This is a genomic window from Neobacillus rhizophilus, assembly GCF_018343535.1.
In the GTDB taxonomy this organism is placed as follows: Bacteria; Bacillota; Bacilli; order Bacillales; family Cytobacillaceae; genus Neobacillus; species Neobacillus rhizophilus.
Map to the genome: position 1 here is coordinate 670,580 of NZ_JAGYPF010000003.1, position 230,686 is coordinate 901,265.

The following is a 230,686-nucleotide window of genomic DNA, read 5'->3' on the forward strand; positions in this document are numbered from 1 at the left end:
CAGTTCGAGAATTTGCCTCCAGCTTCCTTCAGATTCCACCTCACGGTGGACACCCTTGCTATTGGCTAACAGTTCCTACTGCCAAGCCTGTAGTGGACTTTCACCACCAAGTTATCGCCCATGCCGGGCGCACATAAGAAAAAACGCTGCCGAAACAACGTTTTGTTTAACTCTTGCAACCCTATAGTTTAAGTCATTAATCTTTTCTGCATCACATCTTATTGCATACAATTTATGAACAAGTATATGTTCGGTTTAAGTGAAAATCTTTGTAGCTTTATAATAAAGTTTGAGCAAAAACGTTCGACAAACCCATATTTTACTACAAAAGAAAAGAAATCCATTTTGAAAAAAGATTGATCAAAATTGATTCATTCTTGTGAATTAGTGTACAAATTTTTATAAAAAAGTTTAATAGAAAGTTTCCATAAAACTTGATACAACAATGTTTCCTTTAAAATCACCCTTCTTTAACGGTTAAACTTTTTTCAAAACATCGCGACTTTATTTCAAACATACATTCTTCACAATTTACATTTTTCATCACACTCTTTATGCAACAATCTGGCTCAATTGTTGAATAAGAGATGCAGTCGTTTTTCCTCCACTAAACCGACTGTTGTTCAGGAATTTCTGCAAAAATAAGTGTTAATTCTTAAAATGAGCGTTAATCCTTCTTGGATCAATGTCCCCGTTAGTACAAGAAAAAAGGAATCGCCGTAGCCATCCCAATCTTTAACTCTTGCACCCGTTACTTTAAGTATATTTCTTCACAAACTTTTTATAAAAGAGATTAAAAAATTTATATGCAATATATATATTTCATAATGCAATATATATATTGAATTTCGCAATATATATGTTACAATAAAAATAAGGAGGGATATACATAAAGTGAAAAATAATGTGAAAATGGCTCGTATACAAATGAACTTGACACAACAGCAATTAGCTGAAAAAACAGGTGTTACTCGGCAGACTGTTAGTTTAATTGAAAAGGGAAAGTATAATCCTTCATTAAAATTATGTTTGGATATATGTTATGCCGTTAATAAATCGTTAAACGAACTATTTTGGATTGATAAGGAGGATTTACAGTGAAAATAATTAAAGATGAACGTTTAATCATTCAAAATTTGAGAAATATCCGTATCGCCTTTCTTTTCCAAACAATATGCATCCTAGGAATTTTAATTTACGATGGAATAAGTAAAGGAATTACACACGTTACAGATAATCCGTTATGGTTAGTTTTTATGGGAACTTCAGTTATACTGGGATATTTGAATTTAAGAATATCAGTTGATGAATATGAAACTCATAATAAGAAAAAGCAAGGACCTTATTATAAAAATGTATTTATCTCACTTGTTGTAGGAGTTATTTTTAGTGTTATTACGATTCTTACTCCTGAAGGAACTGTTCGTGATGCCGTTATAATAGGGGGAGTAATGTTTGGATGCTTCTTATTTTCGTTTACAGTGGTCTACTATCTAAGAAAAAAACGTTATGATGAATTTGATGATGAAGAGTAATAAGTTTTGTTCAATCTTATTTTATTTACGGGTGCTTTAGTTCAATGGATAAATAAATAAATAAATAAATATGGGAATAGCTTAGTCATATGGGACTAGGCTATTTTTTATAAACAAAAATCACCGCAAAAAGCGGTGCAAATTAATATACATGTTACTATACATTTTTAGTTGTAAATTCACATTTTGCGATAGGAAACGGAACCCGTTAACCATCCTATCTTCTTTTTTCATTAACCTGCCCCGTTAGTTCAACAAGACAAAGAAAAAGAAAAAGAAAAAATTAAAACCTTTTATCCTTTTGAAAAAAGCGTAAGTCCTTGTGCATTGTGCTGCCATAAAATTTCCTTTGCCTTTTCCACTTTGGTTTTATCTTTTATGTAAACCATTAAAAAAACCTCTGTTTTACTAGTATTAAATTTTCTTTTATATTTTGCCTTAATGTAAAACCATTTAATAAGAAAACCAGAAACAAGCCCAAACACAAGCCCAATAAGGGCCCAAAAGATGGGACCCCATTCTAGTATAAAGCCGTAAATGGAACCGAGAAGCATAAAAATGCACCCTAATATCCCAGCTATATCACAAGACTTGTTCCATCTGCATAATGCATACTATCAAATAATCGCGGAGCTTCAGTTCTCTTATCCAGAGGGAGAGCAAGAATGTCACTTTGGGAAATATCGTTCTCCATTAATTCAGTAAGGGCGACTTCCAATGAGGAAGAATAGTCAAAACTTGCTATGATATACAATTTTATTCCTCCTTTAACGGCAAAGGAAATTTGATTTGTTGAAAATCCCTTTTGAGAAATCTGGATAGCGTAATATCGAATATCTTGTTGCTGGATACATTCATTAAATAAGTGTGGTATAAAAAAAATACATAAACAGATGGAACAAACAGCAGCCATTGGGGATTTAATACAGTCTTAGCCATATTAAAATCCAAGATAAATGAATACAAAACAGATTCAAGCAACCTGGACTTCCAGGACAATACACCAATCCAAAAAAGAGCGAATATCAAATTTGGAATGTTCTTAAAATACAGTGAGGATATTCCTGACGAAAGGAATGCCCAAATAACGGAGTTAGCAGGGGATGATTTGCCTAATAGACTAACACCAATTGGGGAAAGATGCTGAAAATACAAGTCTTGTTTCTTTTCTCGGTAGGCAAGAATATAGGCTTTATTGACTTCAACTGCCCGTCGATAGCTGTCAAAAATGCTGAAAATGTAAATGGGCATATAAACTAAAAACCACTTCTTATCCAAGACTTCCTTTGCTTGGTCAAAATCCCCGAGCATAGAATAATAAATACTGCTGTTGAGATGGGAAAAGTTATTCACGGCAAGTTCGAAAAGCACCAGAATTGACCCAAGAGTGAAATCACCTAATAATAAGTGTCCAAAACCAGGAAAAGTAGCAGACCACCATCCAACAATCCAAGGATTTGTTAACTTGAGCACATTGGAGCCCCAAGATCTTACAATATATAGCTTTCTTCTATTTTGGTTCCCCAAGCAAATCACCCTTAGCTATTAAATAAAGTTCTGTCATATATTAAAATGTATTTTAATAAGGGATTCTATTCTTTTTCTTTACATAAAAACTAACCTGCCACGTTAGCACAATAAGAAAATGAGTTGCGGCGGCAACTCATTTTGATCTTGAACTCTTGCACCCGATAGTTTAAGTGAAAATCTTCACAAAGTTGAAGAGACCAGTTCATTTCCACTTTATCCTTACAACATTTATTACCTTTAACATGGACAAGAGTATTGTCCACATAATATTTTATTGAGTAAATTATAAAAACCAATTTAAAATATTTAAGGAGTGAATTTTATTGTCTAACCCAAAAAAAAGCAGCCTTCCTTATTTTACTTCGTTCTTCAAATAGAATTTTCAAACCATCTTTAACTTCATAAAAACTAAGTGAACTAAAACCAAATCCAATAATAATACAACTAATTCCTACATATAAAAGTGTCATATCTTATTTTCTCCATATATTATTAAAGGTTTGTAGGAAGAATAAACTGCGGAAGCAGAACCGTTCTAAACTCTTGCCCCTGTTAGATCAAGGACTTTATTTAACTGGTAAAGGTTTATCAGGTCGATTAGGACAATAATGACAGTTAGGGTCACTGCATTGAGATTCAGTCCAGTTGTTACAATACGGACAAAGATAAGCATCAAAATCTTCATAGTAAACCAAGTTGAAATTACAAATAGAACAACGTTGTGATTTATCAATAAAACCTTCTATTTCAAATCCATCTATAATAACTAGGTCGTCTTTTTCTCCTATTTTCATAAGTCCTCCATTGTTTTTTACAATTGCACTCGTTAGCTGAAGAATACACCGTTGAATTACTGTTTTTTCTATTATCAAATGGAATTTCGATAAAGAATAATAATAAAGCGGCGACAAATTCTGTTTTCAATGGTATTGTAATGCTATTCATATATTCATCTACTGTATGTAAAGCTAACCACGTCAAAGTGCAGTCGTTCTTGTAGAGACGTGCACTTTATTTGGAGTGACGGGCATGATAGCCTGTTTTGGCTGAGCCAGAATCCTTGATACACCTGGCTTCATGGCTTATAATCATGCCCGCAGAGGCTCCAAGTAAAGTGACAAATTGCCTGTACTTACTTCCAGTAGAGGGTTCGACAATATTTAAAAATAACTTCAAAATGACGTATTCACTTAATGAAGCACTACACTACATTTAAGTACATTGTTTCACAATGTTTTAATTAAAATCCTCCAGAGTTAAATCTGTATTCACTCCAATTGCGGCTCTACTTCCTTGAGCCGCCGCAATAATCACTTGTGAAGGAGCGATAACGGATGTGTCACCTGCCGCATAAACACCTTCAATATTTGTCCTGCCTAACTCATCTGTAATGATTCCACCAAGCTGGTTTATTTCGCAACCTAAAGATTTTCCAAAAGGTGAAGCCTGAATCCATTCGGGAGTCACAAATCCACCATCCCTCTTTTCTTTTTCATCATCCTCAAAAATTACAGCTTCTAAAAACCCATTTTCACCAACAAGAGTTTTAATTTTTTGTTCAAATACCTTTATTTCTTTTCTTTGAAGCACGTCTTTTTGCTCCGTAGTTAAAACCTTGTGTCCATTAGTACAAACGATTAAGTTTTTGCTCCAATTATAAACAGTTTTTACCATATGAAACACAGATGGGAGTTCAGATAACACTATTAGCGGACGGTCTTTCAACTCCCAGCCATCACAATAAGGGCAACTAAAAAGACTTTTCCCGTAATAATCCATAAGGTTTTCCACGGACGGATGGATTTCCTTTAGACCAGTTGCTAAAATAACTTTCTTTGTTTGAATACATTCCCCTTCTTCTGTTACGAGTTCAAATATTATTCCCTTTTTTTTAATGTCAGTAATTTTTTCATTTCTAATCATTACAGAAGGATATTTGGCTATGTCCTGATGAGCAATTTCTCTAAATTCTCTTGGTTTAATTCCGTCTCTTGTAATAAATCCATGCGACTCTTGGGTAACTGCGTTTCTTGGAGAGCTATTGTCGAATAAAATCACATTTCTTCTTGCCCTGCCTAATACAAGTGCAGCATTTAAACCTGCTGGACCTCCACCTACAATTACACAATCTAACATAATAATATACACTCCTTTTAATTAAATACATTAAAGACCTTTATTATCTATAATAGGAGGATAAAAAAAGACATCAATTAAATTATTCAGATGTCTTAGCTAAATCAGCCAGGGTTTGCCTCCTTAATTCTTCTTCCATTTTTTTTTCGGACTTCAACATTACTTTTTGGATCTGACATTGAGGTCCATGGTCTAATCCGCACTCAAACAATGATGACTTTCCCTCAATCGCAAAAATAATATCAAGAAAAGAAATGGATTCCCAGCCTCTTGTCAATGAATATCCACCATTTGCTCCTGACACAGAAGATACCATTCCTTCTTTTACAAGCTTGGTTAGGATTTTAGATAAGTAAGTTGGTGAAACATTCAGCTTTTCTGCTAGTGTCTGTACCCCTATTGGTTTGCTTGATTTTGACAAGGCTAAATTTAACATTGTATGAAGAGCATAATTAGTTGCTTTTGAGTACTTCAATGTATTAATCCCTTCCTATCTATTAAAGACTATAAGACTCTCTAATATCCATTATAATTGTGTAAAAACGATTGTCAAGATACATGCTTTATTCAACTCCATGTTAGTAAAAAAACGTCACCACCTATTGTTGAAATGCACCCGTTAAGCTGAATAAGGATGAGATGTAACTAAATTATCCTGAGTATTTATTGGGTGTAATTGAATAATGATATATCTCTATATCCTTCTCAATAATTCCCTTCTTTGGGCGGCTTTTAGCGTCTGATACATATTTTCTCTTCCTACAACATTATCTGTATGAAGGTAGATTTTATCTGCACGTAACCCCTTTTCACAGATATACTTGACCAAATCATATCCTGTTGGAAGTAAGTTTCCATCAATATCTTCACCTAAATCGTGGTCTAAAGAGAGAATATGAACCTTAAATTTTTTTATGTAACGTATTGCTTCTTTAATGTTTATATATCCGTCAGGGCAATCCCTTAAATCATCCACATATAGATTTATGATTTCAATAGCCATTCGAGCAACCCCCCAAGCATCTTCCAACTTTTTATTATACCATTTCTTTTTTACTAGTCGAGTAGAAGGGGGCCTCATGTGCCTCTGCAACGTGAGGAGATGCTTGTTGTCCATTCTTAAATTAACATCATTTTTAATGGTATTTAATCTAGTACATTTTGCTTAATAATTTTTAGCCTCTACTAACACTATTTATATGACGATGCTCTGAAATTATTTCCAAAAAACTTTGCATTGAATTTGTCATGTATACATCTTTCCGACGTATAAAGATGGTCGAAAAATTACCGTACTCACTTGGAATCGGATGACAATGAACTTTGCCTGTCGTAGAAAGATGTTCAACCGCAGATTGTGGAACAAGTGTAACCCCAAGGCCAATTGAAACACTGTTTAAAATTGTTTCTAATATGTTAAATTCCATAATTCTCTTTGGCATTAGGCCTTCGTCTTTTAACCATTGTTCTAGCTTAGAACGATATCCACATCCTTTATTAAAAACAAGAAGTGGTGTTGTGATAATATCCTCTAAATGAAAAGTTTGATTTTGTGTAACAAGAACAAGCTTTTCAGTACTTACATCATATTGTTCTAAAAGTGGATGTTTAATAGGTCCAGTTATAAAAGCACCATCTAACTGGTAATCTGCTACTTTTTGAATAAGCTCCTCAGTTAAACCTGCTTGTAGGGATAAATCCACATTGGGGTATTCCTTATAGTAAGAAGCAAGAATCGTATGTAATTCACTTACTGTTTCAACTGTGCCTACTTTTAACATTCCTGCTGGTGAATCACTATCTAAAAATACTTGCTCCAGTTCTTCGACGTCCTGCAAAATTTTATTAACGTATTCAAGCATTTTCCGGCCTTCCGCATTCAAAGTCATTCCTCTTTTATGGCGATAAAAAAAGGGCGTTTTAAGTTCTTTTTCTAATTGCTTGATACGTGCTGTTACATTGGATTGGACATAATTTAATTCCTTTGCTGCTTGGCTGACGCTTCCTTGACTTGCGACGCTTTGGAAAATTTGTAAGTCTCTTAGTTCCAAAAAGCCCTCCCCCTTTCTGAAATATCATTATAAGTGATGGATTACATCACTTTCAATCATTTTACATAAACATCCTTCTTTCTTATAATTTCAAAGTGTTAAATATATCTCTATATAGAAACGGGGAATTTTTTATGAAAAAAGGGCAAATGATTGTGGGAGTAATCTCATGTTTAATTGCAAGTATGTCATGGGGAGCAATGTTTCCTGTTGCCGATCATGCTCTAGAATATATAAATCCATTCTATTTTTCAATTATTCGATATGGAGCAGTATCCATAGTATTAATTGTTCTTTTATGGATGAAAGAAGGTAAGGAAGCATTTCATTTAGAAGGAAAAGGAAGGTTACTCGTCTTCTTCGGAAGCATGGCTTTTACTGTTTACAACGTACTTGTTTTTTTAGGCCAAATGTTATTAGGAAAAGCTGGTGTAATGGTAGCGTCAATTATGGAGGCACTTATGCCAATAATTTCAATTGCCATTCTATGGGGTTATAAACATGTGAAACCACGAAAGTATATGATTATTAGTATGATCATTGCATTTGTTGGAACTCTTTTTGTTATTACAAAAGGGGATATGACTTTCTTTCTTACTTTGAAAAATAGTATTTTTCCTATTGCATTTATTTTCCTTGGTGTTGTAGGGTGGGTAATTTATACGATGGGCGGACAATCTTTTCCTAATTGGTCTACGCTCCGCTATTCTACATTAACTTGTGTATTCGGAACATTTGTCACAGGTATCATTACGATAATCCTTACAATGCTAGGGCTTGTGTCAGCTCCAAGTGTGGGGACGATTTCTTATATTAAATATGATCTAGTATTTATGGCAGTACTACCAGGAATTGTGGCATTACTTAGTTGGAACTATGGTGTGAAAATTTTATCATCTATTAATGGAATTCTATTTATTAACTTTGTTCCAATTACTACATTGATCATTATGATGATACAAGGATATAAAATAACCATTTTTGATATAGTAGGAACCCTACTAGTCATTGCAGCTCTCATTCAAAATAATCTATGTCAGCGTAAAGAAGAAAACCAAAAAAGCCAGATGCTACAAGATGAACAGATGCAAAAAGTTGTCTAAATCACTATTCGGGAGATTTTTCATGGTCGAAAGTTTATTGTTTTTATTAGCCACTGGGATAGTCTGTGAGCTTGCGGCAATAAATCGAAATGCTCGTAAGAAGTCTAATAGCAAGATGAAATGATAAATCTTTTTAGGTGAGTAATAGGAATATATTGAGAGGTTGATATTAATTGTTAGTACTATCTACACCAAAGAGACGGCGTAAATTAAATCATTTGGGGAAATTAATGGTTGGAACTCTGATTCTACTCTTCGTGCTATTATTCTATTTAATTATTGGTAGCATAGATGAAAAGGAGGCAAAAGTTAAAAAAAGCAATTCACAATCTATTACTACTGGAGAGCACGAAGTATCGAATCATAAGAATTTCAAGGAAATTCATTCAAAAAGTGTGTTGAATGAAAAAGTGCCATTGAAAACTGGAAAAGTCGTTTATTTAACTTTTGATGATGGTCCGCGTCCATTTTCATATGACATTTTAAATCTATTAAAAAAGTATAATGCAAAGGCCACGTTTTTTATGATGGAACCAAATATGAGAACGTACTCAGAAGTTGTTAAGCAAATGGTTCGTGATGGACATGCTGTTGGGGTTCATGGAGTTACACATGAGGTATCTAAAGTTTATCATTCACCAGAAAGCTTTGTTTCGGAGATGAATCAGGGAATTAAATGTGTGCTGGAATTGACTGGTGAAGAAACTAGACTAATTCGGCCCCCATATGGTTCAGTTCCATATATTACACCTTCATTTAAAGAAGCAGTGGACAATGAGAATTTGTTACTTTGGGATTGGACCATCGACTCTTTGGATTGGAAATTAAGAAATGGGGAATATTTGCAAAATGTGGAACTGCAAACGGAGAAGCTGGCAGGCAAATCCCCACTAATTGTACTATTGCATGAGAAATTGTCAACTTTTGAACATTTAGAGCCATTGTTGAAGTATTATCATGATAATGGATATGACATGCAACCCCTGAATCATTCGATGAGTCCGTTTCAGTTTAAATCATTTTAAGCCTTTTATCAAAGGGCTTTTCTGCACTTTTTGGAATAAGCCACATCCGACTAAACTTTGTAATACCCGGTATCCGTTATTCTTCACAAAGTTTCTGTACCTTCTTTCAGAAATGACCCATTTTTTTGCCGCTTCCAGGGCACATATATTCTGTCATGTGTGCGCACCCTTCCAAAACTTATGAAATAATTATATACGGCTATCCGAACAAAACAAAGGTGCTATTTGTAAATAATCAACCTGCAAGAGAGTCGATTGGCGCTTCAAGTTAACTTGCAAGCAATGCAAGCTTGTACAGTTTGTTTGTTTTTCGGATTTTCCCTACAGGGAAAACCCGAAAAATTAAGTTCTATCTATATTTTAAAAGAGTATCAGGGACAAGGGATAAAAAAATTACTCGTTGAATTAGTAATCAGAAAACTTGAAGCTATGGGTATTAACACAATGCTCTTTTTTGTATTAGAAGATAACCAGTAGAAGAATCAACTTTTGAAAAAGTGCAATGTCTATCGTTTTATTATAAAAATCTTTAAGTTTCAAACTATTTGAGGGAATGATTTCATAATGAATTCATTCTCCTTTTTCATCTGGTGGGAGTCATTTTGTGTGGAAGAAAAGGACATTTAATAATACAGATTGTGAATAATTACGCTTTAATTAAACTGCTCCGTTACAAAAACAAAAGTGTCACCACAGATTGGTAACACTTTTGTTTTTTGAAGCCTAAGTTTTCAAGATATTCTTTTTTTAATTGGTACAAATAAATCAACTTTATTTCCCTTCTGGATCTTCGGGCTCTTTAATTTTGTTCCTTATTGTATTAATGCCCCCTTTAGGTTATGTGAAAATCTTAACAATCTAATTGATGATTCTTTAATATTAATACAGACTAAATATTAAAATATTTGAAGCTTGCACAAAAATCAATAAGGCAAACCCCAATTGGATACTTGCCCATATTTATTAAATAAACCCTATTGATAGCAACGTAATAATAAGCACTTCGTAAAGAACAAGTGTCATTATTAAAGGAGTCTAGGGTCCATAGCCACGATGTGGTTGTTGACTGATTTTTGATAATGACACGGTAACGGGTTCACAAAATAGTATGCCTAAGAGCAAGTCTGCATGGGCTTTTCTAAAAAAAGAAATCATTAACTACCGTGTCACATTTATCATAAAATCCCATAATGATTCTACTGTAAAACAACAAAGGTCCCTGGAAAGGACCTTTTAAACATATTAATAGTAGCAAGCACATCCAACAATAATTAACAGGATAAATAATACTACAATTAAAACAAATGTGTTCCCGTAACCACAACCTCCATAGCCACCATAACCGCAGCCGCCCCATCCGTAACCGTACCCAAACATAAGTTTTTCCCCTTTCTTAATGAATAATTATTTCATTTATTTAATACCAACCACCACAAAAAGAAGCACCAATAATGATGAGTAAAATAAATAACACAACGATTAAGGCAAATCCTCCACCATATGCACCATCTGACATAAATATACCTCCTCTCGGATTGTTATTATAAGCTATTCAAATTGAGAATAATTGTATGGGCAATTATTAAAAACTCCTGGAATTTTATCCAGGAGTTCCATAGAACCGTTCTTCTTCAGGAGGTAAATGCTTTGTATTACGGTAAACGGTAAATATGACTGATGGCTGATGGCATACATTAGAGTATGAATAAAAGCTTATGCTGTTTCGACTTTTTATAAAAAATATAAAAAATAAATCCTAAAGATTTCCGTCACAATTAAGAGGGAGAACTTTACTAACGTTAGAAAAAAGGAAGAGCCCTTTTTTCCAAATTTCACAACTATTGAACACCTTGTCCAATCACTTCTATTGTAAGAACATACTATATTAATACCAACTGTACAATCCGCCAAGCGCGGTATTTTACCTCCAAACGCCTGCATATTTTGCAGGCTTTTTTGTGTGATTTCAGGATGAACGTCGAATTTATTCTTGTTAAGATGTTTGTCCAAACCAATCTTGTCAAAATCACTATAATTATATTGTAAGTACTTTAGCAACTTGGAACGGGAGGTGATGGATTATGTCTGATCATCATCATCATCGTTTTGCTTTAATTGTTGTATTGTTTATCCTGTTAATTATTGTTGGTGCAGCTTTTGTTGGCGGCTACTACTATTAATTCTCACCACCTTTTGTTTGTTCACTCTATGTATATTTTGTAAAACAAGCTTGGCTTGGACAAATCAACCATTAAAAAAATCAAAAATAATTTATTCCTCAATGTCTGAAAGGATATTATTGAAACTCCTAAAAAAATGTACGAAGAAGTCAGTATTGGATACCGGCTTCTTCGTGAGGTAATGCTAATGTATCTTGGTTGGATGGCTTACAATAGATTACGCCTAAAAGTATATTATGTGTGGGCGATTTATAAAAAATAAAAATGATATCAAACAAAATAATTTTGTTGTACCTTTAGCAGAACACCACATTAATAATTTTCCAAAAGACTTAAAGGGGTCCTTTTAAAGGACCCCTTTAAGTCTTTTAATAGTAGCAAGCACATCCAACAATAATTAACAGGATAAATAATACTACAATTAAAACGAACGTATTTCCGTAACCGCCGTAGCCATAACCACAGCCGCACCCTCCATAGCCAAATCCGCCGTAGCCAAACATATAATTCACCCTTTTTTTATTTTTTATTTACCAACAATAGGCGGCACCTATAATAATTAACAGGATAAACAAAACAACGATTAATGCAAATCCCTTGCCGTAACCTACACCATCAGACATAATTTTTATCTCCTTTCGAACGGTTATTATAAGCTATGCAGATTGAGTAAAAATGTATGGGCGGCGGTAAATAATTACCCGAAGATCTTGTTGTATCTATTTTTTCACAAAGTGAAATAAACTGTATTCCACGCGATTCGAACTCATCAACTCGCTCCTCCAAGTGCTTTAAGCTTCTGCTTATTCTGTCGAGCTTAAAAACAACAATTTCATCGCCCTCGCGGGCATAATCAAGCATGCGCTGTAATTCCGGTCTATCGTTTTTCATTCTGGATACATGTTCTTTCGCCAGCATATTTAAGTGCTTCTATTTGCATTAACATATCCTGATTATCGGTTGAAACACGTGCGTACCCAAGCTTCATGGATTTCCACCTATTTTTAGTCCGAAAAAAGGTCTGTTAAATCTTTTTCGCACATTTGGGTTTTCATACCAATTTCAAGCAGTATTTCATTAAATTTTAGTAAAAAAATAAACCATTTTGGATTTCTGAAAATTTATCCATAAACGGTCGTTTTTTGAATACACTTAAAATATTTAATTTTTATTTCAGAATTCCTATTGGATGTTATTAGCAACATCGAATATGAGGGGTAATATTGTTTTTCTTTCGCTTGAAGTCGATTATTAAAGCAAATCCCAAAATGCCGAGAATAAAAATAATAAAAGACCAAATTGCATTCAAATAAAAACACCCCTCTCCCTTACATTATATTCCACAAAGTAATTTACAGCCGTTTAAATTTAACCCTTATTAAAGTATCCTGTCACGTTAGCACAGTAAGCATCGCTTCACAAATATGAACTAGTGAATATACAGGTTTACCCCTTAGTTATGATTCAGAAAGATATTATAAACATACTGCCAAAACATACATCAGTTAATTGCCAGTAACAATCGTATAGACAATTTATTACGATTCAGGGGATATTTCTTTTACTTGTCTATTTTATTTACTGTGACCTCATTAAATGACCCGTTTGTTGAATAAGCACAACTTCAAAATTTCGTATAAATATTAGTGTTTAAAAGCCTGATTTTTAGAAAGTAATTTGAAGATATTCTCTAATTCCACGATAACAGTAAAAGACATATCTTCCTTCTTCGTCACTTTGTTCTTCTGCTAAAGCACCCTATAGCATTCCTGTAGATCGTTATTTTTCGACTTTGAAAAAAATAGGGCTCCCCAGTAAGATATGAGTATAGACACCACTCTAACTCACAACTTTAGGAGGAACCCTACTATGAAGTTTAAAATGCAAAACAAACAAAATCAACTAATAGAAAGAATTTACGTTAAACATCTCGTTGTCAGTGTGGACATCGCTCAACAATTTCACGTGGCCAGAGCCGTAACCGTTGGCACTAGACAAGCACTTGATGCGTATAAATTTCACCAATCACTTTCAACTAATTTAGGAATCATCATCTGTTAGATGTTTTCTAAATTTACCAACCAGCGAATAAAGTACTGGTACAAAGATTAAGGTTAACAATGTTGAAGTGGTTAGACCACCAATAACGGTGACAGCTAACCCTTGTGAGATTAAACCAGATGATGAGGTCGACGTTGCCAATGGAATAAGGGCAAAGATTGTTGCAAATGCTGTCATTAAGATAGGCCGTAAACGTATCTTTGCAGCTTCTACAATCGCTTCATTCAGTACTAATCCACGTTTTCTATTTTTTTCCACACGATCAAGCAATACGATGGCATTCGAAACCACGACACCGATCAGCATTAACATCCCAATCATGGCACTCATCGAAATTGGCTGCCCACTTATTAGTAAACCGCCAAGTGCTCCAATTGGAACGAATAAAAGAGATGACAAGATAACAAGTGGTGTCAAAAACCCTGAATAAGTTACAGTTAACACAAAGAATACAAGAACGATAGCGGCTCCCATGGCAAGGCCTAAACTTGATAAACCATCTGAGATCATTTTAATTCCCCCGCCATATGAAACGGTGATACCTTTTGGTAATGACAAGGAATTGATATCTTTTTTGACATCAGTTGATACTTTGGTAGTATTGTTTCCTTTGATAATTGCAGACACTTTGACAAGTTGATTGCCATCATCATGGTACAATGTAGTCGGAACATTTACATCTTGAATTGTCGCTACCTCACTTACTTTTTTCGTACCTTCTGAAGTTTTAATCTCAATATTTTCAAGATCTGTTTTAGAAGCAATTTTTTTATCATAACTTAAATCAACTTCTTGAATAGTTCCGTTTATGGTGTAGTTACCCACCATAACTGTTGACACATACTCGCGAATTGCTGACATCAACTGTAGGTACGTAACTCCCGCTTTGTCTCCATCTGAACTAATGGCAAACTTCCATTGTGTTTGCTCATCTCCTAAGTTACTCGTAACATTTTTCAATTGACTATTTTTCGACAATAAGTTAGTAACTTGATTGGATACTTCCGTTAGCTTCGTAAGATCAGAACCGTAAAGCTGAATATCAAGATTATTACCTGATGATATACCACCGCTTTGTGTCTGCTTAACAGTAACCGTCGAACCTTTATAGTCATTATGAGCAATTTTCTCAAAATCTTTTTGATACACACTTAAAAGCTCATCTATATTTTGCCCGTTTTTCAATTGGATGAAAAATTGAATGACATTATTGCTGCCGCCTTTCATCATGGCTGAATTGTCTGAGATTCCTATTGATAATTGACTATAGTCAATCCCTTTTTTATTTTTCAAATAGCTTTCCACATTTTTTGCCACCGAATCCATTTGATCAAGACTTAAAGAACTTGGAACCGTTATTTTTACTTGCATGGCTGGATTTGCATTACTTGATGGCAAGAACGTAACTCCTAATTTAGGAATAATCGCAAATGAACCGACTAAGAGAAGAAGTGATAATACAATAACGAGTGTTTTTTTGCGAAAAGCTCCTCTTAAAAACTTCTCGTAAAGACCTGCTAGCCTGCTTGGTTTTTCCACCTGTTTAATCTTTTTGAAAAATATGCTCCCTAATGCTGGGACCAAAATAATTGCCACAATCAATGAAGCCGAAATGGAGAACACGACGGCAAGCGCAAACGGCCGGAAGACTTCCCCAATGATTCCCGTTACAAAAGCGATTGGTGCAAATACAACCAATGTCGTTAAAGTGGAAGAGGTTACCGCTCCAAATACTTCTTTCGTCGCATGAAAAGCCACTTGTTTCATGCTGAGATCTTTGTTTTTTTGGCGCCAGCGGAAAATATTCTCGATCACAACAATACTGTCATCGATAATACGTCCGACGGCAACGGCCATTCCTCCAAGTGTCATAATATTCAAGGCATAATCAAATTGCTTTAATACTGCAATCGTTGACAAAATTGATATCGGCAGAGATACAATCGCAATTAAAGTTGCTCGAATATTACGTAAGAAGATCAAAATGACAAGAATGGAAAATAGTATGCCATAGCCACCTTCTTTAAGGAGTGAAGAAATAGAATTTTCCACATCTTTTCCTTGATCTGTCACTGTATAAATCGTGTAATGGTGATTTTTATTAAACGATGAGATTTTGTCTTTTACATTATTGACAACTTCCGCAGTATTTGCATTCTGTGTCTTGGTTATAGAAACTAAATAGCTGTCTTTTCCATTGAAACGCGTAATTACATCCTTGCTTGATGTCGTTGCAATAGTAGCAATATCTGACAGCTTTAATTTCACTTGTTTTGCAGAACTGTTTGTTTGTCCTTTTGTACCGCTTGTTAACCCTGCTGTAGATCCTATTGTTCCTGTAGTTGGTCTGGTTTGCTGACTTTGTCCCCCAACAGTAATTTCAATATTTTTTAAGTCATCAATGCTTGTACTATTCCCTTCCATAACAAGAGGTATATTGGTTCCTCCACTGTTCACTTGACCAAATGAAGCCTTATAATTTTTCAATTGAATAGCTTCTTTAATGTTTGCGAGTGTCAAGCCATATTGTTGTGCCATGTCTTGATTTAATTCCATTGAAACTTTTTGGGTTTTTGCGCCATCAAGCGTAACCGTACCAACACCACTTATCTTCTCAAGGGTTGGAACAAGGTCATTTTCAATGGATGATTGGATATCCTGATTGTCATTGCCAGCAAAAGCGACCTCATAAACCGCTTGTGCCCCCTTATCAATTTTAATGACTTCTACCTTTGCGCCATCAGGAAATGTTACCTTATTAATAGCTGCTTCCAGTGTAGATTTCTGCTTGTCAATATCTGTACCGAACGGATAAGAAACCGAAATGGTTGCCGCATTGTTTCTTGAAGTACTGGTTACAGTGTCATATCCTTTTTGCTGCTTAATACTATCTTCAATTGGAATGGTAAGTTGTTGTTCCAATTCCTGTGTCGAATGACCCGGATAGGTTGCTTGCACAAATAGAGCTGGAAACGTGACGTTTGGGAAAGTTTCTACTTTTATATTTTTAGTAGAATAAATTCCACCTCCAATTACAAGTACAGCAAGCAAAATGATTGCAACTGTATTTTTTAAGCTAAACTTCAATATTTTGTTCAAAAATAATCACCCTCTCTGATTCAAATTACACGAACTAGAATATAATAAGTTTGTGTCCTCTATGTGACCTTTTGATCGTGTTTAAAGAATTTTAATTTTTTACATAAAAAAACAGACCCAAAAGGGACTGCTTTCCGCAACTGTTTGCTCCTATTTTCCTAAAATAATCCTAAAAGTTGTTTCTTCACCCTCTATACTATTTACAAAGATTTTTCCATTGTGTAGATCGATAATCCGTTTGACTACTGCTAATCCAAGCCCGTAACTTTCGGTGGTTCTCGTATGAGCTTTTTCTACTCGATAAAAGCGTTCAAAAATATAGGGTATATCTTTTTGAGGTATACCATAACCTGTATTTCTAATGATGATTTCGACATGATGACCTTGTTCATGTCCTCGAATGGAAATTTTCCCATCTTCCCGATTATACTTAATGGCATTCGAATATAAATTGGTCCACACTTGATTCATTAATGATTCATCAGCATAAACCTCAAGCTTTGGAATGTCAAAATCAATGTCAAGGCGCTTTTCCATCCATAAAGATTGCATCGTAACAAGCTGATTTCGTAATTGTCGATCTAGGAGGTATAGCTTAGGATTGAACGGAGACTTGTTCGCTTCAAGGATTGACAAGTTCAACAATTGTTTGGTTAAACTTGAAAGACGTTCACTCTCTTGTTCAATAAGTTCAAAATAATGCTTTTCTTCAACTGTTTCCACAGCGCCATCTTTCAATGCGATTGCCATCCCCCTAATAGCTGTTAGCGGTGACTGAAGCTCATGGGACACGTTTGCAATGAAATCCTTACGCATTTGCTCCGTTTTATCTAATTCCTCTGCCATGAAATTAAAGCTTTGGGCTAACTGTCCTATTTCATCCTTATTTTTTACATTCAAACGGATTTGAAAATTTCCTCTTGCTAATTCTTTTGTTGCATGGGTGATTCTAACAAGAGGTTTGACTAAAAATCGGGTTGTGGTTAAAATCAGCGAGGTTCCGATAAACAAAACGATAAATAATGCAGTTAATAAAATATTTCGAATCTGACTAAATTGTTCTGTCAAATTAGGTTTAATAAATAACGCATATCTCCCGTTTTTAGTTTCAAATGGTAGTCCAATCAAAAGTGGTTCAACTTCTTTTCGATAGACATCACCGGCAATAACATCCCTAATCGTCTTTTTACTAAATTCTCTGGATTTTGGAACATTAGGTGTTTTGGATACCAAGCCATTTTGATCATAAAGATATACCTCATAAGGTAAGGAGGAAATGCTTTTTAAGTATTCATCAAAACCCTTATCACCTAAATTTTCGTATAAATTAATCATTCCTTTTCCTTGGTTAATGACCTCCGTTTCGCGAATTTTGATAATTTGATTTTGAAAAAAAAGAGACGTGATTAAAAAGGAAAGTATCAATGACACAATAATAACAATAAAATAATTTAAAATATTTTTGATATAAATAGATCGGATCATGATAAAACCTCTAATTTATAACCAAGTCCCCTTACAGTAGTAATTTGCAGAATGTCCTCATAATTTTTAAATTGCTTTCGGAGTTTTTTTATGTGAGTATCGACTGTTCTTTCATCTCCTTCATAATCAAGTCCCCAAATTCTCTCGATCAGCTGATCTCTTGTAAAAATTTTTCCAGTTTGACTTGCTAGCATATATAATAACTCAAACTGCTTAATTGGTAGCAAGAAATCCTCATCCTTGATTTGAACCTTATAGCTGCTACTATCAAGGGAAATATCATTAAAAGTTATTCTCCCGGCCGAAGCTACACCATATCTTTTTAAGAGGGATTTCACTCGCATAACAAGCTCAACTGGATGAAAAGGCTTTGTGACATAATCATCTGTGCCTAGTTTAAAACCTTTAATGGTATCATTTGTTTCAGCTCTAGCTGTTAACATCAAAACGGGAATCTCGAAATTAGATTTAATTTTTTCACAAAGCTCCCAACCATCTACATTTGGCATCATCAAATCAATAACCGCACAGTCTATTTTCTCTTGTTCTAATATGTCAAGTGCCTCTTTGCCATCACAGGCGATTTTTGTTTGAAACCCTTCTTTCTCTAAATAAAGCTGTGTCACCCTACGGATATTAACATCATCATCTGCAATTAATATTGTTGTCTTCATTATGTACGTATTCCTCCTATAGAGATAAGTCTATTTTAACTAATTATGATTGGGATTTTAATTATTTTTTAACTGATTCTGGGTAACTTAGAGTTGAATATTGGGGTTGTACGATTGAATTTAAAACTCGATAGGAAGGAATATTTTTGAAAATTTTACCTGAATATTGTTTTTTCATTTTAGTAACAAAAAAACAATTAAATTTTGCTCTCTTTAAAAATTGGTTAGGTTCATCCCAAACAGCAAAGAATCCCTTATAGTCATCATAAGATCCCATTAAAAGAACGCCGTTCCCACCAACAAAATTTGTTGGTGGGAACTCTATAAGTTATTCCATAATATGGCCCGTTTGTTGAATAAGCACACCTTCAAAATTTCGTATAAATATTAGTGTTTAAAAGCTTGATTTTAGAAAGTGATTTGAAGATATTATTAGGATTTTGATTCGAGTCAATTTTTCGAAAAAAAATAAACAAAAAATGACCATTGCAGCACCTATCCACCAAAAATGGTATCATAATGGCTAGTGAAATGTAGAGGAGGATTTCTCTTGAAAAAGCTTGTCAAAGTTGTTGCTGCCATTATCGAAAACGACCAACAAGACATTCTATGTGCTCTTAGTTCTCCACAAATGTCGATTCCAAATATGTGGGAGTTTCCTGGTGGAAAAGTGGAAGAGAAAGAGGACATTTATTCAGCCCTAAAAAGAGAAATTGATGAAGAGTTGGGCTGTAAGATTGAGACATTTAATGAAGTTTTGAATGACAACACTCATGAATACGACACATTTATCATAAATTTGATCTCAATTAAATGTAGAGTAGTTGAAGGAACACCAACGCCAAGTGAGCATTCAAAGTTAATCTGGTTAAAAAGACAAAACTTAGATTCGCTCAAGTGGGCTCCGGCGGATATTCCAGCAGTTGAGCAATTAATCCAAGAAAAATAGTCTTCACGAAATGAGAAGACTATACATTCTTTGTAAACTCAGTATATTAAGATGCAGGAGCTTCATTCTCTAATTCCACGATGACAGTAAAAGACTTATCTTCTTCTGTTTCTGGCATTTAAATAATGCATATTTTGGCAGTATGTTCATTAATCATTTTGAATCATTACTCAAGGTAGAATTGTATAGAGGGTTATATTTATACATAACAGCCTAACTATGCTTATTGTATTAACGAAGCAGATTAGTTCAACAAGAGATACCATAAAACCTCATTTTCTTATGCAGCTGCTAGGCTTCTTTATAAGCCGAAAACGTTGATTCATCAAGGATGTATAAAATCCTATATAAACGATAAAAATGGACGCTGTGAAACCCCTTGGAAGCCAAGGGGTTTTGTTGTGGTCAGGTTCTAATAGGAGTGATTATGTTAACTAAAATTGAATAACGTATAAAGCTTAAAAATAGAAAAAACTACTGCTCCAGTAATTTTTCTGTTACGTAACAAGACATTAGGGTTAGGCATTATACTTTACGTAACTTGAGTTAGGTTAAAGTAAATTAACATTTTGGAAACCCTTATAAATTAATATAAAGATTTTTTCTATCAATAAGATGTTTTGTTTTATATAAGTTACGTTCCTATATGAATAAAGGCAGCTTTCAATTTCTTGCTGAAAGCTGCCTAGTTAATTAGATTTTAATTGTATTTTACTATCTAGGGATATATCTACTTTAGTCTAACTATTATAGCCTATTTTGAAAATTTATTGTTGGTATGTTTCAATGGTTTCGACATCCAATTTCTTTTTCCAGTTGAAAGATGGTGAGCAGTTGTAAGCCAACATTTTACCAGGGAATTTAGCATGAATAGCATCGGCAAACTTTTGAGCTTCCTCTAAATTCGGCTCTGAAGGCTCGCACCAAATGAGATCCGCGTAAGGTGCATAGGCAAGTCCTCGAGCGATCGCTTGGTCGATTCCTGCACGCGTGCGGTAGAAACCTTCTGGTGTACGGTCACCTGTAATAAATTCACGATCTGCAGGATCAATGTCACTTGTAATGAGGTCCGCTGCATCTGCATCTGTACGTGCGATTAATACAGTAGGACGCCCATGACGTCTGCCGCAAGACGTGCTGAAATTAAGTTGCGTACCGCTGTTTGTGTTGGAAGCAATACTTTACCACCTAAGTGACCGCATTTTTTCTCTGAAGATAATTGATCTTCAAAGTGAACCCCGGCTGCACCTGACTCAATCATCTCTTTCATCAGCTCAAAAACGTTTAATTGACCGCCAAACCCTGCCTCAGCGTCTGCCACGATTGGTAAGAAGTAATCAATGTCTCCTTCTTCCTCCAGATGCTGAATTTGGTCTGCACGTTGAAGCGCCTGATTAATACGTTTTACAACGTGAGGTACGCTGTTTGCTGGATATAAACTTTGGTTCGGGTAAATATTACCTGAAAGGTTTGCATCTGCAGCTACTTGCCAACCACTTAAATAAATAGCTTTTAATCCAGCTTTTGCTTGGTGGACGGCTTGGTTCCCCGTCAATGCACCTAATGCGTTAATGTAATCTTCCTCATTCAAAAGTTCCAGAGACGTTCTGCCCCTCTTCTCGCAAGCGTATGCTCAATTTGAACGGATCCTCGGAGTTTGACAACTTCCTCTGCAGAATAATGACGTTCTATCCCTTCCCAACGAGCCTCCATTAACCATTGTTTTTCCAATGCTTTAATTTGTTCGTTTCTATTCATTACTCTCCACGCCTTAAATATTTATAATTTTCTGTATATCCTTTAGAATCATTGCCTGATATTGCAACACTAATGGATGTTTCTCATTTCTCATACAAAGATATGAATGAAAGCTAATAAGGTAAATCTTTTTTTAGATTTGTTGTTGTGCTAGAGAAATATTTTGAAGATGCTGATCAATGTTTTTAAACACATTATCAATTGGCTGATCACCATCAATAGTAAGTAAATATTGCTTATCTTTATAATAGTCAAGGAGCAGCCGTTGTTGTTTATTGTTAACCTCTAATCGATTTCTAACTTTTTTTTCGTTGTCATCTATTCGTTGAAAAAGCTCTCCACCGCATTTATCACAAACATCTTCTAACTCTGGTGCATTGAAGATAATATGATAATTAAAACCGCATTTACGACAAACTCGACGACCTGTTAACCGTTCGATTAATTCTCCTTGATCAGCGTCAATATTAATTACATAATCAATGGATTGATGCAAATCTGTTAAAATTTGCTCAAGAGCAACAGCTTGTGCTTTCGTCCGCGGAAAGCCGTCTAATAAAAACCCTTTCTTACAATCATCTTTGTTTAAACGTTCCCGAATAATACCTACAGTGACTTCATCAGGTACTAGATTTCCTTCGTCTATATACTCTTTTGCTTCTTTTCCAAGCGATGTTTGGTCTTTAATTGCTACACGAAACATATCTCCAGTTGAAATATGAGGGATGCTGTATTTTGCTACAATACGTTGAGCTTGGGTTCCTTTCCCCACCCCAGGCAATCCTGATAATACTAAATTCACCTTTAACCCTCCATTTATAGGGACAGTAATTGTAACCATTCCCTATTTATTTCCTTAATCCATTCCAAATGAGATGGTGGTTGCTGACTTCCTCTAAAAAAGTGAGAAATCTAGCCCAATTATCTTATTTTCTAGTCTTCCATTGTGGATAAATCACCTGTCGGTAAATCGAGCTCCCATGCTTTTAGGACACGTCTCATAATTTTTCCGCTTCTTGTTTTCGGGAGTGTCTCACGAAACTCAATTTCTCTTGGAGCAGCATGCGCAGCAAGTCCCTCTTTCACAAAAAGACGAATTTCTTCTTTCAATTCATCCGAAGCTTCATATCCTTCTCTTAAGGCAATAAATGCTTTAATAATTTCCCCCCGTACCGGATCAGGTTTTCCAATAACCCCCGCTTCAGCGACTGCCGGGAATTCAACTAATTTACTTTCCACTTCAAACGGTCCGACACGTTCCCCCGCGGTCATAATCACATCGTCGACACGTCCTTGAAACCAAAAGTAACCATCTTCGTCCTTGTAGGCAGAATCCCCGGATACATACCAGTCGTTTGGTAAGAAGTATGATTCATATTTTTCCTCGTTGTTCCAAATAGCTCTCATCATGGACGGCCAACCTTTTTTAATCGCTAAATTCCCCATGTGGTACGGCGGCAGTTCTTCTCCCTGGTCATCAACGATAGCTGCCTGAACACTCGGTATTGGTTTCCCCATCGATCCCGGCTTAATCTCCATTGACGGGTAATTGCAAATAACCTGTGCTCCTGTCTCTGTCATCCACCATGTATCATGAATGCGCAAGTCAAAGACTTTTTTCCCCCAACGAACGACTTCAGGATTTAGCGGTTCACCAACGCTTAAAATATGTTGTAGTGAACGTAAATCGAATTTTGTTACAAGTCCGTCCCCCGCTCCCATTAACATACGGAAAGCAGTTGGAGCACTATACCAGACGGTTACACCGTAATTCTCGATTGTTTGATACCAATCCTCCGGGCTAAAGCGGCTACCGCGGATGACATTTGTAGCACCGACTAGCCATGGGGCAAATGCACCATAGAAAGTACCTGTTACCCATCCCGGGTCCGCTGTGCACCAATATACATCATCATCTTTTAAATCCAATACCCACTTTGCGGTTTGATAATGCTGGACCATCGCATTATGAACATGGAATACCCCTTTTGGTTTTCCAGTCGAACCAGACGTATAGTGAAGAACAAGACCATCTTCTCGATCTACCCATTCGATTTCTAGATGTTCGCTTGCCGTTTCCATTCTCTTATAAAAATCAATATATAGTCCTTCTTCTTTCACACCACTTCCAACAATGACAACATGCTTTAAATGCGGCAATTCATTAACTGGAACACGTCCCAAAAGTTCAGATGTCGTAACGAGAACCTTCGCTTCACTATCTTCCAAACGATCACGAACAGCCGCTTCCATAAATGCTTCGAATAACGGACCAACAACGGCTCCTAATTTGATAGCGCCCAATAAGACGAAATAAAGTTCAGGCGATCGCGGCATAAAGATAAACACCCGGTCTCCTTTTTCCACACCAACTGCCTTTTTAAGAACATTCCCAGCCTTATTGGAATAATCTTTCATATCTTGAAATGTGTACTGTTCATTTCGGTCTTTATCAGAAAAATACAGGGCTACCTTATTCCTTTTGTCTGATTCTGCATGACGATCGATTGCTTCATAAGCCATGTTGACTAGTCCTGTTTCACTCCAGCTGAAACTTTTTTCCGCTTCCGACCAATTAAATGACTTGTATGTCGTATCATAATCTTCTAAGTTAAAACATCGTCCCTTAACAGAAGTCGCTTTCATTCCCATCTTTTATCTCTCCCTTTTCTTAATGCGCATTAGTAAAAAATCATGCCCCTCCATAGTCAATATCTAGTTTTCCAGCAAGCACCTTATTCTTTAACACTTTTGTGTATTCGTTCTAAAATGGCCAAGAGGTAAAATTGCTCATCCATACAAAGGGTTTATAATACCTACTTCTGATCCATACCATACAACAAAAGCCGGCCAATCAACACTCGTTAGTTCAAGTATTCACATAACCCGGAGGGTTGATTTTTAGGCGAACGTATGAATACTTAACGTTCCTCGATTGGGACATACGTTTGATGTTTCGGACCAGTTTAATCTGCACGACGGCGAATTATACTGTTCCGAAATGTGTGCAATGCTCATTTACTTCGCGACCTAAAAGCTGGTTATAAACGAACAGAACAAACGTGGAATCAGGATATGATCGCGTTTCTTCTTTTGGCGAAGCAACAGCGAGAGTGTCAAGACGATCCTTTGAATTCCATGGTAGTCACATGGATGGATGATACCCATCTAGCTATTTTGAAAAAAGGATATAAGCAAAATACGACTTTGGTCAACCATAATGCGGAAAAGTTATTGAATCGACTTTCCAAACACCAAGATTCTGTCTTACTATTTGTAGAAAACATGGATGTCCCCTTTGATAATAACTTGGCCAAACGAGATTTACGTATGGCCAAGGTGAAGCAAAAAGTCTCAGTTCATTCCGAAGTGAAGCAGATGCACAGAATTCCGCCATGGCATGAAGCTTTTTTAGTACACTGAAAAAAGCAAAAAAGGAATCTGTTTGAACCTATAAAACACGTATAAAAAATAAAGAAGAAATATTCGAAACCTAGTTTACGAGGTGATTTGTGATGAGTTACCTCTATTTGTGTTGATTTAACAGGGATCTGAGTAACAGAACCTAATGATAAAAAAAGGTAAGGAAATGGAACATGAGTAAAAAAACGTATTTACTGTAGACTCCTTCCTTTAGGATTAGTACCTTTCTCCCTTTGAGTTAATTCTATAAATACTGTACTTGTTCCCCAACTCTATCATCTAAGTATTTCTTACATTGGTATTATTCTAGGTTCCAAGCCTTATTAAGCTCTTAAAACCTGTTAAAGGTAGTAAATAAATCTGTAAAAGTGTACTTTTATGAACATTAGAATTTACAAAGAGTTGATTAGATTTCTTGCATCAAAACCAATACAAGTTAATTAGGTAACATAAAGTAGTAGTGCTGTCAGAACCACCATTCAGATATACATATTGCGAGTATTTATTTTAGTCGAAATTTCTATTTTTTCTCCCTATCTTGTTTTCTGTTCCATTAAAGATTTTTCTAATATTTTCTTTGTGCCGAAATATTAGAAATATGCTAATGAAAAAAGAGAAACCCATAATCAACTTATCTTCAAATAATAAACTATAAATAAAAACTGAAATTTGAGAAGGTAAAAGGACAAAATCCCTTGCGATGAAAGGGAGGGCTACATTGAACATGGTAGTATGTTTGTCAGTAGGACACTAAACTGCAAAGCTAGAAAAAAATATACTCATTCTTTATTTTCTGTTCATGGCTAACTGACATGTTTTTCACATCCGTTGTCAACAAATTTTTTGAGTAAATCCAATGTTCTTCAACCTGATGCAGCCCTCACTTGCTTTTTTTATTTAAAACAGTATAAAGCTTGATTCCAAAGTAACCTATTCCCTAAAATTGAATCGTCATATTGGCTGCTGTTTCACACGATCTTAAGCCAGATTTCCTCCATCAATGACATAATGGCTTCCTGTGATAAAAGAAGCATTATCTGAAGCTAAAAACAAAACAAGCTTTGCAATTTCTTCCGGGTGGGCATAGCGGTTCATTGGTACCTTCGCTAGTGCTCTTTCTCTCATCAGATTCACATGCTCTGGTCCTTTTCCCCCCTCGATGGCCTGCATCATTCGGGTGTCGACATATCCGGGGCAGATTGCGTTCACGCGAATCCCCATTTCTGCTGATTCTAAGGCCGCTGTTTTGGTCAATCCAAGCACTGCATGCTTAGAGGCAGCATAGGGAGCCAAACCGAAGGAGCCTCTTAGCCCTGTAATGGATGCCGAATTGATGATACTTCCTGATCTTTGCTCCATCATGATAGCCATCACATGCTTTAAACCAAAAAAGACACCCTTGATATTGACATTCAGCACCTTATCTAAATCCTCGGAAGATGTTTCTGTAATCGGAGCAACCTTTCCTTCTATTCCCGCATTATTGAAGAAAACATCAACTTTTCCGTACTTCTTCTTAGTTTGTTGAACAAAATTCTCTACTTGGTCTTCACTTGTCACATCAGCAGTTTGAAGTAAATAATCCTCTAATTCTAGTTCCTTAGCAAGTGACTCTAGTGCTTGGTCATCCAAATCGACTAACGCAAGTTTCGCTCCTTGCTTGGCAAATAAACGCGCCGTCTCCTTGCCAATTCCTCCCGTAGCCCCTGTGATTAATACGACTTTTCCTGTAAGAACCACCTTTCTTCCTCCTCTTCCAAAGTTGATTTCTATTACATATATCAAATCCATATTTTTAAGAACTGGATGGTACTTTGACCATATTAGGAATATTGGATTTTTCCTTCTTTCGATCTGGATTAACAAAGATCAAAAATAGCAACCCAACAGTCAGAATGATGCCTGAAATCATCAAAAATGAATAATTAAACCCTTGGACCACATTATCTTTCCCAGCATATTGAATAATAAATCCAGTCACAATCGGACTGATCATCGCTGCCACATTCTGAAAAGCAACGATTATCCCAGAGAGAGTGGACGTCCGTTCAGGTAGCTGATGGCTCATAATAATATGAGAGGTCGAAAGAATTAGGTACGAAAGTCCATATGCCATAGTAATTGCAATGATCGACCATACTTGTGAGTGAATGACAAAGAGAGAACCTAAAAACAACGAGCCAACTACCATTCCAATCCCTGTTAGGCTTACTCGTGCTATACGAAGATTCTGTGTTTTTTTAAATATACGGTCGGAAATAGTTGCCATGATAAAGGAGAGAACAACCGATGATCCCCCAATGATAAATATGGAATTCGCCATCTGCATTTCAGAAACTTTAACTACTTGTACGAAGTAAACAGGCATCCATATTTGCATCCAAGCAGATAGGAAAAAGAATCCGAATGAGGCGAATAAAGTAAATATGCAAGCTCGTGACAACAACACAGGATAGATTTCCGCCCAAGTAATTTTTGTTTTTGGCGTAGTGACGAGCTCTTGCTGCTTAATTTCTTGAAGCATTGGACTTTTCTTAGGAACGAATACTCCCCACAAAACTAACAAAAGCAAGCTGAATAATCCCATGATGGCAAATGAATGCCTCCAGCCAACCATTTGAGTTAGGAAGATAACTAAAGGAGCCACTGCATAAGCTCCAATTGTTGAACCAGCAGTGAAGATAGTTGTCACTCGTGCTCGCATATCGGTAGGGAAGTAAGAAAACAAAAGCCTTAGAGATGCTGGAGCGTACCCTCCTTCAGAAACGCCAAGAATCAAACGATACACTAAAATCGTAGAGAATCCGGAAATCACATAGCCTCCAACTAACTGAAGAATTGACCATGCCAAAAGCATATAACTGATCATCTTCTTGGAACTGAATTTATCCACAAGGATCCCTACAACGATTGCAGCTACTGGAAAAATCCAAAAAAAGCTACTCCCAATAATCCCCCATTGTGCATACGATAAACCCAATTCTTTCATTATTGGAGCAGCAGTAATCCCAACAAAACTCTTATCAGCAAAATTAATTAAGAATCCAAAAAATAGAATAATCAGCACAAACCAACGCATAAGCATTCTTCCCCCCCAATAATTGATATATACGGTTAAATTTATAATGATTTCCATATCACTAATGAGATGCAAATCAAGGGGATACTAACAACAAACAAGTAATAGCGCCTCATTCGGTCCTTCAAGAAAAAGGTGAAAGGAGGCATATGCGAAACCTCCTATTCTCATATGCCTTACTAGCAAATAAAAACCAATCATTCTAAAACTAAAAGCTAACTACTACAAAATATGAATTTTCACTTCTGATGAGACATCAAGGCTATATTTCATTTGAATCGGTAATCCATTAAATCTGTACGGAAATCATTTTTATATCTAAATAATCGTCCAAGCCATACTTTCCGCCTTCTCGTCCCATCCCGCTCTCTTTTACGCCGCCAAATGGAACTTGGACTGCAAAGGGAATAGCATCATTCACTCCAACCATACCGTAATCCAATTGTTCGGAAACACGGTACTTACGGGAAAGATCATTCGTAAAGAAATATGAGGCAAGTCCATATTCAATGTCATTCGCTCTTTTAATCACTTCTTCCTCGCTTTGGAACCTTAAAAGCGGAATGACAGGTCCAAACGTTTCTTCTCTGGTAATCAGCATATCATCCGTTACATCAGACAAAACTGTCGGGTCGTAAAAATATCCATTGGAGTAAGCTCCATCTGACAGCCTTTTCCCACCATTAAGGATACATGCCCCGAGGCGTACAGCATTATCCACCTGTTCTTGTATTTTTACGATAGCTGCTTCATTTGTCAGTGGTCCCATTTCATTTTGTTCATCTAAACCGTTACCTACTTTGATGTTTTGAACTTTTTCTTTCAACTTTTCAGCAAATTCCGAGTAAATACTTTCCTGGACATAAATGCGATTTGGACATATGCATTGTTGGCCATTGGAGCCAAATTTACTTCTTAACAAGCCATCAATAGCTAAGTCGATATCAGCATCTTCAAAAACAATAAAAGGAGCATGTCCTCCTAATTCCATCGAGACGCGTTTAACAGTATGTGCAGATTGAGCAATAAGAACTTTTCCAACTTCCGTAGAACCGGTAAAGGAAATTTTTCTTACGATTTTGCTGTTCATGAGTGCGTTGGCTATGGGACCTGAACTTCCGATGACGAGATTAGCCACTCCTTTTGGCAAACCTATTTCATCAAAAATTTGAAATAACGCAATCGAAGACAACGGGGCTTCTTTCGAAGGCTTCAGGATCACTGTACAACCGGTAGCCAAAGCTGGCCCCAACTTTCTAGCTGCCATGGATAACGGAAAATTCCAAGGCGTAATGGCTCCTACAACACCGATGGGCTGCCGAATCGCCTGGATACGTTTGTTAGCTATTGATGGAGGAATGATATCTCCGTAAATTCTGCGCGCCTCTTCGGCGTACCATTGAAAGAAGGCAATAGTCGACCCTACCTCTTGCCGGGCATGGTGAATTGTTTTTCCCATTTCTTTTGTAATGATTTGAGCCAATTCTTCCTTCTTTTCTTGTAGCTTCTCAACAATTCTCCATAAATAGGAACTGCGCTGTTCTGCTGTGAATGCAGCCCATTGAGGGAACGCCTTCTCTGCGGCTTCAATTGCTCGGTTTGTCTCTTCTTCGCCAACAAAATAAACAGTATCCACCTTTTCCCCTGTAGCTGGGTTATTCACTTCAAATACCTGATCTGTTTTCAACCATTCGCCATTGATATACATTCCACAACACATCCAATCTGTAAATATAACTATTAATGTATAATTTTTCATTAAAATGAAACTTACCTGAATGATACCATCAATTTTCCCTACGCATGCGCATTTTGGAAACGCATACAAATTCTTTTCAATAGAATAGTAGTGGGTATTCCGACTAACGAAAACACATTCATGTATAACCTAATACTGTTATTTAGGAACCGGCATTCTGTTGGATGCGTCTACTAAAGAAAAGCCCTCGTAACCTTTTGCCGCTACTTCGTCGCATATCTTACGGTATTCCCCAACACCTCCGACATAAATGAGGAATCCTCGCGGCTTATCTTTAATATTCGCGCCAGTGTACCAAGAGTCAACCTTAGTAAGAAGCGTGGATTCAGCCAACTCTCGGCAATGTTTACTCCAAGCCTCTTCCGCATCTGCATTTGCCTCGATCGTTTCAATATTATGCTCACGAAGATACTCGATACAATCACCAATCCATTCTACATGCTGTTCTATAGATACTGGTACATTGGACAGTACCGAAGGGCTTTCAGGACCAGTAATCATAAACATGTTAGGGAAACCGGCATTTGCAAGACCGAGGTATGTTCTAGTTTGTGTCCCGTTATCCCACTTCTCTTTTAGTGACACCCCATCTTTACCACGGATATCTATCTTAAACAACGGTCCAGTCATCGCATCATAGCCAGTAGCAAAAACAATGACATCGAGTTCATACTCCGCTTCTGCAGTTCTTATCCCCTTAGGCGTAATTTCCACAATTGGCGCAGCCTTCACATCAACCAAGGTAACATTATCACGATTAAATGTTTCATAATAATTAGTATCCAGGACCGGTCTTTTTGCAGAATAGTAGTAGCTTGGCTTTAACTTCTCGGCCACATTTGGGTCTTTTACAATTTCACCTATCTTAGAGCGGATAAATTCACTAGCAGTTTCATTGGATTCTCCGTTTTCCAACAGGTCATTGTATGTTTGGCTAAACCCTAGTCCCCCTCTTTCCCAGATCTTTTGGTATTCCTGCTGACGTTCTTCCGGTGTATCTTCCAGGGCTGATCGATTATTGACTACCGTATGAAGATAGCCCATTTTGGACCAACGTATTTGCTGCCTAATCTCTTCATAGTTTGCTTTAGTTTGACGTATAAACTCTGGGTCATACTGATAGTTTCTCGCTGGAGTACTGTACGCTGGAGTCCGCTGAAAGACAGTAAGATGACCCGCTTCTTGCGCAATAACTGGGATAGCCTGTATTCCGCTTGAACCCGTACCAATCAAACCGACCCGCTTCCCGCTTAAGTCTACCTTCTCATGTGGCCAGTGCCCAGTGTGGTATGCCTCACCCTCGAAACTATCTATGCCCTTAAAATTAGGTATATTGGAGGCAGATAGGCACCCTACTCCTGTAATGAAATACTTAGCAATCAAGGTAGTGCCATCTTCCGTTTGAATCTTCCAATTTTTATTTTCTTTATCGTAATGAGCAGACGTAATGCGTGTATTAAATTGAATATCACGGCGCAAATCAAGCCTATCTGCTACGAAATTAAGATATTTTAATATTTCCGCTTGTTCTGGAAATCTAGAAGTCCATGTCCATTCCTGAATCAGCTCATCAGAGAAAGTATAATTATAAATGATGCTTTCTGAGTCGCATTTTGCTCCAGGGTAACGATTCGCATACCATACACCCCCAACATCAGCTGCTGCCTCAAAAGTACGGGTAGAAAATCCCGCCTCCCGTAGGCGATATAGCATGTATAATCCCGAAAAACCTGCTCCGACAACGACTGCATCCAAATTTATGCATTGATTTGTGTTAGTCATACTTTATTCCTCCCCTTAATAAAAAATTAAGTTTTGCCCATGGAATGATCTATCTTTGAAAAAGACAATTAAATCCCTACTAACTGGTATTTGTTAATGAAAGGCTGTATGCAAGTAGCGGGCTACTTGTTCGATTGCCTGTTTGCCTTTATCCATAATTCCCGCCATCCAGAAAAATCCATGAATCATTCCTTCGTAACAAGTGGATTCTACTTGAACACCTGCTAGATGCAATCGTTTGGCATAGGCCATTCCTTCATCGCGTAGTGGATCATATTCCGCCGTAATTACTAACGCAGGAGGAAGCATACTTAGGTTTTCTGCAAGCAGCGGTGCTACGAAAACGTTTAGTTTGTCTTCTTCCTTTTGAAGATATTGCTGAGAAAACCACTCCATGTTCTCCTGTGTTAGGAAATAGCCTTCTCCACTCTCTTTATAGGATGGCGTATTAAAAGAAGCATCTGTTACTGGATATATCAAAACTTGGGATACAAAAGTTGGACCTCCCTGATCTCTTGCTTTTATCGCGACGGATGCAGCAAGATTTCCACCAGCACTGTCTCCACCGATCGCTATTCTCGTTGGATCTCCCTTCCATTCTTTAGCATAATTGGCTACCCACTTTGCTGCTTCGTAACAATCTTCTAAAGGAATAGGAAACTTATGTTCAGGAGCCAGACGATATTCAACTGACACCACAATGCACTCTGCCTGATTAGTAAGACTACGGCAAGGTGCATCTGCCGTATCAAGATCTCCTAACACCCATCCTCCTCCATGAAGATAGATAAAGATTGGAAAGGGTCCTTCTCCTTCTGGGGTATATATCCTCGCCTTGATTTCTCCATTTTCCACGGGAATCATGTATTCTTCTACTTTGGCTACTGACTCTGCTAGACCTGCCAGTTCACGGAGTGCCGCTGATTTGGCACGGTTTTCCTCCAGTGTCAGAGCAGAGTTTGGTTCTCTTTCTCCCAACATATGCAGAAAAGTTTTCGCTTGAGGATCTAACATGATTGGACTTCCCCTCCTTTGATTACGCTATTGGTTTACCTTGCTAGGAGTAAGTCCAGAAACTTCCTCTGTCACTTTGATAATGATATCCGCCGGGATAAGAAATTTTCCTGAGGCTGAATCACTTTGCACATCAGCAACAATAGAGTGAAGCGCATCGGCATCAAGGTTAAATTCAGCAAACGTATCCGGTAACTCAATTTGATGACGTAGATTGCGAATAAAGCTAATCACTTCCGTTAAACATTCCTCCGGATGAGAAGATGAATTTTCAATACCCAATGCTTTAGCAAATCGCTTAATTTTCGGTAAATAGAAGGAAGGAAGGGCAGCCATCACATTTGGCAGAAGCACCGAATTAGCCAAGCCGTGCGGAATTCTAAACTTGGCCCCAAATACATGCGCCATATTATGCACGGGCACTCCATTGTTGCCAAATCCGAAGGCTGTAATTGCCATCGCACTTGCCATCAACATATTGCCTCTAGCTTCCAGATTAGTTCCTTCCTTGACTGCGATAGGCAGATTCTCCGCAATCAATTGAGCGGCATACAGAGCATAGGAATCCGTAAACGGAGTAGCTGTTGTTGAAAAATAACCTTCCACCGCATGCGTCAGAGCATCCATTCCTGTAAAAGCCGTTATCCTTGGAGGCAATCCAACCGTTAACTCGGAATCTAAAATAGCTATGTCAGCACTGAGAAACGGAGTCCTGACTACAACTTTCAATCCCAACTTTTCATTAAAAATGACAGCCATTGGCGACACTTCTGCACCCGTTCCTGCTGTAGTAGGAATCGCCACATGCGGGATGCCTGTCGGCTGCGCTTCCGGTGGAAATTCTCTGATGCTGGTATGGAGTACTTCTTCCATATCGTTATACCCTTTATTTAGCATCCACTTGATGCCCTTTACAGCATCCAGAACACTGCCGCCACCAAGAGCAATCAAAGCGTCCGCCTGATGCTCTTTGAAAAACCGGACAGCCTTGGTGACATTTTCCGCTTTGGCATCCTGTTCAATCTCATCAAAGACACCAACAATCTCTACGTTCTCCTGTATGCTTTTAAACAGACTAATGATTTGAGCAGCAACGCCTGCCTGGATTAATCCCTTATCCGTAAACAGAATTGCCCGCTTTCCGCTTAACCCCTGAATCATTTGCGGAAGTATGCTTCTTGATCCCGCTCCGCTGAATATGGATGTTCTTAAATGAAATTCAGAAAAAGAATTATTCATTTCCACCACCTGCTTTCTGAAAATATGAATTCAATTTTGAAAATGACCTTTATCATTCCTAAACTTTCGTGGCTTTCACCATCGTAATCGCTTACACTGCTGATAATAAACTAATTTTTTCGAATGATATATCCCCTAAAAATAGGGGGTACTTCTCCATTAAGCTTCTCTTCCACTCATCGATTATTTTTAGATAATTCACCCTTTCCCTTATTGACATCAATAACATTGTACCAAAAGTGTAATATTACACTAAAATCAAATTATTTATAACATTGCTATAGGGTTTATAATTAAATGATTATTATGTATAATATGAATATTCAGATGGAAGAGAGGGGATCAATTCATGCTTAGTACAGACTTAAAAAATCAAATTAAATCCATTGAGTCAGCTCGTTCCCTTGATGAAAAGCAAATCCTTGCCGTTCGGGGATTTATGGATCTTTTCCAATTTTCTCGTGTGGGTCTCTATTTCTATTCGACTTTAAGCAAAATCGGTGAAGGCATATTGCGAATTGATAAACAAGGGATATCTTCCTTGCGGGAATGGAGAGAAGATGTTCGGAACATGCCACCTATCTATTCGGCCATTCAAGAGAGAAAGCCAAAACATATCGATTCTCAATTAATCCACCAAATGCCGATAAAGTACACCAATGGTATGACAACTGAATTGCTGGTAGTTCCCCTTAGCTATGCCTCACACGTTGTTGGCTATGCCTGCATGGGGAGTACAGATTCCTTTACCGTTAGAGATAGCCTTGTACACTCTCTAAGTGTATATGGGAAACATTTAGGGCAAATATTCGGAATAGATGACTACCCTAGCGACCCTAAAAGACTTTGCAAGCGGGAGATTGAAGTATTGCAGAAAATGTCTTGGGGTGAAAGCACGAAGGAAATGGCTGCATCTCTTAATATTAGCGAATTTACCGTCCAAGATTATGTCCGATCCGCCATTCGAAAACTCGAGGTGTTCAATCGTGTTCAAGGAGTGGCCGAAGCCTTGCGTAGAGGTATCATCCAATAAAAATGCCTCACGAAAAGCAAAACTCTCCTTCCGAAAGAGAGTTTTTTCACTTTACTTTTAGAGAATAGGTTCAAAAACGCTTCCTAATCAAATCTTTGAATGGTGGTTCCCCATAGTTTATCTATCAGGATGACTACCTTCAACTTACAATTAAGTTTATTCCCGACCTGTTGATTGTCCGACAAACTCTACATCATCCATTTTCCAGCCTTGCTCTTTTACATAGATTAAGGACGTTTTAACAATTACAGTTTCCGTGTTACTTACCCCATTAAACTCTGTACTGAGATTAAATTCATTAAAGAATTCAGCCTCTGTCTTTGAGGATTGATATTCCAAAGGCTTTAATCCTACCATTGAAGATTTCACCGATTGTTTTGAATGTGGAAGTTTCATTCCTGAGGGTGGGTTGCCTTATAAGGGGTAGTACAAGCCAAGATGTCACCACCCGAAATAAGAAGATATTCCCTACGATGTTCCTCTTTTCTTTTAAAGTCTTCATTGCCTCAACATCAAAGTGATAGGAAAAGGTTCCATAATCAGAGGACAATGGGGTTATTGAGGGGTATAGCATTAAAGTAAATCAAGCAAAATTAGGTGCTTTACGTATGCCTTTATCAATATTTATATAGATGGTACACACCATCAACCCTATCTCTCATTTATCCAAACAAAAGAGGGGTATGTCATCAATAATTATAAAATCAGTGGAGATAGCTGTTATCTTTTGGAGTGCAGGTTTCCAAATAATGAAGCGTTAAATCAATTTTTATTAGAGTTAAACAAGTATGCAAACTATAAATTATCCATCGTTATAAGTAAATAGGGCATGAATAAAAATGATATTTGTGAGGAAACGCATTTAAACTATAGGGGGCATGAATAGAACAACGAAGGTAGCAGCGGCACCTCTTTTTCTTATTCAAAAGTTAGTTTGTGAAGGACTGTACTTAAACGAACGGGTGCTTGAGTTCAACAAGGGGCTTCGGTGGCGGTTCTTTTTTTTGTTCCGCTAACGTGGCAGTTTTGAACAATCGTTATTAGCTTTATTCAACAATCGGGCCATATAGTGGAGTAATCTCAGTAGCTGGAAAATGTAATAGAATAGTTCTATACTGGAATTTTGATTTGGACTACGACCAAAGTCGTATAACGATTTAGTTCATAGCCTGATGTAATATTCTAACCAAAACTTTATAATGATTAATGAATAAAGGTTTGTTAAATATTACGATACAAAGAGGAGTAAATTTTAAATGGAAAATAAGGGATTCAAAATATTGATTCATGCTAGTACTTGGTTTGCACCTATACTAGTTCCCATTATCACATATTTTATTATTTCAGATCGAGAAATTAAAAGCTTATCCTTACAGGCCTTGGTATTTCATATTGTGATCGGTATTTTAATCTCAGTGTCTGCTTTTTTTTCTTGGATATTAATCGGGATTCCATTCCTCATTATTTTTGGACTCATTGCTATAATAGCTCCGATTGTTGGAATTGTTAAAGCATTTAATGAGCGTCCTTTTCGATATCCGATTATTGGATCATGGTTTTGATTAAATCTAAACGAATCTAATCGTTTTAATGATGATAAATAGTGGTATTTAAATCACTTAATCTTCATAAACACCATGCCACCGTAATTCATGCGAATGTTAGCTCTACAGGGATACTCGAAAAGAATAGATATGAGGGTGCATTGCTTCAATAACGATCTTCCATAAACGGGCGCTTTTCTTTAATAAAAAAGCGTCTTTTTGAATGTACTACACATTTAATTTATTGAGTTTAATGAGGTGTAAAAAAGATTGTGAAATATTGTACTTGAAGTAATTGGGTGCTTTCCTTAAAAATAACTGGCTGCCACAAATGGTAGCCTTTTGTTATTGAGCTAAAGATTCAGTTTAGTGAAAAAAAAAGGTTTGAAAATACAATCTTAAAAACACAATGTTTTCAAAGACAACCATTTAGATTAAAAGCCAACTGCCACGTAGGTAGTTGGCTTTAGTCATTCGGTGATTCCAAAAGGGCGGTATGACTTTCACCCCTTCATTCGCTCAGGAAGGCTCTGTATCGACTGGACGACTAAATCAAGCTTGGATTCTATTCGATATAGAAGATATAGGGTCACAACGATAGGGAAGCCGACCTCATTGATAAATGAGATGATTTGTTCCACGGCAAATTCTCTCCTTTCCGAATCAGATTTTAAAAGAGGACGGTTTCGTAAAAGAATCCGGCCTCTTCCTTAGAAAATATCGATTTGACCGAATTCACCTGCATAATCGATACCTACTAATCTATTAAACAATTTCATACTCAACTACGTTGCGGTCGATGACTCTTGCGCCTTTTGAAGCAACATATCTGCCGCTGGCCGATGTAAATACATCTGCAGCAATGATCTGTTCCATCGCTTGTTTGACAGTTGCCTCATCAACCGGTTCCTTCGGGTTGTCCACCGCTATACGGGCGGTCTTTCCAAACTCCGTACCAAACATTAATTCCAATGTTTTTGCCATTATATTCACCTCCCTTCTTTGAGAAATGGGGACGGTCCTTTTGCTTCAATTTATTCCAATCCTCCTGCTTGATAGGTTTGAAGCTTTGCAGATTCATAGCATGAATAGCTTTTTAGATTACCAGAACCATCCCCGTACACCATTTGAATCACGAGAATCACCCCTTAGTTTCCGTTACGCAGTAAGTTCAGTACTGTCGCTTCGTTCTACCTTGTTTAGCGAGTCATTGCATAAAGCAGAAATGGCTGTTGCAACTTGGAATAACTGGTTAACAGTTGATTCCTTTTTGATGTTGCTAAATGTTTTAGTTTTTAGAACAGGATTTCCCTTTTCGTCCAGATCCACCTGGAATGCCAGTCGAAGCTTTGAACCTTCTAATAATGCTTGTGCCATTGTCTCTCACCTCCTTTCACCCTTTATTTATGGTTTTTGGAGGGAAAAGGACAGGATGGGAAAAATTTTTTTGGAAGTCAGTAGGGAGGACCAACGAACAATCGGGAATTCAAGACGGATGATGAAAATTACCCAAGATTATGTTGGTTAACCAATCAAATACTGGTCTAGTACTATTCGGATACTTTTCCATAAATTGTTAAGGGAGATGGGTATAATGAAGGTAATGGGGAACCTTGGTATGCTGCCTGTTCCTGAAGTAGTCTTATCTGATAATAGATCTAAAGAGTTTTTATATCGGGAGTTTATCATAATATCAAAAGAAGTGAGCTTACCTTTATGTCTCCTGCTGATGAAGAACAGCTTAAGATGGTTCAAAAATGTTTTTGACAATTAAAGAATGCTGTTTATGGCAGTATGGTAAAAAAGCCTAAATTGAACAAGTTGTGTATATAAACTTGCATAATTTAGGCTTATTAATTTTATTTGTTATTGTGGTAAAGCTACCCTATAGTTGAAGAAGGACGATAACCAATTTAATGGCTATCGTCCTGTTTTACTTTCTACTTAACAGTATCATCTAATTACTGAGTATTTAAAGGCTTTCTAGAAATACTTTCACTACACGGGTCATTACCTTTAATAATCGTTCCAATAACAGTTTTAGCTTCAGGATACTTCACGTTACTACTTGAAAGTCCACTATATTTAATCACTTTCAGGTTATTACCAGCCATTTAAACATCCACTTTACTTCATAATTTTTATCTACTACCCATCTTCGACTTGCTTATTAAACATTACTGCCCTTTAGTACACAAAATCAAGTGATAATCCTTCTTTGACTATCGCATCCGTAAGTTCAATTAGAAATATTAAGATTTAGTCGTGTCCTTTAATTAAAATTTGCTTGTTAATATGATGTTCCATATGGGCAATGTAGTCCTGTATAAGCCACTGTAATGTTTGTTGGGTATTACCAGTATCACAAAGATAAGTTAATTTCTCGGCAGGAATATTCATAATGATATTTATCACTTGCTTATTTAGGTTTTGAAAAAGAGTCAGGATTTCACCAAGTGGTCTTCCTTGATAATTCTGAACTGCGACCCACTGTTCTTGATTATACGATTGGATGACATAAGGTTGTTCCGAATATTGAATTTTTACAAACCTCACAATATTATTTATTGCAGAGTCACAAAGATGCCCTAATATCTCTTTCTTAGACCACTTATTTGGTAATGGGCGATTTGATATTTCTGTTTCTGACATTGAGTTGTATTCCTTTGGTAATACTTGTATCCAGTGGTTTATTGCATTAATTATATCCTTCAGACTCCTACACCCCTTCAATATGTATCTAAAAAACAATATTCGTCTGAAGACAATAATATCACTTCTTAAACTAATTGTTTGCGATAGGAAACGGAACCCGTTATTTTTAGAGATGTTTGTTTTATTGTTTCATTTCATCTAACCTCATTTTTGCAGCGATTTCAGCATCTTTTTAGTGGGTCTGAACTTCCACAAGTTTCGGATTTAATTTACCCGTTTTCTTATTCTTATACAGCGGGGGTTGCTTCGGCAGCCTTACTCCACTATAGTGCCTCCTATAAAGAAACAGAAAATAGCAAATAAAAAAGAAGATGAACAATACATTTTGTAGAGATTCATCTTCTTTTTCGTTTGAAGGGGCGTTTGTCCTCAGCCCCTAAAACTTTTCATTTTTGTGTGTACCATCTTAAATCTTAATATCAATCTTTGCATTTTTCTTTAACTCTTCAACCTGCTTAGCGAGTGTTTCCTGCTGTTTTTGCTGTTGAAGAGATTGTTGAATTTGCTGTTTTACGTCTTCAAGCTTTGGAACTTCTTGTCCAGTACTCTTCCCTCGTTCCGCATATTGATCATATGTTTTTTGAATTTCTTCATCGGTTACTTTACCAGCCGGCACTTCTTTCTCAACATACTGATTTAGTTTAATTTCGTCACCTATTTGAGTTTTAAGTGTTTTCATATCCATGCCGGATTTTTGAAGAGCGGCTTCGAATTCTTTGTTTGTTTTAAACTGTTTTTTGACTTCGTCCAGCCGCTTATTAATAGCTGCCTCTGAGACTTTAAAGTTTTTTTTATCTGCCTCTTGAAGAAGAAGAGTTTGTCCGACTAGGCTGTCAATGGTTTGGTTTTTCACTTGCTTCGCAGCTTCTTTTGAAGTCGGATCTTGTCCCATTTGCTGCATTTGCCCTTGTATCGATGCTAAAGCGCTATTATAGTCGCTTCCTAAAATTTTTTCATTATTCACGAAGGCAACAGTCTTCTTTTCATCTATTTGCTGTGCTTTTAATTTCTTTTGCATTTCTTCCAGTTGTTTTTGCTGTTCCCTCTGCTGATCGGTTGCCGCTGTTTTGGCTTTATCAGCATTTTTAGCTTTACTTTCTTCATTTCCACCGCATGCTGCTAGAACAACAGCCATTAGAACAGTTATTACTGCAAACATCATTTTTTTCATAATCGATCTCCTTCCATAAGCTAGAAGTATAAATTCCCAAAAAAAAATCATCTTGTGCGCATTATAAAGTTAATCTTACGAAAAAGAAACCGTATCGCGCTTTTTTAATATTTATAACAGGATTGAAACATTTAATAATTTTATGGAATTAATAGTAAATGTAAAAAGTATTTGGCATTTTTGAGGCTAATGCTACAATAAAAAGTGTCAAATTCTTTTTAAATTTTTAATAAGGAGGGGACTTAAAAATGGATTGGGTTAAAATTGTGTATTCAGTCATATTGTTAGTTTGCGGGATCCTGATTTTCTTTGGGCCATTTTCTCAAAAGGGTGATGATAGAAGGAAGTTTATAAACGCGAAGGCTCAATCATATTCATTTATCGTCGTTATAGGCATGCTAATTTTAGAAGTGGCACAGTCAATTTATCTAGCTATTCAGGGGAATGCTTCTTATAATGGTAATGGGATTTCGCCGATCGTGTTTCTGTAGATGATTTCCATTATATATCTGGTAACATTACTAATTTACAGGAAGAAATATGGGGATTAAATGGAAAATCACATTAAGAAATTAAGAAAATCAGCTAAATTATCCCAGGAAGAACTGGCTAAACTCTGTAAGGTATCCAGACAAACAATAAATGCCATTGAGAATGATAAATACGACCCTACATTACAATTAGCGTTTGACATAGCCTCTGCATTGGATACCACAGTAGATCAGCTTTTCATCAGTGGTTCTATTAGAAAGTGATAAATTGACCTCCTTTTGAGGTCTTTTTTATGTACTTCTCAAGATTTGAACAGTCTTGTAATTTAATTTTTGACATACTGAAATAAGCATTTGTTCCACCTGTTTATCAAACGTATATCATGTACCTCATAGAGCCTTTTTAATTCTATAAGGCATGGGTATGAGGCATGGGGACGGTTCTTTTGCCTCACTTTTTAACTAATTACCTCCTTGTTAGATTGGAAGATTCGGTGATAAATAGCCTTAAAGCAGTTTTAGATCATGAGAACCGTTCCCGTGCATCACCTGTTCACCGCGATTACGCGGTTAGTTCAGTGCTGTCACTGCGCTCGGTTTTGTTTAGCGGGTAGATGCATAATCCCAGAAATGGCTTGTGCAACCTGGAATAACTGATCAGTAGTCGATTCCATTTTGATGTTGCTAAATGTTTTGGTTTTTAGAACAGGATTTACCTGTTCGTCCAGGTCCACCTGGAATGCCAGTCGAAGCTTTGAACCTTCTATAATGCTTGTGCCATTGTCTCTCACCTCCTTTCACCCTTTATTTATGGTTTTTGGAGGGAAAGGACAGGGTGGGAAATATTTTTTTGGAAGTCGGCAGGCAGGACCAATGAACAATCGGGAATTCAAGATGGATGATGAAAATTACCCAAGATAATGTTGGTTAACAACAAAAAAACACCCCATGCAGCGTCTAGCCCTCAAAAGTGGTATCATAATGGCTAGTGAAATGTAGAGGAGGGTTATCTTGAAAAAGCTTGTAAAAGTTGTTGCAGCCATTATTGAAAACGACCAACAAGAAATTCTATGTGCGCTTAGATCTCCAGAGATGTCGATTCCAAATATGTGGGAGTTTCCTGGTGGAAAAGTGGAAGCAAATGAGGACATTTATTCAGCCCTAAAAAGAGAAATTGATGAAGAGCTGGACTGTAAGATTGAGACATTTAATGAAGTTTTTAATGACAACACCCATGAATATGACACATTTATTATTAATTTGATTTCTATTAAATGTAGAGTAGTTGAGGGAACACCGACGCCAAGTGAGCATTCAAAGTTAATCTGGTTAAAACGAGAAAACTTAGATTCACTTAAGTGGGCACCTGCGGATATTCCAGCAGTGAAACAATTAAAGGCAGAAAAATGTGGTTGCCTTTTCATGTCTAAAAAGAATCTGGGGTAATGGGATGTCCTAATGGCATCGCGGGCTTAGGATTTGCAAAGATGTCAAAATTGTTAAAAAGAAGTAAAACCTCTTAATAGTCGAATAAAGTGTTGCCAGAATGAAAGCCTAATGTTTATAAAGAACAAAACATTTTTTAAATGTATATAAACCTTAACCTTAGTTCATTAGGGATAATCTATAGTATATTAAATCTTTAGTAGAGGTTTTAAAATGGCTGATAACTTAACAAAAGACCAAAGGTCAAAAAATATGAAAGCAATCAAATCAAAATCTGCTCTCGAAAATCGAGTTACTAAAGCACTATGGAAAATGGGTTTCCGCTTCCGTAAAAATGTTAATATTTTTGGAAAACCGGATATTGCTATAAAGAAATATAAAATTGTCATTTTTATTGACTCTTGTTTCTGGCATTGTTGCCCACTACACGGCAATATGCCAAAGTCTAACAAAGATTATTGGGAAAAGAAACTTGAAAGAAATAAAAAAAGGGATATAGAGGTGAATAAATATTATGAGGAAAAGGGGTGGTGCATCCTACGGGTTTGGGAACATGAATTCAAAAAAGATTTCGATACAACAGTAAAGAAAATAGCGGAATTCATTGATAGAAACAGCAGCAACTAACTTTTTTGAAAAAAATAGAGCCAAAATGATTTTGGCCCTTAATACTATTTTTTAACATCGAGTTATTGAAAAAATCCTATTTTAGGATCAATCAGTAATGTCCTATCTAAAAACAAATTCCCAATTTCACAAGATGTTTCAGGCAAGTAAGAACAGCTATGACAGGCAGCTCCATTCAAATTATTTACGCCCTGGCCATAGGATTTTCCAATTTCTGAGCAAACCGGATCCGAACTGCACCATCTTGCCTTATCGATTGCTTTTTCTACTACTGGAAAAAAGTTCTCTTTCTTACCCATTCGAACAAGGCCGCCAAATGTACCATCAACATCTCCAGAAGATGTATAAATTAATACACCACATTGTTCACCATGATAATAGAGCCGCTCACGAAGCGAAGCAGTATTATAACCACATGTTAAAGCTAGTTCATCTATAATAATATGTGCCAAGGTATGAAGCAGTACGTTTCTTGGTTTTATAAAGGATTCATCAACAGTTGTACCCCTTTTCTTCACACGAGACAACAATCTATTGAAATAATTCGAAACATCCTCTCGCTGTTCCCAAGACAATAAATTATCAAAGTTTAGAGTAAAGAATATTCCTTCACCATAAACCTTATAGGCCGGAAGCCAACTATTTTCAGGGAGATTTGGGTCTTTAAACAGAAGTTTCTTTCCCTTGATAATTTGATTCTGACTCTTTTCATCTTCATTCATGCTAAGGCGGCTAAAACCGGTCAAGGCTATCGTTTCCTTTAACTTCGTAACCCGATTAATAAGACTAAAATAGGTGGAGTAATCCTCAATAACAACCTGTTCGCAATTCCATTCTTTTTTTACCTTTAAGTTTTTAGATTCTATCTCTTTTATCAAAGTTTCGAATTCTTTTTTCCTTAGTTCAGTTTCAGCTCGTTTCGATTTAACTTGTTCAACTTCTGCTTCATCCTCTAATGCCCCTTCAATATAAAGAATTGCTAATTCTATATCCGATTGATTAAATTCTTTAAATTCAGGAGGACATAATCTTTTGGCAATCTTTATCTTATCTTCAATTTTGTCAAAGTCACTAAGCAAAGAAGAACTAATTCCATTTTTTTCAAACATATCTATAATATCTTCTACTTCTTTGTTTTCCCCAGGCAAGTGAATAGCACTTATAGTATTGGGATAATACACATTAATAGAGTTTTTTAATACTGCTACAGGAAAAGAAGTGCAGCCTTCTTGATCTTTTTCGGAGCCATACCATGGTGTATAACCCGGGCATTGATATAATTCATTTGTCTTTTCATTTAATCTCCTGCTAAGTTCACTGACTCTATCCTCTTCCATTTCAGAGTTTGATTTACGTGACATTATTCCTCTAAGAGACCTTTCTTTGTTACAGCTGCATTTAACCTTAAGGGAATCTAGAGTCGCTCCTCCAGTAGAAACCAACTTCATTAATCCATTACAGGTTGTATTTTCATCGCCATGCACCCATTCTCTCCAAGGGAAATCGGATATATGCCCTTGATTACAAACCATAACAAAGGGTACCTGTATCATCTTTCTTTGTTTTTTACACTCTTTGCAGTCCAGCCAGCTGGTCCTAGATGACATTGATGTTTGATGCAGAGTTTTACAAGAAGGGCAGTAATGCCAAGTAGGAAATCTTAACAAAGGTATATAGATATCAGTATTAGTTTGAGTTATTGCATTTCCTGCGCCTTTATATTTATAGCTTGGTCTAAAATCAGGCGGTAATAATAATTGCTTAACCTTCAATAATGATTTTAGCCTTGGTTCGTGAATATCAAATTCATCTAACGAATCAATACGGCGTTCATTCTTGTCGTAATACCATTTATCCAGGGCGCCTATCATGGCCGATTCCCCTTCTGGGCTAATAACTAAGGCCCCTGGTCCAAAGGTTGTAACTAACTGCCCTCTTCTTAAAGGTAAGTCTTTCATGAGAACAGAGCCTCCCAACTGCTTTCACTATCATCAGAATTCGACTCAGAAATATAAACAGAAGCAATTAAACCCCTGCATTCAGAATCCACATTTCTCATGGAATTAATCATAGATTCTGCTTGGTTTTTTAATAATTTGGGAACAACGGTTCCTGCTGGATACATATATCCTGTAACATTTGAATCAACCTTCCATGCAGTATATCCGCCTTTTTCCAGCCTTTTTAAGGCAGTTAAGAATCTCTTTTTCAGTTCATCCACTTGTTCGGAATCAACGAGCTTTGCTCTCTCTATTAACCGATTATAAAAAGGGAGAATCTTGTTCTTCATAAACTTTTCAATCTCTTTCCAGTCCGGTGTCCTAGCTATATCATCGTTTAGGGCCTGGCGTAAATATCCAACGATTACAGCATGAAGCCCCCTATCTAAACAGGAATCCGAAAAAGGGGTAACACTTGTCGGTTCTACCTGAGCATATAATTTCTGATGATACTCTCTAAAATGCTCAAAATGGGACTTATCCCTTGATTTTGTATTTGAGTATAATGTAAAAATGAGACCTGGTCTCTCCCACCATCGACGTCCTACTCGTCCGCTTACTTGAATATACTGGGCAGTCATTTTCGGCTGCCCAACAATTGCCATTACTGATAAACGGTCGATATCGACACCTACCTCAATAATGTTTGAAGCTAAACATAAATCAATTGTCGTATCTCTTTCTTTATTATTACCTGGAGTATACACAGTTTTTAAATCGTCAATAGTTTTAGAAATTTCATGGCTTTGCTTTCTTGATGTTAATTCCAAAACATTATTAATATATCGGTTCTCCTTAAGATTTCCTTTTCTCATTGACATCGACTTAGAATACTGAGGTATGTCTGTCTGTGTTAAGGTTAAGCCGCCCCCTAGTTCCCGCAAAGTATTATAGAAGGTAAGCAAAGTCCAATAGGGATCCCGTTCATCTTCTTTAATTTCAGAAGCCGACTGCAGAATCGACGAAAAGGTCATAACCTGAGACATCATTAATCGGACCGTTGTTGTATAAACCCCAACATATTTCCTGCCTGGCATAGGCCTCCCTGAATTCTTATCTATTGCAGGCGTGGCAAAAAAGGAATCTTCATTCTCTAATCCAGGGCTTGGGAATAACCGAGCATTTTTCCTTCCAAAAAGGGCAAGTGCCTGTTCTTCAAATTGTTTAATAGTAGCAGTTGCCGCAATAATTTTTGGTTTTATTACTTTTCCACCATTATTTTTTAAACATAGTTCCTCTATTAACACTTCAAAAAGACCCGTTAGTGTCCCTAAAGGTCCAGAAATTAAATGAAGCTCGTCCTGAATAATTAGAGACGGAGGGCTAACAAGGCGATTTCCATCCTTATCAATCCCAAAGAGCGACCTTGCCTTTGGCTGCCAGACTAACTGAACAAATTTATCAACAGTTCCAATCAAAAAGGTTGGCCGTTTTTCATAAATAGTTTCATCAACTATATGAATAGGTAATTCATCATGAAAACGGCAATTCTTATCAGGGCAATGAATAACCAACCTATCATTGTCGATCTTATATCCAAAGTAATACTTCTTTTTACTTCCCTTTTCTTCATAATGGCCTAATTCTGCCCCGCACCATGGACAATTATTAACAATGAAATGCTGAGCATTTCTTTCGTTTTTCTGTAATTTGAGTAAAGCAGTTTTTGCCGCTTTATTCGTATTTGGAGTTGTATTTGAACCCACCCAAATTCCAATGGAAAAAGGGGATATCCCTAGCTTTTCCTCGTGTTTTTCTCGTAAATATTCCAAGGCGCAAATCAGCCTAGAAGATCGCTGAAACTGGTCCGCCGTTAAAAGCCGCAGTGTGTATCTCATCATAACATCGACCCCAGAGTCCAAAGGATTCTTTAATCTTCTAAGAATCATTTGAAAAGCCGCCACTCCTAAATAGGCTTCTGTTTTACCGCCTCCAGTAGGAAACCAAATTAAATCGACGACTTCCCTTGAAAAACTGCTTTCATCCACTAACGACTCAACTGACATCAAGATAAAGGCAATCTGGAATGCCCTCCAGGTATTTTGGGCAGAACTAAGTTTTATTTCGTCGATTACACTTTCTTTGATGGGTGTTGTAAATAGTATTTTATTTCCTTCCACACGTCCCTGGCGTTTCGTTTTTCCATTCTCTTGCTGTAAAAGAATCGCCAAGTTTGCTAGACGAAATGCTTCTAGTATTTGATCATCCTTTAGCAGTTCAAGTCCCTTTTTCATTCTGGTCAAACTTTCCCTGCATAAATCCATGTGCCGATTTGCAGCAGGCTTTAGTAATACCGGAATAAGGTCGATTTCCTTTTGTTTCCTTTCAATCCATTCGCTATATCCTTCAATTAAGGGTTGAAGGATATTTTCTGGGTGACCATGTGAGGAAAGGCCAGCTAAATCACTCATTTTAATCTCTAGTTCAATTTTCTTATTACCCTCTTTTACAAAAACATTTGGTGTCATGCTGAGCGTTTCATATTCTGGCATAAATGTTGTAGATATCTTCTGTATGGTTTGACTGTTTTGTTCCCAATCTGCAGCACATCCATGACCAAAAGCATATACGCCTTCATTCCGATAAAGTAGTTCTGTCGATGCCTCTTCATCACTCAAATACTTTTTCATTTGATATTGTTTAGGATAAACAGAAAATGCGTGTTTTTCAGGAGTGATAATAGACATTTTCGCTTGAAATAAAATTAATTGCTGGCGGTCAAACTTTGCTGTTTCAGAGCGGTTGGTGACACTTATAGTAATGATATATTGGCCTTTGACCTCCCGAAGACGTGCCTGAAATTGAACTTGGAACTGGCTGAGTTTTTCCCCTTTTTTATTAGTTATATCCACAACCTTTTCAATTTGTTTCTGGGTAATAAGTTCAGTCAAAGGCAAATCCCATTTCCCTTCAACGGTTTCCCTTAGCCACCACTTAACAGTATTACTCTCTCCTTTAACTCTTACTGAATGCGGAGTGTAGCTTCCTCCCTCTATGATGACCTTTAATTGTGGAATATCCTTATTTACACAAAAGGTCAATCCCATTGTTGACGGCATAAAATCATTACGTTGAGGAAATAACTCTACTTCACCATCATCCTCAGTCGTTTCAACACCATCATTCTGTTGAAATAGATTATCGATTTTCCCTTCGTCATCCTGATTCTCATTGGAATCTTCATTTACAGGAGTTTCAAGGGTTAATTCATCATCCCTGCTAATACCTAATGGAAATAAATGCCCGCTCACATAACGTTCTGTTGGAGTTTCCCTTTGAAGAATCTCTTCTTTTACACCACCAATTTCCCAGTAGTAGGGCTTGTATAATTCTTCTCTTGACTCAAATATTGTTGTTCCAATAGGATTAAATTTTTGATAGTGACTTCTAATTTGTCCAGGACCTATAATTTCTTCCTTTACATTATTCAGTACCTTCTGCCGATTAATTAATGAATTTTCTAAAGAAATTCCCATATCTTGCAATTCCTTTCCATCCTTAATCTATATTAATTGGTTTCATTAGATTATAAGGAGCAATAAGATATCTAGAATGATCGATTGAAACAATTCTTTCAATATTAAATGAAGCTCCATTAAATTCTTTGGACTTGAAGGTATAGAGACCTTTTTCCTGTAATTCCCTCATTATGTCTTTAGAAATTTCATTCATTAGTTTTTCAGAAATAATTCTTCCTGCCTTACGGTGGGCTTGTTGAATTTTTTTCATTGTTTCATAAATCTCTTCGAGCCTATTCTTCTCATACTTAAGAGCCTTTAGAAGTTTGGGCAGCTCAGTTGGACAAATAGATTCTTCATTACACCAGGACCTCAAAGATTGTGATGATGCCGTATTAATTTGATACCTATTCGTCAAAATATCACTTACACGTTTAATACCTTTCTTTTTAACATTAAAACGCAGTTTATCCTTCCATTCGCTTTGTAGTGTTCGAAAATATTTCGCCCTTGATTTTAATACATCTTGGTCAGCTACTTCAGCAATAAGTTTTGTATCCCTATCATTCCGAATAACTATATAATCATCAACTTCGACATCTTTAAAATTAATTTGCTTAATAAAGTTTGTTTTTTCATCTGGATTAAAAACACGTATCTTTGAATCCCTTGGGGCAAATAAGAATCTTTCATTTTCTAAATAGACAATATTCGCTTCAACTAAATCAGAAGAGTTACTATCTTCATTTTGTTGTTCTTCGATAAATTTATTTACTGTTGCGTTAGTAGAGTCTGAACGTTCTAAATTGATATTACCTTTCTTAATTGAAGGTTCTCCAAACGTAATATTTTTAAAAATTGTACTATAGGCTCCATTTGGATTAATCTCATCAAAAACCTTATTTGGAGTCATTAAATTAGAAAAAATATCATAGGAAGTAAATGTTACCGTCTTGCCCTTAAAAGTGTTAGTAACGTATTCACCGAAGTATTTGGGATTACCAATATAGATAACATAATCAAATGTATCCAAACTTTTTCTAAAGCTATTTTCAGTAAAAAAGTAAGTCTTAATAGATGATTTTACTTCGGTATTGATTAACATTATCTCCTCACCGGAAAGTGACCTTTTAGTAACTAGCGCAACCCTCATTCCAACTTCTGCATTACTATTAATATAAACACTCAAATATTCATGTAAATAATTATTAGTTTCCTCTACTACTTTTCTATACGACTTTGCAATAGGAGTAATGATATGTTCAAATATTTCAGGATAACTGCGTTTTAGCTGAAAAAACTTTTTAAGCATTTCATTTTCCAAATCACGATCAATAACTTTATTAAAAGGGAGAAAACTACTTGTAAACTTGAAGAATACTTTTTTCAATACGCCAAGCACTTCAAGTAAATGTTCGTCGTTGTCATATTTAGTTTGAGTTTCAATCCTGAACCTCTCTATACCATTAGCAAGAACAAGTAATTCTTTGCTTTCTACGTGCTTAAATAAAACTGAGCATGCGTCTAAATCATATAAATCTAATATTTTGCTAAAATTCATAATCCATTACCTCCAAGCAAGAAACTCAACGCCATTAGGTATCGGTGCACTAATAGATTCGAAGAATCCCACAATTTCACTAGTAACTAGTTTATAATCACCCTGAAGCATCTCTCTTTTTATTTCTTCTTTTATTTCATGAAATCGAAAATCGTTTTCCGCCCTGCTTGATACAATAATTTTTGGATTACTTGAAAAGTATTTTACTTGCTTTAAATAGCTGATTACATTTGTAAAAATTGCTGGTGCTTCATTATTTATTTCTGCTTCGATTTTCTTTATTTGTGACGAGAAAAACTTTCCGTTGGTATAACTATTCCGGTTATCCACGTAAAGGAAATCGCTTACAGAACCAGTTATACCATTATAAGTAAAAATCTTTTCCTCTATTGACTCTTCGAATTGTGACACATTTCCTATTAGATAAAACTCATCCCCCGGATAAAATGCAGTAGTATTTAACTGGTTAGTGGTATAAAGCTTTTTAAGTAATGGGCTATCCAATCCTATTTTTTGATTTTTACTTACTTTTCTTGTTCGTTTAATCTCATCGAATTCTTCATCCAATAAGATAATCCTCTCCATCCATTGTTTTTCCGGAATACCTCTTTCAATCTTTCCATCCTTAATTTTAAGAATCATTTCATTTTCAAATACTGGACTTGGTTCTACACAGATTACAGACGCTTTCCTAGAAGACTGTTCATCCTGATAAATGATTCGGCTTCCTTGTCCTAAACTTAATATAGTTTTCCTAATCGACCTCATCTGTTTACGCATCGAAAAGGTTTTATCCGCAATTCCCATCGCTATAAATAACGAATAATATTGATCACTAGGAAGGGAAACAATAATATTTACAGGTTTTTTATACTTAATTCCATGTTCATAAAAATACGCTCCTAAATTAAAAGCAAAACGAATCCATTCAGGTAGTTTAATTACCCTTTTATTATGTAAAACTTTTAAATCTTCAAGAGACAAATTACCCACCTCTTTCAATTTTATACTAAAGTAATTTTATCACATTATTTGGCAAAAGGTTTTAGTTATCCCAGTAAACTTCCTGTTAAACGTGTTATTTTTTGGCATACTTATTTTTCTAAGTAAGAAGTAAGACTAAGAGGGTATTCTATCTTTGGTTTCAAATAAAAAAGAGCCAAAAAAAAATTTTTGGCTCTTTACAGACTCATTTTATTTAACTAACATTTTTTTCTTAGGATTGATAATGTCACTAATTTTTTCTTCAACTTCAATTCCGAGTGAATCTAATAAACTTTCACCCACAAACCTAGCCATTAACGGAGGTACTGCATTCCCAACTTGCTGATACTGAGAATCTTTTGATCCAAAAAATCTATAGGAATCCGGGAATGATTGTAATCTTGCTGCTTCTCTAATACTAATTGCTCTATTAATTTTAGGATGTATCCACATTGACTTCCTTACATTAACAACAGTATCGGAAGGTTGATTATAGTCGAGTCTCTTATATATCGTATTCTGCGTCCTACTATGATCGGTATAAGTCGACTTCAATGTATCATCTAAGTCATGGAAATTTTGACCTTCTTTTAATGATTCGAAACGTTTTAAAGCGACTTCCCTTGAGTCTGTTCTTACATGATTGTAAAGAGGTTTATTAGGTTGATTATTTAGATATTCATTTAGAGGATTTCCATTAATTACTCTCGCTTCTTCTCTATATATCTCGTCATCTTTAACATTTGTTTTAGGTGGTAAATTTTCAAGGTCATAGATGGCATCTTTTATTTTATAAAAGCTTTCCTTATCATGAAAAATAGGTTCTGGCAATTTAAGCGGCCTTCCGTTTAAAGCATCCTCTCTAACTCCAAATAAAATGAGTCTCTTCCTCTCCTGCGGAACACCAAATTGCGCTGCATTAAAGATATGATTACCGGCATTAAATACATAATTTAAAACCGAAAGCCTTGCCTTTATATACTCAAATACATTGTATGATTTAATATGAATTTCAGCGTTGTCACTGATAAGTTCATCTCCATAAAGTTTTATATTATGGTGAATGATTTCAGAAATTTTATTTATTAATCTTTGGGCTTCAATGATTTGTTCAAGTAAATTCGAAAATTCCATAATGGAAGAAGTGTCATTTTCTAGGATTCTATTAAAGTTATCCCCTAAATTATTCCAAGCTTCTCTATACTTAATATCCCAGTATTCTTCGTGAATTTCATTCCATTTATCTTTTACAACCCTTAAAAAATATTTGTGATTGTTTTCCTTATTAACAAACTCATTAAAGCTATTATCTGATTGTTTTTTTGCATGCCTTAACAATAAATTTAATTTTGAAAATAAATCTTTATTTATTTTATAAGGGGCTAATTCAATTTTATTTTTATAAGCATTAATTAAAAACGATTTTAGACTATCTGGATTTACTGTTAGTGTCCCTATTTTAAAATGCTCATCTTTTTCTTCTAGATTTAATCCTGCAATCTCAACTTCGTCATCTTTACGAATAAAAAATTTATGTTTCTCTGATTCCAGAGTCTTGACATTTTCCATGACAAAAGCTACCGGTTGAATCTCCTCAATAGCCTTTAAATACTCTTTCACGAGTTGATTATTTGAAGAAATAAGAGTATTCTTCTGTCTATTTGCATTTGAAAATCCCTGGCATGGCGGTCCGCCAATGATAACTTTTATATTTTGAAATTCTTCTTTTAAGTTACCATTTTCATCTTTATATCTTAATTTTGTGATGTCTTTATAGAAGAATTTTTTATTAAAATGAGGATGGTTTTCCAAATACGTTTTCCTAGCATTTTCATTAATTTCAACAGCAACTTTTACTTCAAATTTTCCTGTCTGCTCAAATCCATTGCTGAGACCACCGGCACCTGCAAAAAGATCCATTACTTGTAGTTTTTTATTTTCCATTTGCCTCACTCCTACAAGAAGAAGTCTTCTTGATATTTTTATAAATACCTTTCAGGAATCAGAAAGGATTCTTCAATTCACATTTTAATACAAACGTACGTTCTTATCAAATATTAAGCTATTAACTTATCAATTATATCATCAAAAATTAATAGAGGTAATATGAGATTTTTAACCAGAAATTGGTAACAACAATTGATTAATTATCCATCTGCAATCTTGATCTCCGAAGTTAATTAAAGGTAATTTGTGATAAGTAAAACACCCTTTGTCTCAAGGAATCAAGACCAAGGGTGTAAAGTTTTTATATGAGATTACTCAATTCCTTCGAACAGCCTTCCTTATACTGCACCCAACAAGCCTCTTGTTTTGCCCACTGAGTTACGTTGCGATCTCCGGCAGAATCTTTGAGGAAAGCTAGAGTCTTGTCAGCAATTATCCTGATTACATCATCCCATTTATCGGATAGAGACTGTGCATTCCAAACCTCTACCAGGTCTATTTTGTCACCGTATATATGATTAAGCATAGCGACAGTATAATAAATGACATTAGCCTTATATCCCCGCAGCTTCATCTCTTCGACGATTTCTTGAACACGTTTATTAATAATGGCTTTGCCGATTAACTTTTGGTAAACAGATAATGTCATTTTAGATTGAGAGTTTCCTTCTGTCTTCCAGAAACTCTTGTTTAAATCCATAAACTTATTGAATGCTTCTTCCCCGCCCTTACTTGAAGTATGAGGATAGCCTTCCCATGACATAAAGTACTTGGCTATATCTACCTTAGTCAGCACTTTATCTTTAGGATATTGCTTTTTAAATTCTGTTTGTTCTTTTCCACGTTTCCTGCGGTTAATATCCACCATATACTGGCCTCTTGCCCGCTCAAAATACCATTTGCTCTCAGGCTTACGTCCATCAAATACAGGAATCCAAATATTTCGGGAAAACTTCTCCAAGTCTGACATAAACCTTGTATTGGCAAGGAGGTCAGATTTGTTAATTTTATTTTGCGTATTGGCGTACTGGGAAATGCGCGAGACCATTTCATCTTCTAACAAATGCTGGTCCTGCGTAGTAAACTCATTAACCAACAGAATCGTTAGCTTTGCTTGTACAAAGACATCCTTCAGATTGATACCATCTTTGTATGCCTGATGAATCGAAGCCGTTGTTTGCCCACCATTTACAATCTGCCAGCCGCTTAGCCCCTTGATTTTATATAAATTTTCCGCCGTATCAATCTTCTCAATTTCCGCTGCACGAGCAACCGTAGAAATACCGTTATTATATGCAACGAACATTTTCCGCTGGAATGGATCCTTTAAAGTATCGCGTATTCCTTTATTTGTTCCACCCCTTGCTTGAAGGAAGGATCTTACATTTCGTTCCACCAGCTTTTGGCCCCACTCGTCGTAGGCTTTCGCTAAAAGCTCAGCGGAAATATAGCCAACATAACAATCAAAGTTTTTCACACCGCTGACTGGGTCTGGTACAAGCACCATTGTTAATGGTTCCCCATAATCCCGCTCAAAATCAATATAATCAGTTTCTATGCCCTGCTCAGCGGTTATCAGCTGCTGGACACGGTCAATATCCCAGACTTGGACATTTACAGTCTCAATCCCTGAAATGGAAATTTCAACAGGTTTATTTGAGGTATAGTATAAATTTGTGACCACAAAGATATTTATTTCATTAATAGATTCAATATGATCCGATATTAACTTAGCAAGATCATAAGACTGCAATGATTGATCAATGGTCTCCATCAGGGATTGCACATTTGTAATAAACCTTTTTGCCTTGTTCGCAATTTCCGATATTGCCGTCATGCTGATCGTGAGCAAATCATCCTCGTTTTGCTCAAAATTATAATCAACAACATATAAATCTAACGTATTGTTCTCCTCATCATATGCATAAGCATTAACGGCAATATTTTTCGATGTATCTAAATACGGAGGAAACAAAATTTCGGGCTCATCCGGGCGGTCCATAAAGGTCAGCATCTTATCAAGAAATGGAATTTGGTAACTCCCTGCCTTAATTGCCTTTTCTTCTAATTCCTCCATAAAGTCTATAAGAAATTCTTTTCGTTGTCTTAATTCAATCATTTTTCCCCATCCACTCTAAAGTATTGAAATATTGTCTCCTTATCCCTTTCAAATTCCGAACAATGAGTTAAGTCTATATTATATGTTACATGAGAGATTCCTCTTGGGAGATCCTTTTTAAGTAGCCTTGGAAACCCTGCCCCCGCCTCGTAAACCTCAATATTTTCTACAAAGTAAAGGGGTTCGGCATATTCCTCTTCCCTAAATCCCAGATCCATTAAGAAGTCGTTATAGATAAGGGCAATTCGTTCTGAACGCTTCGCAATTTTTTCTTTGACTTGGACTGCTAAATCCTGAAGAGACATTCCATGAGTCTTGCTTTGCTCTAAGAAACAAACATACAGATAGATTGTAGAAATAGCTTCACTTAGTTTTAATTGGTCCTCATTCGAGATTTTAATTGATTTAGATAGTTTCTCTGAAACAGTTTTTATTTCCAATCCGAATTTATTGCTTTTAAAATCAATTCTTCCTTTAGTCGGCCCATACCACTGCTCAATAATCAGAGGTGGCTGCCCGGGGAACTTATCCAGCCATTCATTAATAAACCATAGCTCCCCGAATAAGCCTCTTTGCTGCTCATCCGAAAGCTTTCTAAAGCCGCCTCTTTGAAAAAATGTTCTCCATCTATCCAAGACAGTAAATATATTGGAAAAAAGAGAATCCTCTTTATTGTTCATTAAATGATCCACTAAATTTTGAAGAACCGAATCAAAAATCTCAGTGTTTTGTTCATCTTCCTGCCGTATGATTAGTACATGCCGATTTTTCAAAGAAAAAATCTTCTCAAAATACTCCATTTTTATCGATAATCCTCGCCATTTTGGGAGGGCATTTAGCTGCTCATCCTCCCACGGGGATTGTCCTAAATCAATATACAGCATTCTGTTTAGATTGCCAGCATCAATCCCTGCAAAAATAATTGGAGCTTCATCGGTTAGTACATTCAATTTATAAAATTCATCATTTGATTGGTCTTTCAGTTCCCCAATCATCTGTTCAAATTCCGTTTTAACGTCTACCACAGCCATTCTCCTTTTAATAGTTATTGGACAGTCTTATTTACCTGGTAAACATCAGTTTCGTCTAATTCAGAATAAGGGAATGAAATGGCTATACCGATTGGGACAAGTTTTTCCGAAAATGGGACATCCAAGTTTTTAAAAACAGGGACATTTGGATTCAATGGATAAATTAACAGCATCCCATTTTCTCTTGGACGCAATTTACGTTTATCCTTCCTATCCTTTTTATCCTTAAGTTTTTCAGGGTCAATATCGATATATTCCTGGTTAGGAGCTACAATTGCCTTTATATCTACATCCTGTTCCTTGTTGCCTGACGGTTTCATGTCTGTTCCCCGTCCTACTGCCGAATCTAAAGTTAAGCCTCCTAAATTTACTGGGTATGGGCCAGCACCTGTCGGATCACCTTCAACAACAGCAACAGTCCAATTTGTTAATTCCCCTTTATCGTTGGCAAATTGAATATAATTCTTCATCAAACCGGAATCAGCCTTATTCCCTCTAGTCTCATAATCGCCCAGAAATTCTTTAACAATGTCAGCTTTTACATGAGATGCTACATAATAGCCGGTTTTTCCCCTGCCGATGTTGGTTTTTACAAAATCAAGATTGTTAACCAGCTTTTCTGCAGCCTCCATATTAGTTTTATAAAACTTCTCGCTGTGTCCGAATATCCTAGTCTGCTGCAAGGTGCCTTCATAGATAATTGTTGATGAAATAGCATTTTTCATTTTTAACGGGCTTGTTAAGGTCATTGTTGGATGGCTTAACATTTTCACCGCATATTCCATTGGAGTTTTTCCTATTTGTGCCAGCCGGTCGAATTCCTCTCTTAATTCGACCATAGCGATGGCCAAATGCTCAAAGTTCGAAGCTATTTCTTCAGAAGTGTAAATTCTGCATAGATCCATATAGCCTTTTCTATATCCGAACCAGCGTCCCATCTGCATAAGAGTGTCATACATGAGAGTGTTTCTGAAGTAATAGGTAATGCTCAACCCTTCCAGGGTCAGACCGCGGGATAATTTATCTCCCCCGACCGCAATGACATTCAGGCCATCCTCTTTATATTGATGGTAATCCAAGGCATCCTTGCTGTTTCCGTTAATTTCAAAAACCTGAATAATGCCAGCTGCTGCTTTAAGTTCCTCATAAACCTCTTCCCAGCTGTATATTTTAATATCTTCCGGCCACTTCTCCGTCGTAGGCATGAAATCTTGTTCGTAAAGAGCTTTTATTTCTTCAAGAACGTTACTTTTTGGATTATATTGAATCTGATGTGAGATCGCCTCAAAAGTCCTTGCCACTTCATCCTTTACATTGGACTGTACATCTTTGAATCGTGATGTGTGTATTAGCATAGAATTATGGGTTTTTCTCTGGCCCCTAAGATTCCTAATGGCTATGGTAAGCAAAAACGCCAATATGGCCTCACGCATTTGAGGAGGAACCTCTTCAAACTTATCCGCATCCGTTTTTTTCTTTATGGTAGTAAATATCTCAATATCTTCTTCTCTTAGATGCCGGATCAAACTAGGCCTCTTATATGACGGGTCTTCATAGACATTAAAAAACTCCTCCGGACCGCAATAATCCTTTGGTTTTGGGAGCCCCACCAAGAAGTCTTTTGGATAAAGGTCCAGTCCCTCTTCAGCTGTTCTTGCATCAGTATTTATAAGGAGATTGGCAAACGGTGTTGCCGTATAACCCGCGTAAGCTTTTCGTTTAAAAACCTCTAAAATTTGTCTTATCAGTCTGTTGATTGTTTTAGGATCCTCATTCTTGACTGGGTCGGATGTGTCAACTGAGGCTTGGTCTGCTTCATCATCCACGATTAAAACAGGGATATCCAAATTATATAAATCACGATGGTATATCAGCTGATCACGCAGAGATTCTAAAACTGTCTTATTTTTCTTTACCACCATTAAAGTAGGGGAATTTAAATTGCTGGTACCCCCATGCTGCGAACTAATATCATTTTCTACTGTAGTCCAAGAGGAAATAATATGCTCTGGAGTATTTGGATAAACACGGGCTACCCCTAGCGGCTTGCCTTCCTTATCCAGCATGCTGCCAATAACCTCTTGATTTAATCTGATCTGTGTCTGAGCCCTTAAGTCATTGTGAATGCCTGATAGTACAATCACTAATTTATATCCGACGTCGAATGCTTTATTAATTAATCCTGTAAAGTTGGCCGTTTTACCAGACTGAACAAAACCAAGGACTATACCGCGCTTGTCAAACGGCTCCATGGACTTAGGATTGCCAAGGGATTTCATGATTTCATTTGTCGTATAATCAATCGTTTCAACTGATTCCATTGGCCAGCCCTTTATTTGGGTTAAAAATTGGCGATACCTTGTCCAAAAAAAGCCGTTGGATATCATTTGCGGGGTAAACCAAGTTTTCCCTTTATTTTCTACCATAATAGGAGGTTTAGGAATATCCACACCTATTTTATACTTTTTGTACATTTGTAAAGACCACATTGCCAATGTTTCTTCATCGATGTCACTGACACTTTGAACTGTCATCTTTGCCATATTAAAAGCCTTTTCAGCTGCTTCTTGCGAGCTAAAAAATGATTTAAACGAGTAGTAATTAGTAGAAAATGTTTGCTCAAAAAGGACTTTCTTATCAAGTTCAATCAAGTAAACCGGCCTCCATTACAATCTTCTTAAGGGTTGCTCTATTAATGCCGTCAAATGCCGGCTGTGTAATCAACATATTCAGGAGCTGTTCTTCATCACCAGCAACATTTATTTTTAATAAAGTCGAGGCAAACTGGATGACAAGCTCTTTTTGAGCATCAGATACCTCTTGAATAATCTCTTCCGGTACTTTTGGTGAATCTATAATGTTGCTTGGCGAACCCAATTGGACAAACTTAAGATATAAATTAAGGAGCTTTGCCGTTTCATCATCTACTTTATTAAATAGCTCAGCTAAAATTGGATGATTTCGATTCAGGATAAATTGCGGTCCATCCTCTCTTCCGGACTGTTCCCACGTGTTCAAACTGCCTTTAAATGTTTGTCCTGTCTTTGTGCTTTGAGTTCGGAAATAGAATATTTCCTTTGATACCTTCCGAGCAATTGCTGAGATAGCCTCAAGTCGTCTTTTCGCTTCTTCAGGAAGATTGATTCCAGACTTTTTTATATCTACCTGCCAATCGGAATCAGCTGCATTCGGCAGATCAATGCGTACCCTTGCAAGCTGTGCAGAAGCATCCTTCGGGAACAATCCCATCCAATCACCATAATGCAACAGGCGGTTCTCCCGGTAGATGTAAAACCCTTGATGATCTCTCCAGCCCTTATAACCGCCTGCTTTTTTGTACTCAGGTTCAGTTAAATGGGAAGCATGGGGCAGAATAAAATATTGGACTTTAATTCTGTTTTCGTTAATTCTCAGAATCTGTATTTCGCCCTCAATTGTATGTTCATGGTATCTCATAAAGGGGTCCCATGGGATTATTTCTTTTCCGTTAATAAACATTTGGACATCGTTTTTTTCTAAAATGGAATGAAAAACAAATTCCAAATGCTTATTTATCCGTGAAACCTTATTAAAAAAGCTGGTTTCTTTTAATGTACGCCTTCCTCCGTATCCCATAAAACGATCCAATTTATCAATGCAGACAATCGTGCCGCTATTCTCCTCTATTGTTCCCATTTTCTCTTTAACTTCTTCAGGAATAGAAGTGAATAGCTGCCATTCGTTGCATTCCGAAACGTGGTCCAAATCCCAGCAGCGTTCATGGTAAACGCCTTCAAATTTCGTTAGAACACTTAAACGTTTACCAAGCGAGAAGGAAGCTGTTTTTAAACCCATTCCGAATCTTCCAAGCTCATTAGCACCCCTTTTTGCGCGGGGGTCTTTTGAGCCTATGTTCATGGCTGTTTGCAGCATCTCTTCATTCATGCCGGTTCCGTTGTCGGTTATGGTTATCATGCCGTCAGATTCGTTGTATTCAAAATTTATATTGATCACAGAAGCTTTAGCATCCAGGCTGTTATCAACTAAGTCAGCTACGGCAGTACTTGGATTGTAGCCTATGGATCTTAGGGCATGTATTACTGGTGCTGCTGATGGTTCTGTTTTAATTACATCCATTTTATTTAAAACTCCATTCCTTACGATAGTCCTATTGTCATTATAACAAATTACAATATTTGAAAAAGAATGGAGATGAATTTCCAACGTTAAATATCTGGATATTTATTGCTAAATATATTTTTCACTTTTATTTGTATCTAATGAAGACAATTGTAGACAATTATTGACAATCATTACACCCATTTCTGGTAAACTATTAGTATAAGTAAATATCTGGAGGTACTATGAATAGCGAAAGACTAGAAAATGCGTTTCGGTCATTTTGGGATGGCAATACACGGAGTAAATGATTACCGTTTCTTTTTTGGTTAGTTGGTTTAGAATAACTTAGAAAAACCAAAATTCACTGGCACCATGCCAGTAGAATAATCATCGTAAACAAAAAAACTCTAATAGTATTTAATACTGTTAGAGTTTTTTTCTAATCTTAAAATATGCTACAGATAAGAATCCGGTTTAATTTTTAGTGCGTATAAAAGATTATTAAGATTGAGTTTAAACGAACCATAGTCTATTTCTTCATTGTTTTTTGATTGACGCACAATGTTTTGGATCTTATCCCAATCTTGTCTTAATCCTCTAGGAATGTCATTTTCCTTTTCTCGGACTTTCTTTAAAGTATCTAAATGTCTATTCATAAGCTCCTCATACGTCATTCTAGGTACTATCGCAGCACCCCTATTACGTCCCATTGGCAGCACTAGCATTTTCTGCTATCTTTTCATCGCCTGGAACTCTGAAAGTTTCATAATGTGCTCATCAAGAAGTGGAAATCCCAGGTCCATAAAGACTTTAATCTCCTGATTATAGAAATCATCTGGTATATCTTCCTCTATGAGCTCTTCTTCCATCATTTTTTCTAGTAACTCTTCTCTTTTCCAGGGAGCCAAATGATCAAATACTTTTCTCTGAGATTCATTAAATCCGCTATATACCTTTTGGAACTGTACTTCTTTGTCATACTTAGTTTTAATTTGGTATACTGTTTGAATTTGACGGTCGATAAGGGGATGGCCCACCTCAACTTGCTTAATAATCTCCTCCGGCACCGTTTCAATATAACGAAATTTCTCTAATGAGAAAAATTGCTGATTCCGGTATTTCATAAGGATTTCATCTCTTTCTAAATCGATGGTATGGAACCCTTTTTTGATATCGCTTATGATTTCCGGAGATAAATTGGTGTAGTTTTCTAGGCAAATTTCTCCTAATTTATAGATTTTCTTTTCTTTCGTATGTAAAACGATATACTGATATCTTAATGGGGTGCCACATTCACAGCGGTATGGCTTATTCCCAAAACCACCGTCTAATACCTCTCTGAGTACCCAGGAATCCAGTTCTTCTTCTACCTCTTCTTCTGTCATTCCTTCGGATAAGGTAACACCTTTCTTTTGAGAAAGGATTTCTAACCATTTACTCTTTTTACTTCTTTTAAGATGTTCACTTAGGAATTCTTTCTGTTTAGCAGTTAATGTATTTTGAATTTCATTAACTTCTTTTTCTGTTAAAGATTCCATATGCTCAATTGGTCATCACCTGTATTATTGGAATATCCATTAATTTGAACAACTGTATCTGCTTTTAAAACAGTGCCTGTCACGCCCCAATCGTACTGAAGAATTCGAAAAAATGTGGGAGGTCACAGGCACTTTAACTAATCAGAACTTTCCTTTATCGTCTTTAAACCGCACCATTTATAACATTCCGCAGCCTTGGCTGATGAATTGCCTCAAAGTTCGGGACCATTTGCTGCATGTAGACAGCTGATAATTTTTCTTTCGCATCGACCATTAGCCATGTACCGGCCCTACCCATCCAGCCAAATTCGCCTAACGAGCTATTGCTGCCCCCGGCGGCTGGATTGATCATCGTGCGAACACCAAGGCCATATCCATAACCTTTTAAAGCATCCCAATTATAATACCTCAAAAGTTCTGGTGATAGATGGTTGGTAGTCATGAGCTCAATGGTTTTCCGCCCTAAAATGCGAACACCATCCATCTCTCCTCCATTCGCCAGCATATGTCCGAAGCGGCTATAGTCTTCTAGCGTAGACAGAAGTCCCCCGCCGCCGCTTTCAATAAGAGTACCCGGCTGGTAGCGTGCATCCATGCTGGTATTTTTTATTAACGGGCCTTCTTCGTTACGGTCATATAAGCTGCAAAGCCGGTGCTTCTTCTCTTCAGGAATCTTGAAAAATGTATCCTTCATTCCAAGCGGGTCAAAGATTTCCTCCTTTAAAAATTGCCCAAAGGTTTTCCCGGCCAACACCTCGATCAATGCACCTAGAATATCATGGCTAAATCCGTAATGCCAACGTGTCCCCGGTTCAAATGCTAGCGGAATGGAAGCAAGAGTTTTTGACAAGTTACGTACGTTCCATTCCTGGCTTTCAGCTTCTGTCTCTAACCTCTTGGCCACCTGGCGTTCCGTTTCAAAGAGGTTTCCTGCGTATGTCAGCCCGGATGTCATCATAAATAAGTCTTTAAGGGTAATAGACCTTGCTGCAGGCACTATTTCAATCTCATTATCTTTGCCAGTTTGATAGACTTGAGGATTTTTAAATTCTGGCAGATACTCTTCAAGCGGATCATTTAGCAAGAAGAGGCCGCGCTCATATAACATTAAAGCAGCCACGCAGGTAATCACTTTTGAGTTTGAATAGATTCGATAAATGGTATCGGGTGCAATAGGCTTTTTTGTTTCCAGGTCCGCATAGCCGACATAATCTTCAAAAACAACTTCCCCTTTATGCATGACCGATAAAGCACAGCCTGCAGGACCGTTTTCTACAAATCTCTTTAATAACGGGCTTAGTCTATGTAACGATTCCAACTGCTTCCTCTCCTTTTTGAAGCGTTTTCAATATTCATTATAGTATAATTTTGGTAAAATCATAATGATTAACATTTCTCAATTACTTGTTTCCTATTCTTCTATAAGTTTGTCTCTTCAAGAAAACCCTCTTTTTCAAGCATAAATAGAGTGCGTGTCACAGCCCGAAATATGCGGAAGAGCAAACAACCAATTGGTAGTAATTGGCACTCTCTTCACTTTCTAGAAGTAATACCTTACTACCTTATTAGATGTCTGTCCACCCTCTGAATCCCGAATAATCTCAAACCGGTATACACCCAATGATTCCATTGCTTTGCAGACTGTGGGCAAATACGGGTTCGGCCCAATAACGAATCGACCTTTTGCCGTTACTCAAAGACGCTTTTACTAGCAGAGGATACTGAATGTCGAAGGTCTGTTTCGAATATTCCTCTGTTTGCAATTTCTGCCTGAGCGATTAATTAATCCAGAGATGTCGTTCCCTTATAAAAATTTCCATGGTTGGCCATATTATGGTTTCTCATAAATAAAAAAGTGCCTGCCATCAACCGAATATAGTCTAGTAGTACCGACAAATTACAGGTAGTGACTGGCACCTATTTAGAAGTGATCCAAAAAGTCTCTAAATCACATGATTAAGATCCTCAGAAATTACTTGTTTATTATCCTTTAATTCTTGTAAATAAACAGGAATGTATGCGATAGCTCCTAGTAATCCCGTGCCAACAAGGAAGAGAAACCCGCTGGCAAAAGAACCTGTTGCATCTACTAAATAGCCGATAACTAACGGGACAATGGCAGCCCAAATATATCCCATCCCGTTAAATACCCCGCCAGCTGTAGCAATATTCCAACTATTCGCCACCCTCTGCAGTGCAGAATGCCCTACAAATGCACCAATGTACACAACTCCTGTTGCAAAAGAAAGTAGCGTAATAATGAGGGTGCTATTTTGAAATAATGTGACAACATACATCAAAGCAGAGGCAATGGTAAGAGCTGCAATTAATATCCAATTTCGATTTTTCAAACGGTCTGCCAGCGGACTTACCGTCAGCATAAGAATAACACTACATATCCATGGCAATGCCGACAAGAAGCTACTTTTGACAAAACTGATATGTAATTCTTTCGTTAGATAGGTTGGAAGCCAGGCAATGAGACCCCAGATAAACCCATTACCAAGACAGTTACCAGCCACTAAAAACCAGTAATCATGGCGCTTCCAAACAGAAGGTTTATTTTCAGCCTGGACATTGTTCTTTACCTCTAATCCTTCACCAATATGCTGTAATTCCCATTTGCTTATGGACGGATGATCAGAAGGCTTATCATACACATAGCGATAAATGAGGACAATCGGAATAATCAAGCCGATAATCCCAAAGACAAAGAAATTAGCCCGCCAGCCTAGAGAAGCTGTCATTTGTCCCAATAATGGAAGAGTAATGACAGGAGCTAACGTAAGCCCTACCAGCCAGATTGCATTAGCGAAGTTTCTTTCTGAAGACGGAAACCAGCGCATAATCAATCGGTCTGTCGTCGGAGTAAGCGGGGATTCAGCAAACCCTAAAATGGCTCGAAAAACAAGCATAAGGATAAACACAGAAGTAAATCCCATAAGAACCATAATTACAGCCCAGGAAATACAGCTAAAGATAAGGATAACCCGCGCACCTAGCTTATCTGAAATCGCTCCCGTAATAAAGTTAGCCAAACCATAAGGGAGTAGAAAAAACGTCATTAACAACCCTTGGGCGGCGAAATCACCCGTAATGCCCAAGGCATCGGTAAAAGGTTTATCCGCTAAAAGGATGGTAATATTGGATCTGTCGACATAGGCAACTAAATACAAAAAAAACAGAGAAAAAGCAATTCCGTATCTTTTTTTGGTTTTTGCAGCTTCCACAACTGAATTTGGCACTATTCTATTCATCCCTTTCAAAGATTGCTACTATTATTTAGCTATCTACTATTTAGTCAATAATTGTTTATATTACTAACAAATAAATCTTAATAATTTTGTATTCTCTAACTTCTCTTAACCAACTAAACTATAAATATTTCACATCCTTTGTAATCGCTTTATTAAACTTGTAATACAATCATACAAGATAGAAATGTTACTATCAATATATTTTTTAAAATTTTCTAAATCTTCTACTGTTTTCATTCTTTTTCAGTATGGCCTTCATTCCCACTGAAATGTGATAAAGTATGAATAAAATGCTTGTAAGCGTAAAATAATCCCCACCTGTTAATCAGATGGGGATTCGATTACTTTATAGATAACTTATTACTTATCGTTCGTTATTTTAACTTTTTTGAGCTCTTGGCTCATTATTTTCGGGTGCCAATTCAATGAGGACACCGTATGCATCCTTTGGATGGATAAATGAAAAATGCGTTCTGTCGAGTATGTTTAAATTCTCTTTCCTAAGTTTTGCGACAGCTTCTTTATAATCGGGATAACAGAAACAAACATGGTGAATGCCTTCTCCATGCTTCGCTATATATTTCGCAATCACACTTTCTTCAGATGTGGGCTCCATAAGATACAAATGAAAATCACCTATTTGAACCACAACGTCCCGATACGATTCGGACGGCGCACTACCGATTTCTGAAATGACACCGCCAAACTTTTCCCCGAAGAAACGTGATGCTTCTTCAAGATCTTTTACAGCAATCGCGAGATAAGGTACTTGCGTTACTTTGTTCACTCCATAATCCTCCTTAAAATTATAAATAGATTAATATTCATGGGAGCTTCTTTAAATGAACTCATTATTAGACTCCTTTCTTAAAGCGTATTGTTACCTCCCTATATATTTCGCTTCACGTTTCTCTTTAAATGCCGCGATGCCTTCCTTATAATCCTCTGTCTGCATCATAATCACTTGGGTTAACCGTTCCAATTCCAACATCTCATCTAAGTCGGAAACGAAGGACTGATTCACTAGCTTCTTCGTCATTTCGTAGGCTTTGCTAGGACCGTTTGCATATTTACTAACAAACTCCATCGCTTTTTCTTCAAATTCATCAGCTTGAATTACTCGATTTACAATCCCCCATTCGAACGCTTGCTTCGCATCGATTGGTTCTGCGCTGAAAAGCAGTTCCTTTGCCCGCTGCGCACCAACAATACGAGGTAGGAAGTATGATCCTCCTCCATCTGTTACAAGGCCAATTTTTGTAAAGCTCATAATAAATTTACTTCCTTCAGCTGCAATGATCATGTCACATGAGAGAGCGTAGTTAAAGGCAGCTCCAGCCGCATAGCCGTGGACAAGCGCAATAACAGGTTTCTCAAATGAACGAATTGCCATAACTAATTCGTTCGTATGCTCTAAAGCATCATAAACACTCGTTCCTCCAAGCTTATGAAAGCCTTTTACATCCCCACCTGCACTGAACGCACGCCCAGCGCCTTGAATCGTCACAACTCGGACATCGTCATTATTTCTTGCTTCTTTCAGTGCATCTATTATGCCTTGCTTCATTTCATAACTGAATGCATTCAAAGAATCGGGACGATTTAAAGTTAACTTCATGATGCCATTTTCAACTTTTACTAATAAATGTTCGTTTCCCATTAAAAAAACCACCTTAATATTTATTTTGAAAATTACAAATATTTACAATAGATCTACCCAAGCCATCAAGGTTTGTTAAAGTTTTACTTTTCTAACCAAATTGTCGAAAAAACTCCTTTGGCCATCATATTTTGCTCATAGCCTTTTAGTTTAGGGCTTGTAGCATCTATCGCCGAAGGAAATAAAAGAGGAATGACTCTCGCTTCTTCCAGAAGAGCTTGTCTCCCAATCTCATGGTATACCTTAGCTCGTTCCTTTAGATCATCGTTTAAAACAGCTTCCGAAAGAAGTGAATCGATTTCTTGAGAACCACCTCCAAGATTGTAATAACTATTTTTAGAATACTGAGAGTTGGTAAGCATTTGTGGGTCAGGTTTTCCAGTCGCAGATGCTAAAAATGCAGGTGTCCCCTTTTCAGCAAAAAAAGTAGAAACCGCTGCAGTTAATTCCATTGATTGGAGATTTACCTCAATACCTATTTCTTTTAATTGACCTTTAATTGCCTCCGCTAGTCTACTTTCATAAGCTGAAGAATAGTGAAGTAAAGTAAATGAGGGATTTTTAAGGCCCGATTCCTGCAATAGTTTCTTAGCTTTTTTTGGATTATATTCGATTTTAGCTTCATTATCATGTGCCCAGTGTCCACTTGGAAAATCACCATATGCAGGCTCGCCGTCACCAAAGTTAATGGATCTAACTAGCGCTTCACGGTTAATGCCATGTTGAACTGCTAATCTAAATGATTTGTTGTTAAATGGTTCTATGTTTCTATTAAGATATAGTTGTGGACGTTTCATTCCTAATATTTTTTTAACTACTATTTTGGGATCGTTTTCTAAATTTGATAGATTTGCTGCATTAATGTTAAAGGCTAAATCTATTTCTCCTGATTTTAAAGCATTAATTCTTGTATTTTCGTCGGCTATAATTTTGATGGTCATTTTATCCAGATAAGGTTTTCCTTCCTGCCAATAATCCTCAAATGCCGCCAAAACAATTTCTCCATTTGGAACCCGGCTTACAAACTTATAGGGGCCTGCACCTACTGGATGCTGGGAATAATTATCTCCATTTTCCTTTACGGCAGTCGGGGAAACCATCATTCCGGCATAATCTGATAATACTAATATAAGAGAGGTATCAGGTTGCATTAAGTGAAATTTCACTGTCAATGGATCGACTACTTCTACACTCTCTATATTTTTCAACTCCGAAACATTCGAATTATCAGAATTCACTCGCTCGATATTAAATTTAACCGCTTCTGCATCAAACGTCGTTCCATCGTGGAATTTAACATTTTCTTGTAAATGAAAAACGACCGTTTTTTCATCGGTAAATTCCCATGATTTCGCAAGTCCAGGTTGTGGTTCAAGTTTTTGATTAAAGGTGACTAGCGTGTCATATACTGGCCAAAGTAATGACTGATCTCCTCCTGAGCTTGACTTAATCGGATCGTAATTACTAATATCCGTGCTATATCCCAGTACAGCCTCTCCACCCTTTTGCGGTTTTTCTTCTTTTGCATTATCATTTGAAACATGTTTATTTTCCGAGCCTGACTTAGAAGAACACCCCACCACGGTCATCGTGAAAGCTAATAAAAGTAATAATCTAACAAAAAACAGAATCTGGAGTTTATACATGACATCATCTCCTTTGTAAAATTTCTATATAATTTTATCTTTGTTTCTGTTCTTGTACTTCTTGAAGCTTTCTCCAAAGAATCTTTCCACTTCCTGACGTCGGAAGCTTATCTAAAAATTGGACAACTCTTGGATATTTGTAAGCCGCCATTTGCTTTTTTGACCAGGTGATAATCTCTTCTTCTGTTGTATTCTCCTTACATTTCTCATTTAAAACAATGAAAGCCTTTACCGTCTCACCTCTTCTTGGATCAGGAACCCCAATTACGCAAGCGTGTTTAACAGCAGGGTGTTTATATAGAAGTGATTCAACCTCTGCAGGCCATACTTTAAATCCAGACGCATTAATCATCCGTTTTACACGGTCAACCATAAAGAAATATCCTTCTTCGTCATAAAAAGCAATGTCTCCTGTTCTAAAAAATGTCTTCCCATCTAACTGAATAAATGCGTTAGCTGTATCTTCAGACCTATTCCAGTAGCCTTTAAAAACTTGGGGTCCATTTAAAATTACTTCTCCTTCTTCATTTGGCCCCAATTCTATCATGGTGTTTGGATCAATAATCCTAGCGTCAACATCAAATTGCGGTACACCCATGCATTGTATTTTCGGTCGATCTCTTGGATTCATGTGTGTCTGTGCAATCGTTTCAGATAATCCATACCCTTCCCCATATTCAATACCAGTTAACTGATAAAGCTTTTCACCAACTGCCTTCGGTAATGCTGCGCCACCTCCACTAATGGATTTCAACGATTTCAGATTATAGTCTGATAAATTGGGATTTGCCAAGAAATCAACCAACATTGTCGCGATACATATCCAATGCGTACAACTATAACGCTCAATTAATTTCCCTGCCGTGTCCCGATCCCATCTAGTCATAACAATAATCGTTCCACCTGTATAAATCGGTGTATTCATAAGGTGTTGCAAGCCGGTTACATGGAAAAATGGAAGAATCGCTAAGCTTACCGCACTTGGCGAATGTTGCGACCATAAACTCGCACCAAAAATGTTGCTTTGCATTGTCTTATGGGTATGCATGCACCCTTTTGGCTTTCCTGTTGTCCCCGATGTATACGGCAAGCAGCATAAATCTTCTGATTTCGCCTCACTTGGATTCGGTATACTTCCAAGGGCCAATGCTTCTTCCCACTCGATCATATGAGGTGAATCAAACACAACCCTTTTTTTGACGACAACGTCTGGAATCGAATAGTCAAGTCCTTGCTGAGCATAATCCGCATACGTAGCAACGATGATTTGCTCTAACGGCGTTTTTCCAAGACTTGGATGGATATGTTCGATTAATTCTTGCCCAGCAATAGCGATCTTCGCTCCACAATCGGTTAAATAGAAGGCAACCTCATCTTTAACATTCATTGGATTAACCGGTACGACTACTGCATCAACTCGCAAGATGGCGTAAAAGGAAATAATATATTGCGGAGAATTTTGCATATAAAGAGCAACACGATCTCCTTTAGAAACCCCTAGGTTTTTTTGCAAAAAACCTGCTAGCCTATTTACTTCATTAGATAGCTGTTTGTAAGAAATTTCTGTTCCGTAATAAATAATCGCTGTTTTATCAGGGTAACGTGCAGTGGTTACCTCTAAATTGTGATGCACCGTTGATTTCGGAACTGGTAACGATGTTCCCAAACGTTTAGGCCAAAATTCATAATGTCTTGTCATCATAAAAAGCCACCGCCAATAATAGATTTTTTTACAAAAAACCAACTTTTCCCTTCTCGACAACAATCCTCAAAAGCTTCGAAAATGAGTTCGCCACTAAGTACACGCTTCACCATTTGATAGGGTCCAGCTGCAACAGGATTATGGATTATTCAGTAAAGAAATCGATGACTAATCTATGAAGTCTAATTTGACAGCGTTACATCCGCGTTGAGAAAATCTTAAGTTTCTTAAGGTTTAACTTTCCGAAATTTATCAAACAGAGCTTATACGCCGCCATTTTTTCTTTGGCACATGCTTTACTTAAAATATTGTGGTAGATATTTGGTGAGCTATATCTTTTAAAAGTCTTCCATACGAATGAAGTTCTTCATCGGATACTTGAGAATAAAAACAATGTGTTGATAAAACGTAGCGAATATCATTATTTCCATCAAATACTGGGGCAGCAACCCCACATACCCCTAAAAAAGTCTCCTGAGAAGCTATAGCATACCCGTTACTTCTAATAATACGTAACTGATTCTTTAATTCTGTAATTGTATCAACCGTATATTCCGTAACTTTCTTAAGACCTCCGGTGTAATCTATGATCGCATCTACTTCCTCCTCATTTAAAAAGGCTAAAAAGCATTTTCCGGTAGATGTCGTTGTCATTGGTCGAATTTGACCTAAATTTACATTAATTCGAAAGTCTTTTGTGCTTTCCTGTTTTGCTAAATAAATCACTTTATCATCGCCATATCTTTGTGAAAAAATACAGGTTTGATTGGTTAGTAGAGATGCCTTTTCAAGAAATACCTGCACTTTTTGTAAATCAATTAAATCTGAGGCCTTTTGACCCAATAGCGTTAGATAAAAACCTAATTTAAATGCTTTATCTTTTTCTGAGTAGGAAACCATATTGAATTTTAGGAGTGAATGTAAAATTCGAAAACTAGTGCTCGGATTTAAGGCAACAGCATTGGAAATTTCGGATACAGATTTACCTTTAGGACTTTCTTTCATTAAGTATTCAAGTATTTTTACTGCATTATCGATAGCTGGTACAACATACTTTTCATTTTTTATATTTTTCGTTTTCGATCCACTTAATTTCCCTTTCATGTTCGACCTCCGTTGTTTTTATTTACAATAACAACAATATTTCTATACATTACTTTCTTCAACGCAATTAGATGAGCGATCACCAGCACGTTCATTTAAAAACATAAGCAATTTTTATATGTAAAAAATAATATTTCATATACAAAATATATCATGTTCTTCGAATAATTGTAAATAATATTTTGAATTTTTAAAAATATATTTTAACTCTAGAAGGCCATACACTTTCGTTAAAAATAAAAAACCCACCTTTAAAACGAGGCGGGTCCATCCATCATAGTCAGCTTTATCCGGACTCTTTAATCCCCTGAACAGCAACAGCAGTTGGTTCAATTAGGGCTGCATGTTCCAATATCTAGTAATCAGGTGAATGTAAAAGTAGCGTGGACGGGCATTTGCGGCAGTGATTTGCATAAACAATCCTTCTGGAAGTTTAATAACATTTTTTGCGTCGACGACCACAAAATCTGCGAAACCGCTATAGGCATTTAAACCTACAAAAGCAAAACCTTTATACATATCTACCAACGGCTCTTTATGTTTACCGCCGGTAATTAGAGGATTGATGACAACTCTATCACAGCTTGTAAACTGCTGACATCAGAACCTGTTTCTACTACAACACCGGATTTTTGAATTTAATACAAATGAAATGATCTTCTTTTCCATTACAAAAAGCCAGCAATTTTGCTAGCTTTATTAGGTAGGTATGATAAAGAAAACCTGGGGGCTTTGCCTTCTTTCCTTACTCCATGAAATAACTATATATAATTTTATAGATTTTTGTTTTACAATCCAATTCAGGTTTGTTTAGAACTTTTTCCTGATCTTTAATCGGACCAATTAATAAGTGGTAAAAATATAAATTTTAATTTGCCCCAATAATGGAAAGGTAATGACAATGGGCATCGCAACGGCAGATTCAGACAATGCCAATGTGTCTGCCAAACCGATTGCCAAGGTTTTAGAATGCCTAAAGGTTTCTGGTTGAAAATTTTGTCGAATTTCACACAACAAGTATGCCTTTTTGGGGGTCAAACCAAAAATATGCAAGATTCAACTCATAAACTTATATAAGTCCCTTTTCTTCTACCTTTTCTAATTTGCTACTCTATCCTCGAATAATAAACACGCTGTTAGGCTTTGTTCAGAAGTAGATAGTAGATTCGGATCGATACTCCTACATTGTTCCATCGCGACTGGACAGCGTGTATGGAAGCTGCAGCCTGCTGGAGGATTTGCAGGGCTTGGCAGGTCACCTTGTAAAATAATTCTTTCGCGGTCCCGCATTTTCGGATTTGGAAGAGGCACGGCCGACAACAATGCTTTTGTATATGGATGCCGCGGATTAGCAAACAATTCCTCTTTATCCGCAAATTCTATAATTTTCCCAAGATACATGACCGCAATTTTGTCGCTAATATGTTTAACGGCTTGAATGCCATGTGCAATAAAGAGATAGGATAAGCCCATATCTTTTTGAATTTCTTTTAATAGATTTAAGATTTGTGCTTGAATGGATACGTCAAGGGCTGAGACTGGTTCATCACACACAATGAGCTTAGGCTGTAAAGCTAGTGCTCTTGCGATGCCTATCCTTTGTCTTTGTCCTCCGGAGAATTCAATTGGATAACGGCTGCCATGGTAGGAATCGAGCCCGACTCTCTCTAGTAGTTCGTCCACCCTTTTCCTTCGATCTTTTGCGTTACCGACTTTATGCAGGACTAAAGGTTCAGCAATAATATCTGCAACTGTCATTCTCGGATTGAGCGACGAATACGGATCCTGAAAGATCATCTGTAAGTTCTTTCCTAAGGATTTTTTAGCTCTGTACTCACTTAATTTTTTTCCCTCAAAATAGATTTCACCACCTGTCGGATCTGTCAGTCCGACGACCATTCTGCCTGTTGTCGATTTCCCGCATCCTGATTCACCAACCAAACCAACGGTTTCTCCAGGATAAATGTCTATGCTTACACCATCAACAGCTTTCACAAAATGATTCTTTTTCCCAAAAAGTCCGCTTCCAACAGGAAAGTACTTTTTAATGTCTATAATTGATACTAGTGGCTGCTGTTTCATAATGTGCACTGCCCCCTTCCTTTCCAAACGGATTCCAACAAGAAACCCGGTTCCCTGACGGATGTTGAAGCAATGTTGGTGCAGTTTGACTGCACTTTTTAGTAGCGTAGCTGCATCGTGTCACGAAATTGCAACCTGTTGGCAACTCAAGTGGGTTCGGCACAATTCCAGGGATGGTGTCTAATTTTTCTTTAGAAGGGCCGTATAACTCTGGTACGCTCGACATTAATCCTTTTGTATACGGGTGAAGAGGATTTTCAAAGATATCCGCTACCGTTCCTTCTTCGACAATCTTTCCGCAATACATAACTAAGACACGATCAGCCATTTCGGCTACAACACCGAGATCATGCGTTATTAGGAGAATGGAAATGCCGGTTTCCTTCTGTAACTTGCGCAATAGGTTTAGAATTTGCGCCTGAATCGTCACATCAAGTGCCGTTGTCGGTTCATCGGCAATAAGGAGCTGTGGATCACAAGCAAGTGCCATTGCAATCATTACTCTTTGCCTCATTCCACCGGACAATTGATGAGGATAGTCATTGAGGCGCCGCTTTGCATCGGGAATGCCGACTTTATTCAATAAATCGAGTGCTGTTTCTAGGGCTTCTTTATATTTCACTTTTTTATGCAAAACGATTGACTCGGCAATTTGTTTGCCAATGGTATGGACAGGATTAAGTGAAAACATCGGATCCTGGAAAATCATAGCTATTTCGTTGCCACGAATTTTCCTCATTTCCTTTTCTTCTAATCTCAATAAATCTTTATCTTTAAAGTAAATGCTGCTTTCTGGTTTATATTGAATCGCACTAGCGTTGAGTCCCATGATCGAGAGGGAGGAAACGCTTTTTCCGCTTCCCGACTCGCCTACTAATGCGACAATTTCCCCTTTATTGATAGAGAATGAAACATTGTTAACAGGTTTGATTTCGCCTTTCGGTGTTGAAATGAAGGTTTCCAGATTTTTCACCTCAAGTAATGGCGATTCTTTCGAACTCATGCTTCCGACCTCCTTTATTAAGCTTTTTTAAACTTTGGATCAAGCGCTGCACGAAGCCCATCTCCGAGGAAATTGCCAGCCATTACCGTCAGCATAATAGCTAGACCAGGGTAAATAATCATCCACGCATTCATGTTGATCATGCTGTAGGCTTGTTGAATCATATTTCCCCAACTAATCTGCGGAGACTTTGCACCCATTCCAAGAAAACTAAGCGAGGCTTCAACTAAAATCGCATAGCTTAAATTAAATGATGCTTGCACAACGATTGGAGGAGTGATGTTCGGGATAATATGTTTCAGCATGATCCAGCCTGCGCCAGCACCTGAGATTTTTGCTGCTTCCACATAAGGCTCTGAACGAATTTGCAATGTTTGTCCCCTTGCAAGCCTTGCGAATTGCGGTGTGAATACGATGCCGATGGCAATCATGGCGTTCCATAAACTAATACCCAGAGCACCTGTAATCCCAAGCGCCAGCAAAATGGCAGGAATGGCGATAATACCGTCAACAATCCGCATCAAAATATCATCAACGGCCCCGCCTAAATAGCCTGACAAAATTCCCATCGGAACACCGATACAGAGCGGAATTAATATCGCAACCACCCCTGCTTGGATGGCCGCCTTTGTTCCCATTAACAATCGGCTGAAAATATCACGGCCGAGTTCATCTGTACCTAACCAGTGTTGGGAACTTGGGCTAAGCATGACTTTCATCAAGTCCTGTTTTAACGGATCATGAGGCACGATGAACGGAGCAATCATGGAAATAATGACAAGAATCATTAAAAAAATGAAGCTGAAAAATGCTAGCCGTTCTGCCATTAAACGCTTGAAAACTGTTTTAAAACTCATTTCCCTGCTCCTTCCCTAATATTCAATCCGAGGATCTAAGATAGCGTACACAAGGTCAGTAATAAAATTGATAATAATAACCATGATAATCATGACGAGAACAACCCCCTGAAGCATTGTGAAGTCACGCTGCAATATGGAGTTGACTGCGAGCTGACCCATGCCGGGTATGGCAAATATCGTTTCAATCACAACGGTTGCACCTAATAAGTTTCCGAATAAAATACCAATTGTCGTCACAACTGGCAGCATGGCATTTTGCAGCCCGTGTTTGAAAATCGCTCTCCAGCGCTCAACACCCTTGGAGTATGCAGTCCGCAAATAATCCGCACTCATTACTTCCATTAAAGATGAGCGTAAGTGTCTTGTAATCTGTGCAGTTCCAACCGCCCCAAGTGAAAGAGCCGGCAACAAAATTCCTTTTATAAAGTTTACTGGGTTTTCATTAATACTCGTAAATCCAGTCGCCGGTACCCACTCAAGCTTCAAGCTAAAGAATAAAACGAGCAGCATCGCAAGCCAAAAGTTTGGCATCGACATGCCAATCGTTCCAAAAAAGCGCGATACATAGTCGATCCAGCTATTCGGATAATAGATAGACATAATCGCGAAAAACATGCCACCCAAAACGGAAATGATCATCGCAGTGACAACCAATTGAAATGTAACAGCGAAACGGCTGATCACCGCCTCATGAACGAATTGTCCCGTGAAAATGGAACGGCCCAAATCCCCTTGAAGGGCATTTTTCAACCATTCCAAATACTGCACAATAATCGGTTGATCAAGGCCCAACTGCTGCCGTAATTGTGCTATTTTTTCCGGAGTCGCATTTTCGCCTAGTAACGCCAAGACAGGGTCACCTGGGATAAGTAAAATAAAAGAAAACACGATGAGGGTTGTAATGAATAGCATTGGGATAATATACAATAAGCGACGTGCTAGAAATTTTAAAAACATTCTTACGCCCTCCTTCCGTTCAGTTTGAAAGCACCAGCAAACTTCATTGAAATAAGTGGAGCAGACATGGTGAGTTGCTGCTCCACTATTAAAATGTTGTTGAACATGTACTTTTATTATTTTTGTGATCGTTTTCTCAATCGACTCAATTAGATACTTTTCATTACTCCCCCATCCAGATCGTTGAGAAAACTGGTTTGCCCATCATATTTGGTTCAAATCCTTTTACCTTTTTATTCATAGCAGATGTCATCCGATCGTATACAATTGGGATTGCAATTGCTTCTTCCAAAAGTGCTTTTTTACTAATTTCTTTGTATAATTTAGCACGTTCCTTTTGATCATAACTTGAAGCTGCTTCTGAAATAAGTGACTCAATTTCCGGAGTAGAGTATTTACCAGGATTAAGATAGCTATTTGCTGAAAATATAAGTCGGGTCGTCATTTGCGGATCTGGACGCCCTGTCCAAGAGGTAAAAAATGCTGGTGCTGTCTTTTCGGCAAAATAACTTGTAGTCCCCTTTGTGACTTCCATTGGCTGAAGGTCCACATTAATTCCTATTTCTTTTAGCTGGCTCTTTACGGCTTCGGCACCCTTTGCATAATCCGCAATCGGAAAGTTAATCATTGTGAATGAGATATCCTTAAGCCCGGAGTCTTTTACTAATTGTTTTGCTTTTTCAGGGTTATATTCTATTTTCATTTCAGGATTACCCGCCCAATATTCCTTTGGAAAGATGTTATTAGCCGGTTCACCTTGTCCAAAATTAATCCCTTTATTAATCCCCTCACGGTTAATCCCATATTGGATTGCTAATCGTACATTTTTATTATCAAACGGCGGCATTGATTGATTTAAAAACATCATCTTAAATCGAAGTGGCAAAACATCTTTTAAGACAATATTGGAATCAGTTTTTAGATTTTGAACATTCCCAGGGGAAATATTGTCAGCATAATCTATTTCACCTGATTTAAGTGCATTAATTCTTGTATTTTCATCCGGCATGACTTTAATTGTCATTTTGTCAAGATAAGGCTTTCCCTCCTGCCAGTAATCTTCATAGGCTTCAAAAACAACCTCTCCATTAGGAATATGCTTTACTCGTTTAAAAGGTCCTGCCCCAGTCGGATGTAGAGGAAAGTCATCACCATATTCTTTAACAGCAGCAGGGGAGACCATCATCCCACCTCGGTCTGATAGCGCTAACAAAAGAGACGAATCTGGTTGTTTTAAATTGAGTTTAACAGTCTTATTATCAGTAACTTCTACACTATCAATATTTTTGAGATCGGATACCACTGACTTATCGGAGTTAACTCGTTCGATATTAAATTTCACCGCTTCCGCATCAAATGCGGTGCCGTCATGAAAAGTTACACCTTCCCTAAGATGAAGAATCAATGTCTTCTTATCGTCTGTAAATTCCCATGATTCAGCCAATCCGGGCTTTGGCTCAAGCTCTTTCGTAAATGAGATAAGTGTATCATAGATGGGCCATAGTAAAGGATGATCACTACCACTGCTTCCTAAAATTGGATCATAATTCGTGGAATCCGATTGATACGCTAATGTCACTTCCCCACCTTTTTTAGGTTTGCCTTCTTCAGACTTCGATGCTTGACCGGAATTTGTTGGATTCTTTCCTGAGCTCGTATCAGAAGAACAACCCACGATCATAACGGCAAGAATTAGCACTGGCACTAATTTGGCAATAAAAGTGAAATTCATTCTTTTCAATAAAATCATCTCCCGTCCCGTAAGAAAATTAATTGGTAAACCTTTTTTGTTCTTACCTGGATGTAATTTTTTTTAGTGAATTTTTCAAAATGTGCAAAATCTGCTGTATTGTTGAGTACTGTAAGATCAGCTACTAGTTCAATTTTGTTTAATTTTCATTGATACATATTTTTCAACTAAATATTCTTGTAAACCGTACTTTCCACCTTCGCGGCCAACACCACTTGCTTTTACCCCGCCGAAAGGAGCCTGTGCCGTTGTAGGCAATTCATCATTTATACCAACAATTCCATATTCAAGATTTTCCATCATTCGTATGGCACGACTAAAATCATTGGTATAACAATATGCTGCTAGACCATATTGAAAATGATTGGCTCTTTCAACTACTTCCTCTTCTGATTGAAATGTAAAGATCGGTGCAACTGGTCCAAACGTTTCCTCTTTTGAAATAATCATTTCATCCGTAGCATAATTGATCACTGTAGGTTCAAAAAAGCACCCATCCATTTGTTCAAATTTTGCTTCTTTTCCTCCGGCGATCACTTTGCCACCATGTTTTATTGCATCATCAATTTGTGATGTAACTTTAGATAAAGACTCGCGATTGATTAGTGGACCTATGTCTGTGTTGTCATTCAGCCCATTTCCTATGACCAGTTCACTTACTTTTTTCGCAAATAATGTGCCAAACTCATCTGCTATCGATTCCTGAACATAAATCCGATTTGTACAAACACAGGTTTGGCCTGCATTTCTAAATTTACTTGCGATTGCACCATCTACTGCAGTTTCTAGATCTGCATCTTCAAAAACGATATATGGTGCATGACCGCCTAGCTCCATCGATACTTTTTTTACTGTATCAGCTGCACCGCGCATCAATTCAATTCCTACTTCAGTTGACCCAGTAAAAGTTAATTTACGGACCGCAAAACTCCCATTAAAAGTAGAAGCTATCTCCTGAGATGGTCCTGTTACTAGATTCGCCACTCCTTTTGGCAGTCTTGCAGCATCCAGTGCCTCAAAAATTAATTTTGCTGTAAGAGGGGTTGCTGATGCTGGTTTAACGATCACAGTACAACCTGCCGCAAGTGCTGGAGCGATCTTTCTAGTAATCATTGCTGCTGGAAAATTCCAAGGTGTAATCGCCGCAGTAACCCCAACAGGCTCCTGTAAAACAAATATTCTTTTATCCATACTTGAAGCTGGAATCGTATCACCATAAATACGTTTTGCTTCCTCTGCATACCAGTCAACATAAGATATTGCTAGATTAACTTCTCCAATAGACTCTCGTAATGGTTTCCCCATTTCAAGAGTTATTGTTTTTGCAATATCCTCCGCTCTAATCCTTAATTGATCAGCAAAAGTTTTTAAAAACGAACTTCTTTCTCCAGCCGTTTTTCTTTTCCATATCTTAAAAGCCTGTTCAGCAGAAGAAATGGCCATTTCTGTATCTTCTTTGTTCCCATATGCCATCTCTCCAACCTTTTCTTTGGTTGCTGGATTATAAACAGTGAAATTTTTATTCGAAACAGATGGGGTCCATTCACCATTAATATAAAGCATCTAGATGCCTCCTCGTTTAATATGCTTAGGCGTTCATTTTCATCCTATTATTTTCTAACTAATTGCCTTGTGAAAATGTTGAATATGTTGGGAGTTTCGTGATGATTCAAGATAATAGTATTAGAATAATTGGGGAAAATTTTTACCTTGATTGCGGGTATATAGGTTCTTGGCATTTCCAAGATAGATGGGACAAGGGATTCCTCATCCCATCATGATTTAATTAAGACTCTATATTTAAAAACCCCTTGCGTGCGCTCCACCATCTATTAATATTGTTTCGCCTGTCACATAGGAAGAAGCATCAGAAGCTAAAAACATTACTCCTGCTGCAATTTCCTCAGGTTTTCCCATACGTTTCATTGGAGACTTACTTAAAACTTTTTCCATAAATTGTTTATCAGTTTCTTTTATAGAAGCTAGAATAGGAGTTTCTGTATAGTAAGGGGCGACACCATTTACCCTTACCCCTCTTTCGGCCCATTCAGAAGCAAATGCCTTCGTAACCATATTTACTCCACTTTTACTAACACTATAAGCAAGAGAACCAGTTACGGCTTGCTGGGATGCACCTGAAGAAATATTAATGATAGAACCGCTGCCCTGTTCTAGCATGACTTTGCCCACTTCCTGTGTAAACATGAAAACACCCGTTAAGTTTACATCGATAATCTTTTGCCAAACCTCTAATGGAAAGTCCTCTGCCGGTGTTCTTTTGGATGTTATTCCTGCGTTATTAACTAATATGTCAATAGTGGAAAACTTTTCAAGTGTTGTGTTTACTACATTTTTAATATCATTAGGGTTTGTAACATCACATTGAATGACTAATACTTTCGCTCCCTTCTCTCTAAGTTCTTCTGCAAACCCATCAATATCCGTTAATATGAGGTCACATAGAACGAGATTACATTCGTAATTCGCAAATCCCCTTGCAATGCTTTTTCCCATACCTCCATTAGCACCAGTTACAATAGCTGTTTTTCCGTCCAAAGTAAAAATATCCAAAATAGTTCCCTCCATGTTAATGTTATTTAAGATAAAAAACCTAAAATCGAATAGGTCACTAATAAAAAGCAGCTTGTTGGAATTCCATTATTTTAAATTTCTAGAATGCTCTACCCTATCTTGATTTTTTTCAAGAAGAAAACGAGCAATGTTAGAAATTGTATTTTTTATTTGTTCAGGGAAAATATCAATATACGTGAAATATCCATGAACCAAACCTTTTTTGCAAATAGATTCAACTTTTACATTCGCATCTTTTAAGCGTTTTGCGTAAGCTAATCCATCGTCGCGAAGTACATCATTTTCTGCGACAATCACAAGTGCTGGTGGCAAATGACTTAAATCTTCGGCCATTAATGGGGCCGCATATTTTTGAATTTTATCCTGATCATCTATAATGTAATGATTAGAAAACCAAATCGCTAGATCTTTAGTCAGACCGAATCCGTTTTCAAATTCTTTAAAAGACTTTGTGTTTACATTAAAACTAGTACTTGGATAAATGAGTACTTGTGCTGAAATATCAGGCCCCTTTTGATCCCGGGCCATCATAGAAACAACAGCAGCCATGTTTCCTCCAGCACTATCACCGGCAACTACAATAGTAGAAGCATCTCCATTGATTAACGCTGCATTTTCACTGACCCATTGTAGTGCTGCATAGCAGTCATTTACTGGAATAGGAAACTTATACTCCGGGGAGAGCCTATAGTCTACTGAAACCACAACACTTTCAGTTAGTTCGGCAATCAATCTGCAAGTTGCATCGCAAGTTTCAAGATCACCTAGAACCCACCCACCGCCGTGGTAATAAATAAAAATAGGAAAAGGGCCTTCTTCTTTGGGCGTATAAATTCTAATTTTCACATTTGCATCCTGATCGACAGGAATAAAACGGTCTTCGACTTTAGCAAGCCGTCCAAGTTCTGCTTTTACACCTGAAGGCTTCTTAAATAACTCTCTTACGGCTTGATGCCCTAACGATAGGTTTTCCAATACTTGGTCAAAACCTTTAATATATACTTTTGATTCTGGGGATAGTTCAGCCAAATCTATTTCTCCCTTTCTAAAAACTAATTTAATGAATTTACTTCTTCTTTTTTATTTACAGATAAGGAAAAGCCCGCATACCCCTTATCTGCAACCTCTTTGCAAATCTGATTGTATTTATCAAACCCTCCTAAATAAATAGGAAATCCTCTTGGTTTATCTGGAATATTCGCACCTGTCCACCATGACTCTGTTTTAACAAAAAGTGTAGCATTAGCCGCCTCCGCAACTGATTTACTCCAATCAGCGGCTGCTTCCGGTCTTGCCTCGATAGTATTTATACCCTGCTCACGGAGATGATTGAGACAGTCAATAATCCACTCAACGTTTGACTCAATCACTACGAGATTGTTGACCACCGCGCCTGGACCCTCGGCTCCTGCAACCATGAATAAATTTGGGAAGCCATCTATTGCAAGTCCAAGATACGTACTTATCTCACCCCCATGATTCCATTTTTCCTTTAATGCAACTCCATTTCTTCCCCTAATATCTATTTTAAACAGAGGACCGGTAATAGCGTCGTAACCTGTAGCAAATACAAGAGCATCCAACTTATATTCCTTTTCTGTTGTGCGTACACCCATAGGAGTGATCTCCTCAATAGGCGCCTTTTTAATATCGATCAAGGTGACATTATCACGATTATATGTTTCGTAATAATTGGTACTTAAAGCTATGCGTTTTGTTCCAAAATGATAATTTGGCATTAATTTTTGGGCAACCTCAGGATCACGTACAATTTCAGAGATCTTGGAACGGACAAAATCACCATATGTTTGATTAGCTTCTTCGTTGGTAAACAGATCATTATATCTTGGCAGACCTCCGCCTTTTTCCCAAGCGCTTTCAAATTCTTGCAACCGTTCTTCTTCTGTTACAGCTAAAGCTGATTTATCAATGAGTCTCTTAAAATCACCAGTACGGCTATTTCGAATCTGTTGCTTTAATTCTTTAAAATTTGCTTTTCTTTGTCGTACATATTCAGGATCAAGCTCATGATTCCCCGCCGGAATGGAATATTGAGGCGTCCGTTGGAAAACAGTTAAATGATCAGCTTCTTTTGCAATTTCCGGTATTACCTGCATACCACTTGACCCAGTGCCGATGACACCAACACGTTTACCTTTGAAATTAACCTTTTCTTTTGGCCAATTTCCGGTATGATACCATTCCCCTTCGAAGCTATGTAAACCTTTAAAATTGGGAACGTTGGGTGCAGAGGTGAGCCCGCCTACCGTAGGGATGAAAAACTTAGCCGTTACACTAGTACCGTCATTTAAGTAAATCTGCCAACGTTCGTTTACCTCGTCATAATGAGCAGCATTAATGCGCGTGTTGAATTGAATATCTCTACGTAAATCAAATTTATCTGCTACGAAATTGATATAACGGAGAATCTCCGGCTGACTAGGATACCTACTAGTCCATGTCCATTCGTTATATAGCTCTTCAGAGAAATAATAGCAATAAGCAAAACTCTCCACATCGCAACGTAATCCAGGATAGCGATGCCAATACCATACTCCGCCGACATCCCCGCCTGCCTCATATACTCTGACAGAGTAACCAGCCTCTCGTAAACTATGAATCATGTACAGTCCCGAAAAACCCCCACCAATAGCAACCACATCGAAATCGGCGGCTTGACTCGTTTTAGATCCTTGTTGAGCAAAATTCATATTATTTTCTTCCTTCCTAAAAATATTTTTTGAAACCCCTAGCACTGATTTTACGGATTGATCCGTACTAAAGCAGTGATAGTTCCCATAATTTCCATTAAGTCTTCCTGAAAATTCAGTTAATAAAATTTATAGTACTAACAAAAAAATTTAATAATTCTGTATTTTCTAATTATTCTTTCCCGATAAAACTATAATTATTTCACATCCTTTGTAATCGCTTTATTAAACTTGTAATACAATCATACAAGATAGGATTTCCAATTTCAATATACATTTTAAAATTTTCCAAATTTTCTACCTTCTACCCTTTGCACTTCATTCCCGTAGAAGGTTTAAATGTTTGGATATAAATAAATCCCCACCTGTCAATCAGATGGGAATTCGATTGTTAATAGGCAATATTTAAAATGCGAACAAAAAACTGGTAAGGTTGTTGACTACTTCTTCACCCGAGGGTCCCCGAGTTTCAATCGTGCATTTGTTAAATGTTCTTTCATATAAAATGCTGCAGCTTCTTTATTTCTTCTTTTAATTGCTTCATAAATATTTTGGTGTTCTTGGTGTACTTGTTCACGCTTCTCTCTTCTTCCTACGTTTTTCTTTAACGAATAGGTAAGGGCTTTTCGATAAAGTTCTCTTACATTTTCAACCGCTTGTGTGAGAAAAGAGTTTTTTGCAGCTTTTACGATGGACATGTGGAAATCATAATCTGCTTGATCTCCAACAACGGAATCATCATTAATCGTATCTGATACTTGCTGAAAGGCTTCATATATCTTCTTAAGATCTTCCTCGGTATGCCGTTCTGCTGCAAATGCTGCTGCCTCTGTCTCAATTACTGTTCGCAATTCAAGCAAGTTATAAATTTCTTCTTCTGTTATCATTTCAAATGCAACCGTATCTAGTAGATCCTCTGTGGGGATTTTTTTTACAAAGTTTCCACCACCTTGAATCGATTCTACAAGTCCACTCGCAACGAGCACACTAATTGTTTCACGAATAGGTTGCCTACTAACACCAAACATTTCAGCAAGCTTATTTTCAGATGGGAGTTTTGAACCTTCTGGAAAATCCCCATCTCGTATTTTCTGTTTTAATTGTTCAAGTACTTGGTCAACTATTTTCATTCGCTTTACTGTATGAACCATAAAATCCTCCTTAAAAAGATATTTTTTTACAGGAAAAACCTTACCACTATTTCATTTTTAATAGAAATCTATTCTTTTTCACTTAATTATGTTAATTTGATAGTTGTATTACAAGCTTACAATCATCATTTCTCTTAGTCAATACAATTTTTGTAAATGGAATGGAAAGAGATCTCGCACAAACTATGCTCCGTTATCGTGGTCTTAGAGACCGAAATTTATTTATTTATTTATTTCTCAGCTGGAAATTCTAGAGTTTGAGAGATATGGGGATACTAATGGAGGATCAATTCCTTTGCCTGTTGTCCTATGTTGCTGACCAGGAGAGGAAGAAAATTGATAGGTTCTGCAGGGATCGAGACGGCTAAGGTAAAAGGAAAGCACTTGGGAAAGCCAATAATAGAATTAAAGTAAACGTAAAATAATCCCCAACTGGTCAAACAGATGGAGATTATTTTATGCTTTCACTAAACAGAATTAGACAAAAGGGCTGGGAAGTAAAGAGTAGATTTTGCTGGTATTTCTTATATTACCTTTATGATTTACAAAATCCCGGTCGCTTCTGCCAAGAATTCTACTAAATGAACAGCGCGCATGCTTCCATTTAAATTTTCACGTTCAATTCCCAGCTTCATTTGAATCAGGCATCCAGGATTGGTCGTAATGATGGTCGTTGCATTTGAATGTTTTACATTCTCCATTTTTTGATCCAAGATCTCCATTGACGCATCATAATTCACAATGTTATAAATCCCTGCCGAGCCGCAGCACATATTCGCATCGTTCATTTCTATGAATTCTACATTTGGTACGCTTTTGATTAATTGAAGCGGCTCTTTTGTTACTTTTAGAACATTCGTCATATGACAAGATCTCTGATACGTTACCCTTTGAGGTAAGCAGTCTTTCGATTTAATGCCTCCGCATAAAACAAGGATTTGGGAGATATCTTTCGTTTTTTCCGAAAAACGTTTCGCGCGTTCGACCCATAGTGGTTCATCCGCTAATAGGTGATCATATTCGATAAGCATTGCCCCGCAACCGCCGGCATTATTGACAATAAAATCTACTTCTTCCTTCTCGAAAGCCGCAATATTCCTTTTTGCTAAACCTTTACTTTCTTCTAACTCTCCGGTGTGAGCGTGTAGAGCTCCACAGCAAGTCTGATTCTCTATGACAATCACGTCACAACCTGCCTCGGAAAGCAGCTTGACGGAAAGGTGGTTGATCTTTCTGAACATTGCATCCATCACACAACCCACAAAGAATGCGACCGTATACTTTTTGTCCCCTTTAGCTGGAGTAACACGGAGGAGACTTGAACGTTCCCATGGGGATACCGCAGGCGGGGTGATCGCTTCGAATTCACCTAAATGAGAAGGTAATTTTTTCACCAGCCCGCTTTTTCTCGCCAGTTTTTGAATACCGCTTTTTTCATATAACCACATGGAATTCCCGATGAAATTCATTGCTTTACGGCTAGGGAAGACCTCTTTGAATAAGGTGTTACGCAAAGTTTGAACCGGAACCGAAAACTTTTTACGTCGTGTGATTGCCGCTCTGGCTGCTTCCAGAATGCCACCGTATTCAACCCCGGTAGGACAAGCCGTCTCACACGCGCGGCAGCCAAGGCACAAATCCATCGGTTCCTCCAGAACGGATAAATCTGTAATCTTTCCTTCCCCTACCATCTTGACCAAATTAATTCTCCCTCTCGGGGAGTGAGTTTCCTTACCCATCGTGGCGTAGGTAGGACATACTGGCAAACAGTAGCCGCATTGAACACAGCTATTGGTTTTTTCATATTTAATTTCTTCTTTCAATTGTTCTAGGTCATGGTTCATTCGCTTAACACCAACTTTTGCCCCGGCTCAGGGAAAATCTTTCCAGGATTCATAATATTATTCGGATCCCAAGCCTGCTTAATTTTCTTCATCATATCTAATCCTTCGGCCCCCAATTCCATTTCCATAAATGGAGCTTTCATGGTTCCTATGCCATGTTCCCCAGACAAAGTTCCACCCAATTGTACAGCGGCTTCAAAAATCTCCGTAACTGCCAGCTCGACCCGCCGCATTTCTTCCTTATCCGATTTGTCGGCAATAATATTCGGATGAAGGTTGCCATCCCCGGCATGACCAAAAACCACAAGGTGCACATTATACTTTTTCTTGATTTCTTGAAGACGACGACACATTTCTGGTATTTTACTCCGGGGAACGGTTGCATCTTCCGAAATTTTGGTCGGCTTAATCCTGACAATGGCGGGAGAAACTAGCTTTCTCGCCTTCCATACCTCTTCTGTTTCAGCCTTAGTTTTGGGAATCGTTACTTTTCTTGCTCCCACTTCTTTACAAACCTTCGAGACCTGTTCGGCTTCATCTATGACCGCAGAGGGGTGCCCATCAAGCTCGATGAGAATCAGCGCTTCGGCGTCCCTGGGAAGCCCAGAAGGCTGATAATTTTCTACAGCTATAATCGAGGCTTGATCCATCAATTCCATTTTCGACGGCAGAATTCCAGAGGAAAGAATTTTCGATATGGCTCTTCCTGCATCCACGAGGCTATTAAAAATTGCCATCACCGTTTCTGAAGCTGGCGGCTTGGGAATCAAGCGCAAGATGGCTTTTGTTATTATTCCTAGAGTACCTTCGGAGCCTACAATGAGTTTGGTCAAATCGTAGCCGGTTACGTTTTTCACTGTCCGGCCACCTGTCCGGATAATTTCCCCTTGCGGCGTGATCATTTCCAACCCAATGACATAATCCTTCGTTACCCCATATTTCAATCCTCGCGGGCCGCCCGAATTCTCCGCCAAATTTCCACCAATAGTGGATACATGAGAACTGCTGGGATCAGGAGGGTACATCAAACCTTTCCGTTCGGCTGCATGATGAATATTAGATGTTAATACACCAGGAGACACAATGGCAACCAAGTCTTCTTCATGAATTTCAAGTAAGTCATCCATAACGGACAGATCGAAAACCATTCCACCTTTAACGGGAAGCGGACCTCCACTTAAACTGGTCGCTTGGCCGCGTGGATAGACCGGAATCTTTTCTCGGTTGGCCAATTTCACAAGTGCGGCCAATTCCTCTACACTTTTTGTCTGAATGACCACATCGGGCAGATAGGTACCAAACGAACCATCAAAGGAATAACTATAGCGATCGGATTCATTTGTCAATACTCTCCCTGTTTTTACGATGGATATAATTTCTTTAACATGTGCTGATGTTATCGCTTTCAATGGAGTTTTTCCCTTCCTTTTTTTCTAAGTAATAATAAGCTTAAAAAAGTAAACTTAGTTTTTTCTCTGCATTTTTCAAATGAATAACAGACTGGATTTTTGCCAGCTCAGGTTCTTCCATTTTAATGGCTAATAGAATATCCTGGTGTTCTTTAAGAGCCGCTTTTCGTCTTTGTTTTAACACCAAATTAGGCTCGAGTGTAATCTTTAATGCTCTCTCATAAAGGGCAGATAAACTTTCGATCATATGAATCATGATCGGATTCTGCGTTGCTAAAATAATGGATCGATGGAATTCGATGTCAGCCTCTGTGCCCATTTTCTCCTCATCAGTAAATTCTCTCTCCAGCCATTTCAAAGCCTGTTCCATTTGTTCCAATTGTTCTGGAGTACGCCTAAGTGCAGCTAAATAGGCCGCCTCAGGCTCTAGAATTTTTCTCATCTCAAATAGATGTTTGATGACTTCTTTATCATCATTTTCAATACGAATTTGATGCAGCAGAAAAGTCGCAGCTCTTTCTTCAACGTAACTGCCTCCACCTTGACGCGAGCTAATCACACCCGCAGCCCTTAAGACACTGAGTGCCTCTCGAATCGGGATTCTACTTACGCCAAAGTGTGCAGCTAGTTCCATTTCTGTTGGCAATTTTGAACCTGGAGGAAACTTTCCAACTTCAATCATATTTAACAATTCACGAGAAATCGTTTGCGATATTTTTTCTTTTTCAGCCACAAATGTTCCCCCTATTCAGAATTTTCTAATCTGTAATACAAATTTTACGAAGAGGAATGCTGTAAGTCAATGGTTTTTATTAAAAAAACCGAAATCTACGGTAAATTAACTAAATTTCACAAGCTTGAGAACGAGAAACAATATATATAATTTTATTTGTAATACAAAATTAATTTTAGCTATTGAATATTCGATATCTTTTTTTATTTTTGAAAACATGTTAGAGCTCATAATAGAAAAGCAGAGACTGGAAAAAATAAAGCCATTCCTCCAACAAATAAGATTTGATCCCCTTTTTTGTAAATTTATCCATTAAAAGTAGCACATGGATAATTCCCGTCCTTAAAACAAAAGTTGTTAAGTAATATTCATTTTATGAAAACCATCCTATCCGTCTTCCTCATAAAAAAGAGTGACTGGCACCACCCGAATCTTGTCGAGGAGAATTCGACAAATTGCGGGTAGTGACAGTCATTTGCCTTTTTCATCGCTTTTATAGCTGGAAAACTCTCAAAATCCTTCCTCATTCCCGAAACCTTCCACGACTTAAGTATGAGCTTTTCCGTTCCATCAAATTTCTCGATGTCTGCATAGGACAACAGCTCAGAAAGATAGGACATTCCCCCTACTGATTCGAGATCGGACAGGGTTGAAAAAGTAATCAAATCAATATTCTTACCGGCACGTTTGAATTCCACCATTTTTCGCATGATTTCTTTATGCCGTGCACTTTCTAGCTGTTCAGGCTGAATCACGGTATCCGTTAGTAAGTACTCCGCCTTCATCAAACTGCCCAAGAACGCTTTTTCAGCCATACTCATTCCTCTTCACCTGCCGTTAGATCAAGTTGGAATCCACGTGGAATATCTCTTCCGTTACGAAAGTTTTCAGTTGATTGCTTGGATATTGGTACTGCCTGTTGGGGTGCCTGATGGGCATCAACATCTGCTGCGGTCAGTAACGATTCATTTTCCCAGTTTCTAAGAATCGCAACAATATAGTTGAGCCTTCGCTTGTTATTCGCACAGGCAATCTCCATGGCTTTTAGGATCATCTCTTTCGGCTGTAAAAAGCTAGAATCCTCTAACCATGCTAACAGCTGCTGCTTCGCCATCACGTTTGTAAAACCAAAACCATTCGCGTCCCAAAACTCGATAATTTCATTCACATCTTCTGGTTTTGTAAGATTCTTTAAATCTGGAGCGTCCTCAACATCTGGACGAGAAGCTATTTTTTGTTTTTGTTTTTCTTTTTTATTTTCTTTTTCTTTTTCTTTTTCTTTTTGCCCACGTATCGTCTCACGGTTCGTTGACGTATCGTACAACTCTTCTGCTTCACTATCGGTATATGTAGTCTGTTCCTCTCGTTCACTGCCCTCGTTGCTAAAAAGCATTTCTTCTTGTCTACTAAAAGATTCGTAAAGGCTGCTAATCCCGGGATTGCTAATGCCTTCCGAAACATACGAAATAAGCGAGCGATCCTTGACCTCTTTTAGCTCGGCGGTTATACAGTCCATAATCGGTTTCCCGCCTTTATGCAGGTTATATTCCCCCCAGTATTTAATCGCCAGTTCTCTTGTTTCCGGATTATAGCGAATCAACTGATGATGCTCGGCAAATCGTTCCATTAACGAATGAACGGTCTCCATAGAATAGCCCAAATGAAAAGCCATTTGCTTCTTCGTTATTCGATAGATGCCAATTTGAGTTGTTTTCGAATTTGTCAGCAGATAGAGGTAAAAATACTTCTCCTCCGGGGTCATCTCTTCCACAATGGGATTGTCCCAAAATTCAGTTCGCACCATTCGATACTTTGCCATTCTCAACCACCATCCTTGTTTATTGAAAAACTCTTTCCATTCTTTATTTATGGTTTTGTGAAGAAAACGGATTTGGTGGTTTTTATATAAAAGTGAATATTTTATGGCAATAGTTTTCTTTATGGAGCACACAAAAAAAGCACCTGTCACCACTCGAGTAATGTCGATCAAATATCAACCATTACGGATAGTGACTGGCACTTTTTATAATTCCTTTATATTTTCCGAATACCTCAGTATAGACATTTTTGTGAATTTTCCAGTAAAAAAACTGAAAAAAACAATGGAATCCTGTCTAGCGATGGTTTTTATCTCACTACCTTTTCAATAAGAATTCTTGTCCTTAAGTAAGGTACCAGCGAAAGGAAAATAAGCGGAAATTTTTCGGTTAGATGCAGAATGGAGCTACTTTCGGGGTAAATAAGGGAAGGTTTTCCGGTTATGCAAGGCAAAATCCCTCATTTTCATGCTTTTCGAGTCAATAGGCGGAATATCTTCGTCTATTTAAGCTTTTTTACATGCTAATTGCTAATTAAGCGAATTTTTTCCGTCTATTTATGTGTCACCGACAGCCCAAAAAACTTTGTAGCCCGCTTCTATTGCACCAAACAAAAATACTCCCTCCAAATTTGTTTTGGCCAGTAAAATTCATGTATAACCTAAAATAAAACAAAAGGGAATAAATAATAGAAGAAACTCGTGACCCCCAATACCTTTGTAGTCTGTATCAGTGATTAGGTAATCATCCACCTATATATGACATTTCAATCTTTTTCCTGGCTATTCTCGTTTCCTCGGTGCGTTCATCAGAATAACGGTCGGAACGATGATTCCAAATGCCTTTAATTCTTTCTTCTACATCTTGATCGGTAGCTCCACTTCTAATAAAGTCCCTAATATTATGGCCGTTTCCATTAAATAAACAGGTGAAAATTTGCCCATTTGCTGACAATCTTGCACGGGTACAGGTTGAACAAAACGACTCAGATACTGAGGTAATAAAGCCGAAATTAATATCCGTCCCTTTATAACGGTAACGCTTGGCCACCTCTCCGTAATAAGCAGCCTCCACCGGTTCAAATTCAAAGTGTTCTTTTAATATTTCATATATTTGTTGCTTTGTAACAACGTCTTCCATCATCCAACCATTTGTACTGCCGACATCCATATATTCAATGAACCGTAGTTCTAGGTTCTGTTCTTTACAGTAGGTTGCCATCTGAATAATTTCAGAGTCGTTAAGTCCCTTTTTTACAACCATATTGATTTTTATGCGAAGGCCTGCGCCTTTTGCGGCCTCAATTCCTTGGAGTACCGGGCCAACTCCCACATTCCTGCCATTTATTTCACCAAAAAGTTCATCATTTAAACTATCTAAACTTATATTTATCCTTTCAAGGCCAGCTTCCTTCAACTGTGAAGCATATTTCGGGAGCAATACGCCATTGGTCGTTAAAGCAATGTCCTTTAGACCATTAATTTTTGAAAGCATTTCAACAAGAATTGGTAAATCTTTTCGAAGAAGAGGTTCACCTCCAGTTAATCTAATCTTCTCAACACCTAATTTAATAAAAATGCTGGCAAGACGTGTAATTTCTTCATACGTTAGTAATTCTGATTTAGGTAAAAATGCATAATCAGGACCGAACAGTTCCGCAGGCATACAGTATTGGCAGCGGAAATTACATCGGTCAATCACAGAAATTCGAATATCACGAAGCGGCCTGCCTAATTGATCTTTAACTTGTTGTTTGGTCACATTTTTCAACTCCAAGTGGGTAATAGCGCAGCGTTCCAAAAAGACTACAGGGGCGGTAAAGTGGCCTTTTTGACCAGCCAGAACCGTCCCCCGGGATCTATTCTATTTATCTATTTAATTGTTTCACCTTTATTGGGCTTGTTTCTTTGCTTAATTTGATGATTTCGCCGATAATACTGATGGCAATTTCTTGTGTTGTTTCTGAGTTAATATCCACCCCGATGGGAGACGAAACGCGCTCCAGCAGTTCTTCTGAGAATCCTTCATCTTTTAATTTTTGTAATATTTGAATTGCCTTGCGCTTGCTGGCAAGCATGCCAATATAGGAACAAGGAAATTGCAGAGCTGTTTTTAATACGATTTCATCTTGATCTTTTGTCACAATCACTAAGTAAGACTTTTCATTTAGGTTGGCCGCAAGCGTTGCCTTCCCAATATCCTCATCCACAATAAGCCTGGTCGCATTTGGAAAGCGTTCCTTCGTACAATAACCCTCCCGGTCATCCACAACGCGATAGGGAATTTCAAGAAAATCGGCGAGTTTTGAAAGCGCAATGGCGACATGACCTGCACCAGCCAGAACGAGTTCAGGCCTGCTTTTATAAACTTCAATAAACACCCGCACTGTTCCTCCACAATTCATTTGAATTCCGTCTTTAGCATGTTTATTTAATTTATATTCAACGATTTTCGATTTACCCTTTTGAATTGCCTGCACACACTCATCAATGACAAAATATTCAACTAATCCCCCTCCGACAGTCCCTTCAATCGTGCCATCAGGGTGTACAATCATTTTTCCCACATGGCTGGGAGTCGAGCCTCTTGATTCAATGATCATGGCTAGAGCAAAAGTTTCATTTTGACGAGTCAGCATGGCCACTTTTTCCATCAGCAGCATGTATGGCTCAGCCCCTTATTTAAACATTAATTCGGTTGATATTGCGACGTGTTAAGAAAATAACGCAAAAGATTTAAGGCGACCGTTTTCCTGTAAACAGCTGTGGAGCGCTGGTCGTCGATTGGCCGAATGATTTGATCAAAGTCTGCCACAATCGAATCGATGTCCGTTTCCGATAATGGGAATGGTTTTCCAAGTAGCTTCTTCTCAATATCAATCGAACGAACCATCGTCGGTCCGACCGCTCCAAAGGCAAAGCGAATGTCATCGATTCGTTCATTGCTGATCCGGATGTAACCTGCAAACGATACTTTGGCAATGGCATCTGCATTTCGGTTACCGATTTTTTCAAAAACGACATGGGATCCTTCTTCTAAAACTGACGGCAGTATGATTTCAGCCAAAATTTCATTGTGATTTCGCCCAATTCTTCGCGGTGCTTGAATAAAATCACTAATTGCTACCACACGATCCCCATTAACGGAGCGCAGCAAAAGTTTTGCGTTGTAAACATATAATAATGGCAGTGTGTCACCCGCCGGAGATGCATTGCAAATATTTCCTCCCAATGTCCCTCTGTTTCGAATGGCCGGTGCTGCAATCGTTTTGATTGCATTTTTTAAGGCAATGGGAATTAACGGGTTTTCCAGTAATTCACCATAGGTACTGCAGCTTCCGATATGGAGATCCTTATCTTTTTGATACACCCGCTTGAGCTCGGAAAGATGATCAATAAAAACAACTGGTTTAGGAATTTTAGGAGGCACTCCCCTTCCACTTTTGTGAAGGACCATTACATCGGTGCCGCCGGCTACGATGGCACAGTCTTCTTTATTCAATTGGCTCAAGGTTTCGTCTAAATAGTCAAAACGATACGCGGTTATTTTTTCTGGCATACGACTTCACCTTTTTTCGCTGCCAATTCAACTGCATCCACAATCATATTGTAGCCAGTGCATCGGCATAGATTTCCAGAAATGCCTTCACGAATTTCCGCGTCTGTTGGATTGGGATTTTCAGATAACAAAGCGGCACTTGCCATGACCATCCCCGGGATACAATAGCCGCACTGCACCCCTCCGCACTCGGAATAGCTCTCATCTAAAATCTTAAATTGTTCTGTTTCCATTAATCCTTCGATCGTTTGAATTTCGGCACCCGCAATCGCGCCAATAGGAATAAGGCAGCTGTTTTGCAAGGAATTATTTACGAAAATACTGCAGGCTCCGCATTCCCCTTCACCACAGCCTTCTTTTGTTCCAATTAATCCAAACTCTTCCCTTATTAAATCTAGTAATCTTGCAGTGGGCGGAGCATCCGTTTCCACCGTTTTTCCATTAAGGGTAAATTTAATCAACCCTATTCACCAACTTTCGTTCAAGACTTTCCATAATGACTTCCGCTGTAACCGGAATTTGCTGAAAAGAAGTCTGCAGTGCATCTTCAATCGCCGACTGGACTGCCGGGGCTCCGCCGATTAATGTCAATTCACCTGCGCCCTTCGCCCCGGACGGGCCATCCGCATATGGGTTATCAAATAACTTGCTTTCGATTGGAACAACGTCCAATGAAGTCGGAGGTCCATAATCCGATATGCTTTTTTGTTGGATTTTACCTTGCTTTGTCGTCATCTTTTCCAGATACCCGTATGCTAACCCTTGTGCAAGACCACCATCAATTTGGCCTTTCATAATCCGATCATCGATGGCCTTCCCCACTTCGTAATTTCCGTATACTTTTTCTAACTTTACAATTCCTGTTAACGTATCTACTTCTACTTCCACGAAATTAACGCCCCATGAATAAGCAGGGTAGGCATCTCCAGTGAAGGTTTTTTCGTCCCAAGGAATCATTTCACGGTGAACATAATGCTCAAATACTTCTTGTTCCTCCCCTGACTTCCACTCGGCCTTTAGTTTTTTTGCGGCCCGTTCAAGTAATTTTCCAACAATCATCGTCGTTCTGGAGGCTACGGTTGGACCGGAGTCGGGAACCTCTTTTGTATCGGGATCAGGGTAGGAGACTTGTTCTAACGGGAGGTCGAGTTCTTTGGCGACAATTTTACTCAATGTCGTATAAATTCCCTGTCCCATATCAGAATTTGAGATTTTTAAAAGAACCTTGCCGTCCTTTGATTTAACTAGTTTCACCGTTGCTTTAATATGATCTCTTTCGCCGCTGCCTGTAAATCCACAGCCGTGGAGGAATACTGAAGTCCCAATGCCTTTCTTATAGCGTAGGTTTTGTTGATTGAATCGCTGGAACTCCTCTTTTTTCTTGTTGTAATCTGAGGCATCCAACAGGTCCTCAATCATTTCTTCCATTAAGATTGGGTCGCGGAAATTTCCTTTTGTGATGGTAGGGTCTCCTTGTTTGACGAGGTATTTTCGCTTATATTCAAGAGGGTCTAGTTGAGCGTATTTACTAAGATGGCCCATATGACTTTCGATTCCGGCAAAGCTTTGCGGGGCACCAAAGCCTCTGAAGGCACCGTTCGGAACTGTATTGGTTTTTAACACATGGCCCTTGGCATGGAAATGAGGAATGTTATAAACACCGGCACTATTTAATAATGACCTCTGCAGCACAACAGAACTCAATCCTTCATTCGCCCCGCCATCAAGAAAGACGTCAACACACATGCTCAGAATATTTCCTTCCTTATCAAGGGCAGTACGATATTTGAATTTGGCCGGATGCCTTTTTGTCGTCACCACCATATCCTCATGGCGGTCGAACACGAGCATGACTGATTTTTTAACAGCATTTGCGGCAATGGCTACGTGACAGGCCATCATCGAAGGAAATTCTTCTTTTCCGCCAAAACCGCCGCCTGTAGGGCTTTGCACCACTCTGACCTCATCGTCGCCACAGGCTAAAGCGCTTAGCAATGCATTTTTTATATAATAAAGAGCTTGCATCGATCCGTGGACGACAATTTCATCATCCTTATAAACGGCAAGCATTCCTTGTGGCTCAAGGTAGACATGCTCCTGATAACCCGTCGTATATTCTTCTTCAACAATTTGATGGGCATCTTGCTCGATAGCTGAAATGATATCTAAGCCTTTCCCAAATTCATAGCTAACGAAACTTGCAGAAGATATCTGATCGATTGCTTCATCCAATGTATAGATAGGCTGATGTTCTTCAAATTCAACCTTCACTTTATCTCTCAGCCCGTAGAGGGTGTTCAAATCTTTGCCAACGAGCATGAGAATCGGCTCCCCAATATAGTTGACCCACTCATTGGCGAAAATAGGCTGGTCCTGTTTAATAATTTTCACGTAATTCGGACCCGGGATATCCTCTGCCCCAACTACATCATATCCTTCAGGAAGAGTTGGCACGTAAATGGATTTGATTTTTCCATATGCAATCGGCGACCGATACAAAACACCATAAACCATATTGTCCACTTTCACGTCACTAATATAAGGCAGCTGGCCTGATACTTTATCTTTATGGTCCTTTTTGGGCACTGGAGTGCTTATATCCTTTAGTCTCATTGCAGCCACTCCCTTCGATTAAATTTTTTCACCTGAAACATAGATTAGTAGAAACCCCTTTCAAAAATTTATATATAAAAATGAATTTTATAATTCATTTTTATCCCCATAAAGGTAAATGAGACATTTTCGTTTTATAATAATCCATGGCTTTTTGGTAATCGTCCGGTGTATCTACATCCATGATTACTCCAGGATCATCTGTATTCACATAATTCCTTTCGTAACTGGCGAGGACCGTACGCAAAATTCCTTTAGAATCGGTATCTAGAATTCTCTGTTTCACTTCACTTGATAATTTGATCGGGTGACCGCCTTTATAGTTAAAGCTGGGAATCACAACGTCCCCTCTTTGCATGGCAATTAGCTGGATAGTCTCTTTCTTAACAAGTGGACAATCCCCCGGTGTTAGAAAGAAGGCTTGGTCACTTACTTCACGACAGCCCTTTTGTATAGAACTGAACATTCCTTGGTCAAAGTTTTCATTATAAACAAACTTCATCTGGAATGAATAGGCATTTTTATTGCTGATTTCTGCTATTTCCTCTTCGATGATTTCCGCTTGAAACCCAGCTACGATAATAGCCCTGCTGATTAACCCTTCAAATTTAGAAATGGTTTGCTCCAATATCGTCATATGCTCCAGCGGCAAAGTCATTTTATAGGTATTCGCCCGGCTGGAATATCCAGCAGCCAAGATGATTGCTTCTATTTTTGGTCACCTCCGTGATAAATACAAACTAAGATGCTGGCGTAAAATAACTTTTTGAATTTTCATATTATTATGATATCATAGACGTATACTATACGAAAAATATATAATTTATATAGAAATCATATATTATTTAAATAGATGGAGAAATGAATGGATATCAAACAATTACGGTATTTTATAGCGATAGCTGAGGAAAAGAATATAACTGCTGCCGCTGCTCGGCTACATATGTCTCAACCGCCTCTTAGTATGCAGCTGAAACAATTAGAAGAAGAGCTTGGTGTTAAATTAATTGAGCGAAATGGCAAGGGTATGGAGTTAACTGATAAAGGAAACGTGCTCTATAAACATGCTTTGCTTCTAGTGAACAGTATCCAAGAAATAAAAAATGAATTACAGGAAACAGAAGATGGGAAAAGGGGCGTACTATCTGTAGGTATCAATACCCTATCGGTTACAGGATTTTCAGAAATGTTGCAATCCTTCCACAAAAAATATCCGCTTGTTCCATTAAAAATTGTTCAAAATGATTCCCCTCGTTTGGCGGGAATGGTAAAATCGAGAGCCATTGAGATCGCATTTGTACGTCTTGCCATTGACCATCGCGGCTTGACTTATCATCATCTTATTAATGAGAACTTTGTTTTCGTAAGCAGTAAGAAGATACAGGCAAACATGATCTCTTTGAAAGAGATTTCCCATATGCCCCTTATTATTCCGAGTTCTGAGGGTCTAGGCATCTATAATACCATTTTTGAAGCCTTTTCTAGACAGAAGCTGCAACCAATAATTATTGGTGAATGCTCTGATATGCATGTATTAATGGAGATGGTTAAGGGGGGAATGGGGGTAACCATCGTGCCAAAATCTGTATTAGAGGTCTATGGGAACAGCGGTCTCTACTCTACACCAATTAGGGATGCCAATTTAATCTCTTCTTTAGGTGTCATTTGGCTTGAAAATCATTTTGTCTCCGCCTCTGCTAAAAATTTTATAAAGTTAGTAAATGAATACCTATAGACATCAAAAAAAGGAACTTATGGCCGCCTCCATAATCATATTCTTACTAAAAAAAACAGGATCACTAAAATAATCAGTGATCCTTCGAATTGATCTATTATCAAATACTTGCTTCTGCCGAATGATCCGACTTGAGCTATTTTAATAGGATTATAGCTTAATAAACTTTGGGCTCTGATATTTTTTTACCTGAAACATATCTTTCTTTAATATTTCTATCATCACCAGTATAGATAAATTTTTGTAATCTTTCTTCTACCGTAAACGTTCTAAAAGCAGGGATATTACGATCGTCAATGACAAGAGCGTCAAACTCATAATCTTCTTCAAAACTTCCTACTTTTCCAAAGAATTTACCCCCGCCTTTTGTTGCCAGATAAAATAAATCCGCAGTGCTTAAAGGCTGATCAACTCTATTGCTTTCAATCCATTTGATATTTGCAGCCTGTGCACTACTGGTAATGACGTTCATCATTGATAAACTGTGCCCACCTGATATATCACTTGCAAGTCCCACAGACACTCCTCTTGAAACCAGTCTTCTTATTGGTGCAATACCGCTTGATAAATTAAAGTTTGAATTAGGACTGTGTGCAACATATAAATCTTTTTTTACCATAAGTTCAATTTCATCCTCATCAACTAAAATGCAGTGTGCCATTATAGTAGGTACATCTCCGAATAAACCAGCGCCATTATATATTTCAGCGTAATTTTTATACTCAGGATGTAATGATTTTACAAAACTAATTTCTCCATAATTCTCACATAAATGAGACTGTACAGGAACATTATATTTTTCAGCTAACTCTCCAAGTCCTTTCAGAAGTTCAAAGCTACAGCTAGGAACAAATCTAGGTGTAACAATTGGCTTTACCAATTCATATTTGCCGCAATATTCTTCTAAAATTTCTTCAGTGTCATTAAGCGAAGCTTCTGTCGTTTCCGTCAAATAATCAGGTGAATTTCTGTTCATATTCACCTTTCCAACATAGGCTCCAAGACCTGAATCTGCGAATAGATCCATCAATAATTTTGTTGTATTTTTATGAATTGTTGCGAAAACACAGGACCTGGTAGTACCGAACCTCCACAGTTCCCTTATTAAGGAAAAATATACCTTTCTAGCATAATGAACATCTGAATATTTCGATTCCTCCGGGAATGTATAGGCTTCAAGCCAAGGCATTAATTCTTTATCAAGACCTAATCCTAGGTTAGCAAACTGTGGTGCATGTAAATGAAGATCAACAAAACCAGGTATGATTAAAGAATCACCATAGTCTTCTACCCTTATATTCCTATATTCTTCTGTAAGTTCTTTATAAACACCTTTAATACTTTTTCCATGAACCACAATATATCCATCTTCCATTATTTCGTATTTGCCGAATTCCTTCGTAAAAATAATATTGCCTTTAACGGCAAAAATTTCTTCCATTAAAAATTCCCCTTTCTAAATTCCCCATTTAAACTTAAAAACGAGTGGCGTAACATAAAAAGACTACAAGAATAAACTAAAGCTAATACAACATAGCTTCAGATTATTCTTGTAGTCAGGTAGTTTACGGCAACCCGGTAGAGACAATTAGACCAAATTTCTAATTGTATACAAGAAAATAGATTTCTTCATTTCGAGAATCTGAGCTGTCTGGATAAATCAGGCGGCTTTTATTCCATTTATTTGAACATAAAATAAATAAGGAAGATCGCAAAGAATAGGTACATGATTGGATTAATTTCCTTGGCTCTTCCCTTCACAATCATTGTGATCGGGTAGAAAATAAAGCCAACGGCAATACCAGTTGCAATGCTGTAAGTAAGAGGCATGGTAATCATGGTTAAGAATGCAGGAACAGCAATTTCAAACCTTTTCCAGTCTATTTCTCCAAGCGAGGATGCCATTAATATTCCGACGATAATCAATGCCGGTGCCGTTACAGGTGTAGTAATAACGGATAAAAGCGGGAAGAAAAAGAGTGAAAGAATAAAGCATCCAGCTGTGACCAATGAAGCAAATCCTGTCTTCGCTCCCGATGCTACCCCTGCAGATGATTCAATATAAGAAGTAGTTGTTGAAGTACCGAGCACCGAACCTGCCATTGTAGCAATGGAGTCTGCCAACAACGCTCTTCCAGCATTAGGAAGTTTGTTATCCTTCATTAAGCCCGCTTGGTTGGCAACTGCGACAAGGGTTCCTGCATTATCAAAGAAGTCAACGAATAAGAAAGTAAGAACAATCCCCAGCATGGCGGTTGACCAGAATGAAGGGTCGCCAAAGGCCGAAAATACGGCGCCAAAGGTTGGTTTAATATCTGGCACACCGCCAACCACTTGATGCGGAAGGGAAATTTGCCCGAAAATCATTCCAACGGCAGCTGTAATCATCATTCCGAAAAATACTGCTGCTTTAACTCCTCTAGTCATCATAATAACCGTAATGAGAATTCCAAAAATCGTTAAAAGTGCAGTCGGGCTAGTTATCTTCCCTAAACCGACCAGCGTAGCGTCATTTTTAACAATAATGCCCGATCCCTGCAAGCCGATAAAGGTAATAAATAAACCAATCCCCGCTCCAACAGCATGCTTTAATTCAACCGGAATCGCGTTGATGATTTTTTCACGAATGCCGGTAAGTGTTAAGAGAAAGAAGAACACACCGGAAATCAATACCGCACCAAGGGCGTGCTGCCAGGGAATACCGCTTCCCAAAACAACGGTATAGGCAAAGAAAGCATTTAACCCCATCCCCGGTGCCAGCGCTAATGGATACTTACCGAGCAGCCCCATCACAATCGAGCCAACAGCAGATGCAATTGCCGTAGCCACGAAGACAGCACCATAATCCATTCTTAACGCATCTGGAAAATCCTTAATACTTGCTAAGGAAAGTGTCAGCGGATTGACTACTAAAATGTACGCCATCGCTAGAAAAGTGGTTAAGCCGCCAATGAATTCTTGACGATAACTAGTCCCCAATTTTTCAAACTCATAATAATTCTTCATCCTATTTCCCCCTGAAAATTTTTTTCTACTAAAAAAACTCCCCGGCAGCTACCAGTGCGTTTGACTATGGTTCTGTAAATATAATGGAGTGAGTCCCTTCCCATTTAACACTTTGCTCGTAGTCAAGCCCTTTAAGGCGGCTTGGTAGAAACTTTTGGGCCATATCCCCAATATTATACGTTTGATATCTTATCAATGAATTATGTCAGCATCAGGAAAAAGGACGAATATTTTTTGAATTATTTCGGGAAATGTTCTTATTTGCTCCCACTCAATTTTTTCCAGCAGCATGCTCGTATGGTCATACACGATCCGCTAGACTTGAAGGACTTCGTTTACCATACGAGTTGAAATTGTTTCAAGCACTTCCCAAGATAACACTTCGAATGGATATTTTATCAAATACTTGCTTCTGCCGAATGATCCGACTTGAGATCTTCTAATATATCAATACTCTTTTGTTCTTCCCTTTTGTTTAAAAATAGATTGAGCCCAATAGCGGTAAAACTACCTATTACGATTCCGTTTTGGAAAATTAAACGCAATCCCTCTGGTAATTTAGCAAATGCGTCAGGAACAACTGAGGCCCCCAGACCAATTCCTACCGAAACCGCTATAATCAGTAGATTTTCATTTTTATGAAAATCGACCCGGGAAAGCATTTTGACCCCAGAAGAAATAACCATACCAAACATCGCAATCATTGCTCCACCAAGAACAGGATTTGGAATGATGGTTGTAAGCGCTGCCACTTTTGGCACCAATCCTAATATCATCAGGATCACACCAGCGGCAATGACTACATTGAGTGTTTTAATTCTCGTAAGGGCAACCAATCCAACATTTTGGGAAAATGAGGTGTATGGAAAGGAGTTAAAGATTCCTCCAAGAACACCAGCCAAACCTTCCGCCCTCAATCCTTTTTTGATGTCTTCCGATTCCAGTTTCCGATCACAGACTTCCCCCAATGCCAGGAATACACCTGTGGATTCGATCATGCTTACAATGGCGACAAGAGTCATTGAAAGAATCGCGGTTACATGGAAAGTGGGAATCCCGAAGTAAAAGGGCTGCACCATGTGAAACCAGGAAGCCTCTCCAACTGGTGACAAATTCACCATTCCCATACCAGCAGCTGCCAGAGTACCTATAATCATGGATAGCAGAACAGAAACAGCCTTTATGTAGCCTGAACTGTATCGGTTAATTACTATAATCAGGACTAGTGTCAATGCTGCCAGTAATAAATTTCGCGGATTCCCAAAATCAGGTGCCCCTGCTCCACCTGCAACGTTGTTCATCGCCACAGGAATAAGTGATATCCCAATGATCGTTACAACAGCTCCTGTTACGACAGGCGGAAAAAACCTCATTACTTTACTCATAAATTGAGCAAGTATCATAACTATGATCCCGGAGACGATGATGGCACCATAAATGGCGGTAATGCCTTGAAGTTTTCCAATGGCAATCATTGGCCCGACGGCAGTAAAAGTACACCCCAATATAACTGGAAGCTTGATTCCAAATTTCCTTCCTCCAACCACTTGAAGCAATGATGCAATTCCGCAGGTGAACAAGTCGATGGAAATAAGGTAAGCCAATTGCTCCGCGGTCATGCCTACCGCAGGTCCTACAATAAGGGGAACGATCACGGCCCCAGCATACATGGCCAATACATGCTGAAGACCTAAAGTTCCTAGTTTCCATGGCGTTAACTTTTCCACTAATTCTCCTCCCTTAGTAAAAAAATTCTTTGATCATTGTAACCATTTCCATATCATGGGTTTTTACTCTTAAAATTTTTTCTATTTGCGGCATCCCCCCCTTTCAAAAAATTAAGTTCCGTTTTTACAAGTGCAAAAGATGCCGTCTAAAATAGCCCCCTCTTAAATGGACGAGGCAACAAACAAGCTAACGATAAAGTTTGCGAAAAGCATTGTAGTAGTTATTGAGAAGGTATTTCTGAAATAGCTTTAGAAGGATTCATAGAAGCAAACAATAATTTTAAACGTAGTCATCTAATGAAATTTTCCTTTATTTCAGTAAATGGTAGATGCAATGGGCCGGTGAGGATTCTTCATAAAGGATATCATTCTGGTAAATATATTTTACAAGTTAAAGATAGTGGAAATATATTTATTTGAATATTAGCAATTTTTGTACATTCTTACCAATATTTAATTTGTATGCTTACTATATGACTAACCTAATAATTATTCTTTATTTGTTGTTTTTTAAAAAATCAGATAATTATTTTTATCACTTTTTATATTTGTTATAATCAAATTATTCTAATTATAATATCAGGGCATTTACTGATTAAGCAAAGGTCAATGTGAGAGGAATAAAGTTAAATGGCGACCTGCACAAAGATTTAATTAGGTGGAAATAATTAGGATCCCTTATTCATTAACTCTTTTTAGAAAAGGACGAATTGATTATGGTAGAAATAAGAACCCCGATTCAAATAGGAGAAGCAGTTGAAAAGGTTATGAAATTTGCCCGCTTTGGAGAAGTGGAGGAAATAAAGCTTGAACAAGCTTATGGAAGATATTTATGCGAGGATTTAATCGCAGACCATGATGTACCTCATTTTGATCGTTCTGGGTATGACGGTTTTGCGATTTGTTCAAAGGATTCACTAACAGCTAGCAGTCACGAACCTGTTGTTTTTGAAGTCATTGAAGAAATCGGTGCTGGTTATGTTGGAACAAAAGAAGTGAAACCATTTCAAGCAGTCCGTATTATGACAGGTGCACAAATGCCAGATCTTTGTGATACTGTTGTCTTACTTGAGTTAACAAGGGAATTTGAGCAAGACGGAAAAAAATACATGGCCATCGAACGTTCATATCAAGCGGGTGACAATGTAACTTTTAGAGGAGAAGATGTAAAAAAAGGAAATATACTAGTTCCTAACGGTACATATATTAATCCTGGTGTTCAAGCGTTACTGGCAACATTCGGCTATAACCAGGTCAAAGTTGTAAAAAAGCCTCTTATTGGCATTTATGCAACAGGAACTGAACTGTTAGATGTTCATGAGGAACTTGAACCCGGGAAGATTCGGAATAGTAATGCACCTATGTTGCATGCACAAATTGAACGAGTGGGTGCGATTCCTTATTATTTTGGCAAGTTAGCCGACAATTTTGAAGACTGTTATAAAGCAATTTCAAATGCAATAAACCAGGTAGACCTTTTGATTACAACCGGTGGTGTATCTGTTGGTGACTTCGATTATTTACCTGCCATTTATGAAAAGCTTGGTGCACGTGTATTATTTAACAAAATTGCTATGCGTCCAGGAAGCGTCACGACAGTTGCCGAATTAAACGGCAAATTATTATTTGGGATTTCAGGGAATCCTTCAGCTTGTTATGTTGGATTTGAACTTTTTGTAAGACCGATAGTTAAAACTTTCTTTGGTTCAAAAAAGCCTCATTTAAAAAAAGCAAGTGCCATCTTACAAGCAGATTTTCCAACTCCAATTTCATTTACTCGTTTAGTTAGAGGTTACATGTCTTTTACCGAAAATGGGTTAGAAGTTATACCAGTTGGATTTGATAAATCAAGTATGGTGTCAACACTTGCAACAGCAAATAGTTTAATAATATTGCCGGGTGGGCAGAGAGGTTTCAAGACAGGTTCCTCCGTCGATGTGTTGCTTCTCGATGATGCGGAAGGCAGCGAGTGGCCTTGGTAAGGAAATAACTAAAATGCAAACTGACTTTTGGTCACCAGTCGGACTATCCATTGAGGTCGCATCTGTATCAGGAATATGGGTATTAATTTTTGGAGTTTTTTTTGGAAAAGTAATGGCGAATAAGAAATTCAAAGGGAAAGTTCTTGTTGAAACGATTTTCCTTTTTCCGTTGGTTTTACCTCCTACTGTTATCGGTTTCTTGTTAATTATTATATTTGGAAAGAATAGTCCAGTAGGTCAATTGATTGAGTGGGTATTTAAACAGCCTGTTATTTTTACGTGGTGGGCGGCTGTTATTGCTTCCACAGTGGTAGCCTTTCCTCTAATGTATCAATCTTCAAAAACCGGATTCGAAGGAATTGATAAAGATATTGAGAATGCTGCACGTATAGACGGAGCAAATGAATTCAAATTATTCTTACTTGTTTCCTTTCCTCTTGCCCTTAAATCGATTATTTCGGGTGCAATCATGAGTTTTGCGAGAGCATTAGGTGAGTTCGGAGCCACATTTATGTTCGCAGGAAATGTCCCAGGGAAAACCCAAACAATTCCAACAGCCATTTATGTAGCAATTGATTCAGGTAATATGGAATTGGCGTGGCTATGGGTAACAAGTATGATTGCCATTTCATTTTTAATGTTAATGTGCTTACATTTTATTAAATCCTCATGAATTATGAAGCTTTTTCCAATCATTGAGACATTCCTTTAAATGGGGATGTCTTTATCTTTTTTCATTATCAATATTGTGAAATATTTTATTGATATGAACGAAACTGTCAATACTCTTCATTTCTTCCAACACAACCGCATTTTCCCAAAATTCAGTTCGCACCATTCGATACTTTGCCATCCTTAACCACCATCCTTGTTTATTGAAAAACTCTATCCATTCTCTATTTATGGTTTGATGAGGAAAACGGATAGGGTGGTTTTGATAAAAAAGTGAATATTTTATGATATTCCACTGTTATCGATATAAGGAAACAGTTTCCCTAAACAAAAAAAAAAACACTCATAAATGTTGATTTAACAACAACAGTGAGTGTTTTTTCGATTATATAACTGTTTTAATCTCCTTGGGGGACTATTTAGATCAGATGACGTCAAACCATAAGGGCTCATCGTCGTCAGGTTCTCCATTATAGTTGATTAGAATTTCCTCTCCAGCTTTTATATCGGTATGTGCATAAAAGTCAATGGTTCTATTAGCAAAATTGTGTTCATGCAAGGCATTGGGCGTATAGGAGTGGTTAAATAAAGAACCGTACCCTAACGCAAGTGCACACTCATCATTAGCTTGATCCCACCAGAACACGTATTCCATCATAATCGTCTTTTTCAAATATTTGTAATCCCTCTTCGGAGATACAATAACTGGAGCTTCATGTATCAGTTCACCACTCTGAATGTCGCGGGTTGCAAATACCCCTCTGCCATATTTTGATTTCTTTACTTCAATCATTTTCTCTCACCGCCATTTTTTAATAAATGAATATTATTTTATTAATTTATGCCACCACTTTCCTATGTGATAAATATTCCTTCTGGACAGTGCTGCCTAGAAACGATACGACTTCTTCCTTCTAGGTTACTTATAAACTGCTGAGCGAAATAAATCGACTGCATTGACACCCTGAAAATAAAAAAAAGCTGCCCATTTTGACAGCCTAGAAAAATTTCATTAAGGGTGAGGGGGAACACACTTCTTCTCCTCCAAAGAGCCGATAGGCGACACCAACTTAGTAAAAGGAAAATCAAAAAAGGGGACGCAGCTTGCGGCGATGCCAATGCCTAATGCCCCCAAATCCTCCGGTAGTGGGCCACTCAGAATTCCCCCTTTTTCCCCTGGCCGGCAGATCGAGTTGGAATCCATTTGGAATATCTCTTCCGGTACGAAAGATTTCGGTTGATTGCCTAGACATTGGTACTGCCTGTTGGGCATCAACATCTGCTACGGTCAGTAAAGATTCATTTTCCCAGTTTCTAAGAATCGTAAACAATAGGTAATGGAGTTAATACCAACTAAGTGGGGTAAGGGTCTATTTTATGCTGAGATCCTTCCAGATATTGTGACTGAGGTACACAATTTTCAGAAGGCAACGCCCATTTGGGTTAGTTGCCTTTCTTTAAATTTTGTTGGGAGATAAACTCCACATATGTCGGGTGTAACCGGTAACACTGGGGTCTTTGTGAGTAAATTAATTACATACCGCCTGTCCTGAATGTTTTCTAACTCCATCCTTTAACCATTTCGCTGTCAATGTTTCTGCATGTAACATCTCTTCCGGTGTGCCTTCGAATATAATTTGTCCGCCTTGTTTTCCTCCACCTGGACCCAATTCGATTACCCAGTCGCTCGCCGCTATAAAGTTTTGATTGTGTTCGATGATGATGACAGAATTTCCTCTGTTTACGAGTTTTTGAAATACGTCTAGGAGTTTTTCATTATCTTCAGTGTGTAGTCCTAAGGATGGCTCATCTAATAAGTAGATTTGTCCTTCTTTTTGCAAGTGGCTTGCGAGTTTTAGACGTTGGATTTCTCCTCCGCTTAGGGAACTTGTAGTCTGTCCTAAGGTCAGATAACCTAATCCTACGTCTTTTAGCGTTTGCACTCTTTTTATGATCTTTGGTATTTCAACATATTGAATAGCCTCGTCTATTGTTAAATCTAAAATCTCCACTATATTTTTATCTCGATATCGATATGACAATGCTTCGTCTGAATATCTCGTACCTCCACATGCTTCACAAGGAATTGTCACAGGGTCTGCAAATGCTACTTCTGGCGTTAGGACTCCTTTTCCTTTGCAAATCGGACATGCTCCTCGCGAGTTAAAGCTGAACAAACCTGCTGCTTGTCCAGTTTCTTTTGAAAATATGGTGCGAATATCGTCCATTATTCCCATATATGTAGCTAGGGTCGAACGGTTGGAGATTCCTATGCCGCCTTGTTCTACCATTATGGTCCCCGGATACTTTTGTGTGAAGGCTTCCAACATTAAAGAGCTTTTACCTGAACCAGATACACCACTTATACAGACTAAGACATTTTTAGGTATATCTACGCTTATATTTTTTAAGTTATTGTTACTTGCCCTTTTTATTGTAAAATAACTTTTTATATCCCTTGGATTTTTATTTATTTTTAGTTTGTGGTTTAGGGCTGTTGCGGTGGGAGAGTTTTTTAGCCCTTCTAATTTTCCTTGATAGACAACTTCCCCTCCATTTACACCTGCTCCCGGCCCCATCTCTATTATTTCATCAGCTACTTTTATGACTGATAGATTGTGTTCGATCACGATGACAGTATTATGTTGGTCTTTTAGCCTTTTTAGCATCATAATTAACATATCCACTTCTTCTGGATGGAGTCCTGCACTTGGTTCGTCGAAAATGTAGGTAATATTGTTGAGACTGCTCCCCAAATGACGGGCGATTTTTACCCTTTGAGCTTCGCCAGCGGACAGGGTGCCCATTTTTCTAGAAAGACTCAAATATCCTAGTCCCATGTCGACTAGTTGTTTTACATGCGGGATTGCTTGTCGGGCTATTGATTCTCCCATAGGATCTTTTATGTTCTTTAGTTCTTCCAGTATTTCCGGAAGCTCTAATTGATCGTATTCTGCGATATTTAAGCCATTTATTCTACACTCTAATACCTTTGGGTTTAAACCAGAACCTTGGCAGGTTGGGCATAATGAATGTGTTGATACGGCTAAAACATCATCTTGGGATACTTGTTTTAGTTTTGAGATGTCTCTATTGATATAGACCCGCGTAAATCTAGGCAATAACCCATCCCATTCTGCGTTATGAGGTCCATTTTTCGTATGAAACGGCGCATAGGCTCTTTCCCCTTCCCGGGGACCGTATAATAGCAGATGGAGATCTTCTTCTGAGTAGTCCTTTATGGGTTTATCTGGATCGAATAATCCGCAAGTCATCATCCAATGGCCTTGCCAACCTGAAGGCGATAATGGCTTAAATTTCACTGCATAATCTCGAAGTGACTTATCGAAATCAATCATCTTATTTAGGTCGGGTGCAATTACCTCCCCAAATCCACCGCATTCTGGACATCTGCCAAAGGAACTTTGGCTCGAGAAATCGCTGGCAGAACCTATTGGTGGATTTCCTATTCTCGAGAACAACAGTCTAATTAATGGATTTATATCCATATAGGTGCCTACTGTTGAGCGAGAATTGCCTCCTATTGGTCTTTGTTCTACTACGATAACCGGGCTTAAGTTTTGCATTAGATCAGCGTGGGGTCGCTCGTACCTTGGCATTTGATTTCTGACATAGAGAGGATAGTTCAAAGTCATTTGTCTTCTACTTTCTGTTGCTAATGTATCAAAGACGACTGAGCTCTTTCCTGAGCCTGAAAGACCAGTAAATACGATTATTTTTTCTTTTGGTATGTTTAAATCAACATTTTTTAAATTATGTTCTTTAAGCCCTCTTAAAATGATTTCATCTTTCATTTCCGACATTTTGTCATCCTTTCAGATTTTTCTACTTAGAAAGTTCCTGAGTCCCTTTACTATAATTATAATCAGATAGATAATTTAATAATCTTTTAATTCTCCAATTTTAAACCCTAGCTAAAAAATAAATCCTTCCCCTTAAGGCCGCAGCACTTTTTTATAAGCGTTTGTATACAGAAATTTTTAATAGTAAAATTCTTTATTTATTTTTATTTCTACGAAGGGGCGCTGCCAAACATAGGAATGACCGAACTTACCACTTGGCTTTTTCCTACATAAAAGTTTCTTTCGAGCTTTCTCCTCAAATTCTTGAACCTTTAAAACAATCCCTTCAGCATCTTGAATTAATTCTTTTCCATCAACCGTTGGTTCCACTCCTAATCGTGTCCGGTTAAAGAGATATATTCCAAGCTCATCTTCCAGCGAAGCAATGGCCCTGCTTATCCCTGATTGCGTAACATGCAGATTTTGCGGGGGCCTATTTTAAGATGGATAATGAAAATGGGCGAAAATCATTAGAACAAAATATCAACCTGCCTGATCGTTTGTTTTCGACATTTGTTGAGGAGGAGTATGGGGTCAATAAAGGTGTCTATAACACGATCGATTCGTGGTTTTACAAGAATGGGCTCCATAACTTATTGATCAGAAGAAAAACAATCATAAATTTTCTATGTAATCTACATGACAGTATGTATTCAGAAGGAAAAAAATTAAAATTTGGCAATGGCGGATTGTCAGTAAAATTAAAAGATTATTTGGAAAATGTTATTTAAATAATTTATCAATAATAGTCAGAAGATTAGTAGTTTCTGTATTAATTCCTTTACAGAGTACAAAGTGGGCTCCAAAAAAAGTGCCTGGCACCACCCGAATAATGCCGAAGAATTCACAAAATACGGGTGGTGATAGGCATTTATTTGACACCTATTGTTTCTGTTTTAATCTTTGTTTAAACAAGATCGTTCCCCCCATGAGCAGGAGAATGATTCCTGCAAACAGCCAGTTATACATGTTTGTTGCTGTTTCTGGCAGTTGCACTTCTGTTGATGGATGAACTTTTTTGTTTATTGCTGTGTTTGGCAGTTGTTTTTCTATTGATGAATTTTCTGTTTCTGTACCTTGTACTTGTCCATCTGTTGATGGATTTGCTTTTACCAGATCATTTGGACGGAAGACGCCATACGTACTTAAGTGCTTCGTCATGGCTTTAATTTGGCCATTTTCGAATGTGCCCCCAACTAATTCCCAGACTTTTTTATCTGGATTCCAATAAAATACCTTTAATTCTTCAGGATGGTCGACTCCACTTACAGGGAAAGCAAGCTGTATCTCATGGGCAAAATTACTGATAATTTTATCACCCTGTTTGATTGTGAAGTCATACACAGCCCCTGCTGCCAAATTGGATGAAGGAAGCTTTTCAGGGTTTTTGCCCACTCTTTCGATGCTAATCACAAGGTTTTCCCCTTTTGCGAAGTTTGCGGCATCTACTAGAAGCTCCACATCATCTTTAACTATTTTAATTTTCGCCTGGCGATTGATGAGCGTTTCCAGCTGGCCAGGTGTAAATTGAATCGTAGTGACTTCGTCCAGACTCTTTTTTAATTCAACCACAAGAGTTCCATCTTCAGCCAGTTGATTGATTTGGTCATCAGAAACGGTTGCTCTGTCTCCAGCCTTTACAGGAGTGACCAGTACTTCCTTTTGAAGATGAGGCACGTCACTAAAGAGAACATTTATGGTGATCGTGATCATTTTCTCATACTGTCCATCACTTACCAGAATGGAAAGTGTGTAAACCGCTATGGCTGCTGCATGTAACTTCGTTGCATCGGCAACTGTTATTTCTCCGGTCTTTTCATTAATGGCAAACGTTCCTTCATTGTTTCCGGAAGAGATTTTGTATGTCAATGCATCACCATCGGCATCACTTGCCTTAACAGCGCCGACTACTGTTCCATTTGCAGTCTTCTCATCAATGGTAAACGAAGCATCATCCGCAGTTGGTGCGTTATTGACTGGATTCTCTGCTGTTGCTTTTTTCTTTATCGTGTAAGTATCGTACAAGTATGGCAATTTTGTGATTTCATTTTTCGTTTGGTCATACTTAAACGCATACGTGTTAAAGGTTACAGAATCTTGTGCTACCGTTACTGTCACATAAGCCGTCTCTTTTTCGATATCACTCTGCGGCCCTTGAGGATTTAACGGATCGCCGACTGGTTTAGCAGAGTTTTTATCAAGGAATTGATAATTCGTTGCTAGCGGATCATTAGCCGTAACCGTATAATTCTTTTCACCATACCATTTCAACCCGCCCGCTGTAAGAGCCACCATATAGAATGGTACATTGTCTGGCTGTAGTGCCGTTGTTTCATCAAGCATTTCTGGTTTTGCATTGACACCCTGTTCGTTAATAAAACCTCTTGAAAACACATGATCATGCCCTTGCATGACTACATCAATATCCAATTCTGCAAATATTGGTGACCAATACTTTCTTAATTCGATAATATCGTTATCTGTTATGTGGCTGGCCCCGGTGTAGATAGCCTTGTGCATACCAACAAAAATCCACTGTCCATTTTCTTTTGCTTTCCCTGCCTCTGATCGCAATAAAACCTCTTGTGCTTCTAATTCTGGTTGTGTAGCATTTTGGGTGTTAAGCATTACGTATTTTACTGGACCGTAATCAAAGGCATAAGCACCGCCTGATTGATTTGGTACGTTAATATGACCGTTAAAGGTAGCATTGTCGTGGTTCCCTTGAACGACAGAAATGAGGTTGTTTTTCAAGAAATCTGCCCCTGCCATTGGATAGGCCCCGCCGTTATTAAAGAACAAGTTCCATTGTGTCTCACTGGATGCTGTATCCGTTAAGTCACCACCAATATAAGTAAAGGCTGAATCTGTTAACTTGCTCAATTCATTAAAAGTGGCTCCTACTGCTATTGCATTTACAGCGTTGCTGATTTGCGGGTCCACTATATAGTTGAAAGTAAAGCTATCTTTGTTCCCTGCTTCAGGTGCTGTTTTAAATGTTCCTGTGAGCGTGTTTGCGCCTGCTCCCGCTGTATATTCATACTCTGTACCAGGTGTTAATCCGGTTACCTCTACCTTGTGAAAATATCTGCCCCCAGCACCTTGCACATTGGTTCCACTCACTGTAGTTGGCTGACTTTCACCTTTTTTATTCACTTTCAATAACGTTTGAACTTTCTTATTGGTTGTCCAAGCGAAATTGACACTTGTTGATGCATCTGTCCCTATATGCATCGTCAGTTGTTGCGGCGCCTTATTAGGATCAACCTGAATAGGGTTGTCCGATAAAGGATACACTTGTGTGATAAGGGTTTTTCCATTTGCAGTAACTTCTGCAAACCAACCCGTATCGCTGCTTGCCAATGGCTCCCATACAGTAGCGGCTATATTTCCGCTTTCAACTGAAACTGTATTTCCGATTTTCACATCTTCTGTGACACCAGCAGTAAAGGAAGCGGTAGATATTGTTCTGTTTGGATTTTGTAATGGAAGATCGACTGTAAAGTCATCCGCTTCTGGCGAGAAAGCATTGTATTTATCCATTACAGGCGAATAAGTTTTATTAATCAACTTTCCGTCTTTCAATTGAAGTGTCCGAAGAAAACCATCTCCACCACGGTTATAATCCTGGTAATCACTCATAATTTCCTGTACGAAACGTGATGCGCCCGGGACTGTTCTTGTATTTCTGGACACCCCAGGATTATGTCCGCTTAATACTAGAGCTACATTATTATTTGGCACAATAATTTTTTCAAATATCTGCTGACCACGTTGAGCTTTGTCAAAGTCGCCATTTGTTGCAAGGTACTCGTGCACTAATAGAATCGCACTGCGATTGCTGTATTCTTTAAGAATTGAATTTGCCCATGTAACCGTATCAGGCGTTACCTCAACTCCCATCCCTAGGTAAAGCATGATTAAGTCTTTTCCTCCGATGGTAACGAGGTCATAATGATGGGTATTATTGTTGTAGCTTCCGCCATACCATGGTTGCCCTACATAGCGGCCCTCACCGAAATAGGAGAAATACCCGCTAGTTTCATATCTTAGATTTGTATAGTCCCCCACATCATGATTTCCAGTAACAACACCATTAGGAACTTTTGCATCATCTAATATTTTATGTGCAGCATCTGAAATCTTCCATTGTGCCATATTGCCAACGGATTGAATGAGATCACCAGTATGGGCTACATAACCGATATTATTTTGGTTATATTGGTCTGCTAACCATTGTGTCATTTTTTTGTACGTATCATCAGCAGCATAAAAATTTGTATCTGTATAATATTGTGTATCTGTGAACCATCCTATGGTGTCACTGCCATTCGATTCAAGATCAGGAACAATCATTGCCCGAAGCTTACCTTCCGATACAAATTCCGCAGTATCTACTTTTGCAGTCAATGTAAAATCAGAACCCTTCGAACCGTGTCCAGAAGTTACCTTTACCCATTTTTCAAATTTATGATTCCAAACTGCCAATGCTAACTTTTCACTGCCTTGCGTATGTCCTGTAAACGACAGAACAACTTTCCCAGCAGATTCCCCTACATTCACATCATAGGCCTGATATGGCATGCCTGATTCCGAAGTAGTCGTAACATAACCGCCAACTTTTTCTTCGAGAACAGTTTCCCCAGGATAGCTCTTATTTTGAAAATTTGTACTGTCCATCACATTGGAATAACCGTGGATGTCGCTAATATTTACAGCCTTATAAAAAGTTATATCCGCCTTTCCACCACCAGGTACATTAGGAGTAATCAATAGATCTGCATGATTTTCACCCCTTATAGTCTGGGGATTTGTCACACTTAATTCAGCACTGTCCACTTCAAAACTTACCGTTTTAGTTGTCGTATTGCCTGCCTTATCCGTAACTGTAATAAGGAGAGTGTGAGTGCCTGACGTTAAAACAGAGTCATATGGCAAAGAGATGGTTGTCCCATCCAGTTTAACTAGTGTAGATGCAATACCAGAGGTTGCATCTGTAATGGATGCTTTTAAACCATCTGTTGACCGGATCATGGCACCGTCCGTGACAGAAGGCTCGACCACCGGAGCTGTATTGTCCGTAGTAATGGTCGCTGTTTTGACTGGAGTACCGTTATCCAATAGCACAATGGTATGATTCCCATCCGCTAGCGACGTTGTATCCACTGAGAATAATTTTACCTTGTTATCCCATGCTGTCAGATCGAACAGAATATCAATCTTGTATGCAAGGGATAAATTACTGCCGCCGGGGAATCCGTCACCCATGCTATACCTTTTTGTGTCCAAATAAACTTCTTCCGTTATCTGATTACTTTGAGATGCAGGTATGGCAGGATCCACTGCATAATACAACTTTACACCTGTAGGTAGGATTTTACCGCCGTTTGGTAAAGAAATAGAAAAATCAAACACACTAAAGTCATCATAATTTGTCGTATTCGGTGCAGCATTAACATTATAGTCCCCAGCTGAATTCCCAATGACAATACTGATGCTATTAACCTGTCCTGGAGTCAGGAGGCTTTGGTTAAGCGGCAATCTTTGCTGCACATCATCCTTAGGAATATAAGCATTGAATTGATCGTTAATGTATGTTGAATTTTTAAATTTTTGACTTTCAGATTGTATTCCAGAGGAACGAAAATCTATGTAAGCATTGCCGTCTGTATTCATCCCGTCAATAGGATTTCCATCTACCGTTAAAGACAGGTTGTCGTTACCTTTTTTTGATGCTCCTGTTACATACAATTGGCCGTTAAATAGATCTCCATTGTTAATGTTCCATGAATAGCTACTGTCTTCCACTGGAGGGTTTTCATCCACTGGTGGAGTATCATCCACTGGTGGAGTATCATCCACCGGAGGAATATCACCCTCTGGAGAAATTTTAACACCTTGAATAACGATATCATTGATACGTGTATTACCTGCCATAGCAGTTGTACCATCATCGCCATTTACTTTATAGTTAGAAGTCATAATCCAGCGAAGGAATACTTTATCCTTATCTTGTATTTCTTCTGGTAAAGCTAATGTATTTAAAGGAGAATAACTTGTTGTTGTACTGTAACTGCTGTTCTCTATGTCTTTCCAGTTGTCTCCATCAGTGCTGTAAATGACCTTAAAATCTCTTGGCCCTTGTGGAGATGACGAAACCTTCCCCGTTACTGTCAATTGTTCGTAACCTTTGGTAGAAAGTTCAACTTGCCAATATTTACTATCCATACCCCCAGCCCACTTACCAAGGTATACAGAATCTGTATCAGCGTAGCTGCCAATGGTAGGAACGGCTCCCTGAGAGTTAGAAAATAGTGCGTTGTCTTTATTTTTACCGCTTGTCGCCGGAATGGATGCGGACATTTCTGTTGCAGTAGTCATATTCCATGCTGCAACAGTTTCTAGATTAGCTGAATTGTCTGCATATACAGAGCCCCCCCCACCCCAACTACTCATGATCACTACTATTACCAACAGGATGGATAATAGTCTTTTTCCTCTTGCTTTCATAAAAAAGTTTGCCCCTTCACATAGGTATTTTCTGTAGCAATAAATTGTTGAAATTGAATCGTTTTCGCATACCAAACATGATTTTATTCCTCTAAAAACCGGTTTCCCATCTCCTGAGTTGCTCTACCAAGAATGAATAAAGCAAGCAGATCGTTCATCTTTTTTCGACAAAAAAGGTAATCACCTCGCTAAACAAAATCTGAATATCCTATTAATCTTATAATATTAATGTAAAACGTTTATTTAAAAATTGTTAATATGCTGTAAATCTGGAATTTCTTTGACAAAAAATGAAAAATTACTCAATAAACCTTGGGAAAGACATCTCTAAGAATCTGCCAGAACCAAAGCGAGAACTACTATTAATTGTACCTGGGACGGTTATTGCTGGTTTTGATTTGAAAGGGATTACTTCTGAGGACATGGTTATTAATGAAGAAACAAAAGATATAGATATTACCCTTCCTCATGCAAAGCTCATTTAGGAACCATCATTACAGATGGATAAAATGCACACCTTTGAAAATGGTGGGCTTTTCCGTGCTGATATTAAAATGGATGAGGGGTTGAAGAATGCCTCTGAGGCAAAAGAGCAAATTCGTCAAGAAGCCATCTCTGCTGGTTTACTAGATACTGCAGAGAAAAATGCAGAAAAAGTGTTAAAGGAATTTATTAAGAATATTAGTTATAAGGTAAATGTCACGTTTAACTAATAGGACGGCCTGCCCATGCTACTTGGGACAGGCCTGTTCTGTAATTTACTGGGGGAACCATAGAGGTTTGTCGAATTCTACTTATTGTAGAAATCGACAATCATTAACCAAAATTGGATTATACCCACATGTAAACCATTAAAGCATTTGTATCGCAGCCACTCCTAAGTCGTGAGCATGGCTTTGTGCATGATCTACTATTTTAAAGACTAATATTTTTTCGTTTTGCAACAAAAAAAGCGGTCTCCTGCTGGGATAACCGCTTTATCTAACTTCGTTAGTTCGCACCATTCGATACTTTGCCATCCTTAACCACCATCCTTGTTTATTGGAAAACATTATTCAGACTCTATTATAATTCTTTGCATATCGTTCATAGCAAACATCCTTATATTTTTGCTATTTCAATCAGATCTGTCGGTTTTCAATACTTTTTGCCGGACATAATCAAGATGCAAAAACATTTGATGAAATGCCTCAAAGGGATCCCTTTTCGCCAAAGCATTGTAAATAGCAATATGGTGGTTAAGGGTTCGCTCTCGTTCACGGACTTTTACTATACTGTTTGTTTTGATTAAAGTGACAATTAAAGAATCAATCAATCCTTCCACCACTGGATTATTCGCACTTAACGCAATAATGCGGTGAAATTCAAGATCTGCTTCCCAGTAATTATTGTCCTTGCTGCTCTCAATGACATCGATGGTTTGTTTTAACCTCTCTAGGTCTTCATCACATATTTTTTCAGCAGCAATGGTAATTAACCCTAATTCTAAAGCCATCCGTGCTTCAATCATGGCTTGTAAGTTATCGGAAGCCAGTGCTAACATGACTGAAAAAGGATGACTGCTGACTTTATTGTTAAAAAAAGTTCCTTCACGGGTTTTCCGTGTAATAATGCCCAATGATTCAAGAGAGCTAAGTGCTTCACGTAAGACAGGACGGCTGACATTTAGTATTTCCATCAATTCCATTTCCGTAGGAAGCTTATCTCCCGGTTTCATTTGGCCGCTGATCAATAGTTGGGTAATATTTTCCTCTACCTGCTTGGACAATGTATTTCGAGTCACGGTCCCAAATGTAATTTTTTTAGGAGAATGATCCATTATTGACCTCCTTGGATTTAATTTGACAGCTTTATTATAATATATCCTGTGACTATTGTATCATTATAAAAAAAACGTTGCAGAGCGACTGCAACGTTTCGTTTCTATGCATTTTAAGTTAACGGCTAACCTCAGCATTCGCTAATTTTTCATAGTATTTTAAAAGACTGCTATGATCTTCAAACTCGTGGCCATCGGTTTTTAATGCATACATCATTTCAAGAACCGCCGCTGTTAATGGTGTTGGAGCCCCAACTTCATGGCTAGTCTCTAGTGCATTCGTTAAATCCTTCATGTGCAAATTTATACGGAAGCCCGGTTTAAAATTACGATCGAGCATCATCGGTGCTTTTGCGTCTAATACGGTGCTTCCTGCCAAACCGCCGCGGATTGCCTGGTAAACTGCTTCAGGGTTCACGCCCGCTTTTTGCGCTAACACAAATGCTTCAGAGACCGCTGCGATATTTAAGGCAACAATCACTTGATTGGCAAGCTTGGTAACGTTACCTGCGCCGATTTCCCCAACGTGGACAACCGATCCGGCCATAGCATCCAGTACATCTTTCACTTCGTCAAAAACTTCTTTCTTGCCGCCGACCATTACGGAGATGGTTCCATCAATGGCCTTAGGCTCCCCGCCGCTGACAGGAGCGTCAAGCATTTCGACTCCTTTTTCCACCAATGCCTTATACACTTCCTGAGAAGCACCTGGTGCAATCGAACTCATGTCCACATAAATTAATCCTTCATGTGCACCTTCAATCAGTCCATTTTCACCTAAAGCGACTTCCTTCACGTTCGGAGAATTAGGCAGCATCGTAATGACAATATCTGACTTTTCTGTAATGGCCTTAGGAGTATATTCTACTTCTGCACCCAATTCCCGAAGTTCGTTCGCTGCATCTTGATTAAAATCGCTGACAATCAGTTGATAGCCGGCTTTGATTAGGTTTTTGCTCATAGGCTTACCCATAATTCCAAGTCCGATAAATCCGATTTTCTTCATATTATTTCTACTCCTTTATATTTCTATTTTTCTAGTAATCCAGCTTCTGCCATTGAGCTTCTTAGTGTCTCTAATACTTCCCCTTTACTGCTCTGGACAGGTTTGACACAGTCGCCAACCTCTAATCCGAGTAAATTCGCCATATCCTTTGTGGCGACAGGGAAGGTCGCTTTATCCTGGGCAAGACGAACGGGATTTAACGCGAATTGTGCCTCTAATGCTCCCTTCAAATCGCCTTCCATATATTTGTTGTAAATCGACGTAACCAGCGGGCCAAACATATTGGCCGTTGAACAAACACTGCCGACTGTCCCAATGCACAATCCCGGAAAAACAAGGGTATCTTTACCGGCCATTACTTTAAAATTCAGATCCCTTGTGCAGCGGACCAATTCACTAAGCATCGTAAAATCTCCGCTGGAATCCTTGATACCCACAATATTGTCAACATCCCTGGCCAATTTCTCAGCCAAGTTCACAGAAATGTTGTAGCCAACCCGGCCTGGGTTATTGTAAAGCAATACTGCTGTGTTTGGAATGCTGTCTGCTACTGCCTTAAAATGATCATACAATTCATCAAAGGTCGGCTTCAAAAACATCGGCTGGAGAATCGAAATCCCATCTGCTCCCATCGCCTCCGCCTTTTTAGCCAAACGAACGGCCTGTTTTGTTCGAATCGCCCCAATCCCGAAATAAACGGGAACCCGGCCTTTTGCCTGGTCGATGATGGCTTCAAAAGCAGTAAGCATTTCTTGCTCATCAAACGCGTAAAATTCGCCGTTACTTCCGAAAGCTAAGATCCCGTGGACTCCATCTTCAATCACATGGTCCACCATAAAACGCAGCTTTGCTTCATCGATATTTTCATCTTTGTCGATTGGAGTGATGATGGGAACAATAATCCCTTTAATTAGGTCGATATTCATCATAATCGGATCTCTCCCATAAATTTTACTAGTAATCTATAATTTAATTGTATATTTGTCTTACAAATAATTCATTAGGCAAATTCACAATAAATCCTGTCATTTTTCACAAATCAAAGTCAGTTTTTGTACATATCAAACAAATTGCACTAACTTCGGGCACAAACCGCCGCTGGTTTAAGAGCAGCGAATGTGTTGCCTTTGTATCTTCAATACCCTGCAAATATTTTCTGACGCGAAAGCTAAATTATCATGACCGGATTCAAGAGCTTCCTCGAGTGAGGTAACCCCTTTTAAAATGCCAATAATTGCATTAAATCCATGATGATGTAAAACGTCAACACCCTTGCCAATTCTTCCGGCAAAAGCAATTACAGGGACCGAATGTTTCTTGGCAATCGCAGCCACTCCGTAGGGTGTTTTACCGAACAAGGTCTGACCATCAATGCTGCCTTCCCCTGTAAAACAAAAGTCCGCTCCGATGATTTTCTCCTCAAGTCCTGTATACTCGATGACAAGTTCAATTCCCTTTTTTAGCCGGGCATTTAAGAACGCCATTAATCCTGCACCGAGTCCGCCAGCCGCTCCTGAACCTTCAATTTGGGTAATATCTAGCTGCAGCTGCGTCTTAATCACTTCTCCAAAATGAGCTAAATTTTGGTCAAGGAGTTTCACCATTTCTGGGGTTGCCCCTTTTTGCGGGCCAAAAATGGCTGAGCACCCATTTTCACCAATTAAAGGATTGGTGACATCACACGCTACATCGATCTTTACCGTTTTAATCCGCTCATCTAATCCGCTTATGTCAATGGAATGCAATTGATCCAAGGCGCCGCCGCCAAATGGGAGTTCATCTCCATTTTGATTCTTAAATGAAACCCCAAGTGCCTGCATCATTCCCATCCCGCCATCATTGGTAGCACTTCCCCCAATACCAATTAAAAAACGACTCACACCCTTATCGAGGGCATGCTTAATTAATTGACCCGTTCCATAGGTGGTCGTTAGCAGTGGATTGCGATCTTCGAGTTTAATAAGACCTAACCCGCTTGCGCTTGCCATTTCAATCACAGCTGTTTTTCCTTCATCCAAAAGCCCGTATTCGGCTATGACTTCTTTTCCTAATGGTCCGATAACTTTTGTATTGATGATTTCCCCGTTTGAGAAACTCACGAGCGATTCAACCGTACCTTCCCCTCCATCTGCCATGGGAACAATCACGCATTCTGCATGGGGAAAAACCTTTTTGATACCTTTTTCCATTTCTAGGGCAGCATTCTTCGCCGTCATACTTTCTTTAAATGAATCTGGCGCTAGCACAAATTTCATCATAATCTGTCCTTTTCCTCGATTTCTTGATTAAACAAAGGAGGATGACGTTTTAGTCATCCCAATTTTTTTATCGAACAAGACATGGACGCTTGTTATCGAATTTCCAGCCTGGAATTAAGTATTGCATTCCGGCGGCATCATCACGGGAACCTAATCCCATGTTGTTATATCGCTCGTTCGCTATTAAAATTTGATCCATATCCACTTCAATCCCCAATCCTGGCTTATTAGGAATCGTGAGATAACCATCCACAATCTTATACGGGTCTTTGGTTAAATGCTCTATACCTTCCTGCCAAATCCAGTGTGTATCAATAGCAGTAATATTACCGGGAGCAGCCGCTGCTACATGTGTGAACATGGCAAGTGAAATATCAAAGTGGTTATTAGAGTGTGAACCCCACGTTAAACCAAATTCATTACACATTTGGGCTACTCGCACAGACCCCTGCATCGTCCAGAAATGCGGATCAGCAAGTGGGATGCTCACAGAATTTAGTGCGATGGCATGCGACATTTGTCTCCAGTCTGTTGCAATCATATTGGTTGCGGTCGGAAGCCCAGTTTGTTTTCTAAACTCCGCCATGATTTCACGGCCTGAATACCCGTTTTCTGCTCCGCATGGATCTTCTGCATAGGTCAAGATTCCATGCATTTCTTTACATAACTCCACCGCTTCATTTAATGACCAAGCTCCGTTTGGATCCAATGTGATTCTAGCATCCGGGAATCTTTCTTTAAGAGCCTTAATCGCTTTAATTTCTTCCTTGCCTTCTAAAACGCCGCCTTTTAATTTAAAGTCTGTAAATCCATAAAGCTTGTGAGATGCCTCGGCAAGCCTGACCACCGCTTCTGGTGTTAAAGCTTCTTCATGGCGGATCCGATACCATTCTTCTTCTGCATCCGGATTGCTGTAATACGGTATATCCGTCTTATTTCGATCTCCAATGTAGAACAAATAACCCAATGTCTTTACTTTTTCTCGCTGCTGCCCTTCCCCTAATAGCGCTGCAACCGGTACATTTAAATATTTTCCCAGCAAATCTAGTAATGCTGCTTCAATCGCCGTTACAGCATGGATGGTGATTCGGAGATCAAAGGTCTGCAGACCGCGTCCTGCTACATCACGAGAAGCAAATGTTTCTCGTACTTTATTCAAGATGTTATGATAATAGCCGATTGATGAACCAACTACCAATTCCTTTGCATCTTCAAGTGTTTTACGAATTCCCTCACCGCCGGGAACTTCCCCGACACCAATATTTCCGCTATCATCCTTAAGGACAACAATATTCCTTGTAAAATAAGCACCATGGGCACCACTTAGATTAAGAAGCATGCTGTCACGACCAGCGACAGGATAAACGTTCATTTCGGTTACGACGGGAGTGGTTTTTACTGTGTTTTGCACTGTTGACATGATATTATCTCCAATCTAAATCTTTTTTTACTTTCAAGTTTTCCTATTTATTTAAAGAGTAATTGAATCTCTTATATCCAAAATCTATCGGGCAGTAATCCTCTTATCCGTTACTGCCCGCTATAAACCTTTTTAGAAAAATAGATTTAGTATTAATACACCGGCTAAGCCTATCAAACCGAGAGCCGTGGTGTAAGTTGTTCTGATCTTTATAGCTTCGCCTACAGATAAATTTAAGTATTCTTTAAACATCCAGAATCCTGGATCTGTAACGTGTGAGAAAGAGATACTTCCGCAAGTGACGGCTAATGTCATCAATTCCATGCTGACACCAGATGCCTGAGCGATGGGCAGAACCACACCGGCAGCTGTCATAACAGCTACGGTTGCTGATCCAAGAGCAATACGTAAAAGAGCAGCGATTAACCATGCAAGGATAATCGGAGAAATATTCCAACCGCCTGTCAAATCTTTAATGTAGTCGGCAATACCTCCATCAACCAATACTTGTTTAAAGGCACCGCCCGCTCCAATAACCAAGATAATCATGGCCATTGGTTTAACTGCATTAGAACATGATTGCATCACATCTTTGAGAGGACGGCCCACTCTTGGTCCAAGAAGCCACATTGCTAGTATTAGGGCAATCAATAGGGCCATATTGGAAGATCCAATGAAGTCCATTATATGTCTGAAACTATTTTCCTTCGGCAAAAATAATGTACAAACTGCATCAATTGCCATTAATATGACTGGGACAAGTGCAACAAACATACTTACTCCAAAGCTTGGCATTTCGTCTTCTTTGAATGTTTTGTTTGTAACAATTCCTTCAGGTATTTCCGGACTAATTTTTTTGAAGAAAGGCACTCGAGTCCATGTTAATCCAATAAAAGCTGCAGCAGGTATGGCAATAATCAAACCGTAAAGAAGTGTTAATGACATGTTCGCGTGAAAAACTCCAGCAACTGCAGCCGGTCCCGGATGCGGCGGAAGGAAACTATGGGCAGTTGATAATGCGATTGACATCGGTAAAGCTACATAAAGTAGATTTAATTTTGTTTGGCGAACAATAACAAACACAAGTGGAATGATTAATACGAATGCTACTTCATAGAACATCGTAACGCCAAGGATTAAAGATGCGATTAAGATAGCAACTTGAACACGTTTTATTCCCATTTTTTCCATTAGTCTAGTAGCAATCCTCTGAGCGGCACCGGCATCTGCCATCAACGTGCCGATCATGGCTCCAAGTCCGACAATAATCGCCGTTCCTCCGAGCTGGCCTCCGAGACCACTAGAGATCGAACCCCAAATTTTATCGAGCGGCATGCCTACTAAAAAACCAACAAATAAAGAAGTCAATAACAAAGAGACAAATCCATTCATTTTTAAGGGAATCATCAAAATAAGCAAAAGGACAACTGCTAAAGCAACATACAATAAGGGCATGTATCTCTTCCTTCCCGTAAGAAATTAAACTGTTTGGCGCCTTTCGGGCATTTGAACAAAGCGTAAGTCTTCTTTTTTTTACAAAATAAATGGGCCAAGGGACTACTCTACAATCATCACAACCTATAAACCTTCTTAAAATTCCTCTAGTAAACGTTTACATTTCTATTGTATAATTGTCTTACAAATAAATCATTAGTCAAATGGATAAAAAATATATTTATTTTTTTGTGCAAATAAAGTGTAATACTTTCATTTTATCAGGGAGGACATATGAAAATAAATAAAGTTTTAGCCCAAGAGATTGCTGATAAGGTAATGAGCGTTATTCCCTATAAAGTAAATATCATGGATGAAAATGGATTAATTATTGGAAGCGGTGATAAAAAGCGGGTGGACACCATTCATGAAGGAGCCGTTTCTGCAATTGAACAAGGAACCATGGTAACCATCTATAAACCGGAAGGATCTTCAAAACCGGGCGTAAACATCCCCATCCATTTTCAAAATAAAACGATTGGGGTCATTGGCATAAGCGGTGATCCGCGGATTGTCGCACCTTTTGCAGAACTGGTCCGTGTAACAGCAGAGCTATTAATCGACCAGGAATTTTTATTCAAAGAAAAAAGAATAAAGGAACAAATGATGGAGGAATTTCTGTATCATTGGGTGTTTCGGAATAATGAGTATGATACAGCCTTTTTCAATAATGCAGAGGCGATTGGGGTTAACCTGAAATTGATTAGAAAAGCTGTCATCTTAAAAGGGAAATTACGTAAACAGCCATCTTTATTTGCTCAGGAATTTACTTTCAAACTTAATCAAGAAAGCCAACTATTTATCGTTCCAGATACCAGTGATATTGTCTATCGGTTAGAGCCCCTTATTTCCCAAGACTCAAAAGTAGGAATCGGGGATCGTCATGAAATTCTGGCGAAGTCCGTTCAGGAAGCCAAAAGAGCGATTGAAATATCCGAAAATTTGAAATTCGCACAGATTATTTGTGATTATCCACAATTAAAATTTATTGATTATTTAACAAATAAAAATGTAGCTTTTGATGAAATCATTCCTTTTTACGCGCAGCTGGACGAAAATCAAAAAGGACAGGAGTTATTAGAAACCCTTCTTTGCTTTATTGAAAACAGCGGCGATATGAATGCCATATCGTATAAGCTCCATATTCACCGGAACAGCTTAGCCTACCGGCTTCAAAGAATTGAAATCCTTACTAACAAAAACCCAAAAAAATTCATTGATTTATTTCAGCTCTTTACCGGATATGTGCTATATAAAATGAAGCATTCCTCATCATGATATACAGCCTTCACGTACGAACGTGAAGGCTGTATTTCTTTTCCTCCCCCGCCTTTATACTTGTTCTTTATTATAAAAAATCGCAATCTGAAAGCAGCAAAAAGTAAAAGTGATTTCTCTTAAAATAATTAAGAGTTAAGAGGAGCATTTTTAGACATGGACTTAAAACAAATAAAATATATCCTTAAAATTGCGGAAGAAAATAATATCACGAGGTCAGCAAAATTAGGATATATTCATTAATCCTAGTATTAATTGTTCTGTTTGAAACAGAATAACTAACAATTAATAGGAGGTGCTTTCTAATGAAACAGGATGAGAAAAGCTTTTCTTCGAAAACCCAAAATACAGTTTCAGTGAATGATCTTTATGAGGAAGCAAAAAGAAAAAACATTATGGATTGGGGAGAAATAGATACAGCAGAAAGCGTACTTAAAAAGAGCAATAAAAGCCCTGAATAAGGGCTTTTTCATATAGTTTGTTCAGTATTGTTATACGTGTACTTTAAAGGGGGGAATGGTAATGGAGATTATTAACAAGTGTGCCCTGTCCCCACCCGAATAGTTGAGAAATAATAAAAGCGCAAGAACCATCCCTCTGCTTTACTTAAATATCCTCTCGCTGATCATTTGGAGGAAGCTAGCCCACTTTTCCTGAAATTCGGGACTTTCTGGCGTCAGTCCGGTAATCATTTCCGTAACGTTACTGTAGAGAACAGGATAGATCGTTAGACTGGAAATCATCAAGGTGATGAAGGCGGGGTCCAACTCTTTCGGAACCAGCCCCATCTCTTGCTTCGCCCTCATATCCTCTACATATGACTGCAGAACTTTTCTTCTACTTTCCGTTCCGTTGCTGTTTTCCGGGATACTCTCAACTGCCTCCCAAGCTGTGAATTTCAGGAATTCCATTAAATGCTCGATGTTCACCTTGTATCGAAATTCTGCCACGTTCACTGGATTTGCGGGCAGGATAAGGTTGCCTGTTGGTACAGATGCTGCAAAGTCAGCGATTGTTTCGTTAATAAGCTCTTCTTTTCCTTTAAAATAATGATAAATTAATTGTTTATTTACCTTGGCACGCTTCGCTATTGACTCAATTCTCGCCCCGTTATAACCTTTTTCAAAAAATTCCTCTTTCGCAGCGTCGAGTATTTTTCTGCGTGTCCGTTCCGCATTCCGTATTTCTCCCACTGTTATCACCTTTCTGCCTATCTATTCGTTTTAATCGTATTCATTCGTTTACTGGAAGTCAAACTTAATTTACCTTATTTAAAGTTTAACTTGATAAATGTAAAATTATAATTTATTATAGGAATTGTAATGTTTTTGGGAAAATCAGGTAATGCTACAGGTGAGAATTTGTGAACACTAGACAACATCCATGGCAATTTACAACAAAAAGTAAAACCATTAAAAAAAAGGAAGGAAGTTGGATTGTATGGGAGTTCAAAACATTTTTGTGAATTTGCCAGTTAAAAACCTGGAAAAAACAATGGAGTTTTTTTCAAAGGTAGGTTTTGAGTTTAATCCCCAGTTCACCAATGAATCAGCTGCCTGTATGGTAATTAATCAAAATATATATGCCATGCTTTTAGTAGAGGAGTATTTTAAGTCTTTTACAAAAAAAGAAATTCCCAATACGGAAAAAAGCTCACAGGCTATTATCGCTTTGTCTGTTGAAAGCAGGCAGGAAGTTGATGAGTTAGCAGAAAAGGCATTGGCAGCCGGCGCAACGCCTACAAACGATCCGCAGGACCACGGCTTCATGTACTCACGAAGCTTCGCCGACCTTGATGGCCATCTATGGGAAGTATTTTTCATGGAGGCATCACATGTAGAAAATAGTTGATTTTCTGAATCAACCTCTCAAAAAATATCAATACTTATAAACCAAAAGGCACAATTCCGTAACAAGAATTGTGCTGTTTATTTATATATCTATTTTTATTTCGATAATCCTAAAATTAACTCTTTATAGATATCGAAGAATGCAAAGTAGTAATCCTTGTAGACATATTCATCTGTTTTGTGTGCCATTTTTGTTTCGCCTGGACCAAACATCATGAATGGGAAGTTGTCATCTTTACCTCGTAATAAGTTTGATGCATCCGTTACCCCTGGCGAACCTTTAACAGCAATTTCCAAATTTAAATGTTTTTTACCGAGTTCTTTAGCCAGGTCAACCATTTTAGACTGTCCTGAAGTGAAAACACTTGGTAATGACATTGTCACTTCAACATCAATATTAGAGCCTTCTTTATTGTAAATGCTCGCTGTTGTGTTGAATAAGTCAATCACTTCATCGTTATCAAATTCCGGAATCGTCCGCACGTTTATTTCAGCTACTGCTTTTTCTGGAACTGAGTTTACTTGGTTCCCTGCGTTAAAAATCGTTGTACTCATCACCAATTTATCCAGAACTTCATTTTTACGATCATCGCCATTCAATTTTTCGTCTAGTTCTAATAGATATTCCATCAATGGATTAATCGCGTTATAACCTTGGTCAGGCATAGAACTGTGTGCTGCTTCACCAATAGACGTTACACGCAAGTTAAGTGATCCTTTGTGAGAGTAAATAATTGTGTCATGAGAAGGTTCAGCTACCCATAGATAATCGACATCATCCATATACCCTTCTTCGTATAATTTTTTAGATCCTGCGCCGCCGACCTCTTCACCAGTCGTTGCCATAAAACGGACAGTACCATTTTTTAATTCATTATTTTCTTTGAGTTCAATCATCACTAAAGCAAGATTTACTAAACCTGCTTTCATGTCATTTGTTCCGCGTCCGTATAATTTTCCGTCCCTTTCTGTCAATGTGAACGGATCTGAAGTCCACTCGCTTTCATCACCAGGAGAAACGACATCCATATGACCAGAAACACCAATGACTGGACTCCCGCTTCCAATTTCAGCCACTAAGTTAACGCGAGTGTCAGTAACTGGAACAATTTTAGATTCAATACCATATTCAGCAAATAAATCTTTCAAGTAACTTGCCACTTGAATTTCGTTTTCATTAATAGATTTAATCGCTATAATGTCAGATAAAATCTTTATCTTTTCTTCTTCTGTAAAATGTTTCATACTAAATTCCTCCAAAATTTTATCCGTCTATCGTCAATAAGAATACAACTGTATTTTACCCAAAAGTCCATTATTCAGTTATCCTCTTAGGACTTTCTGGAACTACTGACACCCCAAGAATCTAAAAAAATACTGTAGATATTTTTTATCTACAGTTTCTGATTATTTATAAAGTTCGCTCACTCCACATGTCCAGTGTGTAGGTGACAACACATGGGGTGATTATGGGTTTTTGTAAAATTTTATTTACCCTACTTTAAAGTTTTTCTAATTTCTCTAAATCAATAAACAAAGTTTGAATACCATATTTTATAAGCTATCTTTCACCTATGATTCAGCGGTTATGAGTCTCTCATAATGTACGACTGCCACTGGTTAAGAAAAAAAGACAGTATGAAAAACAGCTAAGTTACCATTTTTTCATACTGTCTACTATTATAATCATATTACTCTTAAAGTTTAGTAAGGAGTTTTTGCACCGAGATATCTAGTCTTCCAATAGGTAGATGTCATATCTGAGATTGTTACACCTGTTGAGGCTGCGCTGATAAATTTGTTGTTTCCTAAATAGATGCCAACATGGGATGGTCCGAGTTTATAGGTTTGAAAGAAAACAAGATCTCCTACGCTTGGCGAAGCCACTGGTGTTGTTGCATCCCATTGGGTTGCAGCAGTCCGTGGTAAGGAGATGCCGACTTTATTAAACACATATACAGTAAAGCCACTGCAATCGAAACCTGCTGGAGTGTTTCCTCCCCATTTATACGGCGAACCAATATATTTCTTAGCCTCTTCGATCACTCCCTGAACGAGAGAAGCTGATGAAGTTGCAGGTTTTTGAGCTGCTTCAGTAGAAGGTGCTGGCTGTTGAACCGGTGCTGCTGGACTTGAATTCGTTGTTGAGTTTCCAGTTGTTGCTGTTGAACTAGATGTTACCGGTGCTTTTTCTGTTGTTACTGGTGCACTGGATGTTGCCGGTGCGCTTTCCTGCGCTGCTGGTGTACTGGATGTTACCGGTGCTTTTTCTGTCGTTGCTGGTGCACTTGGTGTTACCGGTGCTTTTTCTGTAGTTGCTGGTGCACTTGGTGTTACTGGTGCTTTTTCTGTCGTTGCCTGTGCACTGGATGCTGCCGGTGCTTGTCCGGTTGTTGCACCAGAAGTTACTGCAGAATTCTCTCCAGCTTTGGTATTAGAAGCTCCCTCTGTAGTACCAGTTGCCGGTACACTTGATGTTGTCTCGGTGCTTTGTGATGATCCTGCATTTGAAGTGGCTTGAGTGCTCGATGTTGATCCAGCACTTGAAGCTGCTGCTATATTTCCAGTTGTAACTGATTCTGATTTCGTCACAATGGCGGGATTTTCCACACTGCTAACCTTTAACGTCTGTCCAGCATAAATCGTGTCAGAGGATAACTGGTTTATTGCTTTAAGCTGGGACACCGATAGATTAAAACGGGCTCCGATGACTGAAAGAGAATCACCTTTTTGAACTTTATAAGAAGAATCATTTGAATTTGTTGCTACAATTTTTAATGACTGTCCAATTCGAATAAAACTTGATGTCATGCCATTCAACCGTTTTAGTTCATCTATGGTTGTACCATTGTCCTTAGCAATTTTCCAAAGACTATCTCCTCGTTTGACAGTGTATGTAAGTGATAGTTTCTGATTGACATAGATGGTATCACTTGAAAGAGAATTCCATTCTTTTAATTGGTTAATAGATACATGATTGGAATTGGCAATTTTCCAAAGGCTGTCACCAGGACGAACCGTATATGCGGGTTCTTGTGCACTTGCTGTGGCTCCAAAAGCAGTTAGAACGAGCCCAGCTGTTGCAGCTGCTGTTACTAGATTTTTCTTCACTGTTTTACTTCCTACCTTTCATTATTTTGCTCCAATAAGACATAATAATGAAATAACCAACAAAAAAACATCCACCAAAAGTGGTAGTCCGTTGTTAATCTACTAATATGAATACAGAATTGGTAGAATCTATACTTTTTATTACAAATAGTATATTAATAACTATGCAGGATGAATAATGAAATCGAGGAAATTCTATGTTCATACCCCGCTTTACGTAATATAATTGTAATCATTTTGTAATATTTAATTATATGACAAAGTGTGACAACAACCATTTTCATCAAAGTCAGCCAGTTCTTCCTAGGAAGGGATGACCGGTCTGGAATGCTCTGGTTTTTACCAAATTTAACCTTTCTACTCCTCTGATCAACATGACATCTTGAAACAATCATCGTTATTATATTTATGATTGGATGCCTAATGATCCTCCTTTGATTGGACGTATTCACTACCAAAAGGTACTACATCGTATCTTTTAGTCCAAGTTTCTGCTAGTTTTACACGGTAAATATTCACAAAAAGTGAGAGCCATTAAATGACTCTCACCAAAGGTTATTATTAATTTTGTATGCTCTCAATCCCAACCATCTTCTCCCGTATTTCTTGAGGAATGGGATGGGTCTTTAATTTCCCCTCAAAGGTTGCCCAAGCTCTAATTTCATAACCTTCCGCAACTATATGATCATTTTTATAAAAAAGGTGGCTAATTTTAAAGACTTTATTAAACAATTCTAGGACTGAACTAACGACCTCAACACAATCTTCAAAAAAGAGCGGAGAATGTATGTTACATTTCGATTCAAGCAATGGTACACCAATATTCTGTTGCGAAAAAAGCTTCGATGAAGGCACCCCGATGGCTCCTAAATATTCATGTGTTGCTTCATCCATCCATTTATGATAATTGGGATAATAAACAATTCCTCCCATATCGGTGTCACCCAGCCTTACCTTCAACTTATATCTTGATATCGTACCTTTACCTGCTGCATTCATAAAACTTAACTCCTACTTTCTACATCATCTTGGCTCACTTCTTTTTTACTCATTACCCTTTTATGGTTGATCTATTAGCCTGTGAGGTATTTTCTCCCCAATAAGTTAGAGCGATTTTATCTTCTAAAGTCCATTTAATTGGTTCCCAATCTGGCTCGAAAATCAAATAACCATTTGAAAATAACTCTATTCTTAATCCGCTTCCAGGATCAATGACATATAGGTAAATGGCTTGGGAAATTCCGTGTTTACCAGGACCAACAAATTCTACTTCATGCTCTGATAAAATATCTGCCGCTCGCAGCATATCTTGAGCATTATCTAACCAAAAGGCCAAATGATGCATCTGATGAGTAGTTGGTGCATTTGGATCCTTCATAACAGCAAGGTCATGGACTAAATTCGTCACACTCATCCAAGCCCCTAACTGCTTGTCATCTGAATCAACCAAATATTCCCGAAGTTTAAAACCTAGGGTATTAGTAATAAAATTTGATACCGGCTCCAACTCAGCATTGGTAGCAATATTGACATGGTCAATTCTTCGCGCTGATATCCCTTTTGCCCAAGCTTTATGACTCTGGTTTTTTAAGAGCGTTTTGTTTTTTCCTTCCCCTTTAGGTTTCTCCATATCATAATAGATTTCAAATTTATGGCCCGATGGCAACTGAAAACGAATCGCTCTGCCTTGCCCTTTTTCGACACCACTTTCAATCCAATCTACATTCGTCCCTTTTTCTTCTAAAAGTGATGCAAATTGTTCTAAATCATCTCTTCTTTTCGCTTTCCAACCGATATGATCGATATAAGAAGTATCACCCGAGCGAATGGATAAACTATGATGTTCGAAATCTCCCCAGCCTCGTAGATAATGGGTCCCATCCTCTACTGCAGTTTCTTCCAAACCAAGAATCTCTTTAAAAAACCACAATGATTTTTCTATATTCGCAGAAACTAATGCAACATGGCCCAGTTTTGCAATTTCTGGTGCATATATAAAGTTAGTCATCATACTTCTCCTCCCTTACCCTCGAACACCGCTATTGTATCCAAATAATTTTTTCCCTAAAGCATCCACCGCATCTTCATATAATGAAGTTACATGAGTACCAATGGCCAATAAGTCTCTAACAATCATTTCCAAAGGATGCCCTTTGATCAACGCACTAGCTCCAAGCGTTAATAACGCTTTTTGAGCGATATCGATACAAGATTGAATGATACTAGCTCGGATGGCTTTATACTCACTTGGGTCATATTTATAGCCGGTATCCTCTTCCAACATCTCTATATAGGTTCTCATTAACCCTTTGGCTGCTTGAAGTTTCATCATCATTTCCGCAATTACTCTTTGGCTTCTTGGAGATGCTTTTTCTGACTCCCCGGAGATTCGAACTCTTTTTTCCGTTCCTTTCTTAAATTCATCTATTGCTCTTTCGGCCCCACCTATCGCCATTGCTGGGAATCCAATATAAAAGGCAGGCAAAAAATGTACATTATAATATAAATAGTCGTTATCAAAAGGACCTTCTAATGGTTGGCTTTTCTTTTGTATATCTTGAATCTTGAATGTTAAATCCTCAGGTATAAATAAGTCCTCAATTACTAATGTATGGCTTCCAGACCCTCTTAACCCAAGGGATTCCCAATTTTCAACTATTTTTACGTCGGACGTATCAATCACTAAAACAATTTGTTCTGTCATTTCTTGGTCTTTCACCACTGCACCAACAGCACACCACTTACTATGTTTAATCCCACTGACATAATTGTAAGTTCCATTTAAGATAAATCCACCATCAACTCTTTTTGCCGATCCAATGGGAGCCAGAATATCGGCTAATAAACCACTATCCTGATAAATTTCATCCCTGCGGTGTTTCGGCAGATAGGCGACCCAGCAATTATGAAGCGAATAAAAATAGGTCAGCCATGCCGCTGACAGATTATAGAAACCAACCGTTTTTACCATATCGGTAAAGGTGGTAAAATCAATTTGTTCACCGCCATATTCCTTTGGAATAATTAATTTATTGATCCCTTCTTTTTTAATTAAACGAATAACATTTTCGGAAATGGAATTCTCTTTATCTGCTGTTATTTTTTCTAATTCTGCCAACATCCCAATTTTTTTCGCACTTTCCATTAAACTTTCATAAACGTAATTTTGTACTGATGAAACAGCCAATTCCTTCACTCCTTTTTGATAAAAACTTACAAACTATATTTTAGTTGGAACTCTTTCTAACCATAAAATAGTTAAAAGAAAGTACAACTTCACTCCTTTTTTTAGCAATATTTACGAAACGGTTTATAAGTTATTTACGTTGAAAACGCTTTAATCCTTATATATCCATTCAATCAAATGTTAAAGTGAAAAAAAATACTCTTTTTTACTGAAAAATCTGAATAAATTGACAAAATATATTGTTTTTTATATTGGAAAGTTCTATCATGATAGTAAATACTTACTACATTTTTTGGTTAAAGGAGAAAATCTATGTCCAATATCAGTAATATCGGTGAGCTAAAAATTAATAGTTTTGATATCTTATTCTCTAGTCAATCATTTGGAATACTACGAAAAGCATTATTTCATAATATAGGTTCCCATAAGACGAAAGGGTTTTTATTAAGATTAGGCAAGGAATTAGGCGCTCAAACGGCATCTGAATTATTAGAAACTCATTCTCCAGAATATGTAGTCAACCAAGCCATCATGATCCATAAAAAGATGGGCCATGTATCAGACGTAATTACAAAAAGAGACCAAAAATATGATAAGAATGGAAATTTACTTTATATAAACACGAAAGGAATCTGGTTTGATTCCTATGAAGCAATACTCCATTTGAAACATCATGAAGTTTCAACCGAATGCTCTTGTTATACGTTAAGTGGTTTTGCAACTGGATATCTTTCTAAAGCATTTAATGCAGCTGTTATGGTAAGAGAGACAAAATGCAAGGCAAGAGGAGATGAAAATTGTGAATTCGTCATAAAATTAGAAGAAGATTGGCAGGAAGAATACCCCGAAGAAATTTTGCTATATAATGAGCAAACCATTTATGATGAGTTAGAACTTACGTATGATAAACTTCTGAAACAAAAAAACCTTCTAGATAAAATATCTGTATTTCATAACCAGTTAACCGAAAGCGTTTCCAAAAATCAAAGCATTCCCATTGTAATTGAAACGGCCTACCACAATATAAAAATACCCATCTTAATCGAAGATCGACACGGAAACATGATTGTTCAGTATGGCTTAACGGAAGCCCAACTTAAGGAATTAAAATCAGTTAGAAAAGCAAAAATGTTTTATGTTGAATCGTATAATCAAACGCAGTATTTTGAATCAGAAAAATTTAATGAACTGAAAACTCCTATTTATTTGGAAAATAAAGTGTTTGCCTATTGTTCTTTTATATACTATGAACATATACGGAAAGAGCCTAATGACCATACTTTTCTAGAACGCATCTCTACCATCTCTACTTTATGCTTTATTAATGAGAAAATTCAGTTTGAGGCACAAGAAAGAATGAAGATTTCTGTGTTAGATGACCTCATTACAAAACAATATGACTCCATAGACGATATAAAGCAGAAATTCAAGTATCTGAAACAGCCGCTAGTAGGTCCATTCTATGTGGCTCTGGTGAATGTTAATCAGAAGGGATACAAGGAGAATACGACCGATTTATATCCTATTTGTCTTGAATTAGCTAAGCAGTGTGAAAGTGAGGACCTCATTGTCGTTGTATCCAGGTATAACGATCATTGTGTGATTTTAATCGGATCTCCAATTAAAACTTCTAATTTAAAACAAATCATGAAAAGAATGATCACAAAGGTGCAAAAGTCGTTTCCAGATTACACCTTTAAGATTGGTGTTAGCAATAAATTTGAAGATTTACTCGACATTGATACGTACTTGTTACAAGCTGCAAACTCTGTTCGTTCTCCATTTCATGAAAATATTATACTTCACGATGATTTAGGCTTTATTGGTTCCATCGTGAATACTTATAACTATGAACAGCTAATGGAATTAGCCAAAAAAGAACTAAAAATTCTTTATACCTCCAATGATGACAAAAATAAAGAATTATTAAATACGTTATATATCTATTTAAAAAACAATGGGAAATTAGAAAAGACCATGCATGATTTATCGTTATCAATTGGAGGGATTCAGTATCGGATCAGAAAAATTGAAGAAATAATAGGTAAAAGTTTAAAGGATTTCCGCAATTCTGCTTACTTACTATTATTAATTGAAAGTATGATACTTATTGATAAAATAAAAATAGAATCTTAAGTGAGAACCTTAGCAAACTAGTGCCAAAGGATTTCAATATTGAAAAAAGTGCTATCAAGACTGGATTCCATACCAAATCTCGATGGCACTTTTTTAGATTGACAAAGCTATTTCATCGCATGAGGAAGATAAGAAACAAATTGTGGCACAAGGGTAATGATGGCAATCAATAATATCATTAAACACAAATACGGAGCAGCTGCATAGGACATCTTTATAAGGTTCAAAGGAGTTCCTTGTTTCTCTGAAATTTGCATCATGACAAACAGGTTCAGCCCTATTGGCGGTGTTATGGCCGACATTTCTAAAGCGATAATCGTAAAAATACCGAACCATAGCAAATCAACGCCATAGCTGACTAAAATTGGATGTAGAATTGGAACCATGATTAATAGGATCGATATTACATCCATAAACATTCCTAAAATAACAAAGATAACAAAAATCAATAATAATAATGTCCACTTATTCATATTTAGTGACTCTAGCCCTAGCTGAATCGCTTGCGGTAATTCAATCGCCGTAATGGCAAATCCAAATAGTAAAGCTGCGGCTAATATAAACGCAATCATCCCGACATTGGAAGCTGTCTCTTTAAGAGATTCAAATAATCCTTTTAGATTTATTCCTTTGTAAACAAACAAGGCTAACAGCAATGAGACAATACAGGCAACTGCTGCCGATTCGGTAACTGTAAAGATCCCCGAATATATCCCCAAAATAATAATCACCGGTAATAGGAATAGCCAGCTGACTTCTTTTAAAGCTGCCATCCTTTCCTTTTTGCTCGCTTTTTCGCCTCTTTTCAGCTTTTTCCCATATACAACGATCACATATACGATAAAGATAATCACCAAGATGATACCTGGGATGATTCCAGCCATAAATAAATCTGTTATCGATACATTCGTCATTGCCCCATATAAAATCATCGGGCCGCTGGGAGGGATTAAAATCCCCAATGTACCAGCTGCGGCAATAATCCCGTATGCCAGTCTTTTAGGATACCCATTTTTTATCATTTCACTAGAGGCGATATATCCAATGGTCACTACCGTTGCAATACTGGACCCCGTTAATGAGGCAAAAAATGCACACGTCAATACACTTGCAATAGCCAAACCTCCTGGCAAATGTCCAAACCATTTATTTGCCGCATCAAAGGCCCTTGTTCCGATTCCACTTTTTAACAATATTTGTCCAGTTAGAACAAATAATGGAATTGCTATTAAAATACTATTATTAAGAGAATTAAAGAGTAGTTGTGGTACTTGTAAATTTGCTACAAGAGGGTCTAAGTAAACCATTAATACTCCAGCACTTACCATGATTAATGCGAATGCAACAGGCATTCCTAAAAGGATAATTATCATTAATATCCCTAAAATGATTACGTAATCCAAACACAACCCCCCTAACCCAGTACTTGAGTTTCATTTGCCGCCTCATGTTGGTCTTTAAGAAATAAAAGCAGCAAATGTCTAATAATAGCTAAACATAGAAGGACACTGCCTATTACTAAAGAACTCTGAGGGATCCAAATCGGAACTTGAATGATTGATAAGTCCTTTGCATGTTTCACATACGAACTATGCATCATGACCCAACTGTGCTTCGTTAAAAAAATAAAGAAAACTAATGAAACGATCATCATGAAAGTTTCTAATACCTTATTGGTTTTCCTAGAAAACCAATTTGTGAGAATATCGATTTTAATATGTTCTACATTATACATCGCGAAGGCAGCTGCCATGTAGGAAGCAGCAATAAAAAAGTATACAGAAATTGGTTCAACCCAATGAATGGGGATCATGATATTTCTACCTGCTACACTTATTAAAACCATAGCAGCGATTAAAAAAATAAGGAGGCCGGCAATAATACCGGCAACTTCCAATATTTTACCTATTATATAGGTAATCATTTTTACTATTTTCATATCATCACCCTTTTAATTTCTTGAAGAATTGATAATGTCCATTATTTTCTTTCCTACATCTCCCGTAGTTTGATAGAAATCTTCGAGAACCTTGTCCTCTACTGGTTTGAATGATTTCTTATCTACTTCTACAAACTTCATTCCTTTTTCACTTAGAGTCTTTGCATTTGCCTCCTGTTGTTTTTGGACTTCCTTGGACATCCATCCTTCTACCTCTTTAGAAGATTCTAATATGATGTTTCGTGTTTCTTCAGGAAGAGAATTCCACCAATCTAAATTCACTAGTGAAATGGAAATCCCGGCGTTTTGCGGTCCTGTATAATATTTAGTCACTTCATAATATTGTTGGGCAATGAAGGCAACTGGCGCTGACAAACCTGCATCAATCGTTCCTCTTTGTAATGCCTGAACGACCTCTGCCCCTGGCATCGTGATTGGGGTACCACCAGCTGCTTCTACAAATTTGGACATAAGCGGACTTGTTGTTCTCACCTTTTTACCCTTAAAATCATTAGGAGTTTTCAGTGGAGTATCTTTCGATGCATAATACGCCATTCCAAAGTCTCCCCAAATAATGGGGTAAAGGTTGGCTTTAGCAAATTCATCTTCAAAAATTTTACGTACACCGTTATCCAATGATCTGTGAAGGTGTTCGTAATCATCAAATACAGGCAATACAATAAGCTCGGCACTTGGAACTAAAGATGTTAACATTTCAAACGTTGTTGCGCCAGCTTCGATTTGTCCTGAAGAGATCGCATCTACTATCCCTATATCATTGTAAAGTTGTCCAGAGGGATAAATACTGATCTTAATTTTCCCACCGCTCTTTTTGCTCACTAATTCTTTTAATTTCTCAAAACCCTTATGGGTATGCTGTTCTACTGGATATCCATGGGCAAATTTAAAGGATACTTCTTCCACGTTACCTTTTGTGCTTTTGTTCGTTTCACTTTCTTTCTTCGTAGTGCCATTTGAAGAGGATGAACTACAACCAACCATCGTGACTAGTGCTAGCACAATCATGAATATCAACAATTTATTTTTCATTTAAACTCCACCCCTATTAAATTGTTTTATTAAAGTACTCCATCACAAGCTTATTAAATGTTTCTTTATGTTCCAACTGTGCCCAGTGACCGCATTGCCCTAAGACAAATAAATGAGCATTTGGTAAATGATCCAACAGATAGTAGCTAGAATCGATGGAACAAACATTGTCCTCTTTACCATGAATTAAGAGAATTTCATGTTTGATTCTTTTCAATGCTGTTGGTGGCACAGGTAATGGTGCTGTGCTAAAGAAGGCATTATTTGACTTTTTCACTTCCTCTTTTAAAGCGATTTCAAAACGCTCATCAATAAACGAATCAATAATTGGGGTCATTTTCTCTACATCATAGACAAACCATTCCATAATTTGTCTTAACTTTTTAGGAGTGGGAGCTTGATAGAAATTTCGTGCCCTTGCCAATTCAATGCTCATTTTTGTTACTGGAGTCCCACCGGGGCCCATCAAAATTACTCGATCAAATCGATAAGGATGCTCCATTAATAATTCCAATGCAATCGAACAACCTAAAGAATTTCCGACAATGTTTGCTTTTTCAATTTTCATTTCATCCATTAATTCAATTATTTGCTTCACCCATAAATCGAGCCATTCTTGCCTAGTCTTCGGAGGCTCAACCGGATGACTGCTGTTGGCAAAGCCAAATAGATCTGGAGCAATGCAATGGAACTGTTCTTGACAACTGTCTAAAACATAACTCCAATTCGCAAGAGCTGTGACTCCTGGACCAGAACCGTGAATAAAAATTACTTTATTCTTATTTTCAGCCCCTGATTCATTCACATAGGTTTTAAAATTTTCTGTATTAACATAGCGAGTTGAAATGGTTGAAGTGGTTGTACTCATATTCTTTCCTCCTCTTTCTTTATCATATTTTCAAAGATTTCTTCGTTGTGTTGCCCTAGGAATGGAGCTGGTTGATAGTTATCAACGATAGATCTTGAAAGTTTTATTGTTGAACCCGGAACTTTCACTTTACCTTTTGTAGGATGATTGATTTCTACAATCATGTTTCTCTCTATTAAGTGGCGATCATTTGCAACTTCTTTAATCGTCAGTACCGGTGCTGCCGGTACCCCTTTTTCAGTTAATATTTCAACAATTTCCCATTTATTGATATTCTTTGTCCATTCAGTGACAAATTGGTCAACCTCATCCATATGTGCTGCCCGGCTGATTGTATTTTTAAACTCTTCTTTTTCAAGTAGATGTTGTTGTTCTAATATGTCAACGAGTAACTGCCAATGTCGCTCGGTTGCACATATAATAGCAACAAATCCATCTTTGGAAGGATAGACATTGTATGGTGCTGACCTTAACCCACTATGCTTATTCCCTGTTCTTTCACAATAATTGTCAGGATCCCCATCATACAATGCAGCTAGAGGAGAAGCTAATGTCGGATAAAGAGCGTCATGCATTGATACTTCTACTTTTTGCCCTTCTCCAGTCCTTTCTCTTTGATAAAGAGCTAAACCAATGCCTGCTAATAAATGCGTTCCGCCTAACAAATCAGCAATAGCAGGTCCTGCTTTAACCGGAGGCATTTCCGGATAACCTGTAGAGCTCATCACTCCTCCAATGGCTTGCACCGTTAAATCCATTCCTGGGAAATTTTGATAAGGGCCTGTTAGGCCATAAGCCGTTGCTGTCGCATAGATGAGCCTTGGGTTCCTCTTTTTTAAGACTTCGTCATAATCCAACTCTAATCGCTTCATGACACCTGGGGTAAAGTTTTCTACTAAAATATCTGCTTGTTCCACTAGTTTCAAAAATGCTTTTTTTCCGTCTTTACTTTTCAAATCTAAGGTAACACCGTATTTATTTGTGTTGAACATTAAAAATTCATGGGGAACTTTGCTTTCATGTCTTTCTCGTAAAATATCTCCCTTTGGACTCTCAACTTTTATTACTTTCGCTCCGTGGTAAGCTAGTTGTAGTGTACAGTACGGTCCCTGATATACTTGGCTTAAGTCTAAGACAACCAGTCCTTCTAATGCCTTCTTCATGCTTTTACCACCTTTATTGAGTTATAATCTCCCATAAGCCTTTTTCTTCAGCTAAGACAAAACGACTGATTTCTTGCGACCAGTACGATTCAGATTGATATTCGTCTCTTAGGGACCATAATTTTCTTGTGTAGTAGTGGAGTATGTGTTCCTGTGTAAACCCCATAGCTGCATGAATCTGGTGGGCAATTGCTGTAGCTGTGCTTATTGCCTCGCAAACTTTTAATTTTGCAACCATCAACTCTAAATAATATTGTTGATCCATTTCATCCTTGAGAGATTCAATACAAGTACGTGTCATGATTTCTGCCTGTTTTACCGATTCTGCCATAATAGAAAGATTATTTTTATTCATTTGAAAGCTGCTAATCGGCTTTCCAAATTGAATTCTAGTATTTCCATGTTCAATTGTTAATTCAACTATTTTCTTTAATGCACCAGTAGCAACAGCTAAGTTAAGTAACAGTTGCAATGAAAAATAATAGTTAACCACTGATGGATTAATTAATTTAACTAGTTTGGGTGAATGATTGATTAGCTCAAACGAATAGACTGGTTCATTAGCTAAATTGTGTTTTATTTTAAAATCTAATTGACTAGCGTCCAGCAAAACTAAATTTTCTTCCCCGCGTTCATTGGTTCCTATTACTAAAACATCGTTCCCTTTTGTATATCCATATATATTTTCAATCTTACCGTTAGCCAAATACTCCTCTTCCGAGTTGATTTTTATTCTTTGGTCAAACGGTCCACAAGAAAGGTGGCTCTTTGAATCTAGTTTTTCCTGATAAGCTATCCAATTACGAAATAGTAAAGCGGTAAATGGGATGGGGAGAGCATAGTTACCAGCGATAATAGCTAATTCCAGCCCATGCTTTTTCTCAAATCCACTTCCCCCTTCAGCTTCATCTATTCCAATCAAATAAACTCCAAATTCCTCTAACGTCTCTAATAATTGAGTGGGGACTCCATTGCTTTCAGATTCCTTAAGTAAATCATTATCACAAAAGTCTTCAAGGATCTTTTCAAAAGATTCTTTCAATATTAATTCCATTTCATCCATTATTCATCACCCCTTTAGAAATAATCGTTCTTAAAATTTCTGTCGTTCCACCTCTTAGGGTAAATCCTGGAGAATGTAAAATAGATTGTGCAGCATAAACCTCGATTCTTTTATCTGAATCTAATGAAGGGTAGATGGATGCAGTATTTCTAGCTGTGTGAATAATTCGGTTTTCTAGCTGGGTTCCGAGATCTTTTACCATTGCGGCTTCTGTGTTTGGTGTCTTTTTTTGTTCCAATAAAGACGCGACCTCTAAGGACATTTTTCGCAAAGTTACTAAACTGGCAATACAAGAGCCTAAGTCTTGTAAATCAGACTGCACATTCCCTTCAGATTTTACGATCTCGATTAATTCTTCTAGTAATGGATACGTGCTAAGGAATCTCTCGGGACCACTTCTTTCAAATGCTAATTCTGTTAATCCTTGTTGCCAGCCATTTCCCGCAACCCCAACTAAATTCTCTTTTGGCACTTTTACATCTTCAAAAAATACTTCATTAAATTCATGCTCCCCCGTCATTAGATGGACAGGTCTGATGGTTACGCCTGGTGACTTCAAATCCACTATAATTTGACTCATACCTTCATATTTGTTCTTTTCATTCTTGGGGGAAGTCCTACATAGTACAAGAATAAAGTGTGCATGGTGTGCACCTGTTGTCCAAATCTTACTTCCATTTAAAAGCCAATAATCTCCTTTGTCTTCGGCTTTTGTGGATATTGATGCCAAATCACTTCCTGAGTTTGGTTCACTTAAACCGATAGCAAAATATAATTCTCCCTTGCAAATGGATGGTAAATATTTTATTTTTTGTTCTTCCGTTCCAAACTTTAGCAACAAGGGTGCTGTTTGTCTATCTGCTACCCAGTGGGCAGAAACCGGTGCACCTTTTGATAAAATTTCTTCTAAAACAACATATCTCTCTAAATTGCTTTTCTCCTGACCACCATATTTTTTGGGAATCGTCATCCCAATCCAACCTTTTTTAGCCAACTTTTTGCTAAACTCTGGTGAAAAACCAGAAATACTTGCATCACACCTAACAGTAAACGTTCCATTCAATTTTTCTTCTTTTATAAATTCTCTCACTGCTGATCTTAGTTCTCTAATGTCAGATTGGGTATTAAATTCAGCGATGCTTACCAAGTGAATCCTCCTTTATTTTCCGGTAAAAATAGGTTTTCTTTTTTGTAGAAATGCATTTACGGCTTCTTTGTGATCTTCCGAAGACTTAACAATAGCAAAATGGGAAGATACTAAATCTAGGGAACTGGATAAGTCTGATTTAATGGATTGCTTCACCGTTCTTTTTATCAGCCGCACAGCAATTTGAGGTTTAGCAGCTATTCTTTTAGCATATTCTAGTGATTTTTCGAAAAATGTTTCAGATGGATACACCATGTTCACTAATCCTATCTCTTTTGCTTCACTTGCAGAGATAAAATCACCTGACCATAAGAGTTCCAGGGCTTTGGAGTATCCTACAATTCTTGGCAAATAATAGGCTCCGCCATCTCCTGGTATTAAACCGACATTTATATACCCCTCAGATACTTTAGCCGTCTCCGCCATGATTCTTATATCTGCCATAAGGGCCATATCAAGCCCAGCACCAACAGCTATCCCATTAATGGCACAAATGATCGGCTTATCAATATCATGTATCGTTAGCGCCACTCGATGAACGTTTCGCCATAAATAGTCCTTCGTTTCCGCAGGCGATAAGTCGGCTTTCATGTCATTTAGGTCTCCGCCCGAACAGAAGGCGCTTTCATTTCCGGTAATTAAAATGACTTTAATGTCTTCATTCCTTTTAGCGTTCTCTAAGGCTTCAACCCATTGATCTATCATTAATTTATTAAATGCATTTTTTTGTTTGGGTCTATTCAGAATAATCACATATACTCCATCATGCATTTCCGTCAAAATCGGACTATTTTCCTCCATTGCTTTAATCCCTCACTTTGTTTTCACTATTTTCATATTTTTTATGATACTTTTAACATAAATTAGAATAAGAATTATTGTCAAACTATTATGAAAAGTTTTACCCTCACCAATTTAATGTGTTTTTTCCCATAATTAGAAGAAAATCCTCTTTATTTTCAGTTGTTATAAGCATTTTTTTTTAATCGGTAGAATTTTCGAAAAATATTTTTTTATAGTTCACGAGTAGTACTCAATAAAATTTATTGAAATATAGCAAAAACGTAATTTCTATAAAGACTTGATTGGAACAAAAAAAGGTCATTAAAAAAGTGCCTGGCACCACCCGAATAATGTCGACCAAAAGTCAACAAATTACGGGTAGTGACTGGCACTTTATATATTTTCTCATCCTAACATTTCAGATTTAGCTGACGGTAATCAACGGACAGTCAGGATTACTTGTCCACTCATTCATCGATCCGTCAATACGGCTACGTTTTTTTGACCAAGCATATTGAGAAAAAGCGCATTCCAGGTAAATTTGGATCTTCCAACCGCTCCGCTAACCATTCTGTATTCACGATCAATGGATGTTTACACATTTTTTCCCTCCGTTTTACCTAGTAACTATCGAAAGTAAAATAAGCGGAGATTTTTCCGTTAAATGCAGAATGGAGCTCTTTTCGGGGTAATTAAGGGAAGGTTTTCCGATTATTCAAAGCAAAATCCTCCATTTTCACGTTTTACGAGTCAATAGGCGGAATTTCTCCGTCTATTTAAGCTATTTTTGATTTTACTTACTAATTAAGCGGAATTTTTCCGTCTATTTATCTGATCGGGTGCTTAACATGATCCCCCAACCGATAAGTGCGGTGTATCGGGATGCAGCACGGGATTATGGGATTAACCGCCTTAATTGCGTCAGATTACGTGCGTTTCCTTAAACCAAGCTCCAATCCCTTTTTACGGTAGTTTCAGAATCCAGTAGAATACAAAAAGGCGCCTTCTTATTCAAGAAAAGCGCCCGATTATTGAAGAAACTTGGTCTCGTATGATTTACTCATTAGCCACACAACCATTGTAATTGCAACTGAGTAAGCCTCCTGTCCATTCGCGAACAGGAGGCTTTGTTTGTTGGTGAAACGGAAGTATGTTTGCTATTACTGCGGTTGCTCTCCTGGGACATTCACTTGGAAAGTAACGCCGAACTTGTCCTTTACTTGCCCGTACAAGGGGCTCCAATCCGTCTTCTGAAGAGGCATAATGACTTGTCCGCCGTCTTCCAAAGCGGCGAAGATTTCTCTAGCTCTAGCCTCTTCTTTGGGATGGATGGCAATCTGAATCGTATCGCCTGGCTGATAAGGCATGCCTGCGAACGTATCGGTGAACATGAGATCCGCGTCGCCGACTTTCAAGTGTGCATGCATAACGCGATCCTTCATGTCATCCGTCAACGGATGATTCGGGTCCGCCGGCATATCTCCGAACGTCATGATACCCATCACTTTCCCGCCAAGCGCTTTCTCGTAAAAATGGATCGCTTCTCTCGTGTTACCGTCAAAAATCAAATACGGGTTCAAACTAATTGACATCATTCAACAGCTCCTTTGGAAAAATTTGGACAACCTCTTATTCATGATACATCAAAATTGAGCTTGCGTAAACTGGACTAACCCACTTGATGGATAACGGTTCCAATTCTAAATAATCCTTATTCGATTAAATGGCCCGTTTGTTGAATAAGCACAATTTAAAATTTCGTATATATATTAGTATTTAAACAGCTTGTTTTTAAAAAGTGATTCGAAGATATTATTAGGATTTTGATTAAAGTCAATTTTTCGAAAAAAAATAAACAAAAAATGACCAATGCAGCATCTATCCACCAAAAGTGGAGCCATAATAGCTAGTGAAATGTATAGTATAGGAGGCTTATCTTGAAAAGGCTTGTAAAAGTGGTTGCGGCCATTATTGAAAACGACCAGCAAGAAATTCTATGTGCACTTAGATCTCCAGAAATGTCGCTTCCAAACATGTGGGAGTTTCCTGGTGGAAAAGTGGAAGCAAATGAGGACATTTATTCAGCACTAAAAAGGGAAATTGCTGAAGAGTTGGGCTGTAAAATTGAGACATTTAATGAAGTTTTTAATGACAACACCCATGAATACGACACATTTATTATTAAGTTTGATCTCAATTAAATGTAGAGTAGTTAAAGGAACACCAACGCCAAGTGAGCATTCAAAGTTGATCTGGTTAAAAAGACAAAACTTAGATTCGCTCAAGTGGGCACCGGCGGATGTTCCAGCAGTTGAGCAATTAATCCAAGAAAAATAGTCTTCTCGAAATGAGAAGACTATACTTTTTTGAGATATAATACCCGCTGCTTAATAAAGATAATTCTTACCTAGTCGGGCGTGACAGACATCATAAAGGAATCTCTTGGTTACGAAGTGTAACTTGTACCTCTTCCTCACAATATTGAATAAAGTTTACGATATTTCCAACAAGCTCATGGTGGTAGATTTCTCCGTTTTCTTTAGTAGAAACAGTAGGATCCCCAACTACACCTATATTCATGGAGCCTTCACGGTATGCTGCAACATCACTAGGAACAAAGACACGATCTCCTCCTGAATAAGGGTCATGCTGAAGGAACGGATGTTTCTGATGAACATTCTTTACTGCATTTTCCTCTTCACATAGTTCCGGGTGTATATAGTACATATGCGAAGTTTCCATTTCGGCAGCATGACCGATTCCACCTGCTTCGGACAGACGAATTCTTCTTCCCACCTGCTCGGCAATATAAAAAGGGTCGGCAATGGCAATAAAAGCACCAGTTCGATTTCTTAGTTTCGTAACGGCAATTTTGAGCGGCGGAAGGTTCGCTTCTCTGTGGCCATTTATCAAGATAATTTTTTCAAATCCGTGATAAACCAAGCTTTGAATAATATCCATCGCTACATTCGTAAGTGTTTCTGGACGAAGGGTAATCGTTCCCGGAAAGGCCATGTGGTGCGGTGCCCATCCTACCCAAGTAGGGGGAGCCACTAATGTTCCTGTTTGAGCAGCTGCATCTTCTGCTACCTTAATCGCCACTAAGGAATCGGTCCCCATAGGCAAATGCTTAGCATGCTGTTCTACACTACCGAAAGGAACAAGAATTGTCTTTTTATTTTCTAAATAATGTTCAACATCTTCCCATTTATTTTCCTGCAACCATACACTTTTCATTGATCATCCTCTTCTTTCCTTAGTTAGTCTATTAATTTAAGCTTCTTGGGCCTTTGCCTCATCTTCAGTCATTTCCTCTTTCTTTCCACGGAAAATGAAGTAAACTCCAACCCCGGTTAACAGCCAAATACTCCCCCAGAGAATCGCCTGTGGTTTGAGATAGTACATTTCAATCAAGGTTCCCACAATCCCTAGTACAGGGATAAGGATACCAAAGGGGACCTGGAAAGGCCGTTTCACATCTCTTCTTTTGAATCGAAGGATAATGACGGATACGTTGACTCCTATAAAGACAACCAATGCCGTAAAGACACCTGCTGAAGCAACCAGTCCTAAATTTCCGGTAAGCGTTAGCAATAGGGCAAAGATACCAGTTACGAGGGTGGCTGTACTTGGCGATTTAAACTTTGGATGTATTTTTCCAAAAAATGACCAAATTTGTCCCCGTCTTGCCATGGCCCATCCAACCCTTGGTCCACCGATCATACAGCCTAATCCAGATGTGATCGTAGCTGCCACCCCAGCTGCGGCAACAAAACTTGAAGCCCAGCCAGAGGTCACTACCTCTAAAGCAGAAGCCAATGGTGCCTTTAATGTTGGAAGAACATCTGTTGGGACAAGTGTAACGGATACCCAACCGACTAAAGCATAGAGGATTACCACAGTAAAAATGGCCCAAACTGTAGCACGCGGTACGTCGCGATATGGACTTTTTGCTTCTTCTGCAACGGTTGTGATGGCATCAATATGAATTTGTCCAAAGGCAATGATCGCAGCAGCTGCTATTAATCCAGCGATTCCATGCGGCAAAAATGGCTGTTGATGAATCGGTGCAGGCAGCTGAGGATGCATAAACCCAAGAACAATGAACAAAATCAGAGCAAACACCTTAAAAACAACAAGGAGATTGATAACCCCTTTGGAAATGGCAATTCCTCGATATAAAAGCGCAATCGTAAGAACTCCGAGAATACATGCCCATACGGTTACAGAAAGATTGGGGACAAAGAAACGAGCATACAACCCAAAACCAAGCCAAACGGCAGCCCCTACTGCAACATATTGAGTCAAAAGAGTCCAACCAATTACCGAACTTACAAGATCGCCTACTCCCTTACCTAATGTGGAGAAGGCCTGTCGGCAATACTCGTAGCTAGCTCCCGCACTCGGAAACATCGAGGACAGCTCAGCGTACGATAACGCCGTAAATGTAGCAATAGCACCCGCAATGATAAAACTAAGAAATAAACCCGGACCCGCTGGTTCTGCTGCGACTCCGGTCAAAACGAAAATCCCCGTTCCTATCAGAGCGGCAACACCTAAAGAATAGAGATCCCAAAAAGATAGCGTTCTGTTTAGCTTCTGTTTCTCCAAGCAAACTCCCCCTTTATAAAAATGTATTAAAAACCATCCATTTCATTAGTTGAAATGACTATTCCGAATATTAACATTATAGAACATTAGAAATATTATGTAAATTAAAATTCAAAATAAAAAGGATATCTGTTTTCCAATTCTTAAAGATTGGAAAACAGATATCCAATGGGTCTACATTCCCTTTAATTTAAACGAGATATTTGCCGAGCACCTATTTAATGCTTCAATAATCTGCTGTATACTTCCCTCGCTAAAGTCATTTTCCAAACCAATTACACTAAGAGATGCTACAGCAGAATAATAATGGTCGAAGACTGGCACTGCGATGGCTATAGTGCCTTCATGCAACTCGCCCTTGCTAATCTCATATCCCTTTTCTTTAATCGTTTGAAGTTGTTGTTGAATCTGTTCTATACTATTCATAGTTTTTTCGGTAATCGGCCGATAGGCAAATTTGCTTAGCAGTTTAGTTTGTTCATTTTCAGGGAGGAAGGCCAATAGCACTCTAGGACAAGCTGCCGCATACAAGGGAGCCCTTCTTCCAATCTCCGGGTAAACCCGAATCGGTTTCAATGACTCTATTTTATCTATATAGACTGCATCCAGACCATCTCTAATTGCAAGCTGAACGGAAAGCCCCGTCTCGTCACGAAGGTCCATCATGTGTTCGCGCGCTGCCTCACGAAGATCCATTTGTTCTACGACAAGATGGCCTTTTTCAATAAAGCCCCAACCAAGTGAAAATTGTACTTCACCGCTTGTTTGTTTTCTTTTGATATAGCCAAATTTCTCAAGCGAACAGATCATTCGAAATGCCGTAGAGCGAGAAAATCCCGTACGTTCCGAAATTGCGTCAAGAGTTAAAAATGGATTCTTTCGGTCAAAGCACTCTAATATTTCAAGAGCTTTCTCTACGCTGCCGCTTTTGCTTGACTTATCATTCATGAACTAATCCTCCCAATTGACTTCCTATCTACTTTAAAAGCCTACTAAAAATTCAATCTATTGTAAACTTTTATATGCGGTGTCCCCTGGTGAAATCACCAAAAATCGTGGTTATCTTATCTAAAGAAATGGAAGGTCCGGCCCAATGAAACCTGGCACTTCGAGGTGTGACAGCATCAAACGCAATGTTTCACTAATACGTCCCTATAAAATGCATTGGTATATTCCCCCGCATCAATCCCTTTATTTGGCAATTAAATAATGCTAAATACTGCAATATCTCTTATAAACGCAAAAAGAGCCAAAATGCGCAAGTAGTGCATAAAAACTTGCATATTTTTGGCTCTTTAATTTTTTTCTTTATTGTTTTAAATCACCCGTTAGTTTAATAAGAAAAGTGACACTTATTCCACAATCGCGCCCGATTGCTGAATATATAGGATATAATACGTTTCCGACCACCTATTGTATTGCTCTTGTAATTTACCTTTGTTTATTTACAGTTTCAACTCTTTGTGGTGCTTTAACATCTTCAGTATCCTTTTTGAATTTTTAAACTTGTTCAATGTAACTACTTCTTTTCACTTATTAACTTAACTATTTGATTATCAAGATAATCAATATTTATGTCGTAATTAGAGGTGTTCAGAGGGCTCAAGCTGAATAAAATTCAAATATTTCATTCGGTTTATAACAGATAATACTTCATTTATTCTAGGTAATTCAAGCCATCTTTCGAAGCCAGGGAAAAAGGACGAGAATACAATATCCACTCCTTCTCTCTCCATATCTTCGAGAGTTTTTTTAATCTTTTCATGAAGAAAAATGACACAATCCTGATTACTTATAGCTATTTTTCGAATTAAAAAGGCAATAGCTGCAAGTTGGGCGTTTGATGTGATATTGTAAAGCCCTCTTATATCAGCTTATTCCCCCGAAATAACCTTTATATTATAAATACTCATTACTCACCGTGCTCTGTAATAATTAGGTATCCTAATCATTTTATTCTTAAAATCAATCTTCGGAGGTAATTCAGATGAGGTTTTTTTTAGTTCGATTACCCCTACATCGGTAATGCTAAAACGAGCTATATATTCATCATTATTATTAATAATTACAAATTCATCATTGTTTTTAAATAAAGCAAAATTGAATTGCATTATGAGTTGCCAATTGTGAACTAAATTGTATTTTTCTAAAGGGATGATTTGTTCTTCCACAATTTTTTCTTCATTTGGCTTTTGTTTTTGTTTATTATCATTCCCCACCAATGAATTCTTCTCCTCTCTTTTCTACTCATTTAGATAAACTATGAATGGTTTTGTCTCCGAGTGTGGATGTTTGTCCCAAAAATAAAAAAAGAGTCTATAAATAGCCCTGAAAATGTGTACAAAAATTAACCGACCCAGAGTTAAAAAGGGAATTTCAACGGATTCAACAAGATCATAAGAATCATGCTCTAAAAGTCGCGGAAAGAGAGTCAGAAGTAAGAAGCAGTCGTCAACAAGTTAACATAAAATGCCAAAGGATGTAAACTTAGCGATTTACTTAGAATATGATATGTCTAAAACCGCCAGTATTGGCCCAGGGGAAATTCATTATCTATTAATGGAGGGACCATATGACTACCTTAATTATTTATGCCCACTCAAATAAGGATAGCCTTAATCATGCGATATTAGAGAACGTTATGAAAGGGTTAAAGGAAGCCAAACGGAAATTTGAATTAATTGATTTATACGCGGAGAAATTTGATCCTGTTTTAGTCATCGATAATCAGCATAAACCAAGGGATTTAATCCATGATCCATATACTGAAAAGTATCGAAAAAAAATTGAGCAGGCTGACCAGTTAATTTTCATTTACCCGATTTGGTGGTATGGTGTACCAGCCATTTTAAAAGGCTTTTTTGATCGCGTGTTTGTTTCCGGATTTGCGTATCAACACAAAGGAGCATTTCCGAAAGGGTTATTGAAGAATAAATCGGCATGGGTTATTTACACCATCGATGCTCCCTCTTTATTTATTCGATTGTTTAGAAAAAATGTCGAATGGATTGTTGTAAGAGATTACATTTTAAAGTTCTGCGGCATTAAAAATATCAAAAGAACTCGATTAACGTCTGTTAAACATTCTACCTATAAAACTCGGCAAAAATGGCTTCAAAAAATCTACCAGCACGCAAAAGTAATTTGAACATATGGGATTGCACGTCAAAAAAAAAGAAAGTTTAAAAGGAGCGCGAAATTTGTGCTCCTTTTCTTATTAAAATTGTGACTAATTGTTTTGATTTTTTTACTCATTAAATAAATGAATATTCATATTGCTAGATGAATATGAATACATAGTGAGTTTTTGAAAGTGGGTGGGTATCATGATGGATCGGGTAAATGCGGAAATCAACCGAATCACCGATCAGCTCATTAAGGACCAATCAGCTGACGGGTCCTGGCAATATCCCTTCGAGACCGGAATTGCAACAGACTGCAGTATGATTATCCTATTAAGGACATTGGAGATAGATGATGAGGAATTCATAAAAGAATTGGTGAAACGAATTGCAGGAAAACAGCAGGAAGATGGGTCATGGAAGCTGTTTCATGACGAAGAAAAAGGAAATCTGACAGCCACAGTGGAAGCTTATTATGCCCTTCTTTATTCTGGTTACCGCGATCGAAAAGACCAGGAAATCCAGGCAGCCAGACGGTTTATTATGGCCAATGGAGGGGCTACGGAAGTCCATATGTTTTTGAAAATCATGTTGGCCATAACAGGACAATGTGAGTGGCCGCACTTCCCTATTAATATTGAAGTGATGCTTTTACCAGACTCCTTTCCCATCAATCTTTTTGACCTCTCCGTGTACGGAAGAGCGAACATTATCCCTTTTTTGATTCTCGCCAATACGAATTTTCGTAAGAGAACGCCTCGATCGCCCAATCTCTCCGATTTATTTCAAAAAAAAAATATTCGTTTTTTTTCAGAGGATCAGGCAGAAGAGGCCCGCTCAGTGATCAATCTGATTAAACAAGGGATACAGAGTCTGAAATTCCATGGAAACCTTCGCGAATTGACATTATCTCGTGCAGAAAAATATATGCTAGACCGAATAGAACCGGACGGCACCTATTTAAATTATTTCAGCACGACTTCTCTCATGATTTATGCCTTACTGGCGAGGGGGTATCCAACTACACATCCGGTGATTACTCGTGCCGTGCAAGGATTAAAAGCGATGACCTGCCATATTGACGGAGAACTTCACTGCCAATATACGACGGCTACGGTATGGAACACGACGTTAATTAGTTATGCTCTGCAAGAATCCGGTGTCCTCTATTCAGCGGATACCGTCCAGAAGGCAAACCAATATATCCTCTCCCGTCAACATATCAAATACGGGGATTGGGTCATTCATGAACCGAACCTGTTGCCTGGAGGCTGGGGCTTTGCTGACATGAATACAATCCATCCTGATATTGACGACACAACGGCAGCACTAAGAGCGATTCGAACTTTGGCTATCGAACAGGCAGAGCGTCGGCAGGCTTGGGATCGGGGAATCAACTGGCTCATTTCCATACAAAACAATGACGGTGGCTGGGCAGCATTCGAAAAGAACGTGAACAAGAAAATATTAAACCTGTTACCGATTGAGGGCGGAAAAGATTTGTTGATTGATCCGTCAACGGTTGATTTAACAGGAAGGACATTAGAGTTTTTTGGGAACTATACCCATTTGGATTTTCACCATCCTAGGGTGAAACGTGGGATTCGTTGGCTGTTAAAGAATCAAAATTCGGATGGTTCTTGGGTGGGGCGCTGGGGCGTCTATATTTATGGCACATGGGCGGCTGTGACTGGATTGGTTGCGGTTGGGGTTTCCCCTAATCATCCATCCATTCAGAAGGCTGTAAACTGGTTAAAAGCCATTCAAAATCAAGACGGAGGTTGGGGAGAATCCTGTAAGAGTGATATCGATAATTGTTATGTGCCGCTCCGCGAAAGTACCCGTACTCATACCGCATGGGCCCTTGACACACTTATCTCGGCCGCGACTGATGTCACACCTGAAATTGAACACGGTGCAGCTTTTTTAGTGGACAGAAAAGAAAAAGATTGGACAAAGACCTATCCAAAAGGAAGGGGAATGGCGGGATCCTTTTATCTCAATTATCATTGTTATGAATACGTTTTTCCATTACTGGCCCTGGCGCATTATAAAACTTTAGCGGAAGGGAGTTAAAAACAGGGCGAGTTGGAAGCTAGGGATGCTAGATAGAGTAATAAAACATATAGGCTGGCATATTTTTACATCCTGTCCCATACACTGAACAAAACTACAACCATACAAAGTCTTGGTGAAATACAAATTCTTTCCAACAAGCAGGAGGTAAAAGATGCTTGAAACATTTCTCCAATTTTTCGACCTTCATACAGTCATTTGGTTGTTCCCTATCATCTTTATTTTCCATGACCTAGAAGAGATCATAGCCATTGAATCTTCCATGAGTAAATACAAATATAGTTCTCAAAAATCTCCCTTCATCGAACTAACATTAAAAATGAGGCGAAAATTAGGTTCGACCGCTGCCCAACTTTCTGTTTCGGCTACATGGATTTTGCTGATTATCTCATTCACCACATTGATGACTGCCCATTTCTCCTTGAACGGAGGGGGCTTTCTCTTATATACAGCAATTCTCAATTTGTTTATTCTGCAGGCGACCATGCATATTGTTCAGTCCATCTTTTTTAAAGGCTATACACCTGGTATCATAACGGCGCTGTTCCTCCTCATCCCTTACTGTCTTATTGCCTATTACAGTTTTTTCGAACGCGGCCTGATTGACGGGCATTTAATTTTCGCAAGTATTCCCGTCAGCCTATTAATGATCCCGATTTTTCTTGTTGGCAATCTCTTAGGCCGTTATTTTATTCACTAACTGGACCTCACTCTTTTATTTACTTGGTCAGCATTTCATTCTCGAATAACATGGCTGCTTTTCCTCATTTAACCGATAAGTTAATCCATCATAAAAAGATAGTTGCTGGAGGCGAGTAATTTGCATGTTGTCTTAACAGGAGGAACCGGGTTTCTGGGTCAAGCCTTAACACACCTGTTGACTCAAAAAGGCCATCGGGTAACCATATTAACACGACGTCGACGTCTTCCTGATACTAATAGAACAGATAAGTTCGTTCATTATGTTGAATGGCTTTCTGAAGATAATCAGCCTGAAAACGAACTTGAGGATGTGGATGCAATGGTCAATTTAGCCGGGGAATCAATCAATGGCGGGCGATGGACCAAAAGTAAAAAGGAGGCTATTTTGAATAGTCGTCTCACAGCCACAAAAGAGGTAATCCGAATTCTAGGACATCTTAATCCCAAGCCCAAAGTTCTTGTTAACGCCTCAGGTTTAAGTTACTACGGGATGTCAGACTTCAAGACGTTTAATGAGACTTCAAAAAGTGATGCAAATGATTTTTTAGCAAAAGTTGTAAGGCTTTGGGAGAATGAAGGGGCTGCGGCCAAAGAATTTGGCATTCGAACGGTCTTCGCACGCTTCGGTATAATTCTTGGTCAAAAGGGTGCCTTACCGCTAATGGTGCTGCCGTATAAATTTGGTATTGGGGGGACAATCGGCAATGGAATGCAATGGATTTCCTGGGTTCACATTCGAGATGCAGTTGAGATGCTTTACTTCGCCATAATTAAACCCGAAATAGATGGACCGTTGAATGTGACCTCTCCTAATCCAATTCGCATGTCATCATTCGGAAGGGCAATATCAGACGTCCTTCACCGCCCACATTGGCTCCGTGTGCCTGAGTTTTTATTAAAAGTGGCACTTGGTGAAATGAGTCAGGTTGTATTAAAAGGGCAGCGAGTACTTCCTCAAAAAGCACTTTACCACAATTACTCCTTTCATTTTACAGATGTAAAAAGTGCACTTTCTGATATTCTAGGTTAACGTTGCTTCTAACTTCCTCATCTTCAGGAGGATAAAAAACTTCATTCACTTTGTCTAAATTAAATGGATTATCCCTACCTTCATAGAACTCAAGAACCGATGGGTCTGAGAGCCATTTTGCTAACAGGACATTATCTTCTTCTAACATTCGAACTTTTAAATTCCCCATTATGATTATGAAACAACATAATAATTTCCCACTCTCAATTTAAAAAAACTGTTTAAAGAATCCGTTACTTTAAGAAAAAACCCTCTAATGATTTGTTAAACTAACCTCGTTCGTATTTTTCAGAAGGGAAAAAATTAAAATTTGGCAATGGCGGATTGTCAGTAAAATTAAAAGATTATTTGGAAAATGTTATTTAAATAATAGCTCAATAATAGTCATAAGATTAGTAGTTTCTGTATTAATTCCTTTACAGAGTACAAAGTGGGCTCCAAAAAAAGTGCCTAGCACCACCCGGATAATGTCGACATATATCAACAAATTATGGGTAGTGACAGGCACTTTCTTTAATTTTCATTTATCTTTATTTGCTGCTCTCTATAACGAAGTCGTCTGGATCTAATTCAGGTCCTAACTCATTTCTTAGATATTCTTCATACAATTTATGTAGATATTGTTCTTTACCTAGTTTTGATAATTCACTGTTAACCCAGTCCTTCAATTCCTTATTGCCTTCTTTCACTGCAGGTGCCCACGGAGTAGGTTCAATTTTTTCAGGAAGTACTTGGAACTCTGGATTTTGACGTGCCCAGTAGTAAAGCACCACGTTATCTTGCAAGTATGCGTCTGCACGCCCATCTTTTAACGCTTGAAGAGCCTCCGTGTTCATCTCAAATTTAGTTAACTGAGCGCTTGGGATGTTTTTTGTTAAATATAAATCCCCTAGTGATCCATTAACCACCACAACCTTCTTTCCAGCTAGGTCTTCGAATATGGTAGAAGTGATAATGGATAAAGGACCAATAAATGATTACAAGTAGACTTATATTGAAAAATAAAATAGCTAGACATATAGAGTATAATAGATCAGTTGATTTAACAGGAACTGCACTTTGTGTGAAATACGAATTACTACAAATGCAAAAACAACGACATGGTGGCTCTATTATTAACATTTCATCTGTTAGTGGATTCCGTCCACAGCCAAATAATATTGCCTATGTTGCAGCAAAACATGGTGTAGTTGGGATGACAAAAGTGGCAGCAATGGAAAATGGTCCACTTAACATTCGTGTTAACTCGGTGACCCCAGGTGCAATAGATACGCCAATGCTTCGTGGTGCATTAGAACAATTTGGTTTCACAGAAGAAGAATATGCCCCTCAAATAAGTTTACTCAATCGTTTTGGACAACCAAGAGAAATCGCCCAAGCCAGTCTTTGGTTAGCCTCTGATGCATCCTCTTATGTAACAGGCACTACAATATGTAGACGCAGGATATACTTCTCGCTAATAATCACAAAAAAAACGAATTGTTTTTCTTGATTATGAGCAGTATTAAAGGATCTTCGAGTAGAAGATCCTTTTTCCGTTTATTGCAAATTGTTTTGTTGCGATTTAGCTGTAGCTTGGGCTTGTTGGACTTCTTGTTGAGCTTGCTGGACTTGTTGTTGAGCTTGTTGAGCTTTTTGAGCTTGTTGAAGTTGTTGTGTGTTAGCACTTGCTTGAGCAGATTGAGCAGCTTGTTGTGCAGACTGAGCAGCTTGTTGCGCTTGTTGAGCAGATTGAACAGCTTGTTGCATTTGTTGTTGCTGTTGGTTTTGTTGCGTCATAAAAATACCTCCTAGGTGATGAAATTTGTTTGGAATTGAAATAAAACTTCAACAATAATTAAATTTTGCTAGTTTGAAAAATTTTATACAAAATTTTTTAGTATTCGAATTAATTTCATAAATCTGAGCCCTACAGGTTCAAGACTAAACTAAAGAAAGGAGTACCTCCCCAAAATATCGAAATGAGTAAGCGACCAAACCAACTCTTTAACTGGAGGAAGGCTCCCTCTACTCGATTCCAACTAACGGGCAGGATCGTTCAATAAAGGAATACTACTTTGTAATATAGAATTAATGATAAAAGAAGATTTAGGGGGATATTATGGATAATCAATTTAGAAAATTTCTTGACACTTTTTTAGATGCTTGGCGTTCTTGCTCATTAACAGAAATTAGTGATTTAATATCAAATAATTACAAGGGAAGAGAAATTACCGGAGGAGAGATTGTTGATTTTGAGTTTGATGAATCAATACTTGGTTGGGAACAAGGGTTTAAGTTTGTTAAAGAAAATAACGCCCAATGGGAATTGAATGAAATTTCTATTATTCCATTAAGAGCTGATGAGATGTTGGTTATAATATCTGCAACTATTCTCATGCAAGGTGAGGGTTTAAATACCGCAAATTTATTTTTCCAGACCTTTAAAAAAGATAGTTCTAAAGATTGGAAATTAATAAGAAGTTATATAGAAGCAGGAATTCCAATAGAGAATATAAAGAGAATGCAATTCAACTAACGAGTGCGATTGTTCAATAAGAGCAGTCGCTTTTCTTGTTCCGCTAACGTGGCAGTTTAGTTTAAGTATATTTCTTCACAAATTTAAATGAAAAAGCCGATTTTCCAACTACGGAACTCGGCGGGTTAAGAAGCCTTTCCACTTTCAAGAAAGGTGGGGTATACTAAACCTTGCTCTTAAAATAAGGTTATTTCTATCCACTTACATTATTGGATCTTGGATACGTTTATAAATTACATCAGGAACTTCTTGAAGTGAATCTACTGTTATAAAAAGACTGCTATGCTCAACGTTAACTTCAACCAGGTTATATTTCCATTCACTTTCTGCTGGAATGTATATTGCATGGATACCCGTTTCCAGAGCTGGGACAATATCCGTTCTTAATGAATTTCCAACCATCCATGTTACATAAGGGTCAGCCTTAATGGTTTTTAAAATATCGGATAGAGCTGTTGTATCCTTATGTTCCGAAATAAAAATGCGATGTTCAAAATATGTAGTCAATTCTAACTGGGTAATTTTTCTGTGTTGATTAGCCTCATCTCCTCCTGTATGCAAATATAATTCATGTCCCTCTTCTTTTAAACGTTGTAGAGTTTCATTCATATACGGAATAGGTTCAACAGGAATCTCGAATACCTTAAAACCCAACTCTCTTAAATATTGGATTTCATCTTTTTTCTTTTCCCTCCCAGTTAAGTCACAATAGTATTTATAAGTACCAACAAATGACTCAGGAAACCGATCTGACTTTAGTCCGTGCTCACTAATCGCTGCAACATCAAGTTGAAGCTGCTTCTGTTTTATATCTTCCTCGGTAATCGATTCAAACCACGCCATCATTTGGTCAGCGAACTCGTCTATTACTAGGTTAAAATATCTATTACAGTATGATAATGTATCATCAAGGTTAAATAAGATGTTTTGTTTTTGCATTTTTAACTCCTTTTCAAGTATATAGCTTTGACTATTGTTCCACTTTGACTAAGTTAATATTACTAAGATAAGTAAGCAGAATGTCAGAGTTATTCAACTAATGTGCAGGATAGTTTAATAATAAAATAACCCTTACATATTACGTAAGGGCAAAACAATTATAGAAGTAATTGATTAATCACACCTAAATGCTAAACAAGACGTTGCTGTAATTAAGGCTATTTTTTTAGAATTGTTACCTCTGGTAACGTAGTCTGCTAATATATACTTCAATGCTTTCATCGCATTGTACCTTATTAAAAAATAAATTAGGAAAAAATTAAAAGAAAGTGCATACCAAATAAAAATAGACGCGGAAGCGCGTAGATGAGAGGCGTGAGTCTGGACAAGCTGGCGAGAAGGTTTGCTCTTTAGTCTTCTTGACTGATTTGCTTATAACCGCGCCGGAGCCGGACATCTCATAAAATATAAAAAACAAGCACAGGGACAGCTCTACTTCTTCAAAGAGAAAAGAATCCTTCCCTGTGATTAAAAACTTATTTTCTTTTGAGAAGCCAGTCTTGAAAATCGGTGGCAACTATTCTTTCACCTGTGATTCCCTCTGCAGCAGCTGAGGCTAAAAAAACAATCGGTTCGGCCATAACCCGTGGATCTAATAGCTGGAATTTTGATTCAATCTCTTTTCGAACTTCGTCCGGAATCATCCCGGTAGTAGTCGCACCACCCGGTAAAAGCATATTCACCATAATTCCATATTCCTTTAAATCTTCTGCCATTATATATGAGAGTGATTCAGTGGCTGCCCTCGATGGCCCATAAGGTACAAAACCCTTTCTTTTCATAGTCTCATGATTCATAGAAATATTAATGATTCGCCCATGACCTTGTTCCATCATTAAAGGAGCAAACCCTCGAGCTACTAAAAAATATCCTGTGAGATTGGTATCAATTAAATCTCGAAAACCCTCTGGTGTTACTTTGAAAAATGGCTGAGGCTCGACTAAAAAACGCGGGTTTACTGTCCTCATCCCAATTCCCGCATTATTGACGAGAACATCCAGCTTCCCCCATTCTCTTTTCACCCATTCGACCGCCTGATTGACGGATTGTTCTGATCGAACATCCAAAGGAATTCCAACAGCAGGATAACCCTTGCGCTTTAACCTCTCTACTACTTGATCCAATTTAGTTCCAACTCTAGAAGCTAACGCCACCGTGGCTCCAGCGTGAAGCAAAGCCTCAGCCATGGAAAATCCTAGGCCGCTTGAAGCACCTGTTACGAGGGCATGGATATTTCTTAACTCTTTTGTATTCATTGGCATTTTTCCTCCGAAATGTTATTAGACCACTGACTAATACAGTATTCTATCTAATCATCACTTTTATACTTTGCCAAAAAAGTAAGCTAGAGGGTTTTCGGACGCAGTAAAAAAGGGGCAGAATAGGGAAAAATCCATTTTTAAGCGAGGAGGATCACGATTTTGAGCAACCACTGAACAATTAACTATCTGGTGGCGCCTAAAGGTCAGTTCAATAAAGAAAAAAGGTGTCTCTTTTGAGAGAAGAATACGCTTCTGTGTTGAAAGTAAACAACTTTTTTCACACTTTTTTTACTATATTTGTATTGAACAACATAAACATTCTATAGAAGAAAATTATTTCTATAGGAGGTATCCATGGATCAAAAGGATCAAAGTCGTCAATTAGAACAAATAAAGCAAATGCAACAAATGTTTAAAGCGAACATGAAAACTCAACCTTATCCCATGTACCCTAACTATGGGAAAATCACACGTTACGAAGAAATTCCGATAAGTTTACCTGAACAGCGCCAGCTGAGCCATCCCGGAGTGGAAAAATTTATGGTACCCCTTCCAATTATCGAAAACCCGAACTATAAAGGGAGTGGAAAGTTAACAGGAAAAGTAGCACTTATTACAGGGGGTGACAGTGGTATTGGTGCAGCAGTAGCAATTGCGTTTGCTAAAGAAGGCGCAGATGTTGCTATTTCATACTTAGATGAACATGAGGATGCAAATAGAACAAAAACGAGGATTGAACAACTCGGACAACGTTGTTTTCTAATGCCTGGTGACTTGCGGGACAAACAACACTGTATCTCCATTGTAGAACAAACAGTAAATACGTTTGGCCGTCTCGATATTCTTTGTAACCACGTTGGTATCCAATTCCAACAACTAAGTCTGCTTGACATTACAGATGAGCAATTCGATGACACCTTCAAAGTTAATATATACTCTCATTTTTACACAACAAGAGCTGCGCTTCCTCATTTAAAACCAGGCAGCTCAATCATTGGCACTTCTTCAGTGGTGACGTATGTAGGTGAGCAGCAAATGATTGATTATACGGCCACAAAAGGCGCAATAGTTGGCTGGACACGTGCCTTGGCTAAAAATGTCGTGAAACAAGGGATCCGAGTCAATGCCGTCGCCCCAGGCCGAATTTGGACCCCGCTTATTTCAGCAAGTTTCTCGTCAGACCAAGTCGCTGTATATGGAGCATTTAATCCAATGGAACGAGTTGCCCATCCGTTTGAACTCGCACCAACCTTTGTCTATCTTGCTTCTGATGATTCTCGTTTTGTTACTGGTCAAGTTCTTCATGTTGATGGGGGAGAATCCACACATTCCTAATGGAAGGGGGTTACCATTTTGAGATATGAATTTAATCCAGAAGTAAAGCTATTGCTAGTAAACCATTCAAATGAAAAAGTAAAGATGGTCTATATGGAGGATTCCTGGCCAATGTCTAAAATAGCACTTAGACCACCATACTATTGCTACCCAAGTTACGAGTTGAATTATCCAATAATCTAATAATAACAGACAGTGTGGAAGTCCATTCAACATTTCGCTTAGGGTTCGCAATTATACTAACTTTCAATTCATCAATTTTAACTAATAAGAAAATAGGCAGTCGTCCTCACGATTATTAAATTTCCCGATTAGTTTCTATCCCAGAAAATATTCCAATTATTATATGGGTATCAGAGAATGCGAATGAACAAACAGGGCTTCTCTTTACGATGTCCTTATTAAGGGAACGAAAAAATAACATCTTTTTCATAAATACCGGACAGTTGTATAAAGAAATATTTAAGTCAAAATCAATTTGGCGACAGGGAATTTGGGCTTAAAAGGCATATTGAATTTTTCTTATATAAAGAAAATTGATGATATTAAGCAGACTATCCCAATTGAGGATATTGTTATTACAGACAACATTGAAGCAATCCAAACAAAATTACTTAAAGGATATGCGATTCTGCAAATCAAGGAAAATTATAATAAGGTTGCATTAATTAATTTATCTAACGAAAAAGATAACATCTATTCAAAAATTGCATTCTATTTTCTTTATTGTTATATTCCGTTTTTGTTTGTGTTTATTTATATGAAGACAAAAGATAATGAAACTGCAAAACAATGTGGTTTCCCATAATTAGAAATGGATGTTTCTTCAATGTCTATGCTGATAAAATTATTCTGCAGGGAAACACTATAAACAAAGTAAACTTTTATCGGTTGGAGGCCGTTAGAATGAAGGTTTTATCAATGATTCAGCCTTGGGCAAGTCTTTTTGTCCTTCGTGAGGCCAAATATGAAACAAGGACATGGAGAACGAATTATCGAGGGCCATTGGCGATTCACACAAGTAAAAAAATAGATAAGGCTGTCTGCAACCATGTAGCAATCCAGGCGTTGCTTGGAAAGCATGGGTACACAAAAGAGAACCTTCCAACTGGCATGATCATTGCGGTATGCAGGCTGGAAAATTGTTTGATGGTGACTGAAAACAACCAGACGAGTGCAATCCTGGAGGATGGAAGAATTGTATCAGGTAATGACTATTTTTTAGGTGACTTTCAAGTGGGAGGTTTTGCTTGGGAAGTTCAGGACATGCAGTTACTGGATGAGTTTATTCCAGCTAAAGGAAAACTAGGACTATGGGAATATAATTTATAACAATTTTTAGATAAAACTTATCCGCAGAATCTATGACACCGACTTAATTGTTTGGGTGCCATTCAGTTTTTAGACCCTTTTTTCACCACAACACGTATAGAACGATTACATAAATTTCGTTAACATAAAAATACCATTTTTCCTGAATGAGAAAATGTATTTTCTTTATTAGGAGTGATTAATTATTTTTTTCAATCCAATTATTACACCCGGTATCACAAATAACATTGGTAGCCATACTGGACCCATAACTTTCCCAGAAATACAAAGTCAGGAGATAATATTAGCACCACCTTAACGAAAATCGCGGAGAAGACAAATGGAAGATATGCATAAGTAATACCATTCCTAACTGAATCATGACAGGCGTCCCACATAGTAAAGAAATAAAGACAAGCGAGCAAAGCCTGGTAACGCTATGCTCCATAGAATAGTTTCAATGACCTTCTCTTTATTCATAAGCTACACTTACTTTATATTTCTTAAACTTTCACGATCTTCAGCTAAAGGTGGTTGCTCCATCCAACCATATTTTATTAAAAGTTGAGCTCCGTTCTCCGCATACAGCCCTATCTCAGCCATGTAGTTAATTGAATATTAGTGAAGAAAAAAGTTTTTAGATATCTAAAAGACAATCCATAGCCACTTTTTCTAAATTTCTCTTCATTACTATTTCTCCTGAAAGAGTGTGCCTGTCACCACCCGAATCTTGTCGAGTAGAATTCGACAAATTATGGTGGTGACAGGCACTTATTAAAAAATTGTCATACAGTTTGTAATCCCAGTTTCTACTTCAAATCTTCTATCGAATTAATATCCATATACTTTGGTACAACCAGTCCATTCTTCGTGCCATGAAGGTTGCTTCCAAGGTCAATGAAGTCATTTTTATATTGCTTATAATATTCCGCGTGGGTGCTCGGCAGCCAGGCCGAAACCATACCGTCGGCGCTTTTGTTGGCCACACCAGCAAACATCGGGCCGACTTCCACTTGACTCAATTTCACATGGAATCCATTCTGCTCTAGCACCTTGGCGATGACATTGGTACTGGCAATTTCTGTATCCCAAGCCACATAGACAAGATTAATCGTCTCCCCATTACCTGCTTTGGCACCATTTGTCCATTGCCCCACTTTATCCTTGTTGGCATCCGTCCATTTTTTGGCTGCTTTCTCTGGATCCGTTCCGTCTTTAATATCCACCATCACTTTTTCTATATCTGCAGGCTCCCAGGAAAATTGATCAAGGATGGTATACGCGCCCGGCGCATCCTGTTCAAGGCCTTTTCTTACAATCGTATGAATATCCTCAACCGCACCAAAAGATTTCTTCGGATCCTCGAGAAATTTTAAGTCATAAGTGGAAAACATCCAATGCGGTGACCATCCGGTGACAATAATTGGTTTTTTCTGATTATAGGCCTTCTTTAATTCGGCAGCCATAGCAGCCGATGACCCTTCTTGCAGCTGCCATTGATCCAGCTGATAATCTTTGATCGCTTTATTCGATTGGGCCATAATTCCTGCACCAGGTTCAATCCCAATTATTTTATAATCAGTTTGGGTTCCAATACGATTCCCACCCTTTTTCACAGCTGTTTCTTTTGTGACTCCAGTCACGATCGCTGTCAGAATGACCAGTACAGCTAAAATGGAAAAGACGACTTTTTTCTTAATTACCTTTTCATAGGCCGGTTTCCGCAAGTTTTGGCTAATCCGGTCGAGTATAACGGCGATGAACACGATGGATAATCCTGCTTCAAAACCCTTTCCCACGTCAATTTGGCTAACAGCCCGGTAAACATCTGCGCCCAGCCCCGGCGCCCCTACAAGGGAAGCTGTCACAACCATTGATAAAGCTAGCATAATGCTTTGATTGACCCCGGCCATAATTGTTGGCGTAGCAATCGGTAATTGAACCTTGAATAATTTTTGGCTGCTACTGGAACCAAAGGCATCCGCTGCTTCAATTAAATCCTTTGGAACTTCCTTAATGCCCAGATTGGTCATTCGGATTGTTGGCGCAATGGCAAAAATAATCGAGGCAATAATTCCTGGCACCACTCCAATACCAAAAAACAATATCGAAGGAATTAAATAGACAAATGCCGGCATGGTTTGCATAAAATCTAAAGTCGGCGTTACAATTCGATGCACTGTTTTTCTTTGGGCACACCAGATTCCAACAGGGATCCCAATGATGATGGTAAATAATCCTGATAATAACACAATAGCTATGGTTTGAATGCTGGAATCCCAATAGCCGAGATTATCAATCAAGAGCAAGCTGACAAGCGCAAAAATTCCTAACGGCCATCTGCTTGTATAAATAACCAACAGAGTTAAGACGATGATTAAAACGATAGGCGGACCAGCACTTAATACATCCACTACGATATTTAGCAGGCCCTCGATGACGGTAGTTAAAAAGGTGAAAAATCCGGCAAATGCAACGGTGACCCACTTGACCAGAACGTCTACCCAATCTCCTAAAGGGATTTTTGGCACATTCATCTCATTCACTCTCCAAATCGTTCAAGGAATCTTTAATTCCTGCCAACGCACCGATGACGGCACCGCGAACGACCACACCTTTAAGTCGGTTCTCTTCATCGATAACAGAGATTGGCAGACTCGATGTCGCAATCACATCCATTAGTTCAGCGAGTATGGTATCTCCGGAAACGGTTGGAATATCCGTTGTCATAACATCTGCAATTGATTGATTCTGATCAATGGCCTGTCGTGCCTCTTCAGCGGTGATGGCACCCAATAATTTCCGATTGCGTCCAACAACAAATATACTGGAATATCCCTGCTTCCGCATGATTTCCAATGCCACCCGCGGCCCCCGGTCTATACCAATTCTTTCTGCTGGTTTCATTACATGGGATGCCGTTAATATTTTTGATAAATCTACATCTTCCACGAATTTCTCGACAAATTCATTCGCAGGATTCATTAAAATTTGCTCGGGTGTTCCCAGCTGAATGATACTGCCATCCTTCATCAACGCAATCCGATCACCGATTCGCAATGCTTCATCCAAATCATGGGTAATAAAGATGATCGTTTTCTTGTATTTCTCTTGGATCTCCAACAATTCATCCTGCATATCTTTCCGAATTAACGGGTCGAGCGCACTGAATGCCTCGTCCATCAAGATTACATCTGTGTCACTGGCAAGTGCCCTAGCTAGTCCCACCCGTTGTTGCATTCCCCCGCTTAATTGTTTTGGCAGCTGATTTTCGTAACCTTTTAACCCGACAATCTCCAATGCACTAAGTGCCCTTTTCCTTCGCTGTTCAGCGGGGACCTTCTGAATCTCCAGCCCATATTCCGTATTTTCCACTATCGTTTTATGAGGAAATAAGGCAAAATTCTGAAACACCATACTAATCTTTTTCTGCCTGACCTCCCTTAAGCGTGCATCACTCATCTTCACGATATCTTCATTTTCAATCAGGATTTCTCCGATTGTTGGCTTTATCAGGCGGTTAAACATACGGATTAACGTGGATTTTCCGCTTCCAGATAAACCCATAATGACAAAAATCTCACCAGGGTAAATTTCAAAGGAAACATTTTTTACCCCAAGGGTCTGTCCGGTGGCTTTCAAAATTTCCTTCTTGGTCTTTCCTTGTTTCAATAAGTCGATTGCAGCCTTTGGATTATTGCCAAAAATCTTAGAGACCCTTCTGACCTCGACGTAGGGATTCATGCAGTCACCTCATCTAATTAATTAACCGTATCATATACATTTTTGCCGAATATCCCCATTCTATGTTACTTCCGTCATAATTTTAGATTTAGCTAAAAAAGGTCCTATTCGAGTGACTACAAATCAACTTTTAAGGAAAGTTCCGATGGCGGTAAATAATTTCATCCTATAGTTCAGCTCAGAATTTACTTCCTGAAAAAAGAGCCTATGCAAGAATTAGTTATCTTGAATAGGCCCTTCTTTTTATCAGGTAATCTCATTTACTTATGATACGAGCGTGTTTATTCCTGAGAAACAATTCTTTTGTCAGGATGCGATTGTTATAGTAAATATAGAACAGGTCTGTTATACTAAGTATAGAACAAACAAGGATGGAGATGTTTGAATGGTGATCCTAGATCCCGAATCCAATATTCCGTTATATATGCAGCTTCGAACTCAAATAATTGAATCTATTGTACGTGGAAATTTATCGAAGGGTGATACATTACCTTCTGTTCGTGGGTTAGCTGGTGATTTAGGCATTAACATGCACACAGTCAATAAAAGCTATCACGAACTCGAGGCCAAGGGAATCATTGAAATCGTTCCAAAAAAAGGAGCGGTCATTATTGCAGATACAGAAAAAGGACCTTCAAAAAAACAGCGTGAGGACATTACTGAGGAGTTAAGACCCGCCGTAGCTGAAGCGCTCGTTCATGGCATGAAGGAAGAAGATCTCCATCAGTTAATTTCAGAGATTATTTTAATAGTGAAGGAGGTGTAATCAAATGGAATTTGCGATATTATTTATCACCATCATTTTCGTAAGTGTGTTTCAAATTTTTATTCCATTTTTCGCAAAACGGACAGTTGTTTTTGGGGTTTCAATCCCTAATGAGCAAATAAAGAATCCTAAAGTGATGAAGTACAAGAAGATCTATACCATTATTACTTCGATTATGGCACTCATTGTTTTGGGGGGATTTTTCTTTTGGAATCAGGGACAGAACGTGAATGAGACGCAGCTGGCTCTGGCAGGTATGATGATCCCATTTATTGTGCTGCTTGTTGGTTTAGCATTATATTTATATTTTCACTTTACATTATCAAAATTAAAAAAGTCCCAAAATTGGTACCGGGATGTGAAACAGGTTTATTATGCTGACCTGGCAACTCGTTCAAAGGATGAGATGCTGGCCCCCTTTGCTCATCTCATGCCCATCATCATTTCAGCTGGTTTGGTCATTTTAACCGTAAATGTATATGACCGTTTGCCTAGCCAAATTCCAACACATTGGGGACCTACTGGTCAAGCAGATGCGTTTAGTAATAAAAGCTGGATGACTGCGCTTGGCCTGCCCATCATTTTAATCATTATGCAACTTATGTTCTTTGCCATAAACCTTTTTACAAAGAAATCCGGCATTAAAATCAATCCCGGTAATGTTACGTCATCAAAATTACGTCAGCTTCGTCTTCGTAAATACACAAGCTGGTTCTTATTTGTTGTTAATATATTACTCTCTCTGCTATTTGCCATTTTACAGCTAAATCTTATCTATGAAAACGTAGTGAATGAAACCTTTATGATGATTTTACCTTTAGGTTTCATGGTCATCACCCTGGCAGGGACAATTTGGTTAGCAGTGAAAGTTGGCAGCGTGGACTCAGACTTTGAAGGAAAGCCAATAATGGAAAACACTAATAATGTTGAAGCGATGGATGAAGATAAATATTGGAAAGGCGGGTTATTCTATTATAACCGCAACGATCCTTCTGTATTTGTAGAGAAACGTTTTGGCATTGGCTATACATTAAATTTCGCTAATCCGATCGGATATTTAATTATCATTCTTCCAATTGTTTTGATTTGCATTCTTCCGTTCTTTTTCAATAAATGAAACTCTCACCCCTATTTTGTGGTGTAAAAAAGGAAGTTAGTAAGGAGGCAAAGAAAATGATCTCACAAATAAACTGGGCCTTGGTTGCTCCAATCATTGCCATTCAAGTGATCTTAATGATTATTGCGTTGGTCGATCTCTTTAAAACAGAGAAGACGAATGGACCAAAATGGATGTGGGTACTTATCATTCTTTTTATCAATATTCTTGGTCCCATTTTGTATTTTGTCATAGGAAAAAAGCACGCATAAACTATGCTCCTAAAAAGGTGTGAGAAAGATGAAGCTGATGGAAGTAAGTTCATTAACTAAGTCATTTGGAAAGCATGTGGCCGTTAACAACTTGTCTTTTTCAATTGAGGAAGGACACTGCGTGGCGCTGCTCGGCCCAAATGGCGCAGGAAAGACCACAACACTGGAAATGCTCGCAAGCCTGCAAAAACCAACAAACGGATCGGTCTCGTTTTTAGGTGTTGAAAAAGGGGATTATCGGGAATCTATCGGCTACCTGCCACAGCAGCCTGTTTTTTTCCCTTGGATGAATGCAATGGAGTACCTCGTGTTTATGGGTGAACTTTCCGGACTGTCTAAGGCCAAGGCCTCGATGCGTGCTGATGAGTTACTTGAACTATTAGGAATTGCCGATGCTAGAAAGCGCAAGATCGGGGGGTATTCAGGGGGGATGAAGCAGCGTCTTGGAATTGCACAGGCACTGATTCATGAGCCAAAATTGCTAATGCTGGATGAACCGGTTTCAGCACTTGACCCGGTCGGACGCAGGGAAATGCTTGAATTGATGAAAATGCTGAAAGAAACAACGACGATTCTGTTTTCGACACATATCCTTCATGATGCTGAGGAGGTTTGTGATGATGTCATTATGATTCATAAAGGTGAGCTAGCCATCACGGGTTCTCTTTCAGAACTGCGCCGAAGGCATCAGGAGGATGTCATTATCATTTCAGCGGATGGAAATCTGGATGAATGGGTCCGAAGCATCGAGAACTGGAATGTGGTCTCTAAAGTGATCGCAAATAATGATACTATTAAAATTTATGTTAAAAATGCCGAAGTGGCAAGAAACCAGCTATTAGTTGAAATAGCCGAAAGGCAGCTGCCAATCTCGAGATTCACAGTGGGGCAAACCAGCCTTGAGGATCTGTTCATGAAGGTGGTGGGAAAATGAAGAAGTGGTTCGTTCTTTTTCGAAAAGAATGGCTAGAGATGAGCCGCAATTATAAAGTGATCTGGATTCCACTCGTTTTTGTGTTGTTTGGACTCCTGCAGCCGGTAACAAGCTACTATATGCCGGAAATCTTGAAAAATGCAAGTAACCTGCCGAAAGGGGCCGTCATCAAAATTCCCATACCTTCTAGCGGAGAGGTCCTTGCACAAACTTTAGGGCAGTTTAACCAGATGGGGATTCTCGTTCTTGTTCTTGCTTTTATGGGCATTGTTTCCTCTGAACAGAGAAGCGGGATGATGAAAGCGATCCTGGTAAAACCTGTCGGCTATTCGTCTTATATCACCGCTAAATGGATGAGCGCGGTACTGCTTAGCGGCGGAGCCATCTTCCTTGGCATGCTAGCTTCATGGTATTATACAATACTATTAATTGGTGACTTCCCTTTTATGGATATCGTTAAGGGAATCAGTCTCTATTTCATATGGATCTTGTTTTTAATAACATTCACTGTTTTTCTTAGCAGCTTTTTGAAAAGCAGCGGGCTTGTAGCAGCATTTACACTGTTATTGAGTATTCTTTTAACACTTTTAACACCGCTTCTCAAGAAATGGATGGAATGGAGCCCAGCCCAGCTGACAAATGCCGCTGCTTCCCTATTTACAGCAGGGAAAATAGAGGGACCATTCTTAATCCCGCTTATTACGACCGTCATTCTTACGGCCCTTTTCCTATATCTTGCGGGCACCCGTAAATCAAGTCTATCACGGCTCGGATAACCTTTTTCAAAAAATAAACGGTTGCTCTAGGAAATGAAAGATAAAAAAATAGGTTGTCCTCACATGGGCAACCTTTCGCTTCTCATTTACTTTGATACGGTTCACCGTAACAAATATACCAGCGAAAACTTATCTTGCAGAAGGTCTCTTACCCTCTGAAATAAGATGATTGATTCTTTCAATTATTTGTGGCAGTTCACTCATCGTTTGAATCGTAAAATCTGCTCCATTTCGTAAAAAGGACTGTTCCGTTTTAGCAATGGCTTTCTCTTGATCCGCTTCAGAAAGGGCATTAAATTCTGCTAAGCTTAGTCCCATTTCCGAACTGCCAATGATGACACCTACTGACCAAACACCAGCATTAATCGCCTCTTTGATATCTGAGGTCGTATCACCTACTTTTACTACCTTCCATGAAGCTGATAATTTTAATACTTCCATGTTTCGATAAATCATATAAGGATACGGTCTTCCAAGCGAATTCGTTCCATCAGGCGTGATGTAAAAATCCGGACAATAGCCTTTTTTCATTGCATTAGGAACAACAACATCCATCATCGTTTGGGTATATCCTGTTGTCGAACCAATTTTCAACCCTTGGTTTCTTATTTCTTGGACAGTCTCAATCACCCCAGGAATTGGATCTGTATACTCTGATAATGAGACAAGCAGTGCAGGTTCAAATTCAGCATACAAGGTCTCGACATCTTGTTCATTAAAGACTCTTCCAAATTTTCCTTCCCATAATGCAGCTAGTCTAGGCATCGACAGCATCGCGCGAATATGGTCAATTTTCAACATCCCCATTGGCACTCGCGCTTCTTCCATCGTCACTTCAATGCCCGCATTTTTAAAAATATCAATAAATACATTTACTGGTGCAAAGCAGCCAAAATCAACTGCTGTCCCAGCCCAATCAAGAATAACTCCTTCTACTCTATTCATTTTGTCACCACCCCCATATATTCTTCAATAATTCCGCATAATTCTTCGATATCTTCTTGATAGATTTCACCAATGTTTCCAATTCGGAAAGTGTTCTCGTCTGTTAATTTACCAGGGTAGAGCACATACCCTCTTTCTTTCACAAATGAATAAAATTCGGCAAAGTTAAAGCGTTCATTTGGAAATAGAAAAGCTGTAATAATAGGAGATTGCTTTTCTTCCGAAAGATATGTCTTAAACCCCAATCGTTCCATTCTCTCTCTTAAAATCCTATTATTCTGCTGATATCGGGTAAATCTTGCGGGTACTCCTCCCTCTTCTTCGAGTTCATCAATCGCTCGGGCAAATGCAGCTACCACATGTGTCGGCGAGGTAAAACGCCATTTTCCATCCTTGTCCATTTCTTTCCATTGATCATACAAATCTAAAGATAAACTGCGTGAATTTCCTTTACAAGTTACTAGTTTCTCTTTTTTGGCAATGACAAACGCAAATCCAGGAACTCCTTGGATACATTTATTGGCGCTGCTGATTAAAAAATCAATGCCAAGTTCTGATATATTAATTTCCAATCCGCCAAAACTGCTCATCGCATCAACAATGAACGTTTTCCCAAATTCGCTCGAAAGTTTTGCCATCATTTCAATAGGATTTAAAATTCCTGTTGTTGTTTCACAATGAACCATCATGATATGGGTAATATCCTGATCTACCTTTAAAATTTCTGTGATTTCTTCCACTTTTGGCTGTTCGTTGTAAGCAACATCGTATACCCGATAGTTTAGCCCGATATATCGAGCCGTTTTAACCATTCTCTCCCCATATGCGCCGTTCGAAATAATGAGTAGCTTATCTTGATTGGAAATGGCAGACGTCATCACGGATTCAACCGCAAACGAGCCGCTTCCCTGCATCAGAACAGTTGTATAGTCATCTTTAGAGGTCTCAGCTAATTCAAGCAGCTTTGTTCTTATTTTTTGCGTAATCTCTTTATATTCATTGTCCCATGTACAGCGGTCAAAAAGCATCTCTTCTTTTACTGTGGCTGACGTCGTCAAAGGTCCGGGTGTTAACAATTTATAGTGAACCATGTTCACATGCCTCCTTAAGAACCATAATTTTTTAGAGGAAAAAATCTGAGAAATTCCTGCTAAACATAGAATCTCCTTTTCTATATTTAGTGAGGAACTATCCATCAATCCAGAGTTTCCTATGTTAATTAGAATTTGCAGGAAAATAACGCTTTTTCAAACGAGTTGAAATCACTTCTAATACAATAGCAATAATTAAAATTCCATAGGTAATAAATCCAACTTCCTTCAGATCGAAATAGAAACCGGAGGCCATAAAAAGTTCAAACCCGATACCACCTGCTCCTGCTGCAGCTCCCATTGCGACAGCAACGCCGAAGTTGATTTCAAATCGCAAGAAAACCCATGACAATAAGTAAGTAAAAGTCGACGGCATTACACCTCTTGTCACAATATGCCACCAATTAGCTCCTGTTGCTTGCAAGGCTTCAATGATTCCTTTATCAACTTCTTCAAATGCCTCAGAGAAGGCTTTGACTAAATAGGCAACGGAATGAAATAACATTCCCAAAATAGCTGCTTCGCTTCCTAATCCGGCTGCAATCGCAAAAATTAACACCCATAAGACCGTTGGAACAGCCCGGATAATGGCGACAAATACACGGACTATTCTTACTGTCCATTTATTTGATAAGTTTGCGGCCGCCATCAATGAGAGGAAGAAGGCAATGACAGCGCCAATCACTGTTGCAAGGAAGGCTAAACCAAGAGTTATAACCATTTGATAGATGGCTTCTTCCATACTGAAATGGCTGATTGCCGGCTGCAGAAACATCACTTTCAAGTTATAGGCTGTTTCCGTCATGGCTGATTTGATTTCGAGCCCTGCATAGTTAAAAAATGCAAAAGCAACGATGGTCAAAATACTCAGGATGATCAAAGTCCAGGTTACGACCTGATCGACTTTGTTCCCCACCTTAATATTAATTCTGCCGTCTTTTTTTCTCCTGATCTGCACCGCTTCCATTATAGAATCACCTTCCGAATATAATTTGAAATCAGGTCAACCAGAATAACGGCAATGACAATACATAAGGTAACGAGTCCGACAGCATTATAATTCAAGGTTTTGTAGTACATATCAAAGGTATAACCGATTCCTGTCCCCGTTAATATGCCAACCAAAGTAGCACTTCGAATATTCGTTTCGATCATAAACAAGATCCAGCTCAGCATCTGCGGCAGACATTGAGGAATAACGGCCTTGCTTACAATTTGGAAATAGGTCGCTCCTGTTGCCGTTAGTGCTTCAACAGAACTTTGGCCAACCTCATCCATGCTCTCCATGAATGCCCTCGTTAAAAATCCTACCGTCCCTACAAACAGCGCTAAAAAACCAGTTACTGAATTTTGTCCAAAAGATATGAGTAGGATCAATGACCAGGCAACCACGGGAATATTTCTTGAAACAGAAGCAACAAACCGGGCAAACACACTTAAAAAGCTGTTAACCTTAGTGGTATTAGATCCAAATAACCCTAAAAAGAGAGAAACAGCTGCTGCTAACGTTGTTGCAGCAATGGACATAAAAATCGTTTCTACCAATGTTTCCATAATCTTAGGCAATCTTTCCAATGAATCTTGAGTAATCGAAAGGTTTGATAACATCCAGCCTGTTGCTTCAGGAATGGTCACTAGTCCATCCCAAAAATTAAATTGTGTGATAAATGAGGACCAGTAGGTAAGAACGATGATGATGAGCAGAAAAATGACTGACTGCCATCTGTTTTTACGCATCGCTTTTTCGTTCACTGTCATTTCTCCTTAGGCTATAATTAGTTCCTTCGTTTTCGTCCCATAAATCTTGTGAATTTGTTCTTCGGAAAGCTGATGGCTTGCACCTTCAAAGACAATTTCGCCTTGATTCAGACCAATGATACGATCCGAATAATTTTGCGCCACATCAACTTGATGTAGATTAACTAAACAAGTGATTCCGAGCTCAGTTGTAATGGCTTTTAAATGATCCATAATAATCTTGGAGGAATTTGGATCAAGTGAAGCAATCGGCTCATCACAAAGAACTAATTTCGGTTCTTGAATAAGTGCTCGACAGATTCCGACACGCTGCTGTTGGCCGCCGCTTAACTGGTCACAGCGTTTATAGGCATGCTCTTGAATTCCCAATTTCTCAAGCAGTTCAAAGGCGCGTTCTTTTTCTTCCTCTGTATATCTGCCTAAAATCCCCTGCATCGTTGTTTTATAGCCAAACCTGCCATGCAGGACATTTTCTATCACTGTCAAACGGGGAACCAAATTATAATGTTGAAATACCATTCCAATGTTGGTTCGCATTCTACGCAGCTCTCTTTTATTTAAACTGCCAACATCTTGTTGATTAAACGTAATCTTGCCTTCATTAAATTCAACCATTCGATTGATACAGCGTAAAAAAGTTGATTTACCTGCCCCCGACGGACCAATAATGGATACAAATTCACCAGGATTTATTTCAAGATTGATATTCTTCAAAATTTTCTTGTCAGAGGTATATGATTTTCCAAGTCCTTCAACCTTTAATAATGCCATTTGAATTGACTCCTTTTTATAAGCTTCATTGTAAGAGAGTGCTGTTCAACACTCTCCTGCAGTTTACTTTCTTCTTTAAAAAAGAAAATTATTTTGAAAGTTCGCGGATGGGATCGTACCATTTGTCTTCAACAGCAACAAGTCTTTCCTTACCTTTTTTAGCGTAAAGAGCAGTCTTTCCTGAACCTTCAGGGGCAAAGATTTTTTCATTGTTTGCAAAATCATCAGAAGTGAAGAGAGCTTGGATTTTATCAAAGTCCTCCTGGCCAAGTGAATCCTTGTTCGCAACAAATGGTTCATTTAATACCGGTGTTACGCTCATCAAAGTAAATTCTTTGTCTACAACCGTGTTAAATGGTTCAGCCGCTCCATCTTTCACACGATAAACAGAACCTACTTTATTTGCCTCACCTTTTGAAACCTCTACATAATCTTTTACACATGTATCACAGAATGCTGCAACATCTGCCTTACCTGATAATAAATTAACGGCAGAACCTTGGTGAGAGTTTCCAAATAATACTTGTGAGAAAAGTGGACCGCCTTGCATTAAATCTTCTTGTGTTAAATTTGCATACTTTTGTTGTTTTGAAAAATGGGCAATAATATTTTGGGATGGTACTTTAAATCCAGAAGTTGAGCTGTTTGACACAAAAGAGAATTTTGTATTCGCTAATGTATCCAGTGAAAATTTTCCGTTCTCTTTAAACTTATCCTGCTTGTCTACATTAACAGCTAACCAGCTGTGATATTTAGCATCATCTAAAGTGCCTGATTCTCCTGTTTTTACCGCAATTGGTTGAACTGCTTTATTACGTTTATTCGCTTCCACATAACTTTGCGCACCCGTGAAGGCAAGATCAGCTTTATTATTTACCAAAGTTTCAATGGCAATTGCATAATCGGTTGTTAATTGATGCTCTACTTTTTTACCAGTTGCTTCTGAAATCAAGCGTCCAATTTCATCACGAGATGCTTTTAAATTTTCCCCGGATTCGTTCGGATACCAAACCATTTTAATCACATCGTCTGTTTTGGCCTTACTGCCATTATTACCGCTGGCATTATTGGTATTACCTCCGCTGCATGCCGTTAAGAAAATAGAAAATAGTAAAATTACAGGTAGCAATAATTTTGTTTTCATGTTCTTATCCCCTTATTAATAAATTGACATTAAAATTTGTTTGACATCATCTTTGGTCATTTCAACCGGGTTGTTGTCCATTCGTCCTTTAGTAAAAGCATTTCCTGCGATTTTCTCAATTATCTCTTCATTCGCATGATAATCTCTTAATCTGCTTGAAAAACCAGCTAATTTAAAGAAGTAATCGATTTGCTCTTGTATTTCCTGACAGCTTCTCGCTCCAAATGCTTTTAGTAATTTATCACTCTTCAAAATTGAAGCAAAATTTAATTCCATTACTTTAGCCAAAGTGATACTAGCTGCAATGCCGTGCACCATTCCAAGTTCCAACGTGAGAGGATATGAAATGGAATGACATGCGGTCGTTCTTGTATTGCTGAATGCCAATCCTGCATACAAGCTGCCCAAAGCCAATTCTTTTCTTAGTGACACTTCTTGTGGGTGTGTTAATACAGCTTCAAAGTTATGAACAATACGACTGATTGCTTCTAATGAATAAACCCTTGAAATTTCATTTGAGTTTTTTGACCAGTAAGCTTCCGTGGCATGACACAAGGCATCCAAAGCGGTTGAGGCGGTAAGACTCATTGGTAATGAAGCCGTTAGTGCCGGATCAATGATTGCTATATGGGAATATAAGTTTTCAGAGTCAATGGACAATTTTACTCCGTTCGCATTGTCCCAAATCGTTGCCCAACAAGTCACCTCAGAACCAGTTCCAGATGTAGTAGGTACGGCAACCCACGGAACTATGTTTGGATTTTCTGCATAAAGTTTTTCTTTAATCACAGTTCGTAAACTAGAAATAGAATCTACTTCCATCTTCTTTAAAGCAGCTAAGGATTTAGCAAGATCAAGAACGCTCCCCCCCCCAATGCCTACTATACATTCGTAATCAAACTCTTTAATCAGTTGTGTATATCGAAATAAGTCCTCGACATCAGGATTGGATATTTGTACATCAAGCTGTTTGAATTCATATCTTGCAAGATATTTTTCCAAGTTTTGTCCAGCTTGTGATTTTGAAAAATCACCTCCTCGAGTTAAAAGTAAAACCTTGTTTGGTTGAAAACCTAAATTATTCAATACATTCTCAATTACCTCTAGAGAATCTATTTTGATTTTTACCGGATTATAGTAACTACCCATTGTTCATGTCCTTTCTATCGAGCTCTTTTCTTCTGTAGTCAGATTGTTTCATGTACCTTACAATGCAAGATTAATCCGTTTTATGCCGTTTTACAATAGGTTTTACAGTTTCATTACACAATTTCAACATATTTTACGTGTTGTTCACATAATTTTATATGAATTAAGTCTATTTTTTGCGTAATATTGCCGCATTTTTCTTTATTTAAGGGTATAATCATTAGTATATTATTTACTTATAGACTTTTATCATGTGATTGGAGGGCGGTATTTTGTTACAAGAACAAAGACATCATGAAATTGAAACCTTCTTAAAGCGGCAAAAAGCTGTAAAGGCTGCAGAACTAGCTTCATTATTAGATGTCTCCATCGATACAATTAGAAGAGATTTAGAGGTCTTGGAGAAAAAGGGTATTGTAAAACGGGTTCACGGAGGAGCGATCTTAAAACAAAAAGAGGATACTGCACTTAATAAACTTTTTAACGAAAGAGAAGTTAAACATTTAGAGAAAAAAAAACAACTTGCCTTAGTAGCAGTTGAATTAATTGAAGAGGGGCAAGCTATCGCTTTAAACGGTGGTACCACTACCATTGAACTCGCAAAAGTCTTGGCAGACAAATTCGAAAGATTAACCATTATCACCAATGATTTGAGAATTGTAAGTATTCTTGGAAAGAATAAACATTTTAACATTATTCTATCAGGTGGTTTTTATAATCCAGAAGAATCCACGTTATATGGAAAACAGTGTGAGGATATTCTCTCTAATTTTAATATTGATATCGCCTTTATTACGGTTAATGCCTTATCATTTGAACATGGTTTAACAGATTTTAGAATCCATGAAGTTGGGGTGATTCAGTCCATTCTGTCACGTTCAAAATATAAAGTTGTCGTGGCTGATTCGTCAAAATTCGAAACTAATGCTTATATTAATATTTGTCCATTAGAAAATATTGATTTAATCGTAACAGACAGTGCCCTTCCTTCAATTATAGAAAAGGAATATAGTGAACATCATATTCAAATTCTTACACCTCACTCAGATTTATCTAATGAGTAATTTTCAACAGTGTCTGTCACTCCCCGCAAAGTTTTCGACAAATTGAGGGCGGTGACAGGCACTCATTTCATTTCTTATGGTAGGGTTCACCGTGATGTATCTAAATGGGGTTTTATTTTTTAAATTATTAAAGACTTATTTACAGACAATTACTTCACGAGTAAATGACCCTTTTTTAACTACAGCGCGGTCAATCATGTAAAATCCCGCATTTATGAGGATTTCATCGATTATTTCAACTGTAACTACTACGACTTTCTTAGCAATCCTGCGTGCACATTGGAGTATCTCGAGTTGCTCTTCAGGCGATATGACAGAACACAAATTGTAGGGTAAATCGATAATCGCTACATCATATTGATTTGTGATATTGCGGATATCTGCCAATTTCACTTCTCCAGAAAGCCCAAAATGTGCTATATTTTCTCTAGCGCCGCCAAGAATAAGAGGATTTCTATCGCTCCCAACTATATCAATCCCCATAGATAGGGCCTCTACCAGTACGGTCCCAATCCCACAGCAAGGGTCAATGGCCTTTATTCCACTTGGAACTGGAATGGCAATATTCACGATCGCTCTTGCCACTCGTGTGTTAAGCGCGGTGGAATAACTATGCGGTTTCTGTTGATGCCGAAACCATACAGACTCACTTTTCATATAATCACCGAATACCCATCTTCCGTTTATATTCATAACGCCAAATAATCTCTTCGGATGATGAATATCAGCCTCACCATTAATATGTAATCCGATTTCCTTCTCAATGGCCCGTCGGTATTCAATGCCCTTCTCTTCATTTTTTACATGTCCACCATTTTTTACATAATACACTTTAAACTTTTCCCCAGTTACTTGTAGGGCCGCTACTTGTTCGATGAGATTTTGAAGACTTTGCCCCTCATAAATGACAGCAAGTCTTTCCTTAATAAACGGACTCCGACTTGGGTCAATTTTCACGTGGCTTTCTAAGATGTTTGTTTGTGACTCCTTCCCAAATAATGAGCGCATTTCCAAAGCACACAATGAACGTTCATCCTCGTAACAGGCGTAAGTATATATATAGGTCGTTAGTTTTTCGTGTTTACAATCCAATAGTCCACATCCTTCTCTCTATAAATAATAAAAGGCAATAGGCATGCTCTTATTTAACCGCACCTATCGCCTCTCTTGATAAAGTTTTACCTAAAAAACACCTTGTCTATATTGTACTTCGACTTGAGTTCATTAGTAATATACGTTTCGTATATTTCTCTATGGACAGGGTCTTCAATCACACAAACTTCAATTTTAGTGACTTCATCTCTATGCATTTTGATTGGAGATACAGTATCCTCAAAATGCTTTTTAATTCTTGGTCTCAACTTCCTTGCTTTACCAACGAATAATAGTTCTTGTTTATTGTTATAGAACATAAAAATACCACCCTTATCTCTAGGGATAAGATGAAATTCTGTAAACCCATAAATATTACTTAACTCAGGATTATTCTGTTTGGTAATGGTAACACTTGGTTTTGGAATAGTTATGTTTATCACTAAGTTCACTTCCTCTTTTAATATCTCTTATGATGTTATCATGAGTATACCCATAATTAAAGTTAGGGGTTTCGAAAGAATAGGCTTTAAAAGCCCATTGTCTTTTCGTGGGCTACCACAAGTCCCGCTAATACATCAGGTCTAAGCCTTCAGCTTTGCATGTTTATTCTTCATTATGATGATTTTCTTTGGGGATTGAAGGAACTGCTTTCTTTCAAGTCCATCAAATGCATCCTTTACATGTTTGCGAACAATATTAAAGGCACCATTTACATCTGCATGAATGGAAATTTTCGATCCTTTTATCTTGTAGAAAGCCCTACTACACCGATACCCACTAAAAAGTGGATGGTTATCATCTCCGAAGGTTGGAATCGGATCATTGTCCAAAAAGCTAGACTTGCTGGTATAACTTTCTTCTCGTTCGATGACTTGAATTCCTTTCCGTTCAGCCTTGTATCGTATCATTTCAATGAACGTGGCATACGGAATTTGGATGAAGGTTTGCTTATCAGACTTTTTCAATGCGACCTCCGATTTCCAACCAACATTTCTTCCTATGATAATAGTATCAATCGTTCTTTCTGAAGCAATCTCCACTACTTTTGCACTGGCCTTGTGTAAAAAATCCATGGCCCGATTATTCCTTTTTCGATCCAATGAAATCAAGCGATTAGTGGTAAATATCCCTTCTTTTGGACCTTTTCCATTCCTTATAATACACATATAATTTGCCCTTAATTTGTTATAGTATTGATTGATCGATTTTAGCCATGTACCCTTGATAAGCAGAGGTTTAAGCCCCGTGTTATCGATAATAGTTGCCAGGTTATCCACGCCCAAATCAATACCCATTACCCGTCTTGGCGGAAATACAAATTCATTTTTTTGTTTATCCGTTCTCTTGATTTCCTTTTCTTCTTCTCCTTTAAAAACAATCTCTATTACATAGCGGCCATAGGACGGTACAATTCGAACCTGTTGAAATTCCCCTTCAGAATAAGCGATCTTTCCAAGGTTTAATGGAAGATGAGTTCCTGGTAATTTTAGTATACTCCCATCTTTTATTTCCGTAATTTGGTTGGTTAAATAACACGTTGTGCGACCATTCTTCAGTTTGTATCTTGGAATTTTTGGTTTACCAGAAAAGCTGGCAGGATTGAGTTTATATTTCTTAGAGGCTTCAAAAAAGCTTTTCCAATCATCATATACTTTCTTCATCGTTTGTTGATTGGACTGAGAGGGCATCGAGGTGTAATCAATCTGTTTCATAACCTTAAATAACGCTTCTAAAAAGGCATATCCAATGAATGATTTCTCTTGGGTTGGCATTTCGAAAAGTTTCAACTTTGGTTCTATTATTTTGCCTTTTTTGTCTACTTTCATAGGGGTGGCTTTTGCTTTTTCATAGCTTTTCAAGCGAATTACATTCATTTGAGGTAAATAGGTTTCAATATCCTGTAACACTTGAAGTTGATTTTCATTTCTAATTTCTTTTCTTATTGATGTGTAAACCTGACGAATATAATAATTGGTTATGTTGTACAAATTTTTCGCCTTAAAACATAGCGAATCACAGTATTCAAACAACTCATTTTCAGGATGAATTTGTATTTTATAGGACCTATACATCGTATACACCTCCTTCCGAACAGGAACAAATGTTCTATATATATATTTAAATAATATCACATTATACAAAAAAGTATAGTGAGTTCACTAGATTTAATTGATAAAAAAACAAAAAAAACAGCTTATATCCCCATATCTAAAGCTAGGGGTTTTACGCTGCTTATCGATAAAGTAAGCGGTTCCGTCTATTTATCAGATATATAGAAAATGGTAAAATAATTGCCTCCCTACTTGCTTCAAAAACAACATTTCAACCTGTTTGTCACCTTCTTATACGCAAATATTTTTTGCAGTTCTGCCCATATGTTGGATTCACCAAAAAAATCCCCCCAAACCTTTAGTTCGAGGGAATATCTTATGAACCGCTTATTAACACAGGTGCCGCTGCAACCGATTATTTGAAAGTAACAGTTACGGTATAATTTAGATTTTTAAAAAAATCTTGTAGGGCAAGGCGGGCATTATCTTCAGCAGTTTTTAAAAGACCAGACTGAATGGCTTCATCTTTTATCTTTTGTTTAGCACGATCTTCTAGTTGGAACCCTTCTTCCCTATTGACCTCACTACGAAATATGCCTTCACTTGAAAAGGTTTGAATGTTCTTTGAGTCGATAGATGGTGCTTGGACAATGGTGGCATGCGGCAAAGTGATATGAATCACCTTCTTGTCGGTATCCAAATTTATGTCCTTTTTAGTCAATTTTTTCAAGTCAACACCTGCAGTCACTTCTCCAGGAACGACCATAAATAACGTCCTTTTTGACCCAGGAATATCCCATGGGATGCTTTTGCCAAATAATTTATTATCTTCTTCAGATAAAATAGTTTTGGTATGTGCTTGTGCCGTTGCCAATGTAGCTAATTTTTGGATGCTCTCAATGACTGATGCACTTTTTAATGTTGCTTCTCCTTTTTGTAAATAAATATACCCTGCAAAAAAAATGACTAGACTAACGATAACCCCTATTCCAATTCCCCAAAACAAGGATTTAACCGATTGAAATTTTGGAAACAGATGAATAGGTCTAGCTGGCTTTACTGCTAAAGTGGCAGCTGTTTCGTTTTGAGTTTGTTTCAGCTGATTCATAATATAATCTAGATCACTTTTGGATATTTTGCTTTCTTCTCTCATACGTTTCTCCCCCATACAACCTTCATTTTAGTAAAATGAGGATTCTGTCCCCACACGAATAACGATTTTTTTATAAATCTATTATACTTTAATTCGACATTTTTCGTTGAGTCTATTTTAAATTTTGCCAATTATTCACAAGGTTTTCAAAAAAGTTCCATCCATAAACATAATTTAAGATGAAAATGATTTAGTAATTGCAATTGAGCCCCCCATGTAATTACAAATTAAAAACAAAACACCAGTCCTATTATGGATTGGTGTTGTTCTGTTTCCCTAAAAAAACCTCATTTACTTATGGCACGGTATTCCACTGGACTTAAGTCTTTTAATTTTGTCTTCATTCGTTTGTGATTGTAATAGTAAATATAGTCAGCTAATTCTTGTTCAAAATGCTCCATACTGTCAAATTCTTGTAGATAAAGGAGTTCAGACTTTAATAGGCCAAAGAAATTTTCCATGACTGCGTTATCCTGGCTGAAGTCGTTTTATCGCTTGGTCTAACATATCTCCCACTAATTTATAAACAGGACGGTTCATGACGGTATACGCAATGTTTTCGACATTACACAAATAAAATAGAACAAAGACATAGGGACGGTTCTCATGATTTACCCGTATTTAAAACTTTCTTTAGTTTCTTATTTAAATTTTTTGATTGTGTTATCGTAATGTATTCTTCATTTATATTAAAATATGTTTCTTCGTTCGTATCATAAATTTGTTCTGGTTCGCCGTTTTTGCGTATTGAATAAATGAATCTCCCGCCATTCTCTTCCATTTTTACAATGGTGTAGTCTTTGCCATTTTTATTACCAAGATGAATCAGTGTAAAATCCCCTGATTCACTCTTTATTAACATGGAGTAATTTAGTTTTGTTTGAAAAAGGGCCGAATGATTAGAACTTCTTATTTCTTTGATCTCAATTCCTTCTTTAGTCAGTGAATCAAGCATATCTTTAGCGTGGGTGTATTCGCTCGGAATGGCAAACGTTTGTGGCGGCTTTTGTAGATTTAGCTCCTTGGTTACAGGTGATTCCGTTTTTGAACATGCGGTGCTTAGAGGAACAATATATAACAAACAAAATATTAACCAAGTATTCCTTAACATACTATCCCTCCTTCAAGTTAGTGTATTAAATAATACGTTGATCTTACCTTGTATGTACCTACAAAATAGAACCTTGCACCCGTTTAAGTCTATTATAGCCGATGAATAAATAGATCGTGGTTTGCAGTGACGTGGATGCGATCCTCCCTTTTAGAAAAATTCCTTTTTTGCAACCTAATCTTATGGAGGAAAATATGGATGATGGAAAAGACGTTATTTTGTATGTTTCTTCTTTTCAGAACAAATAATAACTAGGGCTTTTAAAAATTATTACATAGGAGATGAAGGCAATGGACACAAAAGATAACTTCTTAGCGGGAGCAAAGGTGACCAGCGATAATCAAGTTTATGGCACGCCAAACAGCAAAAGCAAGAATGGCACTGGCGACTCCCCGAATGATAATGCTGGCAGCAGAAAACAAAATCGTAATCGTTAAACGGGCAGTAAGACACATAGGGACGGTTCTTATGCCTCATAACCACGAAAACCATCCCTATTTTTCACTTTATTGATAATTTTAATGTCTTTCGATTTTTTTCATAACGCCTATAAAGTCCAGCCCCTGTTTTTGTTCCTCTTTTGTTAGTCCTTCTAATGGATTTAAGACTGCTGTTTTAGACCTATTTCTTTGGCTAGGGTATCAGGTACGTTTGGTTAGCTCTTAAAAAGGCCCCCCAAGGAAAATATCGAAACAGAGCATTAGTGCCGTGAGGGACTCACCCTAAAATAAGGTGCCATATGAAATTTTTAATAAAAATAGATCATGTCAAGTGGGTGGCCATGTTATTTCGTTCTATATCTAATTGAGAGATAACAGAAAAAAAGGGGTCTCCATGTAACTAAAGAACCCTTACTTTTATTATGCTTGTTCTTTCACTAAATTTTTCTTTTCATAACTTTTCTTATTGTTTGTAATAAAGAAAGAAACGCTGCCCAATAAGATAAACGTAACGGCAGAAACAGTAAATACACTAGCTAAGCAAAGCCATTTCCCGAGGAGCGATCCTATTACTGGGGCAAGAAGACTTGAGGCACTTTGAATGGCTGTTGAAAAAGCACTAATTCTCCCTAGCATATTCGCTGGTGTTTCAGTCGTTAGGATAAAACCATAGGGAACAAATAGAGCCGTTCCAACACAGCCGATCATGGCAAAAACAATCATCCAAAATAGAAGGTTCCCATGAACAAAACCATAGCAGCCCAATCCAACTAAAAGCATGAATACTCCAGATATGATCCTGCCTATGGACATAAACCTCAGCGGATTTTTTCTCCAATTAGTATATGTGCCGCATAAGAAAGATCCCGTGACAGAACCCGCTCCAAGGGCACTGCTGATTAATCCATAACCTGTTTTATCTAGTCCCAAAGACAAGGATAACGGAGCAAAAAAACTATCATAAAGAAAGTTGATAAACATGGAAATGGATGTAATCGAAATAGCTGATAATAAAAGTCGGTTCGATCGAATAAGCGAAAAACCTTCTTTAAAATCCACCCAGTAGGAAGCTTTGGCAATACAATTTTCTTGTCCCCCCTTTTCAAAGGCTGGAAGTTTGAAAATCAACATCAGTGCCATACCATACATGATTCCTTCTATCAAAAATATCATTTGTGGTTTTGTCATAACCAGCAACACTCCACCCATTAAGGGGGCAACAATCTTGGTCACATTCAGCACAATCTGACTAAGGGACGAAGCTTCTGCCATGTACTCATTAGGAACTACTTTTCGATTAGAAGATTGTCGAGCTGGTTCAAAAACAGAAGCCAAAGATGATTTTAGGAAAATTAGGGCAAGTAGTACCCATATGTTAGGTGCAACAAAGAAACCAAAAATCACCATGACATGAAACAAAGTAGAAAACATCATGACCTTCTTTTGATCGTATCGGTCAATCCAAACTGACGACAATGGCCCAATGACAATATAAGGGAGAAACATGACGATAACTGATGCAGCGTTCGCCCGTAAGTCTAATCCCCACTGAAAGGATATGAGGGCATTAATCGCAAGTACATCAAGCCAATTTCCAAAACTTGAAAATACCTGAACATAAAACAACAATCGGAAATCTTTTCGTTTTAATAAGGAAAATGTTTGTGATTTTTTCAAAAAAAACATCCCTTTCTTACCTTGGATTTTTAGGTAAGAAAAGGATAGCAATGAAATGTCAGAGGAATATCAGAGGCATTTATTTAATAATTGTTCGATCTTTACTGTTAATCTTGGAAAATCATACTTTTCCGAGAAGCTTTCCCATTTATTTTTATAATCGTGTGGAAGATCGATGGCTAAATGATTGCTTAGTAGAATTATATCTCTTACTCCATTTATGATATGGGGCACAAACTTAGAAGACAATAAGATCATGAAACCTTCATCCATTTGTTGAAGGGCCTCTTTCTCATCTCCTTTCATCCATTTGATAAACCCCTTTAACATTAGATACCTCCCCTTTTCCCGCAAATAAGGATATTTTTCAAAGAGTTGATCACCTTCTGCCATATGGGTTTCAACGGAATGAAAGTTTCTTGTTAACAATTCATTTTTCATCTCTTGAATCTTTAGGTACGTTAATATACTTTCATGAACTGCACCCTGTTCAATTTGTGAACGCACTAAATTGATATTCTTTTTCGCATTTTCAAAATTTCCCTTATCGATGTTTATGCCGATCATGCCCAATTCTTCTAACTCCTGTTGTTGTTGGAATGGAATCACCTTTAATCGTAATGCCTTTTGAACATATGCATAAGTTTTATCAAAATTAAATTGGATCAGCCAATAAATATGCAGGAGATAGAACAGTTTTTGTGAAAGAGGAATATCTGAGCTTGTCACAAACCATTGAAAATCTCCCTGTACAAAATGAAGGTATATTTTCTTATGTACTTCAATGGGAATGTCTAATGCTTCATGTTGCATCACAATGGTTTTTAACCCGTTTGCTTGCCCGTAAAGAATGTATTTATTATATAAGACATCCATACTTTCTCTAAACTCTTTATCATGATAGAGGGGATTATCTTGATGATTTTGTTTCAATGTTAATCGATACCCGACACCTCGAACCGTTTCTATTAAAATATCATCTAAAAAAGATAACTTTTTTCGCAACCGGTACACATGATCGTCAATCGTACGGTCTGTAGGATCCTCCATTGCCCAAACCTTATCTAGTAAGCTTTGCCTTGATAGTGTTTGATTCATATTTTCATATAAACATTTAAGAAGGTGGTATTCTTTAGGTAATAATCGTATTTTCTCATTATTAAATAAAACGGAGTAATCGTTTATATCGAACTGAAGCTTTTTCATAACTTTCCTCTTAAATAAAATTTGGTAAATAGATAAATCATTACAAAGCGACCAATTATTCCAACTATCTTATTCTTATTTCTGCATTTGATCTTATTTCTCCTTTATTAACTGACCCTCTCTTTTGATGAAATTCCTTTCTCATCTTCTTTTTGTCGAGATGAAAAGTAAAAAAGAAAAGAAACTGCCTTTGCATCATCATCTGCATAAATCAAAATGAAAACAGGGGACGGTTCTCTGCTTCCGCGAGAACCGTCCCCTCTGTTTCCATGTCTAGAATTATTTTCTTCCCACTCGCTGAATCCGGAGCATAGATCCTCCAAGGATCAAAAGGAGCAGACCTGCAAGCAGCCAATTGTACATGTTGGTGGAGGTTGCTGGTAAATTCCCCTCAGTTGTTGGCTTTAAATCCGGTTTTTTCACTAGATCATTAGGCTGGAAGAGAGCAAAGGTGCTAAAATGGTTCGTCTTGGTCCTTACTTGATCGCCCTCAAACGTCCCACCGACTAATTCCCATGCATTCTTTTCTTCATTAAAGTAATGTACCTTTAATTGCTCCGGATTGGCATAGCCCTTGACAGAGAAACCAAGTTCAATATCATGATCAAACTGATGGATGATACGATCTCCCTGCTTAATCGTGAGCTCATAGATTTCCCCTACCGCCAATTTTGAAAAAGGAATGTTGACCTTATTTTTATCAACCTTTGCAATGCTGATGGTAATATCTTCCCCTTTAGCAAAGTTCACTGCTGGGATGAGCATTTGTACATCCTTGCCTAAAATCTGAATGCTGGCATGTCTCTTGATTAAAGTAGCAAGCTGCTCAGCCGTAAGTTTGACCACTTTATCCTGGGCCTGGGTCCCTTTCAGGTCGATCATAAGGGTCCCCTTATCATCCAACAGGTCCACTACCTCATCAGGAACCGTTACAATCTTGTCAGTAGTCTCAGGTGTGACCTTAATGACAGGTTTTAAGCGAATCACTGTAATAGTATAGGTTGTGGTTAGCCCATTTTCCGAAGTAACTTCAATGGTCTGAACGTTTCTTCCCTCTTTCAGTAAAACCCCTTCACTTTCATCGCCACTCGTGATCGGCTTCCCGTTCATTTCCAACGTAGCTTTTGAATGTGCCGCTGTTGGAGTGAAGGTTATTTTCTCCACATTGTTTGCAACATAAATCGTATACTGGGTGATTCCTGGTGTGAAAGCAGGAGTCAGGGCCCCGGAGCTGCTTGTTAAACCGCTAAGTGTGGCGTCACTTGAGAGAATATGGATGGTGATCGTGATCACCTCTGTATGCTTACCATCACTAACACCAATTGAAAGCACATGAAGTGCCTTCTCCTTTGCACTTAATCTTGAAGAATCAGCTACAGAAATTTCCCCCGTTGTTTCATTCACGGTGAAAATGCCATCATCATTCCCGGACTGAATGGTAAACGTAAGCCCATCTCCATCAGCATCACCAGCCTCAACCAGCCCCACTTTTGTGCCGTTTTTGGCTGTTTCCTCAATGGTAAAAATTGCGTCCTTGCCAACCGGCTGATTGTCATTCAGATTATTGACCCCAATCGTCACCGTCGTTGCTACCGTATGGTCGCCATCGCTTACCTCAACAGTTAAAATAAAGCTTTGAACTTTTTCATAGTCCAGTTTTGTAAAGTCCGCGACTGTCACTTTACCAGTACTTTTATCAATCGCAAACGCACCGGTTTCATTTCCAGCGGCGATTTTGTATTGCAAGGAATCACCGTCTGCATCTTGGCCCGTCACTGTTCCGACGACCGTTCCGTTTGCACTATTTTCATCAATGTTAAAAGCAGCATCCTCACTAACCGGTGCATTATCATTAACATTATTCAGATTGATCACCACCGAAGCTTTCGCTGTATGGAGACCGTCACTTACCTGAATAGTCAGTGTAAAACTTTGGACCTTTTCAAAATCTAATTTCCCCGCATTTGCGACACTAATCGTGCCGGTTTCACTATTCATGTTAAAGACACCGGACTCATTGCCGGCTGTAATCGCATAGTGAAGCACGTCTTTATCGGCATCACTGCCGGTTACAGTCCCGACCGCCGTTCCAGCTGTAGCATTTTCATCGATGGCAAATACCGCATCATCGACCACCGGTTGATTGTCATTCAAATTATTGATTCCAATCGTCACCGTCGTCGCTGCTGTATGGTCGCCGTCGCTCACCTCAACAGTTAAGGTAAAGCTCGAGACTTTCTCATAATCCAGTTTGCTGGAATCCGCAACCGTCACTTCACCAGTGTTTTCATCAATCGCAAACGCACCGACTTCATTGCCGGCTGTCAGCTTATAGGAAAAAACACTTCCCTCGTCTTCATCCGTTGCGGTAACAAACCCAACCGAAGTACCTGCTGCCGTGTTTTCATCTATATTTGTCATAAAGCCTTGCGGTACAGGCTGATGATCATTCACATTATTTACATTAATCGTGATCGTGGCGATGTCAGATTCCATACTACGGAGCAAGGCCTTATATAAATCGTAAGCCTGCGCATTCCCAGTATCCAGGGCTTGTACCCTTAATTGATAGATGGTTTTCTTTTCATAATCCAGTTGAAGGCTATCCGCTACCGTAATTTCGCCAGTTGCAGCATTGATGCTGAACGCACCATCCTCATTACCGGAAAGAATTTGGTATCGAAGGACATCCCCATCGGCATCAGTTGCGTTAACCTTTCCAACCACTGTCCAATTTGGTGCATTCTCATCGACGTTGAATACAGCGTCCTCGGCAATCGGCTTATTGTCATTTAAATTATTTAAATGAATCGTGGCAGTTGTTTCGACCGTATGGGCACCATCGCTTACTTGAATGGTTAAGACAAAGGTCTTGATAGTTTCATAATCAAGCTTAAGAGAATTGGCAACAGTCACTTCACCGCTGCTTTGATCAATAGCAAACGCCCCGTCCCCATTCCCTGTCGTAATCTTGTAGGTAAATCGGCTGTTGGCATCCGAGTCCGTTGCCGTTACTTGGCCGACAACCGTTCCATTTGCCAGATTTTCGTCAATATTTTTTGTAAATCCTTGGGCAACTGGCACGTTATCATTCAAGTCATTGATCTGGATGGTGACCGCCGCGGTTGCTTTATCAACGCCATCACTGACTTCAACATGTAAGGAATAGTTTTGTGACGTTTCAAAATCTAGTAAACTTCCATTTGCGACCGTGATTTCGCCATTGGCACCATTTATGTTAAAAATGTTTTCGTTATTTCCGGACAGAATACGATAGGTCAGTGCCTGTCCATCTTGATCACTGGCACCCACATTTCCTACAACTGTCCCATTAACGGCATTTTCATCGACTGAAAACTGACGATCCGCTGCCGCAGGAGGACGATTCCGATTGAGCTTCACGGTATACGTTACCGTGCTCCCGTCCTGAGCCGTCACAATAATCGGAATATTATTCTCGCCAGCGGCAAGATTGATTAGCGGCGATTCCTGTCCGCTTTTTACCAGATTCCCTCCAACCGTTACGGTGGCATTAGCATCGGCAGTCGTTGGTGTAAACTTAATTTGACTCGTGCTATTCGGCACAGTAATGGAATAGTCCTTAATCGATGCTGCAAAAATCGGATTCAAAGTCCCGGTGCTGGCCGTTAAATTTGCCAATAAAGCATTATTAGATGGAGTAGCTTTTTGGACCGTAATGGTATAGGTCTTTATGGTTCCATCCTGAGCTGTCACCCTAACCGGAATCAGATTAGGCCCTGTCTGTAAGGTAACATCGCGTCCTACTCCACTCGGCACGGATTGATTGTCTACCGTGATAGTAGCGGTCGAATCCGCAACCGTTGGGGTTACAGTGATGGATGGAACATTATAGCCTACAGATACAGAATAGTTCGTTGTTCCTGATGAAAATCCTGGCACCAATGCCCCGGTACTAACAGTCAAATTGCTTAAATCAGCATTATTGGAAAGAGGCGGTGCAAAGTTTAAGCCGAAATCGGCGCTTGTCCCATATAAATACTTCAAGTTCCTTAAGCCGGTTTCTTCCATTACAATCATGATATTTCCAGATGGATCCATTTCAGAGATTAGTTCCATCGGATAACCACTCATGGACTGGGAGGGAACTTCCTTGGTTCCTTTTTTCCACATTCCGGCATCTTTCACCATCGCAAAAAAAGTCGACGGGCCTCCTGTGTCTTTGTACATCATGACATAAGGTTTGTTATTGATGACACTAGCTTTGATTGGGTAACTAATCCCATCATTAGAAATGACTTCTTTTGTCCAAGTACCTGATTTGTTTGTAAGTAAATAAGATGTATACACATCGTCAGAATAGGAGATATATAGTTTTCCAGAGGAGTCGACAACAAATGGTGTGGGGTAATAGTATTTCTGGTCCGTTATTGAATCGATAATCTTCTCATGCACAGCTGGAAAGTCCGGATCACTCACTTTCTTGTGCGTATAATAGACATTTCCATAGTAATTATTTTGATTATCTTCTTTGACATAGGTGATGTGAATTGTGTTAGTCTGATCCACCTGTATTTGCGGTTCGTGCACTTCATCAATCGCACTTGCTCCACTGACAAGTGTCTTGATCACCCACGTTCCCGTTTGATTGGTCGCATAGCGAACCTCATACTTCCTTGGGTCATTGGCGTCATTGTACACATAAACGATATGAGCTTTTCCATTAGTATCAAAGGCAATCTTCGGATTATACATATTTTTCCACCCGTAAGGATCTTGAGCGCTCTCAACCTTCTCAAACGACCAGCTGCCATTTTTATAGATGCCATACTTTATGCCTCTATCACTGGTCGTACCTGAACCCTTGTAAAATAGAAAAGCCGCATAAATGGTATTGTTACCATCAATGGCAACATCCGAAACTCCCCCGTTAAATCCACTATCTCCTGTTGCAGTAGCGGTTATGGTGGTTAGTTCCTTCCATTGGTTATTCTCCCATTTCTTAATCGTGATCTCATCCATGCCTTTAACATGTGAAAGATAGAGATCCCCACTGGGACTAGTAAATAGATTGCTATTGGCCCAGGCATTGCTGGTATATTGGTGGACAAGTCCTTCTACCAAAGTACCGCTGGCCGCATAACTACGCTGGGTGGCACCAATCGGCCCCGCAATAACAAGCTGTAAAAAAAGGACAAATGCGACCAATCCTTTGAAACTCACACTCTTCAAAAACAAATTCCCCCTCAATTGAAAAATTAGTAGAAAAAAGCCCCTTCGCCAAACTAGTAAAAACATACCATGACAAAAATCACTCTTTTTCTACCTAATTATTTACTATGCTGGTATTTTTGACAAGTTTCTACACAACAAAAACCTCTCTGCTTTGATAGAACCGTCCCTTTCCTCACAACTTTCTCTTTTATTTGCGTACTTTCCTGATTTATTTGCGAAAACTGACACTTTTATTTGCGGTTTTTGCCAGTTTATTTGCGAATTCCCCCTTTTTATTTGCGAAGGCCTCCTTCTATGAAAAAAGGAGTTCAAAAATTGACCTACTAGGTAAAAATAATTCCGCTCCCATTTCCACCCAATTTTCCTGGTAGTCAGAACTCATATTTTTATACCACTAATTATATAGGACTAATAGCTTTTCCATTACTTTTTCGGGAGCTGGCTTACTTAACAAGAAACCTTGAACTTGATTGCATCCATACAGAGACAAGAAAGTGAGCTGTTCTTCTGATTCTACCCCCTCTGCAATCACATCCACGTTTAATTCGTGTGCTAAATTAATAATGTATCTTGCTATAGAACCGTGATTTTCCAATAATTTCTTCGTAAAACGCTGATCAATTTTAACCGTGTCGATTTGAAACTTTTGAAGGTATAGAAGAGAAGAATACCCCGTGCCAAAATCATCTAAAGAAACTTTTATCCCCTCTTTTTTCAATCTCAAGATACCAGAAATAAAATGTTCCTCATTTTGGATTAAGGAACTTTCCGTAATCTCTAACTCTAATAAATTGGGATTAACCTTTATTTCATTCATTATTTGATGAAGGGTGTCATCCCAGTGGTTTTTCAAAAAGAACTTAGGTGAGATATTGATGGATATGGGGACGAGTAATACATTATTTTTTTCCCATTGTTTTATCTGATTACAGACCGCTCGAAACGTCCATTCTGTAAGTTTAAAAATGAGATTACTTTCTTCTGCCACTGGAATAAATTCACCTGGCAATATCAACCCATGTTGGTAGTGGTTCCACCGAACAAGGGCTTCCAAACCTACTATTTTTTTGGATTGTGTGTTAAATTTCGGTTGGTAATACATAACAAGTTCATTTTTATGAAAAGCTTTTCTTAAGTCTTTTTCTAGGTTGTATTGTTTTAAGAATTTTCGATTCATCGTGGTAGAATAAATTTTATAATTATTTTTCCCCGTTGATTTCGCCCGATATAAAGCACTATCAGCCTTTCTTATAAGGTCGTGATATTCTTTTTCACCTTGGTAATAAGTAATGCCAATGCTGGTGCTAATGAATAGTTCATACTGATTAATATGCAAAGATTCTTCAAAGGAATGAATGATTCTATTTGCAAGAGAAATTACCTTTGTAGAATCATCTTTTGCATATTCAATCACAAGTAAGAATTCGTCTCCTCCCATTCTGGCAAGAATGTCGTTCTGGTCAATCATGCTTTTTATTCTATTAGATACTTCAATTAATAATTGGTCACCGATTAGATGTCCAAACGTATCATTAATCCGCTTAAATCCATCTAAATCTAGGCAAATCACCGCAAATGTACTATTATTGTGTGATTGAGAGGATTCATTTACAATATCCTTTAGTACCTTATCGATCATTCGCCTATTCGGGAGGTCTGTCAAATAATCATAAAATGCTAAATGATGCATCCTTTCCTCATAGTTTTTTTCCTCTGAAATATCTTTGATGATTCCGTTTAGACGAACTAGATTTCTGTTTGAATCCAGAACCGGAATAGTTTCATCTCGTACCCATCTTATTTCACCATTTTTATGTTTTATTCGGTAATCGGTCTTTATCTTATTACATTCCATTAAGTTTTTTTGTTTTCTTTCGTATATCTCTAGTTCTTCTTGGATGATTAAATCTTCCCACCTTATTTCTCTATTTTCAAATTGGTCCACACTGTAGCCACAAATGGATTCAATGCTTTTAGAGCAAATAATTTTATTATTTATTAGATTTTTAGACCAAATACTGACATTTAAAGAACTAGCATAATCAATAGCTTGTTGTAAAAATGGCTCCTGATAGGAACCATTTGCAACATAGCCAATTAAGCGAATGACCAGGCCATTCTCATCAAGGATGACATCGGCGTAAAGGTCTATAATCTGCTCTATATTGTTATTTTTAATAATTCTCCATTGGTCATGAAAGCCGCATTTATCTTCTATCGATTTATGCACTTGATGAATAAACCGAACACGATCATCGGGATGGATTAGGCCATATACCAATTCCAATGTAGGCACTTGATCACGATCTACCCCAAAGATTTCATAGGCTTTTTCGGACCAATACGCCTCATCCTCTATAACATCATAATCCCAAATACCAATATCGAAGATATTCATGTTATGGCTGCTATCTGTTTCGATTTGATTTAGTTCGAGCTTCTTAATACCCATTTTGAATCTCCTTTCCTTTTGTATTTTCTTTTATTCATTTCTCCTATTAAACGGAGGATTTTCTTTCGTGAAATAATAAGTCTTTGTAGAACAATTTTAATTTATTTCACTTGTCGAAAAATGTTGCAAACCGCAACATTTCGTAGAAATTTCTCTTATTTTCTACTAGGCGAGTAGTGTGAAAGTTGTTATTAATAGGTCGTTTTACCTATAATTTACAACGATAAAAATGTTTGATCTAAAAAACAAATGTGGCATTTAGCTACATTTGTTCAGGCGTAATGTTTGTTATACTAAAAAAACTGAAAATCCATTAGTATCCAAAAAAACCAAACATGTACCATAGTAAACGCTTACGAATTCTGCTTATATTAATGTATACATATTTTAATATTTTGATATATATAAATTACTAATCTAGTATCACAATACTAATGGGTGGGGGGAATCATGAAAAGAGAGTGGTTAATTAAACTTAGGAAATCAAAAAAAATGACACAAAAGCACATTTCCTCTGCTGCTTTTATAGACAGAGCCTACTATGCACAAATTGAAAGTGGAATACGCAACCCAAGTATTAATGTGGCAAAAAGTATTGCCCATGTATTGGGGTTTAATCCAATTAAATTCTTTCAAGAAGACTTGGATCCATCACTTAAAGATTATTATTCTCCTAAAGTAACCATTCTAGATCCAACTGCTACTGAAACTTTTAATAATAGAACAGGGCTTATCCTTTACCTTTTTAATAATTTGGATGTTTATTACCAACATGCAAATACATTTTTACTTTCAGGAGTTAAAAATTGCAGGCATTGTTTTCTTTTTGATCATAAAGAGAACTTGAGGATATATGAACAAAATTTCAATAAAATCCTTAATAAAAACAATGAAAAGTATGTAACATTTATTAGCCTGGAGGAATTTAGTGAAGAAGATATGATGAATAGACTAAATACTTTATTAACAGAGAATGACGAAATAAATGTATGGGTTAAAGGAAATCCAAATTATTATGGTTCCGTATTAAAAAACTATTTGACTAAACATTCTTTGTTTGTCGTCTCATATAATAGCACGATGCTCACAGCAAGCGCCCATATTGATCTGATGAGAAAATATCCGTATCTAATGCACGATAGGGAGATTTTTGATTCACGGCTATATAAAACAGCGACAATCTTACCTCCACTTTTCATTCAAGAGAACTTATAAGGAAATTTGCTAATGAAAGGAAGGATAAAACTTGAAGAGAATTCTTCCACTTACAAAATATATCAATGTCCCCGACACCGCGCATATATTATATCTATATAACCAAAAAGAGATCTATCTTAAAAACTTAATGGTATATAAAAGCAGGCATTTACCACAATCATCACATGATCTTAATTGAAAATGCTTCTGTATATTTGGAAGCAGAAAAATTGATTCACCAATTATTCTCAAAAGAAGAACAGAAACTAATATCATATATTGATAATGATACATTTTATAATCATCATGGTAATTTCATCTCTCATACTATAGTGGAACAATTTGGAATGATTTTTATCCCCTTTACGAAATAATGATATTTCGGTACGTACATGGGCCAATGTTCAATGGAGAAATCAAGAAAATATAGAAGCAGAATTAGCCGCACATGAAAAGCTGGCCGATTGCAACGTCAATGAAATGGGAATAATGTCCGTTTGTGCTTATTCATCTTCATCAATATCTGCCTCTCTTGAAACTAGAATGATGCAAAGTCATGAATTCCTTATGACGGATATAGAGCTTGTTCCGTCTCCACTATATAAATCTTTTGTAAAATAACAAGTTGAAAAAGCCTAGCCTACAGAAGTACTTCCCACTGGTTGATTCTTTTTTGAATAGGAACCTTTCGCTTCCACTGAATCCGAATAATTTCGAAGAATTCAACAACATGCGGGAGGTGACCGCAGGCACTTAAACAATTGGTTAGTTGGAGAAACATAGTTGTAAGTTTACTGCATTTTTATTGAGAAAAGCGTATAGCGCCATTGTGTTAATTTGAGGCAAAACCCTCTTTTTTAAAGGGCTTATTAAGTCCCTTTTCCCCCTTGACACTTGATTATGTAAACTGATTGTGTATATAATAATATAGTTGCAGACAAACGCAGTCTGCGAAATCGGATATATTTACTTTTTCTAAAATAATAATTTGCTCAAAAAAACACATTCTATTGCCCCCTGAAACAAGCATTCAATCTTGAAAGGGTGCTAGATTGAATGTGAAATTAAAATGCAAGAAGGAGGTAGGATGTTAGGAGCATCATGAAAGGATGATTACATGAGTGTAGATCAAACTAAAGGTCTCCAAGAAGAAGAAAAAGACGATTATACATTTGATAAGGTTCCGGTAGAAAAACGGAATATGGGTTGGTTTAGCGTAACCAACATAACGTTCGGTATTGCCACTGCGATCTTTTATTTTCAAACAGGCAGTGTTATGGCCCTTCAGTATGGTGCAATGAATGCTATTATTTCAGCTATTTATGCCATCGTGATTGCTGGAATCTTAGGTACAGTGATTGCCTATTTATCCGCGAAGTCAGGAATGAATGTAAACCTTATGTCTAGGCAAGGGTTTGGCTACATTGGTGCTTCGTTAACTTCATTAATATACGCATCGAATTTTATTATGTATTGCGCCTTTGAAGGTATGATTCTCGTTTCCGCAGTTCATGCATTTTTCCCCGCAATTCCACTCTGGCTTTTAATTATCGTTTTTGGGTCCATTGTCATCCCGCTAAATTGGTTTGGTATTAAACAATTAGATAAATTACAAAAATGGTCATTACCGATCTTTTTTATATTTTTAATTGCTATCATCATTGTCGCAGCCAATATACCGTCTCAATTTGATGGTCACTTTTGGACTTATATGCCAGAAGGTGTACAGATAGGTGGAACAGGTTTACTATTATGTATCGGAATGCAGCACGGGATTATGGGATTAACCGCCTTAATTGCGTCAGATTATGCGCGTTTCCTTAAACCAAAAGATATTAAACTTGGATCCATTATGATCGGATTTATTCCGCAAATTTTCTGTTTTGGTGTCATGGGCTTACTTGGAATATGGTTTGGTGTCCGGTTAGCTGAATCGAATCCGGGGGTTTATATTGTCACCATTCTTGGACTAGGTGGAGTCGCTTTTACGTTGTTAACACAATTACGTATTAACGTTACAAATATTTATAGTGCTTCCCTGTCATTGTCCAATTTTTTCGAGAATGTATTCCATTTCAAACCTGATCGTCACTTTTGGGTTGTTGTCTCAGCAGTCGTATCAATTGCGCTCATGCTTGGCGGTATATTAGATTATTTAGGTAGTGCAATGACATTCCAAGGGGTTCTCTTAATGGCATGGGCTGCTATTTTAGTTACAGATGCATTAGTCGTGAAGAAGTTGTTGAAAATTGGACCGAAAGAATATGAAGCGAGACAGGAAAAATTATATAAATGGAATCCAGTTGGGGTTGCACCATTAATTATCTCAAGTGTTCTTGGAACGATTGCTGGATTAGGGTACATGGGAACGTTCCTGCAAAATACAGCAACTTTCTTTGCAGCCATACTAGCCTCATTCCTCACTGTTGCAATAGCTGTCTATACGAAGGGGAGATACTACAGTAAAGCGCCTGAGGAAATAAAGGTAAAACGTAAAAAAGAAAAAGAGAGAAAAAGTCCAACATTCACAAAGGAAATACCAGTTGAATAATGCAAAAAAAGTAATTGATACAGGTTTGATCAAAGTTCCTGCATTGATACTTAGGACCTTTTCTTGTGCGATGACCATCTCTTAAATGGAGAGTTTTGGTATATAAGTCCTAATACTAGTTGAATAGGCTATCAAAAGAGACTGACCCAAAAGGTCGATGAATACGACTCTTTTGGGTCAGCCTCTATTTTTTGTTAATCTAGATATTTATTTAATCTAAAAACTAAGGTCTTCGCCGTTAGTTGCAATCACTTTCTTGTACCAATCAAATGATTTTTTCTTTGTTCTTTTTAATGTTCCATTTCCTTCGTCGTCCATATCTACATAAATAAAACCATATCGTTTTTTCATTTCTCCTGTCCCTGCTGAGACTAAATCAATACAACCCCATGGTGTATAGCCCATCAAGTCAACACCGTCTAAAGTAACCGCCTTTTTCATTTCTACAATATGATCTCGGAAATATTGAATCCGATAATCATCCTCCACATATCCATTTTCATCCGGTTTATCAATGGTTCCCATTCCGTTTTCAACAATAAAGAGAGGTTTTTGATACCGGTCATAAAGTTCAGATAGGGTGTATCTTAGCCCAACTGGGTCAATCGCCCAACCCCACTCCGTTTTTTCTACGAATGGATTTACATCCCCCATTTGTCCGCCGGTATCGGTATTCTGAACGATTTCAGTATGGTATACACTACTGCGGTAATAACTAAACGCTAAAAAATCCGAAGGATACGCCTTGATTATTTCGTCGTCCCCTGGTTCTTTTTTTATGGTTACCCCCATCTCTTCAAAGAAGTGGCCTGAGTAAGATGGATAATATCCCCTCATCATAATATCTGAATATATCAAAGCTCCTCTTCGATAATCCAAAGCTCCAAATGCATTTTCCGGCTTACAATCTTTCGGGTAAATGCAGCTTAAGGCAACCATACAGCCAATCTTTGCATCTGGAATGATCTCGTGACAAAGCTTATTGGCAAGGGCACTCGCAACAAACATATGATGCTTTGCCTGATAACGTACCTGCGCGGTAGCCTCCCTGGTTCCCATAAAGGCGTAACCATTTAATACATTAATTTCATTAATGGTGATCCAATACTTAACTAAATCTTTATATCTAGTAAAGACTTCTTTGCACATTCTTAAGAAACAATCAATCGTCTCACGACCGCCCCACCCATTAAAATGTTCCGCCAAATAAGCAGGGGTTTCAAAATGATAAAGAGTGACTAATGGTTCGATATTATATTTTTTGCACTCTTTAAAAACATCTTCATAAAATTTTAACCCTTCCTCATTTGGTTGTTCCCCTTCAATTCCACCCTTTGGGAAAATACGGGACCAACTAAGAGATAGCCGGAAACACTTAAAACCCATTTCTCCAAAAAGGGCAATATCTTCTTTGTAATGGTGGTAAAAATCAACTGCATTATGGCTTGGATAATAAACATTTTCATCAATATAGCCTGATGTGCCTTCTGGTATAGTATCTATTTTGGGGTCCCCCGTAGGTCGTCGGTTTACCATTGTTTTTGTTCCATCTTTTAACCTGATTGTAATTTTTCTTGGACGGTCTGCAGAACCATTCGTTATGAAGTCGCTTGTTGCAAGCCCTCTTCCGCCTTCATTGTATCCACCTTCATATTGGTTTGCAGCTGTAGCTCCACCCCATAAAAAATTTTCTGGGAATGTTTTTTTCATTAAAGTTCATTTCCTTTCTAAAATGAAGACTATGGGTTCAAATATAATTTTCTCTCCTTACGATCATTGTAAAATGAGTATGTGAAATCATTATGAATGAAAAAAGCCCAAAATAAGTTGGGCAATTAAAGAATGACAGACATTTTTTCAGTTACAATTTACTTTTTCAACCATGCGTTTTGCAAGGCTGCCAACAATGTTTAACTTTTAATTGTCCTGGGAGGATTTTGCTTTAATCCTTTTTGATTAGTTTATGCAAATCGATGATTTCTCTTGCCAAATCTTTAAGCGTCATCGAAGTCATCAAATGGTCTTGGGCATGAACCATAATAAGAGGAAGATCGAATTTCGCTCCGCCTGCTTCTTTTTGGATTAATTCCGTTTGAAAATGATGTGCTTCATTGAAGGCTGCATCTGCTTCGGTTAGTTTCGCTTCCGCTTCATCAAATTTGCCTTCTTTAGCTACATACATTGCTTCCATCGCCAAGCTTCTTGCATTGCCTGCATGAAGGATTAATTGAAATGCAAGATTGTAAAGTTCTTCTTTATTCATAATTAACAGCCTTTCATTTGATTTACTTGAAAAGGAAATTCCCCTCTCCTGCCAATTTTAGATTAATATGAAAATCTAGAAATATCCACGGTTAGGTAAATAGAGCTGTGATTTTCTACTATCTCATCCAAAAAAATTTTCCGATACTGTCAGAAGGCGAATGACCTTTATTGTCATATTAATTGGAATGAGACAGGCACTAGTCAAACTAATGCCCCGTCACTTTATTACGCAATATTTTCTTTCGTTTTACCTGCGTTCATCGCGTCTTCTTCTTTCTTCTTCGCGTTATCATATATTTTGAAGAATGGAAGATAAATTAAGAATGAAATAACAATGTTAACTACATTCATGATGGCACCTGAAATATGTCCGCCACTGGCAAGGTATCCTGAGATAATTGGCGGCATGGTCCAAGGTACTGCAATACCAACTGGTTTTGCGACCAAGCCCATATCCATTCCAAGGAACGTGACAATAACAGTAACGATGGATGTAACAACGAATGGAATGATCATGATTGGGTTTAACACGATCGGCATACCAAAGATTAATGGTTCGTTAATGTTAAAGATACTAGGAGCAAATGCCAAACGACCAAGACTTTTCATTTGTTGGGATTTGGCAAACATTACCATCGAGAGAACCAAACCAAATGTTACGCCCGTTCCACCGATGTGGATGAAATTATCCCAGAATTGTTGTGTAACAATGTGTGGTAGTGGTTGGCCCGCTTGATAAGCTGTCATATTGTCACCCATTGCACCAAACCAAATTGGTTCCATTACACTTTTAACGATGTTTGTACCGTGTAATCCAGTAGACCATAGTATCGTTACGAATAATTCGGCTACTATCGTTCCTCCTAGAGTAAGACCTACCAATTTCAGCGGGTCACCTAAAAGGGTCGTAACTAAGCCGTTGATACTTGCATAAGGTGTCATTTCAACAAGTAAACGGATGACCCAAACTACTAAAAGAACAATAAATCCAGGAATTAATGCTGCAAATGATCGGCCAACACTTGGAGGTACACCTTCTGGCATTTTAATCACAATATCTTTCTTGACGACCCAACGATAAATTTCAGTTGATAAAATAGCAAAAAGTAACGCAACAAACAAACCTTTACTGCTTAAGAAAGCTTTTGAAATAGCACCAGTTACCAAAACTCCTTCTGTAGCTCCAGCTGGAGTAAATGAGAAACTAAATGGTGTTGTTAATAAGAAAGCAGCAACTGATATAGTAGCTGCACTCATCGCGTCAAGCTTATAGCTTTCCGCTAATCGGTAAGCTACCGCGAACGCCGCAATAAGTGACATGATATTGAACGTTGCATCTACTGGATAACTTAATTTAGCAGCCCATGTTGGACCAAAAATAGAAGCCATCCAATCTGCATAACCTGGAATTGGCAAGTTAGCTATGATTAAGAAAAATGAACCAATAACAATGAATGGCATCGTCGCAATGAGCCCATCACGAAGAGCCAATAAGTGCCTTTGCGCACCAATCTTTGCTGCAACAGGCATAACTTTTTCTTCAAGAATGCTGTTGAATTTACCCATTTTATTTTTCCCCTTTTTTTATTATTTGTTATTTACTAAATTTATAGCTGTTTTTAGAACTTCCGGGCCATTGCACGTACCGTAGTGGACTGGATTGATCGCATCGACTGGAATGCCTTTTTCTTCACCTAACTGTTTCATTTTTGGAAGCAGGAATCTTACTTGCGGTCCTAAAAGAAGGACATCAGCGTTGTCAATGTGTAGGTTGACCTGATTGGCTGGAACTGCCCAGATTTTCCCCTCTAAACCTTGCTCTTGGGCTGCTTTCTCCATCTTGGTCACAAGCAGACTTGTACTCATCCCCGCAGCACAACATAGTAAAATATTCATCGATTTATTCCTCCTATTATCTATAAAAGTTATTTTTAAAAAACAATGAGCCAATTAATCTAAACAGTTTAATTTGGCGACTGTTTTAAGAGTGATTCAATCACTTTATGTTTATAGTTTATGTTGAAAGCGTTTAATTTTACAGAAAGGATTTTTCCGTTACGTAACGGAAAAATGGATGGACACTAAAAGTTATGTAAACTCATTATCCTCTGATAATATGCCCATAACCTTAAAAAGGGGTACTCCTTTTGGAATACCCCCAATCTATTTCTATTAAATGGCTTCTTCGTTAAGATTCATTTCCTATCAGTTAAGATTTATTTAAAATCTTTATAATTTCTTCAGCTGATTTACTCTTTAGAATTTTTTGGACCTTTGTACTGTTTTCAATTAAAGCAATGAGCCTTTGATACATTTTTTCCAGATCACCCTCGGGTTCTTTTCTTATATTTAGCAAGCAGATAAATTGAACCATCTGTTTAACTGTCCATTCGATCGGCTTCTTTAATGTACACACGGTCCAAAATGTTTCCTCTGTTTCCGGTGTAAGTGGATGAGGGATGGCAACAAGATTCCCAAAGCTTGTTGGAGCGAGCGCCTCCCTTTCCAACACCAAATTCACATAATCTTTGGAGACGAGATTTTGTTTGTATAATTCTTCACACATAAAACGGATGACGCTTTCCTTATCCTCAAAGTCTTTATGAATAAAAACTCTGGACTCATCTATATAGCTCCGTTCCTCGCCCTCTTTTACAGACGATAAGCCCTTCCGGATATTTGCAATATCCCCTTCGCCCAAAAAGGTATTGACGACTTGTACTGGAACGCCTATATCTACTTTTATTGGAATTGTACTAATAATAAAATCAAGAGAGGATAGGTCGTATTCTTTTAATTGATAATAGTTGGTTGTAGCCACTATCTCGATTTCATCTTTAAATTCATTTTGTAAACGATAAAATAACAGCCTTGCACTCCCGATACCAGAAGCACACACTATAATGACCCGTTTTGCCTTTTTCTGCCTTGTCTTCATTCTTTCTAATGCCACACCAATATGTAAGGCAATATAGGCAATTTCGTGTTCTCCTACCTCAATCCCCAAATATTCGTCGATACATCTGCTGGCAATGGCTGCCCCCTCAAAGGCGCTAGGATATTTCCTTTTAATTTCATCTAATAATGGATTCCGAATGTTCATATTGTACCGCAACCTGTTCATTGCCGGCCGAATGTGCAAAGTCAGCGCTTGAATGAATTCGGAGTCGTCATGAAAATCCCAATTTAATTCAGTTTTCAACCTTTCCAGCATGCAATGAATGATGGTGTCTAACTCATCAAATTTACTAAATTCATTCAACGTATTCTTATGAATTAATTTTGTCCCCAACAAATGAACAATAATATAATTAATCTCTGTTTTTGGAAAGTTTAAGCCGGTAAACTCCTCTACTTCTTTTACAATTTCATTAGCTACTATTTTTTCAAAGGGGTATTTTCCTTCTAAATCGTGTTCGAGGTTTTCAATGACAAATCCTCCTTCAATCCTTTTGCATCCAATGGTGATATGGGTTGCCAAATTTTCGAGTGCTATGTCAGATATCTCAATTTTGTATTGATTCACTTTTTTTATGATGATTTCTTTTATCTTTTCAAATAGTTTTTCGTCCAATATTTGAAAAGAATGACTGTCAATGTTTAAGCTGCTATTCCGGCTTAAAATATAATTTGAAAAGCATAGCCGTTTCATATATTCATCGCCTTCGACCTGCGTACCATAATGCGGTCTGGAAACTAACTTCAAGTGATAACGCTCCAATATTTCACGGACGGCTTTTAAGTCATTTTGAAGCTTAGGCTTGGAAACAAATAGTTCTTCCTCAAGACTTTCTAATTTTATCGGTTCCTTTTCTAATAAAAATCTTTTTAATAAATACGAAACCCGATTTTCCTGTTCAGAAAAATGAGATTGATTTTCATCTATCCCATCATTCGCATTCGCATTAAACTCCTTTTCAAATACTTCATAACCCGTTATATGTAATAAATATCCTTTTCCTCGAACCGATTCAATCATGATTCCTAACGAAGAACATTGTGATTGAAGTTCTTTGATCTCGGTGCGAATGGTTCTGTCACTCACACCAAGTTCTTTTGCCATCCATTCGGCTGTAACAGGTTCTTTCTCCTTCATTAAAGACAATACGATGTCTTTTTGCCTTTTCGAAACCATTTATCTACCCACCTTTCTTATTGAAAAATCATTTGGTATTTTTTAGTTTGTTCACTTCCCTTGCCATTGACTCCAAAATAAATATAACCGATACTTGAGAAGTATTGTTAGAATTGTTATTTTGAGAACAGGCAGGAGTCAGCCTTACACAAATAACGGACTAACTTAGAAAAGCCAAAAACAACTGGCACAATGCCAGTAGAATAATAATTGCAAACAAAAAACTCTAATAGTATTGAATACTGTTAGAGTTTTTTCTCATCTTAAATTATGCTACAGATAAGGATCCGGTTTAATTTTTTTCATCTCTTTCTAAATCGATGGTATGGAATCCCTTTTTGATATCGTTTATGATTTCCGGGGATAAGTTGGTGTAGTTTTCTAGGCAAGTTTCTCCTAATTTATAGATTTTCTTCTCTTTCGTATGTAAAACGATATACTGATATCTTAATGGGGTGCCGCATTCACAGCGGTATGGCTTGTTCCCAAAACCACCGTCTAATACCTCTTTTAGCACCCAGGAATCCAGTTCTTCTTCTACCTCTGCTTCTGTCATTCCTTCGGATAAGGTAACTAAAGGGTGCAAGAGTGAAACAAAGCAACGCAATACATGATGCGTTGCTTATTCTTGTTTATTAGTTAAAAATATTTCTTATACGTTCCTGTCTTATTCTTCCGCTTAGTTGGGCATAAATCCTGATCGTTTCACTTTATTTATGACCTAATAAGCTTTGAATAACATCCAAATATGCTCCATTATTCGATAGGTGGGTTGCATAGCTGTGCCTTAGTTGGTGCGGATGTATGTCTTTATTGATGCCAGCACGGTGGGAAATCCGTTTGATAATGTATCGCATCTGGGCAATGCTCACTTGATGGGGATCCTGTTCCGTGACAAAAACAGCAGAATCCCGGTCTTCATGACTATCCAGGTACTGTTTTAACCAAATTTCGCAGCGAACATTAATAAGGGTATTTTAAACCATACTCGTTCAAATTTCGATGGGAAATAACAACTGGTGATATCGGTGATGGGGGAATAAATGGAACGACAATTGGTTTATACCATGGATTGTAGTGATGCAACAATATGTAGTAAACCATTAATATCATCCTCTCATTCAAAGTTACAGTAAATTATGAGTGTTCATCTAAATATGATTGGATGGATGCCTAGTTTATTAAATTACCAATATTTATATAAAACGGGGTATACAACCAACTGTGCAGTATAGTTCACATTAATGGATGCAACATGGAGTTTTCCTTGAAAAAAGGAGCAAAGCTTTTTTCTTCTTCAAGTAACGTAGCAGTTTAGTGAAAGGAGGAATTCCTAGTCGTTACAATGTTCACTGTATTAATTTCCTATATAATATTTCCAATATGATATAGCAACAAAGAAGTGCCCATGCAGGGACACTTCTTTTCATAAAAAAACATTTTTTTGATGAGATTTACTAACCTCCAAAACAGCTAAAACAACTAAATAAACATCATGCCGCTACACATCATGCCGCCACACATCATGCCGCCGAAACCCATACCGCCGCACATCATGCCGCCGAAACCCATACCGCCACACATCATGCCACCGCAACGCATACCGCCACACATCATGCCACCACAACGCATACCACCACACATCATGCCACCGCAACGCATACCGCCGCACATCATGCCACCGCAACGCATACCGCCAAATATTCTCGGATCCTGACTCTGAGGACCTATAGGAATTAAATGACCAACTTGGAAATTATCCATTCCTAAAGTTTGAAGTTCATTTTGAAAATTTAGCATTTGTACCTCCTCTGTTTATTTAATAATTAGGTTAAACTGACTTCTAACAAGAGATTTGAACGAAAAAATTTTGTCAGTTAAGTGTAATTTAGAGTTACTACGTGTACTCTCTTCAACAAAATATGCTACTTTTAGGTGGCTGTTACTGTTTAAAAAGCCTATTTCAAAGTAAAGTATCATAAAATGTTGTGTCTGGAAGCAAAGATAGTGGGCTAATTTTATTCAACTTGTTTTAATTCTTAACGAAGGACCTTAATAGGGAAGTTTGATTTTGAATGAAGAAACCCTGTCAACCTTATCTTGTTGGGACCTAAAGGTGGACTTCTACCCTAGTTTGTATCGGAGCAAAATTGTGAAGTATTAGACTTTATCTAAAGGGTGATTTACTTCAAGAAGACATACTTAAAAAAAACGCTCTAAACGGTCTTTTTTCTTTGGATAAAAAACAGTATTCTTTAACAGTGCCTTTCATAAAAAGAAAAGCGGTTTTCCTGCTAGATCACATTTGAATGTTCCACAATTTCTGTTTATCATGAAGGTGAGGATATGTATTACGTTAAAGCTACTATTTAGAGGTGAGTACTACGTGCAATTTAAAAATCAACATAAGTTACTTTCACCAGTGGAGCTTAAGAAACTTATATTTGATACAAGATATCAATCTAACAAAGGTCATAAATGAATTAGGAATCAGCAATGAAACCACTGTTATTGTTTACGGAAAAAAAATAATGGCTGCTACCCGGGCGGCATGGACATTCATGTATGCAGGTTTAGAAGATGTTCGTTTGCTGAATGGGGGAATCGATGCATGGAATGCTCTTGGATTTAGCACTGAAGAACACCCTTCGAAAATACAACAAGATAGCAAAGGTACTTTTAAACTTTTACAACCAAAATCAAACTATCTTTCCACAAGGAAGGACGTTGAAAAAAATTTACAGAATCAAGACAGCATAGTGGTTGATGTTCGCAGCTGGAATGAATATTCTGGTAAAAACACCGGGTATGTTTATATGAAAGAAATGGGTCGTATTCCAAATGCAGTATGGGGCTATGCTGGATCCGATCCCTATCATATGGAGGATTTTGAGAAAAAAAACGGGGTACTCAAAAACCTTGAAGAAATAGGAAAACTATGGAAAGAGTCAGAAATTATTTCAGAGAAAAAAATTATTTTTTATTGCGGCACAGGCTGGAGAGCAAGTGAAGCATTTTTTATTGCTCATTTATTGGGGTGGCAAAATATTAGTTTATTCGATGGTGGATGGATGGAGTGGAGTCAATTAGATTAAATTAGGCAAATCACTCTAATGCTAATTTCCATTAGCCAATAAAAAGAAGATAAGCAAATGCTCATCTTCTTTTTATATCAATCTATTTAAGAAGCCCTTTTTCTTTTAACCATTCTTCTGCTACTTTTGCTGCATCTTCTTTGTCAATTTCAACTTTTGCATTCAATTTTTGCATTTCTGTTTCATCAATTTGGTTAGCTAATTTATTTACTGCTTCTTTCAATTCAGGATGCTTTTTAAGGACTTCATCTTTAAAAATAGGTACAGCATCGTAAGGAGGGAATAAATGTTTATCATCTTTAAGAAGAACTAAATCATAGGCTGCAAGTTTACCGTCAGTAGAATAAGGAATAATCACATCAATCTCTTTATTTAGAACCGAAGGATACCATAATCCATAATCCATTGTGACAACCTTTTTAAAGTTTACATTATATATCTTTTCAAAGGCTGGGAAACCATCCTCGCGTCCAAGCCATTCTTGTCCAGTACCAAAAATTAATTGATCAGATTTCGCTGCTAAATCGGAGACCGTCTTAATACCTAGTTCTTCTGCTTGATCTTTACGCATTGTCACGACATAAGTATTATTAAATCCCAGCGGTTTTAACCATGTAATTCCGAACTCTTTAGGAAATTCTTCAGCTACTATGTTATACGCTTCTTCTGCATCCGTTACAGGTTTATGATTTAAAATATTAATTAATCCAGTTCCAGTGTACTCTACATAGCCATCAATATCCCCTTTTTTTAAAGCTGCCCAAGTAATATTGGCGGCAAGTCCAGTCTTTAATTGAACATTTAAATCTGTCTCATTTTCAATTAATAGTTTCATCATGTTTGCAAGGATTTCCTGTTCAGCAAAATCTTTTCCGCCAATCGTAACGGTATCTGATTGATTACTACATCCAACAATGCTAAAAAGCAAGGTTAAGCTGGTTAATGCCATCATCATTTTACGAATAAATTTTGAATTTAATCTTTTCATTGTTTTCACTTTAACTCTCCTGAAATTTGTTTTTTTCTTTTTTTACGTAATCCTTTAGGTGTTAATTTATCATCAAGATAAAGAAGCAATCGATCTAAAATAATGGCTAGCAAAGCGGTAGGGATCGCTCCAGTTAAAATCATAGCTGTATCAAGCATACCAATTCCTCTCATAATCAAATCGCCTAACCCGCCAGCTCCAATAAAAGTAGCAATCGTGGCAACACTTATGGTTTGAACGGCAGCCATTCGAACTCCGGCCATAATAACGCTGCGCGCCATAGGTAATTGGACTAACCAAAGAATTTGTCTCTTTGTCATTCCCATTCCAGTTCCAATTTCAATAAGAGACTTGTCTACTTCTCGAATTCCAGTAAACGTATTTTGTAAAACCGGTAATAAAGAGTAGAGGATTAAGGCAATGATCGCCGGAAGTGTCCCAATCCCAAAAATGGGAACCATAAAACCTAATAAAGCTAGACTTGGGATAGTTTGGATGACCTGTACAACTCTAATCACCGGTGTAGCGAGACGGTCATGATTTGCAAAATAGATTCCTAAAGGAATAGCAATCAAACACGCAATAAAGAGAGCTGTAAATGATAAATAAAGGTGTTCCCCGGTTTTTGATAAAATTTCTATCCATTTCATCATCTTGATGCACCCTCATGATCATCCAGTGAGCTCATTGGAAGAATAAAAGAATCTTGAAAGTATTTAACCCCAATAAATTCACGAACAAATTCATTTTTGGGCTGACGCAGTAAATCAATTGGAGGACTACTTTGAATTAATACGCCATCTTTAAGAACTACCATGTGATCTGATATTTTTAATGCTTCCTCCATATCATGAGTAACAAAGATAATGGTCTTTTTCAATTTTTTTTGTAAAGAAATTAGCTCATCTTGTAACTGAACACGGCTTATTGGATCAAGAGCACTAAACGGTTCATCCATTAATATAATGGATGGGTCTGCACAGAGAGCTCTTGCTACACCAATCCGTTGTTGCTGGCCACCACTAATTTCACTTGGATAACGATAACGATATTGTTCAGGATCAAGACCAATTAAATTTAATAGTTCAGTTACTCTTTCCCTTATTTCTACCTTTTTTACACCCTTTAATATAGGAACAATCGATATATTTTCTTCAATGGTCATAAGTGGAAATAGACCAATCTGTTGAATAACATATCCAATATTTCTCCGAAGGTTAACTGAATCCATTAGACTTATATCTTTCCCATTAATAAAGATTGTTCCTTCATCCGGTTCTATAAGTTTATTAATCATTTTTAGAGTGGTTGATTTTCCACATCCGGATGGTCCAATAATGGTTGTAATTTTTCCTTTTGCTAGAGTTAAATTTAGATTCTTTACAGCATGTCCTGAATCAAATATTTTACTGATATTAACAAGTTCTACCGCTGCTGTATTCATATTTTCATGGTGTCCTCCCGCTTGATCTAACTCTTACTTTGACGGACAGAGTTATAGGTATCTATCTCCTAAAACTTATTTACGCTTCGTAGATTTAAGTGAAATGGAAAATATATTCCAGTTTGAGATTCCGATTTCCCTTTAATTCGAGATATTTAATGCAATTTATATTCTAACATTAATCTTATTTATTTTCCTATTCGACCTATCTATACATTCGATGAATATCTATCTACTTTTCAAATACATTCATATATTTTCTTGATAGTTTTCTATTGAAAATAATGAAGAACCTACTTCTGCATTATCAAAAACAAATGTTGAAGTCATATAAACAGGGGAGATGTGTGAGCAATGCCCTGGATCTTTATTTACTTTTACCAGTTTTGATGAATAGTTCATGATTATTACGGCTCCTAATTTTAGTTAAATCTGAAACGCTACCGTTTTTATTTCTTCCTAATTAGAAGTATATGCAAAAGTTATGCCAACTCTGTAAGCCTTATTAAATCTACATTTTTAATTGTAAAATTCTTGATTTATTTTCATTTTTGCCATGCCTGTAAAGCATCAAAAGAGTGCCTGTCACTACCCGAATCTTATCGAGGAGAATTCGACAAAATGCGGGTAGCGACAGGCACTTGCCTTATTTCTTTGTAATTTTTAGATTATTTACAAATTTTTAACTTTAAGGAAAATCATTCATGTACTATCATTGCAAGTAGAGGAAAGTTCAATTTATTGCCTTTTTTCATTGAACACTACTTAACAATGATACAGATTACTCATTCTATGTTGCTTTTCACAAAGATGCCCTAAAACGAATGAATCGTTATCGTGCCCCATTTCGCTTTGGTTTCAATCTTTACCTTAGTATTAACATCGCATTCACTATTAATGAACATAGATGTTAATATAAAAAATTACATATAGGGGGTATCTCTATGTTGAAGAAATCGATGTTGTTTGTCTTGGGGTTGGTTATGGCGTTTGCTGTTTTTCAACTTGACTTGTCAACTGCCTCGGCGCAACCGCCCGGAACACCGTCCTTGTCCACCGCCCAATCCCAGCTGAACTCTCTGACCGTCAAATCCGAAGGATCCATGACCGGCTACACTCGCGACTTGTTCCCGCACTGGATCAGCCAAGGCGGTGGCTGCGACACCCGTCAGGTAGTGCTCAAGCGTGACGCCGACTACTACAGCGGAAATTGCCCTGTTACGTCTGGCAAGTGGTACAGTTACTACGACGGCGTCACCGTGTACTCACCGTCCGAAGTGGACATTGACCATATCGTCCCTTTAGCCGAGGCGTGGCGTTCCGGAGCCAGCAGCTGGACCACGCAAAAGCGTCAGGACTTCGCCAACGACCTCAACGGCACGCAGCTGATCGCAGTGACCGCCAGTATCAACCGTTCTAAGGGAGACCAGGATCCATCGACGTGGCAACCACCGCGTTCCGGCGCCCGCTGCGCGTACGCGAAGTGGTGGATCAACACCAAGTACCGTTGGGGCCTAAGCCTGCAGTCGTCGGAGAAGACCGCGCTGCAGAGCATGCTTAACACCTGTTCCTACTAAGTCGGTTATTGCTTCTTCAAGTACAATCAACCGACCGTTTGTAGTACTCGCAGCACAACTATCCAACCACAGAAGGGAGTTACTCGCATGGAAAAGAAGACGTCAATCTTCACCGCAACCCATGGTGTCATGACCAATGAGGTCGGTGTGATCAGCGGTGAGCTTGAATTGCGTACCACCTGCGATGACGACGGTACCCTCACGCTCGCTATCACATATGTTGGCGCCGAGGAGTGGTACACGCTTCCGGGTGAAGACTATCGCCTGCACGATCCGCGTGATCACGAGGTCGTCCACCGCATGCTCGTTACCGTTCTAGAGCGCTCTTGAGACGCTGACTTCACTTACTCCTAATCAAAAAGAGTGCCAGTCACGACTCGTATAATGTCGATAAGAAATCGACAAATTACGGGTTGTGACTGGCTCAGGGTTAAACCTCAAAGAAACAGTCTTTGAATAACCGGTTGGGCCATCATAATAGGCATAGGCAACATCCACCCCTGATTCCTCTTCGAGTATTTCTGCACTAAGCGTGATGGATTCGCCTTGAGTAGCACTTGTTCCGGATAACACTAAACTAGTTAGCTTTGGAGGTGTCACGTCACCCGCAGCCACTCCGTTGGAAACCGGTGTTAGTAATGAAAATAGTAGAATCAACGTTGTCAACTTAGCGAACAAACTTCTCCTTTTTCTAAAAAAAACCAATTCTCTCCCACACTTTCATTTGAAAATTATGTACCTCTTGATTTTACCTTATTTATCCAATTGTAGTACACAAAAAGTTCTTTATTTTTAATAATAATGTTCTTAACTAAGAATTGAATGACGAACTTTCTACTACATAGAAATGGAGAATAATAGAAAAGATCTAGCTGAATTTATCCTCCGAAACTTTTATAGCTATATACCATTAATAAAAGAAACCCTTCACACCAAACTAGTTTGAAGGGTTTCTTACTTGCTTCCTAGAATTTCAGAAACATTATATTGAATGGGACTTAGTAAAGCGTACAGTGGGCAAGACAGAGTTGTTCATGACAAAATACCCCCCATCCCTTCCGACTTCAGCAACAAGCGGCATCCCCATGGCTTCAATTTCTCTGATATCTCTAATCGCTGTCGACCGAGAGATATTAAATTCCTGCATGATTTCAGAAATGGTAAAGTGGGCGCGGTTGTTGATATACCGCATGATGGTATTAATCCGTCCAACTTTTTTCATCGGGGCCCCCTAAACAGTATCAATTTTTGACATGATTTAAGGCTATTATAAACTCATCAAGTGGAAAAACAAATCATTTGATCAATTTTAAAAAAAGGAAGGTTTTGAATATGGCAGATTATATCCTAGAAGAAAAAGACAGCTTTACCGTTTTAGGTTTTGGGACGGAGCTTGAGAGCCATTACACAGATTATGCAGGCATTACCAAGGAAAAGGCAGACTTTTGGGAGGCAGTCAAACAGGATGGAAGGCTTGACACGTTAAAAGAAGTAGCCGCAAATGACTACATTTTTGCTGTGAACGAAGCAGTCAATAACAAGATGATGCATTATGCTGGCGTCATAACAGAGACAACATTACCAGAAGCAACCAGAATAATCCAATTTCCTAAAGGCGACTACCTCGTTGTTAAAGGAGAAGCGAAAACAGCTGAAGAGTTGAGCAACAGGCTGACTGGCATAGCCTTTGGTCAAGTCTTGCCAGCAGCAACGAATTTTGCCTATGTGGGCGGTCCAAATACAACGGTTGAGATGGGGCAGCGAAACGGCCTCGTATTTGGTGAAATGTGGATTCCTGTTGTAAGGAAATAAAGGGAGGAATGGAAATGGCTTATACCGTTGATTTTAAAAATGTGTCTACCGATGGTTTAGAAGCTTCACCCGTAGCAGAAGCACTTGCCGGTTTACGTGCGAATGAAGCCCGATACTTTATGAACAAATACAAGCATGAATTTACGGTTGTACCAGCTAGCGAAAGTCAGGAGACTCTTGACTATGTGAACCAAATTTTGAAAAAAGAACGTGATCTTGAGTTTGCGGCCAAACCTTTAGAAACGTCGCGTTTTCAAGTGGAAAATATCGATTGGACCTACGTCTTTTACGAAGATGGTCTTTCCGTCAACGTCCTGTATACGGTTGATAACCCTAAAAAGCGTGCCGTTGGTTTTAAGCTTTCGGAGGGGATGGAGGTACCCAAGGAGTTGGAAGGGAAGTTTAAATTTGCAAGGCAGAAGTCTAAACTAGCTGGAACCATTCGGGGCTCTTTTTTTGTCATTAAAGGGGAATATTGAAGTAAGCAAAAGGAAATTTTGCTTATTTGAAACAATTGATATGCTGCACCGCCGCAGCAGACTTTACAAGGATTCCTCAAAAATGACACAGCAAGAACGATTTCTTCTAATGAAATATGATTTAAAGCTGCTCGAAAATGTAGAACGAATGGTGGAGCATATAGGAAAGGTCTATGATTTCTTTCTTTCCGCAGAACCGCTTGAAGAATGGTGGTGGCACTTGGATAAAGTTGCATCAGGTGAATTAGAAGTGGAAATCGGGTTGAGGCAGAAGGATAAAGTTTTATAATATTGCCTATATGGCAGTAACTACACTAAAAATACACTATGGAGAGGGGCTTCCCCTTTCCATAATTTATTTTTAGTCTCTAAACGGGGTGGCCGCCCTTTCACGTAACAAAGGAACTAGTCCTTATTCCGGAAAAGGTCCTTTAATCTAATACTTGTAGAAATATGGCCCATTAAGAGGTTCTTAGATTTCAAAAGAAAAAAGCCTAAAATAAAAAAGCACAAGAACTGGGATAAACGCATAGCATGCTAAAACAGGTTACTTAAATGAAAAGGATGCTGTCAAAATGCCTGCGATTATTGCTGGACCAATAATAATAAATAATATCACTGGAAATGGTGATGTCCAATTTGGTGATAGCTTGTTCAACTCACCAAAGGTTGCCTCTAAGACTCCTGCCGGTGCCGGGGGATTTAACACAGGAGTATTCATAGTAACAAATACCATTGCAAGTGCTACGAATTTTATTGACCCCAACGTAATTGACATGCCAGTGGTTGGAAATAATTAAAGCAATTAAACCGGTTATCACAATTTGTGATTAGGAATCCTTAAATTCCGGGAATATAACAAATATTGAAAAGGGTGGCGGCCAAAATGCCTGCAATTATTAATGGAGCAGTAACAATAGATAATATCGGTGGAGATGGTGATGTCCAATTTGGTGACCTCGTGTTTATCACACCAAAGACGGCATCTAAAACCGAAGGTGGTTCCGGAGTATTTAACACTGGGGGAGCAGTGATCACAAATACCGGCGCAAGTTTTACAAATTATATTGACCCCAGTGTAATCGATATGCCAATTAAGAGTAATAACTAAAGTGATAAAACCAGTTTTTTTCCCTTCGTGATTTCTTAAATTCCGGAAATAAAAAAAACCAAGGAATGAAGTGCGTAAAAAATGGCGGCAGCCTGCACAACATTCCTTGTTTTTTTCATGTGGGGTAGTCAAGCCCTACCGGGACACTAATGATCAAATTATCTGTACCATCATACCAGCTTTTACATATAATGATTTAAAGCAATTTAGGGGGAATCAACTTGATTGTTAACAAAAACGGCATTCATATTGGTACCATTTCAAGCGGGGTTGTAAACTTCGGCAGGACAGTTTTTAGTTCACCAAAAGCTGTGTCAAAAACAATTACTGGGGCTGGAGAAAGCAACACGGGGATAAAAGTTATAACTAATTCAGGTTTCAAAAAATATATTTAGACTGCAAGTTGATTTAAAAAGGCTGGAATAAACAGGACAAGCTTTTGCTTGCCCTGCCAGACTAACTTTTGGGATATTCATATTACAAGAGCGGGACTTCGTGCTTGTTTTACTATTTTGCGGATTTCTAACCACTTTCCCTCCAGGTCCTTCATATTCCCGTCCCCATCCCGTTAATACAGAGGACAATAGAACCAATAAAAACGGGGTCAGACCCTCAATCAGTAAAGATGTATCATCTTGATCATGAAGAGAGGTTTTCTGGTCGGGCTTCCATGATTAATTCTAAAGCCAATGGGTTTAACATTTTATTCCCCTCTTTATCTAGTTGGATTTTTCTAGATCATATTTACCCTTAACGCTTAATGAAATCCTTAAACGGCACGGTTATTGTAATGCCATTTCGAGATCCTTCCATATATCTTCTACATCTTCAATTCCAACCGAAAAACGAACGAGTCCATCATCGAGACCTGCTTTTTCTCTTTCTTCCTTAGGGATGATTGCATGTGTCATCGAAGCTGGATGTTGAATTAATGTACCTACATCCCCTAGGGAAACTGCTAAAGTGCTCAGTTTTACTGAATTCATAAGTTTAACCCCAGCCTCGTATCCCCCCTTCAAGACAAAAGAAATCATTGCTCCAGGACCTTTCATTTGTTTCTCCATGATTTTTTCATCTTCAAAACTAGCTAATCCTGGAAAGTAAACCTTTTCTATAGCCTTATGTTTTTCCAGGCGTTCCGCCAAAATTTGTGCATTTTCTTGTGAGCGATCCATGCGAATGTGCAATGTACGTATCCCTTGATAGAGAAGCCAGGCATCCATAGGGGACAAATTGGCTCCCATCGTCTTCTGCACTTCTTTTCGCATCGGTTCAATTATTTCCTTGCTGGAAATCACAAGTCCGCCAATAAGGTATCCATGACCCGACAAGTATTTTGTTGCACTGTGGACGACAATATCAACGCCACATTGAATAGGATTTTGTAAATATGGGGACAAAAACGTATTATCAACAACAGTCAAGATCCCCTTTTGCTTAGCGACCGCCGCTACACTCTTCATGTCCACTAAAGAAAGCGTAGGATTAGAAGGGGTTTCAAAGTAGACCACTTTTGTTCTATCTGTAATGTGTGGTTCAAGCTCTTCCCCTGTCTTAAATGGTACAAATGTTACATCAATGCCAAACTTTTTTACCGTTTTGGATAGAAACGCGTGTGTCGCCCCATACAACGCTGTGTGTGCAACAACGTGATCGCCAGCCTGCAAAACACCAAAAAGGCAACCCGTTATGGCAGCCATTCCGGATGAGAAAGCTAAACAACCTTCACCATATTCCAATTCCGCTACCTTCTCTTCCAGTTCTCTTACATTTGGATTACCCAGGCGTGAATACATAAATCCTGGATCTTCTCCTGCGAAACGTTGTGCTCCTACTTCTGCATTTTCAAAAACAAATGTTGAGGTCAAATAAACAGGGGAGATGTGTGAGCCATGCCCTGGATCTTTATTTACTTTTACTAATTTTGACGAATAGTTCATGAAATGACGCCTCCTAATTTTAGTTAATCTGAAATGCCGCGTTTTTATTTCTTCCTATTACCAGTATATGCAAAAGTTATGCCAACTCTGTAAACCTTATTAAATCTACATTTTTAATTGTAAAATTCTTGATTTATTTTCATTTTTGCGAAGGTGTACTGCAAAACAAAGGAATGATCGAACTTACCACTTTGGCAATATTGATAATATTTTTCCAAAGTTGGAAAGAGTTTTATACCCCTTCTATTGAAAAATGAAAAGGCCGATTTCGAATTAGAAATCGTCCTTAACAACATATTTATAAAACTACAACTTTTTATCTGGTTTAACTATTCTTGAGGCCATAACGGCTCCGAGTTTTATCTTTGCAAATATGACTAATTCTATCTATCATTAATTATATTAATCAATCTCGTGCCACCTCAGGCGATGAACGGCCAGTTAGTAGTTAGGGGAGTGATAAATAATGGGGGGGAAACTAACACTTTTACAGTCTGATGTAATAGTACCTGAACCAGTATGTGTTAAATTCTTACATACTTAATATATTGAAAGGCCGCGCTTGGATTTACTGTCCAAGCGCGTTTTTAACCTGTTAAGACGAGAAAAGTAGTCGATTTTCATTAAGACACTTGCTCTAATTCCATTTCGTTATCCGATTGCTGCTTAAGTTTCTTTCGATAGATAATTTTTGACAAGTTAATACTAATTTCGTATAAAACTATGAGAGGTACTGTCACTAATATATCTGATATGAAATCAGGCGGTGTAATCAAAACAGATGTTAGGACAATTAAAAAATACGATATCTTCCGCGCTTTCGAAAGAATCCTAGGGTTAATGATCCCAATAGAAGTTAGGAACATAACCACAAGTGGAATTTCGAACAAAAATCCAAACGGTAGTGTCAATTTAATCATGAATTTGAAATACTTTTCAGATGTAAATAGCGTTTCAAATTGCCCTTCAGACAAGGACAATAAAAATTTAAGAACTGTTGGATATACAACGAAATAACCGAAAGACAAACCAGCGATAAAAAGGATAAACAATCCTGGAATGTATGAAATCGTCGTTTTTCGTTCTTTTTCAGAGAGCGCTGGTTTTACAAATCTCCATGTTTGATAAGCGGCAATTGGAATGGTAAGAGCAATCGCGATCACACCTGAAATCATAAAGTATACCCAAAGAATTTCACTTGGCCCTAATACAGCCAATTTATGGTTAAGATCACGAATAAGCCATTTGTAAATATCCTGTACATATATGAATGATCCAACTAAAAAAATGATGAAAGCAATTAAAGTATAGATAATCCGTTTCCTAAGTTCCTCGAGGTGCTCTGTCAAAAGCATATTTTGAATAGGCATACAGTTTCTCCTTTCTGAAAAAATAAGAAGATGTAAGCTTACTACTTACATCTCCGTTGAATTTACTTTGCTTTCTCCTTTTCTTCCTTTTCGTCTGACATTAGATCCTTAGCAGAGTGTTTAAATTCTCTAAGTGTGTTACCGAAAGCACGTCCAATTTCAGGTAACTTAGATGGGCCGAATATGATTAAAGCAATGATAAGAATTAATATTAATCCTGGAACGCCGATATTTTGAAACATGGTGTCTCCTCCTTAATAAATGATTCTATTTTTATCAACAGCCAAATCTTATAGGAAGTTCATTTTTTAGTTTTCTTTACTACCAACGGTGAATGTTGCTGATGCAACAGCATCATAACCGCTGCCATAGAAATAAACCAATTTATACGTTGAACCTTCCTTGTATCTTCCTGGATATATATTATTCTTTGGATTGTAAGTAAATTTTAAGGTTCCATCTGTTACTTGAGTATACATCCACCATATTGACGCGATTGGCCCCGGTGTGTCATTTATTTCATATAAACCGATCCAATCACTTTTTGGATTTCTAGCATTTTTCACCGTAACTTCAACCGTATCTTCTACTCCATTTAAAACATTTTTAGATAAGCTAATCGTTACGTCTTCTACTACACCGTCCATCGTTTTTCCTAATACTTTTAAAGAGTTATTACTTACATTTTCGTATGCATCAAGAGCATGCACTTCAATCTCATATGTTGTGTTTGGCATCAATTCGTCAATTGGCAATGTTAATGGATTTGGTACAGGATCTTTATAGAACTCTGAGAAAGCAAGAAATTCTTTCGCTACTTCGTTTGTTTCAACATTTCTAGCTACTACTTTATAGTCATGTACAAGAAGATTGTCTTTAGCTTGAGTAAACATTATGACTAAACCGGTAGCAGTCGTTTTTTCATTCACAATGGAAAGCATCGCATCATTTGTAAAGAAAGGTGACTTTTTGTCTCTATCTTCTGTGTATTTAAAATTATGCTTATTAGCAGGATAGCTGATTTCGAATGGTTCACCTGTCCAGTCATCGTTATGAATATCACGGCGTTTAATAATTACTTTGTTATTATGAACCTCTACAATCAAAGCTTGATTAAGGATGCCGGCATCTTCAGGCACTTCTCCTTGGATTCTTCCGCTATCAAGCCACAAATAGGCACCCGTTGAAGTCCCAATAGAAGTAAAATCTTTTTGGTGTATGATTCTAGGGTCATCTAACGGATAGTGGGTATGACCAGAAAAAGAGATAACTTGTGGATATTCTTTCAACGTATCGTAAAAAAGATCTCTATTTTGATTGAAGCCCCATTCGCTTCCATAGATGGTCCCTTTAATTGGCTGATGGTGGAAGACAAAAATAGGTTTTTTCGGATCATCCTCATTTGCTATCCTTAACTGCTCTCCTAGCCACTCAATTTGTTTTACTGAGAAGGTACCCTCTGTGGTACCATCTTCAGTATAAAGAACAATAAAATGATAACCTTTAATTACCTTATGATAGTAAATAGATTCCATCCCCGTTTTTTCACAGAATCGTTTTTGAGCATTTGCTGCCGATAAGCCATTCCAATAGTCATGGTTTCCGATTGCAAACATAGAAACCGCTTGTGGCTGTTTTCTCACATTATAAGCAGACATAAACTTATCATATTCTGAGGCATTTCCATAATCCGTTAAATCTCCAACTACCACAAAAGCATCTTGCTTAGGAACAACTTTATTTAACTGTTCTAAAGTAGTAACAAATTTCTCCAAAGTGCCATTATTATTATAATTAATATGTACATCACTGATTACCGGAAAAACTAAATCTGGTTTATTGCCAAGTGAATTAAAAACAGAAGAGCTAGACGCTGCACTCACAGATAAACTAGTTAACGAGTTTACTAGAGTTAATCCTAAAGTCATTCCAGCAACTTTAGTTGTCCCCTCCAAAAAGGCCCGTCGATCTATCGCCTTATTTAAAAGATTATCGTGTAACGATTTTTCTCCTGCATGGTGTTTATCGTTTTTCATTAGTTTTCCCCTCTCAAATGATAGATTAGTTCAATTTCAAGAAACAGAGTACTTAATGATGGAGTATTAAATGGTAATAATGTACATCTTTATCAAACAAAGTACCTTTAAATCTTCTTACAGACGGACTATAATTTTCCCTAAGTTAGAATCGGTCGTGTTTCCCACATTAATAGGGGAAGAAATGATAATTGATGCACACCTCCAAATGGAACAAAATATAACATTTTCACACAATTTTCCTCTTGCACAAATTAATAATACTGAAAAAATATTGATTTACTGTAAATAACATGTAATTTATTGTATTTTTATCGTTAATAGCACGAAATGAAAATCAGAACACTTTATTAGATCCATTAGGTAATCCGGTTCCCGATGCATCCCTAGATAGTTTTACTTCAACAATAGGAGATCTAACCGGATCGAACGGAGAGCCTGTAAGCGATTTAGTATCAGATGCGAACGGAAAGATCATAATTGGGTATTTTTTCCTTATCTTTGATATCAGAATACTGAGAAATCAACGGAGTTAAATAATTACTTACCATATTTTAAAAAGTAATATCCGTAAATAAGTTCACATAACATTAATCCTCTGCCTCCTGGAACATGCCGCTTTTTTGACGGAAACACGCTCTTCCAATAAGATAAAAGAATAACCATAATGTTAGGATGGACAGTATGAAAATATTATTAGTCGAGGATGATCGCACCATCGCTTCTGGACTGGAGTTTTCCTTAAAACAAGAGGACTTCGAAACCGTGCTTTGTCCTAATGCCGCTTCCGCAACAGACATCATTCAGAACCACATCGAAGAAATCGATTTATGTTTATTTGACCTGAATTTACCGGATGGGAGCGGTTATGACTTATGTGAGCTCGTGAAAAAACATCGCGATATCCCGGTCATCTTTTTAACCGCTTATGATGATGAAGTGAATGTTGTCATGGGTCTGGATATGGGAGCGGATGATTATATTACCAAACCATTTCGAATCCGTGAACTAGTTTCCAGAATGAAAACGGTCCTCCGCCGTTACCATCGTCAGCCCCAGCCGAAAAACACCATTGACATCGAGTCAATTCAAATTAACACCCTAGAAGGAAAAGTATATAAACAGGGAAAAGAAATCTTGTTGACAGCCTTAGAATATCGGCTCTTCCTTATTTTCGCGAATCACATTGGACAGGTCCTCACCAGAGCCCAGCTGCTCGACCGCATTTGGGATGTTGCCGGTGATTTTGTCAATGACAACACCTTGACCGTCTATATTAAGAGATTGCGAGAAAAGTTAGAAGACGATCCGCAGAACCCAACGCTGATTAAAACAGTAAGAGGCATGGGCTATAAGGTCGGTGAGTGAGTTGCTTCGCAATCGAGAAGTTCAAATACTCCTAGGCATTCTGCTGTTGATTAGTGTGATAGGCTTTAGTTTGACAGCCATTTTCGTTTCCATGCCCGCGGCATTTTTGGTACTCGCCGTATCGGTCTTACTGATTAGCTGTACGCTGATTTTCACCAAATGGCGGTATAAAGAAATCGATAAACTTTCTGGATATCTGCAGCAAATCAGCAATGGCCACTTTCAGTTGGACGTCCGTGATAACTATGAAGGTGAGTTGAGCATATTAAAAAGTCAAATTTATAAAGTGACCACCAAGCTATCTGAACAAGGGGCAGTTTTACAGGAGGACAAAGCGAAATTGACCAATGCGATTTCCGACATCTCTCACCAATTAAAAACCCCTCTCACTTCGATGATGGTCATGGGTGATTTGTTATGTGATAAACGGTTGGATGATACCAAGCGGGCAGAATTCACCCGGAATTTCCAAGTTCAGCTGGAACGTATGGAATGGCTTGTTTCCTCCTTATTAAAGCTTTCAAAAATCGATGCCGGTACGATTTCGTTTAAAAAGGAAAAGGTCTTAGTTGCTCCACTCATACAAAAAGCAGTCGAGCCGCTATTGATTCCAATGGATATAAAAATGCAGACTTTATCCGTCACAAGTGATGAGCAGGCAAGCTTTATCGGTGATTTCAACTGGACTGCAGAAGCGCTTATTAATATTATTAAAAACTGTGTCGAGCACACATCCGAAGGCGGCGAAATCAACATTTCTTTTTCGGAAAATGCCCTTTTCACTGAAATTACGATTTCTGACAACGGGAAAGGAATTGCTAAGGAAGATCTCCCTTACATTTTCAAACGGTTTTACAAAGGCAAAAATGCGAGTGACGATAGTGTCGGGATAGGCTTGGCGATGGCGCACAGTATCGTAACAAGCCAGCAAGGTGATATTGTCGTAAAAAGCAACAAGGGCGTTGGGACCACGTTTCAGATGAAATTTTACAAGCAGGTGATTTAATATCGTTCTCGGGCGCTTTCTTATTAATGACGTATGAATTGGCATACGTCTTTTTTTTGGGGATCTGGCAGTTGATAAATAGGCGGAGAAATTTCGCTTAATCAGTATTTATTATTAAAAATGGCCAAAATAGACGGAGAAATTTCGCTTATTGGCTCGAAAAACTTGAAAATAGGGGATTTTTCTTTGCATAAGCGGAAAACATCCGCTTATATACCCCGAAACGAGCTTCATTTTGCACTTAACCGGAAAATCTCCGCTTATCTTACTTTTGCTGGCCCCCCTTCCCTCCCAAAGTGAATAAATTGTCACTTAAGAGTCACTTTAAAGTCATACTGACTCGATATACTAACCTCAGACAATGAAGGTATGGGGGTTTTTTCATGAATATAGTAGAAGTTAAAAATCTATCAAAGGTGTATGGCAAAGGCGAAACGGCCGTTAAAGCGCTTGATGATGTGTCCTTTTCCGTAAAAAAGGGGGAGTTTGTTTGCATTATCGGCCCATCTGGCTCGGGGAAATCGACGCTGCTTCATTTGCTTGGCGGTGTTGACCGGCCAACGAGCGGAAAGGTGCTCATTGATCAAACTGATATTTATGACTTGAATGAAACACAGCTGGCCATTTTTAGACGCCGGCAGATTGGCTTGATTTATCAATTTTATAATTTAATTCCGATCTTGACCGTTGAGGAAAATATGACGCTGCCCATGCTGTTAGATGAACAAAAAGTGGACTCTAATCAGTTTAACAAGATTGTTACCATTTTAGGTTTGAACGACCGGCTCTCCCACTTGCCCAACCAGCTTTCAGGCGGCCAGCAGCAGCGTGTCTCGATTGGACGAGCGCTCATCAGCAATCCAGCGATTATGCTTGCCGACGAGCCGACGGGAAATCTCGATAGTAAAAATAGTGAAGAAATCATGGAATTGCTCAAACTGTTTAATAAAACCTACAATCAAACCTTGATTGTCATCACCCATGATGAGCGCATCGCCCTTCAAGCTGACCGGATCATTTCGATTGAGGATGGCAAGGTCGCCAAGGATGAGGTGATCCGGTAATGAATATTATCAACAAAGTGACCATCAGGCACTTAAAGGAGAACAAACGCCGCTCACTCGTGACGGTCATCGGCGTTATTATTTCGGTGGCGATGATCACCGCAGTGGCAACACTTGGGTTTTCTTTTTTAGACTTATTGATTCGGCAGGAAATTGCCCAAAATGGCGAGTGGCATGTTCAATATAAGGACGTCAGTTTAAACCAATTAAAAGAAATTGAAAAAGACAGTGACACCAAAACCGTTGCCCTTTCTAGCACCGGCTATGCAGCCCTAGAAGAATCACACAATGAATACAAACCGTATTTATTTTTTAAAAACTATAATAAGATCGGCATGGAGCAATTCCCAATAAAGGTCAGCGCAGGCAGACTTCCTCAAAATGAACACGAGATTGCGATTTCAGAAGCAATCAGAAGCAACGCCAAGGTCAATTACAAAATCGGGGACAAACTCACGGTTGACATTGGGGAGCGATTTCATAAATTAGAAGGAACCACGCTAGCTCAAAAAACCCCCTTCCAACGGGATGGTGACAAGGTACTCGAAGAACTGAAACCCACCCAAACCAGAGAATTAACCATTGTTGGAACAATTACTCCCCCTTCCTGGGAACCGGCTTGGTCACCAGGTTACACGGTCATTGGCTATGTGGACGAAACGTCGTTTAGTAAAAATCAGTCTGTTGACGCCAATGTTGTATTGACGAAAGTAAAAGGTTCCCTTTTTGACCATGCAAAAACTTTAGCCAAAAAGCATGGAATTAAAAAGGTGAATTTTAATAGTGAGTTGCTCCGCTACTATGGAATCACGAATAATGATTCCTTGCGGATGACGCTGTTTTCACTATCCGGCATTATTATGGGCGTGATTATTATTGGCTCCGTGGCCTTGATTTATAATGCGTTCGGTATTAGTGTTTCCGAGCGGGCCAGACATTTAGGCATGCTTTCAAGCGTTGGTGCCACGAAAAAGCAAAAACGGAATTCGGTCTTTTTTGAAGGAGCGGTCATTGGTGCCATCAGTATCCCGATTGGGATTCTTGCCGGTCTCGTGGGGATTGGAGTCACTTTTGTGTTTATCAATACCTTTATCCACGATGCACTCAATGTTTCTGAAAAGCTGGAGTTAGTGGTCACGCCGGCTTCGATTCTTATTGCCTGTGGCATTTCGATTCTGACGATCTTTATTTCAACCTATATCCCTGCGCAGAAAGCCTCCAAGATTTCAGCTATTGACGCGATCCGCCAAACTCAGGATATTAAGCTTTCGGGGAAAACGGTGAAAACATCAAAGCTTGTCCGAAAAATCTTCGGGCTGGAGGCCGAAATCGGATTAAAGAATGTCAAACGCAATAAAAAGCGATACTTGGCCACCGTGTTTTCGTTAGTGATTAGTATTGTCCTATTTTTATCGGTGAGTTATTTCACCGACAACCTGAAAAAATCATTGGAAATGACGCAAGATGAGCTAAAGTACGATATTCAACTTTCCGGCAGTGAATTAGAGAAGGAAGAGTTAGCATCGTTTACGAAGCTCGATTACGTTACGAAATCCACCATCATGGAGGTAGCGCAAGTTGAAACACTGATTAAAACGGAAGACCTTCCAGCACTATTGAAAAAACAAATCCAAGAGAACGATGCAGCTCTTGAGGATGGAAAATACCCTTATTATGTTGTACTAAATGGATTAGATCAAGAAAGTTTTAATGAATATGCGGAAAGTATCGGTGTGAGTGCTGGGGATTTTACACGACAAGACACGCCAACTGCGATTGTCGTTGACCAAATTTCTTACCAGGACCCTGCAACCGGAAAATTTATCGAATCAAAGTCGATTGAGTCAAAAGTTGGCAGTAAGATTGACTTATTGGCCCTCCCGCCTGGGGATTATGAAGAAGAACAACCAAAACGGGAGTTTGTGAGCACTATTGAAATTGGTGCCCTTACCAACCAAGTTCCTGTGGGCGTCCATTCGGCTTCACTAGGCGGGGTTAATCTGGTTGTTCCTGAAACAACAATAGAGCAATTAGGTATTGACCCTAAGCAAGTGTACTCCTATGTATATTTAAATAGTTCTGACCCAATGGCTACACAAGCAGCCATTGAAGACATGAACAATACAAGCATCCATGTATACAATGTATATCAGCGGCGCCAGCAGGATGAACAAATGATTATGCTTATGTCGGTCTTTACCTATGGGTTCATCACCCTGATTTCCTTCATCTCGATTGCTAATATCTTCAACACTATCTCAACAAGCATTTCGCTTCGGAAACGTGAATTTGCAATGCTGCGTTCCGTTGGCATGACACCGAAAGGATTTAATAAGATGATTCATTATGAGAGTATCTTTTATGGGGTGAAGGCCTTGTCCTATGGACTGCCCCTTAGTGTACTTATCATGTTTGGGATACATCGCTCCCTCGGCAACACCTTTGAATATGGGTTTAGCCTGCCGTGGATGAATATCCTATTTGTGATCGTCGTCATTTTCTTGATTGTCGGGTCAGCGATGCTGTATTCGATTTCCAAAATAAGAAAAGAGAACATCATCGATGGCTTGAAACAGGAGAATATTTAAGAAAAACACGCGGTTAGCTCTGCTAATCGCGTGTTTATATTTTATGAAAGGAAAGGTGTGGAAGTCCACTTATACTTTTTTGAAGAAATGAGCCGCCCTCTTTTTTATTACCACATTGTGCGCTGTTGGGTTTCACCCTCTACATTGCAGCGCTTTGGTTTGCATTTTCTTTAGAATTTCTAACCACTTTCCCACCATGCCCTTCATATTCCCGGCCCAATCCCGTTAATACAGAGGACAGTAGAACTAAGAACAGGACCATGCAATAGATCATGCCGCTGCTGACTTGTGTTAGTGATAGCGGCGCAACAAAATCATACCCTTTTGAAAGCAATGCACCGATGAATACAAACACACTTAAAAAAGGAATAACTAGCACGATCGCGTTCGCAAAACCATCCAGCAGGTAGGCACGACGGTATGGATGCAGACCAACACGTTTGCCAATCTCATTCTGTACTTTTCCAAACGTCGTCATCGAGGCACTGGTGACGCCGCCGAAGATTAAAGTTGTAAACGAAATGCCTAACATCATGGCGATCTCGGCACCGCGGACCGTCTTGCCCATTTTACTGTTAAGGATGCCGTTGGTGACTTTTTCAAGCACTCCCGCACCGTTAAGGACACCCATAATGCCGTAGACCGAAATAACCAACGTGACGGTTGCCATCATGCTGCTGATCCCGCCCGTTAGGAATCCTCTTGGGGCCCCATCCTTAACAGATATCACATTGTCGAAAGTTAAGAGATTAAATGCTAGACCTGTTATCGTCCCTAAAATGATACCGATTGTAATCGCTATATAGATATTGCGAGTTTTGATGGCTGCAATTAACATGACGACTACCGGAACCAGCATCACCAGTGTGGTCGGATTCATGTTTTTCGTAAGAATTTCCGAAGCGCCATCACCTACCGTGCCGCCGCCCCCGAAGATCCAGAACAGAACAAAAGAGATAGAACCTGCGACTAAGGAATACTTCAGCCGGCTGGCAACACAGCCGCCCACATCAGCAAAACCTTCTTTTTTTGTGTATGCTTGCGTTCCTGCAGAGATGATGGTGGTATCTGATATTGGCGCTAGGTTATCGCCAAAAATAGAAGCACTGACGATTGCGCCGGCAAGAACGGCAGGGTCGCCTCCCAACAATACTCCTGCCGGGTAGAAAATAGGGAAGCAGGTAAACATCGTCCCGATCGATGACCCAGTAGCAGTAGAAATGACACAAACGGCTAAGAAGGTAAACGCCGTGAATAATCCCCCATCCACGCCCAGCAAGTCGGCAAGCCATACGAAACCTGATGAAATGTTCGTGCTTTTGATCAACTCCGAGAACATCCCGATGACAAACAGCAGGATGGCAATCGGAACGGCTTCCTTTACGCCGTCATAGACTGAATCCCAGAAGCGATCGTAGTTACCTTTTTTCACAAACATGGCACCGACCATCAGTGCGACGAAAGCGCCCATTGCGAGAGCGTACATTTCAAACGCTTTAAAGACGATAAAATACAATACGCAAAAAAACAGAAAGATCGCGACTGGAATAAACGCAGTACCCCATCCACCCCTAAATTCAAGTCTCTGATTCATATCTAAACTCCCTCTCCTCTACTAAACTCTCTATTCTAGACTAAACATACTCTCTCACTTATTCTTCGTTTAAATTCATCTTCATAATATTGCGATATTTTGAACCAATCGTACGCTCTAACTCAAAAGGTTCACCATCTAAGATTGGATAGTGGTCTAAGAATTGTTTGATTTCTTCGATATCGGAGTGATCCAGTTCGAACGTAAATATTTGCGCATTGGACTCCACATGCCGGCTATTTCTCACTCCAATAATAGATGCCCCGACTCCTTGTTGACTTAATATATATTTTGTAGCAATCTGAGAAGCCTTGACAGAATACTTTTTAGCGATTCTTTGCAGCATTAACAATAATTCCTGATAGCCATCCCAACCCAAGGTATCCTCAATCACCTGAAAATATTTAACATGTGAGCGTGTTTCAGGTTGAATAGTAGTTTGGCCAATCCATTTTTCCGCTAACAACCCTCCTGATAATGTACCGTAGCACAGCAAGGAAATTCCTTTGCTTTTACAATACTCTAGTAATTCTTTTTCTGGACGTCTGTCAAAAACCGAGTATTGATTTTGACATGACACAATAGGAATACCAGCATCAACAAGCTCGCTCAAATGCTTCGTATCAAAGTTCGTAACAGCAATATTACGGATCTTTCCTTTTTCTTTCAGTTTCAACAGATCTCCCGCTGTCTCAACAAAGCCAGGCACATCGTAATCCCACCAATGAAACTGCACTAGATCCAAGACTTCTCGTTTCTGACGTTGGAGGCTTCGGTCAATTATTTTTTCTGTGTAGTTGTAATCGACCTCACTGAGCAAATTGATATCCGGTACGTACTTGGTATGGATTTGAATATCATGCGGTGAAAGGGTGCTCCCAGATTTTATTTCCGTTAAAAATTCACCTAAGAATTCTTCTGTACCCGTATAGATATCTGCACAATCAAATGTTGTAAATCCTCTTTCAGCAAGCATATGGAAGGCCTTCATGGCATCTTGCATATCTAATTTTGTTTGTAAGCTATGGCCTTCCGATAGCTGCCAACAGCCGTTGATCACTCTGCTGATCGTATAATCTTTTGCTAATTCAAATCGTTCTGCCATTATGGTTGATCTCCTTTATGTATAGGTTCTATTGTGCATTCAGCATGACTAAATTCTTTCGTTCCGATGCGAGTTATTTTAAATCTTGCCCCACAGTTTGGGTCTGGACAGGCTATTAAACTATCAGACAACATCCAGTCATTCGCGTGTAATGGCCGCTGCTTTGCCGGCAGTAATGGCAAAATAGCGCTTAAAGCATACATGGAAAATGAATTCGTTTCTGGGAAGATTAGGTCTTCCCCAATCACTAAGAAATAGTCACCTTCCTTATGCCTGCATACCATTGGTTGATCAGTACCGACAACCTCTACTTTTAAGTTAAATAGCGTAAATTTATCATCCATTGGCACCTGCTCCTTTCAACACTTGCGGCTGTATAAGTTCTTAAAAAAATAAAAAACACCTGTCCTTAAATTATTAAATAATAATTCAAGGACAAGTGTTAGCCTGCGGTACCACCTTGTTTGGTATGTATCAACCATACCCACTCTGTTGAGTGCTCTCACACCCTTAGCCCTGTAACGCTGGCTCCTGCGTCTTAGCTACTAAAAAAAATCTCGTTCACTTCGCCCTCGGAGGCCCATTTGCTGTGACTGCATCTGTCCGGCTTCCACCATCCCGGATTCGCTGAGAGACCGTTTAACAGTTTTACTCCCTCGTCTTAGGTTTATAGAAATGTTAGCATCCTAGTTTTCAATTGTCAATAATAGTTTTAATTTTGAGATAATTTTATCGAAAAGCCGGTTAAAGAAGTGGAGAAAGCAAACGGATCTGTTTTTAAAATTTATAGTTGCATTAAAAAGGCGTAATTCTTTCTCCAGAATTGCGCCCTGTTGTTGAAGATTCCCTTCATACATTCAAGTTTTGTCTGTTTAGCTAAAGTAACCTATTAACTAGACTTTTCTATTTACTACTTGAGGAGGTTGTTCAAACCATTTTTCTTTTATTGCTAAAAGCAGACCTTGACCATAATACTTCTTCATATCCTCAGATATTTTGTCCAACTTAGAGACAATATCCGTTCTTAAACTGGAAGTCATAGCCTGACTTATCATGGCAAAACAGAATATTCCCAGACATGTATTCGTAAAAAACAACATTAACTTATCGGAAAATGGAGGCATCTCTACATCGGAAATTTTATAGTCCCCTGATGCTGATATTGGAATATTTTCTTTTTCAAGAATTTCTTGAAGTGAATCTAACACTTTTTGGAGTCCATCTCTGCCTTTACTAAAATGTTGTTTTAAGTCTTTTGTTTTCGCTAATTTACTAAACGTGACAAATACCATTTTTGAAAACTGTGCTCGATGAACAATTCTGGATAGATTTGCAATTTCAGGAGCATTTAAAGGTCTAGAGCCACCAAAAAACCCATTAAGATATATCATAGAATCAGCTATTTCTACCTCGTTATCGATTGCTACTTGTGGAGGGCTCAAATATACTCCTTGTGATAACATCAAGTCTAAAAGTTCATTCTGGATTTTTACAAAAAAGGCAATGTTTTTTTGGAAATGTTCTCGGACATCGTTTCTCGTGCAATCTGATAATGCTATTGGATATGTACTCATCGCTAAGTATGTTAGATCAAAACAAAAATATAAAATAAATGTATCGGAAAATACCTTGGGTACGCCAACCCTTACGTCTTCATCCGTAAAGCCAAGAGGAATAGTGAGATTATCTTTGATAAAAATCTCCTTGAGTTCATTTATACTATTTTCAGTTTGATTTAACATTTTTTCGATTACTTGTTTTGTTTCGTTACTTTCAATACTTGCATAAAAATATTCAAAAAGTCTAAGTTCCATACTGCTCTTTAAATAGGATGACCAAAGGTTAGATACCTCGCTTGAGGTTAATTCTGCAAGAGGCATATGATTTTTCGGATCACTCATTTTATTCACTCCTTTCCAATT

205 protein-coding genes, 10 pseudogenes and 2 riboswitches are annotated in these 230,686 nt (G+C 38.1%); of the genes and pseudogenes, 62 read left to right on the top strand and 153 right to left on the bottom strand.

What is annotated here, in order from left to right; all coding sequences use genetic code 11:
• Positions 1–894: 894 nt before the first annotated feature.
• Positions 895–1,101, top strand: a complete 207-nt coding sequence (locus KHA99_RS16810; protein ID WP_213118612.1) for a helix-turn-helix transcriptional regulator — start codon at positions 895–897, stop codon at positions 1,099–1,101.
• Positions 1,098–1,535, top strand: coding sequence for a branched-chain amino acid ABC transporter substrate-binding protein (locus KHA99_RS16815; protein WP_213118613.1), 438 nt, complete (start codon positions 1,098–1,100; stop codon positions 1,533–1,535). Before KHA99_RS16810 ends, KHA99_RS16815 begins: the two co-directional genes overlap by 4 nt.
• A 577-nt stretch (positions 1,536–2,112) precedes the next feature.
• Here KHA99_RS16815 and KHA99_RS16820 read toward each other — a convergent pair.
• From KHA99_RS16820 to KHA99_RS16855, 8 genes are all read right to left on the bottom strand, one after another.
• The gene (locus KHA99_RS16820; protein ID WP_213118614.1) at positions 2,113–2,289 is read right to left on the bottom strand and encodes a hypothetical protein; all 177 of its coding nucleotides are present in this window, start codon (positions 2,287–2,289) and stop codon (positions 2,113–2,115) included.
• Between the two features lie 2 nt (positions 2,290–2,291).
• Positions 2,292–3,008 (bottom strand): hypothetical protein, encoded by a 717-nt coding sequence (locus KHA99_RS16825; protein ID WP_213118615.1) that lies wholly within the window; start codon positions 3,006–3,008, stop codon positions 2,292–2,294.
• A gap of 623 nt (positions 3,009–3,631) precedes the next feature.
• Positions 3,632–3,859 carry a hypothetical protein gene (locus KHA99_RS16830; protein ID WP_213118616.1) on the bottom strand — a complete coding sequence of 76 codons (228 nt, stop codon included), beginning with the start codon at positions 3,857–3,859 and terminating at the stop codon, positions 3,632–3,634.
• Positions 3,813–4,046, bottom strand: a complete 234-nt coding sequence (locus tag KHA99_RS31535) for a YrvL family regulatory protein (RefSeq protein ID WP_213118617.1) — start codon at positions 4,044–4,046, stop codon at positions 3,813–3,815. The genes KHA99_RS16830 and KHA99_RS31535 overlap by 47 nt, the downstream gene beginning before the upstream one ends.
• A gap of 255 nt (positions 4,047–4,301) precedes the next feature.
• The gene (locus KHA99_RS16840; protein WP_213118908.1) at positions 4,302–5,204 is read right to left on the bottom strand and encodes an NAD(P)/FAD-dependent oxidoreductase; all 903 of its coding nucleotides are present in this window, start codon (positions 5,202–5,204) and stop codon (positions 4,302–4,304) included.
• Positions 5,205–5,283: 79 nt separating this feature from the next.
• Positions 5,284–5,676 carry an Rrf2 family transcriptional regulator gene (locus KHA99_RS16845; RefSeq protein WP_213118618.1) on the bottom strand — a complete coding sequence of 131 codons (393 nt, stop codon included), beginning with the start codon at positions 5,674–5,676 and terminating at the stop codon, positions 5,284–5,286.
• A 219-nt stretch (positions 5,677–5,895) separates the two neighbouring features.
• Positions 5,896–6,204, bottom strand: coding sequence for a cyclic-phosphate processing receiver domain-containing protein (locus KHA99_RS16850; protein ID WP_307852080.1), 309 nt, complete (start codon positions 6,202–6,204; stop codon positions 5,896–5,898).
• A 172-nt stretch (positions 6,205–6,376) separates the two neighbouring features.
• Positions 6,377–7,252, bottom strand: coding sequence for a LysR family transcriptional regulator (locus KHA99_RS16855; RefSeq protein WP_213118619.1), 876 nt, complete (start codon positions 7,250–7,252; stop codon positions 6,377–6,379).
• Between the two features lie 134 nt (positions 7,253–7,386).
• Here KHA99_RS16855 and KHA99_RS16860 point away from each other — a divergent pair, with 134 nt between their 5' ends.
• The 4 genes and pseudogenes from KHA99_RS16860 (at position 7,387) to KHA99_RS16875 (ending at position 9,857) form a co-directional block, all read left to right on the top strand.
• Positions 7,387–8,355 (top strand): DMT family transporter, encoded by a 969-nt coding sequence (locus KHA99_RS16860; RefSeq protein WP_213118620.1) that lies wholly within the window; start codon positions 7,387–7,389, stop codon positions 8,353–8,355.
• A gap of 22 nt (positions 8,356–8,377) precedes the next feature.
• Positions 8,378–8,458 (top strand): annotated as a pseudogene (locus KHA99_RS16865) (YrzO family protein); the annotation flags it as partial.
• Positions 8,459–8,528: 70 nt separating this feature from the next.
• Positions 8,529–9,380: a polysaccharide deacetylase family protein gene (locus KHA99_RS16870; RefSeq protein ID WP_249366708.1), complete on the top strand. Its 852-nt coding sequence runs from the start codon at positions 8,529–8,531 to the stop codon at positions 9,378–9,380.
• Between the two features lie 255 nt (positions 9,381–9,635).
• Positions 9,636–9,857: a GNAT family N-acetyltransferase gene (locus KHA99_RS16875; protein ID WP_213118622.1), complete on the top strand. Its 222-nt coding sequence runs from the start codon at positions 9,636–9,638 to the stop codon at positions 9,855–9,857.
• A 765-nt stretch (positions 9,858–10,622) separates the two neighbouring features.
• Here the strand turns inward: KHA99_RS16875 and KHA99_RS16880 are convergent.
• Together KHA99_RS16880 and KHA99_RS16885 are read right to left on the bottom strand one after the other, a co-directional pair.
• A complete protein-coding gene (locus KHA99_RS16880; RefSeq protein WP_213118623.1) occupies positions 10,623–10,757 on the bottom strand; it encodes a YjcZ family sporulation protein in 135 nt (44 codons plus the stop codon).
• A 40-nt stretch (positions 10,758–10,797) separates the two neighbouring features.
• Entirely contained in the window at positions 10,798–10,896 is a 99-nt protein-coding gene (locus KHA99_RS16885; protein WP_213118624.1) for a YjcZ family sporulation protein, read from the bottom strand.
• 565 nt (positions 10,897–11,461) lie between these two features.
• Between KHA99_RS16885 and KHA99_RS16890 the strand changes: the two genes are divergently transcribed.
• Positions 11,462–11,560, top strand: a complete 99-nt coding sequence (locus KHA99_RS16890) for a YjcZ family sporulation protein (protein ID WP_213118625.1) — start codon at positions 11,462–11,464, stop codon at positions 11,558–11,560.
• A 368-nt stretch (positions 11,561–11,928) separates the two neighbouring features.
• On the opposite strand, the gene KHA99_RS16895 is transcribed toward KHA99_RS16890, so the two are convergent.
• Genes KHA99_RS16895 through KHA99_RS31540 form a run of 3 tightly spaced genes read right to left on the bottom strand, consistent with a single transcriptional unit; the run spans position 11,929 to position 12,478 of the window.
• Positions 11,929–12,063 carry a YjcZ family sporulation protein gene (locus KHA99_RS16895; RefSeq protein ID WP_213118626.1) on the bottom strand — a complete coding sequence of 45 codons (135 nt, stop codon included), beginning with the start codon at positions 12,061–12,063 and terminating at the stop codon, positions 11,929–11,931.
• 27 nt (positions 12,064–12,090) lie between these two features.
• On the bottom strand, positions 12,091–12,183 hold the full coding sequence (locus KHA99_RS16900; protein WP_213118627.1) for a YjcZ family sporulation protein: 93 nt from the start codon (positions 12,181–12,183) through the stop codon (positions 12,091–12,093).
• Positions 12,176–12,478 (bottom strand): recombinase family protein, encoded by a 303-nt coding sequence (locus tag KHA99_RS31540; protein ID WP_213118628.1) that lies wholly within the window; start codon positions 12,476–12,478, stop codon positions 12,176–12,178. The genes KHA99_RS16900 and KHA99_RS31540 overlap by 8 nt, the downstream gene beginning before the upstream one ends.
• Positions 12,479–13,429: 951 nt before the next feature.
• Between KHA99_RS31540 and KHA99_RS16910 the strand changes: the two genes are divergently transcribed.
• Positions 13,430–13,621, top strand: coding sequence for a hypothetical protein (locus KHA99_RS16910; RefSeq protein ID WP_213118929.1), 192 nt, complete (start codon positions 13,430–13,432; stop codon positions 13,619–13,621).
• Here the strand turns inward: KHA99_RS16910 and KHA99_RS16915 are convergent.
• The 3 genes from KHA99_RS16915 to KHA99_RS16925 all read right to left on the bottom strand — a co-directional run bounded on the left by KHA99_RS16915 (position 13,601) and on the right by KHA99_RS16925 (position 18,879).
• Positions 13,601–16,720 (bottom strand): efflux RND transporter permease subunit, encoded by a 3,120-nt coding sequence (locus KHA99_RS16915; protein WP_213118629.1) that lies wholly within the window; start codon positions 16,718–16,720, stop codon positions 13,601–13,603. The two genes, KHA99_RS16910 and KHA99_RS16915, sit on opposite strands and share 21 nt — an antisense overlap.
• A 150-nt stretch (positions 16,721–16,870) precedes the next feature.
• Positions 16,871–18,205 carry a sensor histidine kinase gene (locus KHA99_RS16920; protein WP_213118630.1) on the bottom strand — a complete coding sequence of 445 codons (1,335 nt, stop codon included), beginning with the start codon at positions 18,203–18,205 and terminating at the stop codon, positions 16,871–16,873.
• Positions 18,202–18,879: a response regulator transcription factor gene (locus tag KHA99_RS16925; protein WP_213118631.1), complete on the bottom strand. Its 678-nt coding sequence runs from the start codon at positions 18,877–18,879 to the stop codon at positions 18,202–18,204. The genes KHA99_RS16920 and KHA99_RS16925 overlap by 4 nt, the downstream gene beginning before the upstream one ends.
• A 550-nt stretch (positions 18,880–19,429) precedes the next feature.
• Here KHA99_RS16925 and KHA99_RS16930 point away from each other — a divergent pair.
• On the top strand, positions 19,430–19,828 hold the full coding sequence (locus tag KHA99_RS16930) for a (deoxy)nucleoside triphosphate pyrophosphohydrolase (protein WP_213118632.1): 399 nt from the start codon (positions 19,430–19,432) through the stop codon (positions 19,826–19,828).
• Between the two features lie 770 nt (positions 19,829–20,598).
• On the opposite strand, the pseudogene aceA reads toward KHA99_RS16930, so the two are convergent.
• The 3 genes and pseudogenes from aceA to acsA all read right to left on the bottom strand — a co-directional run.
• Positions 20,599–21,586 (bottom strand): annotated as a pseudogene (aceA, locus tag KHA99_RS16935) (isocitrate lyase); the annotation flags it as partial.
• A gap of 133 nt (positions 21,587–21,719) precedes the next feature.
• Positions 21,720–22,388 (bottom strand): adenylate kinase, encoded by a 669-nt coding sequence (locus tag KHA99_RS16940; protein WP_213118633.1) that lies wholly within the window; start codon positions 22,386–22,388, stop codon positions 21,720–21,722.
• Positions 22,389–22,519: 131 nt separating this feature from the next.
• Entirely contained in the window at positions 22,520–24,238 is a 1,719-nt protein-coding gene (acsA, locus tag KHA99_RS16945; RefSeq protein ID WP_213118634.1) for an acetate--CoA ligase, read from the bottom strand.
• A 351-nt stretch (positions 24,239–24,589) separates the two neighbouring features.
• On the opposite strand from acsA, the gene KHA99_RS16950 reads away from it, so the two are divergent.
• On the top strand, positions 24,590–25,009 hold the full coding sequence (locus KHA99_RS16950; protein ID WP_213118635.1) for an IS66 family transposase: 420 nt from the start codon (positions 24,590–24,592) through the stop codon (positions 25,007–25,009).
• Positions 25,010–25,987: 978 nt separating this feature from the next.
• Here KHA99_RS16950 and KHA99_RS16955 read toward each other — a convergent pair.
• From KHA99_RS16955 to KHA99_RS16980, 6 genes are all read right to left on the bottom strand, one after another.
• Positions 25,988–26,749, bottom strand: a complete 762-nt coding sequence (locus tag KHA99_RS16955; RefSeq protein ID WP_307852081.1) for an SDR family NAD(P)-dependent oxidoreductase — start codon at positions 26,747–26,749, stop codon at positions 25,988–25,990.
• A 55-nt stretch (positions 26,750–26,804) separates the two neighbouring features.
• Complete coding sequence (locus KHA99_RS16960) at positions 26,805–28,094, bottom strand: MFS transporter (RefSeq protein WP_213118637.1); 1,290 nt, start codon at positions 28,092–28,094, stop codon at positions 26,805–26,807.
• Between the two features lie 283 nt (positions 28,095–28,377).
• Positions 28,378–29,796: an NAD-dependent succinate-semialdehyde dehydrogenase gene (locus KHA99_RS16965; protein WP_213118638.1), complete on the bottom strand. Its 1,419-nt coding sequence runs from the start codon at positions 29,794–29,796 to the stop codon at positions 28,378–28,380.
• 189 nt (positions 29,797–29,985) lie between these two features.
• Positions 29,986–31,629 (bottom strand): flavin-containing monooxygenase, encoded by a 1,644-nt coding sequence (locus KHA99_RS16970; protein WP_213118639.1) that lies wholly within the window; start codon positions 31,627–31,629, stop codon positions 29,986–29,988.
• Between the two features lie 93 nt (positions 31,630–31,722).
• Positions 31,723–32,643: a LipP1 family hormone-sensitive lipase gene (gene lipP1, locus KHA99_RS16975; protein ID WP_213118640.1), complete on the bottom strand. Its 921-nt coding sequence runs from the start codon at positions 32,641–32,643 to the stop codon at positions 31,723–31,725.
• 27 nt (positions 32,644–32,670) lie between these two features.
• Positions 32,671–33,882: an iron-containing alcohol dehydrogenase gene (locus tag KHA99_RS16980; protein ID WP_213118641.1), complete on the bottom strand. Its 1,212-nt coding sequence runs from the start codon at positions 33,880–33,882 to the stop codon at positions 32,671–32,673.
• Positions 33,883–34,231: 349 nt separating this feature from the next.
• Here KHA99_RS16980 and KHA99_RS16985 point away from each other — a divergent pair, with 349 nt between their 5' ends.
• Positions 34,232–34,915: a LuxR C-terminal-related transcriptional regulator gene (locus tag KHA99_RS16985; RefSeq protein ID WP_213118642.1), complete on the top strand. Its 684-nt coding sequence runs from the start codon at positions 34,232–34,234 to the stop codon at positions 34,913–34,915.
• 156 nt (positions 34,916–35,071) lie between these two features.
• On the opposite strand, the gene KHA99_RS16990 is transcribed toward KHA99_RS16985, so the two are convergent.
• On the bottom strand, positions 35,072–35,311 hold the full coding sequence (locus KHA99_RS16990) for a YddI family membrane protein (RefSeq protein WP_504740125.1): 240 nt from the start codon (positions 35,309–35,311) through the stop codon (positions 35,072–35,074).
• Positions 35,312–35,457: 146 nt separating this feature from the next.
• On the opposite strand from KHA99_RS16990, the pseudogene KHA99_RS16995 reads away from it, so the two are divergent.
• The 3 genes and pseudogenes from KHA99_RS16995 to KHA99_RS17005 form a co-directional block, all read left to right on the top strand.
• Positions 35,458–35,741 (top strand): annotated as a pseudogene (locus tag KHA99_RS16995) (Lrp/AsnC family transcriptional regulator); the annotation flags it as partial.
• A gap of 52 nt (positions 35,742–35,793) precedes the next feature.
• A complete protein-coding gene (locus KHA99_RS17000; protein ID WP_213118644.1) occupies positions 35,794–35,931 on the top strand; it encodes a hypothetical protein in 138 nt (45 codons plus the stop codon).
• Positions 35,932–36,171: 240 nt separating this feature from the next.
• Positions 36,172–36,477 carry a DUF4870 domain-containing protein gene (locus KHA99_RS17005; RefSeq protein WP_007083787.1) on the top strand — a complete coding sequence of 102 codons (306 nt, stop codon included), beginning with the start codon at positions 36,172–36,174 and terminating at the stop codon, positions 36,475–36,477.
• Between the two features lie 485 nt (positions 36,478–36,962).
• Here the strand turns inward: KHA99_RS17005 and KHA99_RS17010 are convergent, their stop codons facing one another.
• From KHA99_RS17010 to KHA99_RS17020, 3 genes are all read right to left on the bottom strand, one after another.
• The gene (locus tag KHA99_RS17010; protein WP_213117301.1) at positions 36,963–37,100 is read right to left on the bottom strand and encodes a YvrJ family protein; all 138 of its coding nucleotides are present in this window, start codon (positions 37,098–37,100) and stop codon (positions 36,963–36,965) included.
• Between the two features lie 124 nt (positions 37,101–37,224).
• Entirely contained in the window at positions 37,225–37,443 is a 219-nt protein-coding gene (locus tag KHA99_RS17015) for a DUF2922 domain-containing protein (protein WP_213118645.1), read from the bottom strand.
• A gap of 174 nt (positions 37,444–37,617) precedes the next feature.
• Positions 37,618–37,836, bottom strand: a complete 219-nt coding sequence (locus tag KHA99_RS17020; protein ID WP_213118646.1) for a DUF1659 domain-containing protein — start codon at positions 37,834–37,836, stop codon at positions 37,618–37,620.
• Positions 37,837–38,053: 217 nt separating this feature from the next.
• Between KHA99_RS17020 and KHA99_RS17025 the strand changes: the two genes are divergently transcribed.
• The gene (locus tag KHA99_RS17025; protein ID WP_213118647.1) at positions 38,054–38,233 is read left to right on the top strand and encodes a hypothetical protein; all 180 of its coding nucleotides are present in this window, start codon (positions 38,054–38,056) and stop codon (positions 38,231–38,233) included.
• A 187-nt stretch (positions 38,234–38,420) separates the two neighbouring features.
• Here the strand turns inward: KHA99_RS17025 and KHA99_RS17030 are convergent, their stop codons facing one another.
• The 3 genes from KHA99_RS17030 to KHA99_RS17040 all read right to left on the bottom strand — a co-directional run bounded on the left by KHA99_RS17030 (position 38,421) and on the right by KHA99_RS17040 (position 40,345).
• Positions 38,421–38,573, bottom strand: a complete 153-nt coding sequence (locus KHA99_RS17030) for a hypothetical protein (RefSeq protein ID WP_213118648.1) — start codon at positions 38,571–38,573, stop codon at positions 38,421–38,423.
• A 145-nt stretch (positions 38,574–38,718) separates the two neighbouring features.
• Positions 38,719–39,111 (bottom strand): DinB family protein, encoded by a 393-nt coding sequence (locus tag KHA99_RS17035; protein ID WP_249366709.1) that lies wholly within the window; start codon positions 39,109–39,111, stop codon positions 38,719–38,721.
• A 469-nt stretch (positions 39,112–39,580) separates the two neighbouring features.
• Positions 39,581–40,345: a SurA N-terminal domain-containing protein gene (locus KHA99_RS17040; protein ID WP_213118649.1), complete on the bottom strand. Its 765-nt coding sequence runs from the start codon at positions 40,343–40,345 to the stop codon at positions 39,581–39,583.
• A gap of 248 nt (positions 40,346–40,593) precedes the next feature.
• On the opposite strand from KHA99_RS17040, the gene KHA99_RS17045 reads away from it, so the two are divergent.
• Together KHA99_RS17045 and KHA99_RS17050 are read left to right on the top strand one after the other, a co-directional pair.
• Positions 40,594–40,836, top strand: a complete 243-nt coding sequence (locus KHA99_RS17045) for a hypothetical protein (RefSeq protein ID WP_213118650.1) — start codon at positions 40,594–40,596, stop codon at positions 40,834–40,836.
• 60 nt (positions 40,837–40,896) lie between these two features.
• On the top strand, positions 40,897–41,100 hold the full coding sequence (locus KHA99_RS17050; RefSeq protein ID WP_213118651.1) for a helix-turn-helix transcriptional regulator: 204 nt from the start codon (positions 40,897–40,899) through the stop codon (positions 41,098–41,100).
• A 320-nt stretch (positions 41,101–41,420) separates the two neighbouring features.
• On the opposite strand, the gene KHA99_RS30850 is transcribed toward KHA99_RS17050, so the two are convergent.
• On the bottom strand, positions 41,421–41,627 hold the full coding sequence (locus KHA99_RS30850; RefSeq protein WP_307852082.1) for a DUF1659 domain-containing protein: 207 nt from the start codon (positions 41,625–41,627) through the stop codon (positions 41,421–41,423).
• A 220-nt stretch (positions 41,628–41,847) separates the two neighbouring features.
• Here KHA99_RS30850 and KHA99_RS17060 point away from each other — a divergent pair, with 220 nt between their 5' ends.
• Together KHA99_RS17060 and KHA99_RS17065 are read left to right on the top strand one after the other, a co-directional pair.
• Positions 41,848–42,282, top strand: a complete 435-nt coding sequence (locus KHA99_RS17060; protein WP_213118652.1) for a (deoxy)nucleoside triphosphate pyrophosphohydrolase — start codon at positions 41,848–41,850, stop codon at positions 42,280–42,282.
• A 213-nt stretch (positions 42,283–42,495) separates the two neighbouring features.
• The gene (locus tag KHA99_RS17065) at positions 42,496–42,909 is read left to right on the top strand and encodes a very short patch repair endonuclease (RefSeq protein WP_213118653.1); all 414 of its coding nucleotides are present in this window, start codon (positions 42,496–42,498) and stop codon (positions 42,907–42,909) included.
• A gap of 62 nt (positions 42,910–42,971) precedes the next feature.
• Here the strand turns inward: KHA99_RS17065 and drmB are convergent, their stop codons facing one another.
• The 39 genes from drmB to KHA99_RS17265 form a co-directional block, all read right to left on the bottom strand.
• Positions 42,972–44,867, bottom strand: coding sequence for an MrfA Zn-binding domain-containing protein (gene drmB / locus KHA99_RS17070; protein ID WP_213118654.1), 1,896 nt, complete (start codon positions 44,865–44,867; stop codon positions 42,972–42,974).
• Positions 44,864–48,385 carry a helicase-related protein gene (locus KHA99_RS17075; RefSeq protein ID WP_213118655.1) on the bottom strand — a complete coding sequence of 1,174 codons (3,522 nt, stop codon included), beginning with the start codon at positions 48,383–48,385 and terminating at the stop codon, positions 44,864–44,866. The genes drmB and KHA99_RS17075 overlap by 4 nt, the downstream gene beginning before the upstream one ends.
• Positions 48,386–48,407: 22 nt before the next feature.
• Positions 48,408–49,928 carry a DISARM anti-phage system protein DrmE domain-containing protein gene (locus KHA99_RS17080; RefSeq protein WP_213118656.1) on the bottom strand — a complete coding sequence of 507 codons (1,521 nt, stop codon included), beginning with the start codon at positions 49,926–49,928 and terminating at the stop codon, positions 48,408–48,410.
• 6 nt (positions 49,929–49,934) lie between these two features.
• Positions 49,935–50,912 carry a hypothetical protein gene (locus KHA99_RS17085; RefSeq protein WP_213118657.1) on the bottom strand — a complete coding sequence of 326 codons (978 nt, stop codon included), beginning with the start codon at positions 50,910–50,912 and terminating at the stop codon, positions 49,935–49,937.
• 210 nt (positions 50,913–51,122) lie between these two features.
• Positions 51,123–52,856, bottom strand: coding sequence for a DNA cytosine methyltransferase (locus KHA99_RS17090; RefSeq protein ID WP_213118658.1), 1,734 nt, complete (start codon positions 52,854–52,856; stop codon positions 51,123–51,125).
• A gap of 304 nt (positions 52,857–53,160) precedes the next feature.
• Entirely contained in the window at positions 53,161–54,978 is a 1,818-nt protein-coding gene (locus KHA99_RS17095) for an AIPR family protein (RefSeq protein WP_213118659.1), read from the bottom strand.
• Positions 54,975–56,003, bottom strand: coding sequence for a PD-(D/E)XK motif protein (locus tag KHA99_RS17100; RefSeq protein WP_213118660.1), 1,029 nt, complete (start codon positions 56,001–56,003; stop codon positions 54,975–54,977). The genes KHA99_RS17095 and KHA99_RS17100 overlap by 4 nt, the downstream gene beginning before the upstream one ends.
• 20 nt (positions 56,004–56,023) lie before the next feature.
• The gene (locus KHA99_RS17105; protein ID WP_213118661.1) at positions 56,024–58,660 is read right to left on the bottom strand and encodes a Z1 domain-containing protein; all 2,637 of its coding nucleotides are present in this window, start codon (positions 58,658–58,660) and stop codon (positions 56,024–56,026) included.
• Positions 58,653–60,125: an ATP-binding protein gene (locus KHA99_RS17110; protein WP_213118662.1), complete on the bottom strand. Its 1,473-nt coding sequence runs from the start codon at positions 60,123–60,125 to the stop codon at positions 58,653–58,655. Before KHA99_RS17110 ends, KHA99_RS17105 begins: the two co-directional genes overlap by 8 nt.
• Before the next feature lie 440 nt (positions 60,126–60,565).
• A complete protein-coding gene (locus KHA99_RS17115; RefSeq protein ID WP_213118663.1) occupies positions 60,566–60,766 on the bottom strand; it encodes a hypothetical protein in 201 nt (66 codons plus the stop codon).
• Positions 60,767–60,841: 75 nt separating this feature from the next.
• Positions 60,842–61,648 carry a hypothetical protein gene (locus KHA99_RS17120; protein WP_213118664.1) on the bottom strand — a complete coding sequence of 269 codons (807 nt, stop codon included), beginning with the start codon at positions 61,646–61,648 and terminating at the stop codon, positions 60,842–60,844.
• Positions 61,649–61,811: 163 nt separating this feature from the next.
• Entirely contained in the window at positions 61,812–62,966 is a 1,155-nt protein-coding gene (locus KHA99_RS17125; protein ID WP_213118665.1) for a serine hydrolase domain-containing protein, read from the bottom strand.
• A 625-nt stretch (positions 62,967–63,591) separates the two neighbouring features.
• A complete protein-coding gene (locus tag KHA99_RS17130) occupies positions 63,592–64,893 on the bottom strand; it encodes an MFS transporter (protein WP_213118666.1) in 1,302 nt (433 codons plus the stop codon).
• 391 nt (positions 64,894–65,284) lie between these two features.
• On the bottom strand, positions 65,285–65,692 hold the full coding sequence (locus KHA99_RS17135; RefSeq protein WP_213118667.1) for a VOC family protein: 408 nt from the start codon (positions 65,690–65,692) through the stop codon (positions 65,285–65,287).
• 93 nt (positions 65,693–65,785) lie between these two features.
• Positions 65,786–66,565 (bottom strand): enoyl-CoA hydratase/isomerase family protein, encoded by a 780-nt coding sequence (locus KHA99_RS17140; protein ID WP_213118668.1) that lies wholly within the window; start codon positions 66,563–66,565, stop codon positions 65,786–65,788.
• A gap of 83 nt (positions 66,566–66,648) precedes the next feature.
• The gene (locus tag KHA99_RS17145) at positions 66,649–68,211 is read right to left on the bottom strand and encodes an ABC transporter substrate-binding protein (RefSeq protein WP_213118669.1); all 1,563 of its coding nucleotides are present in this window, start codon (positions 68,209–68,211) and stop codon (positions 66,649–66,651) included.
• Positions 68,212–68,245: 34 nt separating this feature from the next.
• Positions 68,246–69,913 (bottom strand): long-chain fatty acid--CoA ligase, encoded by a 1,668-nt coding sequence (locus tag KHA99_RS17150; protein ID WP_213118670.1) that lies wholly within the window; start codon positions 69,911–69,913, stop codon positions 68,246–68,248.
• A 300-nt stretch (positions 69,914–70,213) separates the two neighbouring features.
• Positions 70,214–71,017 carry an IclR family transcriptional regulator gene (locus KHA99_RS17155; protein ID WP_213118671.1) on the bottom strand — a complete coding sequence of 268 codons (804 nt, stop codon included), beginning with the start codon at positions 71,015–71,017 and terminating at the stop codon, positions 70,214–70,216.
• Between the two features lie 1,098 nt (positions 71,018–72,115).
• Positions 72,116–73,099: an ABC transporter ATP-binding protein gene (locus KHA99_RS17165; RefSeq protein ID WP_213118673.1), complete on the bottom strand. Its 984-nt coding sequence runs from the start codon at positions 73,097–73,099 to the stop codon at positions 72,116–72,118.
• Positions 73,062–74,102, bottom strand: a complete 1,041-nt coding sequence (locus tag KHA99_RS17170) for an ABC transporter ATP-binding protein (RefSeq protein ID WP_213118674.1) — start codon at positions 74,100–74,102, stop codon at positions 73,062–73,064. Before KHA99_RS17170 ends, KHA99_RS17165 begins: the two co-directional genes overlap by 38 nt.
• Positions 74,103–74,119: 17 nt before the next feature.
• Positions 74,120–74,959 carry an ABC transporter permease gene (locus KHA99_RS17175; protein WP_213118675.1) on the bottom strand — a complete coding sequence of 280 codons (840 nt, stop codon included), beginning with the start codon at positions 74,957–74,959 and terminating at the stop codon, positions 74,120–74,122.
• Between the two features lie 15 nt (positions 74,960–74,974).
• Positions 74,975–75,919, bottom strand: coding sequence for an ABC transporter permease (locus KHA99_RS17180; protein WP_213118676.1), 945 nt, complete (start codon positions 75,917–75,919; stop codon positions 74,975–74,977).
• A 163-nt stretch (positions 75,920–76,082) separates the two neighbouring features.
• Complete coding sequence (locus tag KHA99_RS17185) at positions 76,083–77,651, bottom strand: ABC transporter substrate-binding protein (RefSeq protein WP_213118911.1); 1,569 nt, start codon at positions 77,649–77,651, stop codon at positions 76,083–76,085.
• 147 nt (positions 77,652–77,798) lie between these two features.
• Positions 77,799–79,232 (bottom strand): NAD-dependent succinate-semialdehyde dehydrogenase, encoded by a 1,434-nt coding sequence (locus KHA99_RS17190; protein WP_213118677.1) that lies wholly within the window; start codon positions 79,230–79,232, stop codon positions 77,799–77,801.
• A 237-nt stretch (positions 79,233–79,469) separates the two neighbouring features.
• A complete protein-coding gene (locus KHA99_RS17195; protein ID WP_213118678.1) occupies positions 79,470–80,240 on the bottom strand; it encodes an SDR family NAD(P)-dependent oxidoreductase in 771 nt (256 codons plus the stop codon).
• 87 nt (positions 80,241–80,327) lie between these two features.
• Positions 80,328–81,290 carry an alpha/beta hydrolase gene (locus tag KHA99_RS17200; protein ID WP_213118679.1) on the bottom strand — a complete coding sequence of 321 codons (963 nt, stop codon included), beginning with the start codon at positions 81,288–81,290 and terminating at the stop codon, positions 80,328–80,330.
• A gap of 23 nt (positions 81,291–81,313) precedes the next feature.
• Positions 81,314–82,972, bottom strand: a complete 1,659-nt coding sequence (locus tag KHA99_RS17205; protein WP_213118680.1) for a flavin-containing monooxygenase — start codon at positions 82,970–82,972, stop codon at positions 81,314–81,316.
• 440 nt (positions 82,973–83,412) lie between these two features.
• A complete protein-coding gene (locus KHA99_RS17210) occupies positions 83,413–84,123 on the bottom strand; it encodes a FadR/GntR family transcriptional regulator (RefSeq protein WP_213118681.1) in 711 nt (236 codons plus the stop codon).
• Positions 84,124–84,665: 542 nt separating this feature from the next.
• Positions 84,666–85,967, bottom strand: a complete 1,302-nt coding sequence (locus KHA99_RS17215; protein WP_213118682.1) for a (Fe-S)-binding protein — start codon at positions 85,965–85,967, stop codon at positions 84,666–84,668.
• Positions 85,964–87,367: an FAD-binding oxidoreductase gene (locus tag KHA99_RS17220; RefSeq protein WP_213118912.1), complete on the bottom strand. Its 1,404-nt coding sequence runs from the start codon at positions 87,365–87,367 to the stop codon at positions 85,964–85,966. The genes KHA99_RS17215 and KHA99_RS17220 overlap by 4 nt, the downstream gene beginning before the upstream one ends.
• 49 nt (positions 87,368–87,416) lie before the next feature.
• Entirely contained in the window at positions 87,417–88,109 is a 693-nt protein-coding gene (locus KHA99_RS31400; protein ID WP_213118683.1) for a FadR/GntR family transcriptional regulator, read from the bottom strand.
• A 368-nt stretch (positions 88,110–88,477) separates the two neighbouring features.
• Entirely contained in the window at positions 88,478–88,924 is a 447-nt protein-coding gene (locus tag KHA99_RS30860; RefSeq protein WP_249366712.1) for a DnaB-like helicase N-terminal domain-containing protein, read from the bottom strand.
• 2 nt (positions 88,925–88,926) lie between these two features.
• The gene (locus KHA99_RS17235) at positions 88,927–89,928 is read right to left on the bottom strand and encodes a DnaD domain protein (RefSeq protein WP_249366713.1); all 1,002 of its coding nucleotides are present in this window, start codon (positions 89,926–89,928) and stop codon (positions 88,927–88,929) included.
• A 742-nt stretch (positions 89,929–90,670) separates the two neighbouring features.
• Positions 90,671–91,687, bottom strand: coding sequence for a GTP 3',8-cyclase MoaA (gene moaA, locus KHA99_RS17240; protein WP_307852086.1), 1,017 nt, complete (start codon positions 91,685–91,687; stop codon positions 90,671–90,673).
• A gap of 106 nt (positions 91,688–91,793) precedes the next feature.
• On the bottom strand, positions 91,794–92,588 hold the full coding sequence (locus KHA99_RS17245) for an XdhC family protein (protein WP_213118684.1): 795 nt from the start codon (positions 92,586–92,588) through the stop codon (positions 91,794–91,796).
• 26 nt (positions 92,589–92,614) lie between these two features.
• Complete coding sequence (locus tag KHA99_RS17250; protein WP_213118685.1) at positions 92,615–93,484, bottom strand: FAD binding domain-containing protein; 870 nt, start codon at positions 93,482–93,484, stop codon at positions 92,615–92,617.
• Positions 93,469–93,945 carry a (2Fe-2S)-binding protein gene (locus KHA99_RS17255; protein ID WP_213118686.1) on the bottom strand — a complete coding sequence of 159 codons (477 nt, stop codon included), beginning with the start codon at positions 93,943–93,945 and terminating at the stop codon, positions 93,469–93,471. The genes KHA99_RS17250 and KHA99_RS17255 overlap by 16 nt, the downstream gene beginning before the upstream one ends.
• On the bottom strand, positions 93,938–96,097 hold the full coding sequence (locus KHA99_RS17260; protein ID WP_213118687.1) for a xanthine dehydrogenase family protein molybdopterin-binding subunit: 2,160 nt from the start codon (positions 96,095–96,097) through the stop codon (positions 93,938–93,940). Before KHA99_RS17260 ends, KHA99_RS17255 begins: the two co-directional genes overlap by 8 nt.
• Before the next feature lie 100 nt (positions 96,098–96,197).
• Entirely contained in the window at positions 96,198–96,794 is a 597-nt protein-coding gene (locus tag KHA99_RS17265) for a nucleotidyltransferase family protein (RefSeq protein WP_213118688.1), read from the bottom strand.
• Between the two features lie 168 nt (positions 96,795–96,962).
• Between KHA99_RS17265 and KHA99_RS17270 the strand changes: the two genes are divergently transcribed.
• The gene (locus KHA99_RS17270; RefSeq protein WP_213118689.1) at positions 96,963–97,832 is read left to right on the top strand and encodes a LysR family transcriptional regulator; all 870 of its coding nucleotides are present in this window, start codon (positions 96,963–96,965) and stop codon (positions 97,830–97,832) included.
• A gap of 157 nt (positions 97,833–97,989) precedes the next feature.
• Here KHA99_RS17270 and guaD read toward each other — a convergent pair whose 3' ends face one another.
• The 3 genes from guaD to KHA99_RS17285 form a co-directional block, all read right to left on the bottom strand.
• Entirely contained in the window at positions 97,990–99,273 is a 1,284-nt protein-coding gene (guaD, locus tag KHA99_RS17275) for a guanine deaminase (RefSeq protein ID WP_213118690.1), read from the bottom strand.
• Positions 99,274–99,365: 92 nt separating this feature from the next.
• Positions 99,366–99,467, bottom strand: a riboswitch (purine riboswitch).
• 45 nt (positions 99,468–99,512) lie between these two features.
• Positions 99,513–100,838, bottom strand: coding sequence for an NCS2 family permease (locus KHA99_RS17280; RefSeq protein ID WP_213118691.1), 1,326 nt, complete (start codon positions 100,836–100,838; stop codon positions 99,513–99,515).
• Between the two features lie 99 nt (positions 100,839–100,937).
• A riboswitch (purine riboswitch) is annotated at positions 100,938–101,039 on the bottom strand.
• A gap of 197 nt (positions 101,040–101,236) precedes the next feature.
• Positions 101,237–102,565: a nucleobase:cation symporter-2 family protein gene (locus tag KHA99_RS17285; protein ID WP_213118692.1), complete on the bottom strand. Its 1,329-nt coding sequence runs from the start codon at positions 102,563–102,565 to the stop codon at positions 101,237–101,239.
• 716 nt (positions 102,566–103,281) lie between these two features.
• Between KHA99_RS17285 and KHA99_RS17290 the strand changes: the two genes are divergently transcribed.
• Together KHA99_RS17290 and modB are read left to right on the top strand one after the other, a co-directional pair.
• Positions 103,282–104,547, top strand: a complete 1,266-nt coding sequence (locus tag KHA99_RS17290; protein WP_213118915.1) for a molybdopterin molybdotransferase MoeA — start codon at positions 103,282–103,284, stop codon at positions 104,545–104,547.
• Positions 104,548–104,560: 13 nt separating this feature from the next.
• A complete protein-coding gene (gene modB, locus KHA99_RS17295) occupies positions 104,561–105,220 on the top strand; it encodes a molybdate ABC transporter permease subunit (protein WP_213118693.1) in 660 nt (219 codons plus the stop codon).
• Positions 105,221–105,271: 51 nt separating this feature from the next.
• Here modB and KHA99_RS31230 read toward each other — a convergent pair whose 3' ends face one another.
• The 5 genes and pseudogenes from KHA99_RS31230 to KHA99_RS31545 all read right to left on the bottom strand — a co-directional run.
• Positions 105,272–105,400 carry a hypothetical protein gene (locus KHA99_RS31230; protein WP_261363807.1) on the bottom strand — a complete coding sequence of 43 codons (129 nt, stop codon included), beginning with the start codon at positions 105,398–105,400 and terminating at the stop codon, positions 105,272–105,274.
• Between the two features lie 243 nt (positions 105,401–105,643).
• On the bottom strand, positions 105,644–106,012 hold the full coding sequence (locus tag KHA99_RS17300) for an SET domain-containing protein (RefSeq protein WP_213118694.1): 369 nt from the start codon (positions 106,010–106,012) through the stop codon (positions 105,644–105,646).
• A gap of 736 nt (positions 106,013–106,748) precedes the next feature.
• Complete coding sequence (locus KHA99_RS17305) at positions 106,749–109,043, bottom strand: ATP-binding cassette domain-containing protein (protein WP_213118695.1); 2,295 nt, start codon at positions 109,041–109,043, stop codon at positions 106,749–106,751.
• Positions 109,044–109,220: 177 nt separating this feature from the next.
• Complete coding sequence (locus KHA99_RS17310) at positions 109,221–109,412, bottom strand: hypothetical protein (RefSeq protein WP_249366714.1); 192 nt, start codon at positions 109,410–109,412, stop codon at positions 109,221–109,223.
• A gap of 33 nt (positions 109,413–109,445) precedes the next feature.
• Positions 109,446–109,502: pseudogene (locus KHA99_RS31545) on the bottom strand (hypothetical protein); the annotation flags it as partial.
• A 23-nt stretch (positions 109,503–109,525) separates the two neighbouring features.
• Here KHA99_RS31545 and KHA99_RS17315 point away from each other — a divergent pair.
• Positions 109,526–109,813 carry a hypothetical protein gene (locus KHA99_RS17315; RefSeq protein WP_249366715.1) on the top strand — a complete coding sequence of 96 codons (288 nt, stop codon included), beginning with the start codon at positions 109,526–109,528 and terminating at the stop codon, positions 109,811–109,813.
• Positions 109,814–109,964: 151 nt separating this feature from the next.
• Here the strand turns inward: KHA99_RS17315 and KHA99_RS17320 are convergent, their stop codons facing one another.
• A complete protein-coding gene (locus KHA99_RS17320) occupies positions 109,965–115,592 on the bottom strand; it encodes a metallophosphoesterase (RefSeq protein ID WP_213118696.1) in 5,628 nt (1,875 codons plus the stop codon).
• 290 nt (positions 115,593–115,882) lie between these two features.
• On the opposite strand from KHA99_RS17320, the pseudogene KHA99_RS30865 reads away from it, so the two are divergent.
• Positions 115,883–116,305 (top strand): annotated as a pseudogene (locus tag KHA99_RS30865) (DUF4230 domain-containing protein).
• Between the two features lie 404 nt (positions 116,306–116,709).
• Here KHA99_RS30865 and KHA99_RS17335 read toward each other — a convergent pair.
• From KHA99_RS17335 to KHA99_RS17360, 6 genes are all read right to left on the bottom strand, one after another.
• Positions 116,710–117,411 (bottom strand): FadR/GntR family transcriptional regulator, encoded by a 702-nt coding sequence (locus KHA99_RS17335; RefSeq protein ID WP_213118699.1) that lies wholly within the window; start codon positions 117,409–117,411, stop codon positions 116,710–116,712.
• Positions 117,412–117,529: 118 nt separating this feature from the next.
• A complete protein-coding gene (garR, locus tag KHA99_RS17340) occupies positions 117,530–118,417 on the bottom strand; it encodes a 2-hydroxy-3-oxopropionate reductase (protein ID WP_213118700.1) in 888 nt (295 codons plus the stop codon).
• A 23-nt stretch (positions 118,418–118,440) separates the two neighbouring features.
• A complete protein-coding gene (locus KHA99_RS17345) occupies positions 118,441–119,346 on the bottom strand; it encodes a dihydrodipicolinate synthase family protein (protein WP_213118701.1) in 906 nt (301 codons plus the stop codon).
• A gap of 174 nt (positions 119,347–119,520) precedes the next feature.
• The gene (locus KHA99_RS17350) at positions 119,521–120,672 is read right to left on the bottom strand and encodes a glycerate kinase family protein (protein WP_213118702.1); all 1,152 of its coding nucleotides are present in this window, start codon (positions 120,670–120,672) and stop codon (positions 119,521–119,523) included.
• Positions 120,673–120,742: 70 nt separating this feature from the next.
• Positions 120,743–122,095, bottom strand: coding sequence for a glucarate dehydratase (gudD, locus tag KHA99_RS17355; protein ID WP_213118703.1), 1,353 nt, complete (start codon positions 122,093–122,095; stop codon positions 120,743–120,745).
• Positions 122,096–122,227: 132 nt separating this feature from the next.
• Positions 122,228–123,550 carry a gluconate:H+ symporter gene (locus KHA99_RS17360; protein ID WP_213118704.1) on the bottom strand — a complete coding sequence of 441 codons (1,323 nt, stop codon included), beginning with the start codon at positions 123,548–123,550 and terminating at the stop codon, positions 122,228–122,230.
• A 273-nt stretch (positions 123,551–123,823) separates the two neighbouring features.
• Here KHA99_RS17360 and KHA99_RS17365 point away from each other — a divergent pair, with 273 nt between their 5' ends.
• Both KHA99_RS17365 and KHA99_RS17370 read left to right on the top strand, forming a co-directional pair.
• Positions 123,824–124,867: a CdaR family transcriptional regulator gene (locus KHA99_RS17365; RefSeq protein ID WP_213118705.1), complete on the top strand. Its 1,044-nt coding sequence runs from the start codon at positions 123,824–123,826 to the stop codon at positions 124,865–124,867.
• Positions 124,868–125,172: 305 nt separating this feature from the next.
• Positions 125,173–125,328, top strand: a complete 156-nt coding sequence (locus KHA99_RS17370; RefSeq protein ID WP_213118706.1) for a hypothetical protein — start codon at positions 125,173–125,175, stop codon at positions 125,326–125,328.
• 141 nt (positions 125,329–125,469) lie between these two features.
• Here the strand turns inward: KHA99_RS17370 and KHA99_RS17375 are convergent, their stop codons facing one another.
• The gene (locus KHA99_RS17375) at positions 125,470–126,060 is read right to left on the bottom strand and encodes a TetR/AcrR family transcriptional regulator (RefSeq protein WP_213118707.1); all 591 of its coding nucleotides are present in this window, start codon (positions 126,058–126,060) and stop codon (positions 125,470–125,472) included.
• Positions 126,061–126,307: 247 nt separating this feature from the next.
• Here KHA99_RS17375 and KHA99_RS17380 point away from each other — a divergent pair, with 247 nt between their 5' ends.
• Positions 126,308–126,718, top strand: a complete 411-nt coding sequence (locus KHA99_RS17380; protein WP_213118708.1) for a VOC family protein — start codon at positions 126,308–126,310, stop codon at positions 126,716–126,718.
• A gap of 95 nt (positions 126,719–126,813) precedes the next feature.
• Here the strand turns inward: KHA99_RS17380 and KHA99_RS17385 are convergent, their stop codons facing one another.
• The 5 genes from KHA99_RS17385 to KHA99_RS17405 form a co-directional block, all read right to left on the bottom strand.
• Positions 126,814–127,962, bottom strand: a complete 1,149-nt coding sequence (locus KHA99_RS17385; RefSeq protein ID WP_213118709.1) for an ArgE/DapE family deacylase — start codon at positions 127,960–127,962, stop codon at positions 126,814–126,816.
• Positions 127,963–128,421: 459 nt separating this feature from the next.
• Complete coding sequence (locus tag KHA99_RS17390; protein WP_213118710.1) at positions 128,422–129,828, bottom strand: C40 family peptidase; 1,407 nt, start codon at positions 129,826–129,828, stop codon at positions 128,422–128,424.
• A 561-nt stretch (positions 129,829–130,389) separates the two neighbouring features.
• Positions 130,390–130,803 carry an acyl-CoA thioesterase gene (locus KHA99_RS17395; RefSeq protein WP_372447613.1) on the bottom strand — a complete coding sequence of 138 codons (414 nt, stop codon included), beginning with the start codon at positions 130,801–130,803 and terminating at the stop codon, positions 130,390–130,392.
• A 76-nt stretch (positions 130,804–130,879) separates the two neighbouring features.
• Entirely contained in the window at positions 130,880–131,836 is a 957-nt protein-coding gene (locus KHA99_RS17400) for a VOC family protein (RefSeq protein ID WP_213118712.1), read from the bottom strand.
• Positions 131,837–131,851: 15 nt separating this feature from the next.
• Positions 131,852–133,015 (bottom strand): acyl-CoA dehydrogenase family protein, encoded by a 1,164-nt coding sequence (locus tag KHA99_RS17405; RefSeq protein WP_249366716.1) that lies wholly within the window; start codon positions 133,013–133,015, stop codon positions 131,852–131,854.
• A 312-nt stretch (positions 133,016–133,327) separates the two neighbouring features.
• Here KHA99_RS17405 and KHA99_RS17410 point away from each other — a divergent pair, with 312 nt between their 5' ends.
• Complete coding sequence (locus KHA99_RS17410) at positions 133,328–135,151, top strand: V4R domain-containing protein (RefSeq protein ID WP_213118713.1); 1,824 nt, start codon at positions 133,328–133,330, stop codon at positions 135,149–135,151.
• Positions 135,152–135,258: 107 nt separating this feature from the next.
• Here KHA99_RS17410 and KHA99_RS17415 read toward each other — a convergent pair whose 3' ends face one another.
• From KHA99_RS17415 to KHA99_RS17455, 9 genes are all read right to left on the bottom strand, one after another.
• A complete protein-coding gene (locus tag KHA99_RS17415) occupies positions 135,259–136,554 on the bottom strand; it encodes a TRAP transporter large permease (RefSeq protein WP_213118714.1) in 1,296 nt (431 codons plus the stop codon).
• Positions 136,555–136,565: 11 nt separating this feature from the next.
• A complete protein-coding gene (locus tag KHA99_RS17420) occupies positions 136,566–137,090 on the bottom strand; it encodes a TRAP transporter small permease (protein WP_213118715.1) in 525 nt (174 codons plus the stop codon).
• 12 nt (positions 137,091–137,102) lie between these two features.
• Positions 137,103–138,140, bottom strand: a complete 1,038-nt coding sequence (locus KHA99_RS17425; protein ID WP_213118716.1) for a TRAP transporter substrate-binding protein — start codon at positions 138,138–138,140, stop codon at positions 137,103–137,105.
• A gap of 16 nt (positions 138,141–138,156) precedes the next feature.
• Complete coding sequence (locus tag KHA99_RS17430) at positions 138,157–139,008, bottom strand: alpha/beta fold hydrolase (RefSeq protein ID WP_213118717.1); 852 nt, start codon at positions 139,006–139,008, stop codon at positions 138,157–138,159.
• Positions 139,005–140,171, bottom strand: coding sequence for a CaiB/BaiF CoA transferase family protein (locus KHA99_RS17435; RefSeq protein WP_213118718.1), 1,167 nt, complete (start codon positions 140,169–140,171; stop codon positions 139,005–139,007). The genes KHA99_RS17430 and KHA99_RS17435 overlap by 4 nt, the downstream gene beginning before the upstream one ends.
• A gap of 13 nt (positions 140,172–140,184) precedes the next feature.
• Positions 140,185–141,234 (bottom strand): acyl-CoA dehydrogenase family protein, encoded by a 1,050-nt coding sequence (locus tag KHA99_RS17440; RefSeq protein ID WP_213118719.1) that lies wholly within the window; start codon positions 141,232–141,234, stop codon positions 140,185–140,187.
• A complete protein-coding gene (locus KHA99_RS17445; protein WP_249366717.1) occupies positions 141,227–142,381 on the bottom strand; it encodes an acyl-CoA dehydrogenase family protein in 1,155 nt (384 codons plus the stop codon). The genes KHA99_RS17440 and KHA99_RS17445 overlap by 8 nt, the downstream gene beginning before the upstream one ends.
• Before the next feature lie 12 nt (positions 142,382–142,393).
• On the bottom strand, positions 142,394–143,182 hold the full coding sequence (locus KHA99_RS17450; RefSeq protein WP_213118720.1) for an enoyl-CoA hydratase/isomerase family protein: 789 nt from the start codon (positions 143,180–143,182) through the stop codon (positions 142,394–142,396).
• A gap of 1,142 nt (positions 143,183–144,324) precedes the next feature.
• A complete protein-coding gene (locus KHA99_RS17455; protein WP_133340421.1) occupies positions 144,325–144,756 on the bottom strand; it encodes a VOC family protein in 432 nt (143 codons plus the stop codon).
• Positions 144,757–145,101: 345 nt separating this feature from the next.
• Between KHA99_RS17455 and KHA99_RS17460 the strand changes: the two are divergent.
• Positions 145,102–145,501, top strand: a pseudogene (locus KHA99_RS17460) ((deoxy)nucleoside triphosphate pyrophosphohydrolase).
• A 90-nt stretch (positions 145,502–145,591) separates the two neighbouring features.
• Here the strand turns inward: KHA99_RS17460 and KHA99_RS17465 are convergent.
• From KHA99_RS17465 to KHA99_RS17480, 5 genes are all read right to left on the bottom strand, one after another.
• Positions 145,592–146,401, bottom strand: coding sequence for a creatininase family protein (locus tag KHA99_RS17465; protein ID WP_213118721.1), 810 nt, complete (start codon positions 146,399–146,401; stop codon positions 145,592–145,594).
• A gap of 36 nt (positions 146,402–146,437) precedes the next feature.
• Positions 146,438–147,775 (bottom strand): APC family permease, encoded by a 1,338-nt coding sequence (locus KHA99_RS17470; protein WP_213118722.1) that lies wholly within the window; start codon positions 147,773–147,775, stop codon positions 146,438–146,440.
• A 174-nt stretch (positions 147,776–147,949) separates the two neighbouring features.
• A complete protein-coding gene (locus tag KHA99_RS17475; protein ID WP_213118723.1) occupies positions 147,950–148,723 on the bottom strand; it encodes an IclR family transcriptional regulator in 774 nt (257 codons plus the stop codon).
• Between the two features lie 635 nt (positions 148,724–149,358).
• Positions 149,359–149,643: a hypothetical protein gene (locus tag KHA99_RS31550; RefSeq protein ID WP_372447614.1), complete on the bottom strand. Its 285-nt coding sequence runs from the start codon at positions 149,641–149,643 to the stop codon at positions 149,359–149,361.
• 48 nt (positions 149,644–149,691) lie between these two features.
• Positions 149,692–149,997, bottom strand: coding sequence for a hypothetical protein (locus KHA99_RS17480; RefSeq protein WP_213118724.1), 306 nt, complete (start codon positions 149,995–149,997; stop codon positions 149,692–149,694).
• A gap of 350 nt (positions 149,998–150,347) precedes the next feature.
• Here KHA99_RS17480 and KHA99_RS17485 point away from each other — a divergent pair, with 350 nt between their 5' ends.
• The 4 genes from KHA99_RS17485 (at position 150,348) to KHA99_RS17500 (ending at position 154,705) form a co-directional block, all read left to right on the top strand.
• A complete protein-coding gene (locus KHA99_RS17485; protein ID WP_213118725.1) occupies positions 150,348–150,923 on the top strand; it encodes an NAD(P)H-dependent oxidoreductase in 576 nt (191 codons plus the stop codon).
• A gap of 178 nt (positions 150,924–151,101) precedes the next feature.
• The gene (shc, locus tag KHA99_RS17490) at positions 151,102–152,973 is read left to right on the top strand and encodes a squalene--hopene cyclase (RefSeq protein WP_213118726.1); all 1,872 of its coding nucleotides are present in this window, start codon (positions 151,102–151,104) and stop codon (positions 152,971–152,973) included.
• 154 nt (positions 152,974–153,127) lie between these two features.
• On the top strand, positions 153,128–153,673 hold the full coding sequence (locus KHA99_RS17495; RefSeq protein ID WP_213118727.1) for an HXXEE domain-containing protein: 546 nt from the start codon (positions 153,128–153,130) through the stop codon (positions 153,671–153,673).
• Positions 153,674–153,793: 120 nt separating this feature from the next.
• Positions 153,794–154,705 (top strand): TIGR01777 family oxidoreductase, encoded by a 912-nt coding sequence (locus KHA99_RS17500; protein ID WP_213118728.1) that lies wholly within the window; start codon positions 153,794–153,796, stop codon positions 154,703–154,705.
• A gap of 530 nt (positions 154,706–155,235) precedes the next feature.
• Here KHA99_RS17500 and KHA99_RS17505 read toward each other — a convergent pair.
• A complete protein-coding gene (locus tag KHA99_RS17505) occupies positions 155,236–155,613 on the bottom strand; it encodes a type 2 periplasmic-binding domain-containing protein (protein ID WP_372447610.1) in 378 nt (125 codons plus the stop codon).
• Positions 155,614–155,678: 65 nt separating this feature from the next.
• Here KHA99_RS17505 and KHA99_RS17510 point away from each other — a divergent pair, with 65 nt between their 5' ends.
• Complete coding sequence (locus KHA99_RS17510) at positions 155,679–156,197, top strand: SDR family NAD(P)-dependent oxidoreductase (RefSeq protein WP_249366718.1); 519 nt, start codon at positions 155,679–155,681, stop codon at positions 156,195–156,197.
• Between the two features lie 47 nt (positions 156,198–156,244).
• Here the strand turns inward: KHA99_RS17510 and KHA99_RS17515 are convergent, their stop codons facing one another.
• Positions 156,245–156,484 carry a hypothetical protein gene (locus KHA99_RS17515; RefSeq protein WP_213118729.1) on the bottom strand — a complete coding sequence of 80 codons (240 nt, stop codon included), beginning with the start codon at positions 156,482–156,484 and terminating at the stop codon, positions 156,245–156,247.
• Between the two features lie 322 nt (positions 156,485–156,806).
• Here KHA99_RS17515 and KHA99_RS17520 point away from each other — a divergent pair, with 322 nt between their 5' ends.
• Positions 156,807–157,223: a flavoprotein gene (locus tag KHA99_RS17520; RefSeq protein WP_213118730.1), complete on the top strand. Its 417-nt coding sequence runs from the start codon at positions 156,807–156,809 to the stop codon at positions 157,221–157,223.
• A 201-nt stretch (positions 157,224–157,424) separates the two neighbouring features.
• Here KHA99_RS17520 and KHA99_RS17525 read toward each other — a convergent pair whose 3' ends face one another.
• The gene (locus KHA99_RS17525) at positions 157,425–158,162 is read right to left on the bottom strand and encodes an HAD family hydrolase (protein WP_213118731.1); all 738 of its coding nucleotides are present in this window, start codon (positions 158,160–158,162) and stop codon (positions 157,425–157,427) included.
• 536 nt (positions 158,163–158,698) lie between these two features.
• Complete coding sequence (locus KHA99_RS17530) at positions 158,699–159,478, bottom strand: SDR family NAD(P)-dependent oxidoreductase (protein WP_249366719.1); 780 nt, start codon at positions 159,476–159,478, stop codon at positions 158,699–158,701.
• Between the two features lie 360 nt (positions 159,479–159,838).
• Between KHA99_RS17530 and KHA99_RS17535 the strand changes: the two genes are divergently transcribed.
• The 4 genes from KHA99_RS17535 to KHA99_RS17550 all read left to right on the top strand — a co-directional run bounded on the left by KHA99_RS17535 (position 159,839) and on the right by KHA99_RS17550 (position 162,151).
• Positions 159,839–160,819: an SDR family oxidoreductase gene (locus KHA99_RS17535; protein WP_213118733.1), complete on the top strand. Its 981-nt coding sequence runs from the start codon at positions 159,839–159,841 to the stop codon at positions 160,817–160,819.
• Positions 160,820–161,139: 320 nt separating this feature from the next.
• Positions 161,140–161,322: a DUF1835 domain-containing protein gene (locus KHA99_RS31555; RefSeq protein ID WP_372447615.1), complete on the top strand. Its 183-nt coding sequence runs from the start codon at positions 161,140–161,142 to the stop codon at positions 161,320–161,322.
• Positions 161,313–161,627 carry a hypothetical protein gene (locus KHA99_RS17545; protein WP_213118734.1) on the top strand — a complete coding sequence of 105 codons (315 nt, stop codon included), beginning with the start codon at positions 161,313–161,315 and terminating at the stop codon, positions 161,625–161,627. Before KHA99_RS31555 ends, KHA99_RS17545 begins: the two co-directional genes overlap by 10 nt.
• A 98-nt stretch (positions 161,628–161,725) precedes the next feature.
• Positions 161,726–162,151: an ASCH domain-containing protein gene (locus KHA99_RS17550; RefSeq protein ID WP_213118735.1), complete on the top strand. Its 426-nt coding sequence runs from the start codon at positions 161,726–161,728 to the stop codon at positions 162,149–162,151.
• Between the two features lie 788 nt (positions 162,152–162,939).
• Here KHA99_RS17550 and KHA99_RS17555 read toward each other — a convergent pair.
• A complete protein-coding gene (locus tag KHA99_RS17555; protein WP_213118736.1) occupies positions 162,940–164,667 on the bottom strand; it encodes a glycine betaine ABC transporter substrate-binding protein in 1,728 nt (575 codons plus the stop codon).
• A 1-nt stretch (position 164,668) separates the two neighbouring features.
• Positions 164,669–165,874, bottom strand: coding sequence for a quaternary amine ABC transporter ATP-binding protein (locus KHA99_RS17560; protein WP_213118737.1), 1,206 nt, complete (start codon positions 165,872–165,874; stop codon positions 164,669–164,671).
• A 385-nt stretch (positions 165,875–166,259) separates the two neighbouring features.
• Between KHA99_RS17560 and KHA99_RS17565 the strand changes: the two genes are divergently transcribed.
• Genes KHA99_RS17565 through KHA99_RS17585 form a run of 5 tightly spaced genes read left to right on the top strand, consistent with a single transcriptional unit; the run spans position 166,260 to position 169,718 of the window.
• Positions 166,260–166,640 (top strand): GntR family transcriptional regulator, encoded by a 381-nt coding sequence (locus KHA99_RS17565; protein ID WP_213118738.1) that lies wholly within the window; start codon positions 166,260–166,262, stop codon positions 166,638–166,640.
• 4 nt (positions 166,641–166,644) lie between these two features.
• A complete protein-coding gene (locus tag KHA99_RS17570) occupies positions 166,645–167,757 on the top strand; it encodes a DUF1648 domain-containing protein (protein ID WP_213118739.1) in 1,113 nt (370 codons plus the stop codon).
• A 56-nt stretch (positions 167,758–167,813) separates the two neighbouring features.
• On the top strand, positions 167,814–168,008 hold the full coding sequence (locus KHA99_RS17575) for a PLD nuclease N-terminal domain-containing protein (RefSeq protein ID WP_213118740.1): 195 nt from the start codon (positions 167,814–167,816) through the stop codon (positions 168,006–168,008).
• Between the two features lie 28 nt (positions 168,009–168,036).
• Entirely contained in the window at positions 168,037–168,942 is a 906-nt protein-coding gene (locus KHA99_RS17580) for an ABC transporter ATP-binding protein (RefSeq protein ID WP_213118741.1), read from the top strand.
• A complete protein-coding gene (locus KHA99_RS17585) occupies positions 168,939–169,718 on the top strand; it encodes an ABC transporter permease (RefSeq protein ID WP_213118742.1) in 780 nt (259 codons plus the stop codon). Before KHA99_RS17580 ends, KHA99_RS17585 begins: the two co-directional genes overlap by 4 nt.
• Before the next feature lie 129 nt (positions 169,719–169,847).
• Here KHA99_RS17585 and phnX read toward each other — a convergent pair whose 3' ends face one another.
• The 7 genes from phnX to KHA99_RS17620 form a co-directional block, all read right to left on the bottom strand.
• Positions 169,848–170,663, bottom strand: coding sequence for a phosphonoacetaldehyde hydrolase (phnX, locus tag KHA99_RS17590; protein ID WP_213118743.1), 816 nt, complete (start codon positions 170,661–170,663; stop codon positions 169,848–169,850).
• Entirely contained in the window at positions 170,660–171,754 is a 1,095-nt protein-coding gene (phnW, locus tag KHA99_RS17595; protein ID WP_213118744.1) for a 2-aminoethylphosphonate--pyruvate transaminase, read from the bottom strand. The genes phnX and phnW overlap by 4 nt, the downstream gene beginning before the upstream one ends.
• Positions 171,755–171,878: 124 nt before the next feature.
• Positions 171,879–172,721, bottom strand: a complete 843-nt coding sequence (locus tag KHA99_RS17600; RefSeq protein ID WP_213118745.1) for an ABC transporter permease subunit — start codon at positions 172,719–172,721, stop codon at positions 171,879–171,881.
• Positions 172,721–173,506, bottom strand: a complete 786-nt coding sequence (gene phnE, locus KHA99_RS17605; RefSeq protein WP_213118746.1) for a phosphonate ABC transporter, permease protein PhnE — start codon at positions 173,504–173,506, stop codon at positions 172,721–172,723. Before phnE ends, KHA99_RS17600 begins: the two co-directional genes overlap by 1 nt.
• Positions 173,507–173,518: 12 nt before the next feature.
• On the bottom strand, positions 173,519–174,283 hold the full coding sequence (gene phnC / locus KHA99_RS17610) for a phosphonate ABC transporter ATP-binding protein (protein ID WP_213118747.1): 765 nt from the start codon (positions 174,281–174,283) through the stop codon (positions 173,519–173,521).
• Between the two features lie 88 nt (positions 174,284–174,371).
• Positions 174,372–175,427, bottom strand: a complete 1,056-nt coding sequence (locus KHA99_RS17615) for a PhnD/SsuA/transferrin family substrate-binding protein (protein WP_213118748.1) — start codon at positions 175,425–175,427, stop codon at positions 174,372–174,374.
• A gap of 15 nt (positions 175,428–175,442) precedes the next feature.
• Entirely contained in the window at positions 175,443–176,576 is a 1,134-nt protein-coding gene (locus KHA99_RS17620) for a phosphonoacetaldehyde reductase (RefSeq protein ID WP_213118749.1), read from the bottom strand.
• 272 nt (positions 176,577–176,848) lie between these two features.
• Here KHA99_RS17620 and KHA99_RS17625 point away from each other — a divergent pair, with 272 nt between their 5' ends.
• A complete protein-coding gene (locus KHA99_RS17625) occupies positions 176,849–177,640 on the top strand; it encodes a DeoR/GlpR family DNA-binding transcription regulator (RefSeq protein WP_213118750.1) in 792 nt (263 codons plus the stop codon).
• 135 nt (positions 177,641–177,775) lie between these two features.
• On the opposite strand, the gene KHA99_RS17630 is transcribed toward KHA99_RS17625, so the two are convergent.
• The 6 genes and pseudogenes from KHA99_RS17630 to KHA99_RS17655 all read right to left on the bottom strand — a co-directional run bounded on the left by KHA99_RS17630 (position 177,776) and on the right by KHA99_RS17655 (position 183,050).
• Positions 177,776–178,732: a TRM11 family SAM-dependent methyltransferase gene (locus KHA99_RS17630; RefSeq protein ID WP_249366720.1), complete on the bottom strand. Its 957-nt coding sequence runs from the start codon at positions 178,730–178,732 to the stop codon at positions 177,776–177,778.
• An 86-nt stretch (positions 178,733–178,818) separates the two neighbouring features.
• Entirely contained in the window at positions 178,819–179,175 is a 357-nt protein-coding gene (locus KHA99_RS17635) for a nucleotide excision repair endonuclease (protein WP_213118751.1), read from the bottom strand.
• 141 nt (positions 179,176–179,316) lie between these two features.
• Positions 179,317–180,807, bottom strand: a complete 1,491-nt coding sequence (locus KHA99_RS17640; RefSeq protein ID WP_213118752.1) for an RNA-guided endonuclease InsQ/TnpB family protein — start codon at positions 180,805–180,807, stop codon at positions 179,317–179,319.
• Between the two features lie 394 nt (positions 180,808–181,201).
• Positions 181,202–181,939, bottom strand: a complete 738-nt coding sequence (locus KHA99_RS17645) for a DUF4230 domain-containing protein (RefSeq protein ID WP_213118753.1) — start codon at positions 181,937–181,939, stop codon at positions 181,202–181,204.
• Between the two features lie 287 nt (positions 181,940–182,226).
• Positions 182,227–182,412 (bottom strand): annotated as a pseudogene (locus KHA99_RS30885) (IS3 family transposase); the annotation flags it as partial.
• Between the two features lie 131 nt (positions 182,413–182,543).
• Entirely contained in the window at positions 182,544–183,050 is a 507-nt protein-coding gene (locus tag KHA99_RS17655) for a hypothetical protein (RefSeq protein WP_213118755.1), read from the bottom strand.
• A gap of 290 nt (positions 183,051–183,340) precedes the next feature.
• Between KHA99_RS17655 and KHA99_RS17660 the strand changes: the two genes are divergently transcribed.
• Positions 183,341–183,487, top strand: coding sequence for a hypothetical protein (locus KHA99_RS17660; protein WP_213118756.1), 147 nt, complete (start codon positions 183,341–183,343; stop codon positions 183,485–183,487).
• 81 nt (positions 183,488–183,568) lie between these two features.
• Here KHA99_RS17660 and KHA99_RS31560 read toward each other — a convergent pair.
• The 5 genes and pseudogenes from KHA99_RS31560 to KHA99_RS17680 form a co-directional block, all read right to left on the bottom strand.
• Positions 183,569–183,705: pseudogene (locus tag KHA99_RS31560) on the bottom strand (zinc ABC transporter substrate-binding protein); the annotation flags it as partial.
• A gap of 205 nt (positions 183,706–183,910) precedes the next feature.
• Positions 183,911–185,167 (bottom strand): MFS transporter, encoded by a 1,257-nt coding sequence (locus tag KHA99_RS17665; protein WP_213118757.1) that lies wholly within the window; start codon positions 185,165–185,167, stop codon positions 183,911–183,913.
• A gap of 69 nt (positions 185,168–185,236) precedes the next feature.
• Positions 185,237–186,373 (bottom strand): winged helix-turn-helix domain-containing protein, encoded by a 1,137-nt coding sequence (locus KHA99_RS17670; protein WP_213118758.1) that lies wholly within the window; start codon positions 186,371–186,373, stop codon positions 185,237–185,239.
• A gap of 279 nt (positions 186,374–186,652) precedes the next feature.
• Positions 186,653–191,575, bottom strand: a complete 4,923-nt coding sequence (locus KHA99_RS17675; RefSeq protein ID WP_307852094.1) for a cadherin domain-containing protein — start codon at positions 191,573–191,575, stop codon at positions 186,653–186,655.
• 406 nt (positions 191,576–191,981) lie between these two features.
• On the bottom strand, positions 191,982–194,039 hold the full coding sequence (locus KHA99_RS17680; protein ID WP_213118760.1) for a GGDEF domain-containing phosphodiesterase: 2,058 nt from the start codon (positions 194,037–194,039) through the stop codon (positions 191,982–191,984).
• Between the two features lie 450 nt (positions 194,040–194,489).
• Between KHA99_RS17680 and KHA99_RS17685 the strand changes: the two genes are divergently transcribed.
• From KHA99_RS17685 to KHA99_RS17690, 3 genes are all read left to right on the top strand, one after another.
• Complete coding sequence (locus KHA99_RS17685) at positions 194,490–195,254, top strand: helix-turn-helix domain-containing protein (RefSeq protein ID WP_213118761.1); 765 nt, start codon at positions 194,490–194,492, stop codon at positions 195,252–195,254.
• A gap of 360 nt (positions 195,255–195,614) precedes the next feature.
• Positions 195,615–195,857 (top strand): MEDS domain-containing protein, encoded by a 243-nt coding sequence (locus KHA99_RS31565; protein ID WP_372447616.1) that lies wholly within the window; start codon positions 195,615–195,617, stop codon positions 195,855–195,857.
• Positions 195,858–196,353: 496 nt separating this feature from the next.
• Positions 196,354–197,787 (top strand): purine-cytosine permease family protein, encoded by a 1,434-nt coding sequence (locus KHA99_RS17690; RefSeq protein ID WP_213118762.1) that lies wholly within the window; start codon positions 196,354–196,356, stop codon positions 197,785–197,787.
• 216 nt (positions 197,788–198,003) lie between these two features.
• Here KHA99_RS17690 and KHA99_RS17695 read toward each other — a convergent pair whose 3' ends face one another.
• From KHA99_RS17695 to KHA99_RS17730, 8 genes are all read right to left on the bottom strand, one after another.
• Positions 198,004–199,497, bottom strand: a complete 1,494-nt coding sequence (locus tag KHA99_RS17695) for a family 1 glycosylhydrolase (protein WP_213118763.1) — start codon at positions 199,495–199,497, stop codon at positions 198,004–198,006.
• A 232-nt stretch (positions 199,498–199,729) separates the two neighbouring features.
• Positions 199,730–200,050 carry a PTS sugar transporter subunit IIA gene (locus tag KHA99_RS17700; protein ID WP_213118764.1) on the bottom strand — a complete coding sequence of 107 codons (321 nt, stop codon included), beginning with the start codon at positions 200,048–200,050 and terminating at the stop codon, positions 199,730–199,732.
• A gap of 227 nt (positions 200,051–200,277) precedes the next feature.
• Positions 200,278–201,618 (bottom strand): PTS cellobiose transporter subunit IIC, encoded by a 1,341-nt coding sequence (gene celB, locus KHA99_RS17705; RefSeq protein ID WP_213118765.1) that lies wholly within the window; start codon positions 201,616–201,618, stop codon positions 200,278–200,280.
• A gap of 21 nt (positions 201,619–201,639) precedes the next feature.
• Entirely contained in the window at positions 201,640–201,948 is a 309-nt protein-coding gene (locus KHA99_RS17710; protein ID WP_213118766.1) for a PTS sugar transporter subunit IIB, read from the bottom strand.
• Positions 201,949–202,261: 313 nt separating this feature from the next.
• Positions 202,262–204,187 (bottom strand): BglG family transcription antiterminator, encoded by a 1,926-nt coding sequence (locus tag KHA99_RS17715; protein ID WP_213118767.1) that lies wholly within the window; start codon positions 204,185–204,187, stop codon positions 202,262–202,264.
• Between the two features lie 292 nt (positions 204,188–204,479).
• Complete coding sequence (locus tag KHA99_RS17720; protein ID WP_213118768.1) at positions 204,480–204,743, bottom strand: hypothetical protein; 264 nt, start codon at positions 204,741–204,743, stop codon at positions 204,480–204,482.
• A 154-nt stretch (positions 204,744–204,897) separates the two neighbouring features.
• Positions 204,898–205,155: a tyrosine-type recombinase/integrase gene (locus KHA99_RS17725; protein WP_213118923.1), complete on the bottom strand. Its 258-nt coding sequence runs from the start codon at positions 205,153–205,155 to the stop codon at positions 204,898–204,900.
• A 514-nt stretch (positions 205,156–205,669) separates the two neighbouring features.
• Positions 205,670–205,987 carry a heterocycloanthracin/sonorensin family bacteriocin gene (locus KHA99_RS17730; protein ID WP_213118769.1) on the bottom strand — a complete coding sequence of 106 codons (318 nt, stop codon included), beginning with the start codon at positions 205,985–205,987 and terminating at the stop codon, positions 205,670–205,672.
• A 644-nt stretch (positions 205,988–206,631) separates the two neighbouring features.
• Between KHA99_RS17730 and KHA99_RS17735 the strand changes: the two genes are divergently transcribed.
• Positions 206,632–207,282 carry a sulfurtransferase gene (locus KHA99_RS17735; protein ID WP_213118770.1) on the top strand — a complete coding sequence of 217 codons (651 nt, stop codon included), beginning with the start codon at positions 206,632–206,634 and terminating at the stop codon, positions 207,280–207,282.
• An 82-nt stretch (positions 207,283–207,364) separates the two neighbouring features.
• On the opposite strand, the gene KHA99_RS17740 is transcribed toward KHA99_RS17735, so the two are convergent.
• The 4 genes and pseudogenes from KHA99_RS17740 to KHA99_RS17755 form a co-directional block, all read right to left on the bottom strand.
• Positions 207,365–208,270 carry an ABC transporter substrate-binding protein gene (locus tag KHA99_RS17740; RefSeq protein WP_249366765.1) on the bottom strand — a complete coding sequence of 302 codons (906 nt, stop codon included), beginning with the start codon at positions 208,268–208,270 and terminating at the stop codon, positions 207,365–207,367.
• Between the two features lie 5 nt (positions 208,271–208,275).
• Complete coding sequence (locus tag KHA99_RS17745; RefSeq protein WP_213118772.1) at positions 208,276–208,923, bottom strand: ABC transporter permease; 648 nt, start codon at positions 208,921–208,923, stop codon at positions 208,276–208,278.
• A gap of 68 nt (positions 208,924–208,991) precedes the next feature.
• A pseudogene (locus tag KHA99_RS17750) lies at positions 208,992–209,714 on the bottom strand (ABC transporter ATP-binding protein); the annotation flags it as partial.
• 249 nt (positions 209,715–209,963) lie between these two features.
• Complete coding sequence (locus KHA99_RS17755) at positions 209,964–210,116, bottom strand: hypothetical protein (RefSeq protein WP_213118774.1); 153 nt, start codon at positions 210,114–210,116, stop codon at positions 209,964–209,966.
• Positions 210,117–210,658: 542 nt separating this feature from the next.
• Here KHA99_RS17755 and KHA99_RS17760 point away from each other — a divergent pair.
• Together KHA99_RS17760 and KHA99_RS17765 are read left to right on the top strand one after the other, a co-directional pair.
• Positions 210,659–211,291: an HNH endonuclease family protein gene (locus KHA99_RS17760; protein ID WP_213118775.1), complete on the top strand. Its 633-nt coding sequence runs from the start codon at positions 210,659–210,661 to the stop codon at positions 211,289–211,291.
• Positions 211,292–211,378: 87 nt separating this feature from the next.
• The gene (locus KHA99_RS17765; protein WP_213118776.1) at positions 211,379–211,621 is read left to right on the top strand and encodes a hypothetical protein; all 243 of its coding nucleotides are present in this window, start codon (positions 211,379–211,381) and stop codon (positions 211,619–211,621) included.
• Positions 211,622–211,645: 24 nt separating this feature from the next.
• Here KHA99_RS17765 and KHA99_RS17770 read toward each other — a convergent pair whose 3' ends face one another.
• Positions 211,646–211,969 carry a hypothetical protein gene (locus KHA99_RS17770; protein ID WP_213118777.1) on the bottom strand — a complete coding sequence of 108 codons (324 nt, stop codon included), beginning with the start codon at positions 211,967–211,969 and terminating at the stop codon, positions 211,646–211,648.
• Positions 211,970–212,291: 322 nt separating this feature from the next.
• A pseudogene (locus KHA99_RS17775) lies at positions 212,292–212,513 on the bottom strand (helix-turn-helix transcriptional regulator); the annotation flags it as partial.
• A 110-nt stretch (positions 212,514–212,623) separates the two neighbouring features.
• Here KHA99_RS17775 and KHA99_RS17780 point away from each other — a divergent pair.
• The 6 genes from KHA99_RS17780 (at position 212,624) to KHA99_RS17805 (ending at position 215,088) form a co-directional block, all read left to right on the top strand.
• On the top strand, positions 212,624–213,103 hold the full coding sequence (locus KHA99_RS17780) for a GyrI-like domain-containing protein (protein WP_213118778.1): 480 nt from the start codon (positions 212,624–212,626) through the stop codon (positions 213,101–213,103).
• 14 nt (positions 213,104–213,117) lie between these two features.
• Entirely contained in the window at positions 213,118–213,582 is a 465-nt protein-coding gene (locus KHA99_RS17785) for a DUF8821 family protein (RefSeq protein WP_213118779.1), read from the top strand.
• An 82-nt stretch (positions 213,583–213,664) separates the two neighbouring features.
• The gene (locus KHA99_RS17790) at positions 213,665–213,871 is read left to right on the top strand and encodes a hypothetical protein (protein ID WP_249366721.1); all 207 of its coding nucleotides are present in this window, start codon (positions 213,665–213,667) and stop codon (positions 213,869–213,871) included.
• A 286-nt stretch (positions 213,872–214,157) separates the two neighbouring features.
• Positions 214,158–214,382, top strand: a complete 225-nt coding sequence (locus KHA99_RS17795; protein ID WP_213118781.1) for a spore germination protein — start codon at positions 214,158–214,160, stop codon at positions 214,380–214,382.
• Positions 214,383–214,468: 86 nt separating this feature from the next.
• On the top strand, positions 214,469–214,693 hold the full coding sequence (locus tag KHA99_RS17800; RefSeq protein WP_213118782.1) for a spore germination protein: 225 nt from the start codon (positions 214,469–214,471) through the stop codon (positions 214,691–214,693).
• A 221-nt stretch (positions 214,694–214,914) separates the two neighbouring features.
• Positions 214,915–215,088: a spore germination protein gene (locus KHA99_RS17805; RefSeq protein WP_213118783.1), complete on the top strand. Its 174-nt coding sequence runs from the start codon at positions 214,915–214,917 to the stop codon at positions 215,086–215,088.
• A 387-nt stretch (positions 215,089–215,475) separates the two neighbouring features.
• Here the strand turns inward: KHA99_RS17805 and KHA99_RS17810 are convergent, their stop codons facing one another.
• The 4 genes from KHA99_RS17810 to KHA99_RS17825 form a co-directional block, all read right to left on the bottom strand.
• A complete protein-coding gene (locus tag KHA99_RS17810; protein ID WP_213118784.1) occupies positions 215,476–216,633 on the bottom strand; it encodes a trans-sulfuration enzyme family protein in 1,158 nt (385 codons plus the stop codon).
• 623 nt (positions 216,634–217,256) lie between these two features.
• Complete coding sequence (gene tatC, locus KHA99_RS17815; protein WP_213118785.1) at positions 217,257–218,003, bottom strand: twin-arginine translocase subunit TatC; 747 nt, start codon at positions 218,001–218,003, stop codon at positions 217,257–217,259.
• Positions 218,004–218,065: 62 nt separating this feature from the next.
• A complete protein-coding gene (locus tag KHA99_RS17820) occupies positions 218,066–218,245 on the bottom strand; it encodes a twin-arginine translocase TatA/TatE family subunit (protein ID WP_213118786.1) in 180 nt (59 codons plus the stop codon).
• A 66-nt stretch (positions 218,246–218,311) separates the two neighbouring features.
• Positions 218,312–220,039, bottom strand: a complete 1,728-nt coding sequence (locus KHA99_RS17825; protein ID WP_213118787.1) for a metallophosphoesterase family protein — start codon at positions 220,037–220,039, stop codon at positions 218,312–218,314.
• Positions 220,040–220,723: 684 nt separating this feature from the next.
• Between KHA99_RS17825 and KHA99_RS17830 the strand changes: the two genes are divergently transcribed.
• The 4 genes from KHA99_RS17830 to KHA99_RS17845 all read left to right on the top strand — a co-directional run bounded on the left by KHA99_RS17830 (position 220,724) and on the right by KHA99_RS17845 (position 226,065).
• Complete coding sequence (locus KHA99_RS17830; RefSeq protein WP_213118788.1) at positions 220,724–221,407, top strand: response regulator transcription factor; 684 nt, start codon at positions 220,724–220,726, stop codon at positions 221,405–221,407.
• 1 nt (position 221,408) lies between these two features.
• A complete protein-coding gene (locus KHA99_RS17835; protein ID WP_213118789.1) occupies positions 221,409–222,413 on the top strand; it encodes a sensor histidine kinase in 1,005 nt (334 codons plus the stop codon).
• A gap of 383 nt (positions 222,414–222,796) precedes the next feature.
• Entirely contained in the window at positions 222,797–223,477 is a 681-nt protein-coding gene (locus KHA99_RS17840) for an ABC transporter ATP-binding protein (protein WP_213118790.1), read from the top strand.
• Positions 223,477–226,065 (top strand): ABC transporter permease, encoded by a 2,589-nt coding sequence (locus tag KHA99_RS17845; RefSeq protein ID WP_213118791.1) that lies wholly within the window; start codon positions 223,477–223,479, stop codon positions 226,063–226,065. The genes KHA99_RS17840 and KHA99_RS17845 overlap by 1 nt, the downstream gene beginning before the upstream one ends.
• A gap of 139 nt (positions 226,066–226,204) precedes the next feature.
• Here the strand turns inward: KHA99_RS17845 and KHA99_RS17850 are convergent, their stop codons facing one another.
• From KHA99_RS17850 to KHA99_RS17865, 4 genes are all read right to left on the bottom strand, one after another.
• Positions 226,205–227,659 (bottom strand): Na+/H+ antiporter NhaC family protein, encoded by a 1,455-nt coding sequence (locus tag KHA99_RS17850; protein ID WP_213118792.1) that lies wholly within the window; start codon positions 227,657–227,659, stop codon positions 226,205–226,207.
• 58 nt (positions 227,660–227,717) lie between these two features.
• Positions 227,718–228,764: an aldo/keto reductase gene (locus KHA99_RS17855; protein WP_213118793.1), complete on the bottom strand. Its 1,047-nt coding sequence runs from the start codon at positions 228,762–228,764 to the stop codon at positions 227,718–227,720.
• Positions 228,764–229,108 carry a TIGR04076 family protein gene (locus tag KHA99_RS17860; RefSeq protein WP_213118794.1) on the bottom strand — a complete coding sequence of 115 codons (345 nt, stop codon included), beginning with the start codon at positions 229,106–229,108 and terminating at the stop codon, positions 228,764–228,766. Before KHA99_RS17860 ends, KHA99_RS17855 begins: the two co-directional genes overlap by 1 nt.
• A 549-nt stretch (positions 229,109–229,657) precedes the next feature.
• Positions 229,658–230,665, bottom strand: coding sequence for a DUF3231 family protein (locus KHA99_RS17865; protein ID WP_249366722.1), 1,008 nt, complete (start codon positions 230,663–230,665; stop codon positions 229,658–229,660).
• Positions 230,666–230,686 lie beyond the last annotated feature (21 nt).

What these genes read in the sequence shown, in the direction of transcription:
- KHA99_RS16830 (WP_213118616.1), bottom strand. Translation starts at nt 3,859, where the DNA reads ATGAAAATAGGAGAAAAAGACGACCTAGTTATTATAGATGGATTTGAA.
- KHA99_RS17215 (WP_213118682.1), bottom strand. Translation starts at nt 85,967, where the DNA reads ATGAACCATGACCTAGAACAATTGAAAGAAGAAATTAAATATGAAAAA.
- KHA99_RS17040 (WP_213118649.1), bottom strand. Translation starts at nt 40,345, where the DNA reads ATGAAAAAAATGATGTTTGCAGTAATAACTGTTCTAATGGCTGTTGTT.
- KHA99_RS16890 (WP_213118625.1), top strand. Translation starts at nt 11,462, where the DNA reads ATGTCTGATCATCATCATCATCGTTTTGCTTTAATTGTTGTATTGTTT.
- KHA99_RS17425 (WP_213118716.1), bottom strand. Translation starts at nt 138,140, where the DNA reads ATGAAAAATAAATTGTTGATATTCATGATTGTGCTAGCACTAGTCACG.
- KHA99_RS17180 (WP_213118676.1), bottom strand. Translation starts at nt 75,919, where the DNA reads ATGTTTTTAAAATTTCTAGCACGTCGCTTATTGTATATTATCCCAATG.
- KHA99_RS17000 (WP_213118644.1), top strand. Translation starts at nt 35,794, where the DNA reads ATGAATAGAACAACGAAGGTAGCAGCGGCACCTCTTTTTCTTATTCAA.
- KHA99_RS17580 (WP_213118741.1), top strand. Translation starts at nt 168,037, where the DNA reads ATGAAGCTGATGGAAGTAAGTTCATTAACTAAGTCATTTGGAAAGCAT.
- KHA99_RS17820 (WP_213118786.1), bottom strand. Translation starts at nt 218,245, where the DNA reads ATGTTTCAAAATATCGGCGTTCCAGGATTAATATTAATTCTTATCATT.
- KHA99_RS17535 (WP_213118733.1), top strand. Translation starts at nt 159,839, where the DNA reads ATGGATCAAAAGGATCAAAGTCGTCAATTAGAACAAATAAAGCAAATG.
- KHA99_RS17165 (WP_213118673.1), bottom strand. Translation starts at nt 73,099, where the DNA reads ATGAAACAGCAGCCACTAGTATCAATTATAGACATTAAAAAGTACTTT.
- KHA99_RS17155 (WP_213118671.1), bottom strand. Translation starts at nt 71,017, where the DNA reads ATGAAAGGGAAATTAAGTGGATCGAAAACGAAAAATATAAAAAATGAA.
- KHA99_RS17360 (WP_213118704.1), bottom strand. Translation starts at nt 123,550, where the DNA reads ATGCCCTTATTGTATGTTGCTTTAGCAGTTGTCCTTTTGCTTATTTTG.
- KHA99_RS17785 (WP_213118779.1), top strand. Translation starts at nt 213,118, where the DNA reads ATGGCTTATACCGTTGATTTTAAAAATGTGTCTACCGATGGTTTAGAA.
- KHA99_RS17615 (WP_213118748.1), bottom strand. Translation starts at nt 175,427, where the DNA reads ATGAAAACAAAATTATTGCTACCTGTAATTTTACTATTTTCTATTTTC.
- KHA99_RS17745 (WP_213118772.1), bottom strand. Translation starts at nt 208,923, where the DNA reads ATGATGAAATGGATAGAAATTTTATCAAAAACCGGGGAACACCTTTAT.
- KHA99_RS17845 (WP_213118791.1), top strand. Translation starts at nt 223,477, where the DNA reads ATGAATATTATCAACAAAGTGACCATCAGGCACTTAAAGGAGAACAAA.
- KHA99_RS17090 (WP_213118658.1), bottom strand. Translation starts at nt 52,856, where the DNA reads ATGGAAAATAAAAAACTACAAGTAATGGATCTTTTTGCAGGTGCCGGT.
- KHA99_RS16885 (WP_213118624.1), bottom strand. Translation starts at nt 10,896, where the DNA reads ATGTCAGATGGTGCATATGGTGGAGGATTTGCCTTAATCGTTGTGTTA.
- KHA99_RS17205 (WP_213118680.1), bottom strand. Translation starts at nt 82,972, where the DNA reads ATGAATTTTGCTCAACAAGGATCTAAAACGAGTCAAGCCGCCGATTTC.
- lipP1 (WP_213118640.1), bottom strand. Translation starts at nt 32,643, where the DNA reads ATGTTAGATCCTCAAGCGAAAACTTTTCTGCATATGTTGGGAGAAAGA.
- KHA99_RS17600 (WP_213118745.1), bottom strand. Translation starts at nt 172,721, where the DNA reads ATGGAAGCGGTGCAGATCAGGAGAAAAAAAGACGGCAGAATTAATATT.
- KHA99_RS17450 (WP_213118720.1), bottom strand. Translation starts at nt 143,182, where the DNA reads ATGGAGGAAAATAGTCCGATTTTGACGGAAATGCATGATGGAGTATAT.
- KHA99_RS17400 (WP_213118712.1), bottom strand. Translation starts at nt 131,836, where the DNA reads ATGACTAACTTTATATATGCACCAGAAATTGCAAAACTGGGCCATGTT.
- KHA99_RS17840 (WP_213118790.1), top strand. Translation starts at nt 222,797, where the DNA reads ATGAATATAGTAGAAGTTAAAAATCTATCAAAGGTGTATGGCAAAGGC.
- KHA99_RS17670 (WP_213118758.1), bottom strand. Translation starts at nt 186,373, where the DNA reads ATGAAAAAGCTTCAGTTCGATATAAACGATTACTCCGTTTTATTTAAT.
- shc (WP_213118726.1), top strand. Translation starts at nt 151,102, where the DNA reads ATGATGGATCGGGTAAATGCGGAAATCAACCGAATCACCGATCAGCTC.
- KHA99_RS17030 (WP_213118648.1), bottom strand. Translation starts at nt 38,573, where the DNA reads ATGGCTGGTAATAACCTGAAAGTGATTAAATATAGTGGACTTTCAAGT.
- KHA99_RS17570 (WP_213118739.1), top strand. Translation starts at nt 166,645, where the DNA reads ATGGAATTTGCGATATTATTTATCACCATCATTTTCGTAAGTGTGTTT.
- KHA99_RS17560 (WP_213118737.1), bottom strand. Translation starts at nt 165,874, where the DNA reads ATGAATCCCTACGTCGAGGTCAGAAGGGTCTCTAAGATTTTTGGCAAT.
- KHA99_RS17715 (WP_213118767.1), bottom strand. Translation starts at nt 204,187, where the DNA reads ATGGTTTCGAAAAGGCAAAAAGACATCGTATTGTCTTTAATGAAGGAG.
- KHA99_RS17385 (WP_213118709.1), bottom strand. Translation starts at nt 127,962, where the DNA reads ATGAAACATTTTACAGAAGAAGAAAAGATAAAGATTTTATCTGACATT.
- KHA99_RS16880 (WP_213118623.1), bottom strand. Translation starts at nt 10,757, where the DNA reads ATGTTTGGGTACGGTTACGGATGGGGCGGCTGCGGTTATGGTGGCTAT.
- KHA99_RS17115 (WP_213118663.1), bottom strand. Translation starts at nt 60,766, where the DNA reads ATGAATAGACATTTAGATACTTTAAAGAAAGTCCGAGAAAAGGAAAAT.
- KHA99_RS17025 (WP_213118647.1), top strand. Translation starts at nt 38,054, where the DNA reads ATGAAGGTAATGGGGAACCTTGGTATGCTGCCTGTTCCTGAAGTAGTC.
- KHA99_RS17190 (WP_213118677.1), bottom strand. Translation starts at nt 79,232, where the DNA reads ATGCTTTATATTAATGGTGAATGGACCCCATCTGTTTCGAATAAAAAT.
- KHA99_RS17435 (WP_213118718.1), bottom strand. Translation starts at nt 140,171, where the DNA reads ATGAAGAAGGCATTAGAAGGACTGGTTGTCTTAGACTTAAGCCAAGTA.
- KHA99_RS17620 (WP_213118749.1), bottom strand. Translation starts at nt 176,576, where the DNA reads ATGGGTAGTTACTATAATCCGGTAAAAATCAAAATAGATTCTCTAGAG.
- phnC (WP_213118747.1), bottom strand. Translation starts at nt 174,283, where the DNA reads ATGGCATTATTAAAGGTTGAAGGACTTGGAAAATCATATACCTCTGAC.
- guaD (WP_213118690.1), bottom strand. Translation starts at nt 99,273, where the DNA reads ATGGAAGAAATTTTTGCCGTTAAAGGCAATATTATTTTTACGAAGGAA.
- KHA99_RS17410 (WP_213118713.1), top strand. Translation starts at nt 133,328, where the DNA reads ATGTCCAATATCAGTAATATCGGTGAGCTAAAAATTAATAGTTTTGAT.
- KHA99_RS16920 (WP_213118630.1), bottom strand. Translation starts at nt 18,205, where the DNA reads ATGATCCGATCTATTTATATCAAAAATATTTTAAATTATTTTATTGTT.
- KHA99_RS17730 (WP_213118769.1), bottom strand. Translation starts at nt 205,987, where the DNA reads ATGCTAAATTTTCAAAATGAACTTCAAACTTTAGGAATGGATAATTTC.
- KHA99_RS17075 (WP_213118655.1), bottom strand. Translation starts at nt 48,385, where the DNA reads ATGGGAATTTCTTTAGAAAATTCATTAATTAATCGGCAGAAGGTACTG.
- KHA99_RS17345 (WP_213118701.1), bottom strand. Translation starts at nt 119,346, where the DNA reads ATGATGAATATCGACCTAATTAAAGGGATTATTGTTCCCATCATCACT.
- KHA99_RS17260 (WP_213118687.1), bottom strand. Translation starts at nt 96,097, where the DNA reads ATGAGACTAAAGGATATAAGCACTCCAGTGCCCAAAAAGGACCATAAA.
- KHA99_RS17800 (WP_213118782.1), top strand. Translation starts at nt 214,469, where the DNA reads ATGCCTGCAATTATTAATGGAGCAGTAACAATAGATAATATCGGTGGA.
- KHA99_RS17095 (WP_213118659.1), bottom strand. Translation starts at nt 54,978, where the DNA reads ATGATTGAATTAAGACAACGAAAAGAATTTCTTATAGACTTTATGGAG.
- KHA99_RS17140 (WP_213118668.1), bottom strand. Translation starts at nt 66,565, where the DNA reads ATGGGAAACGAACATTTATTAGTAAAAGTTGAAAATGGCATCATGAAG.
- KHA99_RS17825 (WP_213118787.1), bottom strand. Translation starts at nt 220,039, where the DNA reads ATGAAAAACGATAAACACCATGCAGGAGAAAAATCGTTACACGATAAT.
- KHA99_RS17300 (WP_213118694.1), bottom strand. Translation starts at nt 106,012, where the DNA reads ATGATTGAAGTAAAGAAATCAAAATATGGCAGAGGGGTATTTGCAACC.
- KHA99_RS17765 (WP_213118776.1), top strand. Translation starts at nt 211,379, where the DNA reads ATGGAAAAGAAGACGTCAATCTTCACCGCAACCCATGGTGTCATGACC.
- KHA99_RS17065 (WP_213118653.1), top strand. Translation starts at nt 42,496, where the DNA reads ATGGCTGATAACTTAACAAAAGACCAAAGGTCAAAAAATATGAAAGCA.
- acsA (WP_213118634.1), bottom strand. Translation starts at nt 24,238, where the DNA reads ATGGGAATGAAAGCGACTTCTGTTAAGGGACGATGTTTTAACTTAGAA.
- KHA99_RS17740 (WP_249366765.1), bottom strand. Translation starts at nt 208,270, where the DNA reads ATGAAAAGATTAAATTCAAAATTTATTCGTAAAATGATGATGGCATTA.
- KHA99_RS17020 (WP_213118646.1), bottom strand. Translation starts at nt 37,836, where the DNA reads ATGGCACAAGCATTATTAGAAGGTTCAAAGCTTCGACTGGCATTCCAG.
- KHA99_RS17110 (WP_213118662.1), bottom strand. Translation starts at nt 60,125, where the DNA reads ATGGATGTAATTAAAACAGAACCATCAGCAGCACCAGTAATACATGCC.
- KHA99_RS16910 (WP_213118929.1), top strand. Translation starts at nt 13,430, where the DNA reads ATGAAGTTTAAAATGCAAAACAAACAAAATCAACTAATAGAAAGAATT.
- KHA99_RS17720 (WP_213118768.1), bottom strand. Translation starts at nt 204,743, where the DNA reads ATGACAGAAGCAGAGGTAGAAGAAGAACTGGATTCCTGGGTGCTAAAA.
- KHA99_RS17235 (WP_249366713.1), bottom strand. Translation starts at nt 89,928, where the DNA reads ATGGCAAAGTATCGAATGGTGCGAACTGAATTTTGGGACAATCCCATT.
- KHA99_RS17550 (WP_213118735.1), top strand. Translation starts at nt 161,726, where the DNA reads ATGAAGGTTTTATCAATGATTCAGCCTTGGGCAAGTCTTTTTGTCCTT.
- KHA99_RS17335 (WP_213118699.1), bottom strand. Translation starts at nt 117,411, where the DNA reads ATGGATCATTCTCCTAAAAAAATTACATTTGGGACCGTGACTCGAAAT.
- KHA99_RS17350 (WP_213118702.1), bottom strand. Translation starts at nt 120,672, where the DNA reads ATGAAATTTGTGCTAGCGCCAGATTCATTTAAAGAAAGTATGACGGCG.
- KHA99_RS17370 (WP_213118706.1), top strand. Translation starts at nt 125,173, where the DNA reads ATGAAACAGGATGAGAAAAGCTTTTCTTCGAAAACCCAAAATACAGTT.
- KHA99_RS17320 (WP_213118696.1), bottom strand. Translation starts at nt 115,592, where the DNA reads ATGAAAGCAAGAGGAAAAAGACTATTATCCATCCTGTTGGTAATAGTA.
- KHA99_RS17660 (WP_213118756.1), top strand. Translation starts at nt 183,341, where the DNA reads ATGGACACAAAAGATAACTTCTTAGCGGGAGCAAAGGTGACCAGCGAT.
- phnW (WP_213118744.1), bottom strand. Translation starts at nt 171,754, where the DNA reads ATGGTTCACTATAAATTGTTAACACCCGGACCTTTGACGACGTCAGCC.
- KHA99_RS17685 (WP_213118761.1), top strand. Translation starts at nt 194,490, where the DNA reads ATGAAAAGAGAGTGGTTAATTAAACTTAGGAAATCAAAAAAAATGACA.
- KHA99_RS17045 (WP_213118650.1), top strand. Translation starts at nt 40,594, where the DNA reads ATGGATTGGGTTAAAATTGTGTATTCAGTCATATTGTTAGTTTGCGGG.
- KHA99_RS17315 (WP_249366715.1), top strand. Translation starts at nt 109,526, where the DNA reads ATGGATAATGAAAATGGGCGAAAATCATTAGAACAAAATATCAACCTG.
- KHA99_RS16850 (WP_307852080.1), bottom strand. Translation starts at nt 6,204, where the DNA reads ATGGCTATTGAAATCATAAATCTATATGTGGATGATTTAAGGGATTGC.
- KHA99_RS17080 (WP_213118656.1), bottom strand. Translation starts at nt 49,928, where the DNA reads ATGAATTTTAGCAAAATATTAGATTTATATGATTTAGACGCATGCTCA.
- KHA99_RS17245 (WP_213118684.1), bottom strand. Translation starts at nt 92,588, where the DNA reads ATGCTGCTGATGGAAAAAGTGGCCATGCTGACTCGTCAAAATGAAACT.
- KHA99_RS31540 (WP_213118628.1), bottom strand. Translation starts at nt 12,478, where the DNA reads ATGCTGGCGAAAGAACATGTATCCAGAATGAAAAACGATAGACCGGAA.
- KHA99_RS17755 (WP_213118774.1), bottom strand. Translation starts at nt 210,116, where the DNA reads ATGAACTATTCATCAAAACTGGTAAAAGTAAATAAAGATCCAGGGCAT.
- tatC (WP_213118785.1), bottom strand. Translation starts at nt 218,003, where the DNA reads ATGCCTATTCAAAATATGCTTTTGACAGAGCACCTCGAGGAACTTAGG.
- KHA99_RS17145 (WP_213118669.1), bottom strand. Translation starts at nt 68,211, where the DNA reads ATGTATAAACTCCAGATTCTGTTTTTTGTTAGATTATTACTTTTATTA.
- KHA99_RS16985 (WP_213118642.1), top strand. Translation starts at nt 34,232, where the DNA reads ATGCTTAGTACAGACTTAAAAAATCAAATTAAATCCATTGAGTCAGCT.
- KHA99_RS17565 (WP_213118738.1), top strand. Translation starts at nt 166,260, where the DNA reads ATGGTGATCCTAGATCCCGAATCCAATATTCCGTTATATATGCAGCTT.
- KHA99_RS17485 (WP_213118725.1), top strand. Translation starts at nt 150,348, where the DNA reads ATGACTACCTTAATTATTTATGCCCACTCAAATAAGGATAGCCTTAAT.
- KHA99_RS17185 (WP_213118911.1), bottom strand. Translation starts at nt 77,651, where the DNA reads ATGAATTTCACTTTTATTGCCAAATTAGTGCCAGTGCTAATTCTTGCC.
- KHA99_RS17690 (WP_213118762.1), top strand. Translation starts at nt 196,354, where the DNA reads ATGAGTGTAGATCAAACTAAAGGTCTCCAAGAAGAAGAAAAAGACGAT.
- KHA99_RS17520 (WP_213118730.1), top strand. Translation starts at nt 156,807, where the DNA reads ATGGATAATCAATTTAGAAAATTTCTTGACACTTTTTTAGATGCTTGG.
- KHA99_RS17795 (WP_213118781.1), top strand. Translation starts at nt 214,158, where the DNA reads ATGCCTGCGATTATTGCTGGACCAATAATAATAAATAATATCACTGGA.
- KHA99_RS17175 (WP_213118675.1), bottom strand. Translation starts at nt 74,959, where the DNA reads ATGAGTTTTAAAACAGTTTTCAAGCGTTTAATGGCAGAACGGCTAGCA.
- KHA99_RS17305 (WP_213118695.1), bottom strand. Translation starts at nt 109,043, where the DNA reads ATGTCGGAAATGAAAGATGAAATCATTTTAAGAGGGCTTAAAGAACAT.
- KHA99_RS17475 (WP_213118723.1), bottom strand. Translation starts at nt 148,723, where the DNA reads ATGAATGATAAGTCAAGCAAAAGCGGCAGCGTAGAGAAAGCTCTTGAA.
- KHA99_RS17525 (WP_213118731.1), bottom strand. Translation starts at nt 158,162, where the DNA reads ATGCAAAAACAAAACATCTTATTTAACCTTGATGATACATTATCATAC.
- KHA99_RS16965 (WP_213118638.1), bottom strand. Translation starts at nt 29,796, where the DNA reads ATGTATATCAATGGCGAATGGTTGAAAACAGATCAGGTATTTGAAGTG.
- KHA99_RS16895 (WP_213118626.1), bottom strand. Translation starts at nt 12,063, where the DNA reads ATGTTTGGCTACGGCGGATTTGGCTATGGAGGGTGCGGCTGTGGTTAT.
- KHA99_RS17170 (WP_213118674.1), bottom strand. Translation starts at nt 74,102, where the DNA reads ATGAGTTCGAAAGAATCGCCATTACTTGAGGTGAAAAATCTGGAAACC.
- KHA99_RS17150 (WP_213118670.1), bottom strand. Translation starts at nt 69,913, where the DNA reads ATGATGACAAGACATTATGAATTTTGGCCTAAACGTTTGGGAACATCG.
- KHA99_RS17290 (WP_213118915.1), top strand. Translation starts at nt 103,282, where the DNA reads ATGGTAGAAATAAGAACCCCGATTCAAATAGGAGAAGCAGTTGAAAAG.
- KHA99_RS17005 (WP_007083787.1), top strand. Translation starts at nt 36,172, where the DNA reads ATGGAAAATAAGGGATTCAAAATATTGATTCATGCTAGTACTTGGTTT.
- KHA99_RS30860 (WP_249366712.1), bottom strand. Translation starts at nt 88,924, where the DNA reads ATGGCTGAAAAAGCGTTCTTGGGCAGTTTGATGAAGGCGGAGTACTTA.
- KHA99_RS17015 (WP_213118645.1), bottom strand. Translation starts at nt 37,443, where the DNA reads ATGGCAAAAACATTGGAATTAATGTTTGGTACGGAGTTTGGAAAGACC.
- KHA99_RS17780 (WP_213118778.1), top strand. Translation starts at nt 212,624, where the DNA reads ATGGCAGATTATATCCTAGAAGAAAAAGACAGCTTTACCGTTTTAGGT.
- phnX (WP_213118743.1), bottom strand. Translation starts at nt 170,663, where the DNA reads ATGAATAGAGTAGAAGGAGTTATTCTTGATTGGGCTGGGACAGCAGTT.
- KHA99_RS17695 (WP_213118763.1), bottom strand. Translation starts at nt 199,497, where the DNA reads ATGAAAAAAACATTCCCAGAAAATTTTTTATGGGGTGGAGCTACAGCT.
- KHA99_RS17455 (WP_133340421.1), bottom strand. Translation starts at nt 144,756, where the DNA reads ATGTCAATTAGTTTGAACCCGTATTTGATTTTTGACGGTAACACGAGA.
- KHA99_RS17280 (WP_213118691.1), bottom strand. Translation starts at nt 100,838, where the DNA reads ATGAAGAATTATTATGAGTTTGAAAAATTGGGGACTAGTTATCGTCAA.
- KHA99_RS17050 (WP_213118651.1), top strand. Translation starts at nt 40,897, where the DNA reads ATGGAAAATCACATTAAGAAATTAAGAAAATCAGCTAAATTATCCCAG.
- KHA99_RS16980 (WP_213118641.1), bottom strand. Translation starts at nt 33,882, where the DNA reads ATGAATAATTCTTTTTCTGAATTTCATTTAAGAACATCCATATTCAGC.
- KHA99_RS17420 (WP_213118715.1), bottom strand. Translation starts at nt 137,090, where the DNA reads ATGAAAATAGTAAAAATGATTACCTATATAATAGGTAAAATATTGGAA.
- KHA99_RS16860 (WP_213118620.1), top strand. Translation starts at nt 7,387, where the DNA reads ATGAAAAAAGGGCAAATGATTGTGGGAGTAATCTCATGTTTAATTGCA.
- gudD (WP_213118703.1), bottom strand. Translation starts at nt 122,095, where the DNA reads ATGTCAACAGTGCAAAACACAGTAAAAACCACTCCCGTCGTAACCGAA.
- KHA99_RS16960 (WP_213118637.1), bottom strand. Translation starts at nt 28,094, where the DNA reads ATGCTTATGCGTTGGTTTGTGCTGATTATTCTATTTTTTGGATTCTTA.
- KHA99_RS17700 (WP_213118764.1), bottom strand. Translation starts at nt 200,050, where the DNA reads ATGAATAAAGAAGAACTTTACAATCTTGCATTTCAATTAATCCTTCAT.
- drmB (WP_213118654.1), bottom strand. Translation starts at nt 44,867, where the DNA reads ATGAAAGACTTACCTTTAAGAAGAGGGCAGTTAGTTACAACCTTTGGA.
- KHA99_RS17585 (WP_213118742.1), top strand. Translation starts at nt 168,939, where the DNA reads ATGAAGAAGTGGTTCGTTCTTTTTCGAAAAGAATGGCTAGAGATGAGC.
- celB (WP_213118765.1), bottom strand. Translation starts at nt 201,618, where the DNA reads ATGGGTAAATTCAACAGCATTCTTGAAGAAAAAGTTATGCCTGTTGCA.
- KHA99_RS17850 (WP_213118792.1), bottom strand. Translation starts at nt 227,659, where the DNA reads ATGAATCAGAGACTTGAATTTAGGGGTGGATGGGGTACTGCGTTTATT.
- KHA99_RS17855 (WP_213118793.1), bottom strand. Translation starts at nt 228,764, where the DNA reads ATGGCAGAACGATTTGAATTAGCAAAAGATTATACGATCAGCAGAGTG.
- KHA99_RS16990 (WP_504740125.1), bottom strand. Translation starts at nt 35,311, where the DNA reads ATGAAACTTCCACATTCAAAACAATCGGTGAAATCTTCAATGGTAGGA.
- KHA99_RS17510 (WP_249366718.1), top strand. Translation starts at nt 155,679, where the DNA reads ATGATTACAAGTAGACTTATATTGAAAAATAAAATAGCTAGACATATA.
- KHA99_RS17035 (WP_249366709.1), bottom strand. Translation starts at nt 39,111, where the DNA reads ATGTCAGAAACAGAAATATCAAATCGCCCATTACCAAATAAGTGGTCT.
- KHA99_RS17645 (WP_213118753.1), bottom strand. Translation starts at nt 181,939, where the DNA reads ATGAGAGAAGAAAGCAAAATATCCAAAAGTGATCTAGATTATATTATG.
- KHA99_RS17440 (WP_213118719.1), bottom strand. Translation starts at nt 141,234, where the DNA reads ATGGATGAAATGGAATTAATATTGAAAGAATCTTTTGAAAAGATCCTT.
- KHA99_RS31230 (WP_261363807.1), bottom strand. Translation starts at nt 105,400, where the DNA reads ATGGCAAAGTATCGAATGGTGCGAACTGAATTTTGGGAAAATGCGGTT.
- KHA99_RS17810 (WP_213118784.1), bottom strand. Translation starts at nt 216,633, where the DNA reads ATGAACTATTCGTCAAAATTAGTAAAAGTAAATAAAGATCCAGGGCAT.
- garR (WP_213118700.1), bottom strand. Translation starts at nt 118,417, where the DNA reads ATGAAGAAAATCGGATTTATCGGACTTGGAATTATGGGTAAGCCTATG.
- KHA99_RS17710 (WP_213118766.1), bottom strand. Translation starts at nt 201,948, where the DNA reads ATGAATATTTTACTATGTTGTGCTGCGGGGATGAGTACAAGTCTGCTT.
- KHA99_RS17530 (WP_249366719.1), bottom strand. Translation starts at nt 159,478, where the DNA reads ATGAATACAAAAGAGTTAAGAAATATCCATGCCCTCGTAACAGGTGCT.
- KHA99_RS17120 (WP_213118664.1), bottom strand. Translation starts at nt 61,648, where the DNA reads ATGGAATCTTTAACAGAAAAAGAAGTTAATGAAATTCAAAATACATTA.
- KHA99_RS17250 (WP_213118685.1), bottom strand. Translation starts at nt 93,484, where the DNA reads ATGCCAGAAAAAATAACCGCGTATCGTTTTGACTATTTAGACGAAACC.
- KHA99_RS17790 (WP_249366721.1), top strand. Translation starts at nt 213,665, where the DNA reads ATGACACAGCAAGAACGATTTCTTCTAATGAAATATGATTTAAAGCTG.
- KHA99_RS16925 (WP_213118631.1), bottom strand. Translation starts at nt 18,879, where the DNA reads ATGAAGACAACAATATTAATTGCAGATGATGATGTTAATATCCGTAGG.
- KHA99_RS17575 (WP_213118740.1), top strand. Translation starts at nt 167,814, where the DNA reads ATGATCTCACAAATAAACTGGGCCTTGGTTGCTCCAATCATTGCCATT.
- KHA99_RS17270 (WP_213118689.1), top strand. Translation starts at nt 96,963, where the DNA reads ATGGATATCAAACAATTACGGTATTTTATAGCGATAGCTGAGGAAAAG.
- KHA99_RS17495 (WP_213118727.1), top strand. Translation starts at nt 153,128, where the DNA reads ATGCTTGAAACATTTCTCCAATTTTTCGACCTTCATACAGTCATTTGG.
- KHA99_RS17210 (WP_213118681.1), bottom strand. Translation starts at nt 84,123, where the DNA reads ATGGTTCATACAGTAAAGCGAATGAAAATAGTTGACCAAGTACTTGAA.
- KHA99_RS17865 (WP_249366722.1), bottom strand. Translation starts at nt 230,665, where the DNA reads ATGAGTGATCCGAAAAATCATATGCCTCTTGCAGAATTAACCTCAAGC.
- KHA99_RS17760 (WP_213118775.1), top strand. Translation starts at nt 210,659, where the DNA reads ATGTTGAAGAAATCGATGTTGTTTGTCTTGGGGTTGGTTATGGCGTTT.
- KHA99_RS17680 (WP_213118760.1), bottom strand. Translation starts at nt 194,039, where the DNA reads ATGGGTATTAAGAAGCTCGAACTAAATCAAATCGAAACAGATAGCAGC.
- KHA99_RS17465 (WP_213118721.1), bottom strand. Translation starts at nt 146,401, where the DNA reads ATGAAAAGTGTATGGTTGCAGGAAAATAAATGGGAAGATGTTGAACAT.
- KHA99_RS17515 (WP_213118729.1), bottom strand. Translation starts at nt 156,484, where the DNA reads ATGACGCAACAAAACCAACAGCAACAACAAATGCAACAAGCTGTTCAA.
- KHA99_RS17365 (WP_213118705.1), top strand. Translation starts at nt 123,824, where the DNA reads ATGAAAATAAATAAAGTTTTAGCCCAAGAGATTGCTGATAAGGTAATG.
- KHA99_RS17655 (WP_213118755.1), bottom strand. Translation starts at nt 183,050, where the DNA reads ATGTTAAGGAATACTTGGTTAATATTTTGTTTGTTATATATTGTTCCT.
- modB (WP_213118693.1), top strand. Translation starts at nt 104,561, where the DNA reads ATGCAAACTGACTTTTGGTCACCAGTCGGACTATCCATTGAGGTCGCA.
- KHA99_RS17430 (WP_213118717.1), bottom strand. Translation starts at nt 139,008, where the DNA reads ATGAGTACAACCACTTCAACCATTTCAACTCGCTATGTTAATACAGAA.
- KHA99_RS17380 (WP_213118708.1), top strand. Translation starts at nt 126,308, where the DNA reads ATGGGAGTTCAAAACATTTTTGTGAATTTGCCAGTTAAAAACCTGGAA.
- KHA99_RS16900 (WP_213118627.1), bottom strand. Translation starts at nt 12,183, where the DNA reads ATGTCTGATGGTGTAGGTTACGGCAAGGGATTTGCATTAATCGTTGTT.
- KHA99_RS17640 (WP_213118752.1), bottom strand. Translation starts at nt 180,807, where the DNA reads ATGTATAGGTCCTATAAAATACAAATTCATCCTGAAAATGAGTTGTTT.
- KHA99_RS17830 (WP_213118788.1), top strand. Translation starts at nt 220,724, where the DNA reads ATGAAAATATTATTAGTCGAGGATGATCGCACCATCGCTTCTGGACTG.
- KHA99_RS16970 (WP_213118639.1), bottom strand. Translation starts at nt 31,629, where the DNA reads ATGACTAACACAAATCAATGCATAAATTTGGATGCAGTCGTTGTCGGA.
- KHA99_RS17860 (WP_213118794.1), bottom strand. Translation starts at nt 229,108, where the DNA reads ATGGATGATAAATTTACGCTATTTAACTTAAAAGTAGAGGTTGTCGGT.
- KHA99_RS17555 (WP_213118736.1), bottom strand. Translation starts at nt 164,667, where the DNA reads ATGAATGTGCCAAAAATCCCTTTAGGAGATTGGGTAGACGTTCTGGTC.